This window comes from Paenibacillus sp., from assembly GCF_035645195.1.
Taxonomy (GTDB): Bacteria; Bacillota; Bacilli; order Paenibacillales; family YIM-B00363; genus Paenibacillus_AE.
The window spans coordinates 1-230,686 of the sequence record NZ_DASQNA010000030.1; the positions used below are offsets into that span (position 1 = coordinate 1).

Genomic DNA, 230,686 nt, shown 5'->3' on the forward strand with positions numbered 1-230,686 from the left:
AAGGCGAATTGAGGCATATATTCACTTTTATAACCACGACCGGCCTCAGAGAAAGCTAAAAAAACTGACACCTGTAGAGTACAGGTGCCAGTTCTCAGCATAGGGTCTTATTTAACTGTCCACTAAAATGGGTCTTGACCAGTATTGCGGGGGTGGCGTTTTTTCGACTCCGGCTCGGAAGCGGACCACGCAACTTCACGGGGACCGGGTGCGTTAATGTTGTAGGGATCATGCACGATCGAAAAGGAGGATGCCGCGATGAGGAGATTGTGCCTCGTGGTGGGGGTGGCCGTCCTGGCATTGTCGTCGTTCGGCTGTTCGCGCTCGGCGGAGTCGGCGCAAGTCATCGTCAGCTCGAGCGTGACGGAATCGCTGCAGACCGCGTCGAATCATGGGCAAGGCAAGAAGCTGTACTACAGCGTGACGCTCAGGAACAATGCGGGGAAACCGCTAGAAGTCGATCGGGCGGAACCGGTGCTTCAAAAGGAAATTTCCGAAAAAGCGAGCGCACCTGCGCCCGCGCAACCGATCGGCGGAACGATCGACAGAGGCCAAGAATGGACGGTCGACGGCGAAATCACTTTCGAATCGGATGCATTCTCCCTGCCGTTAGGCGAATATTTGCAAGGGGTCCGGGTTTACTTTCGGGACGGAACCTCATATTTTGTAGAAACTTGATCCGAACAGTACCGTACCCGTAACCGACCGCCGATTGCTGTCGAACGGCACAGTATTTCCCCGGAAATCGACAGGAAGTGCTTTATCGACTCGAAAAACGGTTACAAGCGGTCGTGCGTCGTTTACAATAAAGGGGCAGGACGTTCCAAGAACTTCCGAGACCGAGACAACAAGCCGAGAGGTGAGCCGATTGAAAGTCCGTCACGCTGCAACATGGTTGCTCTTATTATCCTTAACGATTCCGCTGGCAGCGGGCTGCGCACAGCAGAAGACCGTCGCGCCTGTTGTGGAAGATCCGGTTCCGACAGACCCGCTGCAAGAGGAAGCGGAAGTCGAGGAAGAACTTATTGCCCCTTATACATATCCCTTGACCGGGGTGCCGACCGAAGAACTAGTGACCGAGCGGCCGATTGTCGTCATGGTCGAAAATTCGCCCGCCGCGCGGCCGCAAACCGGACTGCACGAGGCGGATCTCGTGTACGAGGTGCTGGCCGAAGGCGACATTACGCGATTCATCGCCGTGTACCATAGCGTGAAGTCGGAGGAAATCGGGCCGGTGCGCAGCATCCGCCCGTATTTCGTGCAGCTCGGTTGGGCGCTGGACGGCATTCTCGTCCATGCGGGCTGGAGCCAAGAAGCGATGAACCTCATGGCGAAGCATAAGCTGAACCATTTGGACCAAGTGTACGGCGATCATGACTACTATTGGCGGGACAAGTCCCGCAAAGCGCCGCACAACCTATATACCAGCACCGAGTTGGTGCGTAAAGGCGCCGAAGCGCGCAAGTTCCGCGACGAATGGGAGAAGCAGCCGATCCTCACGTTCGCGGGCGCAGACGCGGGGGAACCCGCCGGGGATCCGGCGCCGTCCGTCACGATTCCGTATATTGGGGGCTACACGGTCGGGTATACCTATGACGAAGCTGCGAAAACGTACTTACGCTCCATGAAGGGCGAGCCGCACAACGACAAGAAGACGGGCGAGCGGCTGACGGCGACGAACGTGATGATCGTCGAGGCGAAGCACCGCATCGTCGACAGCGTCGGACGCCGGGAGGTGGACGTGTTCGGGCCGGGCAAAGGGTTTTTGCTGCAGGGCGGCAAAAAGCGGGACATCGTTTGGGAGCTGAAAAACGGCGTCATCCGCGCGTACGAGAAGGAGGGAGCCTTGACCGATATCCCGTTGCTGCCGGGGAAAACGTGGATTCAAATCGTGCCTGACGCGGGCCGCGTCACGTTCGGAGAAGACGCATGACGGCAAGCGGAGGACAAGGCATACCGCAGGGGGCGGGCGCGTCGGCGGCGGAGGAACGGGGAAGTGACTCTGCATCGAGCCGCAGCCTCTGGTACCCGCACCTAGGATTGCTCCTCGTCTACATTCTTTGGGGCGTCAACACCGCCTCGATGAAGGTCGGCGGCGCGGCGTGGGACCCGTTCGTGTTCAACGGGCTGCGCTACGCCATCGTCGCTCCGCTGCTGTGGCTGACGGTCGCGCCGAGCTTCCGGAAGAGAGGGATCTCCTTCCGGATGGAGCGGCGCGATTTCGCGCTCATCCTCGGGCTCGGGGCGCTGTCCGCCGTCGGCATGGAGGCGCTGCTGTCGTACGCGCTGCAATATTCGAACGTCGCGAACGGATCGGTGCTCGGGCGGGGCGTCATGCCGATCTTCACCGTCCTGTTCGCGCTCGCGCTGCGCGAGATGCGCATGTCGCCGCGCATCTGGATCGGGCTGCCGCTCGCCTTCGCCGGCGCCGTCGTCATCGTCGCGGGGGGCGGGGGGCTCCATTTCGGCGCGGAGACGGTCCGCGGGGACGCGCTGCTGCTGCTGCGCAGCGTGTTCGGCGCGATCTATCTGATCGGCATGAGCCGCCTGACGTCTCGCTATCCGCTCATGCTGCTGGTCGCCTGGGAGATGACGGCCGGCGCGGCCGCGCTGCTGCCGTACGCGCTGTGGAAGGCGGACGCCGCGCTGATCGCTTCGATCCCGCCGATGGGATGGGCGAGCCTCGCGTACACCGCGCTGCTCGCGACGCTCGTCGGCTTCACGCTGCACAATTGGAGCCTCGCCCGGATCGGCGCGTTTCGCGCTTCGTTCTACGGATACACGATGCCCATCACCGCCGCCGCGAGCGGGTACTTGCTGCTCGGCGAAACGATCACGCCGTATCAAATCGTCGGCGGCGCCGCGGTGCTCGCAGCGATGTATTTGGTGCAGTCGCGGGGCGCGAAAGCGAATCCGCAGCCGAAGGCGCAGGAATCGTCGTGAAGCGCGTCGGACGGCCGCACCCGCAGCAGCCGAAACCGAAAACGAAAACGGAAAACGACCCCCATCCCAAGCTCTCGGGCTTGGGATGTATCTTTTCTCGCACCGGATGACAGTAACCCCCGCTTGGCAAAGTCGATGGGCGGGGAGTAAAATGTCGAATATCAAGGAATGAGGCGGTGGTCGGATGAAACTGAGGCAAAGCTTGTTGACGAAAATGCTGCTCGGTCTGGCGGCGGCGGCGATCCTTCCGTTCGTCGTGACCAACATTTATGCGTATCAGAGTACGACACGCGCGGTGGAGCATCAAATCATCGACCTGAACCAGGACTCTATGGAGCTTGGACTCGAACACATTATTCGATATATCCAAGATTTGAATCAGCTCTCGGTATCCTCGTATTTCGACGAGGCGCGGCTGAAAAAGATGCGGAATCCCGAGGACCCGGATACCGTGCGGCAGATCAATGACTACATCTCGGATGTGTATTACAGCAAACCGGAGTTGTCCGCGGTCACTTATGTAAGCGCTTTTAACGGACGGAAGTATACAAAATACCGCACGAGCTCGGTCGGTCAGTTGGTGGATTGGCCGGCGCCGCCGATCCCGAAGGAGAGCCGGGATTGGAGCTCGGATCGCAGGTTCGAGGTGATCAACTTCAACGGCAAGCGCGTATTGGCGATTCACACCCTCATTACCGATCTGCCGAAACCGTCGGTGCTCGGGCTCGTATCGCTGTACGCCGATCTCGACGAAATCGATAAAATCGTTCGTCCCTTGTCGGACGCGGGCGCGGGGGAGGCCGCTTTTCTCCTGGTGCACGAGGATTTGCAGCTGCTGTACGGAACCGATGCATCGATGGAGCCGGCGCTGCCCGGCGATGAGCTGGAATGGCCCGATACCGGCATCGTCAGAGGAGCGAGGGAGGGCCGGGACGGCGTCTTTATTTACGTCCAGGGGCGCTACTTGAACCTGCCGCTGACGTTGACGAAGTTCGTACCACGCGCCGTCATCAGCGAATCGGCCAACCAGACGCTCGGGAGATCGATCGGCTTGCAAAGCGCTTCGCTCGCGATCGTCATCGCGATCGCTTCCGCGATGTGGATCCGCATGATCGCTCCGCTCCGAAGGCTGGTGCGCAATTTCGCCAAGGTAGAAACCGGCAATTTCCAGCTCTCGAAGCAAACGAGCCGCGTCGACGAAATCGGGATGCTCGAGAACCGGTTTCAAATCATGGTGCAGCGCCTCGAGGAGTACATTAATAGGGAGTATCGAAACCGACTGGAATTGTCGACGGCTCGACTGAAGATGCTGCAGGCCCAAATCAACCCTCATTTCTTATATAATGCGCTGCAGACGATCAATACGATGGCGCTGCGGAGACAAGCTTACGACATCAGCGACAAAATCGCCGAATTGGGCGCCATTATGCGGTACAGCATCGATAGCAGTACGGACACCGTGCCGCTGCGGAAGGAAATCGAGCATATTGAGTCCTACTTGTCCCTGCAGGCCGGCCGGTTCAAAAACAAACTGTCGTACACCGTATCTTGCCCGGACGAAGCGCTGGAACTGTGCGTACCGAAAATGATCCTGCAGCCGCTCGTGGAGAACAGTATCATTCATGGGATCGAGAAAGGAAAAGGTTCGGCTGCGCTGCATATCGGCATCGACCTCGAGGATGGTCTGCGCATTCGCGTCATGGACTCCGGAAAAGGGATGGACGAGGCCGCGATCGAACGGATTCGGCGCGAATACATCGACCCCCCGCCCTGCGATCCCGAGAAAGGCGGCATCGGCCTGTCGAACGTGCTGCAGCGACTCAAGCTGCGCTACGGAGCCGAATTTACGTGGAGCATCAGCAGCAAGCCTTACGAAGCGACCATCGTGACGCTTCTGATTCCCAATGAAAAGGTTGGTTGATCAATCATGATCGTACTCATTGTCGACGACGAAGAGCATGTCAGAGAAGGCATCGACCTGGCGGTCGATTGGGAGAGGCTGGGCGTGACGGAACGATTGCAAGCGGAAGACGGATTCGCGGCGCTGGCGCTCGTCCGCGACCGGCGACCGGCGGCGATGCTGTGCGATATGAGGATGCCCGGGATGGACGGCATCGAGCTTCTCGAGCAGGTCCGCAGGGAGAACCAGGAAATCCAGATCGTGGTGCTGAGCGGGCATGACGATTTCCATTACACGAGAGCCGCCATCAGGGCGGGCGGGGTGGATTATTTGCTGAAGCCCTTCGCCAAGAGAGAATTGGAGCAGTGCCTCGAGAGAGCGTTGAACGAATGGAAAAAGAAGGTCCATCGACTGATCGAACAGCGGGAAGCCGGGTTTATGGCCCGCAAGGCGGACGCTTACTTGGACGAACAAAAGATGGCCGCTTATTTCCGAGGTGAAGCGCCGGATGCGGGCATTCGCGAGCTGCTGCGGAAAGTCGGGCTGCCGGAGCGATCGATCCGCGCCGCCTTAATTCTGCCGAGGAATCGCGCCGAATTGGTGCGCCGCCGGTTCCAAGGGGACGCCGACTTGTTTCTGTTCGCGGTCAATAACATCATGCATGATACGTTGCGGTCTCACGGCGCACACTACTTGTGCCGCTTGGACGATTACCAGTGGCTGCTGTTAACGGCGATGCGGGAAGGCTCAGGCGCCGAAACGCAGCACCGGCAGCTGCTGGAGAGTACGGAACGGGCGTGGAGCCGAACGATCGGCTTGAACGTGCTCGTCGGCATCGCCGGCAAAGAGGCTGATGCGGAGCAGCTTCTCTCCGCTTTGGGGGAAGCGCGGTCCGCGCTGCTGCGATGCAATGTGCTGGGAGAGGCGAAACGTGCCGCCGATGCGGGGGATTTGCCCCATTTGACGGACAAGCAGTTTCTGCTGGAGCAGGCGCTCGAGACCGGCAGCAAAACGCTCGCGGCGGAAGCCGTGCAGGCCGTGGCGGAGCGGCTGCGCCGCCGGGGGACGCTTCGGCTGAAGGATCTTCAGGCGCTGACGGTGGAGGCGAATCATATGCTGCAGCAGGCGAGCCGCAGCCAACCGGACGAAGATTACGCCGACGTGCTGCTGCCGCTGTGGATCAGCGATGTGACCGAGTGGGAGAGGCTGCTGATCCAAAGCTGGGAGGTGTTGATCGACTTCAGTTCGGGCGACGCGCTCGGCAGCGGGGGCGTCCAGGCGATCCGGGAGCATATCGACCGGCATTTCGCGGAGGATGTTTCGCTGTCGTCGCTCTCGAAGCAATTTAATTTCAGCCCGCAGTATATCGCGAAGAAGTTCAAGGAAATGTACCAAACGACGGTGACGGCATACATTACGAGCCTGCGCATCGAGCACGCGAAGGCGCTGCTGCGCCAGACCGAGATGACGGTGGCCGAAATCGCGGAGCGGGTCGGGTACGCCGACGAAAACTATTTCGGCAAAGTGTTCAAGAAGCAAATGAACGTCTCCCCGCTGCAATATCGAAAGCGCTTAACAGATTCATAAAATCCTTATTTGAGCGAAAATGTTCCCTGCCTTCTTCGCCGTGCCGCGCGTACAATGAAGCCATGAAAGACTTCGCGACTAGGGGGAAATAAACAATGAGGAAATGGCTATCTTCGGTAGGCGCGATCGCGCTGATGACAACGACGCTGCTCGGATGCGCCGGCGGCACGGAGCCGCAGCAGCAGACGGGCAGCACCGGCGGCGAGCAGCCTGCCGCCAAGCAGGAGACGAGCGGCTCGAGCGACTCGGGCGAGAAGGTCACGCTGAAGCTGCTGCAGTTCAAGGTCGAAATTACCGATAAGGTCAAGGCGATGGCCGCCGATTACATGAAAGAAAACCCGAACGTCGTCGTCGACGCCGAAGTGACGCGCGATTACGAAACGATTTTGAAGACGCGCTTCGCCTCCGGCGACGAGCCCGACATTTTCATGACGAAAGCGTATACGGATATCACGGATTGGTCGGATCGACTTGCCGATTTGTCCAATGAGCCTTGGATGGAGAAAGTATCGCCTTCCGCGGTTCCGGGGATGACGGTCGACGGCAAGAAGCTCGGCTTCCCGGTCGCATTCGAGGGCTACGGCTTCATTTACAACAAGGATCTGTTCGCGAAGGCGGGCATCGAATCGGTGCCGACGACGTTGACGGAATTGAAGGAAGTGAACGAGAAGCTGAAGGCGGCGGGCATCGCTTCCTATGCCGAAGGCTACAAAGAATGGTGGGTTCTCGGCCAGCACTTGTATAACCTTCCGTTCGCGTACGAGCAAGATCCGACGGCGTCGATCGATAAGATCAACAAGGGCGAAATGAAGGTCGCCGACATCGCCAACATGAACGGCTTCTTCGATGTGCTGGACATGACGGTACAGTACGGCAAAGGCGCGGAATCGGTCGGCGTCAGCTACGACGATCAAGTGTCCAGCTTCGCTTCCGGCAAGACGGCCATGATGCAGCAAGGCGTATGGACGATCGATTCGATCCTGAAAATTAACCCGGACATCAACATGGGCATGTTCGCCATTCCGCTCAACGACAACGCCGAAGAGACGCGCCTTCCGGTCGGCGTGCCAGGCTACTATGTCGTGAACGGCAACAGCAAGAACGCGGAGGAAGCGAAGAAGTTCCTGAACTGGATGCATCAGAACGGCCAGAAGTATCTCGTCGATTCGTTCATGCTCATCCCGGCCTTCACGGATTTGCAGACGACGGAGAATCTCGGACCGTTGGCCGCGGACCTCAGCAAATATGTCGCCGAAGACAAGACGATTCCTTGGGCGCATACGCTGTGGCCGACGGGAGCGAACCAAGAGTTCGCGAAGCCGCTGCAGGCCTACGTCGCCGGACAGCTGGATCGCGAAGGAGCGCTTGCGGAAGTGCAGAACATTTGGGAAACGAGACTGAGCCAATAACCGTTTCTCTTCGTCGCCCGCGATGCATGGTCCCGACAGGGTCCATGCATCGCGCATTTACCGCCAAGAACGGTGTGCAGAAAGGAGATGCGGCATGAACACGCGAACGCGCAGAATTTTGACTTACGGGGTATTCGTCGCCCCGGCGCTGTTCTTTTTCATATTAATCATTCTGGTTCCTTTCTTGCGGGCGATCTTGTTTTCCTTCCAAGATTGGAACGGGATCAGCAGCAACATCGCATGGGCGGGGCTGGACAATTACGAGAAAATCATGAAGGATAAGGGCTTCTATAAGTCCTTCATGTTCACGGTCAAGTACGTGCTGGCCACGACGCTGCTGTTGAATGTATTCGCTTTCGTTCTCGCATTGATCCTGAACCTGCCTTTGAAGCTTAAGAACGGCCTGCGTACGGCCTTCTTCCTGCCGTACGTCATCGGTTCGATCATTATCGGCTTTATTTGGCAATTTATCATTTCCCAGCTGTTCGTCGATATCGGGGAAGCGACGCAGTGGACGCTGTTCATGAAAAACTGGCTGAGCCTGCCCGACTACTCGTTCTGGTCGCTGGTTCTCGTCACGGTGTGGCATTCCGTCGGATATTTCATGATCATCTATTTGGCCGCGCTGCAGGGCGTGCCGAACGATCTGCTCGAAGCGGCGGAGATCGACGGGGCCGGCCGATGGAAGCGGCTGTATCACGTCGTGCTTCCGCTCATCCGTCCCGCGATTACGATCAATCTGTTCCTCGCCATTTCGAACGGCTTCAAAGCGTTCGACCTGAACTTCTCGCTGACGAAGGGCGGGCCGTTCGGCACGACCGAATCGATCGCGCTGCATATTTATTTGGACGCGTTCACGAAAAACCTGTTCACGTACGCATCGGCGAAGGCCGTCATTTTCTTCCTCATTCTGGCCGGCATTACGCTCGTGCAAGTGGCAACGATGAAACGCAAGGAGGTGGAGATGTGAAGACGACGCGGTACGGCAAAGGGTTGTTGATCATTGAACTGTTGGCGGTGCTGATCGCGATATTGTTTTTTGTGCCGATCTATATGACGGTCATCAACGGACTGAAAACGTATAACGAAGTCGTCACCTCCACCATGGCGCTGCCGGAAACGTTCCAATTCGTCAACTATGCGGTCGTGTGGAATCAGCTTCGGTTTTTCGGCGTATTTCTGAACTCGATTCTCGTGACGGTGTTCTCGGTCATCGGCATTCTGCTGCTCAGCTCGGCGGCGGCGTATCAATTGGTGCGGAACCCGGGCCGGGTCAGCAACGCGATTTTCCTCGCGATTCTCTCGTCCCTCATCATTCCGTTCCAGACGATGATGATCCCGCTCGTGAAGGTAGCCAAGGATTTAGGCATCATCAACACGTTATACGGCATCGTCCTGATGTATTGGGGCTTCGGCATCCCGCTCGCGCTGTTCCTGTATCACGGCTTTATTAAAGCGGTGCCGCGCGAGCTCGAGGAGGCAGCGCATATCGACGGGAGCGGCCCGTTCGGCGTGTTCTTCCGGATTTTGCTGCCGCTGCTCAAGCCAATCACGACGACGATCGCCATTCTGCACACCTTATGGATTTGGAACGACTTTCTGCTCCCGCTCATTACGCTTAGCTCGCCCGCCAATCGAACGATTCCGCTCGCGGCCGCCGTGTACTTCGGCCAATATACGAACGAGTGGCATTTGGGGATGGCCGCCTTAACGCTGGCGATCGTCCCGGTCATGCTGTTCTTCCTGTTCATGCAGCGGTACATCATTCAAGGCATTACGGCGGGAGCGGTCAAAGGTTAAACGAAAAGCAGCGCCCGATCGGGTTTCCCGAAGGGACGCTGCTTTTGGCGTTTACCGGCGATCGCGCGGCCGGCGCGACCGCGACGAGCCGTTGCGGCGGCGACGACGGCGGCGGCGGCGTTTCGGAAGCTCCTCGAAGTAATCGTCGTCGTTCGAGGCCGCTTTGGCCGACTTGCCGAAGCCGCCCATGACGAGCTTCAGCATCGGCGCCATTTGCTGCACGGAGGACATGATCTTCTGGATTTTCGTCACGTTGGCGAGAACGCCGTCGATGCCGCCCATCCGATCGATCATGTGCTTGATGTTGCCCATATTCCCGAGCAGGCCGTTCAAGCCGCCGCCGGCCCCGCCCAGTCCGCCGAAGCCGCCTTGCTGCGGCCCGGGTACGCCGTGGTGGCCGGGAACGCCGGGATAGCCGGTCGGGTCGCCGAACAGCGGCTGATGGCCCCCCGCGTAAGGCGTGGGCGCGGGATATTGCCCGCCGTAAGGGGTATGGTTCACGTGTGGGTGTTCATTCACTGCGCTCACATTCCTTTATTTCAATTGGTTTAGGCTTTCATAACACTCTATGTTTTCGCCCACCGATGTGTATAGACGCCCGCCCGGTTTCCAAAAAGGTTGCTGGCGTGATACTATAGTGATGTAAAATTTTAATGCGGTAATGTGCGACCGGAGGGTGAGCAAACCGATGCAATTGAAGAAGCTGAACGACAAAACGATCGATCAACTGTTCGAAGCGGTCCTGACGTTGAAAAATATTGAGGAATGCTACACGTTCTTCGACGACTTGTGCACGGTCAACGAAATTCAATCGCTGTCCCAGCGGCTCGAGGTGGCTCGCATGCTGCGCAAGGGAAGCACGTATAACCAGATCGAAACCGAAACCGGGGCGAGCACGGCGACGATTTCCCGCGTCAAGCGGTGCCTCAACTACGGGAACGACGGCTACAAAATGACGCTCGAGCGGCTGGGCCGGTAATCCGCATGCGGGGAGTGCTCGTCATTAGCCACGGCTCGCGGAACGAGGAATGGGTGCGGCTCGTCGACGAAGCGATCGAACCGCTGCGCGCCGCGTTGCCGTATCCGGTGTACGGCGCGTTCCTCGAGCTGGTCGAAGGCCGGCTCATCCAAGACGGCATCGACGAGCTGGAGCGGCTTGGCGTCACCGATCTCATCGTCGTGCCGCTGTTCGTATCAATCGGCAGCACCCATGTCGAGGAGATCGGCTGGGCGCTCGGCGCGAAGGCGGCGTGCCGGTGCGACACCGACTTGGAGCCGTTCCGCGTGAACGCGCGGGTCCATTACTGCGATCCGATCGACGCCGATCCGGACGTTATTGAGATTTTGTATGAAAAGGCGTCGCCGCTGTCGACTTGTCCGTCCGAGGAGCTGCTGCTTCTCGTCGGCCACGGCAGCGAGCTGGAAGGCTTTCATGAAGTGTGGCGCGGCGTGCTGGAGGAGGCGGCGTCGCGGCTGCGCGAGCGGGGCGGCTTCGCGGCGGCGGATACGGTCATGCTGCTGCCGGACGAAGCTTCGGCGAAGCTGCAGGATTGGCGCGAGCGCCGGCCGGACCTTGCGCCGATCGTCGTCCCGTTGTTCGTAAGCGAGGGTTATTTTACCACGAATGTCATACCGTCGCGGTTCGCTGGGTATGATGTTCGGTATAACGGTCGTTCGCTGCTGCCCCATCCGCTGCTGACCCGTTGGATGGCGCGGCGCGTCGAGGAGAAGGCGAAGGAGCTGGCGTAAGATGATCAAGCGGGCGAGGCTGATCTATAACCCGACCTCCGGGAGGGAAGAGATGCGGCGGCGGCTGCCGGAGGTGCTGCAGCGGCTGGAAGGCTACGGCTTCGAAACGTCGACCCACATGACGATTGGGGGCGGCGACGCGACGCTCGCCGCCGCCGAAGCGTGCCGACGCGGCTTCGATCTCGTCATCGCGGCCGGCGGGGACGGCACGATCAACGAGGTCGTCAGCGGCCTTGCCGAGCAGCCGGTACGGCCGCCGCTCGGCGTGCTGCCGCTCGGCACGACGAACGATCTCGCGCGGGCGCTCGGCATCCCACGCGCGTGGGACGCGGCGATCGATCTGATCGCCGAAGGGCATGTCCGGGCGATCGACGTCGGGCAAGTGAACCAGCGCTATTTCGTCAACATCGCCGGCGGCGGGTCGCTCACGGAGCTGACGTACGAAGTGCCGAGCAAGATGAAGACGATGCTCGGGCAGCTCGCGTATTATATGAAGGGCTTCGAGAAGCTGCCGCGGCTTCGGCCGATCCGCATGCAGGTGACGTCCGACGAAATGTCGTTCGACGAAGAATTCATGATTTTTCTTATCGCCAATTCGAATTCCGTCGGCGGCTTCGAGAAGCTGGCGCCGGAGGCCGCGATCGACGACGGCATGATGGACGCGTTCTTCCTGCGCCGCTGCACGCTGGCGGATTTCATCCGCCTCGCGTCGACGGTCGTGCGCGGCGAGAAGGTGCAGGATCCGCTGCTGATCCAGTTCCAGACGAAGCGCATTACGATTCAATCGCCGGATTACGTGCAGCTCAACCTGGACGGCGAATTCGGCGGCACGCTGCCGTGCGACATTCAAGTGCTGCCGAGGCACATCGGCGTGTTCGTCGATCCGACGGGGCGCACGAGCTACCATAAGCCTAACAGCAGCGGGGTCGTCCTGCATGCCGGCGGCACGCCGGGCGCGGGCTTCGCTCCGGGCGGCGGAACAACGAGCAATGGAGTGGACGTACAATCGTGAATGCGAAGAAACCGGCCGCGCGGCGGGAGCTCCCCGTCGCGCTTCATGATTTGATCGAGCTCGACATCGCGGGGCTCGCGCACGAAGGGGAAGGCGTCGGCCGCTACGAGGGCTTCACGCTGTTCGTGCCCGGCGCGCTGCCGGGCGAGCGGGTGCGCGCGCGCGTCGTCGAGACGAAGAAGCAGTACGGCCGCGCGGAGCTGCTCGCCGTGCTGGCGGCGAGCCCCGACCGCGTCGCGCCGCCGTGCGCGGTGTATGCGCGGTGCGGCGGCTGCCAGCTGCAGCATTTCGCGTACGGCGCGCAGCTGCGTTGGAAGCGGCAGCTCGTCGTCGACGCGCTCACGCGCATCGGCAAGCTGCAGGTGGAGCCGGAGGGCGGGGCGTCGGCTTCTTCGGAGGTTGTTTCTGCCGACGATCCGCCGCGCCCGGGCATCGTCGTCCATCCGGTCATCGGCATGGACGAGCCGTGGCGGTACCGGAACAAAGCGCAGGTGCCGATCGGCTTCGACCTCGAGGAGGGCGGCCTCGTCGGCGGCTTCTACGCGCAGGGGACGCATCGCATCGTCTCGACGGACGAATGCCTGATCCAGCACGAGCGCAACGACGACGCCGTCTTGGCCGCGAAGCGCATCGCGCGGGAGATGGGCATCGAGGCGTACGACGAGAAGTCGCACACGGGCTGGCTGCGCCACCTCGTCGCGAAGGTGTCGTTCGCGACCGGCGACCTGATGCTCGTCCTCGTCGCCACGTCGCGGCGTACGGACGGCCTGGACGCGTACGTTGAGCGGCTGCGCGCCGAGCTGCCGCAGCTCGTCAGCCTCGTGTTGAACGTCAACAACGACCGGACGAGCGCCGTCTTCGGGCGGGAAACGTTCACCTTGTGGGGGACCGACGTCATCTTCGACGCGATCGGCGGCATCCGCTTCGCCATCTCCGCGCGGTCGTTCTATCAGGTGAACCCGGTCCAGACCGAGCGGCTGTACGGCACCGCGCTCGACTACGCCGCCCTCACCGGCGTCGAAACCGTGATCGATGCCTATTGCGGCATCGGCACGATCAGCTTGTTCCTGGCGCAGCGCGCAGCCCAGGTGTACGGCGTCGAGCTCATCCCCGACGCCGTCGAAGACGCCCGCGCCAACGCGCGGCTGAACGACATCGAGAACGCCGACTTCGAAGTCGGCCGCGCCGAGGTCGTTCTGCCCGCCTGGCGCCGCGACGGCATCGACGCCGACGTCATCGTCGTCGATCCCCCGCGCAAGGGCTGCGACCCGGCCCTGCTCGACACGCTCGTCGCCATGGCTCCCGAGCGGATCGTCTACGTCTCGTGCAACCCCGCGACGCTGGCCCGCGACCTCGCCGTGCTCGAGGCCGGCGGCTTCCGCACCGTCCAGGTCCAGCCGGTGGACATGTTTCCGCATACTGGGCATGTTGAATGCGTAGCATTATTAATACAAATCAAATCTTAGGAGTGGTCATTTGAAAAGGAACAAACCGATGTCGTTCGACGACTTGCTGCTGGAACTGAAAGGCCAAAAGGCGAACCAAAACAACCCCGAAAATGTCGGCATCCACGATCTGTTCAACAAGAGATTCATGGAACGGTACTCGAAATCCGAAACGTTCGCCGAGTTTCTGGAGAAGGGCAACTTCCAAGCGGAGACGTTGGAAGACATCGCGAACATCCATGAGGAACTGTGGGATCGGTACGTAGCGCGCGAGACGACGTTCTCGAACTGGCAAGCGATGCTGCAGGCGGCCAAGGCGGAGCAGGGGAAAGCGTAAAGCAAGTGTATTCGAGGGTAGCAGCCGACTCAGTCCCGAGTCGGCTGTTTGTTATCAAAAAAAAGGCTTTGAGAGCATAGGAGAATACATGTCCTGGAGCAAATTGAAGCAAAATCTGGAGAGTTTCCTCAGTCCTGCGTTACACGGAAGGGTCGAATACCGGGCAACCGGTTACCGGTATTTACCCGATAAATCCGGAATTTGTTATATCGCCGTAGATAAAAAGAACATCCTCAATATGATCGATACAACGAGCTCCATCAGATGGTATCAATCGGAGCAGGAAATTAAGAATGATCCGGAGATCCAAATTCCTATCAACCAGGAAGATCTTGAAACGGTCAGGAAAGACACCAAGGGAAACGTTCCGGAAGATCGTCTACAAGTCATTGCAAGAAGTAGAAAACTATCGGAATATGCCAAGGAGCTTTTGTCAGCACAAGCCGCATTAAGTAAATCCAATTTTAGCGATGCAGCGAATAAATTTTTATCTAGTTCTGTTGAGGAAAGCTTAGAGAGTAACGACATCTTATTGAATATTTTGGCTTTGGTGGACAGAAGAGTCGGAAAAAAGCGGATCCAAAACATGTCCGAGAAGATAAAGCTAAAGCATCCCATTGTGCAGTATTTTTATGAGCTGCGGCGCAGTACGTTATAGATGGGGGCGACGTTTTACACACAGCCGGCTCGGCAACGAGTCGGCTATTTCCCGTTTCCACATTTTATAATATAAACTTTATTAAAGCGGTTACAATCAGGAATCATGAGTGATATCATGGGGGTGAAGGAAGAAGCGAACCGAGGAGGAAGTACAATGCTGATCGACACAAGAAAAAGTAAGTATGCTAAAGTACATTCGATACCCGTCCAGGATATCGACTGGAACGAAGGCTTCTGGAAGGAAAGATACGACGTTTGCGCGGATGTAACGGTTCCTCATATTCGGAATCAGTTCGAAGATACATCGCCGACGTTTCATGTCGTAGAAAACTTCCGCGTGGCGGCTGGAATTCACGAAGGAACACACGAAGGAACGCCGTTCGGAGACGGCGATTTTTATAAATGGATGGAAGCGGCCATGTACGTTGTGGCCAAGCGCGGAGACAAAGAGCTAGAGAAGGACTTGGATGATTATATTGAACTGATCAGCAAAGCGCAGCAGCCGGACGGATACATCTCCACCAAGCAGATCATCGCCGATCGGAATGGCGGAGGCAACAGCCGGTTGGGCAATGTCAATGATTTCGAAGTGTATAACTTCGGTCATTTGATGACCACGGCTTGCGCCTATAAGCGTATTACGGGGAAGGATTCCCTCCTGAAGGTGGCGGAGAAGGCTGCCGACTATTTGAAAAACTTGTACGAAGAGGAGATTCGAAAGGGCGAGGCATTAACGGAGGTCTGTCCATCTCACTACATGGGGATCGTGGAATTATACCGAACGACCGGAAACCGTAAGTATCTGGAGCTGGCGGAGCTGGCCCTTCAAGCGAGGGACTTGGTGAAAAACGGAACCGACGATAATCAAGACAGAATCCCACTGCGTGAACATCGAAAGATCGTCGGCCATGGCGTGCGTTCGACCTACCTGTATGCAGGCGTCGCGGACCTCTATCTTGAAAATGGGGAAGAAGCGCTGAAGACAGTACTGGATTCCGTCTGGGAAAACTGTATCGACAAGAAATTCTACATAAACGGCGGTATTGGAGCGCTTTATTCCGGTACGTCGCCTTATGGCAAGTTTAGCTTCGACATGTCGAAAAACGTTGTCCATCAAGCGTTCGGATACGAGTACCAACTTCCTAATATTACGGCTTATAACGAAACGTGTGCGACGATCGGAAATATCATGTGGAACTTACGGATGTTCGCGATCGACCCGCAAGCGAAATATTTCGATATCATCGAACGCTCCATGCTGAATCTAACCATCGCATCCGTGAGTTTGTCGGGCGACCGATACTTTTACCAAAACGCATTGAGAAGAGTGAAACATTTAGATCATGAACTCATGTGGCCGTTGGAAAGAAAAGGTACACTGACTTGTTTCTGCTGCCCGCCGAATATGGCCAGAATTATTGGAGAGTCTAGCGAATACGCTTACATGATTTCCGACGATTCCGTTTACGCAGGTATGTATGGAGCGAATACGGCGAAGTTCCGTCTGAATAACGGCGCAGCCTTCACGATCGCGCAGAAGACGGAATACCCTTGGGATGGGCGCATCGTCATGGAATTTAAGGATGTGGAAACGGATGTGCCGATTGCGGTCAAGCTGCGCATTCCCGGCTGGGCAGCAGGAGGCTCCATTACGGTCAACGGCGAAAAGATCGCGGACTTGAACAAAAGCCATGCTTCCAGCTACTTCAGCGTTGATCTTTCCAAGATCGACGGAGCAAGAATTGAGTTGCTGCTGGAGATGCCGGTTCGTCTGACCGTAGCTCATTCTTATCTGGAAGAGACAGTCAACCAAGTTGCCGTGGAGAGAGGTCCGTTGGTGTACTGCCTGGAGACGCCGGATGTGCCCCTCCCGGAACTGGCAGACTTCATGCTGCCGACCTCCGCTACATTCGAAACCGTCCCTTACGAGATCAGCGGCAAACAGGTCCTGGCCTTAGAGACGGAAGGCGTAACGATGAAATGGAAGCAAGATAAGGACCGGGGGGCATTATATCAGACCTTGGATGTCCAAGGCTTGGAGCGAGTCCGTGTCCGAATGATTCCTTATTTCGCCTGGGACAACCGCGGCAACGGTGAAATGATGGTGTGGCTGCCGTTGTATTTTGGGTGAGTTCGAACAAACCTATGTGGTTCGACGATTTGTTGGTGGGATTGAATTGCCAAAAGATCATCTAACCGGGACGTTCACCGCGTTTCTTGAGATGGGAAACTTTCAACAATACATCAAGAAATAAAGCACAGCAGGACCGGTACTGATATGCTCCCCTTTACGTAGACAGGCGAAATAATAAAACCTGGTTGCCGAGGGGAGTTTTTTCATGCCCCATTATCGAGTATAGCGTAAAAGAGAAACTCTCCATCTTGAGAGAACTTGAAACCGGAGTAGGTTCACTAACTGGGGGCGACTGGAAATATATCAGTAACACAAGCACTTTAAAAGGATGGTGGTGGCGACTGCATTGCGTCTAGGGTTTGGAAGTCCGTTCAGAGAATTAGAGCTATTCGGTAGAAATCAAACAACAAGCAGTTCAAATGTTCTACGATTATTTCCGTTAGCTCGAAACGATGCTTTCTTGAGATCCAAACAAAGTGCAGCCGATGGATTTTTTTCTAGATACATTTGAAACTTCTCCATCTTATTTTATGAAATCATGGAAATGCTAATAAAGAAGTATATAATAAAGTGAGTCAGACAAATGAGGTGAAGAGTTATGAGATTAGAAATGAAGAACATTGGTTTGTTGGGTAAAGCGGATATAGAAATTAATGGCTTAACGGTTATTGCAGGAGAAAACGATACCGGTAAAAGTACAATAGGTAAGGTCTTGTTCTCCATAATCAAAGCTTTTACAAGATATTCTGAAGATTTTGCCGAGGAAACTAGAAAGTCATATTTTAATATGCTGGAAACCGTTTATTTTCAGTTAAGAAAATATGTTGATTTTAACGAGCATGAAGCGCTAAGGAAAGAATTTTTACCACCTAGAATATTTAGAGATATAGAGTATTCGCTAGATGTTGGGAATTTTGAGAATATAGATTTAATACTGAGTCAAAAAATTGAGCTAATAAAAAATTTGAATCTTCCAACCAGAATAATGGAATCAACAGTACACACATTATTAAATTTACGCTCATCTATTATTTATACAAACGAAAAAAAAGAGTACATTGTAAAAGCTTTAAAATTAGCTTTTATGTCTGAGTTTAATTCTGAAATATCAAATAAATACATAGAAAATGAATCTTTAATCAAATGTACTGAGGGGAATAACAAGGTTTTAGAAATATCCATTATAAAAGACCAAATTGATAGAATTGAATACTTTGATGAGCTTTTCTTTAGTGATGCAACTTATATAGAAAGCCCTTTGGTGCTTCAAATGTATGATGCAATTTCTAAAAGTACGGCTTTTTTTGAAGAAGAGGAACTTTTCACGAAATCATCTATAGTCCATAACCGTGCCTCAAAAAAGGTACAGATTGCTTTTCACTTGAAAGATTTGATTAATAAGATGGAAAATGCTCAATACTTTAAAAGTTTTAATAAACAATCAGAAGAAGAAGATATCCAACTATTTAACCGTATCTCTAATTTAATAGGCGGAGATGTTTCCTTTAAAAAACAGCAAAGAGACTTTGTCTATTCAAAAAAATCTATCGAAAAAGACATTAATATTAAATCTGGGAATCTCGCCACTGGAATTAAGTCTTTTGGAATACTCCAACTGCTTTTAAAGGCAGGATTACTTAATGAAAGGACACTTATTATTTTAGATGAACCGGAGATTCACCTACATCCGAAGTGGCAAGTAGAATACTGTAAAATGATTATTGAGCTAGTGAAGAGAGATATTAACATTCTAGTTACAACTCATAGTCCATACATATTACAAGCACTTAAAGTTTTCGCTGAGAATTCAGATATGGATGAAAATAGAATTAACTATTACTTTGCAGAAAAAGAAAGTGGGAATAATCACGTGAATATTGAGAATATTAACGGTAATCTAAATAAAGCATTTAGAAAGTTGTCTGAGCCAATACAAAAATTAGTGTGGGAGAACTAACTGGATGTTACAGAGATTATTGAGTTTTGGTGTTGAAAATGGAATTTTTAAAATATTACCGATTAAAGATATAGATAAATCATGCTGCAAGGTTTCTACTACCGAAGTAATTGATTTCGATGAGACAAAACGTATGATAATTGCGGAAATTAACAGTTCTAAATGGAAAATGCAAGAACCAAAGTCATGTGATGCTTTGAAAATTATACCACAGGTGAATAGACTTGATTTTATAGAATTCAAAGGACTCAACACGTTTTTGGAAAGATTGGAGGATTCAGGTAAAAATGTCGAGGAAGAAATCTCTAAACAAATCGGAAAATTTGAATTTGGAACAAAAATCTTTGATAGCTTTCAGGTATTAGATTATGTGCTTAAATCAGCAAAGTTTGGTATGTCAAAAACTGAGAGGCAGTCTTTCGCACTCGTTGAGAAGAATTATTTTATAATGGTCGATATTGAAGTTGGGGAGGATGGTATACAAGATTTTGCACTTATGATGGAGTTCCTTAGTCAAACTTCAAATGTTAGAAATACAATTTTGTCATATATAAAGGAAGATATTAAGGGTCTTGGTGGTAGCGGAATAGTGAAAATGAATAGCCCCAAACTTATTAATGTTAAAGAAGTAGATAAAATGTATGCATCGGTATTGTCAGCGGTAGCAAATCAGTAAAGATTATAATGCTGAATCCCATTTGATTACGCACATGTGGAGTGTTAAGCATTACTTAAATTGGGTGGGGGAATGATTTCCTCCGCTTGTTTCACGCCCCGAAAAGAAGTGTGTAATATCCTGATGCTTGCGTCGGAATAAACTTTAATCTTATGAATGAGCTTATAGTCATCATTCTCAAGATTAGGCTTTGCCGGTGGAATTCCTACAACTTAATGTTCCGTGTCATTCTTTGACTTATCGGTATTTCAAGTTAAATTTTGCGGGCAGCCTATCGACTTTGTTCAGTTTGAGTTCTCGCATTAGCTGACTATAACTTTCCCGAGTTGGTTAATTGATGCAGTAGGGGACGGAAACTCGCCTTCAAGCTATGTAAGCTTCTTTTTAACTCCTAGCAACACTCTTACCTGATAAATCTGAAATTATTTTGTAGCTGCAGATAACAAGTACTTAGTTCTACTGACAGAAGAGTTGGAAGTAAGCGAATACTAAACTTGACCGAGAAGATGTAGTTAAAGCATTCAATTATGCAGTATTTTTAATGATCTATATCGTAGTACATTTTGAGAAAATATAGTATTGGGAAAGTGTTTTCATGACTAGACAAATTATCTGAAATTGTTTAAATTCTTTTCAAAGTGGAAGCCTACCGTGTCAGGGGGTGTTCTTACTTTCACATTTGATAAGCGTAGGGATGATAATTTTTCCATATAACAAGGCAATAAGAGGAGTCGCAAACTCCTCTTTTTCCATTTCATACGATGGTATAATAAACACCACGAGATCAGCATTGAAAGGTAAAAGCATGAAGGTAAAAGAAGATTTCTTTACCCGCAAGAAAAACGACATCGGCGTCTCCCTAAATGACGTGCAAAAGAAGGCTGTCATTCAAACGGAGGGGCCGTTGCTGTTGTTGGCGTCTCCGGGCTCGGGGAAGACGACGACCATTATTATGAGGATTGGCTATTTGATTGAGGAAAAGGGAGTCGACCCGGCGAGGATCAAGGCGGTCACGTTTAGCCGGGCTTCAGCGAACGACATGAAGGAACGGTTCAAACGTTTCTTTCCCCATCTTCCGCCGGTTGATTTTTCCACGATTCATAGTTTCGCTTTCGAGGTTGTGAAAGAGCATTTCCGTCGAACAAGGACGAATTTTCAAATTATCGAAGGCGACCTAGATCCGCAGGAGCAGGTGAAGCTCGACACGAACGATCTGCCGTTGCATAAGAAGTTTATTTTACGAAATTTGTTCAAAACCATTGTCGGGGAAAACATGACCGACGATCAGATGGACGAACTGACGACGTACATCAGCTTTATCAAGAACAAGATGGTTCCTGCCGATCTTTGGTCAACGGTAAAAACGAGTGTGACGCAAGCGGAAAGATTACTACGCGAGTATGAGGCATTCAAGAGGTCGATGAACAAGTTGTTAATCGATTTCGATGATATGCTAACCCTAGCGGAGCAGGTGCTAGAGAAGGACGGGCAGCTGCTTCGGAGATACCAGGACCGGTTTGATTACATCCTTACGGACGAGAGTCAGGATACTTCCATGGTTCAACACGCGATTATCGAAAAGCTGGTTCGGAAGCACGGAAACCTTTGCGTCGTTGGCGACGAGGATCAGGCGATCTATAGCTGGCGCGGGGCGGAGCCGTCGTACCTGTTGAACTTTAAGCAAGTGTACCCTAATGCGACGACCCTACTGATGGAGCAGAATTATCGTTCGTCGAAGGATATTGTCCATATCGCCAATCAGTTCATAAAGCGCAATAAGAGCAGGTACGACAAAAATATGTTTACTGCGAATCCGCCAATCGAGCCGGTGAAGATCATAAGTTTGGCGGATTATCGTTACCAGGCCAAGTACTTGGTTCAAGCAATTCAGGAGATCGGGCAGCTTTCCGAAGTGGCGGTATTGTACCGTAACAATTCCTCTTCCATTTCTTTAATGAATGAATTTGACCGGGCAGGGATTCCGTTTTACATGAAGGATGCCGACAACCGGTTCTTTTTGCATTGGGTCGTCGAGGATATTTTAAATTTTATGCGCATGACCTTTACGGACAAGCGACCCGACCTACTAGAGAAAATTCATTTGAAAATGAACGGCTATATTAGCAAGCAGCAAATGGCCTCTCTGAAAGAAATCGACAACAACGAGTCCGTGTTCGATAATTTGCTGAATCACGTCCCGTTGCAGGAGTATCAGGTCAAGCTGTTACAGGCGTGCAAGGAAACATTCGGACAGATGAAAGGCATGCCGCCGCGTCACGCGATCCGCGTTATTCGCGATCGGTTAGGTTACGAAAAGTCGCTTGAAAAGATGTGCGAGCGCCTTGGATTCCGGAAAGAGTACTTGGTGGGCATCCTTAACACGTTAGAGGAAATTGCCGATACGCTTGTTACGATGGAAGACTTCGCGAATCGGCTCAAATATCTGGAATCGGCATTGAAAACTTCCAAATCCAGAAGAGGGCAAAACGCGGTGACGTTCTCGACGTTTCATAGCTCTAAGGGATTGGAATTTGAGCACGTATATATGATCGACCTGATTGAAGGAATCATCCCGTCTAAAGACGATCAGGAGAAAGTCGAACTAATGGAAGAAGCAACCCGCCTATTTTATGTCGGCATGACGCGGGCGAAGAAGCATTTGGAACTCATTTCTTATCGGGAGAGGGATGGGGAAAAAGTTGCGGAGTCCTTATTTGTAACGAACGTCCGGAACATCATGAACCCGCCGAAGCAAATTCCAAACGACAATGGGCCGCCGGTAAGGGTAAGAAAAAGGAAAGAGACAGCGGTTCCTCTGCACAATCCCAACGCGATCCAAAAGACGGCTGATTTGAGGATCGGAACATTCGTGAAGCATCGAGTGTTCGGACAGGGCGAAATCATGCAGCTAAGCGAAGATACGATCGAAATTAGGGTCAAGGCGGAGCTTAAAAAGCTCTCGGTGAAGACATGCTTGGAGATGGGATTGCTGGAGTTGGTATGAGGGAAGCCAGGGTCCGTGCAGCAAAACACAATTTGGGAGACGAAAAAGGAAGCGGGCTTTTCCGCTTCTTTGTTTTAGGCGTAAGAACTTCATTGTAAATGCCAACGTATTCGAACCCTGAGCAAGTCAATTTCAACGTTTAATTTCCCTTTCATTGTAAATACTGTCTATTAGACAAAACTATTTGAGTATGGACGATCGGGAAGTTCCTTCTCTATAGTGACGAATATGTTAAATGGTTACATATATTACTTACTCTGATACAATGTTAATTATACACATGCTAATTAACGTTTTTATAGTGCTAATCTATCATTACCCTACCCTGTGGAGTTGATTTAATTGACTACGAATAAGTCTAGTTTGGTTCAATTTATTGAGCAATGGAACGACGAATTGGCCACTCTGATTTACAAAATGGAAACGTTAATTTACCAAGACCCGGCCAGCGCGATGTTGAAAGCCCGGGTATTTGTGGAGGAGATACTTCAAAGGGTATTTCAAACAGAAGGAATCATTCTCCAGGAAAATTTAAGCCTTCACGACAAAATCTCATTATTAAGCACTAAGGAGTACATTACTAAAGAAACCCAAAGTTTGCTGCACACAGTGCGTCTGGCGGGGAACAAAGCTGCACATAATGCGAATTACGATGATTTAAGTGAAGCAATAAAGCTGCATAGAGCAGTGTACATGATCTTTAAATGGTATTACGAAACGTATTTATCATTCCAATCGTCGGTACCTGATTATGCATATCCGAAACCTCCTTCCGAAAACTCGGAGGAAATTCAGCAATTAAAAGCAGAAGTAATGAAAATTATGGAGATGGTTCGTGCAGAACAAGCCGGCAAACTGCCAATGACTGAAGAAAGTGTGGAAATGGCGGTTCCGGGAACTAATCCATCTTTGCTTCAGTTGAATTTACCCGCAGGACATAGTTATTTGCTACGGGAAATGAAAAGACTAAGAGATTCGTCGAAAGAAGCGATTGAGAACGCGAATGCGTTCAGTAAATATAAAGAGTATCTGCATGTGGAACGCAAAGTTCAAATCGACCTAGAAGAATGTTTAAGGCGTAGGAAAGACTCGCCAAACTCAAACTTGATATTGCTATGCGGTAATGTTGGTGACGGGAAGTCGCATCTTCTGGCCTATTTGAAAGAAAATAGACCGGAACTCTTGGAGAAATATGAAGTTTTTAATGATGCTACAGAGAGCTTCTCGCCTACGAAAGATGCTATGGAAACGTTGGATGAAATATTGAGGGATTTTTCCGATGAACGAATCGCTACGTCGGGAAGAAAAGTGATCTTAGCCATAAATATGGGGATTTTGCACAATTTCATCTCTTCGAAAAGTCGAGAAGGAGTAACGTACAGCCGTCTAGAACGCAATGTGAATGAAAGCGGACTGTTTTCAAATGAAGTTACACAAACGAACGGGACGGATGATTATTTCGACATATTAAGCTTCAGTGATTACCATCCATACGAGATTACAGCGAACGGGGCGGAATCGAGTTTTTATACTGCAATTCTTGAGAAAGTTTTTGCCCCGAACGAAGGGAATCCCTTTTACTTAGCTTATAAAGAAGACCTGACTAGAAACGTGAAGACGATGTTGCATGAGAATTATTTATTCATGCAGAACCCGACTGTTCGGAAACAGGTTGTACAATTTATTACCCAGGCGATTATTCAGTACAAACTGGTCGTTTCTGCCCGGGCCTTCCTCAACTTTATTGCAGACATTGTCGTTCCAGACGACATGACGCCATTCGATTTCATGGGCGATTTGGAAAGAATGGAACAGTCCGTCCCAACGTTAATGTTTAAACGCCGGGAACGCTCCTTTATATTGCGGGTCATGCATGAACTAGACCCAATTCACAAACGAAATGAACACACGGACAATATTATTATTGAGTTAAACACCTCGAGCAACTGGTCGAAGGTTGTAGAAGCTCACATAACGAATGACGTTGCACTGAGATGGTTAAAAGTATTTCAGCAATCAGACGAGGTTGAGTTTGCTCCCAATGTTTTCTCATTATACTGTGAATTCATCATCCGCCTAGCGGAATTAACAAACCCGGAGTTTTATGAGAGAACTAGTTCGAAAATTTACAAAAAATACTTGAAATTGCTTTTTGGCGTTAATGTAGGTGAGAAAGAGGCACTCAAAACTCTTTACGAAGAAACGAAGGAAGCAATCCATCACTGGAGAGGCTCTCCATTAAGGGATTATGTGTACATTAACAAACCAACGGATATGATTCGGATTGCACAAAGACTACAGTTAAAACCGGATGTATCGCATATTACGCAGCTACCGCAGGAGAAATTGGAGAAGTTTCGCAATACGATTAAGGTAGCCTACCGATCCCCCGACCAGCAAAGCATTAGTTTGGAAATCGACTATCCACTATTTGAACTATTGCAAAAAGTATTAAACGGTTATTGTCCTAATAAGAAGGACGAAGAAGATGCTGTAAATTTCGTGGAGTTTGTCGAGAGATTAATGAGACTCGGGGAAAAGAAGAAGGAATTATTGGTTCACTTCCCCCAGGACTCCCGTATGTACAAACTATACAAAGATGACTTCTCCGGCTTTGTTTTTGAAAAGGAGTAATTAGAGGATGACAATAATGTTGAAACAGGAACAGTTAGAAAAGAGCTATAGAAATAACCACCCCCAATCAACGCCTGTAAATCCTGTTCTTCCTTTCGTAACAAAGCAGGTGAACGAATTCCAAGGGGGGATTGACGTACTCATAGGTGAGTATGTCCGTCAAATATGCGGCCATGCGATAAAATCTCCAGAAAAACACAAGGATGAATTGGAATTTGAAGACCCGCTTATTTTACAATTAACGAGCCAAATTGACTTTAAGAACGAGGCGCAGTTAGATCTCGAGCGCTTCCTGAGATATTTCCTTTTTGGAAATGACCGTAGCATGAATGTTTTCCATCCGTATATTTACAACTACCTACCAGAACCGGATAAGGAAAGCCTACGGAAGTATGCGGCGTTTATTTCAGATGTGCTTGTAGAGGGCGACAGCAATATAGCGGAGATCTTTAAAGATAAACAAGCGGATGATTTGTTAACGGAGTTAATCCTTAATAATCTCCAGGTTGTGTCCGTAAACCGTAGGGAGAAATCCAAACATCAAGGTTTGCTTCCTTTTCTGTCGGCAATGTACCGGGAAGACCTGCTATTCCTAAGCAAATACAAAGATTACTTTTTATCGCATTTCCCTTTACTAACACATTTTTACGCCTTTATGTATATCTGTCAACTAGCCTTTAAATTTGAGCGTTTCTTACATGCAGATTATAGTCAGGCCACACCATTTTACTTCGCCTTGGAGTGGGAGACATTAAGTAAAAGGCGCAAAGCTACCGAGGAGCTAGGTTATCGGGCAATAAAAGATAAGCTTCCGAACTTATTTGTTCACGTGCATACTATGACTATGTTAAGCATGCACTCCGATACGGAAGGGCAACCGTTCTTAACATACGTTGACATCGATCAGAGGTTGGCTTCGGATGATAATCGGATTGAATTTGTCAACAGTATAAACAGATGGTTACGTACTTACAGGAAAACATTCTTGAAGGATGGCGAGAATCAACAGTTTCCAGATTACAACGAACTTGGCGAAGCGATGAAAGGGCTATTCCAAACCGTACAACAGGGAGTAAATCAAGAAGCGGCAATGAAATACGGTAAAAATCTTCCCGCCTTTGGAGGGAAAACTTTAATCAAAAGCCGGAGCAGTTTAGGCCAGGTATTTAATATGACCCAAGAGATGTTATTACTGTTGACGGCAGTTTGTGTTAAGGAAACTCGTATGCCATTAAATGCTCTGTTCACGGAGTTTACGAAACGTGGAGTCGATTTTGATCGGCTTTCGAAAAAGGCGATCATTGAATTATTCGACACCTTGAATATCTTGGACAAAAAAAGTGACAGTGGAGATGCTCAATATGTCAAACCCATTCTTTAAGAAGATTGCAGAGATGTTGTTTCAGTTCTTCCAGAGAGAGTTAAACTCGCCGGGGGAGCGGTACTATCTTCAATTAGATCACGAGAATGATGTAGAAGAGATGGCCAAAGCGTTGCATATGCATCCCGAGTGCAAACCATTTGTATACCAGCACCAATACGGGGAAGCATATACCACGTTTGCTATTCCTATTAACGGGATCGACCTCGTTGTTGCATACACGTCGAACACTGTAAAACCGGATTTCTTGGTAACGTTACGTAATCAGGTAGGGGAGCAAAAGGGGGAGTGGGAGAGTACAGCTTTATTAAGCATCGTATCCTCCCAATTGGACTCGATTCAAGGTGGAAGCAGTGACCTCTCGAAAGAGGGCATGCCTCTACACGCGCACTCGATTGTTGCCCACTTAAAGCATGAAATCGAAAACAGCGTTTTAAGTAAGGTAGAACAGTTGATTTTATTGGATCGTATGGAATTGACGTTGCAGGAGCAGATGTTCCAACAAATCACAATATTTGATTTTGAGGAAATTTTTCGCATCCTGGAGGTAGGTTCGATCCAAGATGAAGATTATAAAGCGCTAGGTCTTTTCAAAGATGCGGAGTTAGATACATTCAAGGGAAATAAGCTAAAGGAACGGTTGGATGTAAACCGCGAGCTCTTCGATTTTGTGAAGAACATCCATGATTTCGGCTTGGACTTTGAGGAACTAGACAAGAAATTCGCCGGCAAGGGTAGGGAAAAACTGGAGGGGGAAGATTGGGCGGTTCTCCCATTTTCAGAAATCTTAAAATCTAAGCAAGAGCATGATAACTCAATGAAAGCCCAGGTAGACCTGAAGGCAATAAAGTATCATGATAAGACGCTCCTATGGGACAAACCGGTAAAAGAAACGAAGGCGGGCACGAGAAAAAGACATATTCTTTTATTTAACCCAGGTCGTGCGACATCGGTCCAATTGTCCGTATCCTTTCTTCTTGAAGGGGAAGTAAAAAGTCTACATGAGAAGTTTCTGCGCACGTCTGGTAAAGAGGTTATTACGAAAGTCGGTAAAACCAACTTACAAATTGAGATCCAAGGAACAGATCAATGCGTCTTTACGAAGGTAGATTACAAGCATAACAATAAGTCTGCACTTGGTGCAGAATTACATATTGCAGTAATTCCATTGGATCCGACTTACTTTGAAAACTATCGGGCAGCCTACTCGGTTAACGTAAAGGGTAAATATATCTCAATCCAATTTGAAGGTAGTCGTCTATTGTTTGGCCAAGGTTCGGAAGAGACGCTTGTTGATGTGAATGAAGATGGTCAAACGGTAACAATCCCGAGTGAAAGAAGGTTGGTTGTACAACCACAACCGGATGCTTTTGCCGATGATGAGACGCTCCGTCTTCAGCTTGCACATGGCAATACTGCGATTCCAATAAAACTCGTCAATGAGCTGCCAGAGTCTATTCCGATCACAGGATCACGTATTTGGAAGTTGAAGCGTGAAAGTCAGCGGAGTTTCGAATGGAAAAACAATCGATTAATGCTTGGCAACCGGGAATTTTATATGCATGGAGAAGACAAGCAGTTTTTCGATTGGGAAATGAAATGGATTGAAGAAGGTTACAAGTCGGCTACCTACATGTCTGGTAATTTAGTCCGTGTGAATGTCGAACTTGACGAGGATCTTCGTGAGGCCTATAGCCGATTTGTAAATCAATTTCTAGCGACTCGAAATATCCCCAGCCTGACTCATTATACTGATGAGATGGTAGTAAGAGCTAAGGAATACTTGAAGGCTTACACGCGCGTGATCGAATCGTTTAAAGAGAATAAAGAGGCTGGGGAGCGCGGGAGGTCGCTGTTTAAGTTAGGCGTTATTAGGGCAAATAACGTTATTTATTTCACTCCGTTCCACCCGCTGCTTGTCGCGTATCAACTGCAGTTGAACGAACTTCTAGGTTCCGAGGAAGTTGATAGCAATATACTGAATCGGTTAAGACCAGATGCTTTATTACCCTTCCTATATGATGAGGAAGACAGGTTGTATAAGCCGGAACCGCAGACTCGGTTGATGGAGTGGATGGTCTACAAACCGGTAAGTCAAGTTTCTGTCTCGGATGCCAACAAGTATTTGGCGAAGGTGATCGAAGATAAGTTGCATCAATTCGAAGAGCATTTCGGCTATCTCTTAGCGGAGGGTTCCAAGGCGCCGGTAAAGATTAACTTGATTCACATTGAGAATGATACCGAGGTGTTAAGGGGAATCATCCAGTGGATGCTTCGAGTAATCGAACGTAAGGGAATCGATAGCGTTCACGCACTAGAATTAACATTGTATAGAGGCAGCAAGTCCCAAAGTGCATTCGATTTGTTTTCGAGAGTAGCTACTGTTGAAGAGCTGCAGGAAAAATTCGAAATCTCGCTATCCTCAAAACAGTACGACGCTGCGGATTTGTTACGCACGATTCGCACGAAATTAACTTATTATAAACAGGAAGAAAACCATAACTACAAATATGCTCACATTTCGTTCTACAAAATGCTGGCGCAAGAAAAAGATGCCTTGCAGCCGATGAACGAAATGGTGGCTGGCGTTGCGTTGGAAGGATTATATTCGTTTGTACCCGCAATGAAGTCGGAAGAGAACTATCGCAGCGGGTTCGGTGTAAAAGGTTATAAAATTGAAGCCGAGAACGTGTTGATGAATACAGTCTACTACCTCAATGAGATTGCGGCAAACTTGAGGAATGGCGGAAATGACGCATATCGCAAGGCGGAGGCGATTTTTTCAAGGACGACAACAGCTGACGAGAAGACGCTTGAAGCGATTTTCAATGCTTCGTATTGGGTTACGTTCGTTGATTCTAATATTGACTTGGAGTTCTTCCACAGCTTTAAGAATCTTGTTGTGATTCACTACAGCGATCAATATTCGACGACTTCAAAATATGATGCGATTACGGTTACGGATAAATCGGCTCAGTACTATGCTGTAATTAAAGATGTGCTAAGCAGAAAACAGGTGGAAGTAAGCCATGAGGGAATTCAGAATACGGTAAAAGCATTTAATACGTTTAACGGGGAATGGCTGCTTCGTATTATTGGGAGTAAAGGACATTTTACAAGGGAGAAGCTCAGCATTATCTCAGCGATCAAGTTTTCCCTTGCATTTTTTGACCATCCCCATATTTTATGGGTCCCGATTTCATTGGAGGAGATCCTGAGGGTCGCCGGAGCCGTCAGTTTAAACAAATCGGAGGGCGTGTTCTCTGCAAAGAATTTGGGAGTAACCGGAGCTCACAGTGATGATTTGCTATTAGTCGGGCTGGAAGACCGGGGTAACAAATTGAAAATGCATTTCTATCCTGTGGAGGTTAAGATCGGAATTAACAATGGAGCGGTCATTGGGAAAGCCAAAGACCAGGTGCATAAGACAAAGAAAGTTATAATTGATGCGCTAACGAATTCGAATATGCCGTTTACGAGCATGTTTTACCGTTACTTTTTCGCGCAACTCTTTATAACGAATGCACAGAAACTCCATCAAAGCGAATTTTGGCCGGAAAAACCCGAGTATTTGCTTCCAATTGAATATATTGAGAAGTTACTCAAGGATGATTTTGCGATTTCTGACCATGTGAATTCCTTGATCGGTGATGGAGCGGTTCTTTCTTTCGAAAAGGCCGCGTATGTCAGAAGCTCTTCTATTGAAGATGGCATTACGTATATAACGTTGCCGGAAGCGGATGGTTACAATATACTGACCAAATCAATGGAGAGCACGAGAACTTGGATTCAATATCAGGATAACGATTTTATTCGAGAGCGCATGTTGTCCTCTCTATACCGGATCAATCAGGATGATCTCCAAGATCGCAGCGCAAGTGACCGTCACCCTGAGTCGACTAAAAGTGCTGAACATCAACAAGACGACGAAATTGGGTCAGCTGAGGAAAGTGAAGAGGAACAGACGGAAACAATCGAGGAGACGTTAACAGATCCAACCGATGCAGATGATGGAGAATCTTTAACGGTAGTTTCACCCATCACGGAAGAAGGCTCGGCAACAAGTAACATTGCTCAGGAAGAACCCGAAACGGGCGCTATGGATGAAGTTTCGGTCGAGAACATAAGATTGCTTATCGGTAAGGCAGAGAACAGTGAGAGGAAAATTTACTGGGAATATGGGCATGCCGAACTCGCAAATCGACATTTTCTGATATCTGGAAAATCGGGGCAAGGAAAAACGTATTTGATTCAATGCTTATTGCTTGAACTATCGAAGAAAGGGATTTCGAGCCTCGTCGTCGACTATACTGAGGGGTTTTTGCCAAATCAGCTGGAACCGGAGTTCATAGAACATCTCGGACCCAAACTGATCCAGCGGGTAGTGTTTAACGATAAATTCCCGATGAATCCGTTCCGTAAAAACATACGGAATATTGGCGGGATCACGCTCCCAGAAGGAGATACGGACGTTGCAGAGAGGGTCAGGAGTATCTTCGCTTCCGTTTACAAGTCCCTTGGGATTCAACAATTGAATGCGATTTACGATGCAGTATTACGTGGCTTAAGTCAATATGGGGACCAGTTCACGCTTCAGCAGTTAAGACAAGAGCTGGAGAGTGATGGTTCGACATATGCTAAAACTGCATTATCCCAGATTCGTCCATTCATTGATCGAGATCCTTTCACGGATGGCGACCCCATTAATTGGGGCGATATCTTACATGGGACTGGCGAAGTTTACATTATTCAACTCACCGGTTACCCAAGGGAAGTGCAATTAATATTAACGGAGTTCGTGTTATGGGATCTATGGAATTACTCCATAAGAACCGGTAATAAAATGAAGCCTATTCCGATCGTATTAGACGAGGCTCAAAATCTAGATCATAGTGAAAATTCGCCTACGACGAAGATTTTGACAGAGGGAAGAAAATTCGGTTGGTCCGGCTGGTTCGCCACACAGTTCCTAAAAGCACAACTAGGGAACGACGAGTTAGCGAGATTACAAAACTCAAGTCAAAAGTTGTACTTTGCACAACCCGAGCAAGAAATTTCATATATTGCCGGAAACCTCGCTAATGATCCGACGGAACGAAAGAAAGTGGAGCAGTTGCTTTCCAATTTGAGGAAGGGACAATGTGTTTTTAACGGTCCCATTCTTAAAGATGGTGGTTCGCTATCGGCCCCTACTGTGACTGTAGTAAACATAACCCCACTCAAAGACCGAATATAGCCACCCTTTAAGAATGAAAAGGCCTGTAGACGAAGTTCCAATAGGAACAAGTCTACAGGCCACTTTCATTTACAACATCTTGATTCGGAAGTCCTCAAGCGAGGATTGACCCTCTGCAACTTGCTGCAGTGCCCTAAGCCCCGCTTCAATGTACGCAAGCATATAATCGCTTACAGTTTCATCGTCGATAGTTTGCTGAAGTTCCTGAACAATAAGATGTTTGAAAAGGAGATATTCCCGGTCTCTAATCAATCCATCCGGGATCATCCATTTGTTCTTTTCATCCTTCGGCGGCTCAAGCATGTATTTACCAAGCGCAATACCTTTGGCTAAAGCTATTCTTAGTGCTGTGGGACGATCAACCCCCGCATTTGCACAAAGCGAGTCCAACAATTCTTTTCCCGTTCCGGATAAATTACGTTTGCGATTAGACACTGGATCACACCTTTACAAAGTCGAAGTAACCGTCGCGAATTATGGTGTACTTTTTCTTTTGATCGTAGTCCAACATGTATTGGCGGTAGGAATGTTGTTTCATTAAAGAAACATATTCCTTGGTTATTTCCGTATCTGTAGACAGAATTATGACTTGTTCACTTAGGTTTTTATAGTAGTGATGAATTAAGTGATTGCGATGCTGGCTATCAAGGCGCCCGAGTGGGGTATCAATTACCATTGGTAATGACAAATCCGACGCCTTGGTTAATGCCCAAATTAAAGAGGATGCAATCATTTGCATCTCGCCGGCCGAGCGATCTTGAATGCTGATCTCTTGTTGGCGCTCATTATATAGGCGGATTGTGTATGTGTTGACGTCAAACTCAATTTTCCCAAACTCATCTTGCTTCCGGAAGAGAGTGGTAAGCATTTTTGCAAATTCTTCCCTAATGAACTCTGCTTTGAGTTGAGTCATTTCTTGAACATATTGACGCATCCCGTTTTCCAATTTAGTAATGTTGTTTAACCGTTGAGCCAACCGCCCGCTATCGTCCACATTTGTCGAACTGCGGGTCAGTTTTCCTTGTTCTTGAGATTTTTCTTCTTTCAGAATTTGTATTTTGTTATTGAGAGTTCTAATCTTTACATCTAACACACCGATTTTCTTCGTTAATAAGTCGATTTTGCTGTTCTCTTCCGCTACGTCTACCGCCTCCGGGGCATTGCGAAGTTCAGCTTCAATCGAAGACAGTTCTTGTTGGAGCTCGTCAATCTGATTCACGAGACGGACGACACTGTTCTTGTCTGTCTTCGGAAGATTTACAAGGTAGTTGTAATCAGCGGGAGATAAATCGTGTAATTCCTTCCCAGAGCTTTCTGGCTGGTCTTTGATATTGTGCTCTTTTTTCCACAATTGTTCACCCGCTTCTCTCAGTTGAGATAGCTGCTCGTTAGAAAGCGGCGGTGTAATTGGCTGCTGAATTAGCTGATTAAAGAATGTGTAATAAGGTGTTAACTTTGCTTCTTGAATCAGTCGGCGTTGACGCAAGTCATATTCTTTACGAAGTTGATTTTGGAGTAATTGTATTTTTTCACTAAGTATGATCTCAATGGCTTTCGTTTGAATAAGGTCATTGAGGCTATTTACGGCAAAGTCCAACTTCTGTGCGACTTGGCCTTGCTTATTAATAATGGTTTCCCTTGATCGCGAATTGAGCAACATCTTTTCATTACGAGTTCTTTTCGCTTCATCAAGAAGCGCTAGTAGTTGCTTCCGATCTTTCTCAAAAGCATCCCGTTTTTGTTCCTGCTCCGCAAGGTCGGATTCGATTTCTGTAAGACGTTTTGCATGGCCAGTAACAACAGTTTGATTTTTTGCTTTGGCTAGATCTTTGGCAACGGAATTCCTCAAAATTTCCAAATCTTTAATAAGGAATTTATAAGCTTCGATTCCGCTGATTTTATGGATTGCTTCCTTCATCTCTTGGCTGTTCTGGCGAAGAATAATTTCTTTGATCTCCTCGCCATCGAAAATGAAAAACGGAGCGGCATGGTATGGAATCATACGATCGATGTAACGATAATAAGCAGCGATGCTCTCTACATTCGCTTTTCTTCCACCCATCATGCCGGGTTTTCGCACACTAATTTCGCGGTTTTCATTAACGAGCACCTTATTGGAATTAAATGTCCATTTGACAACTAAATCCCATTCTTCACCGCCACCTAATTCCAATGAAAGGCAGATGGAGCACTCTCTTCCGCCTTCTTCGAAGAACGTATTGTTTAAAACATTTGAAAATTGCCTTTTGTGCTCGGCGGGGGATAAGCCTCTTTCGCCAAACAAGGCATAATGAATCGCTTTGAGAAGAGTCGTTTTACCTGCGCCGTTTAATCCGCCAATCAGTATGATGTTTTGTTGACCTTCTTCTCGAACGGCCTTTGGAATGTATAAATCAAGCTCTTGTACGCCGTAGTAAGTTTTATAGTTTTGAAGAAGCAGTTTCTTTATGATCATTCCAAACCACCCTTAATATCCTTGCCATAAAAATCGATTAATTCACGGTATTCCTTTAGTCTTGCTGCTTCGACTGTATTCTCATAAGAGAACTTGTTTGCTGATTTCAAAAGTTCGGATACGAGTTTCATCGGAAGTCCATTTTCCCTGCATATTTTAGACAGTAGTTGGATCTCCTTTTCCTTCATCTTACGCATAGGAGTTCATCCTTTCTAAACATTACCCGCGCAGTATTCCAATAAATTTCTCAATCTCCTCGATGGTATTAAATTTAGAAAGAGAAATTCGTATTGAGGAACGAATTTCGTCGAGGCTACACCCGATACTGCTAAGCACGTGGGAGGGCTTACTGCTACTGCAAGCCGAACCACTAGAAACGGCTACATAAGGAGCAAGTTTCTTGATTAACAACTCATTGTGTATCCCTTTAAATCTCACGTTCACAATGCCGGGCAACTTGTTGCTTGAAGGAGAATTAAAAGTAACAATGCTTTCGAAATGCTCTTTAAGTTTTGCAGTAAGGTAAGATTCCAATGAAGCGATATGATTTTGGTTTATGGTTAGATCCCGTTTCGCTACCTCTGCCGCTTTCCCAAACCCAACGATGGCTGGAACGTTAAGAGTTCCGCTACGTAAGTCGAACTCTTGTCCGCCACCATGAATTAATGGGGATAAGCGCGGGCGAATCCCCAATTCATCTTTTCGTATGATGGCGGCGCCAATACCTTTCGGACCATGAATTTTGTGAGACGATATTGAAACATATTGAATCGGCAGGTCCGCTAGACAGACTGGAACTTTCCCTAACACTTGGGTAGCATCCGTATGGAATGGTATGTTGTATTGTTTTGATAGGGACGAAATTGTAGCGATGTCATTAAGCGATCCTACTTCGTTGTTCCCCCACATGATGCTAATTAGAAGCGGCGGCTCGTTCTGTGTAATTAGTTGGCGCAACTGTTCCATGTTTACATGACCGGCAGCGTCCACATTAACTAATTCGACCCGGATTCCTTTGGTTTGCAAGTAGTTCGCAACTTCCAAGATCGAAGAATGCTCAGCTGCGCTTGTAACGAAATTTTTCCCGGATCCCCAGAAAGCGTCGGCGACACCTTTAATGATCATATTGTTGCTTTCCGTTGCGCCACTCGTGAAGATCACCTCTTCAGCGTCGCAACCTAGCAGTTCTGCGACACTGTTACGTGCAGCTTGAACTGCTTCTTTAGCTCGTTCCGCAATAGGATAATACTTGCTGGAAGGATTACCGAACTCATGCAAATACGGGAGCATGGCTTCCCTAACTTCCGGATCCAGCGGTGTCGTAGCTGCGTTATCAAAGTAGATCACGATCAGCTAACCTCCGTTTTACCCAAAAGGTTAATTATAAACTTCTCGGAATTTCCAGCATATTGGTACTCGTTTTCGAGGAGTTTTACGCCACGTTCTAGATGAGCAAGGAACAGTCCGGGGAAGTACTCCTCATCTGTCACTTCGCGGCCTTCGTATTGCGTAATAAGTGCTTTGAATATATAATCGTACGTTCCTGTCAGGGTATTGCGATTGAACTCAAGGCCCCCCTGGTCTTTAACATTAGCATGGTGAATTTCGCCCGACTCTCGCAGAGAGAGTGATACCGCAATTCTACTGAGGATATTTGGCGTGTAGCCTGTTGAATTCTGCAAAGTTTTTAGGCGTTCTGCTGTTTCCCTTGAAGTCTTAAGACGAAATTGCATAAGGTTCAATACCTTCTTTACCTTGAGAATTGGAAATATTGATCGAACACATGCACAGTTGAATCCTCGGTACTATAATCAAGCAGGTAGTTTTTTGCGACGATTGGGTAAATTAAATTGTAATGCTCCTCGTCTATTTCCGAATCCGTTGAGAGGATGATGACCTGTTCGCCGCACTTTGGAATGAAATGTTGAATAATACTTTTCTTATGCGTTTGATCCAGACGCCCCAATAAAGTATCAAATATAAAAGGAAGCCTTCGGTTCGCACTCTTTGCCATAGCCCACATTGTTGATAAAAGCAATATTTGTTTCTCGCCAGCAGAGAGGATATCTTTCGAGATTTCTTCGTTTTGAGCATTATAGAGTTTTAACTGGAAAGTTTCCGGATGAATCCAGATTCGTACTACAAACAGTTCTTTACGAAATAGCAGCCGAAGCATCTTTACTGTTTCTATTTCTACCTCTTGTAGTTTCTTCGTAAGCTGGATCTTCCGGAAGTGCTTGCTCACTTCAGCAACCCTAGTCGATATTGAAAATATGTTTTCGTTTTTCTTGTTTCGGATCTGTTTTTCCTTTGCTGTTAGAAGCAAGTGGTTGACTCGTTGGATCTCCTCTTCGAGCTCCGCCTGGATAACTTTCTTTTGTTCGATTTCATGCTCCAACAAGGTGATTGTGCTTTGCGTAGTCGAGATTTTATTTAATAAATCGTGTAGTTCGCTTGTTTCGTCGTTTTCCGACAGTTTTTTCCGAATTTGTTGACTTTGCTTAATAAGATCCGCATTTTTCTTGAAGCTTTCTTTGAGCGCTTGAGAATCAAAATTTTGCAATTGAACAATCATGGACTGGATTTCGCTTCTTTGCTCGAATGAAGCCCTGTGAATCGGCGCAGGAAGTTGGTTAGAAAGATAAGCAACCATTTCATCGCGCAATTGGGAAGCGGCCTCCTGGGCCTGTTGCAACGAAATGCTTCCTCTTCGTTGCATCTGGTTGAGAATATGTTGTAACCCGTCGGGATGGAAGAGGGTATCCACGTTCTCAACCAGTTCGTATTTAATTTCATTTTGCATTTGCTTGGCAATATCGGTTAATTGTTGCTTAACAAGTGCAAATGGGAGTAATGAAGACAAAGTTTCCCGCGTCGACTCCATCATTAATTTCCGGTTAAGTTCAATTTCGTTTTGTTCGCGAAGCAGCGCTTCGCGTTGATCCTTTAACAAGCCACCATGCGTCTCGTAGTTCCGAACCAAGTCTTTATATATATCATGGTTGTCTTCCAGTTCCTGTTCTATACGTTCAATGTCGGATACTAGGTTCATTTTTTGAGACTGAAGTGTCTCAAACCGAGAGTTCAGCTCTATAACTTCTTGTTGATCTGCAGTAAGTGTATTCTGAATGTTTTCCAGCTTTAGATAAGAAGCCAGGTCTGATTCCAAGTGTTCAAATAAGTCTAAGTTAAACATAACCTTGGAGCTTTCTTTTAAATAATCAGACAGGACTTCGTCAGAAATTACTTGTGAAATTTTTTCCCCATCGAATAGACAGAGATCCATAAGTTGAGGAGGCGTATTTTCACGCAGTTTATTCTGAAACAGTTCCCGCTCTAATATAGACAACTCCACCCGATTCCGAAGCACAGTAAAGTCTTCTTTCAAACTATTTTTTGTAGGAGTCCAGCTTCGGAGCAGTGTATAATGATTTTTTTGAAAGTCCTCAACAATTTCGACATCTAGGATGATTTGAAACCTTTGTTCTTTATTTTTTCGGGCAACATTATTCAATTTGCTCTGAATTTTTTCAAAGTACGGTATTGACTCCGTTTTATACCCATAAGCTAACGGTCCAAATAAAGCAAGTTTTACACTCTCTAAAATCGTTGTTTTTCCAGCGCCGTTTTTTCCCCCAAACAGCACAACGTTACGTTGACTTGACTCCGTGCGTAAATCGAAATCATAATTTCCGTGGAAAGCGCCGATATTGATTAATCGAAGTCGAATAAATTTCATTGTTTATAACCATCCACTTTTCCGAAATGAACTTTGTCTTGATTGAATACTTTATTGAAATCTTGTAACAGACCTCGTCGAACTTTAAACCCTAGGTAGTTTTTTTCTATCCCGATCAGTTTCTTCAAGAGGTCTAAGTCCACATCATACTGGGAACAAAGCAGCTCCAGATCCGTTATTTGATCTTGTTCAAACAATGGACGATCGTTATATTCCCAATCTAGATCGTCTCCGAACACCTCTCTGTATATCGTAGGGAGGGAATCGTCCCAATCCCCGTCCTCAAGCCAAAATTTACGGATCATTCTTAACTCGTCTTCCTGAATTAACTTGTAATCCGGATCGTAAGGGTTTCTTGTATTCTTTTGTGTAATAAGCAGTTCTTTAAGAATCATTTTTCTTGCCTGTAAAGTAAACGGCCCTAATCCTAACTCCCGGTCTTCGCCTTCTCCGACGAAGTAAATAGAACCATTCATTCGATGTTTTTCCCGATATTCCCGTTCATCACGAATTTCCGATAGCCAGTTTCGGAATTTAAGGAGCGGGGTCATCCAGTCTTCTCCGCTTTCAATAAACCCGATGAGCGCCTTATCTTCCTTGACCACGGTACATACCCAGCAGCCGAATCGACTGTTTCCACAAGAACCGGCGCTTTCCTTGATTTCTTTGTCGACAATCAGTGGGCATTCTCCACCGGATGAATTTTGATATAAAGCATGAAGTTCATTATTATCGGTGCCCCACGGTGTTTTGCCGTGATTACTCAACAAGTACTCCCACACATCATCTAATGAAAAATCTCGAATAGGGGCATATACATATGCGTTTGAGAGTGTGGAGTGTCGCATCAGTGTCTTTCCATCGATCGTATGGGATTCCATAACTTGGGCACGCGTTGCACTCTCAGAGTCCCGTACGCCCAGTACCATGATCACCTCGCCAAACTGAGACACCTTATCCAAAATAAATTTATTGGCTGGGTCAATTTTCATACGGTCCGTGCACCAGCGAAATTTTTGACGCGGCGACGGATAGCCCTTACCGATTAGTGAAGTCCAGAAGGTCTTTTCTGCCGCCGGTTTCACTTTATGTGTTTCAATCGGGATTCCAGTATCTAATGCCAGATTTTGAATTTGAATTAAGGTTCGATTAATCGACGAAATAATTAACGGAGTTTCCACTAATGTATCCGAGGATATAATAAAAACCTTCTTGTGGAGCTGTTCGGGTTGCAAACCTCGTAATGCATCAAATACGAGTTGGACTACAACAGTAGAATCCTTCCCGCCGCTATAACCGACAACCCACGGACGTTCGTCGGCAAGGTACATCTCTTGAATATCTTTTATTTTTTGATCAATTCGATTGGAGAAGTTAAGAAGTCCGCTTAACATAAGTATCACCCAATTCTCAGTTTTTGTTCGAGTTTTTGCTCCTGCTCTGTTAAGGGGAGGCCAATACTCATTTTGATTTGGTTTGCCGTTAGTAGAATCGTTTCATTATTTTTATTAATTCTTCCGGTAGTCCCGTAAGCTCGACCAAGCCAAACCCTATTACTACGGTTCCAGTCTACCTTCGATAATCTCTGAACATACTCGCGCCAATCCGTTGGTTGATACGTGTAAAGGTAATTGCCTACCATACCGACAGCCTCGAGAAAAACCCCATGGGTATTTATGTAATTCGAACGAAGTTCGGCGGGGGAGAGCTCTTTTTTCATCACAAGTTGCCATTCGGTCATTGCTTCGCAAAGCTCGAACCAGAACTCCTTGAGGAACTGTTGTTCCGCATCGGTAATGAATTCTCCTCGCTTCTTGTTTAGCAGTCGGCTGTTTGTTTGAAATAAGTTACTGAGTGCGAAGAGCTTCGGCGATAACTTAGATAGCGATTGCCTTTCTCGATCGGTGTACCTTTCTAGCAGTGGGATGTGCGAAAGGATCTGCTTAGTTATGTTAGCCAGTTGATCTCTATGTTCATATAATATCCCTAGTGAAGAGGTGGTATTAACTGCATGACGATTCAAGTCCGCGAAGAGTTGTTGACTCTTTACAAGTCCGGTATCATGAAAAAATACAACAGAAATAGTTTCCGCACCAAGTTCAGGCGCAATTTTAAGAGCTTCTTCAATAGCAGCTCTACGATGTTGTCCGTCATTAATCAAAAATCTTGCATCAAGCGAAATAGATAGCTTCCCAATATCCTTCACTTGCGGTTCGTTCGAGAACGGTGTGAATTCCATCTCGCCATCGACGGAAGCGGTTAATGAAGAGAAAACGTAATCTTTGGGGTTGTTGAGTATGTAATTGCAGATCTCTGGAATCCTCGATTTATTAAGAGAACGCTGCGCACGATGCTCCGGAGGAATCTCTTCTTCATCGAATAGAAAGATTCGCGGGATCAACTTTAATGGACACATGGCAACGAAGTATTCCTTACCTGCTTGAATTCCTCGAATGGCAGGGAAGTTGTAACTAAAAGTTTGCTCCATAGCGACCTCCTACTACGTACGTAATTGAGATAAATTATATCATTTTGGGTCTATTAACGCCATAAGTAATCAACTGATACAAAGTGCGGGCGCCGTCATAAGCGGTGTCCGCATTTTCCCCTTCCATAAAATTCCACCGAAATAATGCAACTAAGAGGTCGAGTTTTAGGTGGGCGCTTTCACCATTGTTCTTTACACTGAAAGTTAAAGGACATGTGGAAAGGGGAAGGTGACGGTAATGGGAATGGATGTGGAACATATGGAACAGCAGACCCGCGGGAAACCGCGCACGGTACTTCTGCTGGACCCCGAGCTTGATGACCAGAATACGTTGATTCGGTATTTGCTCTATAGCGATCAGTTCGAAACGGAAGCGCTGATTTATCAAAGCAGTATTTTCCATTGGAAGGGCGACGGGAAAGGTACGTTGTACCAGGGCGAATCCGAGCATACCCGGTTCGGGACCGGGCCGATCGCGAGCTGGCGTTGGGATGAAGGTACGCGCTTTATGGAGGAAGCGGTTGATATTTACGCCAAGGTGTATCCGAATCTGAAAGCGCACTCCGGTAGCTACCCTCAACCGGATGTGTTGATAAGCCGGATTCTCGAGGGCAATGTGCAGTTTCCGGGCGACATCTCGCAGGACAGCCCGGGCTCGGAGCGGATTAAGGCGCTGCTGTTAGACGATAACCCTGAGCCGTTATACCTGTTGTCCGGGGCGGGCCTGTCCACCATCGGCAGAGCTTTGAAGTCGATCGAAGAACAGTTCAAGCAGACTGAGCAATGGGAGAACGTGTACCAACGCGTTACCAAGAAAGCGATCATCCAAGCGTTCGGCGATCAAGACGGCGTCTATCCGAACTACATCGCCGGGAATTGGCCTGAGATCGAATTCCGGGAGATGTCGACGAGGCTGTGGGGATACGGAGCGCATAAGGAGGCTCTTCCACAAGATCGGCAGTACCTGTCGGCCGCGTGGATGCGGGAGAACATCTCTTCCGTTGGGCCGTTCGGAAAGTTTTACCGGGTGTGGGGCGACGGGAAAATCATGCACAAGAACGACATCACCGATTTCTTCGGCTTCGCGGGCCTGACCGCAGAGCAGCTGACGAAACTAGGGTATTTCGTGTGGTTAGCGCATTTCGGACAGGAGCTGGGAGAAGCGGGGTCTTGGATTTCCGAAGGCGATACGTCGATCTTCATGAATCTCATCGACAACGGCCTCGACGGCCATTTGAACAGCAGCTACGGCGGTTGGGGCGGACGGAACGGGAAAGATATCGCGCCGGACGGTACGGCTTCGCGCTCCTATGCCGCAGCGCGCTGGTTCGGCGCCGCGCAGCGCGATTTCGCCGCGAGGATGAAATGGAGCGTGACGCCCCGTTATGCCGATGCGAATCACGCGCCGACGATTGAATGGATCAGCCCGGAACAGACCACGGTTCGCCCTGGACAAACCGTCACGTTGACGGCGAGGGTCAAAGATCCGGACGGCGACCATGTGGTCGGCCGCTGGTGGCGGTACGAGGAAGCGGATACGTACCCCGGTTCGATCGATTTGGTCTCCGTTGCAGAAGAGGCGAAGTCCGAGCGAGCGCAGGTCTATCCCTTCAAGGTCCCGGAACCGGGCTCGCCGGAGGTCGCCGCACTGATCGAGAGCGAACGGGAGATCACATGCCGGTTTACCGTGCCTCCCGATGCAGCGGACGGACAAACCTTGCACCTCATCTGCGAAGCCTCCGATAACGGGACGCCGTCGCTGACCGCATACCGCAGGGTCGTCTTGACGGTCGTACGCGGTTAAATACGCCTTAGCACACAGCCGATCCGGCACCGGGTCGGCTGTTTCCATTTCGCCGAAATGGTCATTGTGTTGACGGATAGAGCGCTTACACATACCATTATGGTAAACCAAACAAGAAATGGGAACGGGGAGGCGCTGATTCGTCCGATGTGGAGCCGGAAATCGTTCATTAGCATCATAAGCGTCGCGCTTTGCGGCTTGATGATCTTCGCGTCGGCGTGCGGACGGCAAGCGAACGTTGCTGCGCCGGAGGAGGAGAAGCCGTTCACGATTAGCATCATGTCCGTGTTGCATACCCGCCATCAGCCGACGGACGTCGTGCTGCGGGAGGTGGAGCGGATGACGAATACGAAGTTGGACATCCGATGGGTTCCCGGAGAAATCTATTATGAAAAGCTGAATGCCGCTATGGCGACCGGTTCGCTGCCGATGTCGGTTTCGACGGGAAGCCAGCTGTTCTACAAGGAACTGAAGGACGCCGTCCGGCACGGGAAGTTTTGGGAGATCGGCCCTCATTTAAACAAGTACGACAATTTGAGCCGCTTAGACGAAAAGGTGATGCGCAACACCGCGGTCGACGGCAAATTGTACGGACTTTACCAGGAACGGCCCAGCTCGAGGCAAGGCATCATCTACCGGAAGGATTGGTTGGACCGCTTGGGCATGGAGCCGCCGGAGACGGTGGACGAGCTGTTCGAGATGCTGACGGCCTTCGCGGAACGAGATCCGGACGGCGACGGACAGCGGAACACGATCGGACTGGCGGAACGCAACGATCTGGTGTTCGGCGCATTCAAGACGGTGGCTTCGTACTACGGAACGCCCAACAATTGGGGAATTCGCGGCGGGCGGGTCGAACCGGAGTTTATGTTCCCGGGGTATATGGACGCGATGAAGTTCATGAGATCGCTGCGGGAGCGGGGGGCCGTCAATCCCGACTTCGCCGTAACGAGCAAGATCGCGCAGCGGAAGCTGTTCATCGAGGGCGTCGCCGGGGCTTACATCGGTTCGTTGGGAGATGCCGGAGAACTGGCGCGGGAGGCGCTGAAGCACGATCCGGAGGCGAAGTTCGGCCTGCTGAACCGGATCGAAGGCCCGCGCGGACTCGGCGTCTGGTCCATTCCCGGGTACGGCGCGGCGATATTGTTCCCGAAATCGGCGATTCCGACGGAATCCGATCTGGAACGGGTGTTAACGTTTTACGACTCGTTGATGGAACCGGAGATTTATCATTTGCTGACATACGGGATTAAGGACCGGCACTACACAATCGTAGACGGCCGCGCCAAGATCGTCGCCGACCCGGAAACGATGGAGATCGAAGTAAGGCCGTTGACATCGCTGCAAATCGGAGGGCCGAGCACGATCGACGGACTGAAAGTGAACGGCCCCGACGAATTATCCGCTCACGCGGAGCAATTGATTGACGACAATGAACGGTTCCTCATCGATGATCCGACGGTCGGCTTGGAGTCGAAAACGTACGACGAGATCGGCAGCCGGCTGCAGGAAATCATTACGGACGCGACCTATCGATATATGCTCGGACACATCGACGAGGCAGCGTTTCAAGACGCCGTCGAAGAGTGGAGAGCGAGCGGGGGCGAGCGGATGATCGAGGAGTTCACGGCGCAATACCGCTTCTCCAAACCATAATCACACGCACAATCATTTGGTTGTATTCGCCGGAAAACCCCGGTCCCGCGCGGGTTTTCTAATGCCAGGATTATAGTCGTCCCCGGGTTTCTTTCGGTAGGATGAAGCGGAAACCTCGTTTCACCCAATCGATAGAAAACAGGAGGTCGCAACCGAATGGAATTGACGAACCGCAGGAAGGATCACAAGAACTGGCGGTGGATCGCGCTGAACGCCGCCCTCGCGTCGACGGTCGTTGTCACCGCGTGCTCGAGCGGCGGGGGAGCGCCGGCGAACACGAGCGAAGGGAACGCCGCCGCCGGGACGGATGGAGGAACGGCAGCGACGCCGGCGGCCGAGGAGAAGCCGTTCGAGCTAAGCATCATGACGGTGCTGCACACGCCGGAGCTGCCGAGCGACAAGGTGCTGGATGTCATTGAAGAGAAAACGAACACGAAGTTAAACATTAACTGGGTGCCGAATGCGGTGTACGAAGAAAAGGTACTGTCCTCGATGGCGACGGATTCGATGCCGCAAGCGATTTACGTCGGCAACATCGCGATTTACAACAACTTTAAGAGCTCGCTCCGGGCCGGGCAGTTCTGGGAAATCGGGCCGTATCTCGATCAGTTCCCCTATTTGAAAAATCTCGATCCCGTCGTCTTGAAGAACAGCGCCGTCGACGGCAAAATTTATGGGCTGTATCAAGCGACGCCGCTGTCCCGGCAAGGCGTCATTTACCGGAAGGACTGGGCGGATAAGTTAGGCTTGAAAGCGCCGGAAACGATCGATGATTTGTACGCGATGATGAAGGCGTTCGCAGAACAAGATCCGGACGGCGACGGACAAAAAAATACGATCGGGCTGGCGGATCGCAGCGATTTGGTGTACGGCGCGTTTAAAACGACGAGCTCGTATTTCGGCACGCCGAACAACTGGGGAGAGCTCGACGGCGAGCTCCGTCCGGAATTTATGTTCCCGGCTTATATGGACACGATGAATTTCTTTAGAAAGCTGTTCCAGGAAGGCCTGATTAATCACGACTTCCCGGTCACGAGCAAGCCGGACCACGAAGCGTTGTTCAAGACCGGGAAAGCGGGCACGTTCATCGGTTGTATTTGCGCCGCTCCGGGGTATCAACGGGATATGGAGAAAACGATTCCGGGAGTCAAATTGGATGTCGCGAACCGGATCAAGGGGCCGAACGGGGAAGTCGGCGTCTGGTCCGTCCCGGGCTACGGCAACATGGTGCTGTTCCCGAAATCTTCGATCAAGAACGAGGAAGAACTGAAGAAGGTATTGTCGTTCTTCGATCAACTGATGAATCCGGAAATATACAATTTGCTGAACTACGGCATCGAGGGCGATCATTACGAAATCGTCAACGGACAGGCCAAAGGATTTACGGAAGAGGAGAAAGTGGCCGCTCGCGATCGGGATGTTCGCCCGCTTCTCAGCTTGCGAATCGGTGGACCGGAGACGGTCGACGGCTTGGTCGGTTACGAGGAAACGGAATTGCATAAGAAGACGAACGCCGCGATGGCCGATAATAACAACATCTTAATTACCGACCCGGCTGCAGCTTACGATTCTCCGACCCGGGATCAAATGGGCGTTCAACTGCAGCAAATCATTACGGACGCGACATATAAGTATATATTGGGCGACATTGACGAGGCCGGCTTCCAGTCCGCGATCGACAAATGGTTGAAGGACGGCGGTCAAAAGATCGTCGAAGAAATTAACGAGCAGCATCGAGTGGCCGGGAATTCCTGACGGCAAAAAGAGCGCGGGAGACATTCAGTCTTCCGCGCTCTTGCCGTTCATGGAGCGTTGCGATGCTGGCTCCGGTATTGGCCTGGCGTTACCTGCTCTGTTTTCCGGAAGGACCGGATGAAGTTCTGGGAGTTGTTGTATTGCAGCCGTTCCGCGATCTCTTTGATCGACATGTCGGTTTCCGTCAACCATTTCTTCGCCATATGGAGCCGGTAATTAGATACATATTCGCTGAACGACATGCTTGTTTCCTTCCGGAAGACGCTGCTTAGGTAACTTGTGTTGTAGTGCAATGCTTCAGCGCATTTCTCGAGCGAAATATCCGTATCGAATTCGTTATGGATCATGGCGATCATTTTCTCGGACAGATGGTGGTACTGGGCGCCTACCCGTTCTTCAAGCGTCCGGATGATCGGATCGACGAGCCCTTGCAGCAGCCAAGCTTCGATTTCCGGTACGGTTTTGATTTGAAACAAGCGGTCGTAAGGCGACAGGTGATCTTTCAAAACGTTGTTGATGCTGACCCCGAGTTCTTGCATGACGATCAGCAATTGATTCAGCAGCCGGGCAAGCGCGATTTGGTATTCCTTCGGATGGCGCTCCACGGCGAAAATGTCGCGGATCAATTGTTCCAGCGTTTCGCGCGCCTTCTCCTTGTCCATGACGCGGATCGCGTCCGTTAACGCGTCTTCGAGCCGTTTCGGGTAAGCGAGCACGAACTTCTGATTCGGGAGCAAGCTGTTGTATTGGATCACGGCGCCGTTACCGAGCCGCATCCGATGGTGCAGCGCTTCCAAACCTTCCTGGTAGGCGCGGGGCACTTCGCGGAAATGCTGGAACGGCTGGCTGATCGCGATGCTCACAGTTAATCCCAGAAAGGAGCTCACGCGGTCTTGAATCAGCTTGGCATCTTGCTCCAGCCGCTCGAGGAAGGATTCCTCCTCTTCGCCGTCGTCGCCGATTAACGTGACTTGCGATTGTTCGACGAGCGTTGGCGAGAGCCTGCGCCGTTCCGGAACGAGCTCGCCGACAATGTTGTTGACGGCGAACAATAGCAGCGGCCGGTCGGATTCTTGGAAACGGGTTCGATCGAGCGAATCGATCTGGATCGTTAAGACGGCCATCTGTTTCCAACGGAACGCCGTCTCCGAATAACCGAACGTGTGCAGCCTTTCCTCGATTTCCCTAGGCCGAATATCGCCTTGGAACAGCTGGAGGAGAAAGTAGGTTTTGGATTGGTTCCAATGCGTCGTCAGTTCCGTCTCCAGCTTCTCCTTGCTTTGGTGCAGCCGTTGGAATTGCTGCCCGATCCAATGGAATTCGTTATGCCTTCCCGGCATGTCGCGGTCGGTTTGATCCGGCACGATGGAGCGGAGCAGCGTTCGGACGGGCTCGTACAAGCGTAAGGAGACGAACAGGACGACGCAAGCCGCCGCGAGCAGAATCGCTACGCAGAGATACAAGGTAAACCAACCGATCCGTCTGGATTGTTCAGCGAATTGGTCGGTGGGCGTCATGAACAAATACGTCCAGCCGTTCAGCGAGGAACGGTCGTAGGAGAGCACGTACCGCTGCCGATCGCTCGTCGAGATGAATTGTCCTCGAGGCTGCAGGGCATCGCGAATGCCTTCGAGCTCCGCGACTTCCGGGATCGGGCGCCCCAACATCGACACTTCGGCCGCGACGATTACGCGCAGCGACTCGTCCAGTACGAACATGCGCTCATGCTCGGATTGCGGGAAGAAACGGAGCAGCTCGCACACGGGAATTCGCGTCACCGCGAGCCCGTGTTTCTCGGAGCGGTTGACGGGAAGCTTGACGACATAGTCGATGTAGCTGCCGCATTTCGCGTTCGCGGATATCGATCGCCCCAGGCCCGGCGATCCGGCGCGCAAGGTCCAATAGGTATCGTGCGGGGCCGCCATGTAATCGTCGTATTCGTCCCCGAACGAGATGTCCTCCCAGCGGTATAGCCCGTCGTTGTGAATGACCCAACCTCGCTGCGGATTCGCGATGAAGATGTCTTGAATGCCCGTATCGAACGTTTGGAGATGATGCAGGTTTTCCGTAAGTTCGTTATATAACCGGTAGTCGTCGCCCGTAAAGCTCGCGTTCATGCTCCGCTCCATCAGCGAAGAGTTCAGCAGATGCGTCACGGAATGCGCGGCCGTCCCGAGAATTTGTTCCATCGTTAACCGCACTTGAACGAGAAGCTGCATATTTTCCCGTTTCGTTTGCTCTTGCGTCATATCCAATGAGGTTCTATAGGAATAGATGCCTAGCGCGAGAAGCGGAAGACTCGTTAAGAGACAGCCGAATAAGACGAGTTTTATGAAGAAAGTGCCTGACAGCGCTTTCATTATAGGCATGCTTCATACCGCCATCTTCTAGATTTTGAGAATTATTATATCATGAATCCATGGGTTCCGCCTGTACGCAATATACGGATAATCCTTCCTTATTATCTGCATTGCTGGACGAGCGGGCTATGGCTTTGGAGAAGGTCCGCTAAGGCGGGCCTTTTTCGTTTGTCCATTTGTGATAGAATGAGAAAAAGACGAGGTGCCACTAACATGTTGCCATTACAAAGGAAACAAGCGTTAATCGCCTACTTGGCCGAAATAGGCGCAGCTACATTGAAAGAGTTAAGCGACCGTTTCGGCGTCTCGGAGATGACCATTCGCCGCGATTTAAACGAGCTGGAGCAGGAACACCGGATACGCCGTTCTCATGGCGGTGCCGTCTATCTGCAGCCGGAGCAGGACATCGGCCAGGACGAGCCGGAGCTGACGACCAAACAGGTAAGCAACCGGGACGTCAAGGACCGGCTGGCGGCATATGCCGCGCAGAAGTTTGTGCGCAGCGGCGACACCGTTGTGCTGGAGAACGGTACGACGGTATCCCGCATGGCCGAGCGACTGGGCCATCTGGATCAGCTGACGCTGCTCACGAACGGCATCGAAACGCTGAATCGGTTCCGGCCCTTCGCAACCGACAAGCGGCTGATCATTAGCTGCGGAGGGATGTTCAGGGACATATCCGGCACGTTCGTCGGTCCGGTGGCGGAGGAATTTTTCGCCCGCTATCATGCCGACACGGTCTTCTTGTCCGCGCTCGGTTATACGCACGAGGCGGGTTTTACCGATCCGAATCTAATGGATACGCAAGTCAAAAAACAAATGATCCGCTCCGCCAAGAAGGTCGTGATGCTGCTCGATTCTTCGAAATTCGGCCAACGTTATTTCTCTCCGGTCGCGACCCTGACGGACATTCATGTTCTTGTAACGGATAACGGCGTAAAACAAGAGGATCGGGAACGCATCGAGGAGAGCGGCGTGGAGCTTCACATCGTCTAGAGCCTGCGGCGCCGGTGTCGGGATAAAGGGTGTAAGAATTGATGTTCCGGATGTTAATTTGTGTTCGTTTATGATACATTATGATAAACCAACACAAGGGAGATGCATCCGTTCTATGTCATCACGCTATGATAAAGAGCCTTTTATCGCGATTCGGGGATGGGAGCACGAGGCGTGGGAGGGGTACGAGACGATCAAGCGCGAGCTCGATGCCGCAGTCAAGCGTATGGGGAAACGCAAAACCGTGGTTGTTCTGGAATGTTACCCCGGCGTTCGGCAGGAGGAACTCGTCGCGGCGTTCCGACAGGCGTTTGAATCGATAACGGTCGTTCCGGCCGAGGACGCGGCGCTGCATCCCGAAGAGGTCGACGGCAAAGTCGAACGTTATCTGACGGATGACCGCGTCTTCGGTTATATGGCGCCGTTCCTCATCGAAGAGTTCTATGATTCGGAGCGGATCGACATCTTGCGAGGCCGGATCGATGCGGCGGAGGAGGGGGTCGTGCTTGTCATCGGGTTCGGCGCTTCGCTGATTGCCCGCGGCGACCTGTTCATCTATGCCGATCTGGCGCGCTGGGAGATTCAGCAACGCTTCCGCTCCCGAGAGCTCGGCCATTGGCGCTCGGGACGCCGCGAGGAAGATATCCTGCGCCTATACAAGCGGGGGTTCTTCTTCGAGTGGCGCATGGCGGACCGGCTGAAGAAGAAGCGGCTCGGCGAAATCGACTACTATCTGGATACGAACGTGAAGGATTCGCCCAAGATGGTCACCCGTCAGGCGCTGTTCGAAGGGATGGCCCAGGCGGCGAGGCGGCCGTTCCGGCTGGTTCCCTATTTCGATCCCGGGGTATGGGGAGGCACTTGGCTGGAAGAGCGAATCGATCTGCCAAAGCGCGAGCATCCCTATGCCTGGGGCTTCGACGGCGTACCTGAGGAGAACAGTCTATACTTTCAGTACGGTTCGGTTCGTCTGGAGCTGCCGGCGATCAATCTGGTGTTCTTCCGATCGATCGAGCTGCTCGGCGAGAAGGTGTATGCGCGGTTCGGCGCGGAGTTCCCGATCCGGTTCGACTTCCTCGATACGATTGGCGGGCAAAATTTGAGCCTGCAAGTTCATCCGACGGTGGAGTATATCCGCGATCGCTTCGGCATGCACTATACCCAGGATGAGAGCTACTACATTCTAGATGCGGTTCCAGGGTCGCAAGTGTATCTGGGACTTCAGGAGAACGTCTCTCCCGAGGAGATGGTCGCGGACCTGCGCAAAGCTCAGGAAGGCGCGTACCCGTTCCCGGCTGAGAAGTACGTTCAGAAGTACCCGGCGGCCAAGCACGACCACTTCCTCATTCCCGCCGGAACGATCCATTGTTCCGCGGCAGGCTGTATGGTGCTGGAGATCAGCGCGACGCCGTACATTTTCACCTTTAAACTATGGGACTGGGATCGGGTGGGACTCGACGGCAAGCCCCGCCCCGTGCATCTGGAGCATGGCGAGCGGGTGATCCGCTGGGATCGTACGTCGCCGTGGATCGAGGCGGAATGCGTCAACCGCATCGAGCCGATCGGGGAAGGCGATGGCTGGAAGGAAGAGCGGACGGGACTGCATGAGCTTCAGTTCATCGAGACGAGACGACATTGGTTCTCCGAACCCGTCGCACATGAACAGAACGGCAGCGTTCACATGCTCAATCTGATCGAAGGGGAAGAGGCGACCGTCGAGAGCCCGGACGGCTCGTTCGAGCCGTTCGTCGTCCGTTATGCCGAAACCTTCATCGTGCCGGCTTCCGTCGCCTCGTACACGATTCGCCCGAGCGGTCCGAGCGAAGGCAAGACGATAGGAACGATTAAGGCTTATGTTAGGGCGTAGGAGGCGAGGCGCATGACAACGTCTTGGATCGTCGCATTCGACGTCGGAGGGACGGAGATTAAAGCTGCCGCCATAGCGGATGGGAGAATCGCGGCAGCGACCGTCGGTCACTACGCAACACGGGCCGACTTGCCTGCCGGGCCGATGGCGGCCCGCTTCGTAGACATCTTCGCGGATATTCTCGACAAGGCGGGGCCGGATGCCGTCGCGGACGGATGGGGGATCGCTTTCCCCGGACCGTTCGATTATGAAGAAGGCGTCAGCCGCATCCGAGGCTTGGGCAAGTTCGACTCGCTGTACGGCTTGCCCGTAGGCAGGCTTCTTCTAGAAGCGCTGCGCTCGGACGGGCGAACGAGCGGGCGGCTTACGCCGCGCTTTCGCATCGCCTTCGAGAACGACGCGGCGTTGTTCGGCTTGGGCGAGACAGGCCCCGGCGGCGCGGCGGAAGGCGCGGAACGCGCCGTCTGCTTGACGATCGGAACGGGGCTGGGCTCTTGTTTTCTGGAGCGCGGACGACTCGTAAAGCGGCGCGATGACGTTCCTGCCGAAGGTTGGCTGTATACCGTACCTTACCAGGACGGGATCGCGGACGATTATATTTCCCGCAGAGGCATCCTGCAGCTGGCCGCTGGGCTCGGTCGGAATGCGGAGCATCTGGACGTTCGCGAGCTGGCGAGCCTGGCGGACGCGGGCGATCGGGAGGCGCTGCGGCTGTTCGAACGATTCGGGCGGCGGATGGCGGACGTCCTTCTTCCTTCGCTGCTTCGCTTCCAGCCCGAACGCATCGTGCTCGGCGGCCAAATCTCCAAGAGCGCGCATCTGTTCGTGCCCGCTTTCCGGGAGGCGGCGGAGCCTGCCGGTTTGCACGCCGAAATTCGGCTCAGCCGCGACTCGTTGTCCAGCACGCTTCTTGGCGTGTACGGGCTTATCCGAACGGCCGTCCAATAACGAAAAAAACCGATACAAATCGCAAAAATGTAGCCTACCGATCGATTCTCCCTGACGCTATACTGATCGAAAGTATAGAAGTGAATATCTCACATTAGGGGAGAAGAGTTCATGCAAATCGGCAATAAAAAGTGGAAAATTTATGTGATTCACCACTCTCACACCGATATCGGTTATACGGAAAGACAAGAAAAAATCGAGCAATATCACGTGGACTTTATTAGGCAAGCCGTAGCGATCTGCGAAGCCGCGCGGACGGAAGAGCGACCGGAGTGGAAGGGCTTCAAGTGGACCTGCGAAACGTTCTGGGCCGTCGAGAAATTTCTGGAGGAAGCGGCGGACGAAGAAAAGGAACGGTTCGTCGACGCCCTGCGCAGAGGAGATATCGAGCTGTCGGGCACGTACTTGAACATGACGGAGCTGATCCAGTACGAACTTCTCGCCGAGATGCTCGCTAGAGCCGGGAAATTTGCAGCGCCTTACGGCCTTAACGTCAGATCGGCGATGACTGCGGACATTAACGGTTATAGCTGGGGATACGCAGAGGCGTTGGCCGATGCCGGGATCGAGCACTTGCTGAGCTGCATCCATACCCATCACGGCATGTTCGCCATCGGGCGCAAACAATTCCCGTTCTACTGGGAGACGCCGGGCGGCAAGCGTCTGCTCGTATGGAGCGGCGAACATTATATGATGGGCAACGACTTAGGCCTCAATCCCGACGGCACGTTGTCCTACTCCGTCCGGGACGAAACGCCGGTCTGGGGCATCGCCGAAGACCATTGGACACTCGCCGAAACAAGAATCGCGCGTTATCTGAATCAACTGGACAAAGAAGGCTATCCGTACGATTTCGTCCTGGTTAACGTCATGGGGCTGCTCCGGGACAACGCCGCGCCCAACGGACGCATTATGAGCTTCATTCACGAATGGAACGCGAAACATGGAGACCGGGTAGAGCTCGAGATGACCACGCTGAACCGATATTTCGATCTCGTCAAGCAGCAGGACGTAGAAATCCCGGTGTACAAAGGCGACTGGCCCGATTGGTGGTCCGACGGCGTGGCCTCCACGGCGATGCATACGCAAATTTTCCGCAACGCGCAGCGCACGCTGTCCGTCGTCAAGAGGCTCGATCCGGATCGCAAGAGCGTCCTGGCGAACGAGCTGAAAGAAGCCGAGCAGCAGTTAATCATGTATGCCGAGCACACCTGGGGATATCACTCCTCGATCTCCGAGCCGTGGCACCCGCTGGTGCAGGAATTGGCGGTCCGCAAAGAGGCATACGCCGCCAATGCAAGCCGCTTGGTTCACCGATCGCTGGACAAAGTGCTGCGGAACCAGGGGGACGTGCTGCTGCGAGCGAATCGGGCGTTTACATACGATGTAATCAATTCGTTCGACTATCCTGTGGAAGATTTGGCCTTCTTCTATTTGGAAGAACAGTGGGAAGCGGATTACTTCCGGAACGGTCTAGAGGTCGTAGATGAGGCAACCGGGGAGGTCGTGCCCCACCAGCAGGAGAAAGTGAGCAGAGGTTATCAGATCGCCATCATGGCAAAGCTGGACGCGCGGGAACAGCGGCGGTACGCAATTCGCAGCGCCGCGGCTCCCGCCTCGGGACGCACCACCAGCAGCACGCGCCTGGTCGGCGCCGACCGCATCCATGACATCCGAGATCTGCTCCCGCTGGCGCAGAACTCGGACCGGATCGCGATCACGGAAAACAGCATCGAGTCCGCCGATGTGCGAATCGCTTGGCAGCGCGGGGCGGGGATTGTCTCGTGGGTCGATAAGCGGACGGGCAAGGAATGGATCGATGGCGATCAGGGCTGCGGAGCTTTTACGCCGGTCTACGAAGTGACCGAGGGCGAACGCGGCGACCAGATGACCGTCAGAAGAATCATGGGCAGAAACCGCAAAGGGATGAACGTCCAGCGCTTCTTCGGCCGACTCCGCGGCGTCAAAACGATTACGAACGGCACTTTGTATGCTATTGTAGAGCTTACGTATCAAGTGGAGGGAATGAGCCATTACTCGCTCTTCTTGAAGGTATACAAAGATCAGCCGCGAGTCGACGTATCCGTCCGAATGCACAAGGCAAGCGTCTGGGAGCCCGAGAACGTGTACGTATCGTTGCCGTTCCTCCGGGAGGACAACGGCGAGCTGTGGTTCGAGAAGTCAGGGGCTGCGATCCGACCGGGAATCGATCAAATTCCGGGCACCTTGACCGACTTCTACTGCATTCAGGAAGGGCTGGCTCTGGTTGCGCCGACCGGCGGATTGGCTCTCGCCACGCCGGACACCCCGCTGATGCAAACCGGACCGTTGGAATTCGGCGAGAGGAAAGTCCAAGGCCAGGTTCCGCAGGAAGAACGCAAAACGTTGTACGCTTGGGTGCTGACCAACTATTGGGAGACGAATTTCAAGGCGACGTTAGGCGGTTTCTACGAATTCCGCTATACCCTTCAATGGGGAGAGCGATTTAGTACGGTAGAGCAGGCCGTTCGCGCCAATCACAGCGTAAACGCGGGAACGGTAGCATTTAGAAGCGTATAGTTCGACAAGCATAAGAAGGGCGCTATCTCTCTGCAGAGAAGCCCTTTTTGTGCTTACACGAGCAGAAAGGAGCGATTCGATGCAACGCATTCTCATCGTCGACGACGAACGAATTGAACGGGAAGGCATTCGCAATCTGATCCGCACGTTGAAGCTGGAGCTGGAACCGATCCTGGCCAAGAACGGAGAGGCCGCGCTCGAGATCGTGCGAAACGAGCCGGTGGATATCGTCATCACGGATATTAAGATGCCGTTCATGGACGGGCTGGAATTAGCGGAAAAAATTCGGGAGGAAAAACCGGACATCGAGCTTATTATCTACAGCGCATTCAACGAATTCGAGTACGCAAGAAGAGCGATGCGCACCAATGTCTCGAATTATTTGCTGAAGCCGATCCAGGTGCCTGAATTTCTAGCGGCGGTTCACCGGGCGATGGATGCTTGCCTGGAGAAAGAGGCCGATAAAATCCGCGAGCGCGAGCTGCTAGAAGGTTACCGGCGGGGCATGGCCTACGAGCGGGAAAAAATGCTGCTGGACGCGCTCAACGGGACCAAGCCGATCAAGCCGGCCGCGTTCTTTCAGCCGAATGGCGGCGCCCCGGAACGGGAGTCGATCCATCTCATACTAGTGGAGTGTCTGCGCCCGTTTTTCGATATGCACAACGACGATTTCTTCTCGATGCTCGGCGAACGCATCAGCTTCTCGTTCGATTATTTGAACGTGAACGAAAATCAAAGCCTCCTGTTCGTCCGCAGCCCCGTTCCGCTGCCTAAGGAGACTCTCCGATCGTTGGCCGAGTCCATCTCCTCCAGTGCCGCGGAACGTTACGAACAGCCGGTGAGATTGATCGTCGGCGCCGCAGCCGATGGATGGGAAGGCGTGCATGACGCCTATTGCGGCATCGAGCGCATGCTGGAATTTACATTCTTTATGAATGACGACGCCATTCTGTTCGCCGGAGAGCAGATCGCGGAGGCGTCCGTCGACGGGGTCGAATTGCAATCGATCGCGGATAAAATTTACCAATGCCTGGACTACGGCGACACGCGAGGCGCGAAGTACGGGGTCGAGCTGTTGTTTTCCTATTTGAAGTCCAAAGGCCATTTCTCCTCGCTGTACACCAAGTTTCTATGCTCGGAAATCATGACGAAAGCGCTCGGCAAGGATCATAAGAACAGCATAAGCGTCATTAACGATTACTTGGACAAGATTACCCGAACGCCTTCCCTGCACGATTTGAAAGATTTGATGTTCGACATTTTCGATCTCTACGAATCCAGCGCCGAAACGAAGGGCAAGGGCGAATCCACGAATAAAATCATAGAGGGAATCAAGCGAATGGTCGAGGAACATTACGATCAGGATTTATCCCTCGAAGGAATTGCGGAGCAGGTGTATTTAACGCCCAGCTATTTGAGCTACCTCTTCAAGAAGGAAACCGGTCAAAGTCTGATTCGGTACATTACCCAGGTCCGCATGGACAAAGCCGTGGCGCTGCTCAGAGACACGAACATGAAGATCGTCGATATATGCAAACAACTGGGGTATCGCAACTCGAACTATTTTATCCAGGCCTTCCGTCAGCATTACGGCGTCACTCCGGCGAAATTCAGAGAGAAAACTCCGTAAAAAACCGATTGAAATCTAAAATATACGAGATAGAAGGCGCTTACACCGGGCTGGTATGATGAACACGTACCTAGTTCAATCATTGGAGGTTGGGGCATGAACAGAAAAAAATGGCTTGTCTTGCTCAGCGCTGCGGCGCTCCTCGGCATGACAGCTTGCAGCGGCGGTAACGGGGGTTCTTCGCCGGACGCGGCGACAGAGCCGGGCGATTCGCAGCCGTCTTCAGGATCGAACGGCGCTGCCGTCAAAGACGGACCGTTCGAACCGTACGCGAACACCGTTACGATAACGCTAGGACGGCAAGGCGTGTCCGGCAACAACTTGCCTGCCGGAGACACGCTGGAGGACAACGAGTATCTCAGGTACGTCGAGGAACGTCTCAATGTAGACATTAAGTACGAATTTTCCGTCGAGGACCTGGACGCCTACAATCAGAAGGTTACGTTAGCGATCGCCAGCAACAGCATTCCCGACGTGATGGTCGTCAACGAGCAGCAATTCCATCAGTTGGCCAAAGCCGATATGCTGGCGGATCTGACCGAAGTATACGAGAACTACGCTTCGCCGTTGATTAAGGAGTATTATGGGTCTTACACCGGGGACCGCGTGCTCAATACCGGCAGAATCGACGGAAAACTGTATGCGCTTCCGAATACGAATATCGACGGCAGCTTCCAGCTGCTGTGGATTCGCCAAGATTGGCTCAATAACCTGAAGCTTGAGCTGCCGAAAACCGTGGACGACGTGAAAGGCATCATCAAAGCGTTCGTCGAACAAGACCCTGACGGTAACGGAGAGAAGGATACGATCGGCCTGCTGGGGGACCCGAGCATCGTCGGCGACGGGGGATTCTTCACCTTCGATCCGATCTTTAACGCGTACCACTCGTACCCGAAAAGCTGGTTCCAGGATGAGCAGGGCAACATCTTCTACGGTTCCACAACGCCGGAGACCAAAGAAGCGCTCGGCGTACTGCGCGAGATGTATGCCGAAGGTCTGATCGACATGGAATTCCTGACGCGGAAGTGGGAGGATAACGCAGGTCTCGTATCGAGCGGGCGGGCCGGCATTCTCTTCGCGCCATGGTACGGCGGCTGGGCGATGTCCGACGCGGTCAAAGCCAATCCGAACGCCGACTGGGTGCCGCTCGCCGTACCGCTCGACGATGCGGGCCATCGCAACTTCGTGCCGTCCGTACCTTCCGGTTCGTTCCTGGTCGTGAAGAAAGGCGCGAAACATCCGGAAGCGGTCTTAAAAGTGCTGAACGTGGAGTACGAAGGCATCCGCTTAATCGATCCCGCAGCCCAGGAGCTGTACAAAGGGCAGGGCGTAGGCTGGTTGAACTACCCGTTAAACTTACAGCTGGATTACCAGGATGCGCTGGCCAGAGATATCCCGATCTACGACAAAGTGCTTAAGGATAAAGACATGACCGGTTTGCCGGCTCGGATTTTGCCTCGCGTGGAGGCGGTCCTGAAAAATGCTGAGAATCCGAAGCAAGATATGGTGGCGTACGCGGATTCATTGGCGTTCTATACCGCCGCCGCGGTTACCGGCGCCAAGGAAATGAATCGGATCGAACCGATCTTTTACGGCAATACCGAGACGATGCTCAAACGAGGCGCGAACCTGGAAAAGCTTGAGAAGGAGACGTTCCTAAAAATTATTTCCGGCACTTCTCCGTTGGACGAATTCGACAAATTCGTCTCCACATGGAAGTCCATCGGCGGAGACCAGATCGCCAAAGAAATCGCGGAAATCGTCAACAATCGGTAATCCGGTTCATGTTCGCAAGGCAAGTCAGGGGCCGCCCAGTACGTGAGGTGGCCCCTTCTTTAGTGAAAAGAAACTTACGCATGGGTGGAGATGCAATGAGAAACCAGACGTTTATCCGTAACTACCACATCATGTTGATGCCCGGCATCGCACTGCTCTTCATTTTCAGTGTCATTCCGATGTTCGGCATCGTCATCGCTTTTCAAGATTTTCAACCGACGCTCGGCATTTTCCGGTCGGAGTGGATCGGCTGGGAGAACTTCGAATATATGTTTGCCTTGCCGGACAGCCGTACGATTTTCGTCAATACGATCGTGATCGCTACACTGAAAATCGCATTCGGGATGGCCGTCCCGTTCCTCTTCGCTTTGCTGCTTCATGAAGTCACGAACATGAAGTTCAAACGGATCGTTCAGACAATCGTCTACTTGCCTCATTTTATGTCGTGGGTCATTCTTTCCGGCATTTTGGTGAATCTGCTCAGCCTGGAAGGCGTCATCAACCAGGTCGTGCAATTTTTCGGAAGGGACTCGATTCTGTTTCTACAGAGCAATGTCTGGTTTCGAGTCGTGCTCGTCGCCAGCGACGTGTGGAAGGAGTTCGGCTTCAACACGATCATCTACATCGCCGCGCTGACTTCGATTAATACGAACTTATACGAAGCGGCCGCGATCGACGGAGCAAGCCGCTTTCAACGGCTGCTCTATATTACGATCCCCGGTTTGTTGCCGACCGTGATCCTGCTCGCGACATTGGGTTTGGGGAACGTGTTGAACGCGGGGTTCGAGCAAATCTTGAACCTGTATAACCCGGTCGTCTACGAGACGGGGGATATCATCGATACTTACGTGTATCGCGCAGGGCTCCTGGAAATCCAGTATGGGTTGGCTACGGCTGTCGGCTTGCTGAAATCCGTTGTCAGCTTACTCTTAATCGCGACTTCGTACATTCTTGCCGCGCGCTTTGCCAATTACCGCATTTTTTGACGGGAGTGACGAATTCATGATTCGTGGAACGAACCGATATGTCGATCTGACGATCTATCTGATTTTGAGCCTGACCGCGCTTCTGTCGATCGCTCCGATCCTCAATACGCTGGCGATTTCGTTCAGCGGGAAAATTCCGGCCATGTCCGGGCAAGTCTATTTCTGGCCGGTCGAATTTAACCTGAACGCGTACGAGTCCATTCTCAGAGACCGCAGCTTCTTTATTTCTCTAGGCGTGTCGGTGCAGAGGGTGCTGCTCGGCGGAGCGATCAACTTTATTATAACGATCCTTATGGCATACCCGTTGTCCAAGTCCGCCAAGCAGTTCCCCGGCCGGAACGTCTACATGTGGTTCGTCATTTTCTGCATGCTATTCAACGGCGGGTTGATTCCTTGGTACATGACCATCTATTCGTTGGGCTTGCTGAATACGATCTGGGCGCTCGTCCTGCCGACTGCCGTTCCTGTGTTTAACGTCATCTTGCTTATGAATTTCTTCCGCGGTATCCCTAAGGAGTTGGAGGAAGCGGCGAATATGGACGGAGCGGGACCGTGGAGGACGCTCTTCGTCATCTTCGTCCCGACCTCGTTGCCTGCCTTGGCCACCGTAACGCTGTTCTCCATCGTCGGGCATTGGAACGCCTTCTTCGACGGCATGATTTTGATGCATCACAAAGAGAACTGGCCGTTGCAAACCTATATCCAGCAGCTGATCATCAGCGTCAACTCCATCATGAATACGACGGACCCCGAAGAGATCAAGCGGTTGACGAATATGTCGGGCCAGCTGCTCAATTCCGCCAAAGTGATGGTGTCTATGGTGCCGATTTTACTCATTTATCCGTTCTTGCAGAAATACTTCGTGAGCGGCATCGTGCTTGGCGCGGTGAAGGAGTAACGCAAATAAAGGATTTCGGCGCTTCGAGGGGAATTGGTTAGGGTCGGATTTGCGACGGGAAAGGCGGAAAGGCGCTTGCTTGCGAACTGGATCCATTCAATGAAGCTGAGGCATAAACTGTTTGTTTCTTATCTAGCCGTGGTCTTGATTCCCCTCACGATTCTGGGCGTCTATTCGTACCAGCAGTCCAAGAAAGTTCAGCTTGAGCAGGCTCATATCGTATTGCAAGATAATTTAAGGAAAATCGACGATAATCTGAGCTACAAACTACAGCGCTTTAATTCGGCGATCGAACTGATCAGTTACAACCCGAATTTCTCCCATATTTTCAATGAGGAATACACCAGTTATTACGCCATGTACGTCGATCTGAAGGAGATTGTCGACCCGCTGATTAATACGGCGACTTTCCTCAACAGCGACATTCAGCGGATCATTATTTATACAGAAAACAACTTGACGCAGCGCATGAATTCGATCATGCCGATCGCCGCCGTGGAGCATGAAGATTGGTATAAAGACGCCATGCAGACGCTCGAAACGCATTGGTACATCCGCGACGGCAAGGTGTTCGGGGTCAGGCGCATCTTCGGGGACGTGAATTACGAGAAAAAGAACCTTGTCTACGTCGAGCTGGTTCCGGGTTTCCTGTCCAACTCTATAAATCTCTCCGACTTCAAAGAGGCCGTTGCGGTCATAACCGATTCCAAGGGGGAGGTTGTGTTCGCGACGGAGCCGGAATCGGAGACGACGTTCGACGCGGTCAAGCTAGTCGAGCAGCGGCTCCAAGGAGGCGGAGGCGAGCTTCCGGGACACCTCTGGCTGCATCGCGAACTTAGGGAATCGAAGTGGTCTTTGTCGATGATCGTGCCCGCCGAGGCATTGACGATCAGCCCATGGAAAATCATTCGAGCGACCTTAATTATCGAAGGGATCAGCGTCGCCGTGTTATTGCTCATCATCTGGATCTTCTCCCGCGTATTTGTACGAAGGATTCAACGTCTTAACCACAAGATGCAGTTGGTCGAGGAAGGAACGCTTACCATTAATTTGAAGGTTCATGCCGGCGACGAGATCGGCGAGTTGGAGTCCCGTTTCGGCAAAATGTTGGCGAGCATTAACCTGTTGATCGAGGAAGGATACAAAAGCAAAATTACCCAACGGGAAGCCGAGCTGAGGGCGCTCCAGGCTCAAATCAATCCCCATTTTCTCTATAATTCTTTATCCGTGATCAATTGGAAGGCCATTGAGGCAGGGGCGGACGAGATCAGCCGGATGGCAGGGATCCTGTCTGCGTTTTATCGCACTACGCTGAATCAGGGCAAAGACTATATTCTCGTCAAAGACGAATTGCTGAACACGAAGTCCTACCTCGAGATGCAACTGATTATGCACGATTACGATTTCGATGTTGTATACGAGATTGACGAGGGAATCGCAGAGCATCGAATGATTAAGCTCGTCTTGCAGCCTATCGTGGAAAATGCGATCGAACACGGCATCGATCAGAAGCGAACCGGAAGAGGGGCGCTGCGGATCAGCGGACGGGTGGGCGAGGACAAACATACGATGGTATTCATTGTCGAGGATAACGGTCCGGGAATCCCGCCCGACGTCGCCGACGAGGTGCTGATCAAGCAGTCGAGAGGGTACGGTCTTCGCAATGTCCAGGAGCGGATTCGCATTCAATACGGGAGTCAATATGGCATTACCATCGCAAGCGAGCCCGGTTGCTGGACGCGGGTGTGCGTCACGATCCCCATCGTAGAAATCTAATGTATATCGTAAAATATTGAGATTTACTCCCGACTATTCGAAAACTTACCATGAATTACAAGATTGCAACGGTAGGTTGCAGAATCGAAGGAGGTTATTCAGGAATGGGTAAAACGATTCGTTACGTACTGACGCTGCTGCTAGTCTTCTCTACACTTCCCTTGTCTCCGCCGAAAGCGTTCGCATCGAAAGTTTCGATCATCGAGGCCGTGCAAACTCCATGGATCGTCGACGACGGCGGCGTCCTGAAATCGGAAACGAAGCTCCTCATCGAGCAGGGCAATGACGCTAGAGCCGACGCATGGGTGAAAATTTCGGTGGAAGGCAAGGCGCCTTATATGGAAAAGATCCAGGGGCTTGCCAAGGGGAGAAACGAGGTAACCGTCTACGTCGCCGAGTTGGAGCAGGACGGCGACGAGGTGACGTTCGAGCTGTATTTCAATGCGCACGGTCAAGGAGCGCCGCACGCTTCGCTTACGGTCGAACAGAGGAAAGTTCGACATTGGAAAGTGTATGTCGCGCACGATATGCATTTGGATATCGGGTATACCCACGGTCAGGAAGAGCTCCTGGAAGACGTTTGGCCGGGGTATCTCGACGATGCGCTCGGCTATATCGAAGAAACCGAGGGCCGGGAGCCGAACGATCGCTTTCGATACCCGATCGAAGCCTCTTATATGCTTCACGATTCGGCATGGAACGCGCGGAATGCCGACTGGTTCGAGACGGTGAAAGCGCGGCTGCGGGAAGGTACGCTGACCTATCCGTCCAACTATGTGAACACGGTGTACGGGGGGCTCGGTACGGAAGAGCTTGCCCGCATGCAGTACTACTCGGATAGGCATCTACTAGATAGGCTGGGCGTCGCCTCGAACAAGGTGCTGTATATGTCCGATAGTCCGGGCATGTCGTGGGCGGCTATCGACGCATTCGCCGCTTCAGGCGTTCGCTATGCGATGCTGCGGCAAAATCCTTACCCGCTCGAGCCCTATCCCGAGTTGTTTTATTATGAGGGACTCAACCCGGACAACCGGATCTTGACGTATAATTACGGTCATTACGCCACCGACGAATTCGATTTCCGAAACTCGGATCCGCAAGTTCCCTACACGAACATTACGGATCGCTTGATGCATTACCACAGGGGCGATTACCCTTACGACGCGATCATCGCGGATTTCACGACGCCTTACGACAATCAAGGCATTACGGAGGCCGTGAAGGATAATATCGCGTTCCTGAATGCGAAGACGGATGCGCACGGTCGCAATTACGTATACCCGCAATTCATTAGTTCGACGGTCGACGATTTCTTCTCCTACGTATCGGAGCATTACGGCGACAAGGTTCCCGTTTTCAAAGGGACGATGGAGGATTGGTGGAACTACGGAGTCTCCTCGACCGCTTACGAGACGGCGCTAAATAAACAAAATCATGACAAGCTGCCGGCCGCAGAGCTTTACGCAACCTTGGCGAACGCCCTCGTGGATGGCGTCAAGTACCCGTATCAGGAGCTGGCTGACGCGTATCGAAACATGATTTTGTATGACGAACATACGTGGGGAAGTGAAATTCCGCAGCCGGACGATCAATGGAGGTGGAAGAGGAACACCGCGATCGCGAGCGATACGTTGGCGAATCGCGTGTTGGATCGGTCGCTGAAATCCATAAGCGGCCAGATCGCCGTTCCGGGAAAATCCGTCGTCGTCTATAATGCACTCGGCTGGGCGCGGTCGGATGTCGTCACCATGCCCGGCGACGACTTCCCGGACCGGTTTCATCTCATCGATCAAGAAACGGGACAGCCGGTGAAATACCAGAAGATGGACGACGGTTCGATTGTTTTCGTCGTAACCGACGTCCCGGGACTTGGGTATAAGACGTTCGCGATCGAAGAGAGCGAGAGCGAGCCGTCGTTCGCGAGCAGCATCGTTGCGACCGACGACACGTTGGAGAACCGCTTTTATAAAATTACATTCGACGATACGGGGGCGATCTCCAGCATCGTCGACAAGCGGCACGGCAACCGCGAGATGGTGGACCCCGCATCGCCGTACCGATTGAATGAGTTCATCTACTTTACGACGAAGAAGATGAGCCACGATGTATATACCGAGCATCGAGTGCCGAAGGCGGAGTTGTCCGGCGAATCCGGTCCCGTGCTCGGTACGATGATCGCCGACGGCGTATCCGTCGGCGTCAAGGATATGCGCCGTCGGGTGATCCTCTATGAGGATTTGCCTCGTATCGATATTGTGAACGACGTCGTGAAGGAGGATGCGCCGTCGTACGCGACGCAGGATGAAGAAGCGTTCTTTACGTTCCCGCTTCGCATGCCGAACTTTATGCTGCGCCATGAGATGCCGAGCGGGAGCATGAGACCGTATGTACGAACGGATATTGCCCACCCGGAGAACGAGCAGTTTTTGTCTTCCAGCACGGCGTACTACACGGTGAACCGATGGATCGACGCATCCGACCAGGAGAGTTACGGCATTACGCTCTCGCCGATTTCCAACCCGATCGTCCAGTACGGCGAGCGTAGGTCGGCGCTCGGGCCTTGGGACTATAATACGGAAAATCCGTGGATCTACAGCTTTGTATTCAACAACAAGTGGCATGTGAATTTCCAGAAAACGCAGCCGGGGCCCGTAACCTTCCGTTATTCGATCGCTTCCCATGCGGGAGGGGACTGGGAAGCGGGGCGCGCGGACCGATTCGGCATGCAGGCGAGCCATGCGCTGCACGGCGTCGTGATCGACGAGGCGCAGCCGGAAGGTACGCTTCGTGCGTCCGCGGGGCAATTTATGACGATCGACCGGGACAACGTCGTTCTGACGGCAGCGAAGCTGGCGGAGGCGAACGGCGAGGGGGTCATTCTTCGTTTCAACGAAACGTTAGGCGAAGACACGACGGTTACCGTCGATTTGAACACGTTCGCTCCGGCGCGGGTTTTTCGAACCGACATGGTAGAGAACGACATCGAGATACTCGACCTGACAGAAGGACGGTTCGTCACGTTCGACATCGAAGGTCACGACTGGGTGACGCTCCGGATCGTTCACGGACAGCCGCCGGAACAGGTTCAGGGCGTATCCGCGGTGTCGAACGCGAACGGAACGTATGTGACCTGGAACGATCTTGCCGACGATCGCTTGTCGCATTACGAAGTGTTCCGGGGCACGAGCGCCGACTTCGTCCCGGGCCCGGGCTCGTATGTCGCCTCGGTGACGACGAACGGTTACTACGATGATCAGGTGACCTCCGATATGAAGCACGATTATTACTACCGGGTGCGCGCGGTTAGGAACGGTGCGAAGGGCGATTACTCGGTGGCCGCGGGTGCGAGGGTAGGCGTCATTACGGACACGGAGGCGCCATCGGTTCCCGAAGCGCTGCAGGCGTTCGCGCAAAATCATTCGAGAGTGTCGTTGTCCTGGCATCCCTCCACAGATCAAGTTCGGCTTCAGGGCTACACGATTTATCGGAACGGCGAACCGATCGCCGATCTCAAGGCGAACTTCACGAGCTACTTGGACACCGGCCTTACGGGAGGACAGACATATACGTACACGGTCGCAGCCTACGACGTATTCGGCAACGAATCCGCGCCCGGCCATGCGGTGTCCGTTCGCACGTTCCCGCTCGACGTCTCGGGAGGCAACGTCGCCCCGCTGGCCGTTGCGACCGCATCTTCCGAATATAATGCGGATTACGGAGCCGCGAAAGCGGTCGACGGCATAGCCGGCGTGCACGGCGCCGGTGAATGGGCGTCGAACGGCGAATCGAATCCGTGGCTTCGATTGGATTGGGCGTCGGACGTCACCATCCGATCTATTAAGTTGTACGACCGGCAAAACCTGCAGGATAATTCCGTGACCGCGTCCGTCTACTTCAGCGACGGTACCCAGATACCGGTCGAGGGCATTCCTGCGGACGGGGCGTTCAAAGAGATCAGCTTCGATCCGAAGACGGTGCGCTGGTTGAAAGTCCAAGTCACCGGCGGTTCCGGCGCCAACGTGGGGCTGTCCGAAATCGAAGCGTTCCAGGAGGGAGGGCATGCGGGCACGCTCGTAACCGCCTCGTCGGAATTTAACGAAGAGTATGGCGCGGCCAAGGCGGCGGACGGTGTGATCGGCGTTCACGGCCGCGGCGAATGGGCGTCGAACGGCGAGCGGCTTCCGTGGATCCGCCTCGATTGGCCGGGTCTGAAGCTGGTCAACGAAGTCGTGCTTTACGACCGGGTCAACTTGCAGGATCACGCGAGCGGCGGGACGCTTACTTTCGGCGACGGATCGACGATCGACGTGTCGGACATTCCGAACGATGGGTCCGGCAAGGCGATCACGTTCCCGAGCAAGGCGGTTTCCTGGATGAAATTTCAGGTAACCGAGGGAAGCGGGACCCACGTCGGATTGTCGGAGATTCGAATGGTCGAGGCTGTCAACCGCGCCAGGGAGGCGGCGATTACGGCTTCCTCGCAATACAGCGATCATTACGGTTCCGCGCGAGCGGCCGACGGCGTAGTCGGTTATCACGACCACGGGGAGTGGGCGTCGAGCGGCGAATCGAACCCGTGGATTCAATTGAATTGGAACGAACCGGTAACGATCGACCGCATACGGTTGTACGACCGAATCAACTTGGCGGACAACGCGCTGACCGGCGTGCTCCGCTTCAGCGACGGCAGCAGCATACCGGTCGGCGGAATACCGGAGGACGGAAGCATGAGAGAAGTCGTATTTGATCGTAAAACCGTCGAGTGGGTTACATTCGAGGTGACCGGCGGAGCGGGCAGTAACGTCGGATTGTCGGAAATCGAGATTTTCTAAGAACTTTTCGATCTGATCGAACAACAAAGAACCTTAGCTCGCGAGCGAGCTAAGGTTCTCAAATTTACAGCGAAGCCCGGAGGCTTGCCGAGACGTCTTCCAGTTCCCAGAATTCAATTTGGCGAACGACGGCGGTGCCGCCGACCGCGTACACTTGAATGCCCCGGCTCTCGGGATTCGGAAACACGAAGCCGGACATGACGTAATCGCCTTCGTTCGCGTAGAGCTCGACCGTGGAACGGTCCAGGAACAAGCGCAGGGTCAGCGTGTCCCCGCCGAGATGTTCCACCGTGCAAGATTTTACGCCCGTCTCGCCGGCGCCGGAGCGCGTCCGGTCGAACGACAGCGTCTTCGCGGCGGTGTCGTAGCGGATGGCCGTGTATTCCGAGCCGTCCGCTGAGGAGCGAACGCGCAGACCAAGCTCGCGGGCGTCCGACTTCGCCAGGTCGAAAGCGACGATCAACTCGACGCAGTCGCCTTCGATGCCCGGCACGGAGCGGAGCTCGCCGTCCGCGACGGACAGCTCTCCGGCAGCGACATGACGTCCGCGCAGCGATTGCAGCTCTTCCACAGGCTGCATCCGCAGCCGGCCGTCTTCGGTCAGCGAGAGCTCTCTCGGCAGCGTCATGCTGCCCGCCCAATCTTTGCCGAGCGCCTTGCCGTCCATCGGCATCCAGCCGAACAAGATGCGTCGGCCTTTGTCGTCAAGGAACGTCTGCGGCGCGTAGAAATCAAAGCCGTAATCGAGCTTACGGAACGGGCCGTGCGCATACTGGCAGGCGTCGTGATCGAATTGTCCGACGTAGTAGCCCGACAGCCTTGGCGCTTCGACGCCTTCGGGGGAGAGCAGCAGCACGTCTTGCCCGCCCAGCGGGAACAGGTCCGGACATTCGTGCATGTAGCCCATCGTGCCGTCGCTTTCCGTAAGGACATTCCGATACTCCCAAGTTAACAAATCCTGCGAGGTGTAGACGAGCACCTTGCCGCGCCCGTCCTTCTTCGCGCCGAGCACCATATACCACGTGCCTTCATGCAGCCACACCTTCGGGTCCCGGAAATGGTTCGTCTGCCCGATGTGCGCCGGAGGCGCCGGGATAACGGGATTGTCCGGCAATTTCTCGAACGTCACACCGCCGTCCTCGGAGACGGCAACGCATTGCTGCTGGATCAGATCGTCCGGAATGCCGACCGGGGTCGTGAAGATGTTGGCCGTATAGAACAGGTACAGCTTGCCGTCGTGCTCTACCGCGCTGCCCGAGAAGCAGCCGTTGACGTCGTACTCCGCGCTTGGCGCGAGAGCGATCGGCAGACGTTCCCAGCGGACCAAGTCCGAGCTTTTCACATGCGCCCAGTGAATGTCGCCCCACTGCTGGGAGTAAGGGTTATATTGATAGAACAAATGATATTCGCTGTTGTAGTGGATCAGTCCGTTCGGATCGTTCATCCAATGGATCGGCGGACTGACGTGGTACGCCAAGCGGTGCGGGTCGTCCTTCGCGCTTGCGAGCGTCTGTCCGACGAACCGCTCCGCTTTCGCGATGGCCTGCTGATGAGTGTCATGCTGCGTTTGTATTTTCACGATGCAACCCTCAATTCCTTAGTAGTCGCGAGTTTATTTCACGGAGCCTTGCGTAACCCCTTGGAGTATGAAGCGCTGCGCAAAAAGGTAGACGAGCAAAATCGGCAAAATGACGAGAAGGACGGCCGGCAAAAACTTTTCGTTGTCCGACGAGTACGTCCCCTTGAACACTTGAATCGCCAAAGGCAGCGTGAAGCTTTGCTGACCTGCGTTTTGCAAAATCAACAGCGGCAGAAGGAAGTCGTTCCAGATCCACAACACGTTCAGGATCGCGATCGTGACGGTCGTCGGCGTCAAAATCGGCAGAACGATGCGGAAGAACGTCTGTCTGCGGGTGCACCCGTCCATGAACGCCGCCTCTTCCAGCTCGGTCGGAATGCTCTTGATAAAGCCGTGGTAAATAAATACCGCGAGCGAGCTGCCGAATCCGATGTACATGAAGATCAACGTCAGCTCCGGCGCCGTTTGAATCCATCCGAGCTTTTGGCCGTAGATGGACACGAGCGGGATCATGATCGCCTGGAACGGGATGATCATCGATGCGACCATGATGAAGAACATGGCGTTGTTGAACTTCGTCCGGTTCCGCACGAAATAGTGCGCGGTCATCGCGGCGAACAGGCCGATCAGCAATACGCTGCTGACGGTAATGAAGGCGGAATTCCAAAAGCTGCTCATATAGCTCATTTCGCGAGCGGCGGCGCCGAAGTTGTCGAACGAGAACGACGCGGGCAGCGACAGCGGAGAGTCGATAATTTGCGCATTCGTTTTAAAAGAGTTGAATACAAGCAGGACGAACGGCAGCAAGAAGGCGGCCAGGGCGATCAGCAGGATCGCGTACACCGCAACGTTTTGCAGCAGCATTCTCGTTCTCATTACGCCTCGACCTCCATTCGTTTGCCGATGTACACTTGAAAAATCGTAACGGTCGCGACGAGGAAGAACAGGACGAACGCTTCCGCTTGCCCGACCCCGTAATCGAAACGCTGGAACGCCTTATCGTACACGTGCATGGAAGCCATGACCGTGCTGCCGAACGGACCGCCGCCGGTCAACGCGTAGTTCACGTCGTACACCATGAACGCCCGCTGCAGCGACAAGAAGATCGTGACGATGAACGAAGGGACCATCAGCGGCAGCGTCATGTGCGTGAGCCGCTTCCAGGCGCCCGTGCCGTCGATTTTGGCCGCTTCCAGCACATCCTTCGGCACGCTCATGAGACCCGCGATGAAGATAACCATCATGTATCCGGCATATTGCCAGACGGTGACGATGACGAGCGCCCAGAACGCCAAGGTTTCGTCGCCGAGCCACGTTTTGCTGAACAGCGCGATATCGTACTTCGCGCCGATCGTCGTGAAGAGATTGTTAAATACGAATTGCCAAATGAAGCCGAGCACGAGGCCCCCGATCAGGTTCGGCGTAAAGAAGGCGGCGCGGAAAAAGTTTTGCCCCCGCATGCCCGAGGTAACTAAGTAGGAAAGCAGAAAGGCGATCACATTGATCAGGACGACGGTCGCCCCGACGTATTTCAGCGTCAACCACACCGAGGTCCAAAACTTATCGTCCTGGAACACCCCGAGATAGTTGCCGAAGCCCGCGAAGGGCATATCGGACGAAATGCCGTCCCAAGTGAAGAAGGTCATATAAATGCCGTATATAAAAGGAGCGAGAATGACGGCGGCGAACGCCGTTAAGGTCGGCCCGGTGAAGAAGAGCTGATTCCCGATCCGTTTCAGTCGATTTTTTTCGGAGATCATCCGGTGTCCCTCCAGTTCCAAGTGTGAATCAGGGTAGAAAATAAGGAATGTCGATGAGGGCGCGAACCCTCACCGACATTGCCGCGCGTGCATACGATTTACTTCACGTTCTTCCAATACTCTTCGACTTCCGCAGCGAGTGCCGCTCGGTCGGATTTGTCGACGAGGTACTTTTGCATCGAAGCGCCAAGCACCTTCCAGTGGTCGCCCGGGACGTAGTTGCCTGCGAACGGAATCGTTTTGCCGGCGTTGTTGTACTCCTGCAGCGACTTCGCGAGCGGGTTGCTCAGCTCCAGCGTGATGTTCTTGAATGCCGGAATGACGTTGGCTTTGTTGACGAGGAAATCTTGGCCGGCGGCGTCGTACACGAGCCAGTTCAGGAATTTCTTCGCTGCTTCTTGCTGAGCCGGAGTGCTCTTTTCTTTGTCGATGAATACTTGCTTCGTCGCCCCGATCGCGATGGAGGCGTTCGCCGCATCGTTCGCATCGTTGCTGACCGGTACCGGCAGGAAGCCGAAGTCGCCGTCCGGGTTCGATTTTTGCATTTCCGTAATGAGCCAGTTGCCGTTGAAGGTCATCGCCGCTTCGCCCTTCGCGACGGCTGCCGCGCTTTGCTCGAGGTTGACCGCCATCGGGTCGTTCTTCGCTTTGTTATATTGCTTCAGCACATCGAAGGTGTCCAAGAGGCCGTTGTAGGCCGCGTTGTCCGCCAGCTTCACTTCGCCCGCTTGGAGCTGGGACAAGAATGCGGATACGTCGCCTTCCGGCTGGGTAGCATAAGCAAGAGCGAGATAGTGGTTGCCAAGCGACCAATCCATGCTGCCGATGATCATCGGCGCGACGCCTGCCGCTTCGATCGATTGGAACAAGCCTGCCAGCGCGTCGGTCGTATTGATCGTCGCCGGGTCGAATGCTCCGCCGAGCGCTTGTTCGACGACGGCTTTGTTGTAAATCAAGCCGTAGCCTTCAACAGCGAAAGGGAACGCGAGCGTCTTGCCGTCGATTTCGTTCGGCTGCGCGAGGTCGGCGACCCAAGCTTCGTTCGAAAGGTCGGCTGCTTTGTCTTGGAACTTGGCGATATCGCCGGCATCGAGCATCGCCAGCGTCGCCGGCGTGCCTGCCGCGTACAGAGACGATGCGCGCTCGACCGGAGATTGGCTCTCGGCTGCCGTGATGACTTCAACAGTGATGCCGGCGTTCGCGTCCATGAACGTCTTCGCCGCTTCGTTCATCTGCTGCTGAATTTCGGACTTGGAGTTTAAGAACGTAATCTTTACATTTTCCGTCTTGCCCGCGTCGCTGGAACCTTGTTCCGGGCTCGTCGCTTCGGAGCCGCCTCCGCACGCGGTAACGACCATCGCAAATCCGAGCGCAAGCGCCATAGCCCCGCCAAACCGCAATCGTTTCATACGTATCTACCCCTCTTGAATGAATTAGTCGGTAAAGCGATTTCATGACTTGAGTATATATGTCAAGCGGTTGTCATGTCAAGCGGTTGACACAAAGAGGAAAATGAAAAGCCGAACCGTGGAACGATCGGGCTTCTTATGTGCTTCCTCTCTCGATTAAAGTGACCGGCAGGACGTTCTCGAGCGGCACATCGTTCCCGGCGATCATGGCGTCGAGCAATTCGACGACTCTGCGCGCCATCGCTTCCAACGGCTGCTTCACGGTCGTCAGCGACGGGTTCATCAGCTTGGCGACTTCGATATCGTCGTACCCGACCAGCTTAACCCGATCCGGGACCGCAATGCCGCGCGCAGTGCAGGCCTGCATGACGTTCAGCGCGAGCAAGTCGCCGCTGGCGAATATGCCGTCGACGTCCGGATGCTCGGCGAACAGCTTCGCGATTACTCGTTCGTTATCGGCGGCCTCGAACACGTCGGGACCCAATTCGACGAGAACCGGTTCTACGGAACGGGCGCGGAGCGTCCGCACGAACGATTCGGTGCGGCGGTTGCTCAGCAAATCCAGCTGCAGGTTCCCGCTGATGTGGGCGATTTTCCGGCACTGCTTGCTCATGAGCAATTCCGCGACGAGGGCGCCCCCTTGTTCATTGTCCGACGAGACGAAGGGAATGTTCTCGATCCGCCGGTCGAACGTGACGACCGGACGCGCCAGCTTCTTATATTCATCGATCTCCAGCGTATGGCTGGCCATGAAGACGCCGTCCACGCGGTTGCTTTTCAGCATGTCGATGTAATCCTTCTCCTTCTGTTGATCCAGCCTGGAATTACATAGCAGAATCTTGTAACCGAGCGAGGAGGCGTATCGTTCGATATGGTTCGTCAGCTCGGCGAAGAACGGATGGGCGATCGCGGGGATGATGACCCCGAGAATCATGGACCGCTTGCGCGTCAACGATCTGGCGATTTCGTTCGGCTGATAATTGATTTCTTGCATGACGCGATACACTTTCTCGCGCGTCTCTTGGCTGATGTATCCGCGGTTGTTCAATACGCGAGAGACGGTAGTCACCGTGACGCCGGCTCGTTCCGCTACGTCTTTAATCGTTGCCATAGGCTCCCCCCTTCGAAGTAATAATAACGAATTATATCAGCTTCCGGGAAGCCCTGAAAGCAAACCTCATAAATTACCTAGCGATTCGGAGGGTAGTCCGCGGCTGCGAAATTCGTTCCGGCAGGCGAAAAAGTATAGTTTCTAGGGGTGGAAACGTTAGCGCATCATGCTATCCTTTATGGAAACGGTCCACATCCATAAAGGAAGGGGCATTCGAATCATGAAACTTTCCTATGACCAAAAGAAACAACTGATCGACGACGGTTACGTCCGCATCCCGGGGGTCGTGCCGCCGGCGATGATCCGGAACGCATTGCAGGCGATCAACCATTCGATCGGCAGCGGGATGGATACGGAGAAGATGCCGATCTACCGCGCGCAATCGTTCTGCCCCGAGCTGCAGCAGGCGCCGGTCATCGGCGATTTGTTCGACCGTACCCCGGCGATCGATCTCGTCGCGTCCGCCTTGGACGGCCGGGACAGCTTCCGGCGGGGGAAGGGCGCGCAGATCGCGCTGCGCTTCCCGATGCTGCAGGATCCGCCGCCGCGTCCGGCGCCGCATCTCGACGGCATGTACACGCCGACGAACGGCGTTAAGGAGGGAACGATCGCGAGCTTCACCGCGCTCGTCGGCATTCTGCTGAGCGATCTGCCGGAGACGAACGCGGGCAACTTCACGGCGTGGCCGGGCAGCCATCGGCAGTTCGAGCAATACTTCCGGGAGCACGGGCCGGAAGCGCTGCTGAACGGGCTGCCGCCGGTCGAGCTGCCGGAGCCGCGCCAAATTACGGGACGCGCCGGCGATATGATCCTGTGCCATTATTTGCTGGGGCACGGCATCGCGCCGAACGTGTCGCCGAACATCCGGTACGCCGTCTTCTTCCGCATGACGCATGTCGATCACGAATGGCGGAAGCCGATGACGGACATGTGGATGCATTGGGGCGGGGTACGGGACATTCTTCAATAAACTTGCATAATAGAGCATTCGTCACGGGACCTTTCGCCCGGACGGGTGCTCTTTCTTTTTTTTGCCAAAAAAAACGAAAGTGGTCGAAATTTTGTTGTTTGAAGGTCGAAAGCTCGGTAGTAGCTTCGGGGGCGAAACGTTTACGATAAGGGCAGAACTTATGCAGATAGATTTCGGTCAACTAGGAAGGAGCAGAACGATGGTCACCATCACAACGAAACCCGCGGCGGCGACGAAGAAACAGGCGAACGTATGGAAAAATCGCTACAAACCCTATGTTCCGATCTTCCTCATGATGCTGCCTGGCCTGATTTATTTGGTCATCAACAATTATTTGCCCATGTTCGGTCTCGTCATCGCGTTCAAGAAAATCGACTATGCGAGGGGCATCTTAGGCAGCCCGTGGACCGGCTTCGATAACTTTATGTTTCTCTTTAAGACATCGGACGCCTACATTATCACTCGGAACACATTATTGTATAACGGGGTGTTCATCGTCCTGACGGCGATCCTTTCGATCGCGGTCGCCATCTTGTTGAACGAAGTGCGCAGCAAGTTGATGTCCAGGCTGTACCAAAGCATCATATTGCTGCCCTTTCTCATTTCTATGGTCATCGTCGGCTATCTGGCGTTCGCGTTTTTCGGCAATGCGCAGGGCTACGTAAACAATTCGATCTTGCCCCTGTTCGGCATGGATCCCATCTCGTGGTATATGGAACCTCAGTACTGGCCTTATATTTTAACGTTCGTACAGCTGTGGAAGACGGTCGGCTTCACCTGCATCATTTACTTGGCTTCCATTATCGGCATCGATCCGGAGTATTACGAAGCGGCGACGTTGGACGGGGCGAACAAATGGCAGCAAATTCGGACGATTACGATTCCTCTGATCATGCCTGTCATTATTATTATGACGCTGCTCGCGGTCGGCCGCATTTTCTATTCCGATTTCGGACTGTTTTATCAAGTGCCGATGAACTCGGGAATGCTGTACGACACGACGAACGTCATCGATACGTACGTGTTCAGAGGGTTGCTGCAGAACGGCGACATCGGCATGTCCTCCGCCGCAGGCTTCTACCAATCGGTCGTCGGGTTTGCGTTAGTACTGTTTGCAAACTGGTCGGTGAAAAAGTTCAGCAAAGAGAACGCCCTATTTTAAATCGAGGTGAACGGCAATGGGTATGGATCATCGATTATGGCAATGGATTTCGCACGTATGCTTGGCAGTGTTTTCGATCCTGTGCATCGTGCCCTTCGTACTGTTGATCGCCTCGTCCATGTCGAGCGAGCAAGAGATTATCAAGCATGGATACAAGTTTATCCCCGAGGCGTTCAGCCTCGATGCATACCGATATTTGTTGTCCAATTTCAACGTCATCTCCCGGGCATACGGCATTACTGTCCTCGTCACGGTGGTCGGCACGACGGTCAGCTTGGTGATGACGGTGATGCTGGGGTACGGCCTCTCGAAGCGGGAGATGCCGTTCAATCGCTTCTTTACCTTCTTCGTGGTGTTTACGCTGCTGTTCAACGGCGGCTTGGTTCCGACCTATTTGATTTACACGCAAGTGTTCGCGATCAAGAATACGATTTGGGCGCTGCTGATTCCCGGATTGTTGATGAACGGCTTTAACGTGTTCCTGGCGAGCACCTTCTTCCGTACGACCGTGCCGACACCGGTGCTCGAGTCGGCGAGAATGGACGGAGCGGGGGAGATGCGCACATTCTTCCAAATCGTGCTCCCGCTCTCTCTGCCGATCATGGCGACGATCGGATTATTTAACGGGATCGCTTACTGGAACGACTGGAACAACGGGTTGATTTATTTGTCGGATCCGATGTTGTTCAGTATCCAGAATCTATTGAACCAAATGATTCAAAACATCGAGGCGATCAAGACGTCCAGTACGGCATATGGTGCGAGCTCCGCTATGGAACTCCCTAGCGAAACCGTGCGCATGGCGATCGCGGTCGTCGGCATTATTCCGATTCTGGTCGCGTATCCGTTCTTCCAAAAGTATTTCGTGAAGGGCATCGCGATCGGCGCGGTCAAAGGATGATGGGATCGCGCGTTGCGGGCTAAGTAAAGCAATCAGGGGGCAAAATCAATGCCGATTTTGAAAATGAAATGCAACCATATTGCGAATCCGTTAGGATTCGACATGCAAACGGCAGTACTCAGCTGGGTGACCGAAGGCGAACCGGGCATGCGCCAGACGAAGGCGGCGGTGCGGATCGCGTTGGACCCGGACATGCGGCAGGTCGTCTACGATTCGGGTGAACGAGAAGACATCGACGGTATCGCGCACCCCGTCCGCCTGGAGTGGAAGCCGCGCACGCGTTACTATTGGCGGGTGCGAGTATGGACCGACGCGGGCGCGGTCGCGGACAGCGAAATCGCTTGGTTCGAAACGGGCAAAAGAGACGAAGCGTGGCAGGCCCGTTGGATCGGTTCACCGGAGGACATCGAGCATCCGTCGTTCGCCAAAGCGTTCGAATTGCCGGCCGCGCCGATCTCCGCCCGCTTGTACGCGTGCGGGGTTGGGCTCTACGAGGCACAGTTGAACGGTGAACACGTCGGCGGCGAATATTTGACTCCGGGCTGTAACGATTACGATACATGGCTGCAGGTGCAAACGTACGATGTAACGGGCTTGCTGCGCGCCGGCCGGAACGAGCTGAGCGCGATCCTCGGACCGGGCTGGGCGCTGGGACGGTTCGGCCTGCACGGCGGCAAAGTGCGCATGTACGGCGAACGCCCGGCTTTCTTGGCGGAGCTGGTCGTCCGCATGGCCGACGGTACGGAACTTCGGATCGGCACGGACGCTTCCTGGCAAACCGTCGCAAGCGCGATTACGGCGAGCGGCATATACGACGGGGAAACGCTGGACGCCCGGCTGCAGGCGCCGCAGGAGCAGCGCGCGGCCTTGGAAACGGAGCAGCCGGTGAAGGGCCGCCTGACGGACCGGCGGAGCTTGCCGGTCGTTCGCAAGGAGACGCGCCGCGTGTCGGACATCGTGACCACCCCGCAAGGGGACACCGTGCTCGATTTCGGGCAAAACATGGCCGGGTGGGTGACGTTCCGGGCGAACGCCCCGGCAGGAACGGAAATCGTGCTGGAATTCTCGGAATTCATGCAGCACGGGGAATTTTATACGGATAATCTTCTAACGGCCAAGCAGACGTTCACTTATATTTCAGACGGTACGACGGCATGGGTGCGGCCGCATTTTACGTATTTCGGGTTCCGCTATGCGCGCGTGCGCGGGTTGGAGTATATCGAGCCAGAGTCGCTGGAGGCGTGGGTGCTGTATTCCGATATGGAATCGACCGGCGAGCTGGAGACGTCGAACCCTTTGGTCAACCGGCTCGTTCAGAATGCGCTCTGGGGCCAAAAGAGCAACTTCCTTGAAGTGCCGACCGACTGTCCGCAGCGGGACGAGCGGCTCGGCTGGACCGGCGACGCGCAAGTGTTCGCTCCGACGGCAGGCTTCTATATGGATACGGCCGCATTTTTTAGCAAATATTTGTTCGATTTAGCTTGCGAGCAGACGAAGTTGAACGGCGCCGTACCGACGGTGATTCCGCTGATGATCGGAGGCGGAATGTACTCGGCCGCTTGGGGGGACGCGGCCACGATCATTCCGTGGCAGCAATACGTGCAATTCGGCGATGCGTCGATTTTGGAAGCGCAGTGGGATTCGATGAAGAGCTGGGTGGAATATGTAAGGAGCCGCGCCGGAGAAACGCATCTGTGGAAGAACGATCCTCATTTCGGCGATTGGCTGGCCCTGGACAGCACGACCGGCAGCTTGTCGGGAGGAACGCTCCAAGATCTCATCGCGACCGCTTATTACGCCAACTCCGTCCGACTGCTCGCGAAAGCCGCGGAAGTGTTGGGGCGCAAGGAAGACGAGCGCGAATATACAAATCTGTTCGAACAGATTCGGGAGGCGTTCCTCAAGGAGTTCGTTACCCCGAACGGGCGCATCGTCTCCGTCACCCAAACGGCGCAAATTCTTCCGCTCTATATGGAGCTTTTGCCCGAGGAATGGAGACAGGGCGCGGCGGATACGCTGGCGCAGCTTGTCGTCAAGGCGGGCTACCGTCTGCAGACCGGCTTCGTCGGCACGCCTTTCCTGTGCAAGATGCTGTCCGACTACGGGCATAGGGATCTGGCATACAAGCTGCTGCTCAACGAGGAGCTTCCCGGCTGGCTGTATCCGGTGAAGATGGGGGCTACCACGGTTTGGGAACGTTGGGATTCGGTGTTGCCGGACGGGAGTATGGCTCCGCACGGAATGAATTCTCTGAATCATTACGCCTACGGCTCCATCGTCACCTGGATGGTACAAGATATGGCGGGGATTCAGCCGATGGAGAATGCGCCGGGGTATCGCCGCTTCCGGCTCGCGCCGAAGCCGAACGGCCGTCTGCGGCACGCGAAGGCCCGTTACGACAGCCGCGCCGGAACGATCGAGAGCGGCTGGTCTCTAGAGGACGACGGAACGCTGCGGCTGGAATTCGTCGTGCCGTTCCATACAGAAGCGGAGCTGATTCTGCCCGACTGCGAACCGGGAAGGATTCGGTACGAAGGGGCGCGCAAACCGTCCGACATCGTACAGGACGGCGCCGACTGCCGCATGAAGCTTGCGGCCGGAACGCATCGCTTCTCGTATGCACCGACCGTCGCCTACTTGCCTCGCTACAATTCTTACAGCGATTTGCGGGATCTGCTCGCGGACGAGCGGATCGCGGCGATCGTGCGAAAGCATATTCCGGACATCGATCGGAAGCAAGGAGCCGTGTTCGGCATGAAACTAGCCAGTATGCGCGAGATGCAGTTCGTGACGCGCATTACGAACGAGCAGCTGGACGCGATGGATCAAGAATTGGACTATTATTATAAGTCTACTGTTGGTGTATAATACGAACATTCCTAGGACCGCCTCAGTAGGCGGTCCTTTCGCAGGTGGTGCAACAGATGAGATGGCTTCTTAACCTATCGCTTTTAGGCAATTCGGTTCGAACGAAGCTGGCGCTTAGCGTCCTGATGATCACGGTGCCTTTGTTCGGATTGTTGTATTATTACAACTACTACGCGGCGCAGGTCGTTCATACGCAGGTCGGCAGCTCGAACAAGAGCATGATGTCCTTATACATGACGCAGATCGACGCGGGGCTCGACGGAGTAGACCAGTATTTGCTCAATCTCATTGCTTCCGATTACGATATTCAATTAATGAGCCGGCCTCGCACGGAGGAAGAGTTCGTCCTGGCGAAGGTGAGAGTGAACAATAAGCTGGACAGCGACGCGTTAATGTATAAATCCGTCGTCAATTCGATTTTCGTGTATTCGCCGGACCAGGGAGCGATCGCGGCGACGGCGACGGGGATCGGCAGCAGGGAGTATACGATGCTGAATCGATACATTCAAACCGAGCTGCTGCAATCGTTCGAGGACGGCAGCGTACCGACCCGTTGGTTCGTAAGGAAGATCGGGGATGACCATTATTTGTTCCGAATTCAGCCCGGCGACAGGCTTTGGCTGGGCGCCTGGGTCAATCTAAGCACACTGCAGAAGCCCTTGTCGCTCATCGACTTCGGGGAGAACGGCAACTCGCTGTTTATTACGGAATCGGGCGTTCCAATGACCAACCGGGACTACGTGACGTCCCGGGAGCTGCAGCTGCAGCCCGTTCGGAATCAAGCCTATACGACGGGGCCCGGCAACGAGTACCACGTCATCAACGCCGCTTCGGCGAAGGGCGATTTCGGGCTCGCGGCCGTCGTCGCGGATGAAACGGTGCTGCAAAATTTGCCGTACCTCAACCGGATCGTGATCAGTATCACGCTGATCGGGATACTCTTAATCCCGCTTTACTTCCTCTATTTGCGAAGAACGGTGCTCACCCCGCTCAATAAAATCATCTACGCGATGAAACGAATCGGAGACGGCAGCCTGCAAACGAGGATCGAGCCGTTCCGAACGTCCGACGAATTCGCGGCCGTCAACCGCAATTTTAACGACATGATCGGGCAAATCCAGGATTTAAAGATTTCGGTGTACGAAGAGCAGTTAAGTAAACAAAAAGCGGAGCTGCAGCATCTGCAGCTGCAAATCAACCCGCACTTTTTCATGAACACTCTGAATTTGATTTATAGCCTAGCGTTGGACAAGGATTTCGAATTAATCAAAGACATGACGCTGCGGCTCGTCAAACATTTCCGGTATATGTTCCGAAGCAACTTAACGTTCGTCCCTCTGAAGGACGAGCTCGAGCACGTTCGCAATTATTTGGCGATCCACGAGCTGAGATTCCAGCAGAAGTTGAATTGCCGAATCGATGCTCCTGAACCGCTGCTGAAGGCCATGGTTCCGCCTCTTATCATTCAGACGTACGTAGAGAACGCGCTCAAATACGCGTCCTCCGTCGAGAATCCCCTCGCCTTGGACGTTACGGTTCGCGGGGACGATTGGGAGGGAGATGCCGCGATGGTGATCGAAATCGCGGACGAGGGCGCCGGCTACGATGAACGGCTGCTTCCGTTGTTAAACGCGGGAGAGCGCATCGTCGACGAGCAAGGCGAGCATATTGGGGCTTGGAACGCGTGGCACCGGCTCCGCCTTTTGTATGGAGAGGGAGCCTATATTCAGTATTTCAATCGTCTGCCCCATGGAGCGAAGGTCGTCATCCGGCTTCCGTTCCATTCGAATTAAACTTACTAGTTACGGAGGCTAAGCCGAATGAACCTCATTATCGTCGACGACGAGCCTCTGGCGGTTCGGAGCGTCATGAATGCGATCGATTGGAGCAAGCTGGGCATCGAGCATGTGTACGACGCGAACAGCGCCAAGCAGGCGAAGGAGCTATTCGCCGAGCAGCAGATCGATATGATGCTATGCGATATCGAGATGCCGAAGGAGAGCGGGCTCGAGCTGCTCGCTTGGGTGCGGGAACAGCATCCTTCCACCGTCTCGATCTTTTTGACCTGTCACGCCGATTTTCATTTTGCCAAGGAAGCCATTCGATTGGGCAGTTTAGATTACTTGCTGAAGCCGATCCCGCCGGAGGAGCTAGAGGCGGCGATTTCCAAGGCGATTGAACAGTTGAAGGCAGAGCATGAGCTGAAGCGCCGGAGCGAATCGTGGGTGAAGCATCATCCGTTGTTTATCGAGCGGTTTTGGACCGACATCTTCAGCCGAACGATCCCGTCCTCTCCAGAGGCGGTGGAATCGGCGGCGCGCGAACGTAATATTCACCTCCCGGAAGGCCTAGCGATTACGCCGGTGCGGGTTCAGGTGCGAAGGTGGCATAAAGAGCTGACCCAGCGGGACGAGAAAATTATGGAATACGCCTTGGCGAATGCGCTGCAGGAGAGCTCCGGCGGCATCGGGGAGACGTATGGCATTATTGCGCCGGAACGGAACTATCTGGTGGCGATGCTGGGCCGCATCACGGCCGATAAGGGAAAGATAAAGAAGCTGCTGCAGGAATACATTGACAATTGCCGGAGATTTTTCTACTGCGATCTTTCGGTCTACGTCGGCGAACCGACGGCGGTCCATGAGCTGCCGATCGCGCACTCCCGATTGGAGAGACTGATGCGAGATAACGTCGCGAGCGAAAATCAGGTGCTATTCCTGGATGAGCAGCGGGAAGAGGATGCTGCGGTGGCTTGGCCCGACATGAAGCTCTGGCTGCATATGCTGCAAGAGGGCTCTGGCTCTAAGGGGCGGCTTCTGGAGGAAGTGAACAAGTTTTTAAAGAGGCTGCAGGGCGTTCCGGGGTTAAAGACGTTAACGCTGCACCAATTTCACCAGGATCTTCTTCAAATCGTATACTCCGTGCTGGGCGAAAAGGGCATTCAAGCGCATCATTTATTCCGTGACCAAGTTTCCGTCGAGCTGTCCGACCGTTCCGCCGACTCCGTGAAGCATATGGCGGAATGGGCGCACCATTTGATCGAGAAAGCGCTCGGATATGCGGAGGAAATCGAAGCGTCCGAGTCGATCGTCGGCAAGGTCAAAGCCTATATTACGAAAAATATGCATGAGGACCTGAATCGGGAGATCATCGCAAGCTCGTTCTTTTTACATCCGGATTATATGAATCGGTTATTTAAGAAGCAAACCGGACTCTCGATGACGGAATTTCTATTGAACGAGCGGATGCGCGTCGCGGAAGAGCTGCTGGCGAAGACGGATATGCCGGTGACGAGAATCGCGATGAACGTCGGGTATTCCAATACGTCGCATTTTGCCAAAACGTTCAAAAAGCAATACGGAGCCAATCCGAACGAATATCGGCAGATGAAGCGGTAGAAGTCGAGATTGTGTTGCTCCGGGGTCGAAGTTCGAGCGGTCGATCCGCCGGCGGGATTGTATGATGAATACAGTACCACGAAATCACACCTATTGCGGGGGGTTTGGCATGAAAAAGACAGTAAGGGCTTTCTTATGTACTGGATTGGCTGCATTCATGGCAATTGCGACGGCTTGCGGCTCTAACACGGGAACGACAAACAATGGTTCCGCGCCGACCGCGGAGGAAACGCCGACGGATGCCGCTGCGAAGAGCGAACCGGTCGAAATCGTATTAGGCTATCCGGTTCTAGGAGAAGTGCCTGCGGATACCGACGCGGTGGAAGCGGAAATTAACAAAATTACGCTGGAGAAAATAAACGCCAAGGTAAAGCTGTCCAGAATTTCGATCGGTCAATGGTTTCAGCAACAAAACCTGATCTTGGCCGGCAATGAGCAGATGGATTTATACGTGGCCAGCTTCGAAGATTATGCGAGCTTCGTTGCGAAAAATCAATTTCTTGAGCTGGACGAGCTGCTCGAAACGCATGGGCAGGGCGTTCTAGAAGCGTTAGGCGACAGCAAGCTCGAGGCGGCCACAATCAACGGCAGCATCTATGCTACGCCGGTGAACAGCTTCACCGATACGGGCACGGCGCTCCTGATGCGGAAGGACCTGCTGGAGAAGCATGGTTTCGATATTTCCCAGATCAAAGGGACGAACGACTTGGACGCGGTGTTCCAGACGATGAAAGAGAAGGAGAACTTAATTGGCCTTGCCGCGCCGAACGGCCCAATGCCGATGACGCACGTCGTCGACTGGTTGAGCTACGATACGCTGGCCAACAGCTTGGGCGTTCTGCCGCACAACTCTGCGGACATGAAAGTCGTCAATTTGTTCGAGATGCCGGAATATGTGGAAGCGTTGAAAAAGATGAGAAGCTGGTACCAAGCCGGTTACTTGCCGAAGGATGCCGCGAACGCGAAGTCGGCGCCGCAAGATTTGCTTAAGAGCGGCGAAGTGTTCTCGATCTTCGAAGGAAACACCGTATTCTTGGAAGACCAAATTTCGACGACGTCCGGCAAAGAGGTAGTTAAGGTGGTTATGCAAAAGCCGGTCCTTACGACGCAAAACGTATTGGGCTTGATGTGGGCGATGCCTCGAAACAACGTGAAGCACCCGGAAAAGGCGATGGAGTTCCTCAACCTGATGTATTCGGACAAGGACATCATTAATTTAATCAACTTCGGAATCGAAGGAAAACATTACACGAAGGTGAGCGACAACGTCATTTCGCTTATTCCGGACAGCGGGTATCGGATGAATCAATCCTTCATGTTCGGCAACCGGTTGTTGACGTATGTGCTGGAGGGAGAAGACCCGGCGCTGCGCGAAGCGGATCTGGAGTTCGGCAAGACGGTCGAGCGTTCCCGCGCGTTAGGCTTCCTGCCGAAGACCGAAGCGGTCACCAATGAAATCGTAGCGGTCAAGAACGTGCTGGATCAATATCGGAAAGCGCTGGAGACGGGCAGCGTCGACCCGGAGAAGGTGCATCCGGAATTCGTCGCCAAATTGAAAGCGGCCGGCATCGACACCATCATCGCGGATAAGCAAAAGCAATTGGACGCTTGGCTCGCGCAGCAAAAGTAACCTCGTCGACGAACCGACCATGCGAGTGGTCGGTTCTTTTTTTTCAAAAAATATGATTAGGAGTGTGTCGCATCATGGCAAACGCGTTTCCGAAAGGGTTTCTCGTCGGCTCGTCCACGGCGGCGTATCAGGTCGAAGGCAATAACACGAACAGCGATTTTTGGGCGGAGGAGCAAGCGGAAGGCTCTCCGTACGCCGATAAGTCCGGCGACGCGATCGATCACTATCGGCTGTACCGCGAGGACATCGCGCTGATGGCAAGCCTCGGGCTGAAGGCATACCGATTCTCATTCGAGTGGGCGCGCATCGAGCCGGCACCGGGTCAATATTCCCGTTCGGCGATCGAGCACTACCGCGGAATGCTCGAGGCGTGCCGCGAGTACGGGTTAACGCCGATCGTCTGTATGCATCATTTCTCGTCGCCGCAATGGCTGATGCGTTACGGCGGCTGGGGCAGCCCGGACGTGCCGGAACGGTTCGCTCGGTATTGCGAGTTCGTGTTCAACGAGCTGGGATCGCTCATTCCGTACGCGCTAACGTTTAACGAAATCAATCTGCCTACGATGCTGCGCGATATTTTCACGAAGATCGGCTTCGTGGCTCCGGTCGGAATCGATGTCGCGACGTGGTCGGCTCCCGAGTGGAGGGTGGACGCCGCTCGCTTATGCGGAACGACCGTCGACAATTACGTGACGTTCCATATGATCTCGGACGAAGCGAAGATCGAGCTGCTGAAAGAGGCGCACCGGAAGGCGAGGGAGACGATCAAGCGGATTTCGCCGCATACCCAGGTCGGCTGGTCGATGGCGTTGTCCGACATTCAATCGGTCCCGGGCGGGGAAGCGGCGGCTGCGGCAAGATGGAAGCTCGTATTCGAGCAATTCGTGGATGCGATGGACGGTGACGATTTCTTCGGGCTTCAAAATTACTCGAGAGAAGTGTACGGACCGGAAGGTCAAGTGCGTCCGGGCGAAGGCGCCGAGCTGACGCAGATGAAATATGAGTATTACCCGGAAGCGTTGGGCCTCGTTATTCGCAAAGTCGCGAGAGCGCTGTCGATTCCGATCATCGTGACGGAGCACGGCGTCGCGACAGACGACGACGAGCGTAGAGTCGAGTTTATTCGTAGAGGGCTGGAAGGCTTGCAGGCGTGCATTGACGACGGCATCGACGTGCGCGGGTACATGCATTGGACTGCGTTCGACAACTTCGAGTGGCAGGCGGGCTACGGGATGACGTTCGGGCTGATCGCAGTCGATCGCGCGACGCAGGAGCGGAAGCCGAAGGAGAGCGCGCGGTATTTGGGCCGCATCGCCCGGAACGGAGGGCTGCCGGAATGAGCATAAACAAGGCATTTCCTCAGGGGTTCTTATGGGGATCGGCGACGGCGGCGCATCAGGTCGGACGAGCGGTTCCATTACGATATCGCGCTGACGCGGCGGGACGGCCAGCGCTTCGTACGCTTCCGGCGCCGGATCGGTTCGCTGTGGAAAGCGGAGCTGGAGGAACCGTACGAGGGGACGGACATCGTGTTCGGCGTCGAGGCGGATCCGGCCCGGTATCGGTTTTACTACGAGCGTCCGAACGGGGAACGAACGTGGTTCGGTTCGGGTGAGTGCTCGCTGCTGTCTACGGAGACGGCGGGCGGTTTTACAGGAGTGTACTTCGGCATGTACGCGACGGGCAACGGGAGCGCGTGCGCCGCTCCTGCGCATTTCGATTGGTTCCGGTACCGCCCAGGGGCGAACTCCTAAAGAAAGGTCAACGAAACTGGAAAGATGAACAATGATCCCCCGCGTATGGCCGTTATATAATTTGGTTGCGAAGAATGTAACGGATTCATCAACTGAAGGGGGACAGGATTCCGGTGACCTACCACTCGATCCGACCGGGCCAAGTGTGGCTGGATACGGAAGGCAAACGAATTCATGCGCACGGCGGCTCCATCATGTACATCGACGGCACTTATTATTGGTACGGCGAAAATAAGGAAAAGTCTGCGCCCGGGAGCGGCATTTGGCATTGGGGCGTTCGATGCTACGCTTCGAAGGATTTGTATAACTGGGAGGACAAAGGGCTGATCATTCCCCCGGATGAGGACAACGAGCAGTCGCCTCTGCATCCTACCAAATTGGTCGACCGCCCTCATATCATCTTTAACCGCTTCACCAAGAAGTACGTCTGCTGGCTGAAAATCATGCAACCGGACGCGTCCCAAAAGTCGACCGTTCTCGTCGCGGACGATATTCTCGGGCCGTATACGATCGTGAAGAAGGACTTGAAGCCGCTCGGCATGCACGCGGGCGACTTCGACCTCGTCGTCAATCCGAGCGACGGCAAAGCGTACTACTATTTCGAAAGAGTTCACAGCGAAATGATTTGCGCCGACTTGACCGACGATTATACGGATGTCACCGGGTATTACTCGACGCATTTCCCGCAGCCGCATCCGCCTTACGTAAGGGAAGCGCCCGCTTATTTTTACAGGAAAGGTTTGCACTACTTGGTCACGTCCGGCACGACGGGCTACTTCCCGAACCCTTCCGAGGTGGCGTGCGCCAAGCTGTACCACGGCCCGTTCGAAGTGCTGGGCAATCCCCATGTCGGGGATGCGACGAACACGTCGTTCGGCTCGCAAATTTGTTCCGTATTCAAGCATCCGCATAAGAAAGATTTGTATATCGCGCTCGCGGATCGCTGGGTGACGGAGCATACGCCGGGCAATCCGGCCACGTACGAGGAGGCGGCGGAGCGGTTCGACCAAATCTTCAATCCGGACAAAGGGCTCGACCCGACCGTAGACCACTTCCAGCCGGTCGACACCACGAAAGCGGACTATGTGTGGCTGCCGTTCCGATTCGACGGGAAGATGGCGTATCTGGATTGGAAAGAAGAATGGCGCATCGAAGACTTCGAATAGTATAATGTGGAAAACTGTACCTTCGGCAAGGAGGTACGGTTTTTTCCGCTTATGGACCCGTGCGTCGCTCCGATCCGATCGAATAGGACGTGATCCGCTTGAACCTCAAGACGCGAATCGCTTCGCTCCGGCTTTTTCCCAAGCTTGTGCTTACTTTTCTATTCGTATTAAGCCCGCTGTACATTATCGGGACGCTGATGAACGAATCCGGCTCCCGCAATATTCAACAAGAAATCGCGAGCTCGTTGTCGTCCCGCGTCGATCTGTACATGGAGATGATCGACAACGATCTGTATCGCGTCTACCAGCTGCTGCAGCAGTACGTGAACGACGAAGACCTGCAAAATTTGAGCGTCAAAGCCGAGATCATGACCGATTTCGACCGAACGCAGGCCATACTCCGGCTGAAACGGCGGCTCGATTTGCTGAAGCAGTCCAGCGTGTTCGTGGAGAATGTGTCCGTCATGATCCCGCTGCTGCATCGGACGATCTCGTCCAACGACGAGTCGATCGCCGAATTCGATTCGTCGCAGTTCGAAGCGCTTCGACTTGCGCCGAGCCGGCTCGAATCGCCGTTCATGGTGTGGCAGGATCGCATATTTATCAGCATGGCGTACCCGGATGCGTCGACGAAGCGGCGCCCCGTCTTTCTGCTCTTGATCGAAATTTCCCGTTCCGAGCTGACGTCGGCGCTCGCCCGGTTTACGACGAAAGGCGGCGGCGCCGTGCTCGCCGGCAAGAGCATCGATTGGGCCGTCGTCGGCACGGCGGGCGCGAGCGAACACCGCGACTTGTTCGAATCGGTCGACGGGCGGGCGGCCGGCGCGCTGAGGGAAGTCGACATCGGAAAGCGAGCGTATTTGGCGGCGACGAAGCCGTCCGAGCGGTTCGGCATGTCGCTGACGATGTTCGTCCCCGCTGAACAAGTGAACGCGCCGGTCCTGACGTACCGCAAGTGGCTGATCGCCCTGTCCGCGGCGTCCGCGGCGATCGCCGTCCTGTTTTCCTACAGCCTGTACCGGCTGATCCACCAGCCGCTGCGCGCGCTCATGCATACGTTCCGGCGCGTCGAACAGGGCCAATTGAACCAGACGGTGGCGTATCCGTTCAAAGACGAGTTCGGGTATTTGTACGACCAGTTCAATGCGATGATTCGGCAGCTGAACGTGCTGGTGCACGAAGTGTACGAGCAGCAATACCGGGCGAAGCTGTCGGAGCTTAGGCACTTGCAGTCCCAAATCAATCCGCACTTTCTGTACAACACGTACTACATTCTATACCGCATGGCGAAACGAGAGGACAACGAGAATCTTCTGCGGCTGACGAAGCATCTGGGGGATTATTTTCAATACATCACGCGCGACGCGGCCGACGAGGTGCCGTTCGCGAAAGAGGCGCACCATGCGAGGACGTATATGGAGATTCAATCGATCCGGTTCGGCGGCCGGGTAGAGACGTCGTTCGACGAGCTTCCGGAGGGGGCGGAGCAGCTGCCGGTTCCGCGGCTCCTGCTCCAGCCGATTATTGAGAACGCTTACCAGCATGCGCTGGAGAAAATGTCCCGGGGCGGCTGGCTTCATGTCGGCATTACGCTTCGGCCGGAGGAGCTGATCGTCACGGTCGAGGACAACGGCGAAGGGCTGACGCAGGAAAAGCTGGATGAATTGCAGCTGGCGCTGCGGACGTACGACGCCGCGCGGGAAAGCACGGGGATGTTGAACGTTCACCGCAGACTGCGGATCAAATACGGCGAACGAAGCGGACTTCGGCTTACCGCCGGCGGCCGGGGAGGGCTTCGGGTCGAACTCGTCATTCCGAGGGGAGAGGAGAACGAGCATGCATAGATTGTTGATCGTCGACGACGAACCGTACGTCGTGGAAGCGATGGCCGAAATGTTGCAGGAGATTGACGATTTAGGAGTAGAGCTGTACACGGCTTGCGCCTCGGAGGACGCGGTGCAGCTGATGACGCGCGCGAAGATGGACATTGTGCTGAGCGACATTCGGATGCCCGGCATGGACGGGCTCGAGCTGCAGCGCTGGATTCAGGCGCGATGGCCGCGATGCAAGGTCATCTTCCTGACCGGGATGAGCGATATCCAGTACATCCAGCATGCGCTGCGGAACGGCGGCGTCGACTACATCTTAAAGACGGAGGGCGACGAGGCGGTCGAACGGGCGATTCGGAAGGCGATCGGCGCGATCCGCGAAGAAGCGATGAACGAGCAGGCGCTCGTCAAGGCGCGAAACCAAATGTCGCAGGCGATGCCCTTGCTGCGGAAGGACTGGTTCCACGGCTTGCTCGACCCGCAGCGGGCCTCCTCATGCCTCCAGCCGGCAAGGCTGCAGGAAGCTGAGGTGCCGCTGCGCACCGACTGCAAGGCGCTGCTCGTCGCGGGCCGCGTCGACCGATGGCGGGAGGAGGATCGGGATTCCGGCCGCATGCTGCTGCTGTACGCGATCCAGAACATCGCCGAAGAATATTTGGCGCGCGTCGCGTTCCTGCCGGTCATTCTCGGAAGCGCGTATTTCGTCTGGCTCGTCCAGCCCGCAGGCGGCAGCGAAGCGGAATGGGACGATACGGCGAGCTTCGTGCTGGGGACGCTCGAGAGCATCCAATCGACCTGCAAGGATTTGCTGCGGCTGCCGGTTTCGCTCGTGACGACCGGGCGTCCTTGCGCGTGGGAGGAGCTGGCCGCGGCGTACCGCCAGCTGAAGCAGACGATGATTTTGGGGCTGGGGGACGGCACGGAGATGCTGCTCACGCATTGCGAGACGGAGGCGCCGCGGGACGGTTACGCCGGCGTGCCCGACCGGCGGCTCGCGGAATTGGAGCAGCTGCTGGAATCCGGCCGGCAGGAGGAGTGGAACTTGCACCTCGACGAGCTGTTCGCGGCGAGCTTCCCGAATTACGCATCTTACGTGCAAGCGTACTACACGGTTGCCGTCATGCTGCTAAAGCATATGAACGAGTGGGGCGCCGGCGCTGCGTCCGACGGGGACGGCTGGAAGAAGCTGATGGACGTGGACAGCCACCCGTCCAGAGAATCGGCCGTGACGTACTTGAAGGGCATCGCTTCCTCGCTGACGGACCGGAGGCAGCGGAATATCGACGAACGGACGCATAAAGTCATCCAAAAAATTAACCAGCATATCCGGGAGCATCTAGCCGACGACCTGTCTTTGGACGCGTTGGCGTCGGTCGTTTATTTGAACGCCTCCTACCTTTCCACGCTGTATAAGCAGTTCGCAGGCGTCAATTTGTCCGACGTGATCGCCGATCTGCGCATCGCCAAAGCGCAAGAGCTGCTCGTCTCTACGCCGCTCAAAATTCACGAAATCGCCGTTCGGGTCGGCTTCGGAACGTCGGGATATTTTACGAGATATTTCAAAAAGCATACCGGCGTCACGCCGCAGGAGTACCGCGCCGCGCACGAAGCTTGACGGGAGGCGGGCGCGAACATGTAAACGAAAGTCAACGCTTCTAGAAGAAGTGAAATATACGCCTCGATCCGCGGGTTCTATACTAAAAGGGAAGACAGCGCTTTCAAACAAAGGGAGGAATTCCGATGATCCGAAGGAAACAAGCGGCGGCTGCGATCGCTTCGATGCTTTGTTTGTCGCTTGCGGTGACCGCATGCAGCGGTGGCAGCGGTGGCGGCGGGGGCGGCGCGGGCGGCGCCGCGAATTCGAGCGAATCCGGGGGCGGCGCGTCCGGCGGCGCGTCCGGGACGTCCGGCGGCGCTTCAACCGAACAGCCCGCGGCCGAGGCGGATCCGTTGTTCGGCAAATACGAGCCGGGCATCGAAATTTCCACCGTCCGCGTCATCGACGAGCTCAAATTCGCGGACGGGGACGATATCGATAACAACGTATGGACGCGCACGTTGAAGGAACGGCTTGGCATTACGATCAACAATCAGTGGGTCGTCAAGCGGGATTTGGGGCAAGAAAAAATGAACGTCACCCTCGCTTCCGGCGATTTGCCGGACATCTTCGGCGTGAGCGATCCGACTCAGCTGAAGCAGCTGGTCGACTCCGAGCAAGTGTACGACTTGACCGAGCTGTATGAGAAGCACGCGTCGCCGCTCGTGAAGGAGTTCGCCGAGGCGACGACGAACGGCCTCGCCGCCGCGACGTTCGACGGCAAGCTGATGGCATTCCCGGCCGGCAACGCCACGATCGACAACGCGCCGATCCTGTGGATTCGCAAAGATTGGCTCGCGAAGCTGAATTTGCCGGAGCCGCAGACGATGGACGACGTGCTGAGAATAGCCGACGCTTTCGCGAATCAAGACCCGGACGGGAACGGGAAGAAGGACAGCTACGGGCTCGCCTTGAATAAGACGCTGTTCTGGGCGAACGGCGGCGGCGCCTTCGGCAGCTTGGAAGGCTTCTTCAACGGCTACCGCGCGTATCCGCAAAGCTGGATCAAAGACGCGAACGGGAACCTGGCCTACGGCAGCATTCAGCCGGAGATGAAGGCGGCGCTCGCTCAGCTGCAGGAGATGTATAAGAACGGCTTGATCGATAAAGAATTCGGCGTCAAGGACGAAAGCAAGGAAGCCGAGCTGGCGAACGCAGGAAAGTTGGGCATGGGGTACGGCATGATGTGGAACACGCTGTGGCCGTTGAATGACGGTCGGAAGAACGATCCGAACACCGACTGGCAGGCGTACCCGATCGTGTCCGCCGACGGCAATCCGGCGAAGCCGCAGACGCCCGCGCTCTCCGTCACCAATTACTACGTCGTGAACAAACATGCGAAAAACCCGGAAGCGCTCTTCAAAATGCTCAATTTGTTCGCGGAGCTGCAGTTCGACCCGAAGACGCCGAAGGAGGTTTGGGAGCAGCATTCCAAAATCAACGGCATCGAAACGTGGACGTACTACCCGTACCCGGTCGGCCGTCCCGACAAAAACTTGAAGATTCATCACAAGGTCGTCGCGACGCTGAAAAGCAGAGATCCGTCGGGGCTGAACCCGGAGGAGCTGGACGCGTACAACAACAGCCTTGCGATGGCGGAAGGTACGGGAGACGCGAACGCATGGGGATATGACAAGGTGTTCGGACCGGAAGGCTCGTTCAAGGTCATCGACAAGTACGTCACGGAGAAACTGCTGCAGCCGAGCGAGTTCTATGTGGCGCCGACGGCGACGATGGTGGATAAGAACGCGACGCTCCTTAAGATGGAGCAGGAAACGTTCACGAAAATCATCATGGGCAGCGCATCGGTCGACGACTTCGACACATTCGTAAGCAATTGGAAAAAGCTCGGCGGCGATCAAATTACCGCGGAAGTGAACGAGTGGTATCAGTCCAAATAAAGACGCTGAGGAGGGCGAGGGGCAACCCTGGCCCTCTTCCGCCGAAGGAAGGAGAGATCCCGTATGAACCACCCGACGGCCGAACGCGAGACGGCGGTCCGGACGACGTCTGCGGCGAGAATCCGCCGGGGCGGCCGGATTCCGCAGCTGCCGCTTCATCTCATGATCCTGCCTGGGCTGCTGCTCGTCGTCATTTATTGCTACGGTCCGATGCTGGGGCTCGTCATCGCGTTTCAAAAATTCGTGCCGGCGCGAGGGATCGGCGCTTCCGAGTGGATCGGGCTTGAAAATTTCAAGTACGTGATGGCTTTGCCGGGCACGATGCAGGTGCTCTGGAATACGGTCGCCATCGCGTTCATGAAAATGGCCGCGCAGCTCGTCGTACCGATCGTCTTCGCGCTCCTTCTGAACGAAGTGAGGAAGGCGGTATTTAAACGCAGCGTACAAACCTTAATTTACCTGCCTCACTTTTTGTCCTGGGTCATTCTCGGCGGCATCCTGATCGACATGCTGTCCCCTTCCGAAGGGATTTTGAAGGACCTGCTGCTTCTTTTCGGCATCGAGCCGATCTACTTCCTAGGCAGCAATTTCTGGTTTCGTTACGTTATCGTCATCTCCGACGTATGGAAGGAATTCGGCTTCAACACGATCGTCTACCTGGCGGCGCTGACGGGCATTAACCCCGCCCTCTACGAGGCGGCTATCGTCGACGGCGCGGGGCGCTGGAAGCAAACGCTGCACATTACGCTGCCGGGCATGTCTTCCATTATTATATTGCTGGCTGTGCTCAGCCTCGGCAACGTACTGAACGCGGGGTTCGATCAAGTGTTCAACTTGTACAGTCCTCAGGTATACCAAACCGGCGACATTATCGATACGTTCGTCTATCGGCTCGGATTGGAACAGGCGCAGTACGGCGTTGCGACGGCCGTGGGGCTGTTCAAGTCGGTCGTCTCTCTGACGTTCATTTCGCTCTCGTATTATTTGGCTTACCGGTTCGCCAATTACCGCATTTTCTAACGAAAGGAGCGATCAGCCGTGGTCGAGCACGTTTCATGGGGGAGAAGGGCGTTCGTCGTTTTTAACTATACGTTCTTGTCCCTCGTCTCCCTCGCTTGCGTACTTCCGTTGATCCATGTGCTGGCCATCTCGTTCTCCTCGAGCGAAGCCGCGGCGGCGGGGCTGGTGAAGCTGTGGCCGGTCGGTTTTACGGTAAAGAGCTATGCGTACGTGGCGCAACAGAAGGCGTTCCTGGCGTCGTTCCTCGTGACGCTGCAGCGTGTCGCCGTGGGCGTCACCCTCAACATGCTCATGACGATCTTGATCGCATACCCGCTGTCGAAGGAATCGAGCGTCTTCCGGCCGCGGACGGCGTACGCTTGGGCTTTCGTCGTTACGATTTTGTTCAACGGCGGATTGATTCCGACCTATATGGTCGTGAAATATACGGGAATTATGGACACGATCTGGGCGCTCGTCCTGCCGACGGCCGTGCCGGTGTTCAACGTCATCTTGATGCTCAATTTCTTCCGCAATTTGCCGAAGGAGATGGAGGAAGCGGCGTTCATGGACGGAGCGGGACAGTGGAGGACGCTGTGGAACGTGTATCTGCCGATGTCGCTGCCATCGCTCGCGACGGTCACCCTCTTCGCGACGGTCGCGCATTGGAACTCCTGGTTCGACGGACTCATCTTCATGAACCGGCCGGAGCATTACCCGCTTCAAAGCTATATGCAGACGGTCATCATCCAGCAGGATTTATCGGCGCTGGCGGCGTCCGACTTGGACGCCCTGAGCCAGGTGAGCACTCGGACGGTGAAAGCCGCGCAAATATTCTTAGGTGCGCTGCCGGTCCTGCTCGTGTACCCGTTCCTGCAGCGGTTCTTCATCAGCGGCATTGTACTCGGCAGCGTGAAGGAATGAACGGACTCCTCAATAGAACAGCCGCTCACCGATCCGGGGCGGCTGTTCTTTCGTATTGACACATTTCCGGGGATGAACCGGAGGGAGGAACCGGGGCGGGGACAACGCCGCAAACCCAGTCGTATCAAGGGTTCTGAATTCGGTTCATGGCCGGAAAGGTGTCTATTGTCTCGTTCGCCCGCGTCCCCGTATAGTGTGGGTAACCGACCGACAGAAAGGGATGTTTATGGATCAAGCTACATTGCAGCGCGAGTCGCTGACGGCGAAGACGACCGCAAAGCGCCGGCGGGGAGCAAGCTTCCTGCGCGATTATCAGCTATACTTGCTGATGATTCTTCCAATCGCGTACTTCATTTTATTCAAGTACGTACCGATGTACGGAACGCTGATCGCGTTCCAGGACTACAGCATCTTCCGAGGCGTGGCGGGCAGCGAATGGGTCGGTCTCGAAAATTTCCGGCAGCTGTTCGCGATGAGTCAATTCTACCTCGTTCTCCGAAACACGCTGCTGTTGAATTTGCTCGACTTGTTGTTTTCGTTTCCCGCGCCGATCTTGCTTGCCCTTCTGCTGAACGAGCTGAGGGTCATCTGGTATAAGAAAGCGGCGCAAACGATTTTGTATTTGCCGCATTTTATTTCGTGGATTATTATCGGCGGTCTCGTCTATCAGATGTTCTCCACGAACGGAGGCCTCGTCAACAATTTGCTCGTCGCGCTCGGCGTCGAACCGATCCCGTTCCTGACGGACAAAAACAATTGGGTGCTGGTGTATCTGGGAACAGGCATTTGGCAGAGCGCCGGCTGGGGAGCCATCATCTATTTGGCGGCGCTAACCGGGATCAACAAAGAGCTGTACGAAGCGGCCGAGGTCGACGGGGCCGGAAGAATGAAGAAGATGTGGCATATTACGCTGCCGGGCATCCGCCCGACCATCGTCGTCATGCTGATCATGCAGCTCGGTCATATTATGACGATCGGCTTCGAACGTCCGTACGTCATGGGCAACACGCTCGTATTGGATTATTCGGAGGTCATCAGTACGTTCGTGTATAAAGTAGGTCTTCAATCGGCGCAATTTTCGCTGGCGACGGCGACGGGCTTGTTCCAAGCGGCGGTCGGCCTGTTCTTCGTCGTCCTGGCCAATTCGATCGCCAAGCGATTCGGAGAGCAAGGCATATGGTAGGGGGCGGCGTCATGAGCAAAGAGATTCAAGCGAAATCGTCGAAAATACGGCTCGGGGACGTCGTAATCATGCTGATGATCGGTTTGGCGGTATTTTTATGTCTCGCGCCGTTCCTTCACATTATTGCGGTGTCGCTGAGCTCGAAAAGCGCCGTCTTGTCGAATCAAGTGACGCTCTTCCCGAGGGAATTGGACTTCACGGCTTACAAAATTGTGTTCAGCGATTCGAAGATGCTGTGGTCGATGGGGTTAACGATCGTGCTGACGGTGTCCTACACGGCGATCAGCATGGTGATGAGCATCTGCGCCGCCTATCCGCTGACGAAGGAACGGCTGAAGGGAAGACAGGCGTTCATGCTCTTGATCGTCTTCACGATGTTTTTCAGCGGCGGTTTGATTCCCGATTATTTGCTCGTGAAAGAGTTGGGACTGCTGGATAAATTGTTAGCGCTTATCGTCCCCGGCATGATCAGCGCCTTCAATTTGATCATTCTGCGGACGTTCTTCTCCTCGATTCCGGAAAGCCTGGAGGAATCGGCGTATTTGGATGGAAGCTCGCATATCGGCACGTTGATCCGGATCGTTCTGCCGCTGTCGCTGCCGGTGCTCGCGACGCTCAGCTTGTTCTACGCGGTGTCCCGATGGAACGGATACATGGATGCGCTCTTCTACATTACGAACGCGGATTTGTATCCGATTCAGCTGAAGCTGTATCAGATCGTCATGAACAGCATGATCACGGACTTGACGGCGCAGGAGGGGGCGACGCAAACCGAGGTCGTTGCGGAGGGGCTTAAGGCAGCCAGCATTATGTTCGCGACGACGCCGATCTTAATCGTGTATCCGTGGCTGCAGCGGTATTTCGTCTCGGGCATCATGATCGGCGCCGTCAAAGGGTGACCGCGCCGGAGCGGCGAATCGGTTGAGTCCTCCGCTTCCGAGGGGGTCAATATATAGGAAGTCCCAAAATATAAGCGTGAAGGGGATTAAAAGCATGAGAGCGACAAGAAAAACAAGTCTTACGTCATTGACGTCCATCTTCCTGCTGTCGAGCTTGCTGTCGGCTTGCTCCGGCGGCGCGGCCGAACCGAACGCCCAGCCATCGGCCGAGGGCGAGACGAAAGGGGAGCCCGTCACCTTGCGGGTGGAAATGTTCGACCGGGGCAATGCGCCGGCGGGAGCGGGCCCGGTCACCGATAATTTCTGGACGCAATGGATGCAGAAGGAATTCGGCGATCCGAACAACATCAAGCTCGAATTCGTGCCGGTGCCGCGCAACCAAGAGGTGGATAAGCTGAATGTGCTCATGTCCACCGGCGACGCGCCAGACATTGTGTTTACGTACGATTTGAATACAATCTATAATTATGTCAAAGACGGCGGCTTGACCGACGTCGGCCCGGTGATCGAACAATACGGCCCGAATTTGAAGAAGTTTTTGGGCGAGGAAGTCCTCTCCTACGGCGTATTCGACGGCAAGCAGTATACGATTCCCGCGAAGCGCACGCTGCAATTCACGCATTCCTCTTATATTCGGAAGGATTGGCTGGATCGGCTGGGACTGCCGGTTCCGACGACGACGGAGCAATTTTACAATACGATGAAAGCGTTTAAGGAGCAGGATCCCGGACAAACGGGCGGCAAAGTGATCCCGTACGCGTTCAGCGCCATGAACAATACAAGCGTATCGAATACGGACCAGCTCATCGGCTCGTTCGTCAAACCGATGTCGGAAGAAGATTTCTACGCGCTGTCGGCGACGGGGATCAAAGAAATCCTGAAGCCGGGCTACAAGGATGGCGTCCGGTTCTTGAACAAGATGAATCAGGAAGGCTTGATCAGCCCCGACTTCGCGCTGGACAAAGACGGCAAACAATTCGAAAGCGACGTAGCGAACGGTTATGTCGGCGCATTCACGGCGCTGGCCGCTCATCCGAGCTTGATGGGAGTCGGCAACGTGTTCGATACGCTGAAGAAGAACGTGCCGGGCGCCGAATACGTCGCGATGGATACGTTCACGAACGAAGAAGGCAAGACGCCGAAAATCATTTACGATCCGACCGGCATCCACATGATGATTCCGAAGTCGAGCAAACGCGCAGTGGAGGCTATTAAATTTTTGGATTGGATGTCGCAGCCGGACGTGCTGTTCACGCTCACGAACGGGATCGAAGGCCAGCATCATACGATCGAGAACGGGTTCCCGGTGGCGATCACGACGGATGAGGCGAAGAAGACGTTCTACAACAACTTCGATATCGCGATCGTCATCAACGGGAAAGATTTCGGAAGCGTCGAGAAAAACATGGAGGCCGTGGCCGTCGGGTTCCCGGACTATAAGGATTTGGCGAAGCAAACGATCGTCAATGCGCTCAAGGACGGATATACGGCTCCGCGCTTCGACCGTCCGATCGAAGCCGAAATTAAATACGGGGCGACGCTCAGGGAGAAAGCGACGGAGATCGTCGTGAAGAGCATCTTGGCGAAGCCCGAAGAGTTCGATGCCGTCTTCGATGCGGGCGTCGAGGAATATTTGAGGCTCGGCGGGCAAGAAATCGTGGACGAACGCAGAGCCGCCTATCAGGCGATGAAGGAATAAGTTTCTCGGATGACAAACCCCATTGCGATCATGGGGTTTGTCATTATTTCCTAAGATCGGGGGGATGGAAGATGAAAGTCAACAACTACGTCAAGCGGATGCTGCTTTCCTATCTCCCCATCCTTTTCGTTACGCTCGGACTATTTATCTTTATTTTTTTCGCAATCATGAACCAGCTTAACGTGCGGAACGCCATTCAGGCGAATCGCATGACGGCCGAATTCGTCGCCAACATGATGGACAGCTCGCTGAAAGGCATCTCGTTCGACGCGCAGCGCATGATCGAAACGGGAGGCATGGTTCAACAGTATCTCGACGGTCCTTCGGACCGGGTTCGCGATTTCGACGTTTCCAATATGCTGAGCAGTCTGATGGTGCGGCACGGGCTCATCGAGTCCGTGTATCTGTATCGAGCCGATGACGGCAGGGTGATGGATCAGAGCGCGATCCGCCCGCTCGGACAATTTCCCGATCGGAACTATGTCCGCATCGCGCTTAAGCAGCCGTACACGGGCGTATGGTCCCCGCCTCGGATGAAACAGAGCGAATCGCAGGGCGAACCTAGGTCGCTGCGCGTCACGTCATTGGGCTTCAAAATCCCGCGCGATTCCGGGAGTCTCGGGTACTTGGTAATTAACGTGAAGGTGTCCTCGCTCGAATCGTTCCTCGACCAGATGATCGACCGGTCCATTACGGAGGCGCAACTGTACGACGCCGCCGGGGAACCGTTCTTCGCGGATGGCCGCCGGACGACGTTCGTGGACAGGCTGAGCGCCGAAATCGTCTCGGATTATACCGGCTGGACGTACCGGATCAGCATCAAGGGCGGGAAGCTGTTCGATTTCCTGTCCTATGGGAGTACGGTTTGGGTATTGCTCGGTTTGGGCGGCATTGGTTTCGCGATCGGCTCCACCTTCTACGTGACTAAGCGGAACTACAAGCCGATCGAATCGATACTGCATCGAATCGAGCGGTTTTCGTCGGCGATCAAGCCGGCCGATCCGAAAGAAAACAAAAATGAATTCGCCTTCATCGACCATGCGATCGAACGCCTCATCACCAACAATATGGCGTTCCAAGAGCAGCAGCAGGAGCACCTCGTCATTCGAAGACAGCAGTACTTGCAAATGCTGCTCAAGGGCGAATGCGACGACGACCGGGCGGCGTGGGAGCAAGAATGGCTCTATTACGGACTGGCGGAAGGCCGCTGCATCGTCGCGTTATTGGAGATAGACAACTATGTCCGATTCGGACTGAAATACAGCCCGAACGACCAATCGCTGTTCAAATTCATCGTCAGCAGCGTCGCGGTCGAAGTCGGCGAGCAGACCCATTCGCGGATCGTCGCCGAGTGGATCTCGAAACATCAGCTGGTCCTTCTCCTGATTTCGGGGGAGCGGGAACTGGAGCATCGGTCGCTGCAGCTTGCGGAGCAAATCCGGGCGTGGGTAGAGGATCACCTCGATTTCACGGTGACGATCGGCATCGGGCCCCCCGCGAACGACGAAGCCGACATTCATCGCTCGTTCGAGGAAGCGTCGGAGGCGGTCAGCCGCAAAGTGTCGCTCGGTTCGAACCAAATTATCGACGCGGTGGAGCTGAAAGACAAGCCGGCAGGCGAATGGTTCGCCTATTTGGAGGGAATCCGTTCGATCGTGCGCAAACTGCGCATGTCGGAGCCGGATTGGCTGGACGATGCGAAACGGCTGTTCGGCGACATGGCGGTTCATCGTCTTCGCAAGGACGACGTCGACCGGCTGCTGCATTATTTGATATTCCATCTGGAATACGAGCTGGAAGGGACGATGCAGGAGGCGGTCAAGTTTTGGCTTGCGGAGGCGAAGCCCCGTTTGCTCGCCGCGACGGAGCAGGCGGATACGCTGCGGGAGCTGGAAGACGATATGCTCGCTGCGATGCGCAGGCTTTTCGAGCAAATCGAGGAGCTCGCGCAGAGCCGGCGCCATCACGTGCTCATGCGGGAAATCCGCGATTACGTCGCGGAGCATTTCATGGATCCGAATCTTTCGCTTACGCTGCTCAGCGAGCGGTTTCAGATCGGACCGAAATATTTGAGTCAATTATTTAAGGACAGCATCGGCCAAAATTTCAGCGATTTCCTGATCGGGCTGCGCATCGACTACGCCAAGAAGCTGCTGCGGGAGTCGGACGCGACCGTGCAGGATATTTCGGACATGATGGGCTATTCGAACCCGACGTCGTTTATTCGCGTGTTTAAGAAGATCGTCGGCGTATCGCCGGGACAGTACCGGGAGACGCAAACCAAACCTGCGGATTCCATTCAAGCTTAAAGAAGCAGGATTCCCATCGAAAGGAACATGATCCAGATGACGTTAACGATTGATCGACATACCGCATACCGATTGCCTCAGCCGCTGACGTCCCCCGTTCGGCACGCATGGGAGATGGTGGCGAGGGACCATGAGCGCGTATTCGGCGCCGCCCCGAAGCGGATCGACGAAGGAGACGCGCCGGCCGCCGTGGAGGTTCGGTACGCGCAGCCCGAGGATCGCTGTCCGAACCGCCCGGAGGCCTATTGCTTCCGGTTCGCGGAAGCCGGCGGCGCGACGGCGCTGCATATCGCCGCTCGCGACGATCTCGGCCTCGTGTACGGCCTCTTGGAATACAGCCGCAGGTTCCTCGGCGTCGATCCGTTCTGGTTTTGGGCGGACAAGCCTCCGGAGCGGCGGGACGCCGTCGCCGTTCCCGCGGAACCGTTCGACTCGCCGGAGCCGTACACGAGATTCCGCGGCTGGTTCGTCAACGACGAGGTATGCTTGATCGGCTGGAAGGAGGAGTACCCGCCGACGCGGGACGTGTGGCTTCCGGTGTTCGAAGCGCTGCTGCGATGCGGCGGCAACATGGTCATCCCCGGCACCGATTTGCCGAAGCACGGCATCCATGCCGAACTGGCGTCCGAGATGGGACTATGGGTCACGCACCATCACGCCGAGCCGCTCGGCGCGGAGATGTTCCTGCGCGCATATCCCGGCAAGCAAGCCAGCTATCAGCAGCATCCGGAGCTGTTCGAAGCGTTATGGGAGGCGGCGATCGAGGAGCAGAAGGACAAAACAATCGTGTGGGTGCTTTCCTTCCGCGGGCAAGGGGATCAGCCGTTCTGGGAGCAGGATCCCGCGTTCGATACGCCGGAGAAGCGCGGGGCGCTGATCAGCCAGGTCGTTCGCAAGCAGTACGACATGGTGCGGCGCAAGGTCGCCGATCCGCATTGCTGCGTCGCCTTGTACGGCGAGATCGCGGAATTGTACAAGGGCGGGCATATCGATATCCCGGAGGACATCATGCGCGTATGGGCCGACAACGGCTACGGCAAGATGGTGTCCCGCCGGCACGGCAACCTGAATTTGCGGATTCCCGCGCTGCCTGCGGCGGATGATCGAGCGAAACACGGCGTCTATTATCATGTCACGTTCCACGATCTGCAGGCGTCGAACCATCTGACGCTGTTCCCGTCGCCGGCCGGCTTGATCGCGCGGGAGCTGGAGGACGCGTTCCGCGCGGGAGCGTTCTCGTACTTGCTCGTGAACAGCGGCAATATCCGGCCGCACGTATACACGCTGGACCTCGTCCGGGAGCTGTGGACCAAGGGGCGGGCGGACGCGGAGACGCATCTTCGCGAATTCGTGCGCCGCATGTACTCCGCTCGCGAAGACGACATCGCCGCGCTGCACCGCGAATATGCGGAGCGGACGATTGCCTACGGCCCGAACGAAGACGACCGTGCGGGGGAGGAGTTTTACCATCACCCGGCGCGGAAGATCGTCGGCCATTGGCTGCAGGGCAAGCACGCCGAGCCGATGGAGCGGCTGTATTGGGCGACGGGCTCCGCCGCGTTCGCGGAACAGGTGGAGTGGTTCCGCCGCAAGTGCGCGGAGGCGATTCCCGGCTGGCGGTCGCTCAAGGAGCGGGCCGAGCGGCTCATGGCGGCGCTGCCGGCTGACGATCGGCTTCGTCTGAAGGATCATCTGCTGCTTCATATCGAGCTGCATTTGTCCGGCTGCGAAGGCTTCGCCGCTTTGGGAGAGGCGTTCGAGGCGTATTTGCGGCAGCAATATGCGGTCGCCTTCGTGCACGCCTCGCGCGCGATGCGGAGCTATCAGCGGGGAATAGACGCGCTGAAGGACGCGGAGCATGGGCCTTGGGAACATTTCTACCGAGCCGATTGGCTGACGAACATCAAGAGCACGGTGGACAATATGGATACGCTGCGCCGATGGCTGCGGATGCATGGCGACAGCCCGGATTTTTTCCTCTGGTACAAACAATATTTGATGCCGGAGACGGAGAAATACATCTATTTAGAAAACACGCATCGAAATCCGCTGTCGGACGACGAACTCGCCCGCAGGCTGGAAGAGAAGTTCAATTTGTAGAGTAGAAGCTAGACATGGTAGTTTGCGCGGGGCTGTACACCTACCCATGCGGCAGTTGTTCCCCTCCCATATACTGTATCAGACGATACGAAGGGAGGTGGATGCGGAATGCCTTGCCAGCCGAAAAAATGCGTGAAAGAGCCGAAAGTCGTATACCGCGACATATTTCATCCGCAGCCCGTCGAAATCGTGCAGCCGATCGAGATCGTGAATCGGCATCATTTTGTGCCCGTTCCTTACGTCGTCACGACCGTCACGGTCCGCGACGAGTTCCCGTCGTGCGGCGTAGCCGGAATTCGCGGCATGAAGAAGAAATCGCCCTCTCGCAAAAAGTAACATCGGTATAACGCCCCTTTGGTCCGTCGGGACCGAAGGGGTTTTTCATTTTTTCATGGCTGCCTGTTGACAGGAGAGGATTAATCATTTAAATTAAGTATTGTTCTTAGATTATAATAATTATCAATAAGGAATTAACACAATCTATTGCTGGCCCCATCGGGCGCCGGTATTAATGTATCCTTAAGGAGGAATTTTTATCATGTCTCTCATCGGCAAAGAAGTCAAACCTTTCAAAGCGCAGGCGTATCACAACGGCCATTTCATCGAGGTGACGGAAGAAAACTTGAAGGGCAAATGGAGCGTCGTCTGCTTCTACCCGGCCGATTTCACGTTCGTCTGCCCGACCGAGCTCGAAGACTTGCAGAACCAATACGAAACGCTGAAAGAGCTCGGCGTCGAAGTGTACTCCGTATCGACGGATACGCATTTTACACATAAAGCATGGCACGACAGCTCGGAAGCGATCGGCAAAATTACGTACATCATGATCGGCGATCCGACGCACGTCATTTCCCGCAATTTCGAAGTGCTGATCGAGGAGGACGGCCTCGCCGAGCGCGGCACGTTCATCATCGATCCGGACGGCGTCATTCAAGCGCTGGAAATCAACGCCGGCGGCATCGGCCGCGACGCCAGCACGCTCGTGAACAAAATCAAAGCGGCCCAATACGTCCGCAACAACCCGGGCGAAGTATGCCCGGCGAAGTGGCAGGAAGGCGCCGAAACGCTGAAGCCGAGCCTTGACCTCGTCGGCAAGATTTAAGGAGGGATTCGAACATGGCATTGGAACAAGAAATCAAAGCGCAGCTGGAACAATATCTTCAATTGATGGAAGGCGACGTCGTGCTGAAGGTAAGCGCGGGGTCGGACGCCGTCTCCCAAGAAATGACGGCGCTGCTGGATGAGCTGTCCGCCATGTCCTCCCGCATCGCGGTCGAGCCGGCGGATCTGCCGCGCACGCCGAGCTTCAGCGTCAATCGCAAGGGCGAAGACACGGGCGTGACGTTCGCCGGCGTGCCGCTCGGCCACGAATTCACGTCGCTCGTGCTGGCGCTGCTGCAGGTGAGCGGCCGAGCGCCGAAGGTCGACCAGAACGTCATCGACCAAATCAAGAGCATTCGCGGGGAATATCATTTCGAATCGTTCATCAGCCTGACGTGCCATAACTGTCCCGACGTCGTGCAGGCGCTCAATTTGATGAGCGTGCTCAACCCGGGCATTACGCATACAATGATCGACGGCGCGGCGTTCAAGGCCGAGGCGGAGAGCCGGAACATTCTGGCGGTGCCGACAGTGTTCCTCAACGGCGAACCGTTCGGCAGCGGCCGGATGTCGATCGAGGAAATCCTCGCGAAGCTGGGCGGCGGTCCGGAAGCGTCCGAGCTCGACAACAAAGAGCCGTTCGACGTGCTCGTCGTCGGCGGCGGTCCGGCCGGCGCCAGCGCGGCGATCTATGCGGCGCGCAAAGGCATCCGCACGGGCATCGTCGCGGAGCGGTTCGGCGGCCAGGTGATGGATACGCTCGGGATCGAGAACTTCATCGGCACGAAATACACGGAAGGTCCGAAGCTCGCGGCGAGCTTGGAAGAGCACGTGAAGGAGTACGGCGTCGACGTGATCAAGCTGCAGCGCGCGAAGCGGCTCGAGAAGAAAGAGCTGATCGAAGTCGAGCTGGAGAACGGCGCCGTGCTGAAGAGCAAGGCCGTCATTCTGTCGACGGGCGCCCGCTGGCGCAACGTCGGCGTGCCCGGCGAAGCGGAGTATAAAAACAAAGGCGTGGCGTACTGCCCGCACTGCGACGGTCCGCTGTTCGCCGGCAAGCGCGTGGCGGTCATCGGCGGCGGCAACTCCGGCGTCGAGGCGGCGATCGATCTCGCCGGCATCGTGAAGCACGTTATCGTGCTGGAGTTTAATGCGGAGCTGAAAGCGGACGGCGTCCTGCAGGACCGTCTGTACAGCCTGCCGAACGTGACGGTGCTGACGAACGTGCAAACGAAAGAGATCACCGGCGCCGACAAGGTGAACGGCCTGACGTACACGGATCGCGAGACGGGCGAAGACCGCCATGTCGAGCTCGAAGGCGTGTTCGTCCAGATCGGCCTCGTGCCGAACACTGACTGGCTCGGCGATACGGTGGAGCGCACGCGCTTCGGCGAAATCGTCGTGAACAGCCACGGCGCCACGAGCGTGCCCGGCGTGTTCGCCGCCGGCGACTGCACGAACAGCCCTTATAAGCAAATCATCATCTCGATGGGTTCGGGCGCGACCGCGGCGTTGGGCGCATTCGATTACCTCATTCGAAATTAATCGGCAAACCGCTGCGCGACTCCGACGATTCGGAATCGCGCAGCGGTTTTTTTGCGCCTTTTTTGCGCGCACGCCGCAAAACTATGCGTCCTCGGCGCGCAAGGTTTGCGTGCTTCGCCGTTCCTGCCTCGATTATAATGAAAGCTGACGAGGCGTCGTCAAACTTTTGATCGAAGGGGGACGGCAACATGCAGCTTTTGTTCGATATCCTGCGCATCATTCATATCGCGGGCGGTTTTTTGGCGCTCGCCGTATTTTGGATCCCGATCGTTGCGAAGAAAGGGGGCCGAACGCACAACAAGGTGGGGTGGATATACGTGTACGCGATGGCGGCCGTCTCGATCAGCGCGTTCGCGATGGGCGTGTATCGGATCGCTTGGGACGCGGGTCCCGACGCGGATGCGATTCCGTTTTCGTGGTTTTTGATATTCGTCGCCGCGTTAAGCTCCTCGACGGCTTGGTACGGGGTGCGCGTGCTGCGTTACAAGCGGCGTGCGACTCCGCACCGCAACGCTGCGGATCTGTTTTTCCCGTCGCTGCTGCTCGGTTCCGGGGTCGGGATTTCGATCTACGGGACGATCATACAATTTCCGCTGCTTCAATATTTTCCGATCACCGGAGTGTTTCTCGGAGGCTCGCAGCTGCTCTATTGGCTGAGGACGCCGAAAACCAAGGCGCATTGGGCCGTAGAGCATATCGTAGGCATGCTGTCGTGCTGCATCGCGACCGTAACCGCGTTTTTGGTATTCGGAGCGCCCAGACTGCTGCACATCGAGTCGACGAGCCTATGGGTGTGGTTTCTGCCGACGTTCGTCTTCGTGCCTCTAATCGTTTGGTTCACGAATCGATATAAGAAATAGGTCGCGATCAGGGCGTCCCTCCCAAGTCCATGGCTTGGAGGGACGCCCTTCGCGTTTGCGCTTGGCGCGCAAAAACTTGCGCGGAACGGCGCCATGTTTGCGCGTTGCGGGGGCGGCCGCCGGATTATGATGGGTACATTCCTAAATTCCTAATGAGAGGTGTTTCGTATGATGTCATCCGCGGCGCAAGCTCGTCAGCCCGGCATGAAAGATTTATTTGCCAATCGTTTTGTTCAATCCATTCTGTTGTCAGGCCTCTTCCTCCAGATGGGGATCTGGATCCGGAACTTCGCGATTTTGCTCTTCGTGACGGAGCAGACGAACAAGGATCCTGTCGCGGTGTCGCTCATTTCCCTCGCCGAGTTCGCGCCGATCTTTATTTTCTCGTTCGTCGGAGGAACGTTCGCGGACCGCTGGCGCCCCAAGCGCACGATGATCGCTAGCGATTTGCTGAGCGCTTTGTCCGTGTTCGTCGTCCTGTTGGCGCTCGTTTACGGCGGATGGGAAGCGGTGTTTTTCGCCACCTTGGTCTCTTCGATGCTGTCGCAATTTTCTCAGCCTTCCGGCATGAAATTGTTCAAGCTCCATGTGCCCGAGTCGCTCATGCATGTCGGCATGTCGATGTACCAGACGATCATGTCGGTGTTCATGGTGCTCGGGCCGGCGCTCGGCACGTTCATTTATTTCCGGTTCGGCATCGAGACGGCGATCGCTCTGATGGGCGCGTGCTTCCTCCTGTCGGCGGCGGCGCTTACGATGCTCCCTCCCGATCGGAGAACGGAGGCCGCTCCGACGACGAAGCTTGCGTATGAAATGAAGATGGGACTGCAGTACGTCGCCCGCAACAAAGTGTTCGTTTATATGGGCGGATTTTTCTTGGTTTCCGGACTGGGGCTGGGCCTCATTAATCCGTTGGGCATTTTCCTAATTACCGAACAGCTGAGGCTGTCCCCCGATCAGTTGCAGTGGTTGACGGCGGCGAACGGAACGGGCATGATTCTCGGCGGATTTTTGGCGATGGCTTTGTTTAAGAAATTGTCTCCGCAAACGATGCTGCTGATCGGTCTCGCCTTGAACGCGGCTGCCGTATCCGTCTTGGGCTCCGCCGAGAGCGTCGGGATCGCCCTCGCCGCGCAATGGTTTTCCGGCTTGATGATTCCGTTCATTCATATCTCCTGCAATACGCTCGTCATGAATCATGCGGAGTCGTCGTTCGTCGGCCGCGTGAACGGCATTTTGAACCCGTTGTTCATGGGGGGAATGGTCGCGACCATGAGTCTTGTAGGCGTTCTGAAAGAGGCGCTTCCGCTGAACCAGATGTACTTATTGGCATCGGCCTTCTTCTTGCTCGGCGCGCTGGGCGCGATCCCGCTGCTTCGGATGAAGGCGAGCCGTTCGATAGGGGCGGCCGTTCATGTTCATCATCACTAGGTAGACGACGATAGGTCACAAGGTTTGACCGCTGTCCGCCGTAATGATTTGCCCCGTCATCGCCTCTTGTTCCAAGACGGAGATGACGAGGGCGGCGATGTCTTCGGGCGCGGCGATACGCTCCAGCAGCAGGTTCGGAGCCAGTTGCTTCATCTGTTCTTCCCTGCCGGCCCACCAGCGGGTCGCGACGGCCCCCGGGGCGACGCAGTTGACGCGAATATAGGGCGCCAAGGCACGCGCCAACGACATCGTGAGGCCGTGCACGGCCGCTTTGGACACGGCGTACGGGAGAGACGAGCCCGTTCCCGTCCGTCCGGCGATGCTGCCGATGTTGACGATCGCGCCTTGCCGTCGCTGCTTCATATAGGGAGCGACGGCGCGCGCGCAGTAAAACATCCCTTTCACGTTCACGTCGAACAGTTCGTCCCATACGTCCTCCGTCGCCGATTCCAAGTCGTCCATCGGGATATGTCTGGTGATGCCGGCGTTATTGACGAGCAGATCGATCGCGCCGAACCGGTCCGCGGCCGTCCGGACCATCGCGCGCACGTCCTCGTCCCGAGCGACGTCGGCTCGGACGGCGATCGCGGTTCCTCCCTCGTCGAGAATGAGGCGCACCGTTTGCTCCGCATCCGCTTGCGACCGCGCGTAACCCACGGCGACGGCCGCGCCCTTCTTCGCCAGCGCGAGGCTGACCGCGCGGCCGATGCCCGTGCCGCCGCCCGTCACTAGGGCTGTTTTGTTCGACAGTTCCATGTTCATCCGCTCCTTCGGGGTTTCGGTGGTTTGAGGAGACGGAGCTGGGCGTCCAGCTGCTCGAACGCGGCCAGGAAGTCGGATTGACGGAGGCCGGCCGGCTGTTTTACGACCACAGCCTGCACATCGTGAAGGACGTGGAACGCCTTCGGACGAGCCTAGCGGATTTGAAGGCGGGCGAAGCGGGGCATGTTCGGATCGGAGCGACGGAGCCGACGGCCAGCTTCCGGCTGCCGCCGATTTTGAAGCGGTTTGCGGACGCGTACCCGAACGTGCGCGTTTCCGTGGACATCGGGAGCACTCCGGCGCTTAGCGAGCGGTTGCTTAAGGGCGAAATCGATTTTGCGCTGTCGACGGCGCCGAATCTCGGTTCGGGTTTGTATTTCGAGCCTTGGTTCGAGGAGGAGTTCGCGGTGTTTCTGCCCGCAAGCCATCCGCTCGCGCGGCGGGAGACGATCGATCCGAGCGATTTCGCCGGGCACCGCCTGCTCGTCACTTCGGAAACTTGCCCCTATCGTAAGAAGCTGGAAATCGTCATGCAGGAGCAAGGCCCCGCCGCGCTCGACGCGATGGTGGTCGGCAGCATGACGGCCTTGAAGGCGTACGTCGAACACGGGCTGGGGATCGCCCTCGTGCCGAAAATTACGGTCGCGGAGCCGGAAGCGAAGGGGATGGCGGTGCGCAGCATCGCCGGCAGCCTGATCCATATGACGTGCGGCATGACGTGCAAGGAGTCGGCGTACCCGTTTCGGCACGCGAGTCATACGTTGTATACCTTTATCAAACAAGCTTTGGGAGAGCGCGTCGGCACTACCGAATCAGCTCGATAAAGCCGCTCGCCGCCGTCGACAGCGGCACGTTCCGTTTCGTCAGGATGCCTACGCGGGAAGGGGGGATCGGCACGTTCAGCCGCACCTCGAACAGCGAGCCCTCCTCCAGCTCCTTCGTCACGAATTCCCTCGTAATATAAGAGATCCCCAGCCCCCTCCGCGCGAATTCGACGAGCAAATCCACGCTTCCGACCTCGATCTCGGGTTTAAGCGAATACCCATAGCTTTGGAACAATTCGGTAATGCCCGTCCGCGCCCGGCTGTTCCGGGAGAACAAAATGATCGGATGCTGCAGCAGCCGATCGAGCGACAGCACTTGTCCGCGCAAATGCGCGAATCGGCTGCCCGCCACGAAGCAATCCTGCAGCTGAAAGCTTTCCCTCACTTCGAGCTGCGGCTCGTCGATCGGCATGCGCACGACCCCGAGATCGATGCTGCCTTCCTTCAAATACGTAATGATTTCCGGCGTCGTGCCGTGGTGCAGCAGCAGCTTGACGCCCGGATGCTGCTCGTGGAAGTGCTCGAGGTGCGGCAGCAAATAATGCCGGAACAGCGAGTCGCTGCCGCCGATCCGCAGCTCGCCGCTGGCGAGGTTTTTGAGCGCGGCCATTTTCTCTTCGGCGAGCGCGATCAAAATTTGCGCCTGTTCGATATACGAATACAGCACGGCGCCCTCCTGCGTCAGCTCGACGCCTTTCGCGTTGCGTAGGAACAGGGCGACGCCGAAATGGCGCTCCAGCTGCTTGATCGCGTGGCTGACGCTTGGCTGCGTCAGAAACAGCGCTTTAGCGGCTTGTGACAAGCTGCCCGTCTTCGCGGCCCAATAAAAGACTTTGTACAAGTCGTGATTAATATGGCTGGCCATAGATACGGTCTATATCTCCCCTGAAATATATTCATTACACGTATGACGCTAACACGTATTATAGTAAAATCAGGACTCTGCGTGAACAGAAAAATATAATGGAGAAAGAGGGATCCGTACATGCCGCAAACGCAAACGCAAACGATCAACAAACTGGCGATCAACACGATCCGTACGCTGTCGATCGATGCCATCAACGCCGCCAATTCCGGGCACCCGGGGCTGCCGATGGGCGCCGCGCCGATGGCGTTCGCCCTCTGGGCCGAACATCTTAAGCATAATCCCGCCAACGCCAGATGGTTCAACCGAGACCGGTTCGTGCTGTCTGCAGGGCACGGCTCCATGCTGCTGTACAGTCTGCTGCATTTGTTCGGGTACGACGTGACGATCGACGATTTGAAGCAGTTCCGGAAGCTGAACAGCCGCACGCCAGGCCATCCCGAGTACGGGCACACGGACGGCGTGGAGGCGACGACGGGGCCGCTCGGTCAAGGGATCGCCATGGCCGTCGGCATGGCGATGGCCGAAGCGCATCTCGCGGCGCGCTATAACCGCGACGGCTTCCCGGTCGTCGACCATTACACGTACGCGCTCGTCGGGGACGGCTGCTTGATGGAAGGCATCTCGTACGAAGCGATGTCGATGGCCGGCCATATGAAGCTCGGCAAGCTCATCGTGCTGTACGATTCCAACGATATTTCGCTGGACGGGGAGCTTAAGCTCAGCTTCGGCGAGAACGTTAAGCAGCGGACGGAATCGGCGAACTGGCATTACCTGCGCGTCGAGGACGGCAACGACGAAGCGGCCGTCTCGGCGGCGATCGCGGAAGCGAAGCGCCAAGGCGACCGTCCCACGCTCATCGAAGTGCGCACGGTCATCGGCTACGGCAGCCGCGCGGCGGGCACGAACAAGGTGCACGGCGCCCCGCTTGGCAAGGAGGACGCCGCGGCGGCGAAGGCGGCGTACGGCTGGCCGCACGAGGAAGAATTCGCCGTGCCGGAGGAAGTGCGCGCGCATCTCGACCGTCTGAAGCAGGAAGGCGCCGCCAAGGAAGAAGAGTGGAAACGCCTGTTCGCCGCATACGCCGAGAAGTACCCTGAAGAGGGACGGGAGCTGCTTGACGCGATCGAAGGCAAGACCGCGATCGACGTCGCCGCGATTCCGACTTTCGATTCCGCGAAGGCGATTTCGACGCGCGTCGCGAGCGGCGAAGCGATCAACCGGTACGCGGCGGTCGTTCCGACGTTGTTCGGCGGCAGCGCGGACTTGTCGCATTCGACGATGACGGACATCAAAGGAGAGAAGCCGTTCGCCCTCGAGACGTACGCGGGGCGCAACGTCTACTTCGGCGTGCGCGAGCATGCGATGGGCGCGGCCGGCAACGGTCTTGCGCTGCACGGCGGCGTGCGGCCGTTCGTCAGCACGTTCTTCGTGTTCAGCGACTACCTGCGCCCGGCGATCCGATTGGCCGCGCTGCAGAAGCTGCCGGTCGTCTACGTCTTCACGCACGACTCGATCGCCGTCGGGGAAGACGGACCGACGCACGAGCCTGTCGAGCATTTGGCGGCGCTGCGCACGATCCCGGGCCTGACGGTCATTCGTCCGACCGACGCCAACGAGACGGCGAGCGCCTGGGCGTTCGCGCTGTCGCAGCGGCAAGGACCGGTCGCGCTCGTGCTGAGCCGGCAAAACTTGCCGGTGTTCGAACAGACGCAGCGCAACCTGGAGCAGGTCGCGAAGGGCGGCTACGTGCTGACGGAGACGAACGATTCCCCGGACCTCATTCTGGTCGCTACCGGGTCGGAGGTGTCGCTGGCCGCGAACGCGAAGGCGGCGCTCGAGCAGGACGGCGTCTCCGTCCGCGTCGTGGCGATGCCGAGCAGGGAGCTGTTCTACGCGCAGCCGGAAGCATACCGGCAGAGCGTCCTTCCCGACGCGGCGTCGAAGCGGATCGTCATCGAAGCCGGCATCGGGCTCGGCTGGGAGCGAGTCGCGGGACCGAGCGGCAAGGTGCTGTCCATCGAGACGTTCGGGGCGTCGGGATCGGGCGGCGCGGTGATGGAATATTTCGGCTTCTCCGTCGACAACGTCGTTCGGATGGCGAAAGAACTGTTGAAATAATGAAAGCGAAGCGGCGGGCAGCCATTGCCCGCCGCTTTTTTTGTTTTACTTTTCCTCCGCCCAAGGTCGCTTTTGTACAAAAAGAGTCTCTATCTCCCATTCAAGAGTCGCGGCGCGAAGCCTACACTATAGGGGAACGGAAACGGAGGGGACGATCATGAAATCGTTTGGGATCGGGATCATCGGTTTGGGCGGCATGGCGAACGCGCATATTAACGGCTTGCGAAACATCGCGGGCATGCGGGTCGCGGCCATATGCGACGTGGACGCCGCCGCGCTCGAAAGGATTGGGGAGCGGCTAGGCATTCCGGCGGACAAACGGTTCGCCGACTACGGGCGGCTCATCGAGGAGGCGGACGTGGACGCCGTCATCTCCGTGACGCCGAACGTCGTCCACGCGGACATCATGGAGCGTTGTTTGAAGGCGAGGAAGCCGTTCTTGTCGGAGAAACCGTTCACGATGAACTTCGAAGAAGCGGAACGGTTGAAAGCGCTGTACGACCAGGCGCCGGTATCCGCGATGATCGGGTTCAGCTACCGGTATACGCCGGCTTTCCGCTATGCGCGGGAGCTGCTGCGGCGAGGGGACATCGGGGACGTGAGAAGCTTCTTCGTTCAATATTTGCAGGGCTGGGGATCGGCCGCATACCGCCAGCCGTTCGTCTGGAGATTCGATAAGGCCGTCACCGGCACCGGGACGCTGGGCGATTTGGGCGCGCACATGATCGACCTCGCCCACTATCTCGTCGGCTCGTTCCGGGATGTATCGGCGCAGCTTGCGACGTTCATTCCGGAACGGAACCTCCCGAACTCCGAGGAGCTCGTCCCCGTCGCGGTCGACGATTTCGCCAGCTTCCAGGCGCGGATGGCGAACGGCGCCGCGGGCGTGTTCCAAACGTCGCGCAACTGCATCGGATCCGGAAATCAACTCGAAATTTCGCTGTACGGCGACAAGGGCACCCTTCATGCCAGCACGCTCCGGCCGGATCAAGTCGTGCTTGTCCGCGTCGACGATGACACGGGCGAGCTCGCCGAGATGCGGGCGAACGTCCCGCAGCGCGCGAAGTTGACGCAGTGGGAAGATTTCGCCCGAATGCTGAACGGCGAGCCGAGCGAGGGGCTGCCCGATTTCGCGGCCGGCTTCGAAAACCAGAAGGTGCTGGAAGCCATACTCCAGGCGAACGAGACCAAGCGCACGGTGTCGTGCGAGTAAACCAATCAAGAAAGCGGTGAGAGAATATGATTCGAGTGACGATTTGGAACGAGTTTATTCATGAACGCAAGAACGAAACGGTTGCCGCCGTGTACCCGGCCGGCATTCATGAGGCGATCGCGCAGGGGATCGCGGCCGCCGACGTCGCGACGCGTACTGCGACGCTCGACCAGCCGGAGCACGGCCTTAGCGACGAAGTGCTGAACGCCACCGACGTGCTGATGTGGTGGGGCCATGTCGCGCACGGCGAGGTGTCCGACGAAGTTGTCAACCGCGTCCACCGCAGAGTGTTGGACGGCATGGGACTCATCGTGCTGCACTCCGGACACTGTTCGAAAATTTTCAATAAGCTGATGGGGACGCAGACGTGCAGGTTGAAATGGCGCGAGGCGGATGAGAAGGAGCGCTTATGGGTCGTGCAGCCGAGCCATCCGATTACGGCGGGCCTCGGCGAATACATCGAATTGGAAAAAGAAGAGATGTACGGCGAACATTTCGACGTACCGCCTCCGGACGAGCTCGTGTTCGTCAGCTGGTTCGAGGGCGGGGAAGTGTTCCGCAGCGGCATGACGTTCTCGAGGGGGCGGGGGAAGATTTTCTACTTCCGTCCCGGACACGAAACGTACCCGACGTACTACAACGAGAACGTTCGCCAGGTTCTCCGCAATGCGGTTCGCTGGGCGGCTCCGCTGCCGACGCCGGCGCCGAAATACGGGAACGCCGCTCCGCTGGAGCCGATCGCCGCGAAGGTCCCGGACGCGACGTGATCGGGAAGGAGCCGTGCTAACGCGTTATGCGAACAGCGCGGCTCCTCCCGTTTTTTACGAGTCTACTCTCATTTTCTTGTAATACTGCAAGGGCGACAGGCCGGTGTATTTTTTGAACAATTTGCTGAAATAGTACGGATCCTCTAGGCCCGTTAAATATCCGATTTCGCCGACGGGCAAATGCGTCGCTTCGATGAGCTCCTTCGCGTGCTGGATGCGAACGAGGTTCATGTATCGGACGATCGTATACCCTGTCATGCGCCGAAACATCCGGTTCAAATAGTCGTAATTGCACTCGAATATTCGCTCGATGTCGGCACCGGTCATTTTGTTCGTGTAATTCTGATGAATGTAGTCGAGCAAGGCGTTCACTTTCATCCGGGCCTTCGACTTGACGCCTTGCTGCAACTCATGATTCAGATATTCCCGGGACATTTCGATCAACAGCTCGGAAAATTTGAGGGCCGCGATGGTCCGGTGATGATGTTTGCGCCTGTATAGGTGAAGCATTTCGTTCAACCGGCGGAACGTTTCGCGGAGCGCCGCGTCGCCGAGCGAGAACTGTTTCGGCACGGCGTAGAAGGTGCCGTCGTCGCTGGCGTCGTATAGCGCGTTATCGATCAACGTTCGTTCGGCGGACGAAAGCGGCGCGTCGGCGGACCTTCGAAGCAGACCTTGGTGGGTGAAGTGAATGTAATAATAATCGCAAACATGTTTTTGCGTCCCTTCGTGGTCCAAGTTGGGCTCGAGCAGGAACGCGTCGCCGCGCCGAAGCGCGAAATCGGCTCCGTCCTCCCGAAGATGCAATTCGCCGCTTTTGATAATGTACAAAATAAACTCGTCCACGTTCCGCTTGAAATGAATCCACGGCTGCTGATAGGAAACGAATCCCATCAGCTTCACTCTTGGCACGAATTCCGCGTCCATCGCCAGCATTCCGGTTCACGCCCCGTTTGCAAAAAGTCGGTTTCATACAAAGCATCCTATTCTCCCTCCATCGTATCATGAAAGGTAGCCGAGACAGTGCATTATTTCTCCGAAACGCCGGTTCGCATCGGAACATAATACACCCCCGCCTCGAACGCCCCGGACGCATGACAAAAAGAAAGAACACCAAAACCGGAATGTAAGCGGTTACCCACCCCGGTCGGAACCTCTAGTATGGGAAGTGTCACATCGAACGAAAGGGGAACCGGAGATGGTACAAAAGAAAAAATTTGCCGCGCTGACTTTTGCGACCGCCATGATACTTACCGCGTGCGGAGGCGGCGGCGGTGCGGAGGGCGGCGGCGCAGCCGAAGGAACGCAGGACGCCGGGACGGCCGAGACGTCATCGGAGAGAGTATCGATCGAATATTGGCATACGTACAGCGATCAGGAGGAAAAGATTTTAGTCGAGCAAGTGAAGCCGGCGTTCGAAGCCGCGCATCCGAACATCGAGCTCGTCTTGACGCGGATGCCTTACGAAGGGCTGAAGCAGCAGGTGATCGCCGGCGTGGCGGGCGACGCCGCGCCCGATTTGATGCGGATGGACATCGTATGGGTGCCGGAATTCGCGTCGCAAGGCGCGCTGCAGGACGTCAGCGGTTTCGAAGGATTCGGGGAGCTAAAGGATAGCGTATTCGAGGGGCCGATGGCGACGAACTTCTTCGAAGGCGGCTACTACGGCGTGCCGGTCAACACGAACACGAAAATCGCCATCTACAACAAGGCGACGCTGGCGGAGGCGGGCTTCGCCGAAGCGCCGAAAACGATGGATGAGCTGGTGCAGGCGGCGCAAACGCTCAAGTCGAAAGGCAAGTTCGGTCTCGGCGTATCCGGCGTCCATGCGTGGGGATTGGCGCCGTGGTTCTGGAGCCTCGGCGGCAAAATGACGAATGACGATTATACGCAGGCGGAAGGGTTCCTGAACAGCGCGGAAAGCGTCAAAGCGCTGGAGACGATCGTCGGCTGGCATCGAGACGGCTTGATCATTCCCCCAATTCTCGGCGGCGAGCCGGGGACATGGGACGGTCTGATCAGCGGCGAATATCTGATGACCGACGACGGCCCGTGGTTTTACAGCATCAAGATGAACGAAACGGAAAGCGGCTTCGATCCGATGGCGGAAACCGTCCGCGGATTGATGCCCGAAGGTCCGGGCGGCAGCCGCTCCGTCATCGGCGGAGAGGACCTCGTCATCTTCACGAATTCCAAGCATCCGGAGGAAGCGTGGACGTTCGCGAAGTGGATGCTGACGGAGGAGCCGCAGAAGATGATGGCCGGGGCGGGACTCATCCCGACGAACAAAGCGGCGGCGTCGGCCATGACGGAGATGGATATCCCGTACATCGCCGAATACGTGAAGCAGCTCGAGACCGCGCTGCCGCGCACGCCGATTCCGCAGTGGAGCGAAATGGAAGGCATCTTCAATCTCGCCTTCGAGAAAGCGATTCGCGGCGAAGCGGAGCCGAAGGCTGCGCTCGACGAAGCGGCCCGTCAAATCCAAGCGCTGCTGCAGTAAAAGTCTGCGCACCGCCAAGCGATAGATTCGCCCGCTTCGCCGGACGGAGGGAAACCGATGACTTCCGGCGAGGCGTTCATTTCAACGAGAGGGGGGCGCTCGCATGGCCAACGTATCGACGGCGCCCGGCGGAATAGGGCCGGGGCGAAGAGAGAGCGCGTTCGCGAAAGGGCTGAGGCAGTGGCGGGCCGTCCTGCCGTTCGTCATTCTCGGCTTCGGCGGAACGGCCGTGTTCGTCATTTACCCGATGATCAAGAACGTCCTGATCAGCTTTCAGGATTTCAGTATTATGCCGAATGCGAAGAACGAATGGGTCGGGTTGGACAATTACGCGAAGGTGTTCCAAGATCCGAACGGCAAGTTCGGGATCGCTCTGCGCAACACGTTCCTGAACGTGGCGGCTACCGTGCCCGTCAACTGGTTTTTGGCGATTTTCTTCGCCGTCTTGATCAACGCCAAATTCGTCAAATACAAAATCGCGTTCCGAACGATCTACTATTTGCCGATCGTCACCTCTTGGATCATCGTCGCGCTTTTGTTTAAATATTTGTTCGCCGACGGCGACGGCGGGTTCGTCAATTTCATCCTTCACAAGCAGCTCGGCCTGCTGCCCGAACCGGTTTCGTGGCGAAACCATTATTGGTCCGCCATGATCATGATTTGGCTATTTCACATTTGGAAAACGGTGGGCTGGGGCGTCGTCATTTACTTGGCCGCGCTGCAGGGCGTGCCGAAGGATTTGTACGAAGCGGCCGACATCGACGGCGCCGGGTCGGCCCACAAGTTTTGGCTGATCACGATCCCTTTGCTGAAGCCGGTCACCGTCTTCGTCCTGATTAACCTGGTCAACGGAGCGTTCGGGTTTTTCCCGCAGGTGTATTTCATTACCAAAGGCGGACCGATGGACCAAACGCAAGTCATCCCAAGCTTGATTTACACGCAAGCGTTCGAACAGCTGAAGTTCGGGCCCGCGTCGGCCATGGGCTTTATGATGGGCATCATGGTGTTCGTATTGACGTACTCGCAAATGAAAAAATTCGGCAAGCAGCGCATGTTCTAAGGGGGAGAAACATGAAGACATCGATTATCAACCAGTGCATCGTCTACGCGATCATCGTCTTCGGCGCGCTGCTGTTTTTGTTCCCCTTCGTGTATATGGTGTTGACGACGTTCTTCCTAGGGACGAACACGCTGCCCAAGCCGCACGAGGTGTTCGCGGTGACGCCGAACGCAACGAATTATGTGACGGTATGGAACAAAAATCATTTCACGACTTATTTCATGAACAGCGTGATCGTGACGTCGGTGGCGATGGTTGGTTCTTTGTTTTTAGGGGCGCTGACGGCCTACGGGTTCGCCCGCTTTTCGTTCCCCGGCAAGGAAGCGATCTTCCGCGTCTTCCTGTTGACGATGATGATTCCCGGCGTCATCAACATCATTCCGCAGTTCGTCACGATCAAGGGACTCGGACTCGTCAATACGTACGCCGGCCTCTGGCTCGTCTACATCGCCGGCGGGGTCGTCGGCAATATGTTTTTCCTGCGGGGCTTCTTCGAGAGCATTCCGAAGGAGCTCGAGGAATCGGTGCTGATCGACGGGGGCGGCGACTGGCGCATTTTTTGGAACATTTATTTGCCGCAATCGCTTCCGGCGATGGGAACGTTGGCGATTTTCATTTTCCAAGGCACGTGGGAGGAATATTTCCTCGCGCTGACGCTCATCAAGAGCGAGTCGCTGCGCACGCTGCCGATCGCGATCATGATGTTCAACGATAAATACGCAACGAACTACGGGCAAATTTTCGCCGCGTCGATGATTGCGCTCGTACCGGTCATCGCCATATACATGGCCTTCCAGAAGAAGTTCGTCCAATCCGGCTTTAACGAGGGCGGCGTCAAAGGGTAACGCGAATAGGACGTATCAGGAGGAGAAGCATGGTTCATCCATATCGAAGAGTCCCCGCGAGAGCGGCGGCGATCGCGGCGGCGGCGGCCGCCGCCCTGCTGGCCGGATGCATCGGCGGAGGTGGGGAGGTTCGTCCTCAGGATGCAGGCGGCGAGGATATTTTCGGGGCGATCGCGACGGACCGTTCCCGCTATGACCCGGGGGAGCCGGTGCGGTTTACGCTCCGGTTGAACGAGACGGGGCCTCCTCAAGGCGAATTGCTCGTCCGGTACCGGCAGTTGGATGCCATTGTCGAAGAGGCGAACATCGACGTCGCGGGCCGGGACGAGGTCCAGTGGGAATGGCGGCCGCCGAAGGACGACTTTACCGGATATATGGCCGAAGTATACTTCCGGGCGGGCTCCGACGTTCTCGACCATGTCAATATCGCCGTCGACGTCTCCTCGGACTGGGGCAAATTTCCGAGATACGGGTATTTGGCGGATTATATGGACATGGCGCCGAAGGAACAAGAAGCCGTCATCGAGCGGCTCAACCGGTTCCATATCAACGGCATCCAATTTTACGATTGGCAGTGGAAGCATCATATTCCGCTCAGAATGGAGAACGGGCGGCCGGCGGAGCGGTGGCGGGAAATCGCCAATCGCGACGTGTCGCTCGAGACGGTCCGGCGGTATATCGACCTCGCCCACGAGAAAAACATGAAGGCGATGAACTACAATTTGCTGTTCGGGGCGTACGAGGATGCGGCGAACGACGGTGTCCGCCGGGAGTGGGGCATGTTCAAGGATCCGCTCGCGACGACGCAGGATAAGCATCCGCTGCCCGATTCGTGGGCCAGCGACATTATGCTGATGGATCCGTCCAACGACGACTGGAAGCGGTATTTGTTCGAGCAGGAGCGTACGGTGTTCGAGCATTTGCCGTTCGACGGGTGGCACGTGGATCAGCTCGGCGACCGCGGGACCCTCTGGAACGCCGCTTCGAAGAAAATCGACCTCGGCGCGGCCTATCTCGACTTCCTTCGCGATGCCAAGCAAGCGATCGACGTCGAGTACGTGTTCAACGCGGTGGGACAGTTCGGCCAAGCGTATATCGCGCAGGCGCCCGTGAAGTTCCTGTACACCGAGGTGTGGAGCGGCCATCCGCAGTACAAGCATTTGAAGGACATCGTCGATCAGAATGCGAAACTCAGCAAAGGGCGGCTGAACACCGTGCTCGCCGCGTACATGAATTACGATCGCGCGGACAGCCCTGGCGAGTTCAACGCGCCGGGCGTGCTGCTGACGGACGCCGTCATGTTCGCCTCTGGCGCGTCGCATCTCGAACTCGGGGAAAACATGCTCGCGAAGGAGTATTTTCCGAACCGCAACTTGTCGATTCCCGCCGCGTTGGAGGAGCGGCTGATTCGGTATTACGATTTCCTCGTGGCGTATCAGAATGTGCTGCGGGACTCCGTCGAGGACTTGGGGCGGGAAGCGGCCGCGATCGACGGAGCGGAGCTGTCTTCCGCAGCGGAACAAGGGAAGGTGTGGACGTTCGCAAAGCGGAAGAAGGACATGGACGTTCATCATTTCATTAACTTCTCCGATGCCGTCCACATGCAGTGGAACGACGCGAACGCTACGCAGACGGAACCCGGGACGATCGCGGACATCCGGCTGTCGGTGCCGACGCGCGGGAAGGCGGTCAAGGTGTGGACGGCTTCCCCGGACCGGTACGAAGGCTCTCCGATCGAGCTTGACTTCAAGCAGGAAGGCGACGTCTTGACGGTCGTCTTGCCCGAACTGCAATATTGGAATATGCTCATCATCGAGTATTCATCGTAAAACGATACAGCGGAGGCGTCTCAGGAGAGGCGTCTTTGCGTCTTTGGGCAACGATTCCGCGTACCGACAAGGGAGGCTCCGCATGCAGCTCATCGCGAAATGGAAGCGCCGGTTCGCCGCGAAAATGATCGCCGCGTTCGTCATCGTCATCTTGATTCCCGCCGCGTTCACGAGTGCATCGTTCTATTGGGTCTCCAATTCGACCGTCAAAAACAACGTCCGGGAATCGTCGGTGCAAATCGCCGTGCAAGCCGCGGACTCCATCTCCTATATTTTAAACGCGGGGAGCGACGTATCCGATCTGTTGTATTCCGACCTCCGCATCCAGAACGTGGTGAAGAAGCAATCCGGGGCTTCCGAGAACGTCAGGGAGTATTTGGAGGACGAAGCGTATTTGAAGAGCGTGCTGAATAACATCGTCTACTCGAGCTCTTTCGCCAACATCGTTTACGTGCTGAAAAACAGCGAGCATGGGTGGGGCAGCGGATCGTTTTCCCGGACGAAGTTGAGCCGCTACAATCTAGAAGCGTTCGACTGGGCGAGCGAAGCGAAACGGCGGGACGGAGGCCTCGTCTGGATGGGGCTGCAGGACGACCGGTTCAGCGGCGGCGGGGACAATACGGAGCTGGTTTTGCCGATCGCCCGCGTGCTGAAGGATTTCGACACGATGGACAATATCGGGTACATCCTCGTCAACATTAACGGCCGGAAAATCGTCGAGAAGCTCGAGCAATTGAAGCTTGGCGAAACCGGACGTTTCTTCGTCGCCGATTCGGAAGGACGAGTGATGATCGACGCCGACATCTCGCGCATTCATCGGCTCGTCGCCAACGACGAGCTGCTGCGGAACATCGTCGACAATCCGTACGTCGAGTTCGAGTTCGACGACGGCGGGGTGCCGCACTACGGCGTGAAGCAGCGCCTCAGCAACGGCTGGTATATCGTCGGCACGGTTCCCGTCCGCGAAATTACGCAGAAGCTCGATGCGCTCAACCGCAATATCGCGTCTTCGTTCGCGGCGTTCACGCTGGCCGGCATTCTGATCGGTCTCGTCATCGCGAACTACGTCACGAAGCCGATCAAGCAGCTCACCCGACAAATGAGGCTGGTCCAGCAAGGGGACCTCACGGTGCGTTCCGACGTCCATTCGAGCGACGAGCTCGGCTTGCTGAGCCGCCAATTCAATCGAATGATCGCCGATATCGATCGGCTGATGGAGCAGGTGCGGGAGGAACAGAAGAAAAAGCAGGACGCGGAGCTGCGCGCGATCCACCACCGAGTTAATCCCCATTTCCTCTTCAACACCCTCAGTACGCTGCGGTGGCTGATTAAGTACGGCCAGACCGAGAAGGCGGACCAAGGCATGTCGGCGCTCATCCGGCTGCTGGAGGCGAACATGGGGAAGAAGGGCAACTTCGTCACGGTTCGGGAGGAGCTCGATATTATCGAAAAGTACCTGGCTATACTGGAGCTGCGATACAATCGAAAGTTCCGTCTGCAAACCGATATCGAGCCGGCGGCGGCCGATTTCGTCATCCCCCGCATGCTGCTGCAGCCGCTCGTTGAGAACGCGATTTTCCACGGCATCGTGCCGAAGGACGAGGACGGGGACATCCGGATCGCGGCCGCGCGGACGGCGGCCGGCCTCGCGATCGAAGTGAGGGATAACGGCATCGGCATTTTGCCGGAGAAGCAGGTGGTGGTTCGGTCCGTGGAAGAGGCGATCGCAACGGGCGAAGCCGGGATCGGTTTGCGTCACGTGCACGAATGCGTGCAGCTGTATTACGGGCCCGGATCTTCCGTGACGCTGCGCAGCGAGGGCGGGGCCGGGACGACCGCGAACATCGTATTAACCGCGAATGCGGTGGAGGCAAGGGGGGACGGCGTATGATACGAGTCTTGCTGGCGGACGACGAGCCGCTGATCCGTTACGGCATCAAGGCGTCCGTCGATTGGGAGCGGGAAGGGTTCCGCCTCGTCGCGGACGTCGCCAACGGCGCCGACGCGCTGGCCGTCATGGAGACGGAGACGATCGATATTTTGATCACGGATATCAAGATGCCGATAATGGACGGACTCGCCTTGACGAAAAAAGCGATGGCGCTCCATCCGGGCATCAAGGTCGTGTTCGTCAGCAGCTATAACGATTTCGAATATGTTCGCGAAGGGCTCCGCCTCGGCGTGGTCGATTACATTTTAAAGCCGTCGCTGGAGCCGGAGGACTTGCTGCAGATCGTGAAGAAATGCGCCGAGGCGATTCGGGCAGAGGGACGGGTCCCGCGCGACGCCGCGGAGGACGACCTGCGGGAGCGGAGGGGATACGAGCACACGCTGAAGCGGTTTCTCGTCCACCGTTCGCAGGCCGCGCCGGCGGGACGATTCCCGCCATGGCTGGATGGGGCGTACACGGCCGCATATGCGGCGCTGCATCGACAAGGGGAGGCGGACGGCTTTTTGAACAAATCGATCGTCGCGGATTCCTTCGTCGATTTGTTTTACGCGGAGAACCCGCGGGGCATCGTGTTTCCGACGTCCGAGAGCGAGATGTTTTGCTTGCTGCCCTTCGAGGAAGCGCCGGAGCGGCGGTTCGGGAAGCTGCGGGACGCGATGCGGAGCGAGAACGGGACGGACGTGTCGTTTGGCTGCGTCGCGAGCCGCGGAACGGACGACCTTCAACGAGCGTACGATTGCAGCAAACAAGCATGCCGGCGGAGCTTTTTCCGCGGCGCCGGCATTTACCGGTTCGAGGAAGCCGATCCATCGATCCGCGATGCTTCCGGGGAAGATCTGCCGCGCATGCTCGAATCGATCCCGGATCCGAACGGCGAAGCGCTGGCCGAGGCGGTCGGCCGATGGCGGGCGCGCTGGACGGCGGGCGGGAAGCCGCCCGATGCTCTCAAGGAAGAGGCGTGCAGAGTGCTGTCGCAGCGGTTTAAGCACGCGATCGATCCGTACGCGCTGGTCGAGTGCTTCGACCTGCTGTTCGCGTCGGAGACGTTCGACGAGCTGTGCCGCAGGCTGCTCGAGCAGATCGCGGAGCTGAGCAAAATCGGGCCGGAGCTCGCCGCGCCGCAAAACCCGGTTGGGAAAGCGCTCGAGTATATCCGCCGGCATTACCTAGAGACGATTACCCTGCAGCAAGTCGCGGATTACGTGCATGTCAGCAAAAACTATTTCTCGATTTTGTTCAAGAAAACGATGGGCTGCAACTTTATCGACTACCTGATCGATTTGCGAATCCAAAAGGCGAAGGAGCTGCTGCTTCGAACCGATTTGAAAATTTACGAAATCGCGGAGCAGTCCGGCTTCAACGACACCAAATATTTCAGCAAGCTGTTCAAGAAGGTAATCGGGTTGTCGCCGAACGAGTTTCGGGAATGTCACGGCATGGTCCCCCTGGAACGGCAGAAGGAGCGCCCATGAGCATGCGTTTCCGTTTCGGCCAATGGGCTCTCGCGGCCGTCTTGTTTGCCGCTGGCTGTTCGAACTCGCACATTATCGACGATCCGCAGGGAGTTCAGCGGGTCGACGACGAGCCCGTCAAGACGATCGTGGTTTGGCACACGTACAGCGACCAAGAGACGAAAATTTTCGAGGAAACGCTCATTCCGCGATTCGAGCGCAACCATCCGGGCGTGCGCATCGAGTCGGTCAGGCAAGAGTACAACCTGGAGTATCGGGCGGCCATCGCGGCGAAGGCGTCGGCCGGCGCAACCCCGGACGTCGTGCGCATGGAATATTCGTGGGTGCCCGACTTCGCCTCCAAGCGGCTGCTGTATCCGCTCGACGCCTTTCCCGATTTCGCCGAAGCCGCGGGGGCGCTTGCGGAGCGGATGAAGGAGAGCGGCTATTATCAAGGACGCGCGTATGCGCTGCCGCTGAACATGAATACGAAAGCCGCCGTGTACAATGCCGAATTGGCGCGCCGCGCCGGGGTGAATCCCGCCGAGGCTTCGCTGCCCGAGGTGCTCGAAGCCGCGCGCGGCCACGGACTCGTCGTCGGGATGGCGGGCCTCGAAATGTGGCAAAGCTTGCCGTATTTTTTCGGGCTCGGCGGCAGGCTCGCCGACAAGGAGTTCCAGGCCGCAAGCGGCTATTTCGACAGCGACGAAAGCGTACGCGCAATGGAGACGCTTCTCGAATGGCATCGGGCGGGCGTCCTCGCTCCCGAGCTGCTGGACGACGCGGATTTGTGGGGCGGCATTCGGTCCGGCGAGCGGCTGCTGATGATGGACGAAGGCCCATGGTTTTACAGCATCCTGCTCAACTCCGCGGAGGTCGGGCGGAGCCTGATGTCGGCGACGACGCCCGCTCCGTTCCCGCAAGGGCCCGAATACGGCGCCGTGGTCGGCGGAGAAAGCTTGGTCATCACGAAAGGAAGCCGACATAAGGAGGAAGCGTGGGCATTCATCCGCTGGATGCTCGGGAAGGAGGCGCAGACGGCGCTGTTCGGCGCCGGTTTGATCCCGACGCATCGGGAGGCGCTGCGCGACGCGGAGCAGATCGTCGCGGAGAATCCTTACTTGAAGGCGTATATGGAGGGAATCGCCGACAGCTTCGTTCGCCCCCCGGTCCCGCAGTGGTCCAAGGTGGAGGAAATTTACAAAAAGGCGATGGAGGACATGTTTCTGCACAACCGGGACGTCCGCGTCACGTTGAACGAAGCGGCTGCGCGCATGGATGAGGCGCTGAACGCGGGAGGGCGGTCGAGCGACCGATGAGCAGGCTCCAACCATTACGGTAATGGATGGGCCTGTTTTTCTTATGGGCGAAAATTCTTGTATTACTTGTATACAAGTATGATGAGTTGGTGGTAAAATGTAAGCTGAAAGCCCTTACGGAGGTGCAACGATGCTCGAACTTGAGCCGGCCGCGCCGGCCCCCAAGCAGTCGGCCCGCGATTACGTATACGAATTGCTGCGCGATCATATCGTTCGGCTGAAGCTTGCTCCCGGCCAGCCGCTGTCGGAGAACGAGATCGCCGCGAAGCTGCAGATCAGCCGAACCCCGATCCGGGAAGCGCTCGTGCGGCTGTCGCAGGAGCAGCTGCTGGAGGTGCTGCCGCAGCGCGGGACCTACGTGTCCCTCATCGATTTGGAGGAGGTGGAGGAGGCCAGGTTCGTCCGCGAGCAGCTGGAGCCGGCTGTCGTCAGGCTCGCTTGCGAACGGTTCTCGCCGGATCATCTCGTGCAGCTCGACATGAACGTGCTTCTGTTCGAGAAATACGTCGAGGAACGAAATTACGCGAAGCTGTTCGGATTGGACATTCAATTCCACGAAATTTTGTTCGCGGGCAGCGGCAAGCAGCGAACATGGTCGATCGTACATACGCTGAACGCGCATTTAAGCCGGATTCGCATGCTTAGCTTGGCTTCGGCGTTCAACTGGAGCACGATCGCGGCGCAGCACCGGGCGATGGTCGAATGCATCCGGAGCGGGGACGCGGACCGGGCGGAACGCATTATGAAGGAGCATGTGACGTTGATCGTGCACGACCAAGAGGCGCTGGTGCGCGCTTATCCGACCTATTTCAAAAACACGAAACGAGGCGGTGACGAGCAATGAGGATGGTATTCCGCTGGTTTGGCGAAGGAAACGACCAAGTCGCGCTGTGGCAAATCAAGCAAATCCCCGGCGTCGAAGGGATCGTCTGGGCGCTGCACGACGTCCCGGCGGGCGAGGAATGGCCGATGGATAAAATCGAGGCCGTGAAGCGCCAAGCGGAGGCGCACGGCTTCCATATCGATGTCGTGGAAAGCGTGAACGTCCATGAAGACATCAAGCTGGGACGGCCGACGCGGGACCGGTACATAGAGAACTACAAGCGAACGATCGAAAAGCTGGGGCAAGTCGGCGTGAAAGTGATTTGCTACAACTTCATGCCCGTGTTCGATTGGATTCGCACCGACTTGTACCGCGAGCTGGAGGACGGCTCCACGGCGCTGTTTTACGAGAAAAGTCTGCTTCAAAACATAGACCCGGAGGTGCTGGTCCGCACGATCGCCGACAATCCGAAATTCACGATTCCGGGCTGGGAGCCCGAACGGCTGCGAACGCTGTCCGGCTTATTCGAAGCGTACCGGGACGTGACCGAGGAGCGATTGTGGAGCAACCTGCAGTATTTTCTAGAGGAAATCATCCCGGTCGCCGCGCGGTGCGGCATCCGGATGGCGATCCATCCGGACGATCCGCCGTGGTCCGTCTTCGGGCTGCCTCGCATTATGACCGGGCAGGACAACATCCGGAGGCTGCTCCGGCTCGTCGATCACCCGTCGAACGGCGTCACGCTGTGCAGCGGCTCGCTCGGCGCCAATCCGGCGAACGATATTCCGGCGATGATTCGCGAGTTCGGCGACCGCATTCCGTTCGCGCATATCCGCAATGTACGCGTGTACGAGAACGGCGATTTCATCGAGACGTCCCATCGCGGAGCGGACGGAACTGTCGATATCGTCGGCATCGTCGAGGCGTACCACGATATCGGATTTACGGGCTACGCGAGACCGGATCACGGCAGACATCTGTGGGGCGAAGAGTGCCGCCCGGGCTACGGCCTGTACGACCGGGCGATGGGGATCATGTACTTGTGGGGCGCATGGGACGCCATTCAGCGAACGAAGAAAGGGAGATGAGGCAGCGTGCTGGGGATCAATGAAAACTTGAGAGGCAAAGTGGCCGTCGTCACCGGCGGAAGCGGCGTGCTGTGCGGCGCCATGGCCGTCGAGCTGGGACGCCAGGGCGTGAAGGTGGCGATCTTGAACCGAAGGGTCGAGAAAGGGCAGGAGGTGGCCGAGTCGATCCGCGCCGCGGGAGGCGAGGCGATCGCCGTCGCGTGCGACGTGCTGGACGCGGACAGCGTGATTCAGGCCGACGAAGAAATTTTTCGCCGTCTCGGGCCTTGCGATATTTTGATCAACGGCGCCGGGGGCAACCATCCGGACGGCACGACGGCGAAGGAGACGCTGAAGCTCGAGGATCTCGGCCAACCCGGCCTCCGCACCTTCTTCGACCTAAGTCCGGAAGGGTTCAGCTTCGTGTTCAATCTCAACATTCTAGGAACGCTGATTCCGACGCAAATTTTCGCGAAGCGGATGCTCGGCCGCGAAGGCTGCACGATCATTAACATGTCCTCGATGAGCGCGCCGAGCCCGATGACGAAAGTGCCCGCGTACAGCGCGGCCAAGGCGGGGATCGAAAATTTCACGCAGTGGCTCGCCGTCCATATGGCGGACGTCGGCATTCGGGTCAACGCGATTGCGCCGGGCTTCTTCCTGACGGAGCAGAACCGCAATTTGCTCACCCAACCGGACGGGAGCCTCACCGAACGCGCGCACAAAATTATCGCGCACACGCCGATGCGGCGGTTCGGCAAGCCGGAGGATTTGCTCGGCGTGCTGCTGTGGCTGGCCGATCCGGAGCAGTCGGGCTTCGTGACGGGCGTTACGGTGCCGGTCGACGGCGGGTTTTTGGCGTATTCGGGCGTGTAAGAGCGAGGAGCGAATGGAGATGCGCGCGGGGGAGCTTATCGAACGTTGTTTGCTATCGCAGGGGCTCGGCGCGGCCGGCGCCGCGACGGTCGACGGCATCGTCGCGGGCTCGCCGGATACGTTGGTGACAGGCATCGCCGTGACGTTCCTGGCGTCCCAAGCGGCGCTGGAGCGTTCGGCCGCGCTCGGCGCCAATTTCGTGATCGCGCATGAAGGGCTGTACTACAGCCATCGCGCCGACGGATCCATTGCGGCGGGCGGCACCGTCGCGCTTGCGAAGAACGCGTGGATCGAAGCGTCGGGGATGGTCGTGTACCGGTACCATGACGGGATTCACCGCAGTTTGCCGGATCGGATAACGGAAGGGTTGATCGAGGCGCTGGAATGGCAGCCGTACGTGGAGGAGGTACGGCCGGAAGCGACCGTCGTCCGGCTGCCGTCGATGCGTCTGGGCGATTTGGCGTCCGCGCTGAAGGAGAAACTCGCACTCCCTTACGTGCGCGTCGCCGGCGACTTGAACGCCGCATGCTCGCGGGCGGGCGTCGCGGTCGGCTACCGGGGCGGAGCCGCGGTCGCCGTTCCGCTGTTCGAGGAGCGGCAGGTCGATGTCGTCATCGCAGGCGAAGGGCCGGAGTGGGAGACGCCGGAGTACGTGCGCGACGCCGTCCGCCAAGGGAAGCGGAAAGCGCTCATTCTGCTCGGGCATGCGGCGAGCGAGGAGCCCGGCATGGAACGGCTCGCGCGGCGGCTGCAGGCGGCCGATCTCGGCGTGCCGGTGCATTTCGTCTCGGAGCGGCCGGCGTTGGAGATCGTATAAATCTAACGTTAGGGAGGGGCAAAGGATGCCGCAAGGGAAAGAACGCGCGGGGTATGCATGCTGGCTCAGTTACCGCGAGGTGAAGGACGCGCCGCTGCGCCAGTCGTACCTTCGCGGCTGCTCGCGCATCGCGATCGCGGGGGATTCGCCGATCCTCCGGTCGGCGCGGGACGAATTGGTATCGGCGCTGCAGTCGATGCTGGGGGCGACGCCGCAGGTGGTCGAGGCGGCCGACGAGACCGCGACGCTGGTCGTCGGGACGGTCGGCAGCCACCCCCTGCTTCGCGGCGAAGGCGTCGTCTCGGAAGAGGGGTACGCCATCCGCCGCTCAGACGGCGGTCCGATCGCGCTCGCCGCGAACACCGATCGCGGCGCGCTTTACGCGGTATTTCATTTCCTCGCGCTGCTGCAGGAGGGCGAATCGATCGAGCGGCTGGACATCGCGGAAACGCCCGCGAACCGGCTGCGCATGATCAACCATTGGGACAATATGGACGGCAGCATCGAGCGAGGGTATGCAGGCCGATCGATCTTTTTCCGGGATGACCGGTTCGACTACGATTTGTCGCGCGTGCGCGATTACGCGAGGCTGCTGGCGTCCGTCGGACTCAACGCCGTGTCGATCAACAACGTGAACGTCCACCGGACGGAAACGAAGCTGATCACGGAGGAGTTGCTGCCGGACGTCGCGAAGGTCGCGGACATCTTCCGGGCGTACGGCATTCGGCTGTTCCTCAGCGTCAACTACGCGAGCCCGATCGAAATCGGCGGCCTTGGCACCGCGGACCCGCTGGACCCCGCCGTCGGGCGCTGGTGGAAGGAACGAGCCGAGACGATCTACCGGTACGTTCCCGATTTCGGCGGATTCGTGGTCAAGGCGGATTCGGAGTTCCGGCCCGGACCGTTCAGCTACGGAAGAAACCACGCCGAAGGGGCGAACATGCTGGCCGACGCGCTGGCGCCCCATGGCGGCATCGTCGTTTGGCGCTGCTTCGTCTACAATTGCTTGCAGGATTGGAGGGATCGGAAAACGGACCGGGCGCGCGCGGCGTACGATCATTTCATGCCGCTGGACGGACAGTTCCGGGACAACGTCATCCTGCAAATCAAGAACGGGCCGATGGATTTTCAAGTTCGAGAGCCCGTCTCGCCGCTGCTCGGAGGCCTGGCGAGCACGAACCAACTGCTGGAGCTGCAAATTACGCAGGAGTACACAGGGCAGCAGCGGCATCTATGCTACCTTGTTTCGCAGTGGAAGGAAGTGCTGGACTTCGATACGTACGCGCGCGGGGAAGAGTCTACCGTGAGCAAGGTCGCGAGCGGCACCTTATTCGAGCGCCCGATCGGCGGGATGGCCGCCGTATCCAACATCGGGGACGACGACAACTGGACCGGGCATCCGCTCGCGCAGGCGAACTGGTACGGGTTCGGGAGACTCGCGTGGGATCCGAGCCTCGCCGCGGAGCGCATCGCCAAGGAATGGATCGCGAGGACGTTCGGCGGCGACCCGCTCGTCATGCGGACGGTGTCGGAGATGCTGCTCGGGTCCTGGGAAATTTACGAGTCGTATACGGCGCCGCTCGGCGTCGGCTGGATGGTGAATCCGAATCACCATTACGGCCCGAACGTGGACGGCTACGAATATTCCAAATGGGGGACGTACCATTTCGCGGATTGCCGCGGGATCGGCGTCGACCGGACGGCGGCCACCGGCACGGGATATACGAGCCAATACCATTCGCCGCAATCGGACCGTTACGAGTCGCTGACGGAGTGCCCCGACGAACTGCTTTTATTTTTCCATCATGTGCCGTATACGCACGTGCTGAAATCGGGCAAGACGGTCATTCAGCATATTTACGATTCGCGCTTCGAAGGGGCGGAACGCGCGGCCGAGCTGCTCCGGCGCTGGGACGCGTTGGAAGGCCTCGTCGACGCCGAGATCCACAAGCAAGCCCGCGACCGGTTCGTTCACCAAGCGGAGCATGCGCAGGAGTGGCGGGACGTCATCAACACATACTTCTACCGTAAATCGGGCATTCCGGACGCGCACGGACGGACGATATATTAAGACGCCGCGGGCACGCTGACAATCATTCGCGTCCCGCGGCCGAGCTCGCTTTCGGCCTCGATCGTCCCCCCGTGCGCCAGCACGAACGCTTTCGCGATCGCAAGACCGAGTCCCATGCCGCCGCCGCTTCGCGACCGGTCCGCGTCCGCCCGGTAAAACCGGTCGAAGATGAACGGCAGATGCTCCGGGGCAATGCCCGTTCCGGTGTCCTCGACGGCGACGACGAGCATGCCGGCCGCCCGGTCGGCCGAAATCCGGATCGCCACCGTTCCGCCGGAAGGCGTATGCCGCACGGCGTTCATCACTAGGTTTAGGAACACTTGCGTCATCCGGTTCGGATCGACCGCGGCAGCAGGCAGCGCATCCGCCGCTTCGACCGCAAGCCGAACGCCCTTGCCCTCCGCTTCTAGCTCCGCTCGCTCGGCGATGCGGTCGAGCAGCGCGGGCAGGTCGACCGCGCGGATGTCGAGCGGCAGCTTCTTCGCTTCGGCCAGTGACACCCGGTGGAGGTCGTCGACAAGGCGCGACAGCCGAATGAGCTCGTCCTGCAGCGGGAGCAGCTGCTCGGGCTCGACCGTTTCCCCGCGTTCCTGCAAATAGTCCAGTTTGCCTCGAACGATCGCCAGCGGCGTCCGCAGCTCGTGCGCGATATCAGCCGTCAAGCTGCGGCGCGTCGCTTCGGCGCGCTCGAGCTCTCCCGACATCGCGTTGAACGCCGCCGCCAGCTTCCCGTATTCGTCTTTGCCCTCGACCGGCGCCTGAACGCCGAGCTCCCCTCGGCCCAGCCGTTCGATGATCGGCATGAGCGATCGAAGCGGCCGCGTGAGCCGCTCCGAAATTCGCCAAGCGGCGAAGAGGGCGCATAATCCGATAAGGAAGACGCTCGCGAGCGAGAAGACGGTGACCGAGCTGCCGACGCCGAGCTGGATGATCGCGAGATTGGCGGCTTCGGCATCGTGATAATAAAGCGTCGCGATCGGTTCGCCCCCTGCGGACAGCTCGTGCCGAATGCCGAGACGCCGGATCTCTTCGGGGCGAACGGAACCGGCATGGGCGATCGATTCGCCTCCCGGTGCCAGCAGCATCGCGCTTTGATCCGGATGCCCTTCATAGTAGTCCGCGACGTCCGCATCCTCTGCCACTCCGTCCCATGAGCCGCCGTTCCGTTCAAAGTAGCTGACGTACAATTCGGACAAGACGTGGATTTCTTCGCTGCGATCCGCAATCGGGACGCGTTCGACGATTTGCTTTACGACGAAGACCGTTACTCCTGCGAAAATGAGGCTCATCGCCGCGACCATGCCGGCCATCGCGAGAAACAGTTTTTTTCGAATCGTCATCGGCGCTCACCGAACCGGTAGCCGAAGCCGAACACGGTCTGGATGTAAACGGGCCGGGCCGGATCGTCTTCGATTTTCCGTCGCAGCTTGCTGATATGCGCGTCGACCGTACGCTCGTCGTTCAAATAGTCGTCTTCCATCGCGGATTGCAACAGCTGCAGCCGGCTGAACACGATGCCCGGCTTCTCCGCCAGCGCGAGCAGCAGCTTAAACTCCGTCGGCGTCAGCGCGACCTCCTGCCCGCGCTTCCATACGCGCAGCTGCGGCTCCGAGATGGCGAGCTCGCCGCGTTCCAGCAGCGGCTCCGGCTCGCCGCCTCGCCCGTCCAGCCGGCGAATCAACGAGCGGATGCGGGCCGCCAGCTCGCGCAGCGACACCGGCTTCGTGACGTAATCGTCGGCGCCGACCTCCAGCCCGACGATTTTATCCGTTTCGTCGCTTCTCGCCGTCACCATAATGATGCCGGCCCCGCTCGTGCGCCTCAGCTCGCGGCAGACGTCGATGCCGCTCATCTCCGGCAGCATCCAATCGAGCACGACGACCGCCGGCTTCGATTCGCGCGCCTTTCGCAGCGCTTCGGTCCCCGTCGATGCCGTAACGACTTCGTACCCCTCCTGCCGAAAGTATGGCGTCATCGATTCCAGCACTTTCGCCTCGTCGTCGACGAGCAGTAGCGTAGCCATGCTCCATTCACCTTTCTTCCGTACGCATATTGCCCCCATTATACAATGCTTAGCGCAGGCGGTGCCGTTTTTCACGGGAATCGCAAACGATCTTCACAACTTCGCAACATCGACTTGATAGGATAGGGGCAGCAACGACGAAAGGATGTGCTTTCCCTATGCATCGAACGAAGCGGTCCGCCGCGGTCGTTCTCCTAGTCCTCGCTTGGCTGCTCGCCTCCTGCGGCACGATTCAAGGGAGGCCGCCGGAGGAGATCGACATGTCCGCGCCGCACGCAGGACATGCCGGTCATGACGGCACGGAGGGGCAGGTTGCCGCCGCGCTGTCTTGCCCTGATTTGATCGACCCGCCTTCCGCCGCGCCCGTTCGCGAATTCGAGCTGCAGGCCGCCGTGACGCGGCTGGAGCTGAACGACGGCACCCGCGCGGAGGCGTGGACGTTTAACGGCTCGACGCCGGGACCCGAACTGCGCGTCCGGGAGGGCGATCGCGTCGTCGTCAAGCTGACGAACGTCGACATCGAAGCCGGGGTCTCGATCCATTGGCACGGCGTCGTTCTGCCCTGCTCGCAGGACGGCGTGCCGGGCGTGACGCAGGATGCGGTTTGGCCCGGCGGGACGTTCACATATTCCTTCATCGCCAAACATCCGGGGACATATTGGTATCATTCCCATCAGCAAAGCTCCCGACAAGCGAAGCGCGGTTTGATCGGCCGCTTGATCGTCGAGCCGAAGGACGATCCGTTCGCGTACGACCGCGATTACGCCGTCACGCTGCAGGAGCTGAACGAGAAGCATCGGCTGACGAACGGCGCCGAAGGCGGACTCGCCCTCGAGGCCGCGCCGGGCGAAACGGTTCGTCTGCGGCTCGTCAACGCGTTCGACGAAACGCAGCGCATGGGCGTGGCAGGCGCCGAATTCCGGGTGGCGTCAATCGACGCCAACGACCTGAACGCACCGACGCCGCTCCGAAACGAGTGGATTCCGATAGGAGGCGGGCAGCGGTACGATTTATTGATAACGATGCCGGACAACGGGCAAGTCGTCGTATACAGTCGGGAGCATGCCGATTGGCGTATCGCGCTCGGGGCAGGACCGGAACCGGAGCGGCTGCCGAAGGACGCGGACACGTTCGACTTTACGACCTACGGCGAACCGAAAGAGGATGGCATTTCGGCGGACATGGCGTTCGACCGGACGTACGAGCTGGAGCTCGGTCCCGTTACGATCAACGGGAAGGGCGGACACCATATCCCGCCGATGCTGGTGAAGGAAGGCGATTGGGTCAAGGTGCGCATCAAGCATCGACTCGGCGCCGACCATCCGATGCATCTGCACGGTCATGTGTTTAAGATCGTGACGAAGAACGGCAGGCCGCTGACGGGGAGCCCGATTTATGCCGACAGCGTTCCGTTGTCTAAGGGCGACGAATACGAGGTCGTCTTCCAGGCGGATAATCCCGGCTTATGGATGCTGCACTGCCATAACCTCGGCCACGCCGCGGCGGGGATGACGATGATGCTCAATTACAAAGGAGTGTCGACGCCGTATCGAGTCGGCACGAAATCCGGCAATTTGCCGGATTAGTAGAGAAGGGGGGGCTCTTATGAAATCGTGGATGAAAATGCTGGCTGCATTCATACTCGGATTGATCGGCGGATTTCTTTTGTTCGAGGTCGTCGTCCGCGCCAGCATGCGGTGGATGGAGGCCGTGCCGATCGCCTTCATCGCCGCGCTGTCGTTCCTGCTGCCGCTCGGCGGCGCCTTCGCCGCGGTCGCGCTGACGGCACGGCGGGAGAGATCGAAAAAGTCGTAGACTCTGTCCGGTTCGACCATTTCTTGAGGCAGCGAGCATCGCTTTGGACAATTTTGGACATGCGGGAAGCCTCGTTCAATACTCCAATTACAGATCGTCCGGATCCTATGGTGAATACATGCAACACGCGCCGGACTTCCTGCAATGTTCCCCGCCATTTCGGATCGCTGAACCTTCGCCGCCCCTTCTGTTTCATCCGATCTTGAAGCAGTGAGCGGTGCTTGGAACACCCATCGCTGGACACGTCACCGACCACTGGTTCGATAGTTTCTTGAGGAGGCGGGCGTAGCTTTGGACAATTTTGGACAACAGAGAAGCTCTGCTCAATATTTTGACTACTGAAAGTCCAGGACCTTTGGTAAATACATTCAGCACACGCCGTACTTTCCCTGCGAAGCTCCCCCGTGCCGTGTCTTCGGCGAAGTTCCCTCGCGTTAGGAGCCGGTAAACCCGTCTTCGGCCCGTCTGGTTCGACCGTTCCTTGAGGCGGCGGGCGTAGCTTTGGACAATTTTGGACATGCGGAAGGCCCCGTTCAATACTCCAATTACCAACCGTCCGGTTCCTATGGTGAATACATGCAACACGCGCCGGACTTCCTGCAACGTTCCCCGCTATTTCGATTCGCTGAACCCTCGCCGCCCCTTCTGTTTCATCCGATTCTTGAAGCAATGAGCGGTGCTTTGAACACCAATCGCTGGACACGTCACCGACCACTGGTTCGATCGTTTCTTGAGGCGGCGGGCGTAGCTTTGGACAATTTTGGACATGCGGAAGGCCCCGTTCAATACTCCAGTTACCGAATGACCGGTCCTTTGGTGAATATATACAACACTCCCTGGAATTCCTGCTATGATCCCCGCCATTTCGGATCGCTGAACCCTTAGCCGCCCCTTCTGTTTCATCCGATTCTTGAAGCAGTGAGTGGTGCTTGGAAGCCAATCACTGGACACATCACCGACCACTGGTTCGATCGTTTCTTGAGGCGGCGGGCGGCGCTATGGACAATTTTGGACATGCGAGAAACCCGTTTCAATACTCCAGTTACCGATGACCGGTCCTTCGCTGATACATGTAACACACCCAGACTTTTTGCTATGTACCCGCCATTTTCGAGCCGGACCCGTCTTCTACCCGTCTGGTTCGAACGTTTCTTGAGGCGGCGAGCGTAGCTTTGGACAATTTTGGACATGCGGAAGGCCCCTTTCAATACTCCAGTTACCGAATGACCGGTCCTTTGGTGAATATATACAACACGTCCGGATTTCCTGCTATGTTCCCCGCCATTTCGAGTCGCTGAACCCTTCGCCGCCCCTTCTGTTTCATCCGATTCTTGAAGCAGTGATCGCGCTTTGGACACCAATCGCTGGACACGTTACCGACCTCTGGTTCAATCGTTTCTTGAGGTCGCGAGCATCACTTTGGACAATTTTGGACACCAGAGAAGCCCTGCTTAATATTTTAACTACTGAAAGTCCAGGACCTTTGGTGAATACATGCAGCACACGCCGTACTCTCCCTGCGAAGCTCCCCTCGCGCCGTGTCTTCTGCGAAGTTCTCTCGCGTTAGGAGCCGGTAGACCCGTCATCGACCCGTCTGGTTCGACCGTTTCTTGAGGCGGCGGGCGTAGCTTTGGACAATTTTGGACATGCGAGAAATCCCGTTCAATACTCCAGTTACCGAATGACCGGTCCTTTGGTGAATATATACAACGCGCCCTGGAATTCCTGCTATGTTCACCGCAATTTCGAATCGCTGAACCCTTTGCAGCCCCTTCTGTTTCATCTGATTCTTGAAGCAGTGAGCGGTGCTTTGAATACCAATCACTGGACACGTCACCGACCACTGGTTCGATCGTTTCTTGAGGCGGCGAACAGCGCTTTGGACAATTTTGGACATGCGGGAAACCCCGTTCAATACTGCGACTACCTAAACTCGAGAACCTTCGGTGAATACATGCATACGCGCCGTACTTCCTGTGAAATTTTTCGCTTCCAAGGAGAGGAAGGAGAACGACGGCACATCGTCGAATTTACGAAGACCGACGGGTATGAAGAGCGGTCGTTCGATTTGGAACCGGTTACAGTCATGCAGCGCGTAACGTTTATGTTCCTGCCCGGCAGCTGCTGCGATTTTTGATTGGTTCCGCTTCGAGCGGAGGGAATGAGGAGAAAACCACTTTTTTGTAAAAGAGGTGCGCGGAAATGACGACAGGCATGATGAAGGCGGCGGTTATGGACAGGCCGATGTCGATCGGCGTCAAACAGGTCGAGATTCCTGTGCCGAAGGACGGCGAGGCGCTGGTGAAGGTATACTGCATCGGCGTATGCGGCTCCGACGTGCATTATTACGAGCGCGGCAAAATCGGGCGGTACGTCGTGACGGAGCCGATCGTCCTCGGGCATGAGGTCGCCGGCGAAGTCGTCGCGGTAGGCGGCGGCGTGACGAACGTGTCGGTCGGCGACCGGGTGGCGGTGGAACCCGGGGCGACGTGCGGCCGCTGCGACTACTGCAAGTCCGGACGGTACAATTTGTGCCCGGACGTCGTGTTCCTCGCGACGCCGCCAGTCGACGGAGCATGGGCGGAGTACATCGTCATGCCGAGCGAATTGTTGTTCAAGCTGCCCGACACGATGAGTTACGAGGAAGGCGCGCTGCTGGAGCCGCTGTCCGTCGGCTTTCACGCGATGCTGCGCGGCGGGGTGAAGCCGTTCGATCGGGTGCTCGTCACCGGCCTCGGCCCGATCGGGCTTCTCGCGGGGCAAGCGGCGAAGCTGTTCGGCGTGACGGAAATTTACGGGACGGACGTCGTGCCGTTCCGCCGGCAGCTGGCGCTCGACATGGGCTTTACGGCGGCGTTCGACCCGGCGAACGAGGATGTCGCCGCGCGGCTCGCCGAGCTGACCGGCGGGGAGGGCGTCACGTACGTCGTCGAGTCGTCCGGCAACGCAAGGGCGATGGCCGACACGATCAAGCTCGTGCGGCGCGGCGGCAAAATCGTCTTCGTCGGGCTGCCCGCGACCGACGCCGTGCCGATGGACATGGGAAGCTTCATCGATGCCGAGATCGACGCGTACGGCGTCTTCCGTTACGCGAATACGTATCCGGCCGCGATCCAAGCGCTGCAGCGCTCCTCCATCGATCTGACGAAGGTCATCACGCACCGGTTCGCGCTGACGGATATCCGGGAAGCGGTGGAAACGGCGCGCACGCAGAAAGAGACGAGCATCAAGGTCATGATTTATCCGAATCTGCCGTAAACCGGCTTGGGTTGCCCTGGGCGCTGTCGCGCTTGGGGCAGCTCGAAATGTCCGGATCGCTGTACGACATGGCGCGATCGGCATTGCAGCCGGCCGAGGAGCCCAGTAACATATAACGCACAAGAGTGGAACCTCCGTCGCGGTAAGGGGGCAGCGGAACGATGCTGAAAACGAAAATGTTCGTAGCGTTTTCCTGCGTATCGTTATTCATCGTCGGCATCACCTGCGGCATTTTGTACCATAAGTACACGGACGACATCCAGAATCAATCCCTCTTCTTATCCTCTATCATCTCCAGGCAATTTTCCGCCATGGTCGATCTGTATCTGCAAAATATCGAAGAGCTTTCGCTGGCGGTGGCGATCTCCCCCGTCGTGCAGAGCAATTTAATGGAATATACGAGGGCGGACGATTCCCTGAAGAAAGAAATTATCGGGTATAAGCTCAGTCCGTATTTGTTCGATTTTTCGTATCCGAAACCTTATGTTCATTCGATTTCGATCCACACCTTGGATGGGTACATGTACTCGTACTCCAAGGAGATGGAAACCCGTTTCGTGCCTGCATATCAGTACGAGGATTTGCGGCATTTCCACCGGCGGCTCGAAGACAGCAAATTCATTTTGCATCTGCCCGACGAGAAACAGCTCGCGAACGCCGGGGGGCCGACGAAGCGGCTCGTCTCTTTCATCCGGCGCATTCACCGCATTCCGACGCAGCAGGCCATCGGCTACGTGAATATCAACATCAACGTGAACGCGTTCGAAGCGTTGGCGCTCGCCGAGATGCGGGCGAACGAGCTCGACACCGGCGGCATGTCCATCCTGCTGCTTGACGGCGAGGGCGCCGTTATTTACGACAATGCTGCGGTCGGAGCGGAGGGGGCGCGCCGCACGTTCGACGCGGCCGGACTTGCTGACGGGAAAACGGCCGGGGAGCTGGTGTGGGAGGCGAAGTCCTACTTTTATACATACGAAACGTCCGATTATACCGGGTGGCGGGCCGTCGTACTTTTTCCGAAGGATGCCGTACTGCGCAAGCAAGCGCAAATCCGGAACGTGATCATCGCCGCCGGCCTCGCGACGACGCTCGTCGCGGCGCTTATTTCCTATACGCTGTCGCACCACATCACGACGCCGCTACGCGCCTTAATGCGGCATATGTCCAGCGTAGAGCTCGGCGATTTCAGGCGGCGTATGGAGTATTCCGGGAACAACGAATTCGGCAAGCTGAGCCGGGTGTATAACCATATGCTGGACAGCATCTCGCGGCTCATCCGGGAGGTGTACGAATCGAAGCTCGCCGAGAAGAACGCCCAGCTGGCCGCGCTGCATGCGCAGATCAACCCTCATTTCCTGTACAACACTCTTAACATGATGAAGTCGATCAGCCGCCTCCGCGGCGCCGAAGAGGTGGCGGAAATTTCGGAATCGCTCGCCGGCTTGTTCCAGTACAGCATGAAGAACATGCACCGGCCCGTTACGCTGCAGGAAGAGCTGGATCACATCGGCAATTACTTCAAAATTCAGCAGCATAGGTTCGGCAACCGGGTAAACCTGACGTTCGACGTGGAGGAGCCGCTTCGAAAGGCGCTGATTCTCAAGCTGACGATCCAGCCGGTCGTCGAGAACGCCATGAATCACGGGCTGGCCCGGCTGAAATCGGGCGGGACCGTCGCCGTCCGCGCGACGCGGCGCGGCGAGACGCTCGTGCTGCGCATTAACGATAACGGAGCGGGAATGGCGCCCGAGCGGCTGCAAGCGCTGCAGGAAGCGCTGCTCGAGGAAAGCGGGCTCCAAGGGCTGCGCGACGAGCCGGGGGGCGTCGGACTTGCGAACATTCACCACCGCATTCAGCTGTACTACGGCAAAGAATACGGCGCGGCGATCGACAGCGCGCCCGGCATGGGGACGAAGGTGGAGCTGACGATGCCGCTGCGGTTCGCGGAGCCGCAATTCGAAGGGGGACGTGCGAAACCATGAACATTTTCCTGGTCGAGGACGAATACTGGGCGCTCGCCGAGCTGACGGAGCTGTGCCGGGCGTACGAACCGCAGCATGCCGTGTACGCGTTCAGCAACGGGGAAGAAGCGCTGCAGGCGGCGGAGCGCGTTCGCCCGCATTTGGTGCTTACCGATATCAACATGCCGGTCATGGACGGGCTGGAGCTGTCGGAGCGGCTGTACCGGATGGACCCGTCCATTAAGAAAATCATCGTCAGCGTACACGACCAGTTCGAGTACGCGCGGCTCGGCATGAAATACGGGGTGAGCGATTTTCTGGTCAAGCCGGTGAAGAAGGAGACGCTGTACCACAGCATCGATCAAGCGCTGCGGCAGCTCGGGGAGGAAGCTCGGATCTCGGACGAATGGCTGCTCGGCGCCTTGACCCGGATGCTGCTGACGCCGGAGCCGCCGGCGCATCCGAAGCTCGCCGCGTTCCGGGACGAGGCGTATTATCTCGTGCTCGCGCATGTCGACGGCGCCGAGGAACGCCGCCGCGCCGCGCCGCCCGACGATGGCGAGGTGAAGCGCCTGTTCGGCTTGCCGCCGACGGCGGAAGCGTACCGCATCGAAGCGGACGGGCGGCGGCAGGTGCTGCTCCTGCGGGCGGCGGATGCGCCTTCGGAGCGAGCGATCCGCGAAGGGGCGGAGGCGCTGCTCGAACGGCTGCGGCTGCCGTCCGCGCTCGTGCACATCGGGATCGGGATGAAGCCGCCAGGCGAGACGCCGGCCGAGGCGTTCGAACGGCTGAAACGGTTTGTGGAAGAAGAGCGGCGGTTCGGCATGCCGACGGTCGCGTCGATCGGCGAGCGAATTTCGGACGCCGACCTCGGCGGCGCGTGGGAGCGCGTTCGCATTCTCGAGACGCACTGCCGGAATGGGGAATGGGAGAAAGGGCGCCACGCGCTGCGGAGCTTGCTGCACGAATTGGAGCGAAAACGGGTGAAACGGCGCCAACTCGAGCTGTTCGTCGGCGACATGATGTTTTCGTTGAAATTCAAGCTCCATGCCCGGAACGGGGGCGGCGTCAATTTGCAGCATGTCCAAGAAGACGCCGCGCCGCTTCAACATGTCTGCACGTACGAAGACCTGTACGTCTGTCTGCAGCGCAAGCTCGAACGATTGTACGCGCCGGACCGGGGCAAAGAAGGGAAGGACGGCAATCCGAAGGAGCTGATTCCGCTGCTGCTGGAGCGCATCCATAAGGATTACCAAGAGCCGCTCTCCCTGCAGCAGTTCGCCGCGGAGCATTACGTCAGCGCGGGGTACTTGTCGCGAATGTTCAAGGCGCAGACCGGCTTGACGTTCTCCGAATACGTCACCGAATATCGAATTCGCAAAGCGCAGGAGCTGCTGAGCGAAGGACTCGATCGGCTGCAGGACGTCAGCCGGCTCGTCGGGTACGAGGATCCGAAATATTTCGGCCTGCAATTCAAAAAGCTGGTCGGCCTATCGCCCCTGCAGTACGCGAAGCGAGCGTCGAACGGACGGCAGCGATAAAATAGGAAAAATTGTCCCCCTCGGTTGGAAAAATCGTAGGTGTTCTCGCGGCGGGGCGGCATCTACAATGAAATTAGCTCACCAAAGGCTCCGGGCTTTGGGAGGCGGATCGCCGAAACCATCGGCTTCCGCAGGAACGTATGTCACTAAAGGAGGTTATTGTTTTGATTCGAGAGAAAAAATGGTTCGCCCTAGTTTCTTCCGCAACCCTCCTCGCCGCAACCATGACAGCTTGTTCTTCGAGCGCAACGAATACCGGGGGGAGCGCCCCCGCCGGCAGCGAACCGGCGAAGACTGATTCCGGTTCCACAGAAGTGAAAACGCTTACCTTGCTTACGGGGACGACCGGTTCGGCGTATCCGGCGCTGCAGGCGCTCGCGGCCGAAGCGGAGAAACAGCTGAACATCAAAATCAAATTCGACGTGAAGCCCGACGGCACGGAAGGGGATAACCTCGTCAAGACGCGGCTCGCGACCGGCGAAATGTCGGATATTTTGTTCTACAACTCCGGTTCGCTGCTTCAGGCGCTGAACCCGGACGAAAATTTCGTCGACCTGACCGGCGAGCCGTTCATGGATAAGCTGCTTGACTCCTATAAGCAGACGGTCACCAAGGACGGGAAAGTGTACGGCATACCGATCGGTTCCTCCAACGTCGGCGGCATCTTGTACAACAAACGGGTGTACCAGGAGCTCGGCCTCTCCGTGCCGAAAACGTGGGCGGAATATATCGCCAACAACGACAAAATCAAAGCGGCCGGCAAAGTGGCCGTGATCGGTTCGTACAAGACGACGTGGACGTCGCAGCTGTACGTGCTCGGCAATCACTACAACGTGCAGGCTCAGAACCCGAACTTCGCCAAAGATTACACGGAAAACAAGGCGAAGTACGCGACGACGCCGGCCGCGCTCCGCGGCTTCGAGATGACGGAGGAAACGTTCAAGAAAGGGTACATGAACGAGGATTTCCTTGCGCTGACCTACGACGGGGCGCTGAAGATGCTCGCGGAGGGCGAAGGCGTTCACTACCCGATGCTGTCGTCCGCGGTGGACTCGCTGGCGATGAACCATCCGGATAAGGTGAAGGATATCAGCGTGTTCCCGATTCCGAGCGACGACCCGAACATTAACGGATTGACCGTCTGGATGCCGAACTCGCTGTATATCAACAAGAAGAGCAAAAACGTGGAGGCGGCGAAGAAGTTCCTCGAGTTCGCCATTTCCCCGGAAGGCATGAAAGTGTATATGAGCAAAGCGAAGGCGAACGGCCCGTACGTCGTCGAAGGGATCAACGTGCCGGACGACGCATACGATGCCGTGAAAGATATGCAGCCGTACTTCGATTCGGGCAACACCGCGCCGGCCCTCGAGTTCGTGTCCCCGGTGAAAGGGCCGAACCTGGAGAGCCTCCTGATCGAGGTCGGCACCGGCCAAAAATCGGCGCTCGACGGGGCGAAGGACTACGACAAAGACGTCGAGAAGCAAGCGCAGCAGCTGAACTTGCCGGGCTGGTAATCGAACGTTTGCCTGCAATCGCGGCTCCGCTTTGACTGCGGCCAAGGCGGAGCCGGCTCTTAAGGGAGGTGTGCCGAACGATGACGTTATCGCAAAAGAGAATGTACTCGTACCTGTTCCTGCTTCCGGCAGGGATCGTCTACTTCGTCTTTTATTTGCTGCCGACGCTCATGTCGCTGTTCTTCTCGCTGACGCGATGGACGCTGACCAAATGGCAGTTTATCGGCTTCGATAATTACGTCATGTTCTTCGAGGAAACGTCGCTGCGCATCGGCTTTAAAAATACGATCATTTACGCCGTCGTCACCTGCGGCCTCAAGGTCGTGCTGGCGCTGCTGCTCGCGACGTTGCTGACTTCGCGCATTTGGTTCCGGGATTATTTTCGCTCGATGGTATTCTTCCCGACGCTGCTCAGCACGATCGCCGTCGGGATCGCCTTCAGCACGATGATGCACCCGACGCAGGGCGTCATCAACACCGCGCTCGCCTCGCTCGGCATCGACGGGCCGGATTGGCTTGGCAATACGAAGCTGGCGCTGTATTCCGTCGCGTTCATCGACGTGTGGAAGGGCGTCGGCATCGCGACCGTCATTTATATCGCCGGCATTCTGTCCATTCCGCAGCATTATTACGAGGCGCTCAAAATCGACGGAGGCAACGCGTTCCGCGGCTTCTGGCACATTACGCTGCCGTTGAGCCGGCCGGCCATGAACTCCGTCATCATCTTGGCGTTCATCGGAGGGCTGCGCACCTTCGATCTGATTTGGGCGACGACGAGAGGCGGGCCGGGATTTTCGACGGACCTGATCGCCTCGATTATTTATAAGCAGTATCAAGCAGGATTCTACGGCCTCGCGACCGCCGGGAACGTCATTCTGTTTATCGGCATCTCCGTGTTGGCTTTCCCGTTGTATATGTTCTTGAATCGACGGGAGGTCGACTTATGAGCATCGCGGTGAATGAACCTAAATCCGTCGCGGCGCAGCCGAAGCCCCAAGGGCTGACGCTGGTCCGCAAGGTGATCGTGACGGCGGTGCTCCTCCTCGCCTCCACGATCGTGTTCTGGGTGCCGTTCTATTTCGTTATCGTGAACTCGTTCAAGTCGAGCACGGCGGCGGCGGACATGAACATGGCTTGGCCGGAGACATTCCATATCGTCGAAAATTATTCCGCCGTGCTCGCGGCCGCCGATTACATGCTCGTCCGGGCGTTCTACAACAGCACGCTGCTGACGCTGTTTTCGCTGGCCGGCCTCGTCCTGCTCAGCTCGCTGGCCGGGTTCGTGCTGCAGCGGCGCGAACGGAGCAGGGAAGCGTCGGCGCTCAACTTTCTGATCTTGACGGGCTTGATGATCCCGCCGGCGATCGTGCCGACGATCTGGGTGCTCAATTCCATCGGCTTGTTCAAGACGCTGCTGGGCCTGACGCTGGTGGAGATCGCCCTCCATTTCCCGTTCTGCGTCATTTTGTACAAAGCGTTCACGGCGACCATTCCGAAGGATTTGGACGAGAGCGCGTTCATCGACGGCTGCGGCGGCCTCAAGCTGTTCACGCACATTATTTTCCCGCTGCTGAAGCCGGTGTCGTCGACAATCATCATTATTCAATCGGTCGCCATTTTTAACGATTTCGTCAACCCGCTGTATTTCCTGCCGGGGGCGGAGAACGCGACCGTCCAGCTGACGCTGTACAATTTCATGAGCATGTATTTGACGAACTGGAATTTGCTGTTCGCGGACGTCGTGCTCATCTCCATCCCGCCGCTGATCTTGTTCCTGTTCTTCAACAAGCGCATCGTGGCGGGCATGACCGCGGGAGCGGTGAAGGGGTGATCAGGCCCGGACTCGTTGGGCTATCGGTTTACTATATAAAAGGAGCTCCCGAACCCACGGGTTCGGGAGCTTCTGCTCTGTCACAAAAATCGGTCCGCAAAATCCATGAACTGCTGCCAATCGTACAGCGTTAATGTATGTCTGCCGGTTCGAAGATGGTAGCCCATTTTATCGCCGTGCACGGGGCGATCGGCAGGAGGTAAGGAATTCGTGCCAAGCCCTCCCGACCCGTAAAGACGGTAGACGCTCTCGGAGAGGACCAAAGACGCGAATTCGCCTTCGGGGTCCGCCCAACTGTCTTCGGTTGCGCTCGCCACGTAAAGCGGTCGTGGAGCGATTAACGAAAGCAACATATGCTGGTCGAACGGCAACTCATCCTCTTTCCCGTTGTATTTTTTATAGTTAGCGTTAAACCAATGGGGAAACGCGTTATTGATATCGACGAGGCGCTCCCCCGTATTGCCCCTGGACATCGCGGCCCCGGTACAGCCTGAATTGTTGCTCACGACCATGGCGAAGCGCCGGTCCGTTGCACCTGCCCACAACGCGGTTTTCCCGCCCCTGGAGTGACCTATGATTGCCGTTTTGCTTGCGTCGATGTCCGGATCGGTTTCTAAGTAATCGAGTACGCGGCTTGCACCCCAGGCCCAAGCGGCTATACTTCCCCAAGCGTTTGCGGGTCGTGGCGTACCAGGCGGGTCGAAAACACCGTGAATGCCGTTTGCGAAACCGTCATCCTCATCAGGATCGATGTCCGCCACGCGAAACACGGCTGCGGCATATCCGCGGGATACGATTTCCTCGACCGGCCAATATTCGGTTCTGGTCGCTCGCTCGGGGTCCGCATGGGAGATGTTTCCTGTATTGATTAACAAGAACACCGGGACAGGCTTCGGGGAACGGGCGGGGACGAAGATTGCCGCAGGGAAGGATGCCGTCCCACCCGGGCCTTCAAAAGCAATTTCCACGCTTTTGCGAACGGCGGCACCTTCCATCCAGCCCGCCGTCGAAACCGCATGGAAGCAGAGCGATTCCGGACGCCCCACCGGGTTGATCCCGAAAACATGTTCCTCAAATAAAGAAAGGATTTCAGCCCGCCGCTCGTTTTCCCACATCGTTACGGAATCGATGATACTGTTGTCCGCGTTTCGCAATGGATCGGGCAAATTACCGTATATACGTTTCATGCTTCAGCCTCCTGAATCATCACGAGGACGTGCCCGTAATGGTATGTTTGAACTTCTTGGGCGAGTATCCGGTATATGTTTTAAAAACTTTGCTAAAGTATTGGGGGTAGCGCCCAAATCCGGTTTGGACGGCGATCTCGTACACCTTGCTCATAGGATCGTTGGACATCAGCTCTTTCGCTTTCTCGATCCGCTTACGAAGCAGATAGTGAGAGAAGGTTTCCCCCGTTTCCTTCTTAAACAATTTACTCAGGTAATCCTCGTTGAGAAATAATATTTCTTTGGCGATCCAGTTGAGAGATAACGCTTCATTGTCAATGTTTTCGTTGATGTATGCAATCGTCGCGTTAACGATGTCGCTGTACTTGGCGCCATCTTCCTTGCAGTTTTGTATCGCATCGTATAACTCGGAGATTTGTTCGAGCTGCCCTTGATCGCTGATGATGTAACGGGATTGAATTTTGTAGTATTTATTGAACGTTTCCTTGATCGTCTCTGCCTTCGCCGCGATGTTCGAACGGTTGGAATCCCGTACGAGCAGGAGGAAACTGTTTCCGAACGAGGTGGAAGAAAGCATGTCGCGCTCTCCGAGAATTTCCTTGGACACATTGGATATCGCAAAGATGGTTGTATAATCGACGAAACTCGGGAAACGGAAGAGGATGAGGCGGACATGATCGTTCCCGAGATGAAACAGTTGTCGGTGTTGGAGCCAATCTTCCTTGAAAAATACGCGCCTCATTACGCATTCTTGCAGGAATTTTTCTTTTGTTTTCTCCAAGGCGTGTTTGTAAAAATTTGCTTCCTGACGTTCCTGCTGAAGCTCTTGTATTAACACCTGTAGAACCGATGAAATGTCGTCTTCGTCGCAGGGCTTAAGCAGGTAGTTTTTCACGCCGTATTGCATGGCTGTACTCGCAAATTCGAATTCGTTGTACCCGGATAAAACGACGAATTTTGCGTTTACGTTCTCTTGCCGTAGTCTGCGAATCAAGTCCAATCCGCTCATCCCGGGCATTTTGATATCCGTGAAGACGATATCGGGCCGGAGCGACTTAATTTGAGCATATGCGCTTTCCCCGTCCTGAGCGGCGCCAAGCAAATGTAAACCCATCGCTTCCCATTCAATGATGTTCGAAATGCCGTCCCTGATAATCCGTTCGTCATCTACGAGAAACACTTTAAACATTTCGCATCTCTCCGTTATATTTGTAAGGAATATGAATGTTCACAGTGGTTCCTTTCCCTGGGGAGCTGTCGATCCGAATGCCGTAATCGCTTCCAAACATGAATACGAGCCGATCATGGATATTTTTTAGTCCGATTCCCGAACCTTTCGCCACGGCAGTGCCCGATTCCGAACGAGCCAAATAATCGGGGTCCATTCCCGGTCCGTTATCGCGCACGGATACGATTAATCGCTTTCCCTGAAGCTCGGCAGATACGGAAATTTCGCAGACGCCTTCGTATTGTTCAAGAACATAGCGAATGCTGTTTTCGGCTATGGGCTGCAGCGTGAGCTGCGGGATCTGCAATTGACGGAATGTCTCCGGAATGTCGATCGCGCACTCTAGGCGATCCGCGAAACGAATTTTTTGAATCAAAATGTAATGCTCGAGCGTTGCAATTTCTTCCTGGAGCGTTGCGAATGCCTTTTTATCGATGGAACTCCGTAGAAGCTGCCCGAGTGCTTTCACCATGCGGGAGATATCCTTCTGTCCGTTCGTTTTGGCCATCCAATTGATGGACTCCAAAGTGTTATATAGAAAGTGCGGGTTAATGGTCGCTTTTAACGCTTGATACTCGGTTTCCTTGAGAAGCATTTGTTTGACGTAATTTTCTTTGATCAAGGAATCGATTTTATTCATCATTTGGTCGAAGTTGCGGTTAATCAAACCTAATTCGTCCATCTGCTTCGGCAAATCCGGGGGCTTGCTTTCGAAATTGCCCAAGCTCGCTTTGCCGATTTTTGCGTTCAACTGCTCGATCGGTTGGGTAATGCTCTTGGAGAAACGGAGCCCTACATAAACGATGATGAAAAAAATTACGATATGAAAGACGATAAGCACTTGTTTGGTGACGGTGATCATCTGGAAGATGCGTTCGTAAGGCACGAGGTTGACGAACGTCCACCCTGTATATGGGAAGGTAGAATGTGTCACCAAATACTTACGATGGTCGATATCGGTAATTCGGTATCCTTGCGTCTTAGGTATAGGGGCCAGGCTCTCCAAGGATAAGGTCAAATCTACCGGATACACGACTCTCCCCTCGGAAAGTATCACCAATTGGGAACCGTAATTGGTCCACGTTTTGTCCGCGGGTTGGACAAGGCGGTCCGGCTCAACCAAAATAACGAGCACACCCAATGTCCCGAGATCCAAGCCGGCGATCTTTCTAATTTCGCGCACCATGTAGAAGGAGTGTCTCCTTAGATCTTCTCCCCAAGCACTGGCCCCTTTATGGCTGCGCGCTAAATCGCGTATGTCGGCCAGGGTGGACGGATCGAGTTTCTTAGGATTGTGTCCGACGGTGTACTGGCGCGCATTGTTATCCAAAATGACGATGGACGAAACTTGGTGAATCGGATGAACGAACAATCTTTCTTCCAGCCGTTTAACCGCTATAGATGATTCGTAAGACAGCGGCATGTTGTTAAGGATGTCGAGCTGCTCTTGAATGTCGATGTCGGTCGCGATGGAATACGCCAAATTGTCAATCGTCTTTAATTTCTCTTGGACGGCGTGCGAGTACAGGTTGAATTTATCGGAAGATTCCCTATAGATTTGCTCACTGAACATTTGCAGCGCGAAGTGCAGCGCAAGCCAGCCGAGCAGGCTGATGGCAGCCGCCTCGATGAGAAGAATAATGAGCAAGCGATGCCTGATTTTTAATTTCTTCAACTGTCTCACCCTAGGGGAATCATATCAAATCACCAGTACTAGTGGATAGGAAAAGATTATCCTTTAAGCCCTGTTGTAGCGACACCGTCAATAATGAAGCGTTGGAACACCAAAAAAATAACGAATACCGGAACAAGCGACAAGATGGACATCGCGAACATTGCTCCCCAATCCGAGGATGCCTGCGGATCGGAGAAAAATTTCAGGGCTAACGAAGCTGTGTAATATTGCGTTTTGTTCATGTAAAGCAAGGGGGTGAAGAAATCGTCCCACGTCCAATAAAATTTAAAGATGGACGCCGTAACGATGGCCGGGACGATCAAGGGCAGCACGATGCGTACGAACACACCCAGCTTTCCGCACCCGTCGATAATCGCGGATTCATCCAGTTCCTTCGGCAGACCACGAATGAATTGCATCAGCATAAATGTGAGAAACGCGCCGCCGAAGAAGGAGGGTAATATTAAGGGAATAAATGTGTTGACCCATCCCATTTTAGAGAAAAACACATACTGGGGAATCGTTAGCACCTGCTCCGGCAACATCATCGAAACCATCATGCAGGCGAACCAAAAGCGAGAGGCGGCGAAAGGTACGCGTGCGAATCCATAAGCGACCGTCGAGCAGGAAACGATGGTGCCGAACGTAGCGGTAACGGTGACGATGGCCGAATTCATAAAGAACGTGGAAAATGTATAGCCTCCGAAACCTTGCCAGCCGTTTACGTAATTTTCGAACTTAAATTCCCGCGGAATCAATTGCAGAGCATTGACGTAGATGTCCGAATTGTCCTTCAAGGAACTTGAAAAGAGCCATAATACCGGATAAATCATGAAGATGGCAAAAATAAAAACGAAGATATGGTAAACGACGCTTGGAATGATACCTTTCCTAATCGCCACGGGTTAATCTCCCTTCGTTTCGTAATACACCCAGCGGGACGAACTGACGAATACAATGGCCGTAAAGAATGCTATGATCAGCAGGAGCACCCAAGCCATTGCTGAACCGTACCCCATTTCAAACAGCGTAAAGGATTTCTCGTATAGATAAAGGGAATAAAACAAGGTCTTGTCGAACGGTCCGCCGTTCGTAATGATCAAGCCTTCGGTAAACACTTTGAATCCGCCAATGATCGACATGACCAGGTTGAAGAAAATGACGGGCGTCAACAGCGGGACCGTAATTTTCGCAAACCGCTGCACGGCGCCGGCACCGTCGATATATGCAGCTTCGTACAACCCGGCGGGAATTTGTTTTAGTCCGGCAAGAAAAATTAACATAGACGAACCGAACTGCCAAACGCCTAATAAAACGAGCGTCCACATCGCGGTGTCGGGATCGACGATCCAAGAACGCTCCGATTCGATTCCAAGCATGTTCAGGAACGCGTTCACCGCTCCGTTGAGGCCGAATAGCTGCCGCCACATGATCGCGACCGCAACGCTGCCCCCAATAATCGTGGGCAAATAATAGACCGTACGATACAGGCTGACGATTTTGAATCTCGTATTGAGCAGCATAGCGACGGAAAGCGCAAAAGCGAGCTTAAGCGGAACGGCTAAGGCTACGTATTGAAAGGTAGCCTTTAGCGAATTCAAGTAACGAGGATCCTCGGAAAACATCTTGCGGAAATTGTCAAACCCGATCCATTCTGGAGAACTTAAAATATCGTAATTCGTAAAAGCCAAGTACAATGACGTAAAGAGCGGGATAATCGTGAGTCCGAAAAAACCGATTAACCAAGGGGATATCAGCAAATATCCGGCGACATTGTTCGATGCAGCGGAAAGCCCGGTCTTCATAGGACGACGGACACCTCGTTTCGGGAGACTTGAGTCAGAAGGGGGAAGCGGTACTCCGCTTCCCCGATGCATGCAATGAAAACGTTAGTTGCCAAGAATCGAATTAGCTTGTTCTCTGAATTTAACGGCCGCTTCTTCGGGCGTAATTCGACCGAAGAACATCTCGCTCTCAAGATTGGACAGCACCTTGTTTACTTCGCCGGATTTTTCCGGTTCCGGCGGGAAGATCGGATCGGCGTACTTCGCTACGCTTTCCAGATAAGCCGCAACTTTCTTTTGCGCGTCGTTGAAGTTAGGCTGCAGCGCTTCCAGAACCGCCGGCACATACGGGAAGCCGGAGCTGCCGTTGATGATCTTATTCGCATCAATATCGTTCATGATGAAGTTAATGAACAATGCGGCTTCTTCAGGGTGTTTAGAAGAAGCAGAGATCGAGTAGAACGTGGATGCTTTCAAATACATACCTTTGGCGTCGCCCGGGATCATCGCGATTTCAAGAGGCTTCTTCATGAAATTTTGCAATCCTTCCAGGTTGTTGCTCCAATACCCGCGGCTTCCCATAACGGTCTCGAACTTGGCGAAAGGCGTGTCTTCGGAACCTTTCGATTCTAGTTCCGACTCGATTGGGGAAATGATCCCCGCTTCCTGCAGTCGGATTTGTCTTCCATAGAAATCGGCGAACAGCTTATCGTCATCGTAACCGAGCGATTTGCCGTCTTTGCTGAAAAGGGAAGCACCGAATTGACGCAAGTATACTCTAAATTGGTTGGCGTCCATATGCATGTCCCCGTAGACGCCGAGCTTCTCCTTCAATGCGGTTACGGTTTGCTCGTACTCCTCCCAAGTCCAATTGTCTTTCGGCTTCGGTACGCCAGCTTTGTCGAATTGTTCGGGGTCGTACAGAAGAACGTTCGCATTGCTGCCGGAACTGATGCCGTACAATTTGCCATTCACATAGCCGCTTTCGATGTATTTCTTGTCGACTGTGGAAAGGTCGATTTTGTTTTGGCTTACGAGTTCGTCCAAGCTAAGGAGCACATTCTTCTGCGAATAACGCTCCAGATACGAATAGTCTTGTCTAACGACGTCGGGTAAGCTGTTGCTTGCCGCTTGTACGCTTAACTTGTCCCAGTAGTTCCCCCAAGGGGCGTATTCATACTCAACGTTGATATGAGGGTACTTTTCTTCAAACAGTTCGATGACTTTATTCACAATGTCTACGCTCGCTTGCGACCCTGCCCAGAAGGTGTAATTGATCGTGACAGGTTCCGGCGCTGTTGCTGCGGCTTCCGTTTTCTCAGCGGCCGGGGCGGCCGCGGGAGGCGCGCTCCCGGTTTCTTGATCCTTGGTTGCGGTGGACGCACTGCATCCAAGCAGCGCCGTAGAAAACGCCATGACGATCGCCAAGCCTTGAAGAACACGTACTTTCATCGTTGCACTCCCTTTTTCATTTTTTTTCGTTGCTCCTTTATTTTAGGGTGAAGCGCTTTCGAAAAAAATAAAGAATGACGGTTGCATTGTATACTATCCCGGTGTTCTGCTCCAATCTCATTCTCACGGTATTAGAGGCTTGATACTATTATGTTGGGTTTGCAGAGAACGAAGGAGGGCGGAATATGAAAAATAAATTTCCTTTGCACATGATCGGTAACGCGCATTTGGATCCGGTATGGTTATGGCAGTGGCAGGAAGGATTCGCTGAAATCAAGGCGACCTTCAGGTCGGCGCTCGACCGATTGAAGGAATTTCCCGAATTTGTCTTCACCTGCGCGGGAGCCGCTTATTATCGTTGGGTGGAAGAAAACGCGCCGGAGATGTTCGAGGAGATCCGCATGCGCGTATCAGAAGGCCGATGGATTATTACCGGGGGTTGGTGGATCCAACCGGACTGCAATTTGCCTAGCGGCGAATCGTTCGCGAGGCAGGCGCTATACAGCCAACGTTATTTTCTCGAAAAATTCGGCAAGCTCGCCGATGTGGGGTATAACGTAGATTCGTTCGGCCATAACGGAGCACTTCCGCAAATATTGAAGAAGAGCGGATTAAATTACTATGTGTTCGGCCGCCCCGACGCCAATGAGAAGACGCTGCCCTCGGATTTGTTCTGGTGGGAAGGTCCGGACGGAACGCGAGTACTCGCTTACCGCCTTATCATGAGCTACGGCATGTGGGGCTGCACGCTGGAAGAGAAAATCGGTAAACATGCTGAAAGGATGAAGGATTCCTCGTTTCCGCTGATGTGTTTTTATGGGGTAGGGAATCACGGAGGCGGGCCGACGATCGAAAATTTGCGCTTGATGAGGAAGTACCGGGCAGAAGCCGAGAGCGTCCCGCTGCAATGCAGCTCTCCGACGCAGTATTTTGAAGCGTTGCGTTCCTTGGACACGTCGCGGCTGCCGGTCGTGAGAGACGATTTGCAGCCGCATGCGATCGGTTGTTATTCCGCCCATTCGGAGACGAAAGCATTAAACCGCGCATCGGAACACCGGCTTCTCAGTGCGGAAAAATTCAGCGCTCTAGCCCACAAATTATTAGGTCTTCCTTATCCCGGAGGGAGGCTTCGGACAGCGTGGGAAAACGTTTTGTTTAACCAGTTCCACGATATTATGGGCGGATGCTCTATTAAAGAGGCTTATGAGGATTCGCGCGAAAGTTACGGCGAAGCTCTGCACATCGGGGCGAAAGCGCTTAACGCTGCACTGCAGAAAATATCCTGGTCGATCGACACCATGAAACCGGGGGTTGAAGCGTTAAGCAAAGAGAAAGATTGGATGCTCTGGGAACAAGGCGACCTTGGCGTGCCTGTTGTCGTATTTAACCCTTTATCTTGGGAAGTGGACGCACCGGTTAAGATAACGAAACAGGTAAAGGCGATTACGGATGATGAGGATCGACATATACCGATCCAACAAGTTCGAGCTTCTCGAACGAACGGAGCGGACAAGTGGGACACGATGTTTATGGCGCGCGTCCCCGCGATGGGGTATCGCGTGTACTGGGCTTACTTGGATCGCGAACCGGCTCATACGCCGATTCCGGGTGAGTTGCAGGCCGAGGATACTTTCCTGGAAAACGCCAACGTTCTTCTGGAAATCGATCCGGCCACGGGACATATCAAGAGGTTGCTTCATAAAGGGGCAAATCTTGAAGTGTTCGAAGGAAACGGAGCGGTTCCAATCGTCATCGACGAGGAAGACAGCGATACCTGGGGACATAACTTGACCGCATATCGGAAGGAAAAGGGGAAATTCGGCGAAGCTAGCGCGAAAGTCATCGAGCGAGGGCCGCTTCGGGCGGTCATTCGGGTAACGAGTCGGTACCGCCAATCTACGCTTCAGATGGATTATATTCTCTACAGAGACGCCTCTTCCATCCGAGTAGAAGCTCGCCTCGATTGGCGAGAACGGCATAGCATGTTAAAACTTTCGTTCCCGGTCTCGTTGGACCGCACGAGAGCGGTCAGCGAGATTCCTTACGCATTCTTGGAAAGAGAGGCGGACGGCAAGGAGAAGCCCGGTCAACAATGGGTGGATCTCACAGGGGTATCGGCGGACGGCAGAGCCCGGCCGTTTGGCTTCGCGTTGCTAAACACGAATAAGTATGCATATGACGTTCTGGACCGCGATCTTTGCCTGACGGTCGTGCGCAGCCCTCAATTTGCGGACCATTATGGGGAACGCGACGAGCTGGCCCCCTATATGGATCAAGGAGAACATCATTTTACGTTGGAACTGGTCCCCCACGAGGGCGATTGGAGAGGGGCTGCCGTCGTGCGGAAAGCTTTTGAGCTAAACGTTCCCCCGGTAACTATTGTCGAAACGTACCATCGCGGTCCGCTGCCGCAGCGGTATGTCGGGTTGCGCATCACTTCCGATCAGGTAGTCGCGACCGCCTTCAAGCTTGCGGAAGATGGGGAGGGGTACATCTTGCGCGCTTACGAAACGACCGGACAAGCGGCCGAGACGGAATTCGAACTGGCGTCATTGGGCCGCCGTTGGACAGCAACGTTTATAGGTTGCGAAATCAAAACGTTCTACATTCCTATAGACGAAGCCGAAACCGTGAGGGAAACCAATCTGATTGAGTTCGCCGTCAATACGGATCGGCCGGGCCATTGAAGCACGCGAGGAGATGAATATTTTTCGGGGGAAAGGGGCTAACGCAAAGATGGAATTAACACATCTGTTCACGAAATACCCCGAACTAGAGAGTTGCGCCGGTGCCATCGCGCAGGCCTTTGAAATCTTGAAAGGGACCTACCGATCCGGCGGAAAAGCGCTCATCTGCGGAAATGGGGGAAGCGCTTCAGATAGCGAGCACATCGTCGGCGAATTAATGAAAGGGTTTCGTTCAAAGCGGCCGATTGCGCCGGAAGATCGTGACCGGCTGATTCATTATTACCCGAATGAGGGAGCGTTCCTAGCCGATCATTTGCAAGGCGCGTTGCCGGCGATTTCTTTAACGAGCCATACGGCGCTCGTCAGCGCATACACCAACGACGTGTCGCCGGAGATGGCGTTCGCGCAGCAAGTGTATGGGTACGGGAAGCCGGGCGACACCCTGATCGGTCTTAGTACTTCGGGGAATTCCGCGAATGTAGTTCGGGCGGCTCAGGTCGCCAAAGCGATGGGGATGCGGACGATCGGGTTCAGCGGGCGGGACGGCGGACGATTAAAAGGGATTTGCGACGTTACGATACAAGTGCCCTGGGATGAAACTCCCCAAATACAAGAGCGTCACCTGCCGGTATACCATACGTTATGTATTTTGTTGGAAAGGGAGTTTTTCGGACCGTGATACTCGCAGGCATCGATATTGGAGGGACGAAATGTGCCGTCAGCTTAGGGAGAGCGGGGAACGGGCATATAACGTTGCTGTCGAAAAAGAAATTCAAGACACTAAAATCGCCGGAACGCACGGTGTCCCACCTTATCGAACGGTTGAACGAAATGCTGGGAGATCAGAGGATATCGAAGCCGGACGCTATCGGAATCAGCTGCGGGGGGCCCTTGAACAGCGAAGCGGGGCTGATTCTCAGCCCGCCGAATCTGCCGGGGTGGGAAGGCGTTCAAATCGTGTCACCGTTCGAAGCCGAGTACGGCGTTCCGGTCCGATTGCAGAACGACGCAAACGCGTGCGCCCTAGCGGAATGGATGTGGGGGGCTGGACAAGGTCTCCGGAATGTCGTATTTCTAACGTTCGGGACAGGCATGGGGGCTGGCATCATCATTAACGGAAAGTTGTATTCCGGAACGAACGACAACGCGGGCGAGGTAGGACACATCCGATTAACGGAGGACGGGCCGATAGGGCATGGCAAGCCCGGCTCATTCGAGGGGTACTGCAGCGGCGGCGGCATTGTTAGGCTAGCTGGCAAACTTGCGAACGAGGCGTTGGAGAGGGGGGAGAGCGGAAGCTGGTACCGGAAGAAGGAGGATCTTCCCCGCCTTACCGCCGAGATCGTCGCAGCGGCAGCCCGGGAAGGGGAGCCGCTCGCTTTGAAAGTATTTCGCATCGTGGGCGAGAGATTGGGGCAGGGCGCAGCTATCATCGTCGACCTCTTGAACCCTGAACGCATCGTGATCGGCAGTATCTTCGCCCGTCAGCGGGAGCTGCTCGAGCCCGTCATGCTCGAGGCACTTCGGAAAGAGGCGTTATCCGTATCACTCTCGGCCTGTAGCGTTGTTCCTGCAGGGTTGGGGGAGCAGGTTGGCGACTATGCCGCCTTATCCGTTGCGCTTTATGCATTTGACCAGAGACGATAGAATCATTGCGCGCATATGGTTCGAACTGAATCGAATACAGGTCACACCCCGGGCGGGAACGCTCGGGGCTTATTCGTTTTGCGCGGACGACGCAAAATTTTGCGCGGCGGGCACGCAATGTTTGCGCGGGGGGCGCGCATCGTTTGCGCGATGCGGAGGGCGTTGCGGGGCTATGATGAAACCAACGAGAACAAGGAGGACGATCGGAATGATTCAATTAGAGAACGTCAGCAAAACGTACGTCTTGGAAGCGGGGCAGTTCACCGCGCTGAAGGAAACGAGCCTGCGCATCGGGGAAGGCGAATTTATCGCCGTCATGGGGCCGAGCGGCTCGGGGAAGAGCACGCTCCTGCAAATCTTGGGAGGGCTCGATCTCCCGACGACCGGCTCCGTCATCGTCGACGGCGAACGGTTAGAGACGCTTGACGAAGCGGAGCGGACGCTGTTCCGCCGGCGTAAGGTCGGATTCGTATTTCAAAACTATCAATTGCTGCCGACGATGACGGTCGCGGAAAATATCGCGCTTCCGCTCTCCGCGAACGGCGCCTCGAAAGCGGACGTCGACGCGGTCGTCGCGCGATTGATCCGCGAAGTCAATCTGGAAGGCAAAGCGTCGAACTTCCCGTCGCAATTAAGCGGCGGACAGCAGCAGCGCGTCGCCATCGCCCGGGCGCTGGCCATGAAGCCGAAGCTGATTTTGGCGGATGAACCGACGGGTAACCTGGACCGGAAAAACGGCGAGGACATCCTGGCGCTGCTCTCTCGATTGAATCGGGAGGAACGCATCACCGTCGTCATGGTGACGCACGACAGGCAGGCGGCGGAGACGGCCGATCGCTTGATTCATTTCCGCGACGGGGAAGTCGTTCGCGAAGAGCGGGAAGGAGCGTTGAGCCGATGAATCCGTGGCGTATCGCATGGCGCAACTTGTCGCGCAGAAAGCTGAGATCCTTCTTAACGACGCTGTCCATCGTCATCGGCGTCGCGTCCACCTTCGGCGTGCTGGCGTCGGTGGAGTCCGCGAAGAAGGTGTTTCCGCTATATTTGAAAGAAGCTTTCGGCAAGGCGGATTTCACCGTAATGGGAACCGAAGCGTTCTTCTCCGAAGACGTATTCGAGGAAGTAGGGCGAGTCGACGGCGCGGTGGCGGTAGCGGCGCTGCAGCAGGCGGCGGAGCTGCATTGGGAAGACGACGGCATCTCCGCGATTCAGAAACGTGTCGACCTGAAAGGATATAGCAGCTTGGACACGCCGATCACGAAATTTAAGGCCATCGAAGGGGAGCTGAACGGAGGCGGCGCCGTCATTACGGATCGAACGGCGAAAGCGTGGGGGCTGGGCGCGGGCGACAAGGTAGCCTTCGTAATCGAGGGTACGGTTCGGGAGGTTCCCATCGCCGCCGTCGTCAAATATACGGTCGAACTGATGGGCCCCTCCAGCTGGATGATGGCGAAATACCATCCGTGGACCGTCGCGGTGCCGCTGCCGCTCATGCAGGAATGGTTTGATCTGGCGGGGAAGATCGAGGCGGTTCAAGTGAAAGCCGCCAACGGCGCGGACGTCTCGCGGCTCGAAGGCGAGCTGGACCACCTGGCCGAGCACGAAGGCGATATCTACGTGCAGCCGATCATCGTGGACTTCGATTCTCAATTCAAGGACGCGAATACGTTTTTCCTTGCGCTGTATATCGCCGGCTTCCTCGGCATCGCGCTCAGCGCGTTCGTCATTTTCAATTCCTTGTACGTCAGCGTTCAAGAACGCAAGAAAGAGTTCGCCGCGTTGAAGACGATCGGCTACACCCCTCGCCAGCTGCAAGGCTTCGTCTTGTTCGAAGTGCTGCTGATGTCCGTCGTCGGGACGGCGGCGGGGCTCATCCTCGGCTTCGGATTGGCGCAGCTGCTGCGAACGGCCATCTTCATGCTGTTCGGCGTCCATGACGAAACGAGCATGGATTTCACGCGCGGGGTCGTCGTCTCCGTCTTGGCCGGGATGCTCGTTCCGCTCGCAGCGTCGTGGTACCCGGTGCGGCAAGCCGGGAATGTCAGCGTCATCGACGTGCTCAAAGACAGCCGGCCCGCGGGCGGGTCTGTGCGCAAATGGCAGCTTGCCGCGGGCGTCGTCCTGATCGGCTGCAGCTTTTTCGTCAAAAGTCTAATGTTGGCCGTGCCGCTGCTCGCCGGGGTCGTGCTCCTCTTCCCGTATTTGTTCCAGGCGACGGTTCGCATCTTGAGGCCGGCATATCGGAAGACGTTCCGGTTCGCCGGGGACGTCGCCGCGCGCAATTTGCTCCGCAACGTCGCGCGCACGTCCATGACGTCGGTCATTTTGTCCTTAGGCCTCGCGATGATCGTCTTGATGAGCTCTCTGAACTCGGCGTTGATTCAATCGTACGAGAAAATCATTCACGCCACCTACGGCGGAAACTTGGACGTGATGTTCCACCATATCGAGCCGACCGATATCGAGACGCTGAAGCGTACCGAGGGGGTGGCGGATGCCGTCACGTACCCGCTGCAGGCTGCGGTGTGGGAGGTGAACGGGAAGGAGCGCAAGCTCCCCGTCTACGGCGTCGGCGCGGAATGGATCGACCGGTTCCCGTTGTTCATGGCCGAGGGCCGCGCGCCGAGCGACGTCATCGGCAGCCTTGGGGCAGACGAGGTCGCGCTCGACCGGATCGCCTTCGGCGTATGGGGCGGAGCGATCGGGGAGCGGATCGTATTGGATACGCTTGACGGCAAGCAGCCGTTCACGGTCGTCGCCGTCGTCGACACGATGAAAAACAGCGGATACGCGGCTTTCATGAACGAGGAACATTTCCGAGAGACGATCGGGTTGAAATACGAGCGTAATGCGCTCGTCATCAAGGACGACACGGTCTCGCCGCTGCAGCTGCGGGAAAACATCTTCGACCAGTTCGGCGTGCGGATCGAGGAGATGTTCGGACCGGAGGATTGGGTATCGGTCATTGGGGCGACGCTCACGGGTTCGTTCGGCGTGATCAACTTCCTCGTCGTGCTCGCGATTCTCATCTCCGGGATCGGCATTACGAACACGTTGTTAATGAACATTATGGAGCGGGTTCGGGAAATCGGCATGATGCGCGCGGTCGGCGTCACGCGCCGCCAAATCGTCGGCATGATCATGCTCGAGGGCTTCGGCATCGGCCTCGCCGCCACGATCATCGGCTGTCTGTTCGGGGTGCTCCTGATTTACATGACGTCCACATTTCTGGAAATCAATTCGCTCACGTACGACTTCGGCGTGTCGTGGCTCATTCTTTCGCTCGTCGGCCTGTTCGGCATGCTCGTCAGCTTGATCTCCAGCTTTTCGCCGGCCGCAAAGGCCGCCAAAACTCCTTTAAGCGAGGCGCTTCGTTATGAGTAAACGATTAATATTCGTATTCCTTGCCGCGGCGGTCTTCTTGACCGCCTGCGGGGGGAATGCGTCGTGGGAAACCGAAGAGGTCGTCGAAACGAGCGACCGGATTATGGCGGACATGGTTCAGGCGAATTGGACCGTCCGGGAGGACGGCGCGAACGGGACGCTCGTCGCCGTCGAACTGAAGACGAAGGACGGGGAGCCGATCGAGTCGTTCGACCTCAATCACGAGAAGCTGTTGCATCTCATCGTCATCAGCGAAGATTTATCGTATTTCGCGCACCTTCATCCCGAATACCGGGGCAGCGGCGTCTTCGAGATTCATAACGAGTTCCCCGCGGGCGGGAACTACCGGTTTATCGCCGACTTCAAGCCCACGGGCGGAGATTCGATGACGAAGATGGCATGGAACGTCGTCGAAGGCGAGCCGGCGGCGCCGGCGCCGATCGCGCCGTCCGCGGAGCTCGCGGACAGCGAGAGCGGCCGGACGGTCGAGTTAACCTTGACCGAGCTCGGCGCGAACCGGGAGACGACGCTGACGTTCGCGATCGCGGACGAGGCGTCCGGCGCGCCGGTGACGGACCTGGAGCCGTATCTCGGCGCCATCGGGCATGTGGTCGTGCTGTCGGCGGACGGGGAGCGCTACGTCCACGTCCATGCCGAGGGAGACCAAGGGACGGGACCGGAGGCGCGGTTCGAGGCGACGTTCCCGACAGGCGGGATTTATAAAATTTGGGCCCAGTTCCAGCAGAACGGCGAAGTGTTCTCGGTCGATTATGTCGTTCAAGTGCCGGAATGACGGAGCGTCAGGAGGATTCATATGACTGTTCAAATTTTGCAGTGGGGCCTCTTTTCCTTCATGATCGGGCTTGCCCTGTCCCTTCCGCTCGCCGCGGTTCATTACCAGAATTCGCCGAAGTGGACGCGGATTTTCACGAACCCGAGGAAGCTGAAGTCCGCCCACCTCGATTTCTTCACGCAGGCGTTCGCGGCGGGATTCGCCTACGTCCTGGAGCTTGCGCTGCGAACGCCGTTTCCTTCGTACGTAGTCATCCCGTTGATTTTCGGCACGATTTGCAATCCGCTGCTGCTCTTGATCGAAGCGACGCCGCTTCATCGCCGCTCCTTCGGCAGGCTTCTCTATCTAGCGGTGCGGGCGACAAGCCCGCTGGCGCTGCTGTTCGCCTGGTTCGCCATTGCATGGAAGGCGCTGCCGCCTTCGATGGCCGCGCTCTTCGCGCTGTTCGTCGCGGCGGGGCTCGTCATGATGCTCGCCTACAAACCTAGCCGGCTGGAGGATGAGCATGGAAAACCTTAACGTGCTCATCACGGGAGCGAGCGGCGGCATCGGCCGCGAATTGGCGAGGGCGTTCGCAAGCAAGAACAATCACGTCATTCTGGTCGCGAGGAACGAAGCGCGGCTGGAGGAGCTTCGAGCGGAGCTGTCCGCGCTGGGGCGCGTCGTTACCGTCATTCCGAAAGATTTGACGGAGCCGGGCGCCGCCCTTGATGTTTACGATACGTTGGAAAGACAAGGCGTGCAGGTCCATGTGCTCGTAAACAATGCGGGGAGCGGCATGTACGGAAGCCTCGAAGATCTTTCGCTCGAACGGCAGCTCCGCATGATCCAGCTGAATCTGGCAGCCTTAACGGAGCTGACGCATCGGTTCGCGCAGCGGATGGTCGAGCGTCGATTCGGGAGAATTTTGAACGTCGGGTCGATTTCGTCCTTCCTCCCGACTCCGATGATGAGCGTGTACGCGGCGACGAAGGCTTACGTCTTGTCGTTCTCCGAGGCGCTCGACGCCGAGCTCCGAGGGAAAGGCGATATCTCGGTGACGGCGCTGTGCCCGGGGTTTACGGACACGACGTTTATTCGGGAACTGAACATGGGGCCGTTGGAGCGGCTGGTCGCACGCATCGCTATGCAGCCGGCCGACGTCGCTCGCTGCGGGTACGAGGCGCTTCGAACGAAGAAGGCTGTGGCGGTCGCGGGACGACTCAACGCGTCGCTCCTGTGTTTGTGCCGCCTGCTGCCTCGGGCATGGGTTCGCCGCTGCATGGCGGCTATCTTTCGTGAAGCGCCGGTTCGGCGTTCGGACCGTTCGGCCCCCGGAGCATGAAGGCGGCGCGTCGCGGCAAGCCTCCCCCTTTGCGGGGGAGGCTCTATTTTTTGCGGGGAGAGCGCAATTTTTTGGCGGACGGATGCCGCGGGTTTGCGCGTTCGAGGCGCCTCCGCGGCGCTATCATGGTCCTATCCAATCACGCAAAGGGGACATCGACCATGCCGGCATCGCGAACGGGAATTTTCCGGAAGTTCCTGCCTTATGTGAAAAAACAAAGCGGTTTGTACGTTTTAGGTTTTATCGGAAGTCTCTTCCGTTTTCTCATCCCGTTGTCCGTACCGATCGTCATCCGCTACTTATTCGACGATTTGCTTCAGAACGCGGCGTTATCTTACGCGGACAAGGCGCAGCAGCTGCTCGTCGTGGCAGGCCTCGTCCTGTCGATCTTTTTCCTCGTCCGGGGACCGATGGAGTACGTAAGACAATTTTTCCTGCATAAGGCCAACAACAACGTCATCAAAGAGCTGCGCGTCGACGCCTTCCGGAAGGTGCATGCGCTGGACGCGAGCTATTTCGCGGAGCACAAGAGCGGGGAGATCGGCACGCGGTTTTTCGACGATATCGAGAAAATCAGAGGCTACATGACGGCGATGTTTTCGAACCTTTGGATCGAGCTGACCGTGCTTGCTTTCGTCGTCGGCATCATGGCGACGCTGCACGCTCGACTGACTCTCCTCGCGGTCGTCTTGGTGGGCGTTCAATTCGCTCTGGCGCATCTGCTGTCCGCGAAAGTCAAAAGCGCGACGCGTCAAATGATGAGTTACCGCTCCGTGCTCGGGGGATTCGTGTTCGAGAAAATTCAGGGCGCGCTGCTGTCCAAATTGTTCTCGTCCGACAAGAAGGACAGGGATGAGCTCGTCGAGCATCTCGCTAGATACGAGCGGATCACGGATCGGCAGGCCCGGGCGAACGCCGTGTCGCTAGCGGCCGTGAACGTGCTAAGCGACGCGGCGCCGTTCGTCGTCGTGCTGGCTGGAAGCTGGTTCGTCATCGACGGCAGCGTGACGCTCGGGACGCTGATCGCCTTCTTCGCTTACGTGGACCGCATGCGCAGCCCGGTATCCGCGCTCGTCCAAGCGTTCCCGGCGATCGCGGAAGGCAGCGTCGCCTTGAAACGGATTTTTGACTTCCTGGAAACGCAGCCGGCCGTGAAGGAGAAGGCGCATCCGCTCGTCCTGCGGGAATTTACGGACCGCATTTCGTTCCGGAACGTCATGTTCTCCTACCGGCCCGATAAGGCATTGATCCGGGACCTCTCTTTGACGCTGCACAAGGGAAAGACGTATGCATTCGTCGGGGAAAGCGGGGGCGGGAAAAGCACGATCCTTCAACTCCTTACGCGCGCTTACGATGCGAACGGCGGGGACGTGCGAATTGACGGCGTCAACATCCAGGACTTCTCCCTGGCAAGCCTGCGGGCGCAAATGGGCATCGTGACGCAGGACAGCTTCTTGTACAGCTCGTCGATCAAGGACAATATTCGAATCGGCCGTCTCGACGCCACGGACGAGGAGATCGTCGAGGCCGCGAAACAAGCGTACGCGCACGATTTCATTCGTTCCCTGCCGAACGGGTACGACACCGAAATCGGCGAGCGGGGCGTCAAGCTGTCGGGCGGCCAAAAGCAGCGCATCGCCCTGGCGCGGGTGTTCTTGAAGCAGCCTTCTATTCTGCTGCTGGACGAAGCGACGAGCGCGCTCGACAACGAAAGCGAAAAGCTGGTGCTGCGATCGATCGAAGCGTTCGGGCAAGAGAAAACCGTTATCATGATCGCGCATCGGTTGTCTACCGTCATCCATGCGGACGCCATCTTCGTCATGAAGGAAGGCCGGGTGATCGAGCGAGGCACGCACGAAGAGCTGCTGCAAGCGCGAGGGTACTACGCGTCGTTATACGCGGAGCAAAATGCGGCGGGGCTGCCGGCCGTACCGCCGTCGGACGCCGCGTACGCCGCCGCGCAAGGAACCTATGCATAAATTGCGGAACCCCTCTATTTTTTTGCGCGATATAGATCCCAGATATCCTCTATAATTGAGGTAAGCGAATCGGAGGAGGCAGGTCATGCAGCGGTCTGTGTCGATATACGAGGAAATCATCAATAACGCGAGGCGGCTCCTGACGTACGTGCCGCAGCCTATGGCGTTAATCGCCTTGGACGGACGGACGCTTTGGGCCAACCCGGCGTACCTCGATCTCGAGGTCGAACGGGACGGCGCGCCGGCGGGGGATAGATCGCCCGTCTTAGCGGACGACGGCGGGCTCGTCGCCTATATGGTCGCCGTCGATCCGGCCGCCGGGGCGGGCGCGAGGAGCGAACGGGACGAATGGTACCGCATCGTCGCACAAAATACGTCGGATACGATCGTTCTGGTCGACAACGATTCCGTCGTCCGGTTCGTCTCACCGGCATTCTGGCAATCGACCGGGTATGATCCTTCCGAGTATGAAGGCGCGGACGCCTTCGACGTGATTCACCCGCAAGACCGTGAACGGGTGCGCTCCATCCACGCGGAAGTCGTCGCCCGGAAGACGTCCTACGAATTGGCGTACCGGGTGATCGATGCGCAGGGCCGAACGGTGTATGTCGAATCCAGCGTCAAGCCTGTCCTGGACAACGAGGGGAACGTGAAGTACGTCGTCGCCGTGGCGCGGGACGTCACGGAACGGAAGCAATCGGAGGAGCTGCTCGGGAACATTTTGGATAACGTCAACGCCGCGGTTTGGTCCACGGATAAGGATTTTACGCGGTATTCGTTTTGCTCCGACAGCATCTACAAGCTTTCCGGCATTCCGAAAGAGGAAATCATGAACCGCCCGATTCGGCTGCACGATCATATCCATCCGGAGGACAATTCGGCGCTCATGCACGAAATCAGACGCCGGCTCGATCTCGGCCAATCGGTCAGCGAATCGATCCGATGGATTCACGTGCCCGGGGAGCAGCGGTGGGCGCAGCTGATCGTGCATCCGTCGATCAACGACCGAGGAGACATCGAACGGCTCGACGGCATTTTAATGGACATTACCGAGAAGAAGCGCTCGGAGCTCGCCCTCGAGGAGAGCGAACAGCGGTATAAATCCTTGTTCCAGAACAACTTGGACGGCGTCTTCTCGATCGAGCTGGACGGCTTCCACCTCGTGAACGCCAACCCGGTATTCGAGACGATTACGGGCGTCGACATCGAGCGCCTCTCGGACCGTTGTTTTCTAGGTATCATTTTCGACGAAGATCATCCGGCGGTGTACGAAACGCTCTCGGAGGTCGTGCGGGGCGGCAAATCGAAGGATATCGAGTGCCGCCTGGCGCGGCGGGGAGCCGAAACCATCGTGAACATCACCTTCGTTCCGATCTTCCTTTCCGGCCGGCTCAACGGCATCCACGGCATCGTGAAAGATATTACAAAACGGAAAGCCGAGGAGCGGGAGCTGATCGAGAGCGAGAAGCGGTACAAGTTTTTGCAGCAAAGTTTGAACCGTCTGTCCGCCGATTTGGCGAACGTGATGAAGGTGGCCGAGCTGGAGCGCCGATTGATCGAAGAAGTGCGGTCCGTCTTGAAGGTCGAGGACGTCGCGGTCGAGGAAGTGCCGCACGGGGAGGACGCGCATGCCGGGCGGACGGAGGAGGCGTGGATCCGCATCGGCGAGAAGCAGCATCCTGTGTACCTGCGCATCGCGCCGAAGCCTTCGCTCCTGAAAATCGAGGAAGAGTGGCTTGAGACGGCCGTCCGGTATGCGACGATTTTGTACGACAACCTGCAGCTCATCGAGGATTTGATGCAGCGGCTCGAACGATCCGTGTCCACGAACGACGCGCCGAAATGGATGCTAAGGCTCTTGTTCCGGCTGTCCGAGAAGGAACGGTCGACGCTGTCCAGCGACCTGCACGATTCGGTGCTGCAGGACTTGATCATCTGGTACCGGAAGCTCGAGTCGCTCCGCTCGCAGCGCCCCTTCGACGACGCCACGCGGCGCGAGCTTTCGCAAATCGAGGAAGGGCTGCTCGACGCGATCCATCAAATTCGCATTACGTGCAACGAACTGCGCCCGCCGTTCCTCTTGAAGATGGGGCTCGTGGAGTCGCTGAAAAGTCTGTTCGAGTACACGAGAATGTTCGCGAATTACGAGATCGAGTTTTCCGCCGACGGCCTTCAGACGAAGCTGAACGAGGAGCAAATTCTCGGCATGTACCGCATCGTGCAGGAGCTGTTGAACAACGCGAATAAACATTCCGGGGCAAGGAAGGTCGCAATGTCTCTCGCGGACCGCGGCGGCAATATCGTGTTCGCTTATTCGGACGACGGCGTCGGCATGAATTTGGCCGGGCTCGAGGAATCGTTCCAACACATGGGGATCGCCGGCATCGAGAAACGCGTCATCAGCATCGAGGGGAAGGTCGAGTTTCGATCCGCCCCCGGTCAAGGCTTTCAAGTTCGCATCGAATTCCCAAAACTATAATCCGAAGGTGAAGGCTATGGAAATTTTACTGGTTGACGATCATCGGTCGGTGGTCGAAGGGACGAAAATGTTAATCGAGTCCGAGCCCGATATGAACGTGACGATCGAGACGGACGTGTACTGCGTGACCGACTTGGTTCGGTTGAAGCGATTCGACGTCATGCTCTTGGATTTATATATGCCGAACATCAATGGAGCCGATTTGACGCGCAAAATTTTGGAGTACGTTCCCGACGCCGTCATTCTCATCTACTCGGGCTTCGAAATCGCTCCGCATTTCAATTTGTTGATGGAGTCGGGCGTCTCCGGGTTCATCGCGAAGACGTCCACCCGCGAGCAGCTCGTGCAGGCGCTCCGCTGCGCCGCGCGGAAGGAGGCGATCGTGCCGATGCAGCTGCTGAAGCAGCTAAGACGGCAGGAGATCGTCGTCCAAGGGGAGCCGGGACGAGAGGAGACGACGATTACGAAGGAGGAAGACAGGCTGCTTCGGGAGCTCGCCAAAGGCAAGAGCAACAAAGAAATTTCCAAGACGCTGATGATCAGCCAGAGGTCCCTGGAATACAGCCTGACGGAGCTGTTTCAGAAGCTGCACGCCGGCTCGCGCGTCGAAGCGATCAAGAAGGCGAAGAGTTTAGGAATTCTTCCGGCGGAGGATTTGGTGTAGGACGGAGAAAGCCCGCGGGAACGGTGCAGCTGCGCTGCGCGTTCCGCGGGCTTCTTCGACGTTGCGAGCCTGTTCGGGTTGGGGGCGGGGTCAAGCCAATGCCGCGGCCTCGACGTCGGCGATGCGGACGGGGCGTCCGGTCCGGGCCGATTCGTTCGCCGCGATCGTGACGAGGTGCGTCCGCCAAGCGTCTTCGTAGTCAGAGCGGATGCGCGACGCATCGCCGGTGCGCACGGCGTGCAGGAACGCCTCGTTCTCGAGCCGGTACGGGTCGCGCGCGTCCCGGAACACGTTCGTCCAGCCGCCGCCGGTCGTCTCGAGCCGCTCCCGTTTCCAATCTAGGATGCCTTGGTCCGTATAATACACCATCTCGACGCGCGCGGCGCCGTTCGGCAGCAGGCACGTGTTCGACAGCGACGCCACCGCGCCGCTCTCCATCGTCAGCGTCACGGCGCCGACGTCCGAGGCGGTGAAGCCTTCGACCGTCTCATGCAGCAACCGGTTCCCGAACGCCGCGTACACTTCGCGCACTTCGCCGGCGGTATACCGAAGCAAATCCGCGAGATGCGTCGTCTGCTCGACGAACTGCCCGCCGGACATCTCTTGATTGCGCCACCAATACACGCCCGGCATGCCGCCCATCCAGCCCCCGGTCACCATGCCGACGGCGCATCCGTCGAGACGCTTCTTCAGCTCGACGACCGAATCGAGGTAGCGCAAATGGTAGCCGACGGAGTGAACGACGGGGCGCTCCCGCAGCCGCTTCAGGATGCGCGCCGGCGTTTCGGCAGTCGCCGCGAGCGGCTTCTCGACGAGGAACGGAATGCCCCGTTCGATAAGCGAAAGCTCGAGATCCCCGTGCGCCATCGGCGGCACCGTCACGTAGACGGCGTCGGGCCGTTCGCGGTCCAGCAACTCCTCCGCGTCGTCGTAGCCGTTCGCCCCCGAGAACGGCTGCGCGGCCGCCTCCGCCTTCGCTTTCGACGTGCCGACGAAGCCGGCGATCCGCACGTCCTCCATTTGCGCGAGCATCTCCGCGTGCTTCTTGCCGAACCAGCCCGTTCCGATTACCGCAATGTTCAATGACATGAATAAGACAGTCCCTTCGTAGAAAAATGGGCTTGCGTCGTTATAGCAAACTATACCAAATGTCGGTGAAACCGCCTACATGATTTCGAAAAGACTTGCCGCTCGAAATTGGTTTTCTTAAGAGGTAAAGTATAAAGGGGGGCGGTATGCTGCCGCTTTTGACGGAAGAAGGGATATCAGCGTGACAATTGTTTTATTGGTATGCATCGGCTTGCTGGCCGGCCTGTCCGGCTCGCTGGTCGGCCTCGGCGGAGGCTTTATCGTCGTGCCCGCGCTCGCGTTTTTGTACCCGGACATGCCCCCGTCTCTGCTCGCCGGCACGTCGACGGCGGTGCTGCTGTTCAATTCGATCTCGAGCACGATCGTATACGCGAAACAAAAGCGCATCGATTACGAGGCGGCGCTCCGGTTCGCGGCCGCCGCGATCCCCGGCTCGATCGGCGGGGCGATGCTGGCCGACGGCATCGAGGGGAGGCTGTTTTTCGTCGGCTTCGGCGCCTTCCTGCTGTTCGTCGCGCTGTTGCTGCTGCTGAAGCCGAAGGAGCCGATCCGGTGGCCGCTTCCCCCGACGGCGCGGCGCAGCTTCGTCGACGCGGGGGGCGACCGATTCGACTACGCGTACCATCTGCCGACCGGCATCGTCATCAGCTTCCTGGTCGGTTTCTTGGCCAGCTTGTTCGGGGTCGGCGGGGGGAGCCTCATGGTGCCGGCAATGACGCTGTTGCTGCACTTCCCGCCGCATATCGCCGTCGCGACGTCGATGCTGCAAATTTTCCTGTCGGCCATCGTCAGCGCTTCGACGCATGCGGTCCTTGGCAATATCGACTGGCTGATGGTGCTTTGCCTCGCGCCCGGCGCATGGGTCGGCGGGCAGCTCGGCGCAAGGCTCGCGCGGCGCGTGCCGGCGAAGCTGCTGCTGCGCATCTTGGCGGCGCTGCTCGTATGGGTCGCGATTCGGTTGATGATGAAAGGATAATCGCGTGATCCCGGCGCTCGTGCGGCGTCGGGATGTTCGCATCGGGAAATACGACAACGACACCGCACCCGGCATGGGGCGGTGTCGTTGTCGTTCAGCGCCGCAGCGACGATTCCCTTGCGACGAGCCGGTGCGGGATGATGTGCCGCTTGCGGTGAAGGTGCGGCTCTTCCGATTTGACCATCCGAACCAGCTCTTGGGAGGCCGTGTAGCCCAATTGGTAAATGCCGATATCGATGCTGCTGATCGGGGGAGTGGCGAGCTCGGACAAAACGACGTTGTTGAAGCTGATTAAGCTCAGATCCATCGGAACGTGAAAGCCTAGCTCGTACAACCCACGCAAAATGCCGAACGTGACGACGTCGTCGATGACGACGAGCGCCGTCGGCCGGACGGAAAGGCCCATCAGCAACGACATGGCCCGGTAGCCGCTCTCCTGCAAAAACTCGCCTTCGACGATCCATTCGGAGCGCACCGGCAGCCCCGCTTCTTTCATCGCTTTCGTAAACCCGGCCAATCGGTCGCGGGACATGACGAGCTCCGGAGGGCCGCTGACGAAGCCGATCCGGTCGTGGCCCTGCGCGATCAAATGCCGCGTAGCGTCGTAGGCAGCCTGAACGTTGTCCGTATCGACGGTCAGGATATCGTCGTAATCCTCGTTGCGCCCGATGATCGCGAACGGAAAGTCGGCCGCGCGCAGCATCGCGACGATCGGGTCGTTCGTCCGCGAGGACAGCAGCAGGATGCCGTCGACGCGGCGGCCTTTGACGAGCCGGGTGACGGTGTCCAGCTCCTCGCGCTCCGACGCGCCGTACGCCATGAGCAAGTCGTACCCGGATTTCGTCAATTGGGCGAGGATGCCGCGAATGACCTCGGAGAAAAACATATTTTGAAACAATTCGTCCGCCGGGCGCGGCAGAATGACGGCGATCGTCTGCGTCGTGCGCGATACGAGGCTCTTCGCCATCATGTTCGGGTGGTAGCCGATCTCGTCCATGACTTTCTTGACGCGATTCGCCGTGTCCGCGCTGATGCGGGGATGATTGGAGATGACGCGGGATACGGTCGATGGGGAGACACCGGCTTTCCTGGCGACGTCCTTGATGGTAACGTTCACGTTGAACCACTCCTAACGAATCGATGACTCCACCGTTGTGCAACCGTTCTCACAAATAAATGGCGCAGTGTCTTCGCAAAGTATTTTAAAAACGATTGTAAACGGAAACCGCCTCCGCGCACAAACCTCGAAAAAACGAACAATCAAGGGATTGGGGGAGTTGGCGAACCGATACGGCCCAATTTTCGCCCAAATCGGTCGAATTCGCTCAAATCCGGGACGTGAAAACGATTGCACATTCCCCTATAATCAGACTCAGCAAATTGTTATGAAGCGCTTACACTTCCAGTCGATCCGCTTTGTGAAAACGGTTGAACACTGACAAGCGGTCGGATCGTGCGGAATGCTGTGAGCAACCGTTTGCGCAAAACGGTCATCATCCATTTTATGAGAAAGCGGGTCGAAGGAATGAACAAAATGAAGAAGCCTTGGTTAGTGATGGCTACGTCCCTGGTGTTTGCATTGGCGGCAACCGCGTGCGGCGGAGGCACGGCCGGCACGGAAGAGCCGGCGGCGACGGCTCCCGCGACGGACGCGCCGGCCGAGAAGCCGGCAGAGCAGCCGGCCGAGCAGCCGGCGGCGACGGCAGAGCTGCAGCCTGAGGAAGGCGCCAAGCTTCTAGTTTGGGAGTCCGCGGATCAAAAGGCGTTCATCGAAGAAGTCGCGAAAGCGTTCAAAGAGAAATACGGCGTCGACGTCGAGTGGGCGGACGTCGGTCCGGATAAATCGATGGGCCAAATGATTACGGACGGTCCGGCGGGTCTCGGCGCGGACGTGTTCGCGGCGGTGCACGACCGCACGGGCTCCGGTGCATCGGCTGGCATCATCCTGCCGAACGACGCGTTCGAAGCGCAGACGAAGGAATTGATGTCGGAGACGGCAGTCAGCGCGGTGACGCACGAGGGCGTGCTGTACGGCTATCCGTACTCCGTCGAAACGACGGCCGTTTATTACAACAAAGATTTGATCCCGGAAGTGCCTTCCGACTGGAACGGCGTCGTGGAATTCGCCAAGACGTTCAACAACCCGGCGGAGAACAAGTACGCGTACATGTGGCCCGCAGGCAACGGCTACTGGAGCTTCGGCTTCTTCGGCGGCTACGGCGCTTACGTGTTCGGCTCGGGCGGTACGGATCCGAACGACATCGGCATGAACACGGAAGGCGCGGTGGAAGCGGGCAAGTTCTTCCAGACGCTGAATCAAATGCTGCCGTTCAAGACGGGCGACATTACGGACGACGTGCGCAAAAGCTTGTTCGAGCAAGGCAAGCTCGCGATGAACGTCAGCGGTCCTTGGGATAAGGAATCGTTCAAGAGCCTTGTGCCGAACCTCGCGGTCGCGCCGTACCCGACGCTGCCGAACGGCCAGCCGATGAAGCCGTTCTCCGGCGTCAAGGCGTACTACGTCAACGCGAATTCGAAGTACCCGATCGCCGCTCGACTGTTCGCGCAAATGGCGTCCTCGCCGGAGTTCCAGAAGAAAAACTACGAAATGACCGGCGTCATTCCGGCGGCGAAGGCGCTCGCGGAGGATCCGGACATCAAAGCGGACCCGATTACGGCCGCGTTCCTCGAGCAGTTCGAAAATTCCGTGCCGATGCCGGCGATTCCGGAAATGGCGAACTATTGGGTGCCGATGGAATCCGCGCTGGCGTCGATCTGGAACGACAACGCCGATCCGAAAGCGGCGCTCGACAGCATGGTGCAGCAAATGAAGGACCTCGCCGCGACGGCGCAGTAAGATTACGAAGAATATACGCTAGTGGAACAGATCACCCGCCGGTATTGGGCCGGCGGGTGATTCCTGATATGTGAACTCTTAAGGGGGCTGACAAAATGATGACGCAGCGCAGCGCGCCGAACGCCGTCCCGGGGACGAACGATTCGAAAACGTTCGCCAGAACGGCCGCGACGCTCTCCCTATTCGTAATGGGTGCAGGACAGTGGTTTAACAAACAGTATGTTAAGGCTTTGATCTTCTTTCTGGTGTATGGAATCGGATTGTACTTCACCTTCAACACATTGCCTCGGAACATTCGCGGATTGATTACGCTTGGAGATAAAGCGGCGGGCTTCGGCAAGAACGCGCAAGGCTTGACCGTGCTGCTGCCGGGGGATCACTCGATCTTCCTGATGATTTACGGGTTAATCGCGCTGATGACGTTCCTCATCTTCGCGTTCATCTGGTTCTTGAACGTGCGGGACGCATACCGGAACGGGGCGCTGCGCGATCAGGGCAAGCCGGTGCCGGGGTTCTCGCAATCGATTCGCAGCTTGCAGGAGAAGAGCTTCCCGTATGTGCTGCTTTCGCTTCCGGGGCTCGGCGTGTTGTTTTTTACGATTCTGCCGATCATCTTCATGATTTTGATCGCCTTCACGAACTATTCCGCCCCGAACCACATTCCGCAAAAAAATCTCGTCGATTGGGTCGGGCTCCAGACGTTTTCTAACCTGCTCGTTTACTCCCAATGGGCGTATACGTTTTGGAACGTGCTCGCTTGGACAATCGTTTGGGCTGTCGTCGCGACGGTCACCTGTTATTTCGGCGGCATTTTCGTCGCGGTGCTCATCCAGCAGAAGGGGATCCGCTTCAAGGGGATGTGGCGCACCATCTTCATCGTTCCTTACGCCATTCCGCAGTTTATTTCGTTGCTGATCATGAAAAACTTGTTCAACTCCCAGCTCGGTCCGATTAACACGTATTTCCGGATGCTCGGTCTCGAGGGGCTGCCGTGGCTCATTCACCCGTTCTGGGCGAAGGTGACGATCGTCGCCGTTAACATGTGGATCGGCGTGCCGGTGTCGATGGTGCTCGTGCTCGGCATTCTGACCGCGATCCCGAGAGACTTGTACGAGGCAGCGGAAGTGGACGGCGCCTCCGGCTTCCAGAAGTTCCGGAACATTACGATGCCGTACGTGCTGTTCGCCACGGCGCCGCTACTCATTATGCAGTTCGCGGGGAATATCAACAATTTTAACGTGATTTACTTGCTGACCAAGGGAGACCCGAAGACCGGCGACTACGCCTTCGCAGGGACGACCGATTTGCTCGTCACGTGGCTGTATAAGCTGACGCTCGACAATCAAATTTACAACATCGCGTCGGCGGTCGGCATCTTGATCTTCCTGTTTATCGCGTCGTTCTCGATTTACAATTTCCGCCGCACCCGTTCGTTCCGAGAGGAGGACATCCTGCAATGAGATCTGCGAAGAACGGAATCCGGCTGTTCGTCAGCTATGCGCTGCTCGCGCTCATTGCGATCTGCGTCCTATATCCGACGGCGTGGATCGTCATGTCCTCGTTCAAGGTCGGCAATTCGCTGTTCAGCGAGACGCTCATTCCGCGGCAGCTTACGCTCGAGCATTACATTGACCTGTTCCGCGATCAGAAGGATCGGGATTTCCGGTTCGCGCGGTGGTACTGGAACACGATCAAGGTCGCGACGATCTCGATGGCGCTCGGCACGCTCGTTCAGCTGCTGACGGCGTACGCAATCTCGCGCTACCGGTTTTACGGACGGAAGACGCTGATGACGACGATCCTGATTCTCGGGATGTTCCCGGGCTTCATGTCGATGATCGCGACGTACATCATCTTGATGCAGCTGAACCTGCTCGGCACGCACGCGGCGCTGATCCTTGTTTATACGGCCGGGGCGGCGCTCGGCATGTTCGTGGCGAAGGGGTACTTCGACACGCTGCCGAAATCGCTCGAGGAGTCGGCGCGCATCGACGGGGCGGGACATTTGAAAATTTTCTTCAGCATCTTCCTGCCGCTGTCCCGGCCGATCATGACGTACGTCGCCCTCACGACGTTCGCCGGCGCTTGGGTCGATTTTATTTTCGCGCGGCTCATCCTGAGCAAAGCGAGAGACCAGTGGACGCTGGCCGTCGGCCTCGTCGAGATGGTCGACACGTACACGTCTACGGAATTTACGCTGTTCGCGGCAGGCTCCGTGCTGGCGGCGGTGCCGGTGACGGTGCTGTTCATGGCGCTGCAGAAGCTGCTCGTCGAAGGCCTGACGGCGGGGGCGACGAAAGGATGATGCGGCGGCGGTTCCAGAGAACGCTGTGGCTGCTGGTAACGGCGGGGCTGCTGCTAGGCGGCTGCATGGGAAGCGGCGGCGGCGCGGAGCCGGTCGAAGAGCAGCCGGCCTCGGCGCCGCCCGCTGGAGCGCCGTCCGCTGACGGGACGCCCCAAGCCGAATCCGCTGCCGAACCGGCGGCGGCGAAGACCGCGTTCGATCAGCCGTCCCGCGTCTACTACGAAATTTTCGTCCGCTCGTTCTACGATTCGGACGGCGACGGGATCGGCGACCTGAACGGGGTCACCGAGAAGCTCGACTACTTAACGGACCTCGGCGTACAGGGGATTTGGCTGATGCCGGTCAACCCGTCGCCGAGCTATCACGGGTACGACGTGACGGACTATTACGGCATCCACCCGGACTATGGGACGCTCGAGGACATGAAGAGGCTCGTCGAAGAGGCGCACAAGCGGGACATTCGCGTCCTGATGGACTTGGTCGTCAACCATACGAGCGTGAAGCACCCTTGGTTCATCGAGTCGGCGGCAGGCGAGGACAGCGCCAAGCGGGACTGGTACGTCTGGGCGGACGAGGCGACGAAGACGGGCGAGGGCAGCGCGACCGGCGCCTCGAAGGCATGGCACCCGAAGGGGGATAGCTATTACTTGGGCGCTTTCTGGGACGGCATGCCGGATCTCAACTTCGACCATCCGGACGTTCGGGCGGAGATGATCGCCGTAGGGCGGTACTGGCTGAACCTCGGGGTAGACGGCTTCCGGCTCGATGCGGCGAAGCACATCTACGACAACGTCGCGAGCGACAAGAACAAACCGGAGACGAAGGAGAAGAACGTCGCCTGGTGGCAGCAGTTCCGCGCGGCGATGGAAGCGGAGAAGCCCGGCGTCACGCTGATCGGCGAAGTGTGGGACACCCCGGCCGTCGTCGCTCCGTATCTCGACCGGGCGATGAGCTCCGCGTTCAACTTCGAGCTCGCAAGGCGCATCCTCGACATGGCGAAGTCCGAATCCGGCTCCAACCTCGCGTTCACGCTGGAGCGCATCTACGCGCTGTACCAAGAAGCGTCCGGAGGGGCGTTCGCCGATTCGATCTTCCTCGCGAACCATGACCAGAACCGCGTCATGAGCGTGCTCGGGGGGAACGAGAACCATGCGCGGACGGCGGCCGCGGTGCTGCTGACGCTGCCCGGCAATCCGTTCCTGTATTACGGGGAAGAGCTCGGCATGCAAGGCATGAAGCCCGACGAACATATTCGGGAGCCTCTCCCGTGGACGGCCGACCGCTCGGCTCCGGGCAACACGTCGTGGATCGTCCCGAAGTACGTGCAGGACGGCGCGATCTCGGCCGAAGCGCTCGCCGCGCAGCCCGATTCGCTGTACGCGCACTATAAGCGTCTGATCGCGTACCGCAAGACCGACCGCGCGCTGCATGAAGGCGGCATCGCGACGTTCGATCTGGATCAAGACGGCATCGAGTCGTATGTCCGGGCGACCGCCGACGGGGAAACGTCGCTCATTGTTCACAATCTGAGCGGCGACGCGCAGAGCGTGACGCTGCCGGCGAGCGAGGGCGGACAGCGGTTCGGGACGCTCGCGTTCGCGACGAGCGAAGACGCGAAGATCGAGGGAGACGCGCTGGCGCTCCCGCCGTACAGCACGGCGGTATTGAAGCCGTGAGAAGATAGGGCCGGATCACGCCCGACTTCCTCTCGTTTTCATCGGAACGGACTGTCCGTTAAATCCCCCGCATTGTCAGAATCGGTCTGATTAGCGGAACGAGTTGTCCTTTATTTGCAGAAAACCGGCCAGAAGGGGCGCTTTTCTACAAAATAACGGACATTTCGTTCCGCTATTTCGCTATTTAACATAGTTTCGTGATTAATAACGGACAACTAATTCCGCTATTGTGGTGAGCTGCGTTCGTCTGCCATACGAATTCCTGTTACAATGAGATTAGAAGTGTAAGTGTTTTCATTGCTTAATCGCGGGAGGGGATCGTATGAAACGTACGAACATCGCAGGCACCGAGCTCGACAGTTCGTCGCTGTCGCTGGGCGGCGTGGCGCTAGGAAGCAAGCTGGATGAGGAGCAAAGCTTTAGACTGATGGACGCATACGTCGACTTCGGCGGCAATATGGTCGATACGGCGCAGGTGTACGCCAATTGGCTGCCGATCGAACCGAGCGTTAGCGAGCGAACGATCGGGAAGTGGATGAAGCTCCGGGGCAACCGCAGCCGCTTGATCGTCACGACGAAAGGCGCGCATCCCGACCTGTCGACCATGCAAGTGTCGCGGCTGTCGCGGGAAGAGATCGCGAGCGACATCGAAGGCAGCCTGCGGCGGCTGCAGGTCGACTGCATCGATCTGTATTGGCTTCATCGGGACGATCCGGCGAAGGACGCCGGGGAAATTATCGAATCGTTGAACGAGCAGGCGAAGGCGGGGAACATCCGGTATTTCGGCTGCTCGAACTGGTCCGCCGCGCGCATCCGGGAGGCGCAGGCTTACGCCGCCGCCCGCGGCCTGCAGGGGTTCGCCGCCAACCAGATGATGTGGAGCTTGGCCGAGGTCGACCGCTCGAAGCAGGGCGATCCGACGCTGGTCGCCATGGATGAGGAGACGATGCGGCTGCATACGGAAACGGGGATCGCGGCGATTCCGTACTCGTCGCAAGCGCAGGGCATATTCTCGAAGTTGGCTTCGGGCGCGCTGACGTTCGACGACGAGAAGCTGGCCCCCATGTACCGGACGGACGGCAACCGCCGCCGGTTGGAGCGGATCAAGCAGCTCGCTGCGGAACGGTCGCTCACGATCGCGCAGGTTGTGCTCGGCTACTTGCTGTCGCAGCCGTTCCCGACGATCCCGATCGTCGGCTGCTACACGGTCGAACAGCTGCAGGAGTGCGTGGAGGCGGACGCGGTGCGGTTGTCCGAGGAGCAATTGGCCTTTTTAGTTAAATAATACGGCAAGAGCCCCTTGCGGCCGACGGCCCGCACACGCGGTCCTGCGTAGAATTGCTTCGGACCACGGAGGTGCGGAAGGGAGAGCGGCGGTATTACGACGATTGCCTCCATTTGTTCGCGATGCTGGTCTTTAGCGGGCGATACCGAATTTGGATGCCGCAGCGCGATGCTGGAAACTGGAGCAGTTGACCGGTCGGCGCTTCGTAACCGCCTTCTTTTGCTCTGCTGGTTAGCGCAGAGCTCGCCTTTCGGTTACCGACTCGCGTTCGATAATTTTATATGGCAAGTAAAAATTGCCCTTCTCTACATGATCAGGGTTCGAAAGCACCTTCGCCATATATTTGACGCCTTCTTCTCCGATATTCCCGAAAGGCTGCTCCACCGTCGTCAGCTTGGGAGTAGAAATGTTTGCGATGGATAAGTTGCCGAAGCCAATGACGGAAATATCCTCCGGCACGCTGAGGCCGGCATCTTGGATACAGCGCATGGCGCCGATCGCCACTTCGTCGGCGACGGTGAACACGGCGGTTATTCCAGTCTTCTCCCTCGAAGCCAGAAGCTCCTTCATCGCGGAATAACCGTCATCGAAACGCAAGTTCCCGTAAGCGACGGACGCTTCGTCAAACGGCAATTGATAAAAATCAAGCGCTTGCTTAAATCCTCTCAAACGAGAGACGATATCGCTCATTTGATCGGTCGGCGGCAGCGAAATCATGCCGATTTGTCTATGGCCGCGCGATACCAGGAAGGAGACTGCATCGAAAGACGCGCGAATATCGTCTACCTTGAAGGCGGGAAGCTTGGCGGATTCATGAGTGCCGAGCAGCAGCGCGACCGGAATGTCCAGACGCTCGAACGCTTCGTCATATGCAGTGGGGACATTTCTGGCCAGCAGGATGCCGTCCACCATATGCCGCTTGGAGAAGGCGAAGGCTTCTTCCAGCCCTTGTTTCGAGATGTTTTCGTTCCGCAGCTCGTAAAGCACCAAATCGATGTTGTGCTGCTGCGCGGCTCTGCTGATTCCGCTGTACAGCTCGCCGAAATAATACGAAGTAATATGAGGAAAGATGACGCCCAACGAAACTTTATTGTTTTTAACATTTTGCAGTTTCGCATCGTTTTTGAAATAATTCAGTTTTCTCGCTGCATGCATCACGCGTTCAAGCGTTTCCGCATTAACCATCTCCGGTTTGTTTAACGCTCTGGATACCGTGGCAATGGAAATCCCGGCATACTTTGCGACATCATGGATCGTTGCCACTCTAGCTCCTCCCAACCCTGCGAATCTATCGATGAACACACCTAATTATACAAAATCTAGTGAAGTGTCGGAAGCGAAAGGACCGCCCTAACAAAATCGGGCAGTCCTTTCGCGTACGTTACTGATGGTTCGCGATGCTATCCCGGATATTCGCGACGGCTTGATCCAAGGCCGCTTTCGGGTCGGATCCGTTCCAAATTTCCACGACGGCGGGGTCCAAGTACTGCCAAACATACTGTGTTTCCAGCAGGTTCGGAACACGGTGGCTGTCGTTGATTTGTTTGTAAAAACCTTGCGTCATCTCGTCTTTCCGAATGTCCGATTCCACGTCTTTGGCCGCCGGAATCGCGCCGGTCAATTCGTTGTTTTTGATTTGCATCTCTTTCGTAGTAATAAAATGGGCAAACAGCTTGGCGGCATTCGGATATTTCGAATACGAGCTGACAAAGTACGAGGTATAGCCGGCAAGAGGCTTCGCCGTTTCGCCGCCCGGCAGCTTCGGCATCGGCATGACGCCGACTTCGAACGGAAGCTCGCCGTTGCTGCCGATCGCCCAGCTGCCGTCCAAATTAATGGCCACTTTCCCTTGCTGCCATAATCCCGTTTTGACGTCGCCCGTAATATCGGCGAGATTCATCGGCAAAATCTCTTTCAGCGATTGGAAAAATTCCATGCCTTTCACGGAGCCTTCGTTGTTAAGTCCGATATCGGACGTGTCGGTTTCGCCGTTCCCGAAAATATAGCCGCCGTATCCCGTCATAAAGGCGAGGTCGAAAAATCCTACATTCCCTTGGAACATGAAGCCGAATTTGTTATTGGCAGGGTCGTTGAATTGCTTCGAGAACGAAATAATGTCGTCCCAGGTTTCGAATTTGGCATCCCCGATTAGCTCTTTGTTGTAATAGAGGGAGGTCGTATATACATTCCAGGGATAACCGTACATAATGCCGTCGTAGGTCGCTGCTGCGAGGGCTTCATCCCGGTTAACCGCTCTTGTGTCTTCTTCGAAATAATCGTTCGGCAAAACAAGCCCGGCTTTCACGGCTTGCACGATTCCTTCGTTTTGCAGCCCGAACACGTCGGCGCCCGTTCCGGCGGGGCCGTCCGTGGACATCCGGGCGACGCTGTCCCAATAAGCGACGTTTTCGATCGTTACCGGAATGCCGTACTGCTTTTCGAATTCCGACGCGGCATGTTCGGCAAACGAATTTTGGTCGTCGTATGTCCAAAACAACAGTTCCGCCCCCGGCTCCGGGACCAGCTCGTCGGTGGCGGCCTGCTGCGACCCTTGGGTTTCGGCGGAATCGTCCGACGTCGAACTGTCGCCTCCGGAGCCTCTTGTGCCGGTACTGCAAGCGGCGATCATGAGCGTCATGACGGCGGACAATGCCAATAATGCGAGTTTTTTCTTCATTTGATTGCTCCTTTTTATTGGTTTTTATCAAACTAGGCAGTCGGGCGATCGCTGAACGTCAGCCTTTATCGGCTCCCGCCGTTAAACCGTCGATCAGATGCCGCTGCATAAGTATGAAAAATATTGTGATCGGCAGTGCGACTAACACGCAGCCGGCTGCAAATACCGTGAAATCTACCGCGAATGGATTGTTCACGATATCGAATAAACCGATGGCGAGCGTCTTCATCTCGGGAGAACGAAGAACCATCTTAGCGAAAATAAAATCCGTGAAGGCACCGGTGAAGGTCAGCAGCGACGTAAATACGATAAGCGGCCTTGCCAAAGGAATCACAATGCGGAGGAAAATGCCCAAATGACCGGCGCCGTCGATTCTGGCGGCTTCGATCAAGCTTTTCGGAATCGTGTCGAAATAGCTTTTGGCGAACAAGAATTGGAGCGGCGCTCCCGCGGCGTAAACGATAATGAGCGCAATATGCGTGTTTAGAAGGTTCAATTGATTGAGCAGGATGTAAATGGCGATCATGCTCATAAAGCCTGGAAACAACCCCAGCACGAGCAAAGAGTTCATCAGCTGCTTCCGAGAGGGAAAGCGGAACATTGAGAAGGCGTAGCTCGTCGTCAATATCAAAATCGTGCCGAGCAGCATGCTGGGAACCGCTACGGTAAGCGTATTGAGGTACCATTGACCGAACAGGTAATTCGTGAACAGCTCGCGGTAATGGATCGCCGTAAAATCGCTTGGAAACAGCGTCTCGCTGAAGAGGGAATTGCCCGGGCGAAACGAGGAAAGGACGACCCACAGCGCCGGGTACATGCAAACGACCGCGGTCAAGGATAGAAACAGGTAGCTGCCGATTCGCCGTATCATGGTTATTGTTGTTTGGCCGATCATCCGTGACCGCCCTCCTCCTTGAATGCTTTGGTTCGTCCGACATTCCATATGGCGAAAGCGGAGAGGATAATAAAGATGAAAATTCCGATCACCGACGCGAAATTGTATTGGCCTTGCTCCATGGACAGCTTGAACAGCCACGTAATCAAAATGTCGGTATGGCCGGCGAATTGATAGTCCGCGTTGACGGGCTTGCCGTCGGTCAGCAGGTAAATAATATTGAAATTGTTCATATTGGCGACAAACTGCATGATGACGAGCGGCGCCATCGCGTACATAACGGGGGGGTATGTTATAAATCGGAGCTTCTGAAAGCCGTTGGCGCCGTCGATGTCCGCGGCTTCGTACATGTCTTTGGAAATCGTTGATAACACCCCGATAATCATCAGCATCGAAACCGGAAATCCGATCCAAAAATTGACCAGAACCAGCGTCAGTTTCGCCCAGGCGGGGTCGGAAAGCCAAGGAATTTTGTCAAGTCCCATGAGGCTTAAGTATTGATTGATCGGCCCGAATTGTCCGTTAAACATGTTGCGCAATATTAAGGTAGATACGAACATGGGAATCGCAAACGGGATGATAAAGATCGTCCGCCAAACCTTTTTAAAACGAATGTCGCGCTGCTGCACCACCAACGCAACGACGAAGCCTCCGAAAAAACAAGTCAATGTGCTGGCTAGCGCCCAAACGCACGTCCAAAGCGTAACCCCGTAAAACGTTCGGCTCCACATTTCGATCCGGAAAATATCGCGAAACGTTTTGAGCCCGTGCCAATCGACCAGGTTGGCCGGCGGCATCGTTTCCCTCGTGAAATTCGTAAACGCAAGAAGAATCATAAATACGATCGGCATCACCGTGAAAAACAAGACACCCAGCAGCGGAATCGCAACGGCGATCTGGGCAAACCGGTAATCGGCTACATAACGCAAAGTCATCTTGAAGGTGTGCGGCACCCTGCCTTGCTCGCGAAGTTTGCCGATCTTGTAAGCATCTTTGATGTTAAGGGCGTAACACCAAAGGATGACGAGCAGGATAAAGACGGTGATCAAACCTTCGATCAACAGGAAGATCGAATGATCGCCCATGATCTGTTGATACATTTTTCCGACCTTCTTCATTTGCGTCTCGGTTTCGCCAAGCGTCGCAAGCGACCAAACGGCGTGCGGCAGACGGAAAAGCGCGGTGTATATACCGAAAACATGAACCGCAAGCATTAGAATGCCTTTGATGAGCTGACGATTGTACATTTGCCCCAATCCCATTGCCAAAACCGATAACGCCACAGCGTTTCTTCCATGTTGATGCATGCTTTGCCGCCTGATGCCGTAATCGTTATGCCGCTGCTTGACTGCCGTTTGTCTCACTTGCTTCAACTCCTATCCGATCTCCAATAATTTCTCGATCCACCGAAAAAAATCGTTCCTGAACCGTTCCGCGTCGACCTGCACGCATATTCGGGCCGTCGGCTCCGCCGGGCTCGTCCGAGAGAGATCCTCCGTCGTTCGACCCAACGCATCCGGTTCCAAATCCACTTTGAGAAACATCGGCACGGTGCCGACCAACGAGGGAGCTTTGGCGACGCCTACCGCAAGTGGATCGTGGAGAGCGCAGCCGTTCATGTAGGGATGAAATCTTTTGTATGACTTTATGTAGAAATCCGTGAATTCTCCGAACAACGTGCTTGCTTTCGTCCCGATGTTTCTCCATCTCAGCAAATCTTCTTCGGTCAGCAATGCTTTTCGGGTCACGTCGAGGCTGACCAACGTAATGGGAAGCGCGGATGCGAACACCAGATCGGCGGCTTCCGGGTCGACGTACATATTCGCTTCCGCAAACTTGCTCACGTTTCCGGGGGAAAGAACGGCACCGCCCATGATGACGACGTTGCCGATCATTCCGATGATCGCAGGATCTTTCGCAATCGCCTGGGCGAGATTGGTGAGCGGCCCCGTCGTAACGAGCGTAAGATTCCGCTTATGCAGGCGGGCTTGTCGGATTATAAAATCCACTGCGCTCTCCGGAGAAACGTCGGCGGCCGCCGCGCCGCCCAGCGTGTCTCCTAAACCATCTTGCCCATGGAAATCGGCGAAATATTGCGGCGAGCGTTGAAGCGGTCGGTCCGCGCCCATATAGACCGGCGTATTGCCTCGAAATAAATCGACAATAAACTTGGTATTGCGAAAGGTGCAGTGTACCGGGGCCATTCCATAGGAGACGGTGATCCCGAGCAGCTCGATTTCGGGGGAAGCCAACGCATAGGCGATCGCTAATGCGTCGTCAATCCCCGTGTCTACATCCAAAACCATTTTTACGTTCATACATAACTCCATTCCCGTTTTCATGCGGAGCTCGATCTCCCAGAATGAATGTAAATCAATTTACATAAAAGTGATATAAAGTTACATGAAAATGTATGTTGATTTACAATATAAGGGGGTCGCATCGCTTTGTCAACGGTAATTTAGGTTTTTTAGGAGGGGTAGACCCTAACATTCCGTGGTTGTGTCAGGTATTTGAGTGAAAAAAAGCAGGTTTTCGCAGAGGTTGGAGGTTGATGTGTTATGTTATGTGACTTCGGTCAATCGATAATCGAGGGCAGACCCTTGAGACCAATGCGGGAAGGGAGCTGTCCTCGTTGACGAAGTACATGGAAATCATTCATATCCGATTATCCGAGGAAATTCGAGAGCAGGAGCGTCGCGGGGCGGCGGAGCGCATGAAAGAAGAGGCGTACGAAACGCCGATTCAAACCAAAGCGCTGTTGAACGTGGAGAAGAAGGATCAGATCGCCGCCGCTTCGCTCGTCAATGAGGGCGATGTCATCTATATCGATTCCGGGACGACGGTTTATGAGAGTCGCTCGCCTCCATTGCAGGATCTTTGACGGAATCGCAATTGGACAATATGTTTTTCGATAAAGCGTTCCTAGGAGCCAGCGGCCGAAATGAACGGCGCCGCTGCCGCCACAAAGGTAGAATACCGTAAAAAATGCACCGCATTTGTCATCGAAACACGTCGGGCTCGTTCCTTATAATGATGTGGGATTTATTATAGGGAGGGAACGACATGTCTAAAACATACCGCATCGGAATCATCGGCTGCGGCGGCATCGCGAACGGCAAGCATATGCCGGCGCTGAAAAACCAGCCGAACGCCGCGATGGTCGCCTTCTGCGATATCGACGAGCAGCGCGCGCGGGAAGCCGCCGAGAAATTCGGCGCGCCGGAAGCCAAGGTGTATACGGATTATAAGGAGCTGCTCTCCGACGCAACGCTCGACATCGTGCACGTGTGCACGCCGAACGATTCGCATGCCGACATCTCCATCGCCGCGCTCGAAGCGGGCAAGCATGTCATGTGCGAGAAGCCGATGGCGAAGACGGCGGCCGACGCGCGCCGAATGGTCGAAGCGGCGAAGCGGACGGGCAAGAAGCTGACGATCGGCTACCAAAACCGGTTCCGCGCCGACTCGCAATACTTGAAGCGGGTGTGCGACGCCGGCGAGCTGGGCGATATTTATTACGCCAAAGCGCACGCGATCCGCCGCCGCGCCGTGCCGACGTGGGGCGTGTTCTTGGACGAGGAGAAGCAGGGCGGAGGGCCGCTCATCGATATCGGCACCCATGCGCTCGATTTGACGCTCTGGATGATGAACAACTATAAGCCGAAGGCGGTGCTCGGGACCGCGTTCCATAAGCTGTCGCAGCGGGAAGGCGCCGCCAACGCATGGGGTTCTTGGGATCCGAAGAAATTCACCGTGGAAGATTCCGCGATGGCGATGATCACGATGCAGAACGGCGCGACGATCATGCTGGAATCGAGCTGGGCGATCAACCTGGTGCGCACCGGCGAAGCGAAGACGACGCTGTGCGGCACGGAAGGCGGCGCGGATATGGACGACGGGCTGCGCATCAACGGGGAGAAGTACGGCAAGCTGTTCACGAATCGCATCGAGCTCGACGCCCGAGGCGTAGACTTCTACGACGGCAGCAAAGAAGATCCGGCCGATCTCGAAATGAAGCTGTGGCTTGCGGCGATCGAGAACGACACCGATCCGGTCGTGACGCCGGAACAGGCCTGTGTCGTATCCGAAATTCTTGAAGCGGTATACGAATCTTCGAGAACGGGCAAGGCGGTATATTTCGAATAAAAAAAGCGGCTCCGCTTCACGCGGGCCGCTTTTTTCCTTAAAAACCTACTTTGTAAGGATCGACGGCCAACACAGGGTCGCCGTTCACGGAAAGCCAGATATAGTAGTACTCGTAATCTACGCCGGTCGGGTTGATTACATTGCTATAAATGGATTGTTGCAGTTGGAACGTGAGAGCGCCAGTACCTAATTTCGGTGCCGATACCAAAGGGACGTTCACATTCAAATGTTTGTCGGAAGAAGAGTCGTACGTAGCGGCGCTCGCCATGCCTGCGAAGGCCAGTTGGCAAGCGAGAATCGCTCCGCCGATCAGCAGCGTGCGTTTCGTTGTCATCCCAATTCACCTCGTTGCGCTCAAAATAAAAAAAGCGCTCCATTCGGTAACTGGCTGCCATTCGCTGTAACGAGAAGGCCCTCTAGTTTTGCGTCCTTGTCTTTCGACAAGTTTGCCTTTTATCAAGAAGTGCTTTGCTTCCTAGCGTTAATATTTTAAGAAGATGCTTAGTGATGAAAATATATCAACTTTCGACATGCCTGTCAATGAGAAAGTTGGTATATTCGCGGCCGCGACGTCACAGTTTCGTTTCGCCGGCGATCGAGAGGAACGCTCGAACGATTTCGGGGTGATACATCGTTCCGCTGCATCTCTCGATTTCCTGCATCGCTTCTTCCTGCGGGCGCCCTTTCTGATACACGCGATCCACGGTCATGGCGTCGTAGGAATCTACGACGGTGATGATGGCGGCCAGCTTGGAAATTTGATTGCCCTGCAGACCGCGAGGATATCCTTTGCCGTCGTAGCGTTCATGATGCTGTTCCACCACTTCCCCGACGATTTTCAAATCGGGCATGCCCGTTTCTTCCAGCAGCCGCCGTCCGTATACCGTATGCAGCTTCATCTGCTCGAACTCTTCGTCGGTCAGTTTGGACGGTTTGTTGAGAATGTGCTCCGGGATTTGCGTTTTGCCGACGTCATGCAGGAAGCCCGCCAAGTTCAAAACGTAGATTTCGTAAGGGGAAAGCCCCATTCTCTCTCCTACGAGGGTAGCCAACTTTTTGATCCGGTTGCAGTGGTCGGAGGTGTACCCGTCTTTCTCTTCGATTTTCACGGCGAGGTCGAACAATTTTTGAATGGATCCGCTGTAATTATGAAAATAAGGCCGGGAGACGACGTATAAGATTTCGGTTTCCCCGACGGCGACGAACATCGCCATCTCGGTAATCATATGCGCGGTAACGGAATCGCCCGGGCTCAGGACGACGTCCCCTTCCGGGCGTTTCCAAATCAATTGTCCGGATAAAATATAAATATATTCGAGCGCTTCCCAGCCTTCTTCGGGAGCGAGGTAAGAGCTGACGCCGTCTTCCAGCTTATGATGAATGATTTCCGTGCCGTCGCCGGTCGTGATCAAGGAGAAGAGCTGACCTTTCATGGGTACGGACTCGATGTATTCGCCTTTTCGATGGACTCTGACCCTCATCTTCCAGATCTCTCCCCCAGGTTCGATTGCATTCAGTATATCACTCGCGCTTCGGATATGGAGAATTATGTTGAAATTTGTCGAGTTTTATACAATTTTGCGGCAATCTCGAGCTGACGGGACGGACGCATTCTGTTACGAGCCGTTCCCCGCGGTCACCGGATACGGTTCCCGCAGCCTGTCCTTGAACTGCTTCGGCGAGCAGCCGTTCAATCGGCGGAACACGTCGTAAAAATGGCCGAGGTTCGTCATGCCGACCGATTCGGCCACTTCGGCGATGCTGGCGTTGCCGGTGAGCAGCAGCTGCTCGGCTTTCTTGATGCGCTTGTACAAGACGAAGTCGCTGAACGACATGCCGACCGCCTTTTTAAACAACTTGATGAAGTGAGTATAACTCATGTTCAACCGGGCGCTCAGCTCCGAGACGGACAGCTTCTCGCCGAGATGCGACTCGATGTAATCGACCGCGGGCTGGAGCCGCTCGAACAAGCCGTTGTCGAGATAGTTTAAGTGCTTGTTCGTGTCGTGACGGAGCAGCAGGAGCAGCATTTCTTTGATGCGGGAGGAGACGGCCAATTCGTAGCCGCTTCTCTTCTCGTTCATTTCCCGGTAAATGTCGCGAATGAGCGCGCCCGTCCGTTCGCGGACGTCCGGATGCTCGGCATACACGTAATTAAGCGAGCTCAGCGGACGAATGACTTCCGAGAAATGCTGCATGCTCTTTAGCGTGCTTTCGTCCCAATATTTGCGGAGATCGATTTGGAAGACGATGTAGCTGAGCTGTCCGTCCGTCGTTTGGATCGTCGTGTGCGGCTCCGAGGAGCCGAAGACGGCGACATCGCCTTCGCCGAGGACGAATCGGTCCTGCTTGCAGAAGGCGGTCATCCCCCCGTGCAAAATATGAAGAAACTCGACTTCTTTATGGTAATGCCACAAGGAGAAGCGCTGGCTTTGCCAGTCCTGCTCAATGCGGGTTTGGACGTCTCCGCCGCTGTCGAAGGCCGTATCGATTTGCCAAATGCGAATCGCCAGGAACGGGTCTTGATAGACGACTTGCTCGTAACGCATATCGGGATACATAAAGAGAACTCCTCGCTGAAACACAGGATTTCGTACATCCATTCTACCACATGCGCATCATATTTTACCCGGCGTGACAGAATACCGTAAAGATTGCATCGAATTTGCCATCGCGCCGGGACGGGTTCTTTTCTTATAATAATCTCAACATAGACTCTAGAAGGAGCGTACATAACCATGGCTTTGAACGTAACGATTTGGAACGAGCACCGGCACGAGAAGAAAAACGAGACCGTCGCCGCGATTTATCCGAAAGGGATTCATGCCGCGATCGCGGAAGGGCTGGACGTCGACGCCGAGGTGACGTTCGCGACGCTCGACGACGAGGAGCACGGCCTTACCGACGCCGTGCTGGAGAAGACGGATGTCCTGATCTGGTGGGGCCATGTGGCGCACAACGAAGTGAAGGACGAGATCGTCGCGAAGGTGCATCAGCGCGTGCTGAAGGGCATGGGGCTGATCGTGCTGCACTCGGGTCATTTCTCGAAAATTTTCAAAAAGCTGATGGGCACCTCCTGCGACCTGAAATGGCGGGAAGCGGACGACAAAGAGCGCGTATGGGTCGTCAACCCGGCGCATCCGATCGCGGCCGGGCTCGGCGAATATTTCGAGCTGCCGAAGGAAGAGATGTACGGCGAGCATTTCGACATCCCGGCGCCGGACGAGCTCGTGTTCGTCAGCTGGTTCGAGGGCGGCGAAGTGTTCCGCAGCGGCTGCTGCTACACGCGCGGCAACGGCAAGGTGTTCTACTTCCGTCCGGGGCACGAAACGTATCCGACGTATTATGACGCGAACGTGCGCAAGGTCATCTCCAACGCCGTGAAGTGGGCGGCGCCGGTCGATCGGGCGTATCCGACGTACGGCAACGCGAAGCCGCTCGAGCCGATCTCGGAGAAGGCATGAGCCGGCTGAAAGTCGGCGTCGTCGGCACGGGCGGCATCTTCAAGGCGGCTCATCTGCCCGGCTGGCTGGCGCATCCGGACGTCGAGCTCGTCGCCTTCTGCGACGCGTACCGGCCGTCCGCGATCGCTGCGGCGAACGAGTTCCCCGGCGCGAAGGTGTACGACGATTACCGCGAGCTGCTCGCCGATCCGTCGATCGACGTCGTCGGCATCAGCACGCCGAACGCGTACCATTCGGAAATCGCCGTCGCGGCGCTCCATAAGGGCAAGCACGTGTTCTGCGAAAAGCCGGACGCGGTGAACGCCGAGGAGGCGCAGCGGATGGCGGACGCGGCGAAGGCGGCGGGCAAAGTGCTCATGACGATGCGCAACAACCGGTTCAGCGAAGAGGCGCAGTTCCTTAAGCGCGCGATCGAGCGCGGCCAGCTGGGCGAGCTGTACATGGGCCGCTGCGGCTGGATTCGCCGCCGCGGCATCCCCGGGCGGGGCGGCTGGTTTACGACGAAGGCGCTGTCGGGCGGCGGGCCGCTCATCGATCTCGGCGTCCATATGATCGATCTCGCCATGTGGCTGAACGGCAACGCGAAGCCGGTGACCGTCTCCGGCTCCACGTACCGGAAGTTCGCCGACCGGCCGGACCGCTCCGGCCGCATGCCGGAAGGCACGTTCGACGTGGAGGATTTGGCGGCGGGCTTCCTGCGGTTCGACAACGGCGCGTCGCTGCAGATCGAGTTCAGCTGGGCGTCGAACGTCGAAGCGGAGCAGAAGTTTCTCGAGTGGCGCGGAACGGAAGGCGGCTTCAGCCTGGTCAACGACCGGCTCAAGCTGTTCACGGAGCAGGACGGCGCGCTGATCGACGCGTCGCCGTCGTTCGAGGCGCCGCGCGTGCCGCAGCATACGGCGAACATTCGGCATTTCGTCGAGTGCGTGCTCGGCCGCGAAGAGCCGATCTTCACGCCGGAGCAAGGCGTCGACATGATTAAAATATTAACGGCCATCTACGCGTCGGCGGAGAGCGGGCGGGAAATCGTATTATAGGCAGCGAATCAGCGCTCCCGAACGGGGGCGTTTTTTCGCGTTTCCGCGGCAGGTTTTCCGGTTTCCGCGCGAAACGTGGTAAAATGGTGGGGCACCCTTTTTTATCGCGACTTTTCATTCTATTGGGGAGGTGCGCTCATGCAATTGATCGCAGCATCGGAGGTCCAGCGTCGGCTCGACGCGTTGAGGGACCAAGATGTATATATGCATTTGGAGATGACGACGGGCGCCTACGCCGCGCATTTCGACAGCCAGAAACATCCGGCCGCCACCTTCGTCAGCAACGCCGTCATTCGGTACGCTCACGGTTCGATTTCCGGCCACGGTCCGTATCGGGTGGGGCTCAAAACGGCATCGGGCTGGGTATATTCGGAGGGGCTGACGCATTACGACGAGACGGATCCGGAGCGGCTCATTTTGGCGGGGCACGACGGGCAGGGCAAATTGGTCGTCGCGCTGCAGCTCAGCCTGCAGCCGTTCTAAGGGAAGAGGAGATGAACGCAATGGAGGAGCGTCGCATATTGGTCGTTCTGCCGCATCCGGACGACGAAGCTTTCGGACTGTCCGGCACGCTGGCGAAGCTGATCCGGGAGGGAGCCCGGGTGACGTACGCATGCCTCACCTTGGGGCAAATGGGAAGAAACATGGGCATTCCGCCGTTCGCGAGCCGCGTCACGCTGCCGGACATTCGCCGGCAGGAGCTGGAGGAATCGTGCCGCGCCATCGGCATTCACGACGTAAGGATGCTCGGCTTCCACGACAAAATGCTCGAATTCGAAGACCGCGCGCTGCTGGACGGGGCGATCGCCGAGCTGCTGAAGGAAATTCGTCCGACGCTGGTGTTCACCTTCTATCCGGGGTACAGCGTTCACCCGGACCACGACGCAACCGGAGCCGCGGTCGTCCGCGCCGTCGGCCAGCTGCCTCCCGCAGAGCGCCCGCCCGTGCACTGCATGGCATTCGCCAAAAACACGAGGGAGGACCTCGGCGAACCCGATATCGCGGAATTCGTCGGTCCGTTCATGGAGCAGAAGCTGGCGTCCATCTACGCGCACCGCACGCAGTTTCAAGCGGCGGAGCTCGTCGGCAACAAGACGATGGACGAAATCGTCGAACGGTTCGGCACGGAGCGCTTTTGGATTTATCGATTCGAAGAGTAACAAACAAAAATCTCACAGATTGCAGACAAACTCCTTCGTTCCGTGCGGAACGGAGGAGTTTGTTTTGTTCCGGGACGGACGATGCGGAAGAGAGTAATTTAGTATCCTTCAGGTAACCAAGTGAAGATAATGTGCGTACTTCTCAGCCCATCGCCTTAAATCTATAATTTAATGACCAACTATCTTATAGTAGGAGGAACCGGAGATGAACTACAGAACGCTCGGTAAAACGGGGTTGAACGTTTCGGAAGTCGGTTATGGCGCATGGGGCATCGGAAAATCGTCCTGGATCGGGGCTTCCGACGATGAATCGACCAAAGCGCTTCATACATCCATTGATCTCGGCTTAAATTTCATTGATACTGCGCTCGGTTACGGGGAAGGTCACAGCGAGAGATTGGTTGGTCAGGTTGTGAAGGAACGCTCTGAAACGATTTATGTCGCAACGAAAATTCCGCCGAAAAACAGACAATGGCCGGCGCAAGCCGGGGTTCCGGTGGAAGAGACGTTCCCGGCGGATCATGTGATCGCGTGCACGGAACAAAGTCTTACAAATTTGGGGATGGACACGATCGACGTCCAGCAGTTCCACGTTTGGTCGGACGAATGGGTTGACCAAGGCGATTGGCTCGAAGCGGTTCAGAAGCTCAAAGAACAGGGGAAAATCCGGTATTTTGGCGTCTCCATTAACGACCATCAGCCCGAAAACGCGATCAAGCTCATCAAAACCGGCATCGTGGACACCGTTCAAGTCATTTACAACATATTCGACCAAAGTCCGGAAGATCAATTGCTTCCCGTATGCGAGGAGCATCATGTCGGCGTAATTGTTCGGGTTCCACTGGATGAAGGCGGGTTGACGGGGCAAATTACTCCGGATACAACCTTTAATGAAGGCGATTTCCGCAACGGCTATTTCCGGGGGGACCGCAAACAGGAAGTGTACGAACGTGTACAGAGGATTACTTCCGATCTCCATATTTCCGTTGACCAAATGGCAGAAACCGCCCTGCGCTACATATTGAGTCATTCTGCCGTATCTACCGTAATTCCGGGCATGCGTTCGATTCGCAACGTGGAACGCAACTGCCAGGTCGGCGACGGACGCGGATTGCCGAAGGAACAGGTTGAAAAGTTAAAAACGCACCGTTGGGTCCGCAACTTTTACAAAGCATAAGCAAGAATTGTCTGCAATGTGAGCCGTCCCGCACGCGAGGCGGCTTCGTCTATTTCAACGCTCTTTCCTGATGCTGCAGCACGCTCTCCTGATACTGCCTCGGGGACATCCCCATCTTTTTCCGAAAAATGCGATGAAAATAAGAATAGCTGTTGAACCCTGCGGACTCGGCCGCCTTCTCCAACGTCATGGAGCTGTAGCGGATTCGTTCGCAGGCGATATGGATGCGGACGTCGTTCAAATAGCCGATGATCGTCTTGCCGAAGGCTTCCTTGAACAGGTGGGTCGTACGGGACTCGCTCAGGTTGGCGTGTTCGGCGATGTCGGACAGCGTGATCGGTTTCGTAGCGTTCCGCTCGATGAACTGCTTCACCCGGTGCGTGACGAAGTGATGTTTCTCGCTGCCGCCTTTCGATTCTGCCAGCAGTCTGTCGATGTAGCGCAGAAAGATGCGCAGCAAATATTCCAACACCGTGGCGTCGACTTCTTTGACTCTCCGCATCTCGTAAAGAATCTGTTTCCAGATATTGAGCAGCGCTTCGTCGATCGCAACGTAGCTTCGCTGCGGGTAGGACCGGCAGCGCCACCATTCGTCCAAGATCGTGCCGCTGGCAATGAGAAAATAGTCCGCGCTTAAGCAGCCCTGTTCGGCCCGGTCGTCGCGAGGGTCGACCTTCATCAGATAGGGAGTGCCTGGCTTCATCATAATGAGCTCTCCCTCGCGGATCTTCTCCATTCTCCCGTCGATGAGAATTTCGGATTCGCCTTGCATCTGCAGTCGGATCAGGTAGTACAGCAGGCCGGCTCGCGCATCGGCAAGAACCGGTTTGAAGTGAACGGAGTACCCGGCCGCGTGTATGACGCCCGGAGTTTTGGTTTCGTCTGGCATGTCGATCCCCGCATCCCGAAGATGGTCTTGTAAAAATTATAACAGGAGTCAATAGGGTTAATCTAGAAAGTTATAGCAGAAATGTGCAACCCGCAGCGGGATCCTTCATGGTCAGCGGATAAGCCCGCATGGTTTAATGGGATACAAAGACAACGCTTACATTACGGCGATCGCAAGCTCCCATCCATGCGCGGTCGAATCCTTCGCGAAAAAGGAGAATGCTCGGGATGACGAAGACCATCAGAGGTGCGGTAATCGGGTACGGCGGTTCCTTCAATATGGGCAAGGCGCACGCGGAGCAGATGATGCGGCACGGCATCGAATTCGCGGCGGCCTGCGATCTGGACGCGGCCAGACGCGAACAGGCGAAGCGCGATTTTCCGCACATCCGCACGTTCTCCACGGTGGAAGAGCTGCTTGCGCAGGACGGAATCGATTTGGTGACGGTCATCACTCCGCATCATACGCACTATCCTCTCGCGGAACAGATCTTGCTAAGCGGCCGGCACTGCGTCCTCGAGAAGCCGATGTGCATCCGGGCCGAAGAGGCCGACCGGTTAGTCCAGCTGTCGCAAAGCGTCGGGAAAATGCTTTCCGTGTACCACAACCGCCGCTGGGACGGCTGGTATTTAACGCTTCAGGATCTGCTTGCGAGAGACATTCTCGGGGAATTGTTCCACATCGAAATGTTTATTGGAGGCTGCTGGAGACCTAAGGATTGGTGGCGGTCGGACAAAGCGGTGTCGGGAGGCATTTTTTACGACTGGGGCGCCCATTACGTCGATTACCTCCTGGGCGTCGTGCCCGGCAAAGTGACGAGCGTGAAAGGATTCATTCAGAACCGGCTGTGGCATGAGTTCACGAACGAAGACCATATGGACAGCATCATTACGTTCGAAAACGGGGCGACGGCGTACATTCAAGTATCGAACATCGCCTACGCCGGCAAGCCGCAATTCCGTTTCCTCGGTACGAAAGGGGCCGTCGTGGACGAAAACATCCGGGACGGGGAAATGACGCTGTACACCGATATCAACGGCGTTCGGGTGGAAAGCAAGCTGAAATGCCAGGAAAGCAAACAGGATCTGTATTACCGGAATATCGCCGACCATCTGATGAACGGCGCGGAGCTGATCGTAAAACCCGAAGAAGCCCGCCGCATCATCTCCATCATTGAGACGACAGAGCGCTCCGCCGTGCAGGGCGTCGAATTGCCTGTTCCCTACGAAGAACCGCTGGCGGTGAAAGGCTAAGTGAGGAAAGGGAGGCCGGCCATGGGAAACGAACGTCCGGGAATCGGGATACAGCTGTATACGCTCAGAAACGAACTGCAGCAAGATTTCGAAGGAACGCTGCGCGCGCTGGCGGAGATCGGCTACGAAGGGCTGGAATTCGCCGGCTACGGGGGAAGGGCCGCCGGAGACGTCAAGCGGCTGCTGGACGAACTGGGACTGCGAGCGATCGGCAGCCATGTCGGCTTTCCCGCCTTGCGCGGGCGTCTCGCCGAGGAGATCGCCGCAGTGAAGGAGCTGGGCGGCGATTATCTCATCTGCCCGTCCGTGCCGATGGACCAGCGCCATGCGGGAGCGCCGTGGCCGTCGCTGTTCGGCGAATTGGAGCAGTTCGGCGCACTGGCGCGGGAAGCGGGATTGAGCTTCGGCTACCATAACCACGCGTTCGAATTCGAGATCGCCATCGACGGGCGGCCCGTCTTCGACGCCTTGTTCGGCGCGACATCCCCGGAGAACGTCATCGCGGAAATGGACGCCTGCTGGGTGCAGACGGGCGGACGGGATCCGGTGGAATATATTCGGCGATACGCCGGCCGGGCGCCGCTTCTTCACTTCAAGGATTACGGAGCGATCGAAGGCGGCGGCAAGGATACGGTGGAGCTGGGCGAGGGAGAGTTGGATTTGCCGGCGATATTGCAGGCGGCGCTCGAGGCGCGGACGGAATGGCTGATCGTCGAGCAGGACCGCTGTCAGAGAGACCCGCTGCAAAGCGCCGCCAACAGCTTTGCCTGGCTGAAGCGAGCGTTGGACGGCGCCGTCCCCTAGTTCAATCGGCTTGTTGCAAGCGCTTTCCGTTAAGGCTTGAGATGTCCGGACTCGGGTTCGCCCGGGTCCGAAGGGAGGGCAGTTCGTATGGGATTGCGAAGCGATGAGATTGTCTATTCCGGAACGGTACCGAAGAAGAACGTCCGCATTACGGCTTTGCAGACGCTCCGCAAAAACAAAATGCTGCTTTTGATGCTGGCGCCCGCCGTGCTTCACGTGTTGATATTCGCCTACGTGCCGATGGTCGGCGTCCTGCTCGCCTTCAAACGATTCCAATATCAGCTCGGCCTCTTCGGCAGCCCCTGGGTCGGACTCGAAAACTTTCGATTTTTCTTCATGTCGGGCGACGCCTGGATCGTGACCCGGAACACGCTGCTCTACAACGCGGCTTTCATCCTCCTCATTCCTCTGGTGCAAATTTTGCTCGCCGTCTTCTTAAGCGAGATCGGATCGAAATGGTTCAAGAAGCTCGCGCAGTCCGCCATGTTTTTGCCGTTTTTCATCTCCTGGGTCATCGTCGGATCGATCGCTTATAACTTGTTCAACTTCGAGGTCGGGCTGTTGAACAACGTGTTGAAAAGCTTCGGGATCGAGCCGGTCAATATATACAGCGAGGTTGGCGTCTGGAAATACATTTTGTTCGCCTTCAAGCTCTGGAAGGAGCTCGGCTACGGGATGGTCATCTACTTGGCCGCCATCGTCAGCATCGATCAGCAAATGTACGATGCCGCCAAAATCGACGGGGCCAACGTGTTCCAAAGGCTTCGCTATGTGACGGTCCCGAGCATATTCCCGGTCGTCGTCCTGTTGTTCCTGCTCTCGGTCGGGCAAATTTTCCGCGGCGAATTCGGGTTGTTCTACCAGTTGATCGGCAACAACGGGATTCTCTACGATCAGACGGATATTATCGACACGTTCGTGTTCCGGGCGCTGCTCACGTCTTCGGATATCGGCATGGCGGCGGCCGCGGGCTTTTATCAGTCGATTACATGTTTCATTACGATCGTGCTGATCAACTCCTTCATCAGGAAAGTGAAACCGGATTACGCCTTGTTTTAACGAACCATGCGGGAGGGTTACCGGCATGAAAAAGAAACCCCTGGACGAGATTGTCTTTCTGGCTTTAGGCTATCCGTTCGTAGCTTTTTTCGCTTTGCTCTGTCTCGTTCCGTTTTTGATGATCATCTCCTCCTCCTTCACGCGGGAAGAATTCATTTTGCAGCATGGCTACACGCTTTTTCCCCGGGAGTTCAACCTAGAAGGCTATCGATTGATATTCAAAACGCCGATGACGATTTTCCAGGCGTACGGAGTCACGATGCTCGTGACCGCCGTGGGAACCGCGCTCGGCATTCTGATCAGCACGATGACCGGATATGTGCTGCAGCGGCCGGACTTCTCCTGGAGAAATTCCTTCTCCTTCTATCTGTTCTTCACGACGCTCTTCAACGGCGGGCTGGTCCCCTGGTACATTCTGATCACCCAGTACCTCCACCTGAAGGACACGTTATGGGCGCTCATTATTCCGTCGTGCGTATCCGTATGGAACATTTTGCTCGCCAAAGGCTTCATTCGGGGCATCCCGTACGCCATTACGGAGTCGGCCAAAATCGACGGCTGCGGCGACTTTAAAATTTTCTGGCTGCTCATTCTGCCTTTATCCAAACCGGTCATCGCCACCATCGGTCTCTTCACCGCCTTGATGTATTGGAACGATTGGTACCACGCGATGCTGTTCATCACCGACAAATCGCTCTATCCGCTGCAGTACTTCCTGTATAAACTGCTCGGCGACATTCAGGAAATGCGAAGGGTGATGGAGGAGGCGGGGCTGTACATCGAATCGTTCCCCGTGGAATCGATGAAAATGGCGCTGACGATCGTCGTCACGGGTCCGATCATCTTCCTATATCCGTTCGTTCAGCGCTTTTTCTTGAAGGGGTTGACGATCGGGTCGGTCAAAGGGTAACCCCGGTTCAGGTTGCCGGTAGAGATACAAGCAGCTCACAAAAGGAGGTTTTTCTATGAAGGCATTCCGTCTCACCAAGCGTACGGCATTGACTCTGGTCGTTCTTTTGGCGGTCCTCCTGACAGCATGCAACGGGAACGGCGGGAGCAGCGGCGGGGAAACGACGAGCGGCGGCGACGCCGCTGGGAGCGACGCGGCCGCGCCGGCGGCGAACGCCGGGAACGATTCGGCCGCAGGACAAACGAGCGAGCCGCAGGCGGTCGACACTTCCGAGCATGTGACATTGAAAATGATTTTGCTTGGCGATGCCGATCCTGACACGAAGCTGGTGTACGAGGAGTTAAACAAGCTCATCAAGCGAGATTTGAACGCCACCGTCGAAGTGGAATTTCTCTCCTTCAGCGATTACCAGCAGCGGTACCCGTTGTTGTTCGCCACCGGGGAGCGGGTGGATTTGATTTACACGTCCGATTGGGCGTTCTACGACCAAGAGGCGGTCAAAGGAGCGTTCGCGGAAGTGACGGAAGAGATTTTACAAACCTACATGCCGCAAACGTGGGAGCACCAAAATCCGTTGTCCTTCGAGCAGGCCAAAATCGGCGGCAAGGCGTACTTCGTGCCGATCAGTTTGACGCCGATGGCCGGGGCGAGCGGCGTGCTCATCCGGGGAGACTTGAGAGAGAAGTACGGACTGCCCGAGATCAAAACGATCGACGATTTGGAAGCTTACTACGACGCCGTCGCGAAAAACGAAAAGGGGATTTTCCCGTTCGCCGCCTCGAAAAATAACGACACGATGAGAGATTTGTTCGTGAAGACGATGAACGAGCTGGTGGTGCTCAAGAACGGGACGTCCGACTATTTCCATCCGTATACCGGCGATAAGGACATTCGCGCGGAAGATTTGCAGTGGCTGCACGAATCGGAAGCGTACGAAGCGTTCGTTCGCAAAATGAAGGATTGGGCCGACCGCGGGTTCTGGTCCAAAAACGCCGTCGCCAACAATACCGCTCCGCGGGACGCCTTCGAGAACGGCACGTCCGCCTCGCTGCTGTGGAATATCGGCACGCTCGCGGTCACGCAGCAGTCGGTCGAGAAGACGCATCCGGAATGGAAGCCCGAAATATACGATCTGACGGAAGGCAGAAAGCTGATGATCGGCAGCTACACCTCCGACGGCATGGCGGTCGCCGCCGGCTCCAAGCATAAAGAACGAGCGTTCATGCTGCTCGACAAAATGAAGTTCGACGAGGAATACAACAACCTGATGAGGCTCGGCATTAAGGGGAAACACTGGAGTCCGGTCGGCGAGGATCAATGGGAGCCCGGCCCCAACCAGGAAAAATACCGGTTCGGCACCGGCGGTTCTTGGGGCGTCAAGGGCGAGCACGAACGCACCGCCACCACGCAGCCCCCGATCGTCAAAGTGATCGCCGCATCGCGGGAGGGCAGAACCGTGCAGCCGGTTTCCTTGGGCCTTCGCATCGACGAAAGACCGATCGCGAACGAAATGGCGGCCGTCAACAGCGCCAAGACGAAATATTTGCCTCTGCTCGAGCTGGGCCTCGTCGACGATGTCGACAAGTGGCTGGAGGAGTACCGGACCGCGGCGAAGCAAGCCGGCCAAGAGAAGGTGTTCGCCGAAGTGAAAACGCAGCTCGGCGCTTATCTCGCCGCTGTGAAGTGACGCCTGCGATCTGTCCCGCAACCGCTGAGTTCACAATCCATATTGATATACGCGAAGGGAGAATGCCACATGTTGACCGAAGAGCAGAAGGAAACGTATTACCGAGACGGTGTTTTAGTTCTGAAGGGATTGATTTCGCCCGAGGAACTGGAAGCCTATCGCGAAGCGTACGAGCGCATGGTGGAGAAGGTGCGCGCTTACCCCGGCCCCGAGAAATACAACTCGCGGGTCATCGGGGCCAAATCGGGCAACAAGATCGAAACGAAGCCGGGCGCGACGCAGAGCGAAGTCACGGAATATTGGGGGGCGGATTGGCTGCTGCATCCGGATTTATACGAGCCGGCTTTCACCGATTATTTGAATAACGATAAGCTGATCAACTCGCTCCGCAGCTTGCTCGGACCGGATATCGGAATCTACGGGCTGAAGGCGTTATGGTCCCCCGTCCACGTGGACTACGACCTCGCTTGGCACCGGGACGGAAGACAAGAGGTGTATTCCACCGACGGCGGCATCCCGCCGGGCTGGCTTCAGTTCAATACGGCGCTGTACCGGGAAGAGAGCTTCAAGGTCGTCAAAGGCTCGCACCGCAGGCCGCTCACGGACGAGGAGAACGCCAAGTACGGCACGGTGGAGGAAGTTTCGAACGAAGAAATTTGCGTCTTGGAGCCGGGCGAGGTGCTGTTCATGCATCAAGCCGTACTGCATCGGGGCAAAGCGAAAGGGGAAGCGAACGGCGGCTCCAAACGGCGCGCGTTCCATTATATTCTGGCGCGGACGGATTTCCCGGTGGGGAGAAGACGGCTGGAGCAGTTTAAGAACTGGTACGAAGAGCTGAATTTGGCCGAGAAGCTGGGGCCGACGGCGAAGCCGCTGTTCGAAAACTTCTTCGCTTGGGAAGGAAGAGCGTTCGACGACGAGACGTATCCGTACCCCGTATATAAGAAGGACAAATATTAATCCGTTATTTTGCAGAACCCGCCGATGCATGCCTTTCGCGTCGGCGGGCTTTGTTTCGAATGGAGCGTCAAGTGGAATCATTTGGAGCGGTCTTAGGGCGCGGCATTAGTACGAACGCTATTGACGTCCCGTGTAATATGTTTTATATTACTATTTGTCTTTTTAATTGAATATCATTATCAGTCTTATCGAGAGTGGCGGAGGGACAGGCCCTATGAAGCCCGGCAACCGGTTCGCGCAAGCGGACGTCCGGTGCCAATTCCTTCGGAGCGAACGTAGTCGTTCCGAGAGATGAGATGGGGAACTCGCCTATTCGCCCTGTCTCGTTTTGTAGAGACGGGGCTTTTACTTTTCATCGGAAGGGAGAATCGGGAACCGAATTGATAGAGATCAGTAACGTAAGCAAAACGTTCCGCATCGGCGACCAGTCGTTCGAAGCGCTGAGCGAGATCGATTTGTCCGTGAAGCCGGGCGAAATTTTCGGCATCATCGGCCATTCGGGGGCGGGGAAGAGCACGCTGCTCCGATGCATCAACGGATTGGAAACGCCGACGTCCGGTACGGTCACCGTGAACGGCGTCGAGCTGTCCTCCTGCACGCCGAAGGAGCTGCAGGCGCAGCGCCAGAAAATCGGCATGATCTTTCAGCATTTTCATCTGCTGTCCTCGGCCACCGTGTTTGACAATATTGCCTTTCCTTTGAGGCTCGCGAAGACGCCGAAGGAGCGCATCGGGGAGCGGGTGCGGGAGCTGGCGGAGCTCGTCGGGCTGCAGGCGCATTTGGGACATTACCCGTCTCAATTGTCCGGCGGTCAGAAGCAGCGCGTCGGCATCGCGAGGGCGCTCGCCAACGATCCGTACGTCCTGCTGTGCGACGAGGCGACGTCCGCGCTCGACCCGCAGACGACGGAGTCGATCCTCTCGCTGCTGCTGGACATTAACGAGAAGCTCGGGCTGACGATCGTGCTCATCACGCACGAAATGCAGGTGATCCGCTCGATTTGCGACCGCGTCGCCGTCATCGACGGCGGACGGATCGTCGAAAGCGGGGCCGTCGTCGACGTCTTCCTGCGTCCGCAGCATCCGACGACGAAGCAGTTCGTCTCGCAGGCGGCCGAGATCGAGCAGGCGACGTTCGGCAAAGCCGAAGGCGCCGCCCGAGGCATGCTGCTGCGCGTAACGTTCCAAGGCGAACAGACTTACGCGCCGGTGCTGTTCGAGACGGTGAAGGAGACGGGCATGTCCTTCAGCATTTTGCAAGGCTCGATATCCCGCATGAAACGAATCCCGTACGGCCAGCTCATCGTCGAGCTGCACGGCGACGAGCCCGCCGCGCGGCGCACCGTCGACGCCCTTCGGGAGCGCGGGTTGGAAGTGGAGGTGCTGCTATGAGAGGGAAGCCGATCCCTTGGGAAGACGTGCTGCAGGCGACGCTGGACACGCTGACGATGCTCGGCATTTCGACCGTATTTACGGTAGCTTTGGGTTTGCCGTTAGGCGTGCTGGTGTTCCTGTGTTCGAAGGGGCAGCTGCTCGACAACCGCCCGCTGTACGCGGCGCTGTCGGGAATCATTAACGTGCTTCGCTCCGTGCCGTTCGTCATTTTGATGATCGCGCTCATTCCGTTCACGCGGTTCGTCATGGGGACGTCCATCGGCGTCGAAGGGACGATTCCGCCGCTCGTCATCGGCGCGGCGCCGTTCTTCGCGCGAATCGTGGAACAGACGCTGCGCGAGGTGGACCGCGGCGTCGTCGAAGCGGCGCAAGCGATGGGCGCGTCGCCGTGGCAAATCGTCACGAAGGTGCTGCTGCCCGAAGCGCGCCCCGGCTTGATCGGAGGCGTCACGATCACCTCGATCGTGCTGGTCGCGTACACCGCCATGTCGGGCATGATCGGCGGAGGCGGCCTCGGCGACCTCGCGATTCGGTACGGGTACCAGAGATTCAACCCCGGCGTCATGATCGTTACCATTATTTTGCTCTTAATTTTGGTGGTTATTCTGCAAACGGTCGGCGATCGCCTCGTCGCTCGCTACAGCCGAAAGTAGATTCCATATATAAAAAAGAAAAAGGGAGAGAAACAAAATGAAAAAATGGTTTATCACTTCCGCCGCTTTCGTTCTCGCCGTCGCGCTGACGGCTTGCGGCGGCGGCAACGCGCAGCAGCCTGCTGCGGAAGAAGCGCCAAGTCAAGCAGCGGAACAGCCGGCGGAGCCGGTCACGCTGAAGGTCGCCGCTACGCCGGTCCCGCATGCCGAAATTTTAAACTTCGTGAAGCCGAAGCTCGAAGAGCAGGGCGTAGCGTTGGAAGTCGTCGAGTTCACCGACTACGTGCAGCCGAACGTGCAAGTGTTCGAGAAGCAGCTGGACGCGAACTTCTTCCAGCACGTGCCGTATCTCGACCAGTTCAACGCGGATAACAATATGGATCTCGTCAACGTCGGCGGTGTGCACATCGAGCCGTTCGGCGCTTACTCCGAGAAGGTGAAGAGCGTCGACGAGCTGCCGGAAGGAGCGATCGTCGCGATCCCGAACGACGCCACGAACGGCGGCCGCGCGTTGGCGCTGCTGGCGGCGAACGGCTTGCTGACGCTGAAGGATGGCGTCGGCGTCGCAGCGACGGTCGCCGACATCGTCGACAACCCGAAGAAGCTCGAGATCAAAGAACTCGAAGCGGCGACGCTGCCGCGCGTGCTGCCCGACGTCCATCTTGCGCTGATCAACACGAACTACGCATTGGAAGCCGGCTTCGTGCCGACGGAAGACGCGCTCTTCATCGAAGGCAGCGACTCCCCGTACGTGAACATCGTCGCCGCTCGTCCGGACAATCAAAATTCGGACGCGATCAAGAAGCTGATCGAAGCGCTGCAGTCGGAAGACGTGAAGACGTTCATCAACGACACGTACAAAGGCTCCATCGTACCGGCGAACTAAACGAGCGCCGCATGCATCCCCCGGAACAATTCCGGGGGATTTTTTCGTTGTTGGGTAATACTGTGAGGGAGAAAGGGGGGATCGATCATGTACAACGAAGCGTTGAAACGCCGCTTCCTGGATACGCTCGAGCCGGACCGCGTCCCGGAATTCGAGCGGCTGTTCGACAAGGCGAAGGAGATGGAGGCGGACTACGGCAAAGATTTGTCCGAATGCGATCTGGAGGAGCTGACGAACGTCTTTCATCATTTGGCGCCGGAGAGCCCGGGGCGGGCGAAGAGCAATAAAGAGAATGTGGAAGCGTATCTCGATTGGTGCATTCGGCAGCAGGTGCGGCGGGACGGCAATCCGCTGCATGAGCGCGGAGCGGAGTGGAGCTACGGGTTCGTCACGTCGACGTAGTCGGATCGGGGCGGATATAGCCGCTTTCGGAGTGCGGCCCGGTCTTATGCGACCGGGCCGAAGCAGTGCCGGCGATTCGCGGCGCGGCGGCACATGCTCCCCCATAATCGCCCCAGGAGTCGGGACGTCTGCGGCGGCGCTCGTGCATTATGGGTAGGAAGGTAGCTAAAGAAGAGTAGGGTGGTGCGATAACAAGCATACATGCTACCCATAATCGCCCCGGGGTTCGGCGTATGCGGCGGGGATTGATGCATTATGGGTAGGGAGGTAGCTAAAGAAGAGTAGGGTGGTGCGATAATAAGCATACATGCTACCCATAATTGCCCGGGGGGTCGGCGTATGCGGGCATAACGGGGGCAGGGGCACAGCAGGCTGCCTCCCGCTCGGCGCGACAGCAGCCTCCCGCCCCGCCCTCCGCGTTATCCCCGCATCCTCGACGACAGGATGCCCATCTCCTCGCGGTATTTCATGACCGTTCGGCGCGAGATGCGGATGCCCTCCGCGTTCAGCGCGTTCGCGATCCATTGGTCCGACAGCGGCCGATCCCGGGGTTCCTCTTCGATGAACGCCCGAATTTTCGCTTTGACGCTCGCCGCCGAAGCTTCCGAGCCGTCGTCGGCGCGAAGCCCGGTCGTGAAGAAGTATTTCAGCTCGTACAGGCCGTACGGCGTCTGCGCATATTTGCCCCGCGTCGCCCGCGACACGGTCGATTCGTGCATGCCGGCGGCTTCGGCGACGTCCCGCAGCGTCAGCGGCTTCAAGCCGAGCGCGCCGCGGCGGACGAAATCGGCCTGCCGCTCGGCGATCGCGGCGACGACTTTCAGCAGCGTGGACTGGCGCCGCTCCACCGACTGCCGCAGCTGATTGGCGCGCTGCAGGCAGGCGCGCAGGTAAGCGGCCGCCTCCCGGTCCGTCCCGCCGCGGAGCATCCGGACGTACTCGGCGTTCAGGCCGAGCCGCGGCAGCCCGCCGTCGGCGATGGCGAACCGCACCTCGCCGCGCTCGAGCCACATCGCCGCGTCCGGCTCGACGTACCGCGGCGAGTCGCCGTCGCCGGGGAGGACGGGGCGCGGCCGCAGCGAGCGGATGTACGCAAGCGTCCGCTCGAGCCGCTCCTCGGCGATGCCGAGCCGGCGAGCGACGAACGCGCGCCGGCCGTGCGCGATCGCTTCCAAATATTCGGCGGCGACCGCGGCGGCGTGTCTGTCGGCGTCCGGATCGCGCGCGATTTGGAGCAGCAAGCACTCCCGCAAATCGCGCGCGCCGACCCCCGCCGGCTCGAGCGACTGCACCTCCCGAAGCGCCGCCTCGACCTCCGCCGCCGTCGCCCGGCACGTCGCGGCGGCGTCCGCGACGCTCACGGTCAAATAGCCGTATTCGTTCAGGCTCCCGACCAGGAAACGCGCGATGCGATACAGCTCACCGGCGACCCCCTTCACCCGCAATTGGGAGAGCAGCGATTGCTCCAGCGATTCGCCGGGCATGCGGACGCGCCCGATCCAGTCGTCCTCGCCCGCGAACGCGCTCGAAGCGGATCTAGCCGGGGGCTCCGGCCATTCCAGCTCGAGCAGCGGATTGTCCGTCGCCTGCTCCTGCAAGTAGTCCGCCAAATCGGCGGCGGACAGCTGCAGCACGTGAATCGATTGCTGCATCAGCGGCGTCATGCGCAGCTTGGCCGCCAGCGTTTGGGTCAACGCATACCCTGCATGCATGGAATCTACCTCACTTTCCTTGAAAGCGCTGTCATCCATCTGTAATGCCATTATAGAACAGTCTCGGCGGCGTGCCAACGGGGGAAACAGGTTTGGCACGATTTTTGTGTGTCATTCGATGAATCGGACCACACACGAAAAAAGGAGCGTGCCGGCGATGCGGGAACGGAAACCGAGCTGGTTGAAGGCGAATTTGGTGACGACCGAAAATTACCGCAGCTTGAAGGCGTTGATGCGGCAGAAAACGCTGCATACCGTCTGCGAAGAGGCGAAATGCCCGAATATTTACGAATGCTGGGCGAACCGAACCGCGACGTTCATGATTCTCGGCAGCGTGTGCACGAGAGCGTGCCGCTTCTGCGCGGTGCAGACCGGCCGGCCGACGGAGCTCGATCTCGCGGAGCCCGAGCGCGTAGCGGAGGCGGCGGCGGACATGAACCTGCGGCATGTCGTCGTGACGTCGGTCGCGAGGGACGATTTGAAAGACGGCGGCGCGGCGGTGTTCGCCTCGACGATTCGCGCCGTCCGCGCGAGGCTTCCGCTGTGCCAAGTCGAGGTGCTGATTCCCGACTTCCAAGGCGAGGAGCAGCCGCTGTACACGGTGCTGGACGCGCGCCCCGACGTGCTGAACCACAACCTCGAGACGGTGGCGAGGCTGTCCGACCGCGTCCGGTCGAAGGCGAAATACGCGCGGTCGCTCGAGCTGCTGCGCCGGTCCAAAACGTACGCGCCCGCGATTCCGACGAAGTCGAGCCTAATGGTCGGCCTCGGCGAAACGACGGAGGAGGTGATTGAAGCGATGGACGACTTGCGCGAGGCCGGCTGCGACATGCTTACGATCGGCCAATATTTGCAGCCGACGAAGCGGCATTTGCGCATCGAAAAATATTACGCGCCCGAGGAGTTCCAGCGGCTGAAGGAGGAGGGGCTGAAGCGCGGCTTCGCCCATGTCGAGGCGGGACCGCTCGTCCGCAGCTCGTACCATGCGCGGGAGCAGGCGGCGTCCGTCGTTCCCGTTCCGGATGCTTGGACGAGTGCACAAAACGAGACAAATTGAGACAGGTGTCCACTTTTGTCTACTTTTGTTCGGCAAATGCTCCGAAAACGCGATCGAAATCGGGGGAGCCGATTGGCACGAAATTTGCTAGCTTACTCTATGCGTGAAGCTGCGGCGAAGCAGACGCAGACGCACGGAACGATTATTATCCGATCGAAGGAGGAGTAAAGCACATGGCGAAAACGGAACAAGAAGTTCAAGGGGTTCAGTTGACTCGCGAGAAGGCGCAATGGATGTACCAAAAAATGTTGGAAATTCGCAAGTTCGAAGACCGAGTGCATGACCTGTTCGGCCAAGGGAAAATTCCGGGCTTCGTGCACTTGTACGCAGGGGAAGAGGCGGTGGCCGTCGGGCTGTGCGCGCACTTGGACGACAACGATACGATCACGAGCACGCATCGCGGGCACGGTCACTGCATCGCCAAGGGCTGCGACTTGGACGGGATGATGGCGGAAATTTACGGACGGGCGACGGGACTGTGCAAAGGGAAAGGCGGCTCCATGCACATCGCGGACCTCGATAAAGGGATGCTCGGGGCGAACGGGATCGTCGGCGGCGGGTACCCGCTGGCGTGCGGCGCCGCGTTGACGGCGAAATACAAAAAAACGAACGCGGTCAGCGTCTGCTTCTTCGGCGACGGCGCGAACAACCAAGGCACGTTCCACGAAGGGATCAACCTCGCGGCCATTTGGAAGCTGCCGGTCGTCTTCGTCGCCGAGAACAACGGGTACGCGGAAGCGACGCCGTTCACGTACGCTTCCAGCTGCAAAACGATCGCCGATCGTGCAATCGCTTACAATATTCCGGGCGTCCGCGTCGACGGCAAAGACGTGCTGGCGGTGTACCAAGCGGCGCAGGAAGCGGTCGAGCGCGCCCGCCGCGGCGAGGGGCCGACGCTGATCGAGTGCGTGACGTATCGGAACTACGGGCATTTCGAGGGCGACGCGCAGAAATACAAGAAAGAAGAGGACAAGAAAGCGCATCTGTCGGAGAAGGACGCGATCGGCAAGTTCCGCGCTTATTTGATCGGGGAGCAGCTGCTGACGGCCGAGGAGCTCGACCGGATGGAAGCGTCCGTGGACGAGGCGGTGGAGAAAGCGATCGCTTTCGCGGAAGAGAGCCCATTCCCGGAGCCGTCCGAGCTACTGACCGACGTGTACGTCTCGTACTGATTTGAATTTTAAAGGAGGAACCGATCATGGCGAAAAAGATGAGCATGTCGCAAGCGATCAACGAGGCGATGAAGCTGGCGATGCGGAGAGACGAGAACGTCATTCTGATGGGCGAGGACGTCGCCGGCGGCGCGCAGGTCGACCATCTGCAGGACGACGAGGCGTGGGGCGGCGTGCTCGGGGTCACGAAAGGCCTCGTGCAGGAATTCGGCCGCGAGCGCGTGCTCGACACGCCGATTACGGAAGCGGGCTATGTCGGGGCGGCGATGGCCGCGGCGGCGACCGGCCTCCGCCCGATCGCGGAGCTCATGTTCAACGACTTCATCGGCAGCTGCCTCGACCAGGTGCTGAACCAAGGCGCGAAGTTCCGCTACATGTTCGGCGGGAAGGCGCAGGTGCCGGTGACGATCCGGACGACGCACGGCGCGGGCTTCCGCGCGGCGGCGCAGCATTCGCAAAGCTTGTACGCGCTGTTCACCGCCATCCCGGGCATCAAGGTCGTCGTCCCGTCCACCCCGGCCGATGCGAAAGGGCTGCTGCTCGCTTCGATCGAGGACAACGATCCCGTCGTCTTCTTCGAAGATAAGACGCTCTACAATTTGACGGGCGAAGTGCCGGACGGCTACTACACGATTCCGCTCGGCAAGGCGGACATCAAGCGCGCCGGGTCGGACCTGACGATCGTCGCGATCGGCAAGCAGGTGCATACGGCGCTGGAGGCGGCGGCGCAGCTGGCGAAGAAGGGCATCGAGGTCGAGGTCGTCGATCCGCGCAGCTTGTCGCCGCTCGACGAGGATACGATTCTCGGGTCCGTCGCGAGGACGAACCGTCTCATCGTCATCGACGAGGCGAACCCGCGCTGCTCGATCGCGACCGACATCGCGGCGCTCGTCGCGGACAAAGCGTTCGACAGCTTGGACGCGCCGATCAAGCGTATCACCGCGCCGCACACGCCGGTGCCGTTCTCGCCGGTGCTGGAGGATTTGTATTTGCCGAATGCGCAGAAGGTGATCGAAGTCGTATCCGAAATGTTAGGAGATAAATCGCTGCTGAGCGTGTAAGATCAGGCGGCATTCCGGAGGGAGCGGAGAAGAATGGCAGTCGAAGTCGTAATGCCGAAGATGGGAATGGCGATGAAGGAAGGGACGGTCTCCTCCTGGCATAAGAAGGAAGGGGACGCGGTGACGAAAGGCGAGACGATCGCCAGCGTCAACTCGGAAAAAATCGAGATGGATTTGGAAGCGCCGGCGGACGGCGTGCTGCTGAAAATCGCGGTGCCGGAATGGCAGGGCGTGCCGCCCGGCACCGTCATCGGCTACATCGGGCAGCCGAGCGAGCTGGCCGAGCTGGAGACGGCGTCGGCTGCAGCCGAGGCGCCCGCGAAGCCGGCGGAGCCGTCGGAGGCGCCAGCCGCGGCCGCGGTTTCGGCTCCGGCGGGGGCGAGGTCCGGGGAGCTGAAAATTTCCCCGGTCGCGCGCAAAATCGCCGAGGCGGCGGGCCTTGCGCTCGACGCGCTCGTCGGCACCGGTCCGCAGGGCCGCATCACGAAGGAGGACGTCGAGAAGGCAATCGCCGAGCGCGATGCGCGGACGACCGCGCCTGAGCCCGCGCCTGCGCCGACGCCTGCGCCCGGGCCGGCCTCTGCGTCCGCGCCGGCGGCCGCACCCGCGTCCGCGGAGTCCGTGGAGCGCGTGCCGGTGACGGGCATCCGCAGGACGATCGCCTCCCGCATGACGGCCAGCCTGCGCGACAGCGCGCAGCTGACGCTGACGATGCGCGCGGACATCACGCCGCTCATCGCGCTGCAAAAGCAGATGAACGAGGTGACGCAGCGCGAGCACGACATCAAGTTGACGGTGACCGACTTGATCGCGAAGGCGACGGTGCTGGCGCTGCAGCAGCACAAGGAGCTGAACAGCGCGTACCAGGGCGACCAGATCCACCAGTACGGTCACGTCCACCTCGGCATCGCCGTCGCGCTGGACCGAGGGCTCGTCGTCCCGGTCATCCGTCACGCCGAGACGCGCACGCTGCTCGACCTGTCGCGCCAAATCAAGTCGCTCGCCGCGCGGGCGCGGGAAGGGAAGCTCGAGGCGGACGAGATGCACGGTTCCACCTTCTCGATCACGAACCTCGGGGCGTACGGCGTCGACTTCTTCACGCCCGTGCTCAACCCGCCGGAATCGGGCATTCTCGGCGTCGGCGCCGTGCAGGACACGCCCGTGTTCGTCGGCGACGAGGTGAAGAAGCGGAGCATGCTGCCGCTCAGCCTGACGTTCGACCACCGCGTGCTGGACGGCGCGCCCGCCGCCGAATTTTTGCGCACGCTGAAGCGATACCTCGAAGAACCGCATCGCATGTTTTTATGAGAAGGGCGGGAGACGAATGAGCGAAATCGCGATTGTCGGGGGAGGACCCGCGGGATACGTGGCGGCGATCGTCGCCGCCCGGCAGGGCAAGCGGGTGACGCTGATCGAGCGCCGGGAGCTCGGCGGCACATGCCTCAACGAAGGCTGCATGCCGACGAAGTCGCTGCTGGAGAGCGCCGAGACGTTCGACAAGGTGAAGCATGCCGGGCGGTTCGGTATTCGGGTGCCGGCGGAGCAGGTCGAAGTCGACTGGCCCGGCGTGCAGCGGCATAAAGACGGCATCGTAAGGCAGCTCGTCGCGGGGGTCGGCTACCTGATGCGGAAAAACCAAATCAAAGTGATCGCGGGGAAGGCGAGCTTCGAGAGCGATCGCCGCATTCGGGTGGAGAAGGAGCAGGGGGAGGAACAGATCGAATCGGAGCGCATCATCATCGCCGCCGGATCGGAGCCGATCGAGCTGCCGTTCGCGCCGTTCGACGGGGAATGGATCGTGCACAGCGGCCAAGCGATGGCGCTGCCCGCCGTGCCGAAGTCGATGCTCATCGTCGGCGGCGGCGTCATCGGCTGCGAGTTCGCGAGCGTGTACAGCCGCCTGGGAACGCAGGTGACGATCGTCGAGGCGGCCGACCAGCTGCTGCCCGGCGAAGACGCGGACATCGCGGCCGTGCTGCGCAAGGAGCTGGAGAAGGGAGGCGCGTCCATTTGGACGTCCGCCTCGCTGCAGTCGGTCGATCGAGCCGCGAAGACGGCCCGCTGCCGTACGGCTGACGGCGAGCTGCGCGACGTCGAAGCGGACGTCGTGCTCGTCTCCGTCGGCCGCCGGCCGCGCACGTCGGAGCTGCGGCTCGAGAACGCCGGCGTCGAATACGGCAAGCAGGGGATTGCCGTAAGCGAGCGCATGCAGACGAACGTGCCGCATATTTACGCCTGCGGGGACGTCATCGGCGGCATCCAGCTCGCGCACGTCGCCTTCCACGAAGGCGCCGTCGCCGCCCTGAACGCCTGCGGCGGGGACGCGAAGGCGAACTACCGCGCCGTGCCGCGGTGCATTTACACGTCGCCGGAAATCGCCGGCGTCGGCCTCACCGAGAAGAAGGCGCGGGAGCTCTACGGCGACGTGCGCGTCGGCGAGTTCCCGTTCGCCGCGAACGGCAAAGCGATGATTCTCGCCGAGCCGATCGGCAAAGTGAAGGTCATCGTCGAGCCGCAGTATCACGAGATCGTCGGCGTATCGATCGTCGGGCCGCGCGCCACGGAGCTGATCGGCCAAGGCGCGGTCATGCTCCACGGCGAGCTGACGGCGGACGCGATGGAGTCGTTCACGGCCGCGCATCCGACGCTGTCCGAAGCGGTGCACGAGGCGCTGCTGGCGGCCATCGGCGGCGCCGTACATGCGTAAATCTGCGGGAATTGCATACTTTCCACGCGCGAAAATCGCTTTCTCTTCGGAGGGGGCGGTTTTTTGCGCATCAAATTGTAAACGCTGTCAACCTGTATTAGAATAGAGGGGAGAGCAATATATTCGGTCTGTCGACATCTGGCGTACATCCTGCAACGAATTCGTACCGGGAGGAATGTATCGTGTTCGAGTCGGCATTAAGTTTGTACGCGTGGCAGCGCTTCGTGCAGGAGGGGGTGCTCGACGAGTCCCGCATGCATCGCAGAATCGCGGAATCGTGGCATCGCTCGAAGGAGGCGCGCGTCAATCCGCATTTGGACCGCGGCCGCCACGTGCTGAAGGGCGAGTCGTTCGCGCTGCAGCAGCGGAAGAACGAGCTGCTGCGCGACGTCGCCGCGCCGCATATCGGGCGGATCGACGCGATCGCCGCCGAGATGGGCATGGTTTCACTGCTCATCGACCCGGAAGGGATCGTGCTGTCGATGCGGGGCAGCGAGGACGTGCTCGAGCGGGCGAAGCGGATCAATTTCGTGGAGGGCGTCCGCTGGACCGAGGCCGAGGTCGGCACGAACGCCATCGGCACGGCGCTGTCGATCGGCGAGCCGATCATGGTGACGGGCCCAGAACATTATTCGATCGCCTCGCACGGCTGGAGCTGCGCCTCCGCGCCGATCCGCAACGACGACGGCCATATCATCGGCATTCTCGACGTGTCGTGCCCGGTCGACCGGGCGCATCCGTACATGCTCGGCATGGTGACCCAAGCGGCGTACGCGATGGAGCGGGAGGCGAGCATTCGGGCGCACCGGGACGAGATGGAGCTCGTCCAACGGTCGATCGAGGCGCTCGAGCGGGAGCAGCCGCTCGTCGTATGCAATCCCCGCGGGATCGTCGTGGCGGCGAGCAAGCCGGTGCGGCGGCACGTGCCGCAGTGGGCGGGCATGCGCGAGGAGGCGATCCGCGAGCGCGGCTACGCGTACCGCATGGAGGTTCCGATTTGCTCCGCGGCGCACGGCGGATACATCGGGAAGTGCGTCTATTTGCTGGAGCAGGAGAAGCAGACCGTCGTCTCCGCCGGGTTCCGGGACGCCGCGGCGCAGAAGCCGTTCCGATTCCTCGGGGAGGCCGGCACGAGTCTTGCGTTCCGGCGAACGCTCGAGGAGCTGCGGCGCGTGTCCGCGACGGACGCCAACGTCTTTCTGTTCGGCGAAACGGGGACGGGCAAGGAGATCGTCGCGCGCTCGATCCACGAGAACAGCGGCCGGCGGAACGGTCCGTTCGTCGCCGTCAACTGCGGGGCGATTCCGAAGGATTTGCTGGAGAGCGAGCTGTTCGGCTACGTCGAAGGCGCATTCACCGGGGCCAAGCGGCACGGGCAGAAGGGGAAATTCGAGCAGGCGCATCAAGGGACCATCTTCCTTGACGAAATCGGCGAAATTCCGCACGGCATGCAAGTCGCTCTGCTGCGGGTGCTGCAGGAGAAGCGCGTCACGCCGCTCGGCGGAAGCAAAGAAATTCCGCTCGATATTCGCGTCATCGCAGCGACGCATCGCGACATTCGGCGGCTCGTCGCGGAGGGGACGTTCCGCGAGGACTTGTTTTACCGGCTGTACGTGTTCCCCGTCGAGGTGCCGGCGCTCCGCCGCCGCGCGGAGGACATCCCGCATCTGGTCCGCTACTATTGCGATGCGCACGGCTGGGACGCCGCTTTCACGCCCGCCTGCTTCGATGCGCTGATGAGGCACGATTGGCCGGGCAACGTCCGCGAGCTGATGAACGTGCTGGAGAAGCTGCGCATTCTGGCGGCGGACGGGCAGGAGGACATCGAGACGCTGCTGCGCGGCTTGCTGCGGACGTACGGCGAAGCCGGGCCGCGGCCGCAGGCCGAGCCCGCCGGCGCCGAACGGACGGAGCCGCGGCGCGGGCAGCCGCTCAAGCTGCGCGAGCAAATCCAGAAGCAGCAGATGCTGGACGCGCTGCAGCGAACGAACGGCAACGTGACGAAAGCCGCCAAGCTTCTCGGCATGCCGAGAAGCACGTTTTACAAGAGAATGATGAAATTCGAGGGCGAGCCGTGACGGGGCTCGCCCTCGCCGCGCGTTCCTGACAATCCCGCTGTACCGGGGCCGTGCGATCGGGTACGATGAAGGAAACGAAAGCGAACGGAGGCAAGGCTGCGAATGGAACAGGGGGAGGCGCGGTATACGACCGGACAGGTGTCGCGGAGAACGGGCATTACGGTGAGAACGCTGCGGTTTTACGATGCGATCGGCTTGCTCGCGCCGAGCGCCGTCGACCCCGCGAAGGGGAGGCTGTACAGCGAAGCGGACGTGGCGGCGCTGTCGCACATTCAGACGTTGAAGTATGTCGGCCTCTCGCTCGAGGAGATCAAGCGGACGCTGCGCGGGGGCGCCTCGCCGGACGGAGGCTTGTTCCAATCGCTGCAGCTGCAGAAGGAGCTGCTCGCGAAGCGGTCGGCGCATTTGGCGTTCGCCGTGAAGGCGCTGCGGGAAGCGGTCGCCCTGCTGGAAGACAGCCGGCGCGGTTCCGACTGGGACGCGCTCGCCGGCGTCATCGAGCAGGTCGAATTGGAGCGGGATTGGCTCGAACAGTACCAGACGCCCGGCCGGCTGCGGAAACGAATCACCCTGTACGACAAATACAGCGTCAACCCGATCGGCTGGCACCGCTGGTTTTTCGAGCGGCTCGGCGGCGCGTCCGATCTGCGCGTGCTCGAGGTCGGCTGCGGCGACGGCGCGCTGTGGACCCGCAACCGCGAGCGCATTCCCGCGTCGTGGCGGATCACGCTGACCGATGCGTCCGTCGGCATGATCGAAGAAGCGAAGGCCGCGCTGCGAGGCATTCCGCAAATTAAATGCCTCGTCGCCGACGCGCAGTCGCTGCCGTTCCACGACGAGCAGTTCGACGTCGTCATCGCGAACCATATGCTGTACCACGTCCCCGACATTCCGGCCGCGCTGTCCGAAGCGGCGCGGGTCATGAAGCCGGGGGCGTCGCTGTTCGCGTCGACGATGAGCAAGCGGCACCTCGCCGAGATCGAACGATTCGCCGCGGATTTCGACCCAGGCCTCCGCGTGCTCGACCCGGTCATGGAACGGTTCAGCTTGGATAACGGCGCGGAGCTGCTTTCGCGGTATTTTGCTAGCGTCGAGACGGAGCGGTACGACGATCGGCTGGAGGTCGACGACCCTGGTCCGCTGCTCGAGTACATGACCTCGACGCCGATGAACGCGAAGGACGTGCTGACGGGCCGGACGCTGGAGCGATTTCGCGCCTATTTGGACCGCTTGTTTCAGGAACGGGGCAGGCTGACGATCACGAAAGATTTGGGTTTTTTCCGGGCGACGAAGTTCATTACTTGATTTTTGAGGTGATCGGCAGTGGGAAAGATTCCGTGCGGAGGTCCTTCGTCTCGAAAGCGATGGCGGCCACGCCGCTCTCTTGAAATGATGGGTTGGCGACAGGGAATATTTCTACGAAGTATTCTTCTTTCGCAATATTCCCGACGAAGACCTCGCCGTGGAATGTTATTTTGAACCGTTCAAACTCCTTCGAATCCGACGGATTCCTGCCGTATACGACGAAAAACGTCTCCTTCCGCTTCCCCGTAAACGCTTCGAACAAATAACTATCGAATGTGTTCGTACCCCAACCCATACCATCGAAACGATATGTATTGCCCAACCGGCTCCTCTCGTAAAAGGCGAATCCTAACCTAGGGGCAGGGCTTGGCGTCTCCGCGTCATGCACCGAAAATAAAATGGTTTTGTAGTTCCCGATCTCATTGATTTCTTCGATCTCAAGATCAGCTTTTGTCATCGTTCCGGCATTTATGAATTGTTCCTTTACGTGGCTTTCCAGGGCCGTCTCCTCAAGGGGGAAACGATTCAGCAGATGAAGCCAAATGCCGACGATGACCAGAATCAAAGCGACAGCCAAGACAGCCAAGACAGCCAAGATCCTAACGCGTACGCTCCGCTTTTTCATGACTTGCTAACCTCCTAACGACTCAGGCGTTCTTTGGTGTAAACATATACGATTCTGGGAATTGGATCGTTCCGACGCAGGCGGCAAAGTTTTATGCAATTCCCGCTTGCGGGTGACGTAACGTCACCCGTTATTCTTTTCTTGTATCGCGAAAAGAGTCGAGGAGGAGCCGCCGATGAGCGCCGAAGTGAACATTTTGAACGATCAACTGTTGTCCGACAACTGGTACGTCCTGCGGAAGGTGACGTTCCAGCTGCGCAATCGCCAAGGGGAGTGGGAGACGCAGGCGCGGGAGGTGTACGACCGCGGCAACGGAGCCGTCATCCTGCTCGTCAACAAGGAGAAAGGGACGGTCGTGCTGACGCGGCAGTTCCGGATGCCGACGTATGTGAACGGCAACGAATCCGGCTATTTGATCGAAGCGTGCGCCGGACTGCTGGACGGGAAAGAGCCGGACGCCGCGATCGTCAAGGAAACCGAGGAGGAGACAGGCTACCGGCTATCGCAGGCGCGCAAAATCGGGGAAGCGTACATGTCGCCGGGCTCGGTCACGGAGATATTGCATTTCTACATGGCGGAGTACGACGAGTCGATGCGCATCGGCGACGGCGGCGGGCTGCGGGAGGAGCAGGAACAGATCGAGGTGCTCGAGCTCGAGTATCTCGAGGCGCTGAACATGATCGACCGAGGCGGCATCAAGGACGCGAAAACGATCATGCTGCTGCGCCACCCCGAGGTCGAACGCTATTTCGCGCCGCGGCGGCCGCTGCATATTCTGATCGCCGGCCCGTACCGATCCGGCACCGGCGACGATCCGCGCCTCATCGAACGCAACATGGAGCGGATGAACGCGGCCGCTTGGCAGGTGTATCGATCGGGCCATCTCCCCGTCCTCGGCGAATGGTATGCGCTGCCGCTGCTTAAGGAAGCAGGCTCGAAGGAAATCGGGGACGAAGTGTTCCAAAGCTTGTTCCACCCGTCCTCGATCCGGCTGCTGGCGCACTGCGACGCGGTGCTGCGCATCGGCGGCGCGTCCGAGGGCGCGGACGAAATGGTGCGCATCGCGCGCGGCATGGGGAAGCCGGTGTATGCCGCGTTCGAAGACATTCCCGCCGCCGCGGGGGATGGATCGGAAACACTCCGGGCATAGCCCGGGGTTTTTTTTGTCCAAAAAAACAGTTATATAACAAAAAATATTTTTAAAAACAGTATTGCAACAGTGGTAAGACAGTTATATAATGTCAGACATAAGGAACAACTGTTATATAACATGAAAGGGGGCGAATCAACATGGATTGTCCGATCTGCATGGGGACGGGGGAGCTCGAAGGCGAAGACGGCGGCTTCGGACTTCGCCTGTTCGCCGGCGCCGCGGAGCCGGCCGGCGACGACCGCCGCGGCGTTCCCACGGCGTTGTGCTTTCGCTGCGGGGGCAGCGGGTATTTGGAGCAAATAGACGAGAACGGGTAAACAAAAGAAGGGAGAGGGAAATCATGATCGATCGGAAACTGCAAGCGAAAGAGCTGGAACGGAAATGGCGCACGCCGCGCTTCGAGGGCGTCGCGCGGCCTTACTCTGCGGAGGACGTCGTGAGGCTGCGCGGATCCGTCGTCGTCGAGCACACGCTCGCGAAGCGGGGCGCCGACAAACTGTGGTCGCTGCTGCAGAGCGAGCCTTACGTGCACGCGCTCGGGGCGCTGACGGGCAATCAAGCGGTGCAGCAGGCGAAGGCGGGGCTGAAGGCGATTTACCTGAGCGGCTGGCAGGTCGCCGCGGACGCGAACTTGTCGGGACATATGTATCCCGATCAGAGCTTGTACCCGGCCAACAGCGTGCCGCATGTCGTGAAGCGGATCAACCAGGCGCTGCAGCGCGCGGATCAAATTCAGCATGCGGAAGGGAAAGGGGATATCGATTTCTTCCTGCCGATCGTCGCCGACGCGGAGGCGGGCTTCGGGGGGCCGCTGAACGTGTTCGAGTTGATGAAGGCGATGATCGAAGCGGGCGCCGCCGCCGTTCACTTCGAGGACCAGCTGTCGTCCGAGAAAAAATGCGGCCATCTCGGCGGCAAGGTCCTCCTCCCGACGCAGCAGGCTGTGCGCAACTTGATCGCCGCCCGCCTCGCGGCCGACGTGATGGGCGTCGATACGATCATCATCGCGAGAACGGACGCGAACGCGGCGCGGCTGCTCACGAGCGACATCGACGACAACGACCGCCCGTTCCTCACCGGGGAGCGATCGCCGGAAGGGTTCTACTACGTCAAAGAAGGGCTGGATCAGGCGATCTCCCGCGGGCTGGCGTACGCGCCGTACGCCGACCTCATCTGGTGCGAGACGTCCGAGCCGAACATCGAGGAAGCGCGCCGGTTCGCCGAAGCGATTCATTCCCAGTACCCGAACAAGATGCTCGCTTACAACTGCTCGCCATCCTTCAACTGGCGAAAGAAGCTGAGCGTCGATGAAATCGCCGCGTTCCAGCAGCGAATCGGGGAGATGGGCTACAAATTCCAATTCGTGACGCTCGCCGGCTTCCATGCGCTGAACTACAGCATGTTTACGCTGGCTCGGGGGTATCGGGATCGCGGGATGGCGGCGTACTCAGAGCTGCAGCAGGCGGAGTTCGCGGCCGAGCAGGACGGGTACGAAGCAACGCGCCACCAGCGCGAGGTCGGCACCGGTTATTTCGATGAGGTGACGCAGGTCATCTCCGGCGGCAACGCGTCGACGACGGCGCTGTCGGGCTCGACGGAAGCGGAACAGTTCGCGCATTAAGGGATAAGGCACCTTATGAAGAAAGGAAGCGAGAACGATGCCTGCCATCGATAGAGCGAGAACAATCGAGGAACGACGCCCGGCCGCACCCGCGGCCGGAGGGTGCTTCTTGTGCGGCGGCGCGGAGGAGGCGTCCGCGGTATGCCCGAATTGCGAGGAAACCGCGGATCTGCCGCTCTCGCACTACTATTTGATGCAGTATTACCGCTGTATTGCGGATTAACAGGGCGCTTCCATTTTCAATCCGGGGGAGGTGTTATATAATAGAAAGCAAGAATGAATGCTGTACGGACGAAGGGTCGGATCTTATGGGCGGCGCAGATGCTTCGACGAAGCACGAACAGATCATCCAATATATCGAGGACCTCGAGGTCGGCTCGCGCATTTCCGTGCGCAAAATCGCGCAGGAGCTCGAGGTCAGCGAAGGCACGGCCTACCGCGCCATCAAAGACGCGGAAAACCGCGGCATCGTCAGCACGAAGGAGCGGGCGGGCACCGTCCGCATCGAGAAGAAGGAGCTTCTCGAGATCGACAAGCTGACGTTCGAGGACATCGTGCGCATCGTCGACGGGGAAGTGCTCGGCGGGAAAGGCGGATTGCACAAGCCGCTGAACAAATTCGTCATCGGCGCGATGCAGCTCGAAGCGATGATTCGCTACATCGAGCCCGGGAATCTGCTGATCGTCGGCAACCGGACGAAGGCGCATTACAGCGCGCTGACGCTCGGCGCGGGCGTGCTCGTCACCGGCGGGTTCGACACGACGGACGAAGCGAAGGCGCTCGCGGACGAAACGGGCCTTCCGATTATCAAGAGCAGCTACGACACGTTCACCGTCGCGACGCTGATCAACCGCGCCATCTCCGAGAAGCTGATCAAGAAGCAGATTACGTTCGTCGGGGATATCGTGCGCAAGGACGCCGGAGCCGCCTATTTGCGGGAAACCGACAAAGTCGACGACATGCTGCGTTTGATCGGGGAGACGAACCATAATCGGTTCCCCGTCGTCGACGGCGCGATGCGGCCGATCGGGATGATTACCGCGAAGGACATCATCGGCGCTTCCGGCTCGCACCCGCTCTCGAATTACATGACGCGGGACCCGTTCACCGTGACGGCGAAGACGTCCGTGGCGTCGGCCGGCCATATGATGGTCTGGGAATCGCTCGAGCTGCTGCCGGTCGTCGACGAGGAAGGACGGCTCTCGGGCGTCATCAGCCGCAAGGACGTGCTGCGCGCGCTGCAAAACGTGCAGCTGCAGCCGCATTACGGCGAGACGCTCGAGGACCAGATGTGGTCGGCCTTCCAGGAATTTCGCGACAGCGAGGGACGCTCGTATTTCCAAGGGACGATATCCGCCCAAATGATCGACTCGGTCGGCCTGTTGTCCGACGGCATTCTGTCGAGCCTCGTGCTGCAGGTCGCCAAACGGACGATGAAGGCGCAGCGCCGCGGCGATCTGCGCACAGACAGCACGTCGGTGTACTATTTTCAGCCGCTCGAAATCGACAGCACGGTCACGTTCGTGCCGAACGTTATCGAGTCGAGCCGACGCTTTTGCAAAATCGGGGTAGACGTCTTCAAAGACGGCGCCAAAGCGGCGCAGGCGGTCATTACCGCGCGCATGATCGAATCCTAACGAGGCGAAGAAAAAGCCTGTTCGGTTCCGGGTTTTCCGGAAGGAACAGGCTCTTGTTCGTTTAGACGGATTCGCGGCCGAGGTATGAGGCGCGTTCGTCCCGCGCGTGCAGCCGTTCGATAATGTACGCCGCCGTCTCCTCGATCGACTGATCGGTGACGTCCATGACGGCGCAGCCGATGTCCTGCATGACCGAACGGGCGAAGGCCAGCTCTTCCTGGATGTACTCCATCGACGCGTATCGCGCGCCGGGCGGCAGGCCGAGCGTCTTCAGCCGCTCCATCCGGATGTTGAACAGCTTCTCGGGGTTCATTGTCAGCCCTACGATGAACGGCTGCTTCAAACGGTACAGCTCCGGCGGGATCTTCGTCTCGAGCACGATCGGCAGGTTGGCGACTTTGTAGCCTTTGTGCGCGAGGAACACGCTGAGCGGCGTCTTCGACGTGCGGGAGACGCCGATCAGGACGATCTGCGCCAGCGACAGGCCGCGGAAATCTTTCCCGTCGTCGTATTTCACCGCGAATTCGATCGCTTCGATGCGGCGGAAATACGTCTCGTCCATTTCGTACCGAAGGCCGGGCGTTTCGCGCGGCGTGCTGCCGTACGCGTCCACGATCGCCTGCATTACCGGCCCCAAAATGTCGACGGTGATGACGCCGAGCCGAATCGCCTCCTCTTTCAAGAACGCCTTCAAATCCGGCAGAACGATCGTATACGCGACGATGCCGCCCTCCGCAGCAGCCTCCTGCAAAATCTCGAAGATATCTTCTTCCCGCCTGAGATGGCCGTACCGTTTCGTGCGGATCGCCTCGGCGCCGAATTGGCGAGCCGCCGCTTGCGCGACGGTTTCCGCCGTTTCGCCGATGCCGTCGGAGCAAATGTAGATGATCGGAGTTTTGCGTACGTTCATATCGTCAATCCTCCTTCGGCGGCGCTTTCCGCCAACACCCTCGTCATATGCGTTTTCGTAATGCGGCCCAGCACGCGCTGCTTTCCGCCTTCGACCGGCTCGACGACCGGCAGGCTGTCCACTTGATGGTGAATCATTTTGCGGGCGGCTTCTAATACCGTATCGTCCGGAGAAGCCGTCACGATGTTCGGGTGGCGCGTCATGACGAGATGGATCGGCATCGTTTGGGCCGAAGCGCCGGTGATCGTCACCTTCAGCAAATCTTTGCGGGAGACGATGCCCTCGAGATGCCCCTCGGCGTCCGCGACGATCAAGGTGCCGACGTTCTCGAGAAACATCGTGACGACCGCGTCGTACACCGAGGCGGCGCCCTGCACGACGACCGGAACGCCTTGAATGTCCCGCACCTTGAGATGCAGGGAAGGCGAAACCGGCCGGCCGCCGTCCTTGAACGCGCTGCCGGCGAAGTAGCCGACCTTCGGCTTCGCGTCCACGTACCCGAGCATGGCCAGGATCGCCAAGTCGGAACGGATCGTCGGCTTGCTGACGCCGAGCTTCTCCGCGATTTGGTCGCCGGTGATCGGCGCGTGTTTGGTTACGATATCGACGATTTCCAATTGCCTAGCGGTCAGTTCGATGCCGTTCACCTCCGGCGAATTCGTTTTTTTCAAACATACCATAAATTCCTCTTTTCGTGCAGGGATCGTAAAGCGCATAAACGGGGGAACGTTCGCGCACCCTTTTCCAAAGAAACGAAGGGAGGTTATCGTACTTTTGAAAAAGGTGATCGCATGGGCGCTGATGGCCGCGATGCTGGCCGTCGCGGCTCCGGCGCCGGCGCAGGCGCAAACGCCGAGCGTCTCCATTCGTCAAGTGTTCCAATCGCTGCATGCGCAGGTAACGTGGAACGATCCCGTCATTCGGGTGACGCGCGGGGCTGATGTCATCGTGTTCCGCGTCGGCTCGAATATCGCATCGAAGAACGGCACGAACATGACGCTGAGCGAGCCGATCCGACTCGCCGGCGGGGCCGCGGTCATTTCGACCGTCGACATTTATCCCGTCGCCCAAAACTGGCGGGGGCTGCAGGACGCCAACGACCGATTGAACGTGTCGGGGACGACGCACACGATCGCCTCGGGCGAAAGCTTGTGGGCGATCTCGCGCAAATACGGAGTGACGGTCGACCAAATCCGGCATTGGAACCATTTGAAGAGCGATCTGCTGCTCGTCGGCGAACGCATTTACGTCGAGGAGCCTTATCTCCCGCATACCGTCGCCTCCGGCGATACGCTGTGGAAAATTTCTCAAGCGTACACGACGACCGTGGCGGCGATCGTTGCCCGAAACGGGCTGCAGTCGTATACGATTTATCCGGGGCAGTCGCTGAAAATTCCGGTGCCCGACGCGATGCGGGCGCAGCCGAGAGACGTCGTGCCGGAGCCGCCGGCGTATAAGGAAGGCGTGTTTCCGTTCATTAACGGCTCGTACCAGCAGTTCGGCGACACGTGGGGAGAATCGCGAAGCTTCGGCGGCGAGCGCGCGCACGAAGGCGTAGACATTATGGCGGACGAAGGGGTGCCGCTATTTAGCGTCACGGACGGCACCATTGTCAGCTACGGCTGGCTGCAGTACGGCGGCTGGCGTCTCAGCATCCGGGCGTCGGACGGATCGACGGCGATGTATTACGCGCATATGGCGGGTTACGCGCCGGGGATTTACAAGGGAGCCAAGGTGAAGAAAGGGCAATTGATCGGCTACAACGGCGCCACCGGGTACGGGGAAGTCGGCACGACCGGCAAATTCGCTGCGCATCTGCACTTCGGCATGTACGATACGTCGAACGGCGGCTGGAAGGCGTTCAATCCGTACCCGTATCTCAAATGGTGGGAGCAGCGATAACGAAGGCCGCACGAAACCGCGCGATAGGAAGCGCGGTTTTTTGCGCTGGTCCGGTTCCGGCGCCGCAAGGCGGGCGGAGGCAGCGGGCGGAGGCAGGAATTCGGGCAAGCGGCGACGAAGGTGTGAGGAAACGTAATCGCGCGCGTAGCGCCGCGGAAGGAGCTGCGAAACACATGGAGCAACGTAGGACGGCATTGATTATAGGAGCCAGCGGAGGGATCGGCTTGGCGGCGGCGCTTGAATTGGCCGGCCGAGGCGTTCGCGTCGCGATCGCCGCGAGGGCGGGCGAACGGCTCGAGCGCGCGGCGTCCGTATTGCGGGACGCGCAGCCGGAAGGCTTAGCGTTCGCCGCGGACGTCGCGGACGCGGACGACCGCCGGATCTTGTTCGAACGCGTCGACGCGGAGCTGGGCCGGCTCGACATCTTGGTGAACAGCGTTCCCGGAGCGGAGCCGGCTTCGTTCCTCGAGCACGGCATTCACCATATCGAAGAAGGCATCCGCAAGAAGCTGCTTCCTTACTTGGACGCCATGAAGCTGGCGTCCGACCGGATGAGGACGAGACGGTGGGGCCGCATCGTCAATGTCGTGGGCAACATGTGGAAGGAGCCGGACCCGCTTCGGTATAACTTCGGCATCGTCAACGCGGCGATCGTCAACGCCTCCAAGGCGGCGGCCTTCGAGTTGGCCCCGTACGGCATCACGGTCAACGGCGTCCACCCCGGAAGCATCTTGACGGATCGGCTTCGCAGCGTATGGGCGGATGCGGCCGAACGGAGAGGGGTAACGGTCGAGACCGTGGCGCAGGGAGCGGCCGCGGGCGTTCCGGCCGGCCGAGTCGGCACCCCGGAAGAAGCGGCGGCGGTCATCGCTTTCCTCGCTTCCGAAGAAGCGGGATACGTGACAGGGCAGCAAATTTCCGTCGACGGGGGCTCGATGCGCAGTATGTAATAGGGAGAGAGCAGCCCTTAAGGCTGCTCCCACTCGAATTGAATCATCGCGGCAGCCGCTTTCGCGCGGGCCTCCGCCTCCTCGGCGCTGTCTCCGACGGCGATAACGCAGCCGTATCGATCGGCCATCGAGCGCGGCGGATGGAGCGGCCGTCCGGCGACGTCGCGCATGAACGCTTCCTCGACGCCCGGCGCCTGCCGCGCCTCCTCCACGCCTTGAACCGCGCGGCATCGTCCCGCGCGGTCCGCCGTCACGTAGCGGGCGTAGGCGAAGCGGTCCCGCGTCGGCTGCACGTCCGGCTCTTCGCCGAGCCACATGCGAAGCGTCGCTGCGGCCGTATCGACGCCGGTCGCAATGTGGATGAACCGGTTCATGAAGCCTCCCGAGAGGCGCGAATTGATTTCGACGAGCTTCCACGTTCCGCGAACGAAGCGCAGCTCGAGATGGCAGGAACCGGTCCTCAGGCCGATCCGTTCCACGATCGCGGCCGCCGCTTCTTCGAGCGACCGGAACGACGGCGAGGCGCGGTCTCGCACGATGCTGTAGCCTTTGACGATAAATTTGCCGCCCTCGTACTCCACATCCTGCCGAATGACGGCGACGAGATGAGCCGCCCCTTCGTACACGAGAACCTCGGTCAAATATTGCGGTCCGTCCAAATACTCTTCCACGAGCGCCGGCGCCGCCTTCGAGGGGGACAGCCGGTTCGCCGCCTGCGCCAATTCGGCGGAGTCGGTCGCGAAGTATACGTCCTTGGAGCCTCCCGAGTTCGGGCGCTTCAGGATGAGCGGCAAGCGAGCTTCGAGCTCGCCGAGCGCGGACGGATGATTGTCCGTGAGAATCGCATAATAAGGATTATTAGGCATGCCTTCGAGCCGCTTTCGAACCGCGGCTTTATCGCGCATGCGCCGGTACGCCGCCGTCGTGAACGCGCCGACCCCCAGCGCATCGTTCAGCAGGCAGGCGGTATAGACATGCCGCTCCGAGAAGCTGACGACGGCAGCCACGTCGATGCCCGCCGCGCGGAGCCGCTCGATTTCGGCCGCTCCGTCCCGGAACCTCAGCGGCTTGACGTACCGGACGGATGCGGCTTCGGGGATGGCGGCGGCGCTGCGGGGGAGCGCAGGGTTGGTCGTCAGCACGTGGACGGCATACCCCATGCTCGCAGCCGCGGCAAGCGCGTCGCGGCTCCCGCCCTGGATTTCCATCCCGAGAAACAAAATCGCTTTCACTCGTACCTCCCCCTGAAGAAGACCCGCAGCCGCTTCGTGTCCAAAACCGGCTGGAATTTGTTTTTGAAGGCGCGCAATCCGCCCGAGACGCCGGCGTCGTGGCCGAGATTGATCAGCTCCGCGTCCGGATGAAGCCGGTGCACCTCTTTAGCGATTTCGATATACATGACGGACGACGCACCGGGGAACCGCTTGCGATATTTCAGCCAGGTGAACCAGCCCTGCCCGTTGGGCGAAATGCCGCAGATGCCCGCGGCGGCGATCGTTCCGCCGACGTCGAGCACGAGCACCGATTGCCCGAGAGGCGCGGCATGATTCAGCAAATTATTGAAAAAGACGTCGTCCCATACCTTTGTATATTTAGCTCCGGCCGACTCGTTCCACTCCCGTTTCAGCTCCAGCAGCGCGTCTCGGTCCCGTTCCTCCGCGCGCCGGACGCGCGCCTCCGGGAATTCGTGTTCGAATCGGCGGAGAGCGTAGCGAACGGGGCGGAATTCGCTGCCCGGCAGCGTCAGCAGCTCGCGCACGGAGGCATGCCGTTCCATGCCGTCCAGCACGACGCACCGGAAATAGTTCCGAAATACGCGGGACCGCGACAAGAAGGCGTATTGCAAGTCATCGATGACGCGTACCCTTGTGCGGGTGTTCTTAGAGCGATTCCACTCGCGGCAGAACGACATCGCCTTCAACAGGACGCCGGCCACATGGTCCGGAGAGCCCGGCCCGAGCGGCAGGATCGGCAGATGCAGCGTATCGTACCGGCGATGATATTTGAACAGCGCAAGCATGCCGTCGATTTCCTTCCACAGCACGACGGAGCCCGGCCCCGGATTGCCCCAGATATAAGCGAAATTCGAGGAGAACACGGTGATCGGATAGTCGGAGGCGGCCGCGTATGCATCGTACATGCCGCGTTCCTCCAGCTCGAGCCGCCGGAACGTCCAATCCCCGAGCGTGACGGTTTGCGCATCGGCACCCAAAGCCGGCACCCCCCATAGATTCATAGTCAACTTCATAAATATAGTAAGAGCCGAGCCGTCGCTCTGCTTGGACGAACGACGCGGCGCTGGAGCGGATTTCCGGGTGCTGCCAACATTTCGAACGGGATGACGACAAGCAAGCGCTGCTCGGCCAGAAAATAAGCTGCTCCGAATTGCGCGCGTCATTTCCGAATAAACGATACTCCCCCGTTTCCGAGGCGGAACGGGTTTTTTTTGTGCGTTTGTCCGCGGGTATTCATCCATTCCGCCGCCCCTCCGCCGTCATCTAATGAAGGAGCGAAGGAGTTGATGCTGCGCCATGCCCGCCAATCTGAAGATTGTCGTAGACGACGGCGATGTGAATCGGTTGACGATCAGCCCCGCGATCGGCGGGCCGCACCCGGAATGGATCGTCGTCAGCTTCGGAGTGAAAACAATGTCGTGCCGCGTACGCTGGACGGACGCAAACCTGTTCGACGGCGGCGACATCGTTTGCCGGTTGCCCGCCGACGTGCAAGCGTATTTAAAAATACCGTTAGACCTTTCGTATCCATACCGTTGGGACGGCAAAACGCTGACGATCGGCCCGACGATCGGCTTGTTGTTCGGCCGGAATGCCGGAAACTATACTTCAGAATTCATGGAAAAGCACTACGCCGATCGGATGCTGGCGTATCCCGAGTTCGGCGGCTTGGTGGTGGCGTATTCGATCAATGCCGTCGATTGGACGACGCAGACCGTCACAGGGTTGTATTATCACCCGGTTAAGAAGCGATGGGTTGCCTGCCGGACGACGCTGCCCAAGGTGACGTACAGGCGGCATATCGGGCAGCCGAACATCAAAGCGTTCCGCGAGGCGGTGGTCCGCTCCGGCGGCATCATGTTCAACACTGCCCGGTTTTCGAAATGGGAAATGCACCGCATCGTCGGCGACAACCCCATCCTCCGGCAATACATTCCTCCTACGATCCGTGTGAAAAACGCCGACCGGCTGTATCAATTCCTGAAGCAGCACGGCTCCGTCATCATCAAGCCCGTGTTCAGCTCGAGAGGGAAGGGCATCGCGACGCTTCGACGGCTGGATGATGGCATTCGGATCATCGAATATTCGGTCGAGCGGCGCGTCGGGCGGCTCGTCGAGCCGGAGAAGCTGGGCGAATGGCTGGAGGCCGCGTACGGAAGGGCGAGGCGAAAGCCGATCGCGCAAAAGCTCATTCCGATCGCCACCGTCGGCGGCGCCGTATTCGACATTCGCGTCGTCATGCAGCGCAACGTCCGGGGCGAATGGGCGAGCTCCGGCATCGAATGCCGGGTGGCGGCGACGAATAAGGAGATTTCGAACCTGGCCGCAGGAGGCCGGGCGGCGGCGATCGAGGATGCGTTTCGCCGCATGGATGCGCCGGTCGGCGACGTTGCGAAGCTTCAGGAGGAGATCGCGTATTTTTGCCGGCAATTCTGCTTCTGGATGGATCAACTGGAAGGCCATCGGTTCGTGGAATACGGCATCGACCTCGCGGTGGACCGAAACGGCAAGCTGTGGTTTATCGAAGCGAATTTCCGCCCAGGCTACCAGGGCTTTCGCACGTTCGACGAAGCGGCGTTCCGCCGCATCTCGGCGCAGCCGCTTCGGTATGCGGCCGCGGTGCAGGGGTTTGCCGTGACATCGCCGGATCAGGATTGAGCGAGAGGGGGAGAGGACGATTCGCATTCGGTGGAACGATACGTCGGATTTAGAAGTGCGGGTACCCGCTTCATGGCTTCGGGAGAGCGGATGGGCGGAGCACCGGACGATATTCGTCAAGTTCGGCGCCTGGGAGACCGCATGCCGGGTGCGCGCGGGCGGCGGGGCGGACGACGCGGATGAACTGTGGCTGCCCAAGGCCGTTCTCGGCGGCGTCCGCCTCCCCGAAGGGCTGCGGCTCGAAGCGCGCCGCGGCGCGGACCGGCTGGACATCGGCCCCGTCGTCGGGCTGCTCGCTTCGTTCCGGGACCGGGACATGACCGACGCGGCGCTGGAGCGCTGGCTCCCGTACGTCGGGGAATACGCGAAGATCGGCGGCTTGATCGTCGCGTTCAGTTTGGAGGGCATGATAGACGATGAGCGGAAGGCGATCGGCTGCGCGTACGACCCGGTCTCGGGCGGCTGGGTGCGGGGCGTGTACCCGCTGCCTGCCGCTTTGTACTTGCGCCGAGCCAAAATCGGCATGTACGCGCATCGCCGGCTTTACAAGCTGTTCGGCAGGCGGTTTTTCAACGCGTACGCCTTCTCGAAATGGGAGATGTACTGCTGGCTGCGCGATTCTTCCGTCGGCCGCTTCCTGCCGGAGACGGCGCCGCTCGGCGACGAACGACAGGCGGAGGCGCTGTTCGAGAAGTACGGCAAACTGTTCCTAAAGCACACGACCGGTTTCCGGGGCGTCGGCATCTATACGGCGGAGCGGCGAGGGGACGGCGTCGCGCTCTCGACCGGCTCCGGCGAGGAGTGGACGACGCGGACGCTGCCGGATTGGGGCGAGACGTACCGAACGCTGCTCGCGGAGGTCGACGCGAACGCGTATCTCGCGCAGCAGGCCGTTCCGCTGGCGAAGCTGAACGACCGGGTCATGGATTTTCGCGTCGTCGCGCAGAAGGACGAAGCCGGCGAATGGCGGGCCCAGGCGCTTATCGCCAGGTCCGGGCCGGCCGGGAGCCGCGTGAGCAACGTATCCCGCGGCGGGGCGGCGCAGCCCGCGTTGACGGCGCTGGAGACGTACATCGGCGACCGCCACGCGGCCCGGCGCGCCTGCGAAGACTTCGCGGAGCTGGCGCTGGCCGCCGCCGCGGAGACGGAACGGCGCAGCGGGTTCCATTACGGCAATTTCGGGATGGACATCGCGCTCGACCGGTTCGGCTCGCTGTGGCTCTTGGAAATCAACAATGTGTACCCGGATCCGACGATCGCGCTCGACGCGAACGAGCCGGAGCTGTTCGCGAAGATCATGGCGGCTCCGCTTCGGTACGCAAGGACGTTGTCGGGCTTCGGCCCCTCGAGCATACCGTAGGCATTCGCCGCGGTATGCTTTTTTTTTACGATTCGCCTTCCGCGTCGCCCCGTTGGCGGCGGTGCTCGATCCCCCAAGCGCACATGGCGGACAAGACCGGGTCGAGCGACCGCCCGTACGCGCTGATCGAATATTCCACTTTCGGAGGGACCTCCGGGTACGAGCGCCTTTCGATCAGGCCGTCGTCCTCCAATTCCCGCAGCTGGCTCGCCAGCATGCCGTGCGTCACTTCCGGCATTCGCCGCCTCAGCTCGCCGAACCGCATCGTCCCTTCGCGCAGCAAGAAGTGAAGGATCAGCGGCTTCCATTTGCCGCCGATCGCGCGGAGGGTCGCCGCGATCCCGTTCGTGTCCAACGTATTTCCGCCCGTCGAAGGCATGCTCGTTCCTCCCGCAGTCCTCAAATTTCGCCGATCGATCCTAGCGTGCTTCTATTATGACAAACTTCCCGGAAGCCGGATACGGCCGAAAAGTACGTTTTTTCGTACTCGGTACGAAAAAAGAGCGTACTTCCGCGGGGTCCCGGACTGCCGCATAATCGAACCGTACGTACGATTCGACAAAACGGAGAGGGGTTTCGCAAGTGAACCATATCGGAAGAACGAACGCCAAGGCCGCGCTGACGCTGCTGTGCACGGCTCAAATGATGATTTTAACGGATACGTCCATCGTGCACGTCGCGCTGCCGTCGATCGGGGACGCGCTGGGCGCGTCGGCCGCGGAGCTGCAGTGGGTCGTTACCGCGTACACGCTGCTTTTCGGAGGGTGCATGCTGATCGGCGGACGGGCGGGGGATTTGCTCGGCATGAGGCGCATGCTGATGGCCGGGATGACGGTATTCACGCTCGCGTCCATGCTCGGCGGGTGGGCGCAGTCGGAGGCGACGCTGATCGCGGCTCGCGCGCTGCAGGGACTCGGGGCCGCGCTGCTGGCGCCGTCCGTCGTGTCGCTCGCTTCGGTTTTGTTTCCCGAAGGCCCGGAACGCTATCGGGCGCTCGGCGCGATCGGCGCCGTCAACGCCGTCGGATTTTCGCTCGGACTCCTGCTTGGCGGCTCGCTGACGGAGGCGTTCGGCTGGCCGTCCGTCTTCTTCGTCAACGTGCCGTTCGGCATCGCGTTCCTCGCCTTGGCGCCCCGTCTCCTGCCGGACAACCCCGTTCGGCGGCAGCCACTGGACGTCCAGGGGGCGGCGGCGGCGACGGCCGGCCTGACGATGTTCGTCCTCGCGTTCTCGCTCGCGGATGCGCATGGGCTCTTGTCCGCCCCCGTCGGGCTGCTGTTGGCGGGCGCGGCGGGGCTGCTGGCCTTGTTCGTTCGCATCGAGCGGCGGGCGGATTACCCGATGGTACCGCTGCGGCTGTTCGGCAACCGGGGACTCGTCGGGGCGAACGCGGCTACCGTCGTGTTCGGCGCGGTGATCGCCCCCATGTTTTTCTTTCTCACCTTCTATTTGCAGAACGTGCTCGGCTTCGACTCGCTGTCGACGGGGCTTGCGTTCCTGCCCCATAGCCTGCTCGTTTGGATCGCGACCGGCATCGCGTCGAAGGCGGTGGCGCGGCACGGCGCGCGGCGCGTATTGCTGTGCGGCATGACGGCGTTCGGCATGGGGTTCGCGTGGCTGACGTTCATTACGCCGGAACGGGGGTACTGGACCGCGGTGCTGCCGGGGACGCTGCTCGTCGGGCTGGGCGTCGCGACCGTCGTCGTGGCCGGCGTCATCGCGGCGACGTCGGACGTCGGACAACAGGAGCAGGGGCTCGCGTCCGGCTTGTGGAATACGGCGATCCCCGTCGGCTCCTCGATCGGCATGGCCGCGTCGTCGCTGGCGGTCGAGCTGCGCGTCGAACGGCTCGCGGCGCAGGCCGAGCCGGCGCTCGCTTACGTCGAAGGCATTCGCGCGTCCTTCTTCCTTGCGCTCGTATTCGTTGCGATCGGTTTCGTCAGCGTATATGCGCTCATGAACCGGACGAAACGCGAAACGGCGAAGGCCGCGAAGCGCGGCGCCTCCGCCGTTCCGTAATGGTCGTTATTCAGGCGCGCAGCCGCGCGCCTTCCTTCACCCACCGGGCGATTTCGACAGTACGGCGAGCTTGGTGGCGGACCGCCTCCTGCACGTCGCTCGTCATATTTCCGTTCTGGTCGACCGTGGCGCTGACGCCGTACGGGTTGCCGCCGGCGGCGAACATCGAGCCGTCCGTATAGCCCGGAGCGGCGACGATCGCTCCCCAGTGGTACATCGACGTATACAGCGATAAGATCGTGGCTTCTTGGCCGCCGTGCGCGTTTTGCGCGGACGTCATCGCGCTGACGACTTTGTTGACGGTTTTCCCGCGGAACCATAAGCCGCCCGTCGTGTCCAAAAACTGCTTCATCTGCGCGGGCATGTTGCCGAAGCGCGTCGGCACGCTGAATAGGATTGCGTCCGCCCATTCGATATCGGCCAAAGCGACTTCGGGCACCGACGCGGTTTCTTCAAGATGCGCCTTCCAAGCGTGATTCGCTTCGATGACGGAGGGCGGCGCGAGCTCGGGCACCTTCAGCACTTTCGCTTCGGCCCCTGCGGCCTTCGCGGCTTCGGCGGCCCAACGGGCCATGCGGTAATTCGTTCCGGTGGAGCTGTAATAAATAACTGCAACATTGACGTTCGACATGAACTGTCACCTCGGCATAGGAATTGTAGTGCACATGAGGTATTATGAGGGGAGACGCAGCGGGTGAATAGTACGCACTTTAACGTGGGATAGTCACCTGCAGGTAACTATCGGAAGGAGAGCGGGAGCGATGGAACGAACGGAGCAGTGCGCGGGCGCCAAATCCGCCCTTGAAATGATCGGCGGCAAATGGAAGCCGCCGATCTTGTTTTTGTTGTCGCAGCGGGGGACGATTCGGTTCAACGAGCTGCTGCGCTCGATTCCGAACGTGACGCAGAAAATATTGACCGAAAATTTGCGGGAGCTGGAGGAGCACGGTCTCGTGACGCGCCGGGTGTACCCGGAGGTCCCGCCGCGCGTGGAATACGCGCTGACGGAATACGGGCGGAGCGCCGTTCCGATCGTCAATTCGCTCCAGCAATGGGGAAGTATGCATCGATCGAACCGGGAAGCGAAGTAAGCGCGCCCGCAGCGCCGATGAACGAAAGAGAGCAGACGGATCCCGTCTGCTCTCTTTCGTTCGTTCAGGGCCGGCCGACCGTTCTGCGGACGAGCTCGGTCCGATTTTTGACGCCGAGCTTTTGGAAGACGGCGGTGAGATGCTTCTTCACAGTAATTTCGCTGACGAACAGCCGCTTCGCCACCTCCGCGTTCGTCAGCCCGCGGCCGACCAGCGCGACGATTTCCGCTTCCCGCTCGGTGAGCTCGGGCAGAGGAGGCGCGTCCGGGGAGGCTTCCTCGCCGCCCGCGAGCTCCGTCAGCCCGAGCTGCTGGGCCATCTTGCGCAAATAGCGATGCAGCCGCTGTCCGCGCGTATCGAGGTAGTACGTATGCGCCGGCGTCCGGCCGTCATAGTCGTAGTGGACCACTTCGGAGACGTCGCAGCCGAGCCGCCGGTGCACCTCGTGGAAGAAGGGATGCGGCGGGGGCGAGCCCGCGACGAACCCGCCGGTCAGCATCTGCGTGATGAAAAACAGGCCGGCGTCGGCGCGCAGCGTCCAATCCCCGAAGTCGAGCACGTCGATGCCGTACACGAACAAGCCGTAGTCGATCTCGTCGGCCGCTCGCATATCTTCCAGCTGCTGCGGGTCGAGGCCGCGAAAGAACGCCGAGGACAACGGTTTGTTCAGCAAAAAATCCAGCGTTCTCCCGTTGATCGGGATGATGACGGAAAGGCCCGCCGCCTCGCCGGACGGCCGCCGCAGCAGGCGAATCTGCGCGCCGGGCAGCCTTCGCAGCTCCTCGAAATGAAGATGCTTGACCGGAAACAAGCTTTGCTCCGCCGTAATGACGAATTCCTTCGTCAGCCCCGTCTCCGGATCGGGGTACGGAATGCGCGCCTCCCGCGCATGCGCCTTGCGGCGCGCCAAGTACGCCTCCGCTTC

182 protein-coding genes and 2 riboswitches (1 of these 184 cut by a window edge) are annotated in these 230,686 nt (G+C 56.6%); of the genes, 136 read left to right on the forward strand and 46 right to left on the reverse strand.

Annotated features, from left to right (window positions below):
* Positions 1 to 7: 7 nt before the first annotated feature.
* The 9 genes from VE009_RS15100 to VE009_RS15140 all read left to right on the forward strand — a co-directional run bounded on the left by VE009_RS15100 (position 8) and on the right by VE009_RS15140 (position 9,639).
* On the forward strand, positions 8 to 103 hold the full coding sequence (locus tag VE009_RS15100) for an IS3 family transposase (RefSeq protein WP_325008711.1): 96 nt from the start codon (positions 8 to 10) through the stop codon (positions 101 to 103).
* 155 nt (positions 104 to 258) lie between these two features.
* A complete protein-coding gene (locus VE009_RS15105; protein ID WP_325008984.1) occupies positions 259 to 678 on the forward strand; it encodes a hypothetical protein in 420 nt (139 codons plus the stop codon).
* Positions 679 to 868: 190 nt separating this feature from the next.
* Positions 869 to 1,933, forward strand: coding sequence for a DUF3048 domain-containing protein (locus VE009_RS15110; RefSeq protein WP_325008986.1), 1,065 nt, complete (start codon positions 869 to 871; stop codon positions 1,931 to 1,933).
* Positions 1,930 to 2,943 carry a DMT family transporter gene (locus VE009_RS15115; protein ID WP_325008988.1) on the forward strand — a complete coding sequence of 338 codons (1,014 nt, stop codon included), beginning with the start codon at positions 1,930 to 1,932 and terminating at the stop codon, positions 2,941 to 2,943. Before VE009_RS15110 ends, VE009_RS15115 begins: the two co-directional genes overlap by 4 nt.
* Before the next feature lie 184 nt (positions 2,944 to 3,127).
* Positions 3,128 to 4,864, forward strand: coding sequence for a sensor histidine kinase (locus VE009_RS15120; RefSeq protein ID WP_325008990.1), 1,737 nt, complete (start codon positions 3,128 to 3,130; stop codon positions 4,862 to 4,864).
* Positions 4,865 to 4,870: 6 nt separating this feature from the next.
* Positions 4,871 to 6,430: a response regulator transcription factor gene (locus VE009_RS15125; protein WP_325008991.1), complete on the forward strand. Its 1,560-nt coding sequence runs from the start codon at positions 4,871 to 4,873 to the stop codon at positions 6,428 to 6,430.
* Positions 6,431 to 6,525: 95 nt separating this feature from the next.
* Positions 6,526 to 7,839 carry an ABC transporter substrate-binding protein gene (locus tag VE009_RS15130; protein WP_325008993.1) on the forward strand — a complete coding sequence of 438 codons (1,314 nt, stop codon included), beginning with the start codon at positions 6,526 to 6,528 and terminating at the stop codon, positions 7,837 to 7,839.
* A 94-nt stretch (positions 7,840 to 7,933) separates the two neighbouring features.
* Positions 7,934 to 8,809, forward strand: coding sequence for a sugar ABC transporter permease (locus tag VE009_RS15135; protein ID WP_325008995.1), 876 nt, complete (start codon positions 7,934 to 7,936; stop codon positions 8,807 to 8,809).
* Positions 8,806 to 9,639, forward strand: a complete 834-nt coding sequence (locus VE009_RS15140; protein ID WP_325008997.1) for a carbohydrate ABC transporter permease — start codon at positions 8,806 to 8,808, stop codon at positions 9,637 to 9,639. Before VE009_RS15135 ends, VE009_RS15140 begins: the two co-directional genes overlap by 4 nt.
* 51 nt (positions 9,640 to 9,690) lie before the next feature.
* Here VE009_RS15140 and VE009_RS15145 read toward each other — a convergent pair whose 3' ends face one another.
* Positions 9,691 to 10,158, reverse strand: coding sequence for a hypothetical protein (locus VE009_RS15145; RefSeq protein WP_325008999.1), 468 nt, complete (start codon positions 10,156 to 10,158; stop codon positions 9,691 to 9,693).
* Positions 10,159 to 10,327: 169 nt separating this feature from the next.
* Here VE009_RS15145 and VE009_RS15150 point away from each other — a divergent pair, with 169 nt between their 5' ends.
* From VE009_RS15150 to dptH, 13 genes are all read left to right on the forward strand, one after another.
* On the forward strand, positions 10,328 to 10,618 hold the full coding sequence (locus tag VE009_RS15150) for a YerC/YecD family TrpR-related protein (RefSeq protein WP_325009532.1): 291 nt from the start codon (positions 10,328 to 10,330) through the stop codon (positions 10,616 to 10,618).
* Between the two features lie 5 nt (positions 10,619 to 10,623).
* Positions 10,624 to 11,388 (forward strand): sirohydrochlorin chelatase, encoded by a 765-nt coding sequence (locus tag VE009_RS15155; protein ID WP_325009001.1) that lies wholly within the window; start codon positions 10,624 to 10,626, stop codon positions 11,386 to 11,388.
* Between the two features lies 1 nt (position 11,389).
* Positions 11,390 to 12,400 (forward strand): diacylglycerol kinase, encoded by a 1,011-nt coding sequence (locus VE009_RS15160; protein WP_325009002.1) that lies wholly within the window; start codon positions 11,390 to 11,392, stop codon positions 12,398 to 12,400.
* A complete protein-coding gene (gene rlmD, locus VE009_RS15165; RefSeq protein ID WP_325009004.1) occupies positions 12,397 to 13,866 on the forward strand; it encodes a 23S rRNA (uracil(1939)-C(5))-methyltransferase RlmD in 1,470 nt (489 codons plus the stop codon). Before VE009_RS15160 ends, rlmD begins: the two co-directional genes overlap by 4 nt.
* Before the next feature lie 10 nt (positions 13,867 to 13,876).
* Positions 13,877 to 14,182, forward strand: a complete 306-nt coding sequence (locus VE009_RS15170) for a hypothetical protein (protein WP_325009006.1) — start codon at positions 13,877 to 13,879, stop codon at positions 14,180 to 14,182.
* Between the two features lie 88 nt (positions 14,183 to 14,270).
* The gene (locus tag VE009_RS15175) at positions 14,271 to 14,840 is read left to right on the forward strand and encodes an SF0329 family protein (protein WP_325009008.1); all 570 of its coding nucleotides are present in this window, start codon (positions 14,271 to 14,273) and stop codon (positions 14,838 to 14,840) included.
* A 156-nt stretch (positions 14,841 to 14,996) separates the two neighbouring features.
* A complete protein-coding gene (locus tag VE009_RS15180) occupies positions 14,997 to 16,973 on the forward strand; it encodes a glycoside hydrolase family 127 protein (RefSeq protein WP_325009010.1) in 1,977 nt (658 codons plus the stop codon).
* Between the two features lie 601 nt (positions 16,974 to 17,574).
* Positions 17,575 to 18,933 (forward strand): AAA family ATPase, encoded by a 1,359-nt coding sequence (locus tag VE009_RS15185; protein WP_325009012.1) that lies wholly within the window; start codon positions 17,575 to 17,577, stop codon positions 18,931 to 18,933.
* A 4-nt stretch (positions 18,934 to 18,937) separates the two neighbouring features.
* Positions 18,938 to 19,609: a hypothetical protein gene (locus VE009_RS15190; protein WP_325009014.1), complete on the forward strand. Its 672-nt coding sequence runs from the start codon at positions 18,938 to 18,940 to the stop codon at positions 19,607 to 19,609.
* 805 nt (positions 19,610 to 20,414) lie between these two features.
* Positions 20,415 to 22,613, forward strand: coding sequence for an ATP-dependent helicase (locus VE009_RS15195; RefSeq protein WP_325009016.1), 2,199 nt, complete (start codon positions 20,415 to 20,417; stop codon positions 22,611 to 22,613).
* Between the two features lie 342 nt (positions 22,614 to 22,955).
* Positions 22,956 to 25,247 carry a DNA phosphorothioation-dependent restriction protein DptF gene (gene dptF / locus VE009_RS15200; RefSeq protein WP_325009018.1) on the forward strand — a complete coding sequence of 764 codons (2,292 nt, stop codon included), beginning with the start codon at positions 22,956 to 22,958 and terminating at the stop codon, positions 25,245 to 25,247.
* 7 nt (positions 25,248 to 25,254) lie between these two features.
* Positions 25,255 to 26,628 (forward strand): DNA phosphorothioation-dependent restriction protein DptG, encoded by a 1,374-nt coding sequence (gene dptG / locus VE009_RS15205; RefSeq protein ID WP_325009020.1) that lies wholly within the window; start codon positions 25,255 to 25,257, stop codon positions 26,626 to 26,628.
* Positions 26,609 to 31,864 (forward strand): DNA phosphorothioation-dependent restriction protein DptH, encoded by a 5,256-nt coding sequence (gene dptH, locus VE009_RS15210; RefSeq protein WP_325009022.1) that lies wholly within the window; start codon positions 26,609 to 26,611, stop codon positions 31,862 to 31,864. Before dptG ends, dptH begins: the two co-directional genes overlap by 20 nt.
* A gap of 69 nt (positions 31,865 to 31,933) precedes the next feature.
* Here dptH and VE009_RS15215 read toward each other — a convergent pair whose 3' ends face one another.
* From VE009_RS15215 to dndB, 8 genes are read right to left on the reverse strand one after another with little or no spacing between them, the layout of a single operon-like run.
* The gene (locus tag VE009_RS15215; protein WP_325009024.1) at positions 31,934 to 32,299 is read right to left on the reverse strand and encodes a hypothetical protein; all 366 of its coding nucleotides are present in this window, start codon (positions 32,297 to 32,299) and stop codon (positions 31,934 to 31,936) included.
* A 4-nt stretch (positions 32,300 to 32,303) separates the two neighbouring features.
* On the reverse strand, positions 32,304 to 34,319 hold the full coding sequence (gene dndD, locus VE009_RS15220) for a DNA sulfur modification protein DndD (RefSeq protein WP_325009026.1): 2,016 nt from the start codon (positions 34,317 to 34,319) through the stop codon (positions 32,304 to 32,306).
* A complete protein-coding gene (locus tag VE009_RS15225; protein WP_325009028.1) occupies positions 34,316 to 34,516 on the reverse strand; it encodes a DNA modification system-associated small protein in 201 nt (66 codons plus the stop codon). Before VE009_RS15225 ends, dndD (VE009_RS15220) begins: the two co-directional genes overlap by 4 nt.
* A 22-nt stretch (positions 34,517 to 34,538) precedes the next feature.
* On the reverse strand, positions 34,539 to 35,666 hold the full coding sequence (locus VE009_RS15230; protein ID WP_325009029.1) for a cysteine desulfurase family protein: 1,128 nt from the start codon (positions 35,664 to 35,666) through the stop codon (positions 34,539 to 34,541).
* Between the two features lie 2 nt (positions 35,667 to 35,668).
* A complete protein-coding gene (gene dndE, locus VE009_RS15235; protein WP_325009031.1) occupies positions 35,669 to 36,052 on the reverse strand; it encodes a DNA sulfur modification protein DndE in 384 nt (127 codons plus the stop codon).
* A gap of 17 nt (positions 36,053 to 36,069) precedes the next feature.
* Positions 36,070 to 38,058, reverse strand: coding sequence for a DNA sulfur modification protein DndD (gene dndD / locus VE009_RS15240; protein ID WP_325009033.1), 1,989 nt, complete (start codon positions 38,056 to 38,058; stop codon positions 36,070 to 36,072).
* Positions 38,055 to 39,452 (reverse strand): DNA phosphorothioation system sulfurtransferase DndC, encoded by a 1,398-nt coding sequence (gene dndC / locus VE009_RS15245; protein ID WP_325009035.1) that lies wholly within the window; start codon positions 39,450 to 39,452, stop codon positions 38,055 to 38,057. Before dndC ends, dndD (VE009_RS15240) begins: the two co-directional genes overlap by 4 nt.
* A 5-nt stretch (positions 39,453 to 39,457) precedes the next feature.
* Entirely contained in the window at positions 39,458 to 40,546 is a 1,089-nt protein-coding gene (gene dndB, locus VE009_RS15250) for a DNA sulfur modification protein DndB (protein ID WP_325009037.1), read from the reverse strand.
* 238 nt (positions 40,547 to 40,784) lie between these two features.
* Here dndB and VE009_RS15255 point away from each other — a divergent pair, with 238 nt between their 5' ends.
* The 3 genes from VE009_RS15255 to VE009_RS15265 all read left to right on the forward strand — a co-directional run bounded on the left by VE009_RS15255 (position 40,785) and on the right by VE009_RS15265 (position 45,761).
* A complete protein-coding gene (locus VE009_RS15255; RefSeq protein ID WP_325009039.1) occupies positions 40,785 to 42,350 on the forward strand; it encodes a DUF1593 domain-containing protein in 1,566 nt (521 codons plus the stop codon).
* 147 nt (positions 42,351 to 42,497) lie between these two features.
* Positions 42,498 to 44,006, forward strand: coding sequence for an extracellular solute-binding protein (locus VE009_RS15260; RefSeq protein WP_325009040.1), 1,509 nt, complete (start codon positions 42,498 to 42,500; stop codon positions 44,004 to 44,006).
* Between the two features lie 156 nt (positions 44,007 to 44,162).
* Positions 44,163 to 45,761 (forward strand): extracellular solute-binding protein, encoded by a 1,599-nt coding sequence (locus tag VE009_RS15265; protein WP_325009042.1) that lies wholly within the window; start codon positions 44,163 to 44,165, stop codon positions 45,759 to 45,761.
* 47 nt (positions 45,762 to 45,808) lie between these two features.
* Here VE009_RS15265 and VE009_RS15270 read toward each other — a convergent pair whose 3' ends face one another.
* Entirely contained in the window at positions 45,809 to 48,010 is a 2,202-nt protein-coding gene (locus VE009_RS15270) for a helix-turn-helix domain-containing protein (protein ID WP_325009044.1), read from the reverse strand.
* 324 nt (positions 48,011 to 48,334) lie between these two features.
* Between VE009_RS15270 and VE009_RS15275 the strand changes: the two genes are divergently transcribed.
* The 10 genes from VE009_RS15275 to VE009_RS15320 all read left to right on the forward strand — a co-directional run bounded on the left by VE009_RS15275 (position 48,335) and on the right by VE009_RS15320 (position 66,389).
* Complete coding sequence (locus VE009_RS15275; protein ID WP_325009045.1) at positions 48,335 to 49,117, forward strand: DeoR/GlpR family DNA-binding transcription regulator; 783 nt, start codon at positions 48,335 to 48,337, stop codon at positions 49,115 to 49,117.
* 115 nt (positions 49,118 to 49,232) lie between these two features.
* Positions 49,233 to 50,984: a class I mannose-6-phosphate isomerase gene (locus tag VE009_RS15280; RefSeq protein ID WP_325009047.1), complete on the forward strand. Its 1,752-nt coding sequence runs from the start codon at positions 49,233 to 49,235 to the stop codon at positions 50,982 to 50,984.
* Positions 50,985 to 50,996: 12 nt separating this feature from the next.
* Positions 50,997 to 51,932 carry an ROK family protein gene (locus tag VE009_RS15285; protein WP_325009049.1) on the forward strand — a complete coding sequence of 312 codons (936 nt, stop codon included), beginning with the start codon at positions 50,997 to 50,999 and terminating at the stop codon, positions 51,930 to 51,932.
* A 111-nt stretch (positions 51,933 to 52,043) separates the two neighbouring features.
* Positions 52,044 to 54,491, forward strand: a complete 2,448-nt coding sequence (locus VE009_RS15290; RefSeq protein ID WP_325009050.1) for a glycoside hydrolase — start codon at positions 52,044 to 52,046, stop codon at positions 54,489 to 54,491.
* A 79-nt stretch (positions 54,492 to 54,570) separates the two neighbouring features.
* A complete protein-coding gene (locus tag VE009_RS15295; RefSeq protein ID WP_325009052.1) occupies positions 54,571 to 56,121 on the forward strand; it encodes a response regulator in 1,551 nt (516 codons plus the stop codon).
* Positions 56,122 to 56,217: 96 nt separating this feature from the next.
* Complete coding sequence (locus tag VE009_RS15300; protein ID WP_325009054.1) at positions 56,218 to 57,897, forward strand: extracellular solute-binding protein; 1,680 nt, start codon at positions 56,218 to 56,220, stop codon at positions 57,895 to 57,897.
* Positions 57,898 to 57,992: 95 nt separating this feature from the next.
* Positions 57,993 to 58,883 (forward strand): ABC transporter permease, encoded by an 891-nt coding sequence (locus VE009_RS15305; RefSeq protein ID WP_325009055.1) that lies wholly within the window; start codon positions 57,993 to 57,995, stop codon positions 58,881 to 58,883.
* Positions 58,884 to 58,899: 16 nt separating this feature from the next.
* Positions 58,900 to 59,781: a carbohydrate ABC transporter permease gene (locus tag VE009_RS15310; protein ID WP_325009057.1), complete on the forward strand. Its 882-nt coding sequence runs from the start codon at positions 58,900 to 58,902 to the stop codon at positions 59,779 to 59,781.
* Positions 59,782 to 59,856: 75 nt separating this feature from the next.
* Positions 59,857 to 61,557, forward strand: coding sequence for a sensor histidine kinase (locus VE009_RS15315; protein ID WP_325009059.1), 1,701 nt, complete (start codon positions 59,857 to 59,859; stop codon positions 61,555 to 61,557).
* Positions 61,558 to 61,661: 104 nt separating this feature from the next.
* The gene (locus VE009_RS15320) at positions 61,662 to 66,389 is read left to right on the forward strand and encodes a DUF7402 domain-containing protein (RefSeq protein ID WP_325009061.1); all 4,728 of its coding nucleotides are present in this window, start codon (positions 61,662 to 61,664) and stop codon (positions 66,387 to 66,389) included.
* 64 nt (positions 66,390 to 66,453) lie between these two features.
* On the opposite strand, the gene VE009_RS15325 is transcribed toward VE009_RS15320, so the two are convergent.
* From VE009_RS15325 to VE009_RS15345, 5 genes are all read right to left on the reverse strand, one after another.
* Positions 66,454 to 67,968: a glycoside hydrolase family 32 protein gene (locus VE009_RS15325; RefSeq protein ID WP_325009063.1), complete on the reverse strand. Its 1,515-nt coding sequence runs from the start codon at positions 67,966 to 67,968 to the stop codon at positions 66,454 to 66,456.
* Between the two features lie 33 nt (positions 67,969 to 68,001).
* Positions 68,002 to 68,844: a carbohydrate ABC transporter permease gene (locus tag VE009_RS15330; protein ID WP_325009065.1), complete on the reverse strand. Its 843-nt coding sequence runs from the start codon at positions 68,842 to 68,844 to the stop codon at positions 68,002 to 68,004.
* Positions 68,844 to 69,728 carry a sugar ABC transporter permease gene (locus VE009_RS15335; protein ID WP_325009067.1) on the reverse strand — a complete coding sequence of 295 codons (885 nt, stop codon included), beginning with the start codon at positions 69,726 to 69,728 and terminating at the stop codon, positions 68,844 to 68,846. Before VE009_RS15335 ends, VE009_RS15330 begins: the two co-directional genes overlap by 1 nt.
* A gap of 98 nt (positions 69,729 to 69,826) precedes the next feature.
* Positions 69,827 to 71,137, reverse strand: a complete 1,311-nt coding sequence (locus VE009_RS15340) for an ABC transporter substrate-binding protein (RefSeq protein WP_325009069.1) — start codon at positions 71,135 to 71,137, stop codon at positions 69,827 to 69,829.
* A gap of 136 nt (positions 71,138 to 71,273) precedes the next feature.
* Positions 71,274 to 72,248 carry a LacI family DNA-binding transcriptional regulator gene (locus VE009_RS15345; protein ID WP_325009071.1) on the reverse strand — a complete coding sequence of 325 codons (975 nt, stop codon included), beginning with the start codon at positions 72,246 to 72,248 and terminating at the stop codon, positions 71,274 to 71,276.
* A gap of 220 nt (positions 72,249 to 72,468) precedes the next feature.
* Between VE009_RS15345 and VE009_RS15350 the strand changes: the two genes are divergently transcribed.
* The 25 genes from VE009_RS15350 (at position 72,469) to VE009_RS15470 (ending at position 106,474) form a co-directional block, all read left to right on the forward strand.
* A complete protein-coding gene (locus VE009_RS15350) occupies positions 72,469 to 73,218 on the forward strand; it encodes a phytanoyl-CoA dioxygenase family protein (protein ID WP_325009073.1) in 750 nt (249 codons plus the stop codon).
* Positions 73,219 to 73,510: 292 nt separating this feature from the next.
* Complete coding sequence (locus tag VE009_RS15355; protein WP_325009534.1) at positions 73,511 to 74,380, forward strand: ABC transporter permease; 870 nt, start codon at positions 73,511 to 73,513, stop codon at positions 74,378 to 74,380.
* A gap of 16 nt (positions 74,381 to 74,396) precedes the next feature.
* Positions 74,397 to 75,281: a carbohydrate ABC transporter permease gene (locus VE009_RS15360; RefSeq protein ID WP_325009075.1), complete on the forward strand. Its 885-nt coding sequence runs from the start codon at positions 74,397 to 74,399 to the stop codon at positions 75,279 to 75,281.
* 48 nt (positions 75,282 to 75,329) lie between these two features.
* A complete protein-coding gene (locus VE009_RS15365; protein ID WP_325009077.1) occupies positions 75,330 to 78,149 on the forward strand; it encodes an alpha-L-rhamnosidase in 2,820 nt (939 codons plus the stop codon).
* A 56-nt stretch (positions 78,150 to 78,205) separates the two neighbouring features.
* A complete protein-coding gene (locus tag VE009_RS15370; RefSeq protein ID WP_325009080.1) occupies positions 78,206 to 79,942 on the forward strand; it encodes a sensor histidine kinase in 1,737 nt (578 codons plus the stop codon).
* 27 nt (positions 79,943 to 79,969) lie between these two features.
* Positions 79,970 to 81,547, forward strand: a complete 1,578-nt coding sequence (locus VE009_RS15375) for a response regulator (protein WP_325009082.1) — start codon at positions 79,970 to 79,972, stop codon at positions 81,545 to 81,547.
* 157 nt (positions 81,548 to 81,704) lie between these two features.
* Entirely contained in the window at positions 81,705 to 83,177 is a 1,473-nt protein-coding gene (locus tag VE009_RS15380) for an ABC transporter substrate-binding protein (RefSeq protein WP_325009084.1), read from the forward strand.
* Between the two features lie 74 nt (positions 83,178 to 83,251).
* Complete coding sequence (locus VE009_RS15385) at positions 83,252 to 84,517, forward strand: glycoside hydrolase family 1 protein (RefSeq protein WP_325009085.1); 1,266 nt, start codon at positions 83,252 to 83,254, stop codon at positions 84,515 to 84,517.
* A 54-nt stretch (positions 84,518 to 84,571) separates the two neighbouring features.
* Positions 84,572 to 84,931 (forward strand): hypothetical protein, encoded by a 360-nt coding sequence (locus VE009_RS15390; RefSeq protein WP_325009536.1) that lies wholly within the window; start codon positions 84,572 to 84,574, stop codon positions 84,929 to 84,931.
* Between the two features lie 113 nt (positions 84,932 to 85,044).
* Positions 85,045 to 86,097 carry a family 43 glycosylhydrolase gene (locus tag VE009_RS15395; protein WP_325009087.1) on the forward strand — a complete coding sequence of 351 codons (1,053 nt, stop codon included), beginning with the start codon at positions 85,045 to 85,047 and terminating at the stop codon, positions 86,095 to 86,097.
* A 98-nt stretch (positions 86,098 to 86,195) separates the two neighbouring features.
* Positions 86,196 to 87,941, forward strand: coding sequence for a sensor histidine kinase (locus VE009_RS15400; protein WP_325009089.1), 1,746 nt, complete (start codon positions 86,196 to 86,198; stop codon positions 87,939 to 87,941).
* On the forward strand, positions 87,934 to 89,541 hold the full coding sequence (locus VE009_RS15405; protein WP_325009091.1) for a response regulator transcription factor: 1,608 nt from the start codon (positions 87,934 to 87,936) through the stop codon (positions 89,539 to 89,541). The genes VE009_RS15400 and VE009_RS15405 overlap by 8 nt, the downstream gene beginning before the upstream one ends.
* A 125-nt stretch (positions 89,542 to 89,666) precedes the next feature.
* On the forward strand, positions 89,667 to 91,424 hold the full coding sequence (locus VE009_RS15410) for an extracellular solute-binding protein (RefSeq protein WP_325009093.1): 1,758 nt from the start codon (positions 89,667 to 89,669) through the stop codon (positions 91,422 to 91,424).
* Between the two features lie 162 nt (positions 91,425 to 91,586).
* Positions 91,587 to 92,444: an ABC transporter permease gene (locus tag VE009_RS15415; RefSeq protein ID WP_325009538.1), complete on the forward strand. Its 858-nt coding sequence runs from the start codon at positions 91,587 to 91,589 to the stop codon at positions 92,442 to 92,444.
* 18 nt (positions 92,445 to 92,462) lie between these two features.
* Entirely contained in the window at positions 92,463 to 93,347 is an 885-nt protein-coding gene (locus tag VE009_RS15420; protein ID WP_325009095.1) for a carbohydrate ABC transporter permease, read from the forward strand.
* Positions 93,348 to 93,573: 226 nt separating this feature from the next.
* Positions 93,574 to 94,530 (forward strand): ABC transporter permease, encoded by a 957-nt coding sequence (locus VE009_RS15425; protein ID WP_325009097.1) that lies wholly within the window; start codon positions 93,574 to 93,576, stop codon positions 94,528 to 94,530.
* A gap of 11 nt (positions 94,531 to 94,541) precedes the next feature.
* Positions 94,542 to 95,429 carry a carbohydrate ABC transporter permease gene (locus tag VE009_RS15430; RefSeq protein ID WP_325009099.1) on the forward strand — a complete coding sequence of 296 codons (888 nt, stop codon included), beginning with the start codon at positions 94,542 to 94,544 and terminating at the stop codon, positions 95,427 to 95,429.
* 94 nt (positions 95,430 to 95,523) lie between these two features.
* Complete coding sequence (locus VE009_RS15435; RefSeq protein WP_325009101.1) at positions 95,524 to 97,128, forward strand: extracellular solute-binding protein; 1,605 nt, start codon at positions 95,524 to 95,526, stop codon at positions 97,126 to 97,128.
* Positions 97,129 to 97,199: 71 nt separating this feature from the next.
* On the forward strand, positions 97,200 to 99,437 hold the full coding sequence (locus VE009_RS15440; RefSeq protein ID WP_325009103.1) for a helix-turn-helix domain-containing protein: 2,238 nt from the start codon (positions 97,200 to 97,202) through the stop codon (positions 99,435 to 99,437).
* A gap of 36 nt (positions 99,438 to 99,473) precedes the next feature.
* Entirely contained in the window at positions 99,474 to 101,537 is a 2,064-nt protein-coding gene (locus VE009_RS15445; protein ID WP_325009105.1) for a glycosyl hydrolase 115 family protein, read from the forward strand.
* 108 nt (positions 101,538 to 101,645) lie between these two features.
* A complete protein-coding gene (locus tag VE009_RS15450; RefSeq protein WP_325009107.1) occupies positions 101,646 to 101,873 on the forward strand; it encodes a hypothetical protein in 228 nt (75 codons plus the stop codon).
* A gap of 202 nt (positions 101,874 to 102,075) precedes the next feature.
* Positions 102,076 to 102,639, forward strand: coding sequence for an alkyl hydroperoxide reductase subunit C (gene ahpC / locus VE009_RS15455; protein WP_325009109.1), 564 nt, complete (start codon positions 102,076 to 102,078; stop codon positions 102,637 to 102,639).
* Between the two features lie 14 nt (positions 102,640 to 102,653).
* Positions 102,654 to 104,183 (forward strand): alkyl hydroperoxide reductase subunit F, encoded by a 1,530-nt coding sequence (gene ahpF / locus VE009_RS15460; protein ID WP_325009111.1) that lies wholly within the window; start codon positions 102,654 to 102,656, stop codon positions 104,181 to 104,183.
* A gap of 188 nt (positions 104,184 to 104,371) precedes the next feature.
* Positions 104,372 to 105,043 carry a DUF2306 domain-containing protein gene (locus VE009_RS15465; RefSeq protein WP_325009113.1) on the forward strand — a complete coding sequence of 224 codons (672 nt, stop codon included), beginning with the start codon at positions 104,372 to 104,374 and terminating at the stop codon, positions 105,041 to 105,043.
* Positions 105,044 to 105,214: 171 nt separating this feature from the next.
* Positions 105,215 to 106,474 (forward strand): MFS transporter, encoded by a 1,260-nt coding sequence (locus VE009_RS15470; RefSeq protein ID WP_325009540.1) that lies wholly within the window; start codon positions 105,215 to 105,217, stop codon positions 106,472 to 106,474.
* Positions 106,475 to 106,489: 15 nt separating this feature from the next.
* Here VE009_RS15470 and VE009_RS15475 read toward each other — a convergent pair whose 3' ends face one another.
* Complete coding sequence (locus VE009_RS15475; protein ID WP_325009115.1) at positions 106,490 to 107,230, reverse strand: SDR family NAD(P)-dependent oxidoreductase; 741 nt, start codon at positions 107,228 to 107,230, stop codon at positions 106,490 to 106,492.
* 83 nt (positions 107,231 to 107,313) lie between these two features.
* Here VE009_RS15475 and VE009_RS15480 point away from each other — a divergent pair, with 83 nt between their 5' ends.
* Positions 107,314 to 108,060: a LysR family transcriptional regulator substrate-binding protein gene (locus VE009_RS15480; RefSeq protein WP_325009117.1), complete on the forward strand. Its 747-nt coding sequence runs from the start codon at positions 107,314 to 107,316 to the stop codon at positions 108,058 to 108,060.
* Here VE009_RS15480 and VE009_RS15485 read toward each other — a convergent pair.
* A complete protein-coding gene (locus VE009_RS15485; RefSeq protein ID WP_325009119.1) occupies positions 108,041 to 108,925 on the reverse strand; it encodes a LysR family transcriptional regulator in 885 nt (294 codons plus the stop codon). The two genes, VE009_RS15480 and VE009_RS15485, sit on opposite strands and share 20 nt — an antisense overlap.
* A gap of 120 nt (positions 108,926 to 109,045) precedes the next feature.
* Here VE009_RS15485 and tkt point away from each other — a divergent pair, with 120 nt between their 5' ends.
* The 3 genes from tkt (at position 109,046) to VE009_RS15500 (ending at position 113,026) form a co-directional block, all read left to right on the forward strand.
* Positions 109,046 to 111,046, forward strand: a complete 2,001-nt coding sequence (tkt, locus tag VE009_RS15490; protein WP_325009121.1) for a transketolase — start codon at positions 109,046 to 109,048, stop codon at positions 111,044 to 111,046.
* Between the two features lie 157 nt (positions 111,047 to 111,203).
* Entirely contained in the window at positions 111,204 to 112,259 is a 1,056-nt protein-coding gene (locus tag VE009_RS15495; protein ID WP_325009124.1) for a Gfo/Idh/MocA family oxidoreductase, read from the forward strand.
* A gap of 26 nt (positions 112,260 to 112,285) precedes the next feature.
* The gene (locus tag VE009_RS15500; RefSeq protein WP_325009126.1) at positions 112,286 to 113,026 is read left to right on the forward strand and encodes a ThuA domain-containing protein; all 741 of its coding nucleotides are present in this window, start codon (positions 112,286 to 112,288) and stop codon (positions 113,024 to 113,026) included.
* A 54-nt stretch (positions 113,027 to 113,080) separates the two neighbouring features.
* Here the strand turns inward: VE009_RS15500 and VE009_RS15505 are convergent, their stop codons facing one another.
* Positions 113,081 to 113,962, reverse strand: coding sequence for an AraC family transcriptional regulator (locus tag VE009_RS15505; protein WP_325009128.1), 882 nt, complete (start codon positions 113,960 to 113,962; stop codon positions 113,081 to 113,083).
* A gap of 262 nt (positions 113,963 to 114,224) precedes the next feature.
* Here VE009_RS15505 and VE009_RS15510 point away from each other — a divergent pair, with 262 nt between their 5' ends.
* The 12 genes from VE009_RS15510 (at position 114,225) to VE009_RS15565 (ending at position 129,638) form a co-directional block, all read left to right on the forward strand.
* Positions 114,225 to 115,529 carry an extracellular solute-binding protein gene (locus VE009_RS15510; RefSeq protein ID WP_325009130.1) on the forward strand — a complete coding sequence of 435 codons (1,305 nt, stop codon included), beginning with the start codon at positions 114,225 to 114,227 and terminating at the stop codon, positions 115,527 to 115,529.
* Between the two features lie 103 nt (positions 115,530 to 115,632).
* Positions 115,633 to 116,589 (forward strand): sugar ABC transporter permease, encoded by a 957-nt coding sequence (locus tag VE009_RS15515; protein ID WP_325009132.1) that lies wholly within the window; start codon positions 115,633 to 115,635, stop codon positions 116,587 to 116,589.
* A gap of 11 nt (positions 116,590 to 116,600) precedes the next feature.
* Entirely contained in the window at positions 116,601 to 117,434 is an 834-nt protein-coding gene (locus VE009_RS15520) for a carbohydrate ABC transporter permease (RefSeq protein WP_325009134.1), read from the forward strand.
* A gap of 29 nt (positions 117,435 to 117,463) precedes the next feature.
* The gene (locus VE009_RS15525; protein ID WP_325009136.1) at positions 117,464 to 119,263 is read left to right on the forward strand and encodes a glycoside hydrolase family 66 protein; all 1,800 of its coding nucleotides are present in this window, start codon (positions 117,464 to 117,466) and stop codon (positions 119,261 to 119,263) included.
* 82 nt (positions 119,264 to 119,345) lie between these two features.
* Positions 119,346 to 121,154: a sensor histidine kinase gene (locus tag VE009_RS15530; protein ID WP_325009138.1), complete on the forward strand. Its 1,809-nt coding sequence runs from the start codon at positions 119,346 to 119,348 to the stop codon at positions 121,152 to 121,154.
* Positions 121,151 to 122,686 (forward strand): response regulator transcription factor, encoded by a 1,536-nt coding sequence (locus VE009_RS15535; RefSeq protein ID WP_325009139.1) that lies wholly within the window; start codon positions 121,151 to 121,153, stop codon positions 122,684 to 122,686. The genes VE009_RS15530 and VE009_RS15535 overlap by 4 nt, the downstream gene beginning before the upstream one ends.
* Positions 122,683 to 123,984 carry an extracellular solute-binding protein gene (locus VE009_RS15540; protein WP_325009141.1) on the forward strand — a complete coding sequence of 434 codons (1,302 nt, stop codon included), beginning with the start codon at positions 122,683 to 122,685 and terminating at the stop codon, positions 123,982 to 123,984. The genes VE009_RS15535 and VE009_RS15540 overlap by 4 nt, the downstream gene beginning before the upstream one ends.
* A 130-nt stretch (positions 123,985 to 124,114) precedes the next feature.
* Positions 124,115 to 124,828, forward strand: coding sequence for a GntR family transcriptional regulator (locus VE009_RS15545; RefSeq protein ID WP_325009143.1), 714 nt, complete (start codon positions 124,115 to 124,117; stop codon positions 124,826 to 124,828).
* Positions 124,825 to 125,895 (forward strand): mannonate dehydratase, encoded by a 1,071-nt coding sequence (gene uxuA / locus VE009_RS15550; RefSeq protein WP_414694871.1) that lies wholly within the window; start codon positions 124,825 to 124,827, stop codon positions 125,893 to 125,895. The genes VE009_RS15545 and uxuA overlap by 4 nt, the downstream gene beginning before the upstream one ends.
* Before the next feature lie 6 nt (positions 125,896 to 125,901).
* Positions 125,902 to 126,750 carry an SDR family oxidoreductase gene (locus tag VE009_RS15555; RefSeq protein ID WP_325009145.1) on the forward strand — a complete coding sequence of 283 codons (849 nt, stop codon included), beginning with the start codon at positions 125,902 to 125,904 and terminating at the stop codon, positions 126,748 to 126,750.
* A gap of 19 nt (positions 126,751 to 126,769) precedes the next feature.
* A complete protein-coding gene (locus VE009_RS15560) occupies positions 126,770 to 127,567 on the forward strand; it encodes a Nif3-like dinuclear metal center hexameric protein (protein WP_325009147.1) in 798 nt (265 codons plus the stop codon).
* Positions 127,568 to 127,592: 25 nt separating this feature from the next.
* Positions 127,593 to 129,638 carry an alpha-glucuronidase family glycosyl hydrolase gene (locus tag VE009_RS15565; RefSeq protein ID WP_325009149.1) on the forward strand — a complete coding sequence of 682 codons (2,046 nt, stop codon included), beginning with the start codon at positions 127,593 to 127,595 and terminating at the stop codon, positions 129,636 to 129,638.
* Here VE009_RS15565 and VE009_RS15570 read toward each other — a convergent pair.
* Entirely contained in the window at positions 129,635 to 130,978 is a 1,344-nt protein-coding gene (locus VE009_RS15570; RefSeq protein WP_325009151.1) for a sensor histidine kinase, read from the reverse strand. The two genes, VE009_RS15565 and VE009_RS15570, sit on opposite strands and share 4 nt — an antisense overlap.
* A complete protein-coding gene (locus tag VE009_RS15575) occupies positions 130,975 to 131,661 on the reverse strand; it encodes a response regulator transcription factor (protein ID WP_325009153.1) in 687 nt (228 codons plus the stop codon). Before VE009_RS15575 ends, VE009_RS15570 begins: the two co-directional genes overlap by 4 nt.
* Positions 131,662 to 131,819: 158 nt before the next feature.
* Between VE009_RS15575 and VE009_RS15580 the strand changes: the two genes are divergently transcribed.
* The 8 genes from VE009_RS15580 to VE009_RS15615 all read left to right on the forward strand — a co-directional run bounded on the left by VE009_RS15580 (position 131,820) and on the right by VE009_RS15615 (position 143,581).
* On the forward strand, positions 131,820 to 133,247 hold the full coding sequence (locus VE009_RS15580) for a multicopper oxidase family protein (protein WP_325009155.1): 1,428 nt from the start codon (positions 131,820 to 131,822) through the stop codon (positions 133,245 to 133,247).
* A 19-nt stretch (positions 133,248 to 133,266) separates the two neighbouring features.
* Positions 133,267 to 133,476 carry a hypothetical protein gene (locus VE009_RS15585; RefSeq protein ID WP_325009157.1) on the forward strand — a complete coding sequence of 70 codons (210 nt, stop codon included), beginning with the start codon at positions 133,267 to 133,269 and terminating at the stop codon, positions 133,474 to 133,476.
* A gap of 2,202 nt (positions 133,477 to 135,678) precedes the next feature.
* Entirely contained in the window at positions 135,679 to 136,734 is a 1,056-nt protein-coding gene (locus VE009_RS15590) for an NAD(P)-dependent alcohol dehydrogenase (protein WP_325009159.1), read from the forward strand.
* Positions 136,735 to 136,895: 161 nt separating this feature from the next.
* The gene (locus tag VE009_RS15595; protein ID WP_325009161.1) at positions 136,896 to 138,716 is read left to right on the forward strand and encodes a sensor histidine kinase; all 1,821 of its coding nucleotides are present in this window, start codon (positions 136,896 to 136,898) and stop codon (positions 138,714 to 138,716) included.
* Entirely contained in the window at positions 138,713 to 140,236 is a 1,524-nt protein-coding gene (locus tag VE009_RS15600; protein ID WP_325009163.1) for a response regulator transcription factor, read from the forward strand. Before VE009_RS15595 ends, VE009_RS15600 begins: the two co-directional genes overlap by 4 nt.
* Before the next feature lie 314 nt (positions 140,237 to 140,550).
* Positions 140,551 to 141,750, forward strand: coding sequence for an ABC transporter substrate-binding protein (locus VE009_RS15605; protein WP_325009165.1), 1,200 nt, complete (start codon positions 140,551 to 140,553; stop codon positions 141,748 to 141,750).
* 80 nt (positions 141,751 to 141,830) lie between these two features.
* Entirely contained in the window at positions 141,831 to 142,697 is an 867-nt protein-coding gene (locus tag VE009_RS15610; protein ID WP_325009167.1) for a sugar ABC transporter permease, read from the forward strand.
* Positions 142,694 to 143,581 (forward strand): carbohydrate ABC transporter permease, encoded by an 888-nt coding sequence (locus VE009_RS15615; protein ID WP_325009169.1) that lies wholly within the window; start codon positions 142,694 to 142,696, stop codon positions 143,579 to 143,581. Before VE009_RS15610 ends, VE009_RS15615 begins: the two co-directional genes overlap by 4 nt.
* An 80-nt stretch (positions 143,582 to 143,661) precedes the next feature.
* Here VE009_RS15615 and VE009_RS15620 read toward each other — a convergent pair whose 3' ends face one another.
* The 6 genes from VE009_RS15620 to VE009_RS15645 all read right to left on the reverse strand — a co-directional run bounded on the left by VE009_RS15620 (position 143,662) and on the right by VE009_RS15645 (position 150,907).
* Entirely contained in the window at positions 143,662 to 144,768 is a 1,107-nt protein-coding gene (locus VE009_RS15620) for an acetylxylan esterase (protein ID WP_325009171.1), read from the reverse strand.
* A 19-nt stretch (positions 144,769 to 144,787) separates the two neighbouring features.
* On the reverse strand, positions 144,788 to 145,957 hold the full coding sequence (locus VE009_RS15625) for a response regulator transcription factor (RefSeq protein ID WP_325009173.1): 1,170 nt from the start codon (positions 145,955 to 145,957) through the stop codon (positions 144,788 to 144,790).
* Positions 145,950 to 147,671 (reverse strand): sensor histidine kinase, encoded by a 1,722-nt coding sequence (locus VE009_RS15630; protein WP_325009175.1) that lies wholly within the window; start codon positions 147,669 to 147,671, stop codon positions 145,950 to 145,952. The genes VE009_RS15625 and VE009_RS15630 overlap by 8 nt, the downstream gene beginning before the upstream one ends.
* A gap of 56 nt (positions 147,672 to 147,727) precedes the next feature.
* Positions 147,728 to 148,573: a carbohydrate ABC transporter permease gene (locus VE009_RS15635; RefSeq protein WP_325009176.1), complete on the reverse strand. Its 846-nt coding sequence runs from the start codon at positions 148,571 to 148,573 to the stop codon at positions 147,728 to 147,730.
* Between the two features lie 3 nt (positions 148,574 to 148,576).
* Positions 148,577 to 149,476 carry a sugar ABC transporter permease gene (locus VE009_RS15640; protein WP_325009542.1) on the reverse strand — a complete coding sequence of 300 codons (900 nt, stop codon included), beginning with the start codon at positions 149,474 to 149,476 and terminating at the stop codon, positions 148,577 to 148,579.
* Positions 149,477 to 149,560: 84 nt separating this feature from the next.
* Positions 149,561 to 150,907 carry an ABC transporter substrate-binding protein gene (locus VE009_RS15645; RefSeq protein WP_325009178.1) on the reverse strand — a complete coding sequence of 449 codons (1,347 nt, stop codon included), beginning with the start codon at positions 150,905 to 150,907 and terminating at the stop codon, positions 149,561 to 149,563.
* A 185-nt stretch (positions 150,908 to 151,092) separates the two neighbouring features.
* On the opposite strand from VE009_RS15645, the gene VE009_RS15650 reads away from it, so the two are divergent.
* The 11 genes from VE009_RS15650 to VE009_RS15700 all read left to right on the forward strand — a co-directional run bounded on the left by VE009_RS15650 (position 151,093) and on the right by VE009_RS15700 (position 165,864).
* Positions 151,093 to 153,594, forward strand: coding sequence for an alpha-mannosidase (locus VE009_RS15650; RefSeq protein WP_325009180.1), 2,502 nt, complete (start codon positions 151,093 to 151,095; stop codon positions 153,592 to 153,594).
* Between the two features lie 49 nt (positions 153,595 to 153,643).
* The gene (locus VE009_RS15655) at positions 153,644 to 154,273 is read left to right on the forward strand and encodes an SIS domain-containing protein (protein ID WP_325009182.1); all 630 of its coding nucleotides are present in this window, start codon (positions 153,644 to 153,646) and stop codon (positions 154,271 to 154,273) included.
* Positions 154,270 to 155,241, forward strand: a complete 972-nt coding sequence (locus VE009_RS15660; RefSeq protein WP_325009184.1) for an ROK family protein — start codon at positions 154,270 to 154,272, stop codon at positions 155,239 to 155,241. Before VE009_RS15655 ends, VE009_RS15660 begins: the two co-directional genes overlap by 4 nt.
* A 208-nt stretch (positions 155,242 to 155,449) precedes the next feature.
* Positions 155,450 to 156,142 carry an ABC transporter ATP-binding protein gene (locus VE009_RS15665; RefSeq protein ID WP_325009186.1) on the forward strand — a complete coding sequence of 231 codons (693 nt, stop codon included), beginning with the start codon at positions 155,450 to 155,452 and terminating at the stop codon, positions 156,140 to 156,142.
* The gene (locus VE009_RS15670; protein ID WP_325009188.1) at positions 156,139 to 158,625 is read left to right on the forward strand and encodes an FtsX-like permease family protein; all 2,487 of its coding nucleotides are present in this window, start codon (positions 156,139 to 156,141) and stop codon (positions 158,623 to 158,625) included. Before VE009_RS15665 ends, VE009_RS15670 begins: the two co-directional genes overlap by 4 nt.
* Positions 158,618 to 159,418, forward strand: coding sequence for a hypothetical protein (locus VE009_RS15675; protein WP_325009190.1), 801 nt, complete (start codon positions 158,618 to 158,620; stop codon positions 159,416 to 159,418). Before VE009_RS15670 ends, VE009_RS15675 begins: the two co-directional genes overlap by 8 nt.
* A gap of 21 nt (positions 159,419 to 159,439) precedes the next feature.
* Positions 159,440 to 159,937 (forward strand): hypothetical protein, encoded by a 498-nt coding sequence (locus tag VE009_RS15680; protein WP_325009192.1) that lies wholly within the window; start codon positions 159,440 to 159,442, stop codon positions 159,935 to 159,937.
* Entirely contained in the window at positions 159,924 to 160,742 is an 819-nt protein-coding gene (locus tag VE009_RS15685) for an SDR family oxidoreductase (RefSeq protein ID WP_325009194.1), read from the forward strand. Before VE009_RS15680 ends, VE009_RS15685 begins: the two co-directional genes overlap by 14 nt.
* Before the next feature lie 161 nt (positions 160,743 to 160,903).
* Complete coding sequence (locus VE009_RS15690; RefSeq protein ID WP_325009196.1) at positions 160,904 to 162,721, forward strand: ABC transporter ATP-binding protein; 1,818 nt, start codon at positions 160,904 to 160,906, stop codon at positions 162,719 to 162,721.
* Between the two features lie 85 nt (positions 162,722 to 162,806).
* Positions 162,807 to 165,200, forward strand: coding sequence for a PAS domain S-box protein (locus tag VE009_RS15695; RefSeq protein ID WP_325009198.1), 2,394 nt, complete (start codon positions 162,807 to 162,809; stop codon positions 165,198 to 165,200).
* A 16-nt stretch (positions 165,201 to 165,216) separates the two neighbouring features.
* On the forward strand, positions 165,217 to 165,864 hold the full coding sequence (locus VE009_RS15700) for a response regulator transcription factor (RefSeq protein WP_325009200.1): 648 nt from the start codon (positions 165,217 to 165,219) through the stop codon (positions 165,862 to 165,864).
* A 90-nt stretch (positions 165,865 to 165,954) separates the two neighbouring features.
* Here the strand turns inward: VE009_RS15700 and VE009_RS15705 are convergent, their stop codons facing one another.
* Complete coding sequence (locus VE009_RS15705) at positions 165,955 to 166,953, reverse strand: Gfo/Idh/MocA family oxidoreductase (RefSeq protein ID WP_325009202.1); 999 nt, start codon at positions 166,951 to 166,953, stop codon at positions 165,955 to 165,957.
* A gap of 181 nt (positions 166,954 to 167,134) precedes the next feature.
* On the opposite strand from VE009_RS15705, the gene VE009_RS15710 reads away from it, so the two are divergent.
* On the forward strand, positions 167,135 to 167,929 hold the full coding sequence (locus VE009_RS15710) for a sulfite exporter TauE/SafE family protein (RefSeq protein WP_325009204.1): 795 nt from the start codon (positions 167,135 to 167,137) through the stop codon (positions 167,927 to 167,929).
* A gap of 94 nt (positions 167,930 to 168,023) precedes the next feature.
* Here the strand turns inward: VE009_RS15710 and VE009_RS15715 are convergent, their stop codons facing one another.
* Positions 168,024 to 169,046 (reverse strand): LacI family DNA-binding transcriptional regulator, encoded by a 1,023-nt coding sequence (locus VE009_RS15715; protein ID WP_325009206.1) that lies wholly within the window; start codon positions 169,044 to 169,046, stop codon positions 168,024 to 168,026.
* Between the two features lie 336 nt (positions 169,047 to 169,382).
* Between VE009_RS15715 and VE009_RS15720 the strand changes: the two genes are divergently transcribed.
* The 5 genes from VE009_RS15720 to VE009_RS15740 all read left to right on the forward strand — a co-directional run bounded on the left by VE009_RS15720 (position 169,383) and on the right by VE009_RS15740 (position 176,052).
* Positions 169,383 to 170,786: a maltose ABC transporter substrate-binding protein gene (locus VE009_RS15720; RefSeq protein ID WP_325009208.1), complete on the forward strand. Its 1,404-nt coding sequence runs from the start codon at positions 169,383 to 169,385 to the stop codon at positions 170,784 to 170,786.
* A 98-nt stretch (positions 170,787 to 170,884) separates the two neighbouring features.
* A complete protein-coding gene (locus VE009_RS15725) occupies positions 170,885 to 172,246 on the forward strand; it encodes a sugar ABC transporter permease (RefSeq protein ID WP_325009544.1) in 1,362 nt (453 codons plus the stop codon).
* Positions 172,243 to 173,091, forward strand: a complete 849-nt coding sequence (locus VE009_RS15730; RefSeq protein WP_325009210.1) for a sugar ABC transporter permease — start codon at positions 172,243 to 172,245, stop codon at positions 173,089 to 173,091. Before VE009_RS15725 ends, VE009_RS15730 begins: the two co-directional genes overlap by 4 nt.
* Complete coding sequence (locus tag VE009_RS15735) at positions 173,088 to 174,767, forward strand: alpha-amylase family glycosyl hydrolase (RefSeq protein WP_325009212.1); 1,680 nt, start codon at positions 173,088 to 173,090, stop codon at positions 174,765 to 174,767. Before VE009_RS15730 ends, VE009_RS15735 begins: the two co-directional genes overlap by 4 nt.
* A gap of 322 nt (positions 174,768 to 175,089) precedes the next feature.
* Complete coding sequence (locus tag VE009_RS15740) at positions 175,090 to 176,052, forward strand: aldo/keto reductase (RefSeq protein WP_325009214.1); 963 nt, start codon at positions 175,090 to 175,092, stop codon at positions 176,050 to 176,052.
* A gap of 231 nt (positions 176,053 to 176,283) precedes the next feature.
* On the opposite strand, the gene VE009_RS15745 is transcribed toward VE009_RS15740, so the two are convergent.
* The 5 genes from VE009_RS15745 to VE009_RS15765 form a co-directional block, all read right to left on the reverse strand.
* Entirely contained in the window at positions 176,284 to 177,315 is a 1,032-nt protein-coding gene (locus VE009_RS15745; RefSeq protein ID WP_325009216.1) for a LacI family DNA-binding transcriptional regulator, read from the reverse strand.
* Between the two features lie 118 nt (positions 177,316 to 177,433).
* Entirely contained in the window at positions 177,434 to 178,729 is a 1,296-nt protein-coding gene (locus VE009_RS15750) for a maltose ABC transporter substrate-binding protein (RefSeq protein WP_325009218.1), read from the reverse strand.
* A gap of 58 nt (positions 178,730 to 178,787) precedes the next feature.
* Positions 178,788 to 179,624 carry a sugar ABC transporter permease gene (locus tag VE009_RS15755; RefSeq protein WP_325009220.1) on the reverse strand — a complete coding sequence of 279 codons (837 nt, stop codon included), beginning with the start codon at positions 179,622 to 179,624 and terminating at the stop codon, positions 178,788 to 178,790.
* Positions 179,621 to 180,988 (reverse strand): sugar ABC transporter permease, encoded by a 1,368-nt coding sequence (locus VE009_RS15760; RefSeq protein WP_325009222.1) that lies wholly within the window; start codon positions 180,986 to 180,988, stop codon positions 179,621 to 179,623. The genes VE009_RS15755 and VE009_RS15760 overlap by 4 nt, the downstream gene beginning before the upstream one ends.
* Positions 180,989 to 181,000: 12 nt before the next feature.
* On the reverse strand, positions 181,001 to 181,942 hold the full coding sequence (locus tag VE009_RS15765) for a nucleoside hydrolase (protein ID WP_325009223.1): 942 nt from the start codon (positions 181,940 to 181,942) through the stop codon (positions 181,001 to 181,003).
* Between the two features lie 317 nt (positions 181,943 to 182,259).
* On the opposite strand from VE009_RS15765, the gene VE009_RS15770 reads away from it, so the two are divergent.
* Positions 182,260 to 182,508 carry a hypothetical protein gene (locus VE009_RS15770; protein WP_325009225.1) on the forward strand — a complete coding sequence of 83 codons (249 nt, stop codon included), beginning with the start codon at positions 182,260 to 182,262 and terminating at the stop codon, positions 182,506 to 182,508.
* A gap of 182 nt (positions 182,509 to 182,690) precedes the next feature.
* Complete coding sequence (locus VE009_RS15775) at positions 182,691 to 183,773, forward strand: Gfo/Idh/MocA family oxidoreductase (RefSeq protein ID WP_325009227.1); 1,083 nt, start codon at positions 182,691 to 182,693, stop codon at positions 183,771 to 183,773.
* A 37-nt stretch (positions 183,774 to 183,810) separates the two neighbouring features.
* On the opposite strand, the gene VE009_RS15780 is transcribed toward VE009_RS15775, so the two are convergent.
* The 3 genes from VE009_RS15780 to VE009_RS15790 form a co-directional block, all read right to left on the reverse strand.
* Positions 183,811 to 184,107 (reverse strand): hypothetical protein, encoded by a 297-nt coding sequence (locus tag VE009_RS15780; RefSeq protein WP_325009229.1) that lies wholly within the window; start codon positions 184,105 to 184,107, stop codon positions 183,811 to 183,813.
* Positions 184,108 to 184,149: 42 nt separating this feature from the next.
* Positions 184,150 to 184,234, reverse strand: a riboswitch (cyclic di-GMP riboswitch).
* Between the two features lie 111 nt (positions 184,235 to 184,345).
* A complete protein-coding gene (locus VE009_RS15785) occupies positions 184,346 to 185,254 on the reverse strand; it encodes an HD-GYP domain-containing protein (protein WP_325009230.1) in 909 nt (302 codons plus the stop codon).
* Positions 185,255 to 185,389: 135 nt separating this feature from the next.
* A complete protein-coding gene (locus tag VE009_RS15790) occupies positions 185,390 to 186,334 on the reverse strand; it encodes an AraC family transcriptional regulator (protein ID WP_325009232.1) in 945 nt (314 codons plus the stop codon).
* A 177-nt stretch (positions 186,335 to 186,511) separates the two neighbouring features.
* On the opposite strand from VE009_RS15790, the gene VE009_RS15795 reads away from it, so the two are divergent.
* The 5 genes from VE009_RS15795 to VE009_RS15815 all read left to right on the forward strand — a co-directional run bounded on the left by VE009_RS15795 (position 186,512) and on the right by VE009_RS15815 (position 190,611).
* Positions 186,512 to 187,237 (forward strand): ThuA domain-containing protein, encoded by a 726-nt coding sequence (locus VE009_RS15795; RefSeq protein WP_325009234.1) that lies wholly within the window; start codon positions 186,512 to 186,514, stop codon positions 187,235 to 187,237.
* Positions 187,234 to 188,274 (forward strand): Gfo/Idh/MocA family oxidoreductase, encoded by a 1,041-nt coding sequence (locus tag VE009_RS15800; protein WP_325009236.1) that lies wholly within the window; start codon positions 187,234 to 187,236, stop codon positions 188,272 to 188,274. The genes VE009_RS15795 and VE009_RS15800 overlap by 4 nt, the downstream gene beginning before the upstream one ends.
* Positions 188,275 to 188,412: 138 nt before the next feature.
* A complete protein-coding gene (locus VE009_RS15805) occupies positions 188,413 to 188,757 on the forward strand; it encodes a YojF family protein (protein ID WP_325009238.1) in 345 nt (114 codons plus the stop codon).
* Between the two features lie 20 nt (positions 188,758 to 188,777).
* Positions 188,778 to 189,434 (forward strand): bacillithiol biosynthesis deacetylase BshB2, encoded by a 657-nt coding sequence (gene bshB2, locus VE009_RS15810; RefSeq protein WP_325009240.1) that lies wholly within the window; start codon positions 188,778 to 188,780, stop codon positions 189,432 to 189,434.
* A gap of 205 nt (positions 189,435 to 189,639) precedes the next feature.
* The gene (locus VE009_RS15815; RefSeq protein ID WP_325009242.1) at positions 189,640 to 190,611 is read left to right on the forward strand and encodes an aldo/keto reductase; all 972 of its coding nucleotides are present in this window, start codon (positions 189,640 to 189,642) and stop codon (positions 190,609 to 190,611) included.
* 49 nt (positions 190,612 to 190,660) lie between these two features.
* Here the strand turns inward: VE009_RS15815 and VE009_RS15820 are convergent, their stop codons facing one another.
* The gene (locus tag VE009_RS15820) at positions 190,661 to 191,500 is read right to left on the reverse strand and encodes an AraC family transcriptional regulator (RefSeq protein ID WP_325009244.1); all 840 of its coding nucleotides are present in this window, start codon (positions 191,498 to 191,500) and stop codon (positions 190,661 to 190,663) included.
* A gap of 227 nt (positions 191,501 to 191,727) precedes the next feature.
* On the opposite strand from VE009_RS15820, the gene VE009_RS15825 reads away from it, so the two are divergent.
* From VE009_RS15825 to VE009_RS15870, 10 genes are all read left to right on the forward strand, one after another.
* On the forward strand, positions 191,728 to 192,753 hold the full coding sequence (locus VE009_RS15825) for a Gfo/Idh/MocA family oxidoreductase (RefSeq protein WP_325009246.1): 1,026 nt from the start codon (positions 191,728 to 191,730) through the stop codon (positions 192,751 to 192,753).
* A gap of 21 nt (positions 192,754 to 192,774) precedes the next feature.
* Complete coding sequence (locus tag VE009_RS15830) at positions 192,775 to 193,557, forward strand: sugar phosphate isomerase/epimerase (RefSeq protein WP_325009248.1); 783 nt, start codon at positions 192,775 to 192,777, stop codon at positions 193,555 to 193,557.
* Positions 193,558 to 193,644: 87 nt separating this feature from the next.
* Positions 193,645 to 194,616 (forward strand): ABC transporter permease, encoded by a 972-nt coding sequence (locus VE009_RS15835; RefSeq protein WP_414694873.1) that lies wholly within the window; start codon positions 193,645 to 193,647, stop codon positions 194,614 to 194,616.
* 25 nt (positions 194,617 to 194,641) lie between these two features.
* On the forward strand, positions 194,642 to 195,526 hold the full coding sequence (locus VE009_RS15840) for a carbohydrate ABC transporter permease (protein WP_325009249.1): 885 nt from the start codon (positions 194,642 to 194,644) through the stop codon (positions 195,524 to 195,526).
* Positions 195,527 to 195,581: 55 nt separating this feature from the next.
* Entirely contained in the window at positions 195,582 to 197,213 is a 1,632-nt protein-coding gene (locus VE009_RS15845) for an extracellular solute-binding protein (RefSeq protein ID WP_325009251.1), read from the forward strand.
* 69 nt (positions 197,214 to 197,282) lie between these two features.
* Positions 197,283 to 198,173 carry a phytanoyl-CoA dioxygenase family protein gene (locus VE009_RS15850; RefSeq protein WP_325009253.1) on the forward strand — a complete coding sequence of 297 codons (891 nt, stop codon included), beginning with the start codon at positions 197,283 to 197,285 and terminating at the stop codon, positions 198,171 to 198,173.
* Positions 198,174 to 198,355: 182 nt separating this feature from the next.
* A riboswitch (SAM riboswitch) is annotated at positions 198,356 to 198,471 on the forward strand.
* Between the two features lie 82 nt (positions 198,472 to 198,553).
* The gene (locus tag VE009_RS15855) at positions 198,554 to 199,564 is read left to right on the forward strand and encodes a methionine ABC transporter ATP-binding protein (protein ID WP_325009255.1); all 1,011 of its coding nucleotides are present in this window, start codon (positions 198,554 to 198,556) and stop codon (positions 199,562 to 199,564) included.
* A complete protein-coding gene (locus VE009_RS15860; RefSeq protein ID WP_325009257.1) occupies positions 199,561 to 200,220 on the forward strand; it encodes a methionine ABC transporter permease in 660 nt (219 codons plus the stop codon). Before VE009_RS15855 ends, VE009_RS15860 begins: the two co-directional genes overlap by 4 nt.
* A gap of 37 nt (positions 200,221 to 200,257) precedes the next feature.
* On the forward strand, positions 200,258 to 201,106 hold the full coding sequence (locus VE009_RS15865) for a MetQ/NlpA family ABC transporter substrate-binding protein (protein WP_325009259.1): 849 nt from the start codon (positions 200,258 to 200,260) through the stop codon (positions 201,104 to 201,106).
* Positions 201,107 to 201,193: 87 nt separating this feature from the next.
* Positions 201,194 to 201,508, forward strand: a complete 315-nt coding sequence (locus VE009_RS15870; protein WP_325009261.1) for a hypothetical protein — start codon at positions 201,194 to 201,196, stop codon at positions 201,506 to 201,508.
* 419 nt (positions 201,509 to 201,927) lie between these two features.
* On the opposite strand, the gene rpoN is transcribed toward VE009_RS15870, so the two are convergent.
* Complete coding sequence (gene rpoN, locus VE009_RS15875) at positions 201,928 to 203,220, reverse strand: RNA polymerase factor sigma-54 (protein ID WP_325009263.1); 1,293 nt, start codon at positions 203,218 to 203,220, stop codon at positions 201,928 to 201,930.
* Between the two features lie 118 nt (positions 203,221 to 203,338).
* On the opposite strand from rpoN, the gene lipA reads away from it, so the two are divergent.
* From lipA to VE009_RS15910, 7 genes are all read left to right on the forward strand, one after another.
* A complete protein-coding gene (gene lipA, locus VE009_RS15880) occupies positions 203,339 to 204,277 on the forward strand; it encodes a lipoyl synthase (protein WP_325009265.1) in 939 nt (312 codons plus the stop codon).
* A 173-nt stretch (positions 204,278 to 204,450) separates the two neighbouring features.
* Entirely contained in the window at positions 204,451 to 205,449 is a 999-nt protein-coding gene (locus VE009_RS15885) for a thiamine pyrophosphate-dependent dehydrogenase E1 component subunit alpha (protein WP_325009267.1), read from the forward strand.
* Positions 205,450 to 205,475: 26 nt separating this feature from the next.
* Positions 205,476 to 206,510: an alpha-ketoacid dehydrogenase subunit beta gene (locus VE009_RS15890; RefSeq protein WP_325009269.1), complete on the forward strand. Its 1,035-nt coding sequence runs from the start codon at positions 205,476 to 205,478 to the stop codon at positions 206,508 to 206,510.
* Positions 206,511 to 206,543: 33 nt separating this feature from the next.
* Positions 206,544 to 207,818 carry a dihydrolipoamide acetyltransferase family protein gene (locus VE009_RS15895; RefSeq protein ID WP_325009271.1) on the forward strand — a complete coding sequence of 425 codons (1,275 nt, stop codon included), beginning with the start codon at positions 206,544 to 206,546 and terminating at the stop codon, positions 207,816 to 207,818.
* A 16-nt stretch (positions 207,819 to 207,834) separates the two neighbouring features.
* A complete protein-coding gene (gene lpdA, locus VE009_RS15900; RefSeq protein ID WP_325009273.1) occupies positions 207,835 to 209,217 on the forward strand; it encodes a dihydrolipoyl dehydrogenase in 1,383 nt (460 codons plus the stop codon).
* Positions 209,218 to 209,399: 182 nt separating this feature from the next.
* Complete coding sequence (locus tag VE009_RS15905) at positions 209,400 to 211,295, forward strand: sigma-54-dependent Fis family transcriptional regulator (protein ID WP_325009275.1); 1,896 nt, start codon at positions 209,400 to 209,402, stop codon at positions 211,293 to 211,295.
* A gap of 102 nt (positions 211,296 to 211,397) precedes the next feature.
* Positions 211,398 to 212,600 carry a MerR family transcriptional regulator gene (locus VE009_RS15910; protein WP_325009277.1) on the forward strand — a complete coding sequence of 401 codons (1,203 nt, stop codon included), beginning with the start codon at positions 211,398 to 211,400 and terminating at the stop codon, positions 212,598 to 212,600.
* Here the strand turns inward: VE009_RS15910 and VE009_RS15915 are convergent.
* The gene (locus tag VE009_RS15915) at positions 212,593 to 213,225 is read right to left on the reverse strand and encodes a hypothetical protein (protein ID WP_325009279.1); all 633 of its coding nucleotides are present in this window, start codon (positions 213,223 to 213,225) and stop codon (positions 212,593 to 212,595) included. The two genes, VE009_RS15910 and VE009_RS15915, sit on opposite strands and share 8 nt — an antisense overlap.
* Positions 213,226 to 213,400: 175 nt before the next feature.
* On the opposite strand from VE009_RS15915, the gene VE009_RS15920 reads away from it, so the two are divergent.
* The 5 genes from VE009_RS15920 to VE009_RS15940 all read left to right on the forward strand — a co-directional run bounded on the left by VE009_RS15920 (position 213,401) and on the right by VE009_RS15940 (position 217,636).
* On the forward strand, positions 213,401 to 214,375 hold the full coding sequence (locus VE009_RS15920) for an NUDIX domain-containing protein (RefSeq protein ID WP_325009281.1): 975 nt from the start codon (positions 213,401 to 213,403) through the stop codon (positions 214,373 to 214,375).
* A gap of 140 nt (positions 214,376 to 214,515) precedes the next feature.
* Entirely contained in the window at positions 214,516 to 214,695 is a 180-nt protein-coding gene (locus VE009_RS15925; RefSeq protein WP_325009283.1) for a hypothetical protein, read from the forward strand.
* A gap of 23 nt (positions 214,696 to 214,718) precedes the next feature.
* Positions 214,719 to 215,999 carry an isocitrate lyase gene (gene aceA / locus VE009_RS15930; protein WP_325009285.1) on the forward strand — a complete coding sequence of 427 codons (1,281 nt, stop codon included), beginning with the start codon at positions 214,719 to 214,721 and terminating at the stop codon, positions 215,997 to 215,999.
* 37 nt (positions 216,000 to 216,036) lie between these two features.
* Positions 216,037 to 216,222, forward strand: a complete 186-nt coding sequence (locus VE009_RS15935) for a hypothetical protein (RefSeq protein WP_325009289.1) — start codon at positions 216,037 to 216,039, stop codon at positions 216,220 to 216,222.
* Between the two features lie 85 nt (positions 216,223 to 216,307).
* Positions 216,308 to 217,636: a DRTGG domain-containing protein gene (locus VE009_RS15940; RefSeq protein ID WP_325009291.1), complete on the forward strand. Its 1,329-nt coding sequence runs from the start codon at positions 216,308 to 216,310 to the stop codon at positions 217,634 to 217,636.
* Between the two features lie 61 nt (positions 217,637 to 217,697).
* Here the strand turns inward: VE009_RS15940 and VE009_RS15945 are convergent, their stop codons facing one another.
* Both VE009_RS15945 and VE009_RS15950 read right to left on the reverse strand, forming a co-directional pair.
* Complete coding sequence (locus VE009_RS15945) at positions 217,698 to 218,546, reverse strand: pyruvate, water dikinase regulatory protein (protein ID WP_325009293.1); 849 nt, start codon at positions 218,544 to 218,546, stop codon at positions 217,698 to 217,700.
* Positions 218,543 to 219,226, reverse strand: a complete 684-nt coding sequence (locus VE009_RS15950; RefSeq protein WP_325009295.1) for a helix-turn-helix transcriptional regulator — start codon at positions 219,224 to 219,226, stop codon at positions 218,543 to 218,545. Before VE009_RS15950 ends, VE009_RS15945 begins: the two co-directional genes overlap by 4 nt.
* Before the next feature lie 103 nt (positions 219,227 to 219,329).
* Between VE009_RS15950 and VE009_RS15955 the strand changes: the two genes are divergently transcribed.
* Both VE009_RS15955 and VE009_RS15960 read left to right on the forward strand, forming a co-directional pair.
* The gene (locus VE009_RS15955) at positions 219,330 to 220,448 is read left to right on the forward strand and encodes a LysM peptidoglycan-binding domain-containing protein (RefSeq protein ID WP_325009548.1); all 1,119 of its coding nucleotides are present in this window, start codon (positions 219,330 to 219,332) and stop codon (positions 220,446 to 220,448) included.
* Between the two features lie 173 nt (positions 220,449 to 220,621).
* Positions 220,622 to 221,398: an SDR family oxidoreductase gene (locus VE009_RS15960; protein WP_325009297.1), complete on the forward strand. Its 777-nt coding sequence runs from the start codon at positions 220,622 to 220,624 to the stop codon at positions 221,396 to 221,398.
* Between the two features lie 17 nt (positions 221,399 to 221,415).
* On the opposite strand, the gene VE009_RS15965 is transcribed toward VE009_RS15960, so the two are convergent.
* Together VE009_RS15965 and VE009_RS15970 are read right to left on the reverse strand one after the other, a co-directional pair.
* Positions 221,416 to 222,630, reverse strand: coding sequence for an ATP-grasp domain-containing protein (locus tag VE009_RS15965; RefSeq protein WP_325009298.1), 1,215 nt, complete (start codon positions 222,628 to 222,630; stop codon positions 221,416 to 221,418).
* Positions 222,627 to 223,610: a GNAT family N-acetyltransferase gene (locus VE009_RS15970; RefSeq protein ID WP_325009299.1), complete on the reverse strand. Its 984-nt coding sequence runs from the start codon at positions 223,608 to 223,610 to the stop codon at positions 222,627 to 222,629. Before VE009_RS15970 ends, VE009_RS15965 begins: the two co-directional genes overlap by 4 nt.
* 319 nt (positions 223,611 to 223,929) lie before the next feature.
* Here VE009_RS15970 and VE009_RS15975 point away from each other — a divergent pair, with 319 nt between their 5' ends.
* Both VE009_RS15975 and VE009_RS15980 read left to right on the forward strand, forming a co-directional pair.
* Positions 223,930 to 225,291, forward strand: a complete 1,362-nt coding sequence (locus VE009_RS15975) for a YheC/YheD family protein (protein WP_325009301.1) — start codon at positions 223,930 to 223,932, stop codon at positions 225,289 to 225,291.
* A gap of 55 nt (positions 225,292 to 225,346) precedes the next feature.
* Positions 225,347 to 226,651: a YheC/YheD family protein gene (locus tag VE009_RS15980; protein WP_325009303.1), complete on the forward strand. Its 1,305-nt coding sequence runs from the start codon at positions 225,347 to 225,349 to the stop codon at positions 226,649 to 226,651.
* Between the two features lie 25 nt (positions 226,652 to 226,676).
* On the opposite strand, the gene VE009_RS15985 is transcribed toward VE009_RS15980, so the two are convergent.
* The gene (locus VE009_RS15985) at positions 226,677 to 227,030 is read right to left on the reverse strand and encodes a winged helix-turn-helix transcriptional regulator (RefSeq protein ID WP_325009305.1); all 354 of its coding nucleotides are present in this window, start codon (positions 227,028 to 227,030) and stop codon (positions 226,677 to 226,679) included.
* Between the two features lie 203 nt (positions 227,031 to 227,233).
* On the opposite strand from VE009_RS15985, the gene VE009_RS15990 reads away from it, so the two are divergent.
* The gene (locus tag VE009_RS15990; protein ID WP_325009307.1) at positions 227,234 to 228,670 is read left to right on the forward strand and encodes an MFS transporter; all 1,437 of its coding nucleotides are present in this window, start codon (positions 227,234 to 227,236) and stop codon (positions 228,668 to 228,670) included.
* 10 nt (positions 228,671 to 228,680) lie between these two features.
* Here the strand turns inward: VE009_RS15990 and wrbA are convergent, their stop codons facing one another.
* The gene (gene wrbA, locus VE009_RS15995; protein ID WP_325009309.1) at positions 228,681 to 229,301 is read right to left on the reverse strand and encodes an NAD(P)H:quinone oxidoreductase; all 621 of its coding nucleotides are present in this window, start codon (positions 229,299 to 229,301) and stop codon (positions 228,681 to 228,683) included.
* Positions 229,302 to 229,431: 130 nt separating this feature from the next.
* Here wrbA and VE009_RS16000 point away from each other — a divergent pair, with 130 nt between their 5' ends.
* Entirely contained in the window at positions 229,432 to 229,761 is a 330-nt protein-coding gene (locus tag VE009_RS16000; protein ID WP_325009310.1) for a helix-turn-helix domain-containing protein, read from the forward strand.
* Positions 229,762 to 229,825: 64 nt separating this feature from the next.
* Here VE009_RS16000 and VE009_RS16005 read toward each other — a convergent pair whose 3' ends face one another.
* Positions 229,826 to 230,686, reverse strand: partial view of a LuxR family transcriptional regulator gene (locus VE009_RS16005; RefSeq protein ID WP_325009312.1) — the 3' portion only. It continues 1,161 nt past the right edge of the window; 861 of the gene's 2,022 nt are visible here — the last part of the coding sequence; its start codon lies beyond the right edge, outside the window — the gene reads right to left on this strand; the stop codon is at positions 229,826 to 229,828.

Bases quoted from the DNA above. Each gene is read 5' to 3' on its own strand.
- VE009_RS15105 (WP_325008984.1), top strand. From the start codon at position 259: ATGAGGAGATTGTGCCTCGTGGTGGGGGTGGCCGTCCTGGCATTGTCG.
- VE009_RS15115 (WP_325008988.1), top strand. From the start codon at position 1,930: ATGACGGCAAGCGGAGGACAAGGCATACCGCAGGGGGCGGGCGCGTCG.
- VE009_RS15120 (WP_325008990.1), top strand. From the start codon at position 3,128: ATGAAACTGAGGCAAAGCTTGTTGACGAAAATGCTGCTCGGTCTGGCG.
- VE009_RS15125 (WP_325008991.1), top strand. From the start codon at position 4,871: ATGATCGTACTCATTGTCGACGACGAAGAGCATGTCAGAGAAGGCATC.
- VE009_RS15130 (WP_325008993.1), top strand. From the start codon at position 6,526: ATGAGGAAATGGCTATCTTCGGTAGGCGCGATCGCGCTGATGACAACG.
- VE009_RS15135 (WP_325008995.1), top strand. From the start codon at position 7,934: ATGAACACGCGAACGCGCAGAATTTTGACTTACGGGGTATTCGTCGCC.
- VE009_RS15150 (WP_325009532.1), top strand. From the start codon at position 10,328: ATGCAATTGAAGAAGCTGAACGACAAAACGATCGATCAACTGTTCGAA.
- VE009_RS15155 (WP_325009001.1), top strand. From the start codon at position 10,624: ATGCGGGGAGTGCTCGTCATTAGCCACGGCTCGCGGAACGAGGAATGG.
- VE009_RS15160 (WP_325009002.1), top strand. From the start codon at position 11,390: ATGATCAAGCGGGCGAGGCTGATCTATAACCCGACCTCCGGGAGGGAA.
- VE009_RS15175 (WP_325009008.1), top strand. From the start codon at position 14,271: ATGTCCTGGAGCAAATTGAAGCAAAATCTGGAGAGTTTCCTCAGTCCT.
- VE009_RS15180 (WP_325009010.1), top strand. From the start codon at position 14,997: ATGCTGATCGACACAAGAAAAAGTAAGTATGCTAAAGTACATTCGATA.
- VE009_RS15185 (WP_325009012.1), top strand. From the start codon at position 17,575: ATGAGATTAGAAATGAAGAACATTGGTTTGTTGGGTAAAGCGGATATA.
- VE009_RS15190 (WP_325009014.1), top strand. From the start codon at position 18,938: ATGTTACAGAGATTATTGAGTTTTGGTGTTGAAAATGGAATTTTTAAA.
- VE009_RS15195 (WP_325009016.1), top strand. From the start codon at position 20,415: ATGAAGGTAAAAGAAGATTTCTTTACCCGCAAGAAAAACGACATCGGC.
- dptG (WP_325009020.1), top strand. From the start codon at position 25,255: ATGACAATAATGTTGAAACAGGAACAGTTAGAAAAGAGCTATAGAAAT.
- dptH (WP_325009022.1), top strand. From the start codon at position 26,609: ATGTCAAACCCATTCTTTAAGAAGATTGCAGAGATGTTGTTTCAGTTC.
- dndD (WP_325009026.1), bottom strand. From the start codon at position 34,319: ATGATCATAAAGAAACTGCTTCTTCAAAACTATAAAACTTACTACGGC.
- VE009_RS15225 (WP_325009028.1), bottom strand. From the start codon at position 34,516: ATGCGTAAGATGAAGGAAAAGGAGATCCAACTACTGTCTAAAATATGC.
- dndE (WP_325009031.1), bottom strand. From the start codon at position 36,052: ATGCAATTTCGTCTTAAGACTTCAAGGGAAACAGCAGAACGCCTAAAA.
- dndD (WP_325009033.1), bottom strand. From the start codon at position 38,058: ATGAAATTTATTCGACTTCGATTAATCAATATCGGCGCTTTCCACGGA.
- dndC (WP_325009035.1), bottom strand. From the start codon at position 39,452: ATGTTAAGCGGACTTCTTAACTTCTCCAATCGAATTGATCAAAAAATA.
- dndB (WP_325009037.1), bottom strand. From the start codon at position 40,546: ATGGAGCAAACTTTTAGTTACAACTTCCCTGCCATTCGAGGAATTCAA.
- VE009_RS15255 (WP_325009039.1), top strand. From the start codon at position 40,785: ATGGGAATGGATGTGGAACATATGGAACAGCAGACCCGCGGGAAACCG.
- VE009_RS15260 (WP_325009040.1), top strand. From the start codon at position 42,498: ATGTGGAGCCGGAAATCGTTCATTAGCATCATAAGCGTCGCGCTTTGC.
- VE009_RS15265 (WP_325009042.1), top strand. From the start codon at position 44,163: ATGGAATTGACGAACCGCAGGAAGGATCACAAGAACTGGCGGTGGATC.
- VE009_RS15270 (WP_325009044.1), bottom strand. From the start codon at position 48,010: ATGACGCAAGAGCAAACGAAACGGGAAAATATGCAGCTTCTCGTTCAA.
- VE009_RS15275 (WP_325009045.1), top strand. From the start codon at position 48,335: ATGTTGCCATTACAAAGGAAACAAGCGTTAATCGCCTACTTGGCCGAA.
- VE009_RS15280 (WP_325009047.1), top strand. From the start codon at position 49,233: ATGTCATCACGCTATGATAAAGAGCCTTTTATCGCGATTCGGGGATGG.
- VE009_RS15285 (WP_325009049.1), top strand. From the start codon at position 50,997: ATGACAACGTCTTGGATCGTCGCATTCGACGTCGGAGGGACGGAGATT.
- VE009_RS15290 (WP_325009050.1), top strand. From the start codon at position 52,044: ATGCAAATCGGCAATAAAAAGTGGAAAATTTATGTGATTCACCACTCT.
- VE009_RS15295 (WP_325009052.1), top strand. From the start codon at position 54,571: ATGCAACGCATTCTCATCGTCGACGACGAACGAATTGAACGGGAAGGC.
- VE009_RS15300 (WP_325009054.1), top strand. From the start codon at position 56,218: ATGAACAGAAAAAAATGGCTTGTCTTGCTCAGCGCTGCGGCGCTCCTC.
- VE009_RS15305 (WP_325009055.1), top strand. From the start codon at position 57,993: ATGAGAAACCAGACGTTTATCCGTAACTACCACATCATGTTGATGCCC.
- VE009_RS15310 (WP_325009057.1), top strand. From the start codon at position 58,900: ATGATTCGTGGAACGAACCGATATGTCGATCTGACGATCTATCTGATT.
- VE009_RS15320 (WP_325009061.1), top strand. From the start codon at position 61,662: ATGGGTAAAACGATTCGTTACGTACTGACGCTGCTGCTAGTCTTCTCT.
- VE009_RS15330 (WP_325009065.1), bottom strand. From the start codon at position 68,844: ATGAGAACGAGAATGCTGCTGCAAAACGTTGCGGTGTACGCGATCCTG.
- VE009_RS15335 (WP_325009067.1), bottom strand. From the start codon at position 69,728: ATGATCTCCGAAAAAAATCGACTGAAACGGATCGGGAATCAGCTCTTC.
- VE009_RS15340 (WP_325009069.1), bottom strand. From the start codon at position 71,137: ATGAAACGATTGCGGTTTGGCGGGGCTATGGCGCTTGCGCTCGGATTT.
- VE009_RS15345 (WP_325009071.1), bottom strand. From the start codon at position 72,248: ATGGCAACGATTAAAGACGTAGCGGAACGAGCCGGCGTCACGGTGACT.
- VE009_RS15350 (WP_325009073.1), top strand. From the start codon at position 72,469: ATGAAACTTTCCTATGACCAAAAGAAACAACTGATCGACGACGGTTAC.
- VE009_RS15355 (WP_325009534.1), top strand. From the start codon at position 73,511: ATGATGCTGCCTGGCCTGATTTATTTGGTCATCAACAATTATTTGCCC.
- VE009_RS15360 (WP_325009075.1), top strand. From the start codon at position 74,397: ATGGGTATGGATCATCGATTATGGCAATGGATTTCGCACGTATGCTTG.
- VE009_RS15365 (WP_325009077.1), top strand. From the start codon at position 75,330: ATGCCGATTTTGAAAATGAAATGCAACCATATTGCGAATCCGTTAGGA.
- VE009_RS15370 (WP_325009080.1), top strand. From the start codon at position 78,206: ATGAGATGGCTTCTTAACCTATCGCTTTTAGGCAATTCGGTTCGAACG.
- VE009_RS15375 (WP_325009082.1), top strand. From the start codon at position 79,970: ATGAACCTCATTATCGTCGACGACGAGCCTCTGGCGGTTCGGAGCGTC.
- VE009_RS15380 (WP_325009084.1), top strand. From the start codon at position 81,705: ATGGCAATTGCGACGGCTTGCGGCTCTAACACGGGAACGACAAACAAT.
- VE009_RS15385 (WP_325009085.1), top strand. From the start codon at position 83,252: ATGGCAAACGCGTTTCCGAAAGGGTTTCTCGTCGGCTCGTCCACGGCG.
- VE009_RS15405 (WP_325009091.1), top strand. From the start codon at position 87,934: ATGCATAGATTGTTGATCGTCGACGACGAACCGTACGTCGTGGAAGCG.
- VE009_RS15410 (WP_325009093.1), top strand. From the start codon at position 89,667: ATGATCCGAAGGAAACAAGCGGCGGCTGCGATCGCTTCGATGCTTTGT.
- VE009_RS15415 (WP_325009538.1), top strand. From the start codon at position 91,587: ATGATCCTGCCTGGGCTGCTGCTCGTCGTCATTTATTGCTACGGTCCG.
- VE009_RS15425 (WP_325009097.1), top strand. From the start codon at position 93,574: ATGGATCAAGCTACATTGCAGCGCGAGTCGCTGACGGCGAAGACGACC.
- VE009_RS15430 (WP_325009099.1), top strand. From the start codon at position 94,542: ATGAGCAAAGAGATTCAAGCGAAATCGTCGAAAATACGGCTCGGGGAC.
- VE009_RS15435 (WP_325009101.1), top strand. From the start codon at position 95,524: ATGAGAGCGACAAGAAAAACAAGTCTTACGTCATTGACGTCCATCTTC.
- VE009_RS15440 (WP_325009103.1), top strand. From the start codon at position 97,200: ATGAAAGTCAACAACTACGTCAAGCGGATGCTGCTTTCCTATCTCCCC.
- VE009_RS15445 (WP_325009105.1), top strand. From the start codon at position 99,474: ATGACGTTAACGATTGATCGACATACCGCATACCGATTGCCTCAGCCG.
- VE009_RS15450 (WP_325009107.1), top strand. From the start codon at position 101,646: ATGCCTTGCCAGCCGAAAAAATGCGTGAAAGAGCCGAAAGTCGTATAC.
- ahpC (WP_325009109.1), top strand. From the start codon at position 102,076: ATGTCTCTCATCGGCAAAGAAGTCAAACCTTTCAAAGCGCAGGCGTAT.
- ahpF (WP_325009111.1), top strand. From the start codon at position 102,654: ATGGCATTGGAACAAGAAATCAAAGCGCAGCTGGAACAATATCTTCAA.
- VE009_RS15465 (WP_325009113.1), top strand. From the start codon at position 104,372: ATGCAGCTTTTGTTCGATATCCTGCGCATCATTCATATCGCGGGCGGT.
- VE009_RS15470 (WP_325009540.1), top strand. From the start codon at position 105,215: ATGTCATCCGCGGCGCAAGCTCGTCAGCCCGGCATGAAAGATTTATTT.
- VE009_RS15475 (WP_325009115.1), bottom strand. From the start codon at position 107,230: ATGGAACTGTCGAACAAAACAGCCCTAGTGACGGGCGGCGGCACGGGC.
- VE009_RS15485 (WP_325009119.1), bottom strand. From the start codon at position 108,925: ATGGCCAGCCATATTAATCACGACTTGTACAAAGTCTTTTATTGGGCC.
- tkt (WP_325009121.1), top strand. From the start codon at position 109,046: ATGCCGCAAACGCAAACGCAAACGATCAACAAACTGGCGATCAACACG.
- VE009_RS15495 (WP_325009124.1), top strand. From the start codon at position 111,204: ATGAAATCGTTTGGGATCGGGATCATCGGTTTGGGCGGCATGGCGAAC.
- VE009_RS15500 (WP_325009126.1), top strand. From the start codon at position 112,286: ATGATTCGAGTGACGATTTGGAACGAGTTTATTCATGAACGCAAGAAC.
- VE009_RS15505 (WP_325009128.1), bottom strand. From the start codon at position 113,962: ATGCTGGCGATGGACGCGGAATTCGTGCCAAGAGTGAAGCTGATGGGA.
- VE009_RS15510 (WP_325009130.1), top strand. From the start codon at position 114,225: ATGGTACAAAAGAAAAAATTTGCCGCGCTGACTTTTGCGACCGCCATG.
- VE009_RS15515 (WP_325009132.1), top strand. From the start codon at position 115,633: ATGGCCAACGTATCGACGGCGCCCGGCGGAATAGGGCCGGGGCGAAGA.
- VE009_RS15520 (WP_325009134.1), top strand. From the start codon at position 116,601: ATGAAGACATCGATTATCAACCAGTGCATCGTCTACGCGATCATCGTC.
- VE009_RS15525 (WP_325009136.1), top strand. From the start codon at position 117,464: ATGGTTCATCCATATCGAAGAGTCCCCGCGAGAGCGGCGGCGATCGCG.
- VE009_RS15530 (WP_325009138.1), top strand. From the start codon at position 119,346: ATGCAGCTCATCGCGAAATGGAAGCGCCGGTTCGCCGCGAAAATGATC.
- VE009_RS15535 (WP_325009139.1), top strand. From the start codon at position 121,151: ATGATACGAGTCTTGCTGGCGGACGACGAGCCGCTGATCCGTTACGGC.
- VE009_RS15540 (WP_325009141.1), top strand. From the start codon at position 122,683: ATGAGCATGCGTTTCCGTTTCGGCCAATGGGCTCTCGCGGCCGTCTTG.
- VE009_RS15545 (WP_325009143.1), top strand. From the start codon at position 124,115: ATGCTCGAACTTGAGCCGGCCGCGCCGGCCCCCAAGCAGTCGGCCCGC.
- uxuA (WP_414694871.1), top strand. From the start codon at position 124,825: ATGAGGATGGTATTCCGCTGGTTTGGCGAAGGAAACGACCAAGTCGCG.
- VE009_RS15560 (WP_325009147.1), top strand. From the start codon at position 126,770: ATGCGCGCGGGGGAGCTTATCGAACGTTGTTTGCTATCGCAGGGGCTC.
- VE009_RS15565 (WP_325009149.1), top strand. From the start codon at position 127,593: ATGCCGCAAGGGAAAGAACGCGCGGGGTATGCATGCTGGCTCAGTTAC.
- VE009_RS15570 (WP_325009151.1), bottom strand. From the start codon at position 130,978: ATGACGATTCGAAAAAAACTGTTTCTCGCGATGGCCGGCATGGTCGCG.
- VE009_RS15575 (WP_325009153.1), bottom strand. From the start codon at position 131,661: ATGGCTACGCTACTGCTCGTCGACGACGAGGCGAAAGTGCTGGAATCG.
- VE009_RS15580 (WP_325009155.1), top strand. From the start codon at position 131,820: ATGCATCGAACGAAGCGGTCCGCCGCGGTCGTTCTCCTAGTCCTCGCT.
- VE009_RS15585 (WP_325009157.1), top strand. From the start codon at position 133,267: ATGAAATCGTGGATGAAAATGCTGGCTGCATTCATACTCGGATTGATC.
- VE009_RS15590 (WP_325009159.1), top strand. From the start codon at position 135,679: ATGACGACAGGCATGATGAAGGCGGCGGTTATGGACAGGCCGATGTCG.
- VE009_RS15595 (WP_325009161.1), top strand. From the start codon at position 136,896: ATGCTGAAAACGAAAATGTTCGTAGCGTTTTCCTGCGTATCGTTATTC.
- VE009_RS15600 (WP_325009163.1), top strand. From the start codon at position 138,713: ATGAACATTTTCCTGGTCGAGGACGAATACTGGGCGCTCGCCGAGCTG.
- VE009_RS15610 (WP_325009167.1), top strand. From the start codon at position 141,831: ATGACGTTATCGCAAAAGAGAATGTACTCGTACCTGTTCCTGCTTCCG.
- VE009_RS15615 (WP_325009169.1), top strand. From the start codon at position 142,694: ATGAGCATCGCGGTGAATGAACCTAAATCCGTCGCGGCGCAGCCGAAG.
- VE009_RS15620 (WP_325009171.1), bottom strand. From the start codon at position 144,768: ATGAAACGTATATACGGTAATTTGCCCGATCCATTGCGAAACGCGGAC.
- VE009_RS15625 (WP_325009173.1), bottom strand. From the start codon at position 145,957: ATGTTTAAAGTGTTTCTCGTAGATGACGAACGGATTATCAGGGACGGC.
- VE009_RS15640 (WP_325009542.1), bottom strand. From the start codon at position 149,476: ATGAAGACCGGGCTTTCCGCTGCATCGAACAATGTCGCCGGATATTTG.
- VE009_RS15645 (WP_325009178.1), bottom strand. From the start codon at position 150,907: ATGAAAGTACGTGTTCTTCAAGGCTTGGCGATCGTCATGGCGTTTTCT.
- VE009_RS15650 (WP_325009180.1), top strand. From the start codon at position 151,093: ATGAAAAATAAATTTCCTTTGCACATGATCGGTAACGCGCATTTGGAT.
- VE009_RS15655 (WP_325009182.1), top strand. From the start codon at position 153,644: ATGGAATTAACACATCTGTTCACGAAATACCCCGAACTAGAGAGTTGC.
- VE009_RS15665 (WP_325009186.1), top strand. From the start codon at position 155,450: ATGATTCAATTAGAGAACGTCAGCAAAACGTACGTCTTGGAAGCGGGG.
- VE009_RS15670 (WP_325009188.1), top strand. From the start codon at position 156,139: ATGAATCCGTGGCGTATCGCATGGCGCAACTTGTCGCGCAGAAAGCTG.
- VE009_RS15675 (WP_325009190.1), top strand. From the start codon at position 158,618: ATGAGTAAACGATTAATATTCGTATTCCTTGCCGCGGCGGTCTTCTTG.
- VE009_RS15680 (WP_325009192.1), top strand. From the start codon at position 159,440: ATGACTGTTCAAATTTTGCAGTGGGGCCTCTTTTCCTTCATGATCGGG.
- VE009_RS15685 (WP_325009194.1), top strand. From the start codon at position 159,924: ATGGAAAACCTTAACGTGCTCATCACGGGAGCGAGCGGCGGCATCGGC.
- VE009_RS15690 (WP_325009196.1), top strand. From the start codon at position 160,904: ATGCCGGCATCGCGAACGGGAATTTTCCGGAAGTTCCTGCCTTATGTG.
- VE009_RS15695 (WP_325009198.1), top strand. From the start codon at position 162,807: ATGCAGCGGTCTGTGTCGATATACGAGGAAATCATCAATAACGCGAGG.
- VE009_RS15700 (WP_325009200.1), top strand. From the start codon at position 165,217: ATGGAAATTTTACTGGTTGACGATCATCGGTCGGTGGTCGAAGGGACG.
- VE009_RS15705 (WP_325009202.1), bottom strand. From the start codon at position 166,953: ATGTCATTGAACATTGCGGTAATCGGAACGGGCTGGTTCGGCAAGAAG.
- VE009_RS15725 (WP_325009544.1), top strand. From the start codon at position 170,885: ATGACGCAGCGCAGCGCGCCGAACGCCGTCCCGGGGACGAACGATTCG.
- VE009_RS15730 (WP_325009210.1), top strand. From the start codon at position 172,243: ATGAGATCTGCGAAGAACGGAATCCGGCTGTTCGTCAGCTATGCGCTG.
- VE009_RS15735 (WP_325009212.1), top strand. From the start codon at position 173,088: ATGATGCGGCGGCGGTTCCAGAGAACGCTGTGGCTGCTGGTAACGGCG.
- VE009_RS15740 (WP_325009214.1), top strand. From the start codon at position 175,090: ATGAAACGTACGAACATCGCAGGCACCGAGCTCGACAGTTCGTCGCTG.
- VE009_RS15750 (WP_325009218.1), bottom strand. From the start codon at position 178,729: ATGAAGAAAAAACTCGCATTATTGGCATTGTCCGCCGTCATGACGCTC.
- VE009_RS15755 (WP_325009220.1), bottom strand. From the start codon at position 179,624: ATGATCGGCCAAACAACAATAACCATGATACGGCGAATCGGCAGCTAC.
- VE009_RS15765 (WP_325009223.1), bottom strand. From the start codon at position 181,942: ATGAACGTAAAAATGGTTTTGGATGTAGACACGGGGATTGACGACGCA.
- VE009_RS15775 (WP_325009227.1), top strand. From the start codon at position 182,691: ATGTCTAAAACATACCGCATCGGAATCATCGGCTGCGGCGGCATCGCG.
- VE009_RS15780 (WP_325009229.1), bottom strand. From the start codon at position 184,107: ATGACAACGAAACGCACGCTGCTGATCGGCGGAGCGATTCTCGCTTGC.
- VE009_RS15785 (WP_325009230.1), bottom strand. From the start codon at position 185,254: ATGAGGGTCAGAGTCCATCGAAAAGGCGAATACATCGAGTCCGTACCC.
- VE009_RS15790 (WP_325009232.1), bottom strand. From the start codon at position 186,334: ATGTATCCCGATATGCGTTACGAGCAAGTCGTCTATCAAGACCCGTTC.
- VE009_RS15795 (WP_325009234.1), top strand. From the start codon at position 186,512: ATGGCTTTGAACGTAACGATTTGGAACGAGCACCGGCACGAGAAGAAA.
- VE009_RS15800 (WP_325009236.1), top strand. From the start codon at position 187,234: ATGAGCCGGCTGAAAGTCGGCGTCGTCGGCACGGGCGGCATCTTCAAG.
- VE009_RS15805 (WP_325009238.1), top strand. From the start codon at position 188,413: ATGCAATTGATCGCAGCATCGGAGGTCCAGCGTCGGCTCGACGCGTTG.
- bshB2 (WP_325009240.1), top strand. From the start codon at position 188,778: ATGGAGGAGCGTCGCATATTGGTCGTTCTGCCGCATCCGGACGACGAA.
- VE009_RS15815 (WP_325009242.1), top strand. From the start codon at position 189,640: ATGAACTACAGAACGCTCGGTAAAACGGGGTTGAACGTTTCGGAAGTC.
- VE009_RS15820 (WP_325009244.1), bottom strand. From the start codon at position 191,500: ATGCCAGACGAAACCAAAACTCCGGGCGTCATACACGCGGCCGGGTAC.
- VE009_RS15825 (WP_325009246.1), top strand. From the start codon at position 191,728: ATGACGAAGACCATCAGAGGTGCGGTAATCGGGTACGGCGGTTCCTTC.
- VE009_RS15830 (WP_325009248.1), top strand. From the start codon at position 192,775: ATGGGAAACGAACGTCCGGGAATCGGGATACAGCTGTATACGCTCAGA.
- VE009_RS15835 (WP_414694873.1), top strand. From the start codon at position 193,645: ATGGGATTGCGAAGCGATGAGATTGTCTATTCCGGAACGGTACCGAAG.
- VE009_RS15840 (WP_325009249.1), top strand. From the start codon at position 194,642: ATGAAAAAGAAACCCCTGGACGAGATTGTCTTTCTGGCTTTAGGCTAT.
- VE009_RS15845 (WP_325009251.1), top strand. From the start codon at position 195,582: ATGAAGGCATTCCGTCTCACCAAGCGTACGGCATTGACTCTGGTCGTT.
- VE009_RS15850 (WP_325009253.1), top strand. From the start codon at position 197,283: ATGTTGACCGAAGAGCAGAAGGAAACGTATTACCGAGACGGTGTTTTA.
- VE009_RS15860 (WP_325009257.1), top strand. From the start codon at position 199,561: ATGAGAGGGAAGCCGATCCCTTGGGAAGACGTGCTGCAGGCGACGCTG.
- VE009_RS15865 (WP_325009259.1), top strand. From the start codon at position 200,258: ATGAAAAAATGGTTTATCACTTCCGCCGCTTTCGTTCTCGCCGTCGCG.
- VE009_RS15870 (WP_325009261.1), top strand. From the start codon at position 201,194: ATGTACAACGAAGCGTTGAAACGCCGCTTCCTGGATACGCTCGAGCCG.
- rpoN (WP_325009263.1), bottom strand. From the start codon at position 203,220: ATGCATGCAGGGTATGCGTTGACCCAAACGCTGGCGGCCAAGCTGCGC.
- lipA (WP_325009265.1), top strand. From the start codon at position 203,339: ATGAATCGGACCACACACGAAAAAAGGAGCGTGCCGGCGATGCGGGAA.
- VE009_RS15885 (WP_325009267.1), top strand. From the start codon at position 204,451: ATGGCGAAAACGGAACAAGAAGTTCAAGGGGTTCAGTTGACTCGCGAG.
- VE009_RS15890 (WP_325009269.1), top strand. From the start codon at position 205,476: ATGGCGAAAAAGATGAGCATGTCGCAAGCGATCAACGAGGCGATGAAG.
- VE009_RS15895 (WP_325009271.1), top strand. From the start codon at position 206,544: ATGGCAGTCGAAGTCGTAATGCCGAAGATGGGAATGGCGATGAAGGAA.
- lpdA (WP_325009273.1), top strand. From the start codon at position 207,835: ATGAGCGAAATCGCGATTGTCGGGGGAGGACCCGCGGGATACGTGGCG.
- VE009_RS15910 (WP_325009277.1), top strand. From the start codon at position 211,398: ATGGAACAGGGGGAGGCGCGGTATACGACCGGACAGGTGTCGCGGAGA.
- VE009_RS15915 (WP_325009279.1), bottom strand. From the start codon at position 213,225: ATGAAAAAGCGGAGCGTACGCGTTAGGATCTTGGCTGTCTTGGCTGTC.
- VE009_RS15920 (WP_325009281.1), top strand. From the start codon at position 213,401: ATGAGCGCCGAAGTGAACATTTTGAACGATCAACTGTTGTCCGACAAC.
- VE009_RS15925 (WP_325009283.1), top strand. From the start codon at position 214,516: ATGGATTGTCCGATCTGCATGGGGACGGGGGAGCTCGAAGGCGAAGAC.
- aceA (WP_325009285.1), top strand. From the start codon at position 214,719: ATGATCGATCGGAAACTGCAAGCGAAAGAGCTGGAACGGAAATGGCGC.
- VE009_RS15935 (WP_325009289.1), top strand. From the start codon at position 216,037: ATGCCTGCCATCGATAGAGCGAGAACAATCGAGGAACGACGCCCGGCC.
- VE009_RS15940 (WP_325009291.1), top strand. From the start codon at position 216,308: ATGGGCGGCGCAGATGCTTCGACGAAGCACGAACAGATCATCCAATAT.
- VE009_RS15945 (WP_325009293.1), bottom strand. From the start codon at position 218,546: ATGAACGTACGCAAAACTCCGATCATCTACATTTGCTCCGACGGCATC.
- VE009_RS15950 (WP_325009295.1), bottom strand. From the start codon at position 219,226: ATGGTATGTTTGAAAAAAACGAATTCGCCGGAGGTGAACGGCATCGAA.
- VE009_RS15960 (WP_325009297.1), top strand. From the start codon at position 220,622: ATGGAGCAACGTAGGACGGCATTGATTATAGGAGCCAGCGGAGGGATC.
- VE009_RS15975 (WP_325009301.1), top strand. From the start codon at position 223,930: ATGCCCGCCAATCTGAAGATTGTCGTAGACGACGGCGATGTGAATCGG.
- VE009_RS15985 (WP_325009305.1), bottom strand. From the start codon at position 227,030: ATGCCTTCGACGGGCGGAAATACGTTGGACACGAACGGGATCGCGGCG.
- wrbA (WP_325009309.1), bottom strand. From the start codon at position 229,301: ATGTCGAACGTCAATGTTGCAGTTATTTATTACAGCTCCACCGGAACG.
- VE009_RS16000 (WP_325009310.1), top strand. From the start codon at position 229,432: ATGGAACGAACGGAGCAGTGCGCGGGCGCCAAATCCGCCCTTGAAATG.